The organism is Thermostichus lividus PCC 6715 (assembly GCF_002754935.1).
Classification (GTDB): domain Bacteria; phylum Cyanobacteriota; class Cyanobacteriia; order Thermosynechococcales; family Thermosynechococcaceae; genus Thermosynechococcus; species Thermosynechococcus lividus.
On record NZ_CP018092.1, the window covers coordinates 1601811 to 1832496 of the forward strand.

Annotated in this window: 190 protein-coding genes, 1 tRNA gene and 27 pseudogenes (2 of these 218 only partly in view); 117 read left to right on the forward strand and 101 right to left on the reverse strand. The window is 53.8% G+C overall.

Annotation, left to right across the window (positions count from 1 at the left end; genetic code table 11):
• The 3 genes from BRW62_RS08055 to BRW62_RS08065 all read left to right on the forward strand — a co-directional run.
• On the forward strand, positions 1–1235 hold the 3' portion of the coding sequence (locus tag BRW62_RS08055) for a form I ribulose bisphosphate carboxylase large subunit (RefSeq protein ID WP_099799013.1). It extends 193 nt beyond the left edge of the window; the window shows 1235 of its 1428 coding nt (coding positions 194–1428); its start codon lies beyond the left edge, outside the window; it ends in the stop codon at positions 1233–1235.
• A gap of 65 nt (positions 1236–1300) precedes the next feature.
• Positions 1301–1687 (forward strand): RuBisCO chaperone RbcX, encoded by a 387-nt coding sequence (rcbX, locus tag BRW62_RS08060; RefSeq protein WP_099799014.1) that lies wholly within the window; start codon positions 1301–1303, stop codon positions 1685–1687.
• A 38-nt stretch (positions 1688–1725) separates the two neighbouring features.
• The gene (locus BRW62_RS08065) at positions 1726–2082 is read left to right on the forward strand and encodes a ribulose bisphosphate carboxylase small subunit (protein WP_099799015.1); all 357 of its coding nucleotides are present in this window, start codon (positions 1726–1728) and stop codon (positions 2080–2082) included.
• Between the two features lie 113 nt (positions 2083–2195).
• Here the strand turns inward: BRW62_RS08065 and psbD are convergent, their stop codons facing one another.
• From psbD to BRW62_RS08105, 8 genes and pseudogenes are all read right to left on the reverse strand, one after another.
• Positions 2196–3254, reverse strand: a complete 1059-nt coding sequence (psbD, locus tag BRW62_RS08070) for a photosystem II D2 protein (photosystem q(a) protein) (RefSeq protein ID WP_099799577.1) — start codon at positions 3252–3254, stop codon at positions 2196–2198.
• A 132-nt stretch (positions 3255–3386) separates the two neighbouring features.
• Complete coding sequence (locus BRW62_RS08075) at positions 3387–3893, reverse strand: GNAT family N-acetyltransferase (protein ID WP_099799016.1); 507 nt, start codon at positions 3891–3893, stop codon at positions 3387–3389.
• Between the two features lie 31 nt (positions 3894–3924).
• Positions 3925–4647, reverse strand: a complete 723-nt coding sequence (locus BRW62_RS08080) for an ABC transporter ATP-binding protein (protein ID WP_099799017.1) — start codon at positions 4645–4647, stop codon at positions 3925–3927.
• Positions 4648–4823: 176 nt separating this feature from the next.
• Positions 4824–6034 (reverse strand): annotated as a pseudogene (locus BRW62_RS15515) (ISL3 family transposase).
• A gap of 128 nt (positions 6035–6162) precedes the next feature.
• A complete protein-coding gene (locus BRW62_RS08090) occupies positions 6163–7008 on the reverse strand; it encodes an aminotransferase class IV (RefSeq protein WP_099799018.1) in 846 nt (281 codons plus the stop codon).
• Positions 7009–7020: 12 nt separating this feature from the next.
• Positions 7021–7344, reverse strand: coding sequence for a DUF1825 family protein (locus tag BRW62_RS08095; protein WP_099799019.1), 324 nt, complete (start codon positions 7342–7344; stop codon positions 7021–7023).
• A 100-nt stretch (positions 7345–7444) separates the two neighbouring features.
• Positions 7445–8488 carry a 4-hydroxythreonine-4-phosphate dehydrogenase PdxA gene (pdxA, locus tag BRW62_RS08100; protein ID WP_099799020.1) on the reverse strand — a complete coding sequence of 348 codons (1044 nt, stop codon included), beginning with the start codon at positions 8486–8488 and terminating at the stop codon, positions 7445–7447.
• A 1-nt stretch (position 8489) separates the two neighbouring features.
• A complete protein-coding gene (locus BRW62_RS08105; RefSeq protein ID WP_099799021.1) occupies positions 8490–9473 on the reverse strand; it encodes a 30S ribosomal protein S1 in 984 nt (327 codons plus the stop codon).
• Between the two features lie 437 nt (positions 9474–9910).
• Here BRW62_RS08105 and BRW62_RS13420 point away from each other — a divergent pair, with 437 nt between their 5' ends.
• The 3 genes from BRW62_RS13420 to BRW62_RS08115 are packed head-to-tail and all read left to right on the forward strand — an operon-like array spanning position 9911 to position 12712.
• A complete protein-coding gene (locus BRW62_RS13420; RefSeq protein ID WP_198405951.1) occupies positions 9911–10360 on the forward strand; it encodes an outer membrane protein assembly factor BamD in 450 nt (149 codons plus the stop codon).
• 29 nt (positions 10361–10389) lie between these two features.
• Positions 10390–11985, forward strand: a complete 1596-nt coding sequence (locus BRW62_RS08110) for a M48 family metalloprotease (protein WP_198405952.1) — start codon at positions 10390–10392, stop codon at positions 11983–11985.
• 1 nt (position 11986) lies between these two features.
• Positions 11987–12712: a PD-(D/E)XK nuclease family protein gene (locus BRW62_RS08115; RefSeq protein ID WP_198405953.1), complete on the forward strand. Its 726-nt coding sequence runs from the start codon at positions 11987–11989 to the stop codon at positions 12710–12712.
• On the opposite strand, the gene BRW62_RS08120 is transcribed toward BRW62_RS08115, so the two are convergent.
• The gene (locus BRW62_RS08120) at positions 12709–13344 is read right to left on the reverse strand and encodes a ribonuclease D (RefSeq protein WP_099799022.1); all 636 of its coding nucleotides are present in this window, start codon (positions 13342–13344) and stop codon (positions 12709–12711) included. The genes BRW62_RS08115 and BRW62_RS08120 overlap by 4 nt on opposite strands.
• 52 nt (positions 13345–13396) lie before the next feature.
• Positions 13397–13633: pseudogene (locus tag BRW62_RS08125) on the reverse strand (hypothetical protein); the annotation flags it as partial.
• 284 nt (positions 13634–13917) lie between these two features.
• Here BRW62_RS08125 and fba point away from each other — a divergent pair.
• A pseudogene (gene fba / locus BRW62_RS14645) lies at positions 13918–14996 on the forward strand (class II fructose-bisphosphate aldolase).
• Between the two features lie 110 nt (positions 14997–15106).
• Positions 15107–15967 (forward strand): sulfotransferase domain-containing protein, encoded by an 861-nt coding sequence (locus tag BRW62_RS08135; RefSeq protein WP_099799024.1) that lies wholly within the window; start codon positions 15107–15109, stop codon positions 15965–15967.
• Between the two features lie 6 nt (positions 15968–15973).
• Here the strand turns inward: BRW62_RS08135 and BRW62_RS08140 are convergent, their stop codons facing one another.
• Positions 15974–16276: a hypothetical protein gene (locus tag BRW62_RS08140; protein ID WP_227517317.1), complete on the reverse strand. Its 303-nt coding sequence runs from the start codon at positions 16274–16276 to the stop codon at positions 15974–15976.
• A gap of 519 nt (positions 16277–16795) precedes the next feature.
• On the opposite strand from BRW62_RS08140, the gene BRW62_RS08150 reads away from it, so the two are divergent.
• On the forward strand, positions 16796–16897 hold the full coding sequence (locus BRW62_RS08150) for a DUF4351 domain-containing protein (protein ID WP_099799026.1): 102 nt from the start codon (positions 16796–16798) through the stop codon (positions 16895–16897).
• Position 16898: 1 nt separating this feature from the next.
• Here the strand turns inward: BRW62_RS08150 and BRW62_RS14440 are convergent, their stop codons facing one another.
• Together BRW62_RS14440 and BRW62_RS14445 are read right to left on the reverse strand one after the other, a co-directional pair.
• Positions 16899–17567: an LptF/LptG family permease gene (locus BRW62_RS14440; RefSeq protein WP_237269075.1), complete on the reverse strand. Its 669-nt coding sequence runs from the start codon at positions 17565–17567 to the stop codon at positions 16899–16901.
• Positions 17471–18022: an LptF/LptG family permease gene (locus tag BRW62_RS14445; RefSeq protein WP_237269076.1), complete on the reverse strand. Its 552-nt coding sequence runs from the start codon at positions 18020–18022 to the stop codon at positions 17471–17473. The genes BRW62_RS14440 and BRW62_RS14445 overlap by 97 nt, the downstream gene beginning before the upstream one ends.
• A 116-nt stretch (positions 18023–18138) precedes the next feature.
• Here BRW62_RS14445 and gatB point away from each other — a divergent pair, with 116 nt between their 5' ends.
• Together gatB and BRW62_RS08165 are read left to right on the forward strand one after the other, a co-directional pair.
• Entirely contained in the window at positions 18139–19704 is a 1566-nt protein-coding gene (gatB, locus tag BRW62_RS08160) for an Asp-tRNA(Asn)/Glu-tRNA(Gln) amidotransferase subunit GatB (RefSeq protein WP_099799027.1), read from the forward strand.
• An 11-nt stretch (positions 19705–19715) separates the two neighbouring features.
• Entirely contained in the window at positions 19716–20078 is a 363-nt protein-coding gene (locus tag BRW62_RS08165) for a DUF1823 family protein (protein WP_376787939.1), read from the forward strand.
• Here BRW62_RS08165 and bioA read toward each other — a convergent pair.
• The 6 genes from bioA to BRW62_RS08195 form a co-directional block, all read right to left on the reverse strand.
• Entirely contained in the window at positions 20072–21379 is a 1308-nt protein-coding gene (gene bioA / locus BRW62_RS08170; protein WP_099799029.1) for an adenosylmethionine--8-amino-7-oxononanoate transaminase, read from the reverse strand. The genes BRW62_RS08165 and bioA overlap by 7 nt on opposite strands.
• A gap of 2 nt (positions 21380–21381) precedes the next feature.
• Positions 21382–21669: a YlxR family protein gene (locus tag BRW62_RS08175; protein ID WP_099799890.1), complete on the reverse strand. Its 288-nt coding sequence runs from the start codon at positions 21667–21669 to the stop codon at positions 21382–21384.
• A gap of 13 nt (positions 21670–21682) precedes the next feature.
• Complete coding sequence (gene nusA, locus BRW62_RS08180) at positions 21683–22879, reverse strand: transcription termination factor NusA (RefSeq protein ID WP_099799030.1); 1197 nt, start codon at positions 22877–22879, stop codon at positions 21683–21685.
• A 42-nt stretch (positions 22880–22921) separates the two neighbouring features.
• Positions 22922–23389 (reverse strand): ribosome maturation factor RimP, encoded by a 468-nt coding sequence (rimP, locus tag BRW62_RS08185; protein WP_376787940.1) that lies wholly within the window; start codon positions 23387–23389, stop codon positions 22922–22924.
• A gap of 699 nt (positions 23390–24088) precedes the next feature.
• On the reverse strand, positions 24089–24337 hold the full coding sequence (locus tag BRW62_RS08190) for a chlororespiratory reduction protein 7 (RefSeq protein ID WP_099799031.1): 249 nt from the start codon (positions 24335–24337) through the stop codon (positions 24089–24091).
• A 44-nt stretch (positions 24338–24381) separates the two neighbouring features.
• Positions 24382–24954 (reverse strand): peroxiredoxin family protein, encoded by a 573-nt coding sequence (locus BRW62_RS08195; protein WP_099799032.1) that lies wholly within the window; start codon positions 24952–24954, stop codon positions 24382–24384.
• 251 nt (positions 24955–25205) lie between these two features.
• Here BRW62_RS08195 and ldpA point away from each other — a divergent pair, with 251 nt between their 5' ends.
• Together ldpA and BRW62_RS08205 are read left to right on the forward strand one after the other, a co-directional pair.
• Positions 25206–26246: a circadian clock protein LdpA gene (gene ldpA, locus BRW62_RS08200; protein WP_099799033.1), complete on the forward strand. Its 1041-nt coding sequence runs from the start codon at positions 25206–25208 to the stop codon at positions 26244–26246.
• Entirely contained in the window at positions 26239–27942 is a 1704-nt protein-coding gene (locus BRW62_RS08205; protein ID WP_099799034.1) for a R3H domain-containing nucleic acid-binding protein, read from the forward strand. Before ldpA ends, BRW62_RS08205 begins: the two co-directional genes overlap by 8 nt.
• Positions 27943–28132: 190 nt before the next feature.
• Here the strand turns inward: BRW62_RS08205 and BRW62_RS08210 are convergent, their stop codons facing one another.
• Positions 28133–28549, reverse strand: a complete 417-nt coding sequence (locus BRW62_RS08210; RefSeq protein WP_227517666.1) for a type IV pilin-like G/H family protein — start codon at positions 28547–28549, stop codon at positions 28133–28135.
• 265 nt (positions 28550–28814) lie between these two features.
• On the opposite strand from BRW62_RS08210, the gene ftsH reads away from it, so the two are divergent.
• The 9 genes from ftsH to BRW62_RS08255 all read left to right on the forward strand — a co-directional run bounded on the left by ftsH (position 28815) and on the right by BRW62_RS08255 (position 40522).
• Positions 28815–30743, forward strand: coding sequence for an ATP-dependent zinc metalloprotease FtsH (gene ftsH / locus BRW62_RS08215; protein WP_099799035.1), 1929 nt, complete (start codon positions 28815–28817; stop codon positions 30741–30743).
• Positions 30744–30757: 14 nt separating this feature from the next.
• Entirely contained in the window at positions 30758–33667 is a 2910-nt protein-coding gene (locus BRW62_RS08220; protein ID WP_099799036.1) for a histidine kinase dimerization/phospho-acceptor domain-containing protein, read from the forward strand.
• 47 nt (positions 33668–33714) lie between these two features.
• Positions 33715–34803: an LOG family protein gene (locus BRW62_RS08225; RefSeq protein WP_099799037.1), complete on the forward strand. Its 1089-nt coding sequence runs from the start codon at positions 33715–33717 to the stop codon at positions 34801–34803.
• A gap of 58 nt (positions 34804–34861) precedes the next feature.
• Complete coding sequence (purB, locus tag BRW62_RS08230) at positions 34862–36157, forward strand: adenylosuccinate lyase (protein ID WP_099799038.1); 1296 nt, start codon at positions 34862–34864, stop codon at positions 36155–36157.
• Positions 36158–36484: 327 nt separating this feature from the next.
• Complete coding sequence (gene pstS / locus BRW62_RS08235) at positions 36485–37558, forward strand: phosphate ABC transporter substrate-binding protein PstS (RefSeq protein ID WP_099799039.1); 1074 nt, start codon at positions 36485–36487, stop codon at positions 37556–37558.
• Positions 37559–37663: 105 nt separating this feature from the next.
• Positions 37664–38617: a phosphate ABC transporter permease subunit PstC gene (gene pstC / locus BRW62_RS08240; RefSeq protein WP_099799040.1), complete on the forward strand. Its 954-nt coding sequence runs from the start codon at positions 37664–37666 to the stop codon at positions 38615–38617.
• A 10-nt stretch (positions 38618–38627) separates the two neighbouring features.
• Positions 38628–39521, forward strand: a complete 894-nt coding sequence (pstA, locus tag BRW62_RS08245; protein WP_198405955.1) for a phosphate ABC transporter permease PstA — start codon at positions 38628–38630, stop codon at positions 39519–39521.
• Positions 39522–39580: 59 nt separating this feature from the next.
• Positions 39581–40384: a phosphate ABC transporter ATP-binding protein PstB gene (pstB, locus tag BRW62_RS08250; protein WP_099799042.1), complete on the forward strand. Its 804-nt coding sequence runs from the start codon at positions 39581–39583 to the stop codon at positions 40382–40384.
• A gap of 56 nt (positions 40385–40440) precedes the next feature.
• Positions 40441–40522, forward strand: a tRNA-Leu gene (locus BRW62_RS08255).
• A gap of 6 nt (positions 40523–40528) precedes the next feature.
• On the opposite strand, the gene pgl is transcribed toward BRW62_RS08255, so the two are convergent.
• The 3 genes from pgl to BRW62_RS08270 all read right to left on the reverse strand — a co-directional run bounded on the left by pgl (position 40529) and on the right by BRW62_RS08270 (position 43414).
• Positions 40529–41260, reverse strand: a complete 732-nt coding sequence (gene pgl / locus BRW62_RS08260) for a 6-phosphogluconolactonase (protein ID WP_099799043.1) — start codon at positions 41258–41260, stop codon at positions 40529–40531.
• 14 nt (positions 41261–41274) lie between these two features.
• A complete protein-coding gene (locus BRW62_RS08265) occupies positions 41275–43233 on the reverse strand; it encodes a DUF3769 domain-containing protein (protein ID WP_227517320.1) in 1959 nt (652 codons plus the stop codon).
• A gap of 64 nt (positions 43234–43297) precedes the next feature.
• Positions 43298–43414 carry a photosystem II reaction center protein I gene (locus BRW62_RS08270; protein ID WP_011056917.1) on the reverse strand — a complete coding sequence of 39 codons (117 nt, stop codon included), beginning with the start codon at positions 43412–43414 and terminating at the stop codon, positions 43298–43300.
• A 230-nt stretch (positions 43415–43644) separates the two neighbouring features.
• Between BRW62_RS08270 and BRW62_RS08280 the strand changes: the two genes are divergently transcribed.
• The 3 genes and pseudogenes from BRW62_RS08280 (at position 43645) to BRW62_RS15230 (ending at position 45243) form a co-directional block, all read left to right on the forward strand.
• Complete coding sequence (locus tag BRW62_RS08280; RefSeq protein WP_099799045.1) at positions 43645–44802, forward strand: RNA-guided endonuclease InsQ/TnpB family protein; 1158 nt, start codon at positions 43645–43647, stop codon at positions 44800–44802.
• Between the two features lie 70 nt (positions 44803–44872).
• Positions 44873–45103 (forward strand): annotated as a pseudogene (locus tag BRW62_RS08285) (RNA-guided endonuclease TnpB family protein); the annotation flags it as partial.
• A gap of 20 nt (positions 45104–45123) precedes the next feature.
• Entirely contained in the window at positions 45124–45243 is a 120-nt protein-coding gene (locus tag BRW62_RS15230) for a DUF433 domain-containing protein (RefSeq protein WP_227517668.1), read from the forward strand.
• 8 nt (positions 45244–45251) lie between these two features.
• Here BRW62_RS15230 and BRW62_RS15235 read toward each other — a convergent pair.
• The 4 genes and pseudogenes from BRW62_RS15235 to BRW62_RS08310 all read right to left on the reverse strand — a co-directional run.
• Positions 45252–45626: pseudogene (locus BRW62_RS15235) on the reverse strand (ABC transporter ATP-binding protein); the annotation flags it as partial.
• Entirely contained in the window at positions 45559–47859 is a 2301-nt protein-coding gene (locus BRW62_RS08300; RefSeq protein ID WP_099799047.1) for a UvrD-helicase domain-containing protein, read from the reverse strand. The gene BRW62_RS08300 and the pseudogene BRW62_RS15235, both read right to left, overlap by 68 nt.
• Before the next feature lie 18 nt (positions 47860–47877).
• Positions 47878–48516: a RibD family protein gene (locus BRW62_RS08305; protein WP_198405957.1), complete on the reverse strand. Its 639-nt coding sequence runs from the start codon at positions 48514–48516 to the stop codon at positions 47878–47880.
• A gap of 68 nt (positions 48517–48584) precedes the next feature.
• Positions 48585–48932: a DUF1830 domain-containing protein gene (locus tag BRW62_RS08310; protein ID WP_099799049.1), complete on the reverse strand. Its 348-nt coding sequence runs from the start codon at positions 48930–48932 to the stop codon at positions 48585–48587.
• Between the two features lie 209 nt (positions 48933–49141).
• Here BRW62_RS08310 and BRW62_RS08315 point away from each other — a divergent pair, with 209 nt between their 5' ends.
• The 5 genes and pseudogenes from BRW62_RS08315 (at position 49142) to BRW62_RS08335 (ending at position 54530) form a co-directional block, all read left to right on the forward strand.
• Positions 49142–50716 carry a photosystem II high light acclimation radical SAM protein gene (locus BRW62_RS08315; protein WP_099799050.1) on the forward strand — a complete coding sequence of 525 codons (1575 nt, stop codon included), beginning with the start codon at positions 49142–49144 and terminating at the stop codon, positions 50714–50716.
• Positions 50717–50807: 91 nt separating this feature from the next.
• Positions 50808–51820, forward strand: a pseudogene (locus BRW62_RS08320) (type I glyceraldehyde-3-phosphate dehydrogenase).
• A 34-nt stretch (positions 51821–51854) separates the two neighbouring features.
• Positions 51855–53009 carry a pyridoxal-phosphate-dependent aminotransferase family protein gene (locus BRW62_RS08325; RefSeq protein WP_099799051.1) on the forward strand — a complete coding sequence of 385 codons (1155 nt, stop codon included), beginning with the start codon at positions 51855–51857 and terminating at the stop codon, positions 53007–53009.
• 4 nt (positions 53010–53013) lie between these two features.
• On the forward strand, positions 53014–53478 hold the full coding sequence (locus BRW62_RS08330) for an MEKHLA domain-containing protein (RefSeq protein ID WP_099799052.1): 465 nt from the start codon (positions 53014–53016) through the stop codon (positions 53476–53478).
• Positions 53479–53519: 41 nt separating this feature from the next.
• A complete protein-coding gene (locus BRW62_RS08335) occupies positions 53520–54530 on the forward strand; it encodes a DUF389 domain-containing protein (RefSeq protein ID WP_099799053.1) in 1011 nt (336 codons plus the stop codon).
• 310 nt (positions 54531–54840) lie between these two features.
• Here the strand turns inward: BRW62_RS08335 and BRW62_RS08340 are convergent, their stop codons facing one another.
• The 4 genes and pseudogenes from BRW62_RS08340 to BRW62_RS08355 form a co-directional block, all read right to left on the reverse strand.
• Positions 54841–56703, reverse strand: a complete 1863-nt coding sequence (locus tag BRW62_RS08340; protein WP_099799054.1) for an iron uptake porin — start codon at positions 56701–56703, stop codon at positions 54841–54843.
• Positions 56704–57080: 377 nt separating this feature from the next.
• Positions 57081–58757, reverse strand: a complete 1677-nt coding sequence (locus tag BRW62_RS08345) for a DUF3685 domain-containing protein (protein WP_099799055.1) — start codon at positions 58755–58757, stop codon at positions 57081–57083.
• 19 nt (positions 58758–58776) lie between these two features.
• Positions 58777–58959 (reverse strand): annotated as a pseudogene (locus BRW62_RS08350) (potassium channel family protein); the annotation flags it as partial.
• Positions 58960–59005: 46 nt separating this feature from the next.
• Entirely contained in the window at positions 59006–60295 is a 1290-nt protein-coding gene (locus BRW62_RS08355; RefSeq protein WP_099799057.1) for an RNA-guided endonuclease InsQ/TnpB family protein, read from the reverse strand.
• A 79-nt stretch (positions 60296–60374) separates the two neighbouring features.
• Here BRW62_RS08355 and BRW62_RS08360 point away from each other — a divergent pair.
• Positions 60375–60542: pseudogene (locus BRW62_RS08360) on the forward strand (IS200/IS605 family transposase); the annotation flags it as partial.
• Here BRW62_RS08360 and BRW62_RS13080 read toward each other — a convergent pair.
• A complete protein-coding gene (locus BRW62_RS13080; RefSeq protein ID WP_157768342.1) occupies positions 60490–61017 on the reverse strand; it encodes a hypothetical protein in 528 nt (175 codons plus the stop codon). The pseudogene BRW62_RS08360 and the gene BRW62_RS13080 sit on opposite strands and share 53 nt — an antisense overlap.
• Positions 61018–61120: 103 nt before the next feature.
• On the opposite strand from BRW62_RS13080, the gene BRW62_RS08365 reads away from it, so the two are divergent.
• From BRW62_RS08365 to BRW62_RS08380, 4 genes are read left to right on the forward strand one after another with little or no spacing between them, the layout of a single operon-like run.
• Complete coding sequence (locus BRW62_RS08365) at positions 61121–61546, forward strand: DUF4346 domain-containing protein (RefSeq protein WP_198405959.1); 426 nt, start codon at positions 61121–61123, stop codon at positions 61544–61546.
• A gap of 7 nt (positions 61547–61553) precedes the next feature.
• Positions 61554–62066 (forward strand): cytochrome C, encoded by a 513-nt coding sequence (locus BRW62_RS08370; RefSeq protein ID WP_099799058.1) that lies wholly within the window; start codon positions 61554–61556, stop codon positions 62064–62066.
• 34 nt (positions 62067–62100) lie between these two features.
• Entirely contained in the window at positions 62101–62889 is a 789-nt protein-coding gene (locus BRW62_RS08375; protein WP_099799059.1) for a TIGR03943 family putative permease subunit, read from the forward strand.
• Between the two features lie 5 nt (positions 62890–62894).
• Positions 62895–63587 (forward strand): OB-fold-containig protein, encoded by a 693-nt coding sequence (locus BRW62_RS08380; protein ID WP_099799060.1) that lies wholly within the window; start codon positions 62895–62897, stop codon positions 63585–63587.
• 7 nt (positions 63588–63594) lie between these two features.
• Here BRW62_RS08380 and BRW62_RS14735 read toward each other — a convergent pair.
• A pseudogene (locus tag BRW62_RS14735) lies at positions 63595–63693 on the reverse strand (YccF domain-containing protein); the annotation flags it as partial.
• A gap of 219 nt (positions 63694–63912) precedes the next feature.
• A pseudogene (locus BRW62_RS15240) lies at positions 63913–64185 on the reverse strand (YccF domain-containing protein); the annotation flags it as partial.
• A gap of 147 nt (positions 64186–64332) precedes the next feature.
• Here BRW62_RS15240 and BRW62_RS08395 point away from each other — a divergent pair.
• The 3 genes and pseudogenes from BRW62_RS08395 (at position 64333) to BRW62_RS15245 (ending at position 66412) form a co-directional block, all read left to right on the forward strand.
• On the forward strand, positions 64333–65004 hold the full coding sequence (locus tag BRW62_RS08395) for a PHP domain-containing protein (RefSeq protein WP_227517324.1): 672 nt from the start codon (positions 64333–64335) through the stop codon (positions 65002–65004).
• Entirely contained in the window at positions 65005–65214 is a 210-nt protein-coding gene (locus tag BRW62_RS08400) for a hypothetical protein (protein ID WP_099799061.1), read from the forward strand. It begins immediately after the preceding gene.
• A gap of 120 nt (positions 65215–65334) precedes the next feature.
• A pseudogene (locus BRW62_RS15245) lies at positions 65335–66412 on the forward strand (isocitrate/isopropylmalate dehydrogenase family protein).
• On the opposite strand, the gene BRW62_RS08410 reads toward BRW62_RS15245, so the two are convergent.
• The 6 genes and pseudogenes from BRW62_RS08410 to BRW62_RS08435 form a co-directional block, all read right to left on the reverse strand.
• Positions 66409–67773 carry a TrkH family potassium uptake protein gene (locus BRW62_RS08410; protein ID WP_099799062.1) on the reverse strand — a complete coding sequence of 455 codons (1365 nt, stop codon included), beginning with the start codon at positions 67771–67773 and terminating at the stop codon, positions 66409–66411. The pseudogene BRW62_RS15245 and the gene BRW62_RS08410 sit on opposite strands and share 4 nt — an antisense overlap.
• A gap of 92 nt (positions 67774–67865) precedes the next feature.
• Positions 67866–68150: a hypothetical protein gene (locus BRW62_RS08415; protein WP_198405960.1), complete on the reverse strand. Its 285-nt coding sequence runs from the start codon at positions 68148–68150 to the stop codon at positions 67866–67868.
• Positions 68151–68251: 101 nt separating this feature from the next.
• Positions 68252–71768: pseudogene (gene smc / locus BRW62_RS15250) on the reverse strand (chromosome segregation protein SMC).
• Between the two features lie 87 nt (positions 71769–71855).
• Positions 71856–72293 carry a peroxiredoxin gene (locus BRW62_RS08425; RefSeq protein ID WP_099799063.1) on the reverse strand — a complete coding sequence of 146 codons (438 nt, stop codon included), beginning with the start codon at positions 72291–72293 and terminating at the stop codon, positions 71856–71858.
• A 68-nt stretch (positions 72294–72361) separates the two neighbouring features.
• Positions 72362–73386 (reverse strand): annotated as a pseudogene (locus BRW62_RS08430) (ABC transporter permease).
• Between the two features lie 54 nt (positions 73387–73440).
• Positions 73441–73668 (reverse strand): hypothetical protein, encoded by a 228-nt coding sequence (locus BRW62_RS08435; protein ID WP_099799064.1) that lies wholly within the window; start codon positions 73666–73668, stop codon positions 73441–73443.
• Positions 73669–73810: 142 nt separating this feature from the next.
• Here BRW62_RS08435 and BRW62_RS08440 point away from each other — a divergent pair, with 142 nt between their 5' ends.
• Entirely contained in the window at positions 73811–74656 is an 846-nt protein-coding gene (locus tag BRW62_RS08440) for a tetratricopeptide repeat protein (RefSeq protein WP_099799065.1), read from the forward strand.
• Positions 74657–74881: 225 nt separating this feature from the next.
• Here BRW62_RS08440 and BRW62_RS08445 read toward each other — a convergent pair whose 3' ends face one another.
• From BRW62_RS08445 to BRW62_RS08460, 4 genes are all read right to left on the reverse strand, one after another.
• On the reverse strand, positions 74882–76711 hold the full coding sequence (locus BRW62_RS08445; protein ID WP_099799066.1) for a P-type ATPase: 1830 nt from the start codon (positions 76709–76711) through the stop codon (positions 74882–74884).
• Positions 76712–76837: 126 nt separating this feature from the next.
• Positions 76838–77953 (reverse strand): nicotinate mononucleotide-dependent phosphoribosyltransferase CobT, encoded by a 1116-nt coding sequence (cobT, locus tag BRW62_RS08450; protein ID WP_099799067.1) that lies wholly within the window; start codon positions 77951–77953, stop codon positions 76838–76840.
• 2 nt (positions 77954–77955) lie between these two features.
• Complete coding sequence (gene pgeF / locus BRW62_RS08455; protein WP_099799068.1) at positions 77956–78729, reverse strand: peptidoglycan editing factor PgeF; 774 nt, start codon at positions 78727–78729, stop codon at positions 77956–77958.
• Entirely contained in the window at positions 78729–79412 is a 684-nt protein-coding gene (locus tag BRW62_RS08460; RefSeq protein WP_157768343.1) for a DUF1345 domain-containing protein, read from the reverse strand. Before BRW62_RS08460 ends, pgeF begins: the two co-directional genes overlap by 1 nt.
• 434 nt (positions 79413–79846) lie before the next feature.
• Here BRW62_RS08460 and BRW62_RS08465 point away from each other — a divergent pair, with 434 nt between their 5' ends.
• Positions 79847–80965, forward strand: coding sequence for a hypothetical protein (locus BRW62_RS08465; RefSeq protein ID WP_157768344.1), 1119 nt, complete (start codon positions 79847–79849; stop codon positions 80963–80965).
• Between the two features lie 474 nt (positions 80966–81439).
• Here the strand turns inward: BRW62_RS08465 and BRW62_RS08470 are convergent, their stop codons facing one another.
• Positions 81440–82837, reverse strand: coding sequence for a cobyrinate a,c-diamide synthase (locus tag BRW62_RS08470; protein WP_099799071.1), 1398 nt, complete (start codon positions 82835–82837; stop codon positions 81440–81442).
• Between the two features lie 166 nt (positions 82838–83003).
• Between BRW62_RS08470 and BRW62_RS08475 the strand changes: the two genes are divergently transcribed.
• Complete coding sequence (locus tag BRW62_RS08475) at positions 83004–85205, forward strand: phosphoketolase family protein (RefSeq protein WP_099799072.1); 2202 nt, start codon at positions 83004–83006, stop codon at positions 85203–85205.
• Between the two features lie 15 nt (positions 85206–85220).
• Positions 85221–86417 carry a Coenzyme F420 hydrogenase/dehydrogenase, beta subunit C-terminal domain gene (locus BRW62_RS08480; protein WP_099799895.1) on the forward strand — a complete coding sequence of 399 codons (1197 nt, stop codon included), beginning with the start codon at positions 85221–85223 and terminating at the stop codon, positions 86415–86417.
• 11 nt (positions 86418–86428) lie between these two features.
• Here BRW62_RS08480 and BRW62_RS08485 read toward each other — a convergent pair whose 3' ends face one another.
• From BRW62_RS08485 to BRW62_RS08495, 3 genes are all read right to left on the reverse strand, one after another.
• A complete protein-coding gene (locus tag BRW62_RS08485; protein WP_099799073.1) occupies positions 86429–86827 on the reverse strand; it encodes a hypothetical protein in 399 nt (132 codons plus the stop codon).
• Positions 86828–86873: 46 nt separating this feature from the next.
• Positions 86874–87470, reverse strand: coding sequence for an ATP-dependent Clp protease proteolytic subunit (locus tag BRW62_RS08490; RefSeq protein ID WP_099799074.1), 597 nt, complete (start codon positions 87468–87470; stop codon positions 86874–86876).
• Between the two features lie 108 nt (positions 87471–87578).
• Positions 87579–88109: a hypothetical protein gene (locus tag BRW62_RS08495; RefSeq protein ID WP_099799075.1), complete on the reverse strand. Its 531-nt coding sequence runs from the start codon at positions 88107–88109 to the stop codon at positions 87579–87581.
• Between the two features lie 388 nt (positions 88110–88497).
• Here BRW62_RS08495 and BRW62_RS08500 point away from each other — a divergent pair, with 388 nt between their 5' ends.
• The 3 genes from BRW62_RS08500 to BRW62_RS08510 are packed head-to-tail and all read left to right on the forward strand — an operon-like array spanning position 88498 to position 90111.
• The gene (locus BRW62_RS08500; RefSeq protein ID WP_376787941.1) at positions 88498–89121 is read left to right on the forward strand and encodes a flavin prenyltransferase UbiX; all 624 of its coding nucleotides are present in this window, start codon (positions 88498–88500) and stop codon (positions 89119–89121) included.
• Positions 89121–89663, forward strand: a complete 543-nt coding sequence (locus tag BRW62_RS08505) for a hypothetical protein (protein ID WP_198405962.1) — start codon at positions 89121–89123, stop codon at positions 89661–89663. Before BRW62_RS08500 ends, BRW62_RS08505 begins: the two co-directional genes overlap by 1 nt.
• Positions 89635–90111 carry a GNAT family N-acetyltransferase gene (locus BRW62_RS08510; RefSeq protein ID WP_099799077.1) on the forward strand — a complete coding sequence of 159 codons (477 nt, stop codon included), beginning with the start codon at positions 89635–89637 and terminating at the stop codon, positions 90109–90111. Before BRW62_RS08505 ends, BRW62_RS08510 begins: the two co-directional genes overlap by 29 nt.
• On the opposite strand, the gene BRW62_RS08515 is transcribed toward BRW62_RS08510, so the two are convergent.
• Genes BRW62_RS08515 through cobN form a run of 3 tightly spaced genes read right to left on the reverse strand, consistent with a single transcriptional unit; the run spans position 90108 to position 94711 of the window.
• Positions 90108–90467, reverse strand: a complete 360-nt coding sequence (locus BRW62_RS08515; RefSeq protein ID WP_227517327.1) for a hypothetical protein — start codon at positions 90465–90467, stop codon at positions 90108–90110. The genes BRW62_RS08510 and BRW62_RS08515 overlap by 4 nt on opposite strands.
• Positions 90439–90987 (reverse strand): thioredoxin family protein, encoded by a 549-nt coding sequence (locus BRW62_RS08520; RefSeq protein ID WP_099799079.1) that lies wholly within the window; start codon positions 90985–90987, stop codon positions 90439–90441. Before BRW62_RS08520 ends, BRW62_RS08515 begins: the two co-directional genes overlap by 29 nt.
• 31 nt (positions 90988–91018) lie before the next feature.
• Positions 91019–94711: a cobaltochelatase subunit CobN gene (cobN, locus tag BRW62_RS08525; RefSeq protein WP_099799080.1), complete on the reverse strand. Its 3693-nt coding sequence runs from the start codon at positions 94709–94711 to the stop codon at positions 91019–91021.
• Positions 94712–94928: 217 nt separating this feature from the next.
• On the opposite strand from cobN, the gene BRW62_RS08530 reads away from it, so the two are divergent.
• The 14 genes and pseudogenes from BRW62_RS08530 to BRW62_RS08595 all read left to right on the forward strand — a co-directional run bounded on the left by BRW62_RS08530 (position 94929) and on the right by BRW62_RS08595 (position 116384).
• Positions 94929–97124, forward strand: coding sequence for a hybrid sensor histidine kinase/response regulator (locus tag BRW62_RS08530; RefSeq protein WP_198405963.1), 2196 nt, complete (start codon positions 94929–94931; stop codon positions 97122–97124).
• A gap of 81 nt (positions 97125–97205) precedes the next feature.
• Positions 97206–99773, forward strand: coding sequence for a leucine--tRNA ligase (leuS, locus tag BRW62_RS08535; protein WP_099799082.1), 2568 nt, complete (start codon positions 97206–97208; stop codon positions 99771–99773).
• 680 nt (positions 99774–100453) lie between these two features.
• Positions 100454–101614 carry a response regulator gene (locus BRW62_RS08540; protein WP_099799083.1) on the forward strand — a complete coding sequence of 387 codons (1161 nt, stop codon included), beginning with the start codon at positions 100454–100456 and terminating at the stop codon, positions 101612–101614.
• 289 nt (positions 101615–101903) lie between these two features.
• A complete protein-coding gene (locus BRW62_RS08545) occupies positions 101904–103262 on the forward strand; it encodes a methyl-accepting chemotaxis protein (protein ID WP_099799084.1) in 1359 nt (452 codons plus the stop codon).
• A gap of 539 nt (positions 103263–103801) precedes the next feature.
• Entirely contained in the window at positions 103802–104935 is a 1134-nt protein-coding gene (locus tag BRW62_RS08550; RefSeq protein ID WP_157768345.1) for a response regulator, read from the forward strand.
• Positions 104936–104946: 11 nt separating this feature from the next.
• Positions 104947–105972, forward strand: coding sequence for a chemotaxis protein CheW (locus BRW62_RS08555; RefSeq protein ID WP_099799086.1), 1026 nt, complete (start codon positions 104947–104949; stop codon positions 105970–105972).
• 50 nt (positions 105973–106022) lie between these two features.
• On the forward strand, positions 106023–107369 hold the full coding sequence (locus BRW62_RS08560; RefSeq protein ID WP_099799087.1) for a methyl-accepting chemotaxis protein: 1347 nt from the start codon (positions 106023–106025) through the stop codon (positions 107367–107369).
• A 14-nt stretch (positions 107370–107383) separates the two neighbouring features.
• Positions 107384–109660: a hybrid sensor histidine kinase/response regulator gene (locus tag BRW62_RS08565; protein WP_099799088.1), complete on the forward strand. Its 2277-nt coding sequence runs from the start codon at positions 107384–107386 to the stop codon at positions 109658–109660.
• Positions 109647–110060: a response regulator gene (locus BRW62_RS08570; RefSeq protein ID WP_099799089.1), complete on the forward strand. Its 414-nt coding sequence runs from the start codon at positions 109647–109649 to the stop codon at positions 110058–110060. The genes BRW62_RS08565 and BRW62_RS08570 overlap by 14 nt, the downstream gene beginning before the upstream one ends.
• Before the next feature lie 47 nt (positions 110061–110107).
• Positions 110108–111154, forward strand: a complete 1047-nt coding sequence (gene cheB / locus BRW62_RS08575) for a chemotaxis-specific protein-glutamate methyltransferase CheB (protein WP_099799090.1) — start codon at positions 110108–110110, stop codon at positions 111152–111154.
• Positions 111155–111408: 254 nt separating this feature from the next.
• Positions 111409–113283 (forward strand): TolC family protein, encoded by a 1875-nt coding sequence (locus BRW62_RS08580; protein WP_227517328.1) that lies wholly within the window; start codon positions 111409–111411, stop codon positions 113281–113283.
• Between the two features lie 41 nt (positions 113284–113324).
• Positions 113325–113900 (forward strand): annotated as a pseudogene (locus BRW62_RS15255) (GDP-mannose 4,6-dehydratase); the annotation flags it as partial.
• Positions 113901–114905: 1005 nt separating this feature from the next.
• A pseudogene (locus tag BRW62_RS15260) lies at positions 114906–115430 on the forward strand (GDP-mannose 4,6-dehydratase); the annotation flags it as partial.
• 12 nt (positions 115431–115442) lie between these two features.
• Positions 115443–116384 (forward strand): GDP-L-fucose synthase family protein, encoded by a 942-nt coding sequence (locus BRW62_RS08595; protein ID WP_099799897.1) that lies wholly within the window; start codon positions 115443–115445, stop codon positions 116382–116384.
• A gap of 550 nt (positions 116385–116934) precedes the next feature.
• On the opposite strand, the gene BRW62_RS08600 is transcribed toward BRW62_RS08595, so the two are convergent.
• From BRW62_RS08600 to BRW62_RS08625, 6 genes are all read right to left on the reverse strand, one after another.
• Positions 116935–117180, reverse strand: a complete 246-nt coding sequence (locus tag BRW62_RS08600) for a hypothetical protein (RefSeq protein ID WP_099799091.1) — start codon at positions 117178–117180, stop codon at positions 116935–116937.
• The gene (locus BRW62_RS08605; RefSeq protein WP_099799092.1) at positions 117167–119902 is read right to left on the reverse strand and encodes a valine--tRNA ligase; all 2736 of its coding nucleotides are present in this window, start codon (positions 119900–119902) and stop codon (positions 117167–117169) included. The genes BRW62_RS08600 and BRW62_RS08605 overlap by 14 nt, the downstream gene beginning before the upstream one ends.
• 30 nt (positions 119903–119932) lie before the next feature.
• Positions 119933–120670 carry a 3-oxoacyl-[acyl-carrier-protein] reductase gene (gene fabG, locus BRW62_RS08610; RefSeq protein WP_099799093.1) on the reverse strand — a complete coding sequence of 246 codons (738 nt, stop codon included), beginning with the start codon at positions 120668–120670 and terminating at the stop codon, positions 119933–119935.
• 92 nt (positions 120671–120762) lie between these two features.
• Positions 120763–121803, reverse strand: coding sequence for a glycosyltransferase family 4 protein (locus tag BRW62_RS08615; RefSeq protein WP_227517330.1), 1041 nt, complete (start codon positions 121801–121803; stop codon positions 120763–120765).
• 50 nt (positions 121804–121853) lie between these two features.
• Positions 121854–122801: a F0F1 ATP synthase subunit gamma gene (locus BRW62_RS08620; protein ID WP_099799094.1), complete on the reverse strand. Its 948-nt coding sequence runs from the start codon at positions 122799–122801 to the stop codon at positions 121854–121856.
• Positions 122802–122872: 71 nt separating this feature from the next.
• Positions 122873–123916, reverse strand: a complete 1044-nt coding sequence (locus BRW62_RS08625) for a coiled-coil domain-containing protein (protein ID WP_099799095.1) — start codon at positions 123914–123916, stop codon at positions 122873–122875.
• A 153-nt stretch (positions 123917–124069) separates the two neighbouring features.
• Between BRW62_RS08625 and cpdA the strand changes: the two genes are divergently transcribed.
• From cpdA to BRW62_RS15520, 4 genes and pseudogenes are all read left to right on the forward strand, one after another.
• On the forward strand, positions 124070–124861 hold the full coding sequence (gene cpdA / locus BRW62_RS08630) for a 3',5'-cyclic-AMP phosphodiesterase (protein WP_099799096.1): 792 nt from the start codon (positions 124070–124072) through the stop codon (positions 124859–124861).
• A gap of 109 nt (positions 124862–124970) precedes the next feature.
• A complete protein-coding gene (locus BRW62_RS08635; protein WP_376787942.1) occupies positions 124971–126608 on the forward strand; it encodes a B12-binding domain-containing radical SAM protein in 1638 nt (545 codons plus the stop codon).
• Positions 126609–126830: 222 nt separating this feature from the next.
• Entirely contained in the window at positions 126831–127175 is a 345-nt protein-coding gene (locus BRW62_RS08640) for an ArsR/SmtB family transcription factor (RefSeq protein WP_099799098.1), read from the forward strand.
• 59 nt (positions 127176–127234) lie between these two features.
• Positions 127235–128445: pseudogene (locus BRW62_RS15520) on the forward strand (ISL3 family transposase).
• Positions 128446–128654: 209 nt separating this feature from the next.
• Here the strand turns inward: BRW62_RS15520 and BRW62_RS08650 are convergent.
• Complete coding sequence (locus tag BRW62_RS08650; protein WP_099799099.1) at positions 128655–129449, reverse strand: TrkA C-terminal domain-containing protein; 795 nt, start codon at positions 129447–129449, stop codon at positions 128655–128657.
• A 247-nt stretch (positions 129450–129696) separates the two neighbouring features.
• Here BRW62_RS08650 and BRW62_RS08655 point away from each other — a divergent pair, with 247 nt between their 5' ends.
• The 4 genes from BRW62_RS08655 to mdh all read left to right on the forward strand — a co-directional run bounded on the left by BRW62_RS08655 (position 129697) and on the right by mdh (position 132619).
• Positions 129697–130164: a DUF4079 domain-containing protein gene (locus tag BRW62_RS08655; RefSeq protein ID WP_099799100.1), complete on the forward strand. Its 468-nt coding sequence runs from the start codon at positions 129697–129699 to the stop codon at positions 130162–130164.
• Positions 130165–130331: 167 nt separating this feature from the next.
• Positions 130332–131408, forward strand: a complete 1077-nt coding sequence (locus BRW62_RS08660) for an ABC transporter ATP-binding protein (RefSeq protein WP_099799101.1) — start codon at positions 130332–130334, stop codon at positions 131406–131408.
• A gap of 62 nt (positions 131409–131470) precedes the next feature.
• The gene (ndhO, locus tag BRW62_RS08665) at positions 131471–131683 is read left to right on the forward strand and encodes a photosynthetic/respiratory NAD(P)H-quinone oxidoreductase subunit O (protein WP_099799102.1); all 213 of its coding nucleotides are present in this window, start codon (positions 131471–131473) and stop codon (positions 131681–131683) included.
• Positions 131684–132619, forward strand: a complete 936-nt coding sequence (gene mdh / locus BRW62_RS08670; protein WP_099799103.1) for a malate dehydrogenase — start codon at positions 131684–131686, stop codon at positions 132617–132619.
• Positions 132620–132683: 64 nt separating this feature from the next.
• Here the strand turns inward: mdh and BRW62_RS08675 are convergent, their stop codons facing one another.
• The 5 genes and pseudogenes from BRW62_RS08675 to BRW62_RS08690 all read right to left on the reverse strand — a co-directional run bounded on the left by BRW62_RS08675 (position 132684) and on the right by BRW62_RS08690 (position 139022).
• Positions 132684–133760: a RuBisCO accumulation factor 1 gene (locus tag BRW62_RS08675; RefSeq protein ID WP_099799104.1), complete on the reverse strand. Its 1077-nt coding sequence runs from the start codon at positions 133758–133760 to the stop codon at positions 132684–132686.
• Positions 133757–136324: a DNA gyrase subunit A gene (gene gyrA / locus BRW62_RS08680; protein WP_099799105.1), complete on the reverse strand. Its 2568-nt coding sequence runs from the start codon at positions 136322–136324 to the stop codon at positions 133757–133759. Before gyrA ends, BRW62_RS08675 begins: the two co-directional genes overlap by 4 nt.
• A gap of 76 nt (positions 136325–136400) precedes the next feature.
• Complete coding sequence (locus tag BRW62_RS08685) at positions 136401–137195, reverse strand: extracellular solute-binding protein (protein ID WP_227517331.1); 795 nt, start codon at positions 137193–137195, stop codon at positions 136401–136403.
• A complete protein-coding gene (locus BRW62_RS13990; protein WP_227517332.1) occupies positions 137084–137434 on the reverse strand; it encodes a hypothetical protein in 351 nt (116 codons plus the stop codon). The genes BRW62_RS08685 and BRW62_RS13990 overlap by 112 nt, the downstream gene beginning before the upstream one ends.
• A pseudogene (locus tag BRW62_RS08690) lies at positions 137434–139022 on the reverse strand (glucose-6-phosphate isomerase). Before BRW62_RS08690 ends, BRW62_RS13990 begins: the two are co-directional and overlap by 1 nt.
• A 132-nt stretch (positions 139023–139154) precedes the next feature.
• On the opposite strand from BRW62_RS08690, the pseudogene acs reads away from it, so the two are divergent.
• Positions 139155–141124: pseudogene (acs, locus tag BRW62_RS08695) on the forward strand (acetate--CoA ligase).
• Between the two features lie 15 nt (positions 141125–141139).
• On the forward strand, positions 141140–141727 hold the full coding sequence (locus BRW62_RS08700; protein ID WP_099799106.1) for a DUF4340 domain-containing protein: 588 nt from the start codon (positions 141140–141142) through the stop codon (positions 141725–141727).
• Here the strand turns inward: BRW62_RS08700 and BRW62_RS08705 are convergent.
• Complete coding sequence (locus BRW62_RS08705) at positions 141724–141906, reverse strand: hypothetical protein (RefSeq protein WP_099799899.1); 183 nt, start codon at positions 141904–141906, stop codon at positions 141724–141726. The genes BRW62_RS08700 and BRW62_RS08705 overlap by 4 nt on opposite strands.
• Before the next feature lie 5 nt (positions 141907–141911).
• Complete coding sequence (locus tag BRW62_RS08710) at positions 141912–143372, reverse strand: circularly permuted type 2 ATP-grasp protein (protein WP_376787918.1); 1461 nt, start codon at positions 143370–143372, stop codon at positions 141912–141914.
• Positions 143373–143528: 156 nt separating this feature from the next.
• Between BRW62_RS08710 and BRW62_RS08715 the strand changes: the two genes are divergently transcribed.
• Together BRW62_RS08715 and BRW62_RS08720 are read left to right on the forward strand one after the other, a co-directional pair.
• Positions 143529–145463, forward strand: a complete 1935-nt coding sequence (locus tag BRW62_RS08715) for an ABC1 kinase family protein (RefSeq protein WP_099799107.1) — start codon at positions 143529–143531, stop codon at positions 145461–145463.
• A 409-nt stretch (positions 145464–145872) separates the two neighbouring features.
• Complete coding sequence (locus BRW62_RS08720; protein ID WP_099799108.1) at positions 145873–147507, forward strand: diguanylate cyclase; 1635 nt, start codon at positions 145873–145875, stop codon at positions 147505–147507.
• A gap of 116 nt (positions 147508–147623) precedes the next feature.
• Here the strand turns inward: BRW62_RS08720 and BRW62_RS08725 are convergent.
• A pseudogene (locus tag BRW62_RS08725) lies at positions 147624–148021 on the reverse strand (helix-turn-helix domain-containing protein); the annotation flags it as partial.
• A gap of 164 nt (positions 148022–148185) precedes the next feature.
• Here BRW62_RS08725 and BRW62_RS08730 point away from each other — a divergent pair.
• From BRW62_RS08730 to BRW62_RS08750, 6 genes are all read left to right on the forward strand, one after another.
• Positions 148186–149142 carry a branched-chain amino acid ABC transporter permease gene (locus tag BRW62_RS08730; RefSeq protein ID WP_099799109.1) on the forward strand — a complete coding sequence of 319 codons (957 nt, stop codon included), beginning with the start codon at positions 148186–148188 and terminating at the stop codon, positions 149140–149142.
• A gap of 6 nt (positions 149143–149148) precedes the next feature.
• Positions 149149–149571, forward strand: a complete 423-nt coding sequence (locus tag BRW62_RS08735) for an ATP-binding protein (protein ID WP_099799110.1) — start codon at positions 149149–149151, stop codon at positions 149569–149571.
• Between the two features lie 117 nt (positions 149572–149688).
• Positions 149689–150084 (forward strand): hypothetical protein, encoded by a 396-nt coding sequence (locus BRW62_RS13435; protein ID WP_198405969.1) that lies wholly within the window; start codon positions 149689–149691, stop codon positions 150082–150084.
• Positions 150085–150128: 44 nt separating this feature from the next.
• Positions 150129–151577 (forward strand): PP2C family protein-serine/threonine phosphatase, encoded by a 1449-nt coding sequence (locus BRW62_RS08740; protein ID WP_198405970.1) that lies wholly within the window; start codon positions 150129–150131, stop codon positions 151575–151577.
• A 28-nt stretch (positions 151578–151605) separates the two neighbouring features.
• Positions 151606–152667 carry a tRNA preQ1(34) S-adenosylmethionine ribosyltransferase-isomerase QueA gene (queA, locus tag BRW62_RS08745; protein WP_099799901.1) on the forward strand — a complete coding sequence of 354 codons (1062 nt, stop codon included), beginning with the start codon at positions 151606–151608 and terminating at the stop codon, positions 152665–152667.
• 424 nt (positions 152668–153091) lie between these two features.
• Positions 153092–153310, forward strand: coding sequence for a hypothetical protein (locus BRW62_RS08750; RefSeq protein WP_099799111.1), 219 nt, complete (start codon positions 153092–153094; stop codon positions 153308–153310).
• Here the strand turns inward: BRW62_RS08750 and BRW62_RS08755 are convergent.
• Both BRW62_RS08755 and BRW62_RS08760 read right to left on the reverse strand, forming a co-directional pair.
• The gene (locus BRW62_RS08755; protein ID WP_099799112.1) at positions 153307–153504 is read right to left on the reverse strand and encodes a hypothetical protein; all 198 of its coding nucleotides are present in this window, start codon (positions 153502–153504) and stop codon (positions 153307–153309) included. The genes BRW62_RS08750 and BRW62_RS08755 overlap by 4 nt on opposite strands.
• A gap of 113 nt (positions 153505–153617) precedes the next feature.
• Positions 153618–154064, reverse strand: a complete 447-nt coding sequence (locus BRW62_RS08760) for a hypothetical protein (protein ID WP_099799113.1) — start codon at positions 154062–154064, stop codon at positions 153618–153620.
• A 126-nt stretch (positions 154065–154190) separates the two neighbouring features.
• On the opposite strand from BRW62_RS08760, the gene BRW62_RS08765 reads away from it, so the two are divergent.
• Genes BRW62_RS08765 through BRW62_RS08790 form a run of 6 tightly spaced genes read left to right on the forward strand, consistent with a single transcriptional unit; the run spans position 154191 to position 159745 of the window.
• Entirely contained in the window at positions 154191–155024 is an 834-nt protein-coding gene (locus tag BRW62_RS08765; protein WP_099799114.1) for a beta/alpha barrel domain-containing protein, read from the forward strand.
• Positions 155021–156187 carry a bacteriohopanetetrol glucosamine biosynthesis glycosyltransferase HpnI gene (hpnI, locus tag BRW62_RS08770; RefSeq protein WP_099799115.1) on the forward strand — a complete coding sequence of 389 codons (1167 nt, stop codon included), beginning with the start codon at positions 155021–155023 and terminating at the stop codon, positions 156185–156187. Before BRW62_RS08765 ends, hpnI begins: the two co-directional genes overlap by 4 nt.
• 52 nt (positions 156188–156239) lie before the next feature.
• Entirely contained in the window at positions 156240–156410 is a 171-nt protein-coding gene (psb34, locus tag BRW62_RS08775; protein WP_099799116.1) for a photosystem II assembly protein Psb34, read from the forward strand.
• A gap of 10 nt (positions 156411–156420) precedes the next feature.
• Positions 156421–157029: a tRNA (adenosine(37)-N6)-threonylcarbamoyltransferase complex dimerization subunit type 1 TsaB gene (tsaB, locus tag BRW62_RS08780; RefSeq protein WP_099799117.1), complete on the forward strand. Its 609-nt coding sequence runs from the start codon at positions 156421–156423 to the stop codon at positions 157027–157029.
• Positions 157019–158473 carry a CIA30 family protein gene (locus tag BRW62_RS08785; protein ID WP_099799118.1) on the forward strand — a complete coding sequence of 485 codons (1455 nt, stop codon included), beginning with the start codon at positions 157019–157021 and terminating at the stop codon, positions 158471–158473. Before tsaB ends, BRW62_RS08785 begins: the two co-directional genes overlap by 11 nt.
• Before the next feature lie 12 nt (positions 158474–158485).
• A complete protein-coding gene (locus BRW62_RS08790) occupies positions 158486–159745 on the forward strand; it encodes a metallophosphoesterase family protein (RefSeq protein ID WP_099799119.1) in 1260 nt (419 codons plus the stop codon).
• On the opposite strand, the gene BRW62_RS08795 is transcribed toward BRW62_RS08790, so the two are convergent.
• Both BRW62_RS08795 and BRW62_RS08800 read right to left on the reverse strand, forming a co-directional pair.
• On the reverse strand, positions 159742–160473 hold the full coding sequence (locus BRW62_RS08795; protein WP_099799120.1) for a DUF928 domain-containing protein: 732 nt from the start codon (positions 160471–160473) through the stop codon (positions 159742–159744). The two genes, BRW62_RS08790 and BRW62_RS08795, sit on opposite strands and share 4 nt — an antisense overlap.
• Before the next feature lie 55 nt (positions 160474–160528).
• Positions 160529–161431, reverse strand: a complete 903-nt coding sequence (locus tag BRW62_RS08800) for a S1 family peptidase (protein ID WP_099799121.1) — start codon at positions 161429–161431, stop codon at positions 160529–160531.
• Between the two features lie 280 nt (positions 161432–161711).
• Between BRW62_RS08800 and BRW62_RS08805 the strand changes: the two are divergent.
• Both BRW62_RS08805 and BRW62_RS08810 read left to right on the forward strand, forming a co-directional pair.
• Positions 161712–162002 (forward strand): annotated as a pseudogene (locus tag BRW62_RS08805) (Uma2 family endonuclease); the annotation flags it as partial.
• A 532-nt stretch (positions 162003–162534) separates the two neighbouring features.
• The gene (locus BRW62_RS08810) at positions 162535–163827 is read left to right on the forward strand and encodes a DNA methyltransferase (protein WP_099799122.1); all 1293 of its coding nucleotides are present in this window, start codon (positions 162535–162537) and stop codon (positions 163825–163827) included.
• Here the strand turns inward: BRW62_RS08810 and BRW62_RS08815 are convergent.
• From BRW62_RS08815 to BRW62_RS08835, 5 genes and pseudogenes are all read right to left on the reverse strand, one after another.
• A complete protein-coding gene (locus tag BRW62_RS08815) occupies positions 163822–164673 on the reverse strand; it encodes a Tab2 family RNA-binding protein (protein ID WP_099799123.1) in 852 nt (283 codons plus the stop codon). The two genes, BRW62_RS08810 and BRW62_RS08815, sit on opposite strands and share 6 nt — an antisense overlap.
• A gap of 144 nt (positions 164674–164817) precedes the next feature.
• Positions 164818–166712 (reverse strand): annotated as a pseudogene (gene ftsH2 / locus BRW62_RS08820) (ATP-dependent zinc metalloprotease FtsH2).
• 65 nt (positions 166713–166777) lie between these two features.
• Positions 166778–169192, reverse strand: coding sequence for an ATP-dependent DNA helicase RecG (gene recG, locus BRW62_RS08825; RefSeq protein WP_198405972.1), 2415 nt, complete (start codon positions 169190–169192; stop codon positions 166778–166780).
• A complete protein-coding gene (locus BRW62_RS08830) occupies positions 169179–170018 on the reverse strand; it encodes a hypothetical protein (RefSeq protein WP_099799125.1) in 840 nt (279 codons plus the stop codon). Before BRW62_RS08830 ends, recG begins: the two co-directional genes overlap by 14 nt.
• Positions 170019–170172: 154 nt before the next feature.
• Positions 170173–171345, reverse strand: coding sequence for a transaldolase (locus tag BRW62_RS08835; protein WP_099799126.1), 1173 nt, complete (start codon positions 171343–171345; stop codon positions 170173–170175).
• Positions 171346–171496: 151 nt separating this feature from the next.
• Between BRW62_RS08835 and leuC the strand changes: the two genes are divergently transcribed.
• Genes leuC through radA form a run of 4 tightly spaced genes read left to right on the forward strand, consistent with a single transcriptional unit; the run spans position 171497 to position 175134 of the window.
• Positions 171497–172900 carry a 3-isopropylmalate dehydratase large subunit gene (gene leuC / locus BRW62_RS08840; RefSeq protein ID WP_099799127.1) on the forward strand — a complete coding sequence of 468 codons (1404 nt, stop codon included), beginning with the start codon at positions 171497–171499 and terminating at the stop codon, positions 172898–172900.
• Positions 172901–172942: 42 nt separating this feature from the next.
• Positions 172943–173263, forward strand: coding sequence for a phasin family protein (locus tag BRW62_RS08845; RefSeq protein ID WP_099799128.1), 321 nt, complete (start codon positions 172943–172945; stop codon positions 173261–173263).
• The gene (locus tag BRW62_RS08850) at positions 173257–173739 is read left to right on the forward strand and encodes an FKBP-type peptidyl-prolyl cis-trans isomerase (protein ID WP_099799129.1); all 483 of its coding nucleotides are present in this window, start codon (positions 173257–173259) and stop codon (positions 173737–173739) included. Before BRW62_RS08845 ends, BRW62_RS08850 begins: the two co-directional genes overlap by 7 nt.
• 12 nt (positions 173740–173751) lie before the next feature.
• Complete coding sequence (gene radA / locus BRW62_RS08855) at positions 173752–175134, forward strand: DNA repair protein RadA (protein WP_099799130.1); 1383 nt, start codon at positions 173752–173754, stop codon at positions 175132–175134.
• A 4-nt stretch (positions 175135–175138) separates the two neighbouring features.
• Here the strand turns inward: radA and BRW62_RS08860 are convergent, their stop codons facing one another.
• The gene (locus BRW62_RS08860; protein ID WP_227517333.1) at positions 175139–176611 is read right to left on the reverse strand and encodes a M16 family metallopeptidase; all 1473 of its coding nucleotides are present in this window, start codon (positions 176609–176611) and stop codon (positions 175139–175141) included.
• 207 nt (positions 176612–176818) lie between these two features.
• On the opposite strand from BRW62_RS08860, the gene BRW62_RS08865 reads away from it, so the two are divergent.
• From BRW62_RS08865 to BRW62_RS08890, 7 genes are all read left to right on the forward strand, one after another.
• Entirely contained in the window at positions 176819–179311 is a 2493-nt protein-coding gene (locus tag BRW62_RS08865; RefSeq protein WP_099799131.1) for an EAL domain-containing protein, read from the forward strand.
• A gap of 402 nt (positions 179312–179713) precedes the next feature.
• Entirely contained in the window at positions 179714–180136 is a 423-nt protein-coding gene (locus tag BRW62_RS08870; protein WP_099799132.1) for a heavy metal-responsive transcriptional regulator, read from the forward strand.
• Positions 180137–180173: 37 nt separating this feature from the next.
• The gene (locus BRW62_RS08875; protein WP_099799133.1) at positions 180174–180413 is read left to right on the forward strand and encodes a thioredoxin family protein; all 240 of its coding nucleotides are present in this window, start codon (positions 180174–180176) and stop codon (positions 180411–180413) included.
• 81 nt (positions 180414–180494) lie between these two features.
• The gene (locus BRW62_RS08880; RefSeq protein WP_099799134.1) at positions 180495–181808 is read left to right on the forward strand and encodes a permease; all 1314 of its coding nucleotides are present in this window, start codon (positions 180495–180497) and stop codon (positions 181806–181808) included.
• A gap of 47 nt (positions 181809–181855) precedes the next feature.
• Entirely contained in the window at positions 181856–181909 is a 54-nt protein-coding gene (locus tag BRW62_RS15265) for a hypothetical protein (protein WP_157768384.1), read from the forward strand.
• The gene (locus BRW62_RS08885) at positions 181903–182322 is read left to right on the forward strand and encodes a putative iron-sulfur cluster-binding metallochaperone (protein ID WP_099799903.1); all 420 of its coding nucleotides are present in this window, start codon (positions 181903–181905) and stop codon (positions 182320–182322) included. Before BRW62_RS15265 ends, BRW62_RS08885 begins: the two co-directional genes overlap by 7 nt.
• A gap of 97 nt (positions 182323–182419) precedes the next feature.
• On the forward strand, positions 182420–182986 hold the full coding sequence (locus BRW62_RS08890; RefSeq protein WP_099799904.1) for a Uma2 family endonuclease: 567 nt from the start codon (positions 182420–182422) through the stop codon (positions 182984–182986).
• A gap of 20 nt (positions 182987–183006) precedes the next feature.
• Here the strand turns inward: BRW62_RS08890 and BRW62_RS08895 are convergent, their stop codons facing one another.
• From BRW62_RS08895 to fbp, 5 genes and pseudogenes are all read right to left on the reverse strand, one after another.
• Positions 183007–183186, reverse strand: a complete 180-nt coding sequence (locus BRW62_RS08895) for a hypothetical protein (protein ID WP_099799135.1) — start codon at positions 183184–183186, stop codon at positions 183007–183009.
• Positions 183187–183313: 127 nt separating this feature from the next.
• The gene (locus BRW62_RS08900) at positions 183314–185563 is read right to left on the reverse strand and encodes a cation:proton antiporter domain-containing protein (RefSeq protein WP_099799136.1); all 2250 of its coding nucleotides are present in this window, start codon (positions 185561–185563) and stop codon (positions 183314–183316) included.
• Between the two features lie 10 nt (positions 185564–185573).
• Positions 185574–186919, reverse strand: a pseudogene (gene opcA / locus BRW62_RS15270) (glucose-6-phosphate dehydrogenase assembly protein OpcA).
• A gap of 108 nt (positions 186920–187027) precedes the next feature.
• Positions 187028–188557 carry a glucose-6-phosphate dehydrogenase gene (zwf, locus tag BRW62_RS08910; protein ID WP_099799137.1) on the reverse strand — a complete coding sequence of 510 codons (1530 nt, stop codon included), beginning with the start codon at positions 188555–188557 and terminating at the stop codon, positions 187028–187030.
• Between the two features lie 3 nt (positions 188558–188560).
• Complete coding sequence (fbp, locus tag BRW62_RS08915) at positions 188561–189613, reverse strand: class 1 fructose-bisphosphatase (protein ID WP_099799138.1); 1053 nt, start codon at positions 189611–189613, stop codon at positions 188561–188563.
• Positions 189614–189917: 304 nt separating this feature from the next.
• On the opposite strand from fbp, the gene secG reads away from it, so the two are divergent.
• Entirely contained in the window at positions 189918–190151 is a 234-nt protein-coding gene (gene secG, locus BRW62_RS08920; protein WP_099799139.1) for a preprotein translocase subunit SecG, read from the forward strand.
• Between the two features lie 42 nt (positions 190152–190193).
• Positions 190194–190478 (forward strand): DUF427 domain-containing protein, encoded by a 285-nt coding sequence (locus BRW62_RS08925; RefSeq protein WP_099799140.1) that lies wholly within the window; start codon positions 190194–190196, stop codon positions 190476–190478.
• On the opposite strand, the gene BRW62_RS08930 is transcribed toward BRW62_RS08925, so the two are convergent.
• The 3 genes and pseudogenes from BRW62_RS08930 to petG form a co-directional block, all read right to left on the reverse strand.
• Positions 190475–191383, reverse strand: coding sequence for a methylenetetrahydrofolate reductase (locus BRW62_RS08930; protein ID WP_099799141.1), 909 nt, complete (start codon positions 191381–191383; stop codon positions 190475–190477). The genes BRW62_RS08925 and BRW62_RS08930 overlap by 4 nt on opposite strands.
• Positions 191384–191445: 62 nt before the next feature.
• Positions 191446–192783 (reverse strand): annotated as a pseudogene (gene der, locus BRW62_RS08935) (ribosome biogenesis GTPase Der).
• 243 nt (positions 192784–193026) lie between these two features.
• Positions 193027–193140 (reverse strand): cytochrome b6-f complex subunit V, encoded by a 114-nt coding sequence (petG, locus tag BRW62_RS08940; RefSeq protein WP_099799905.1) that lies wholly within the window; start codon positions 193138–193140, stop codon positions 193027–193029.
• 200 nt (positions 193141–193340) lie between these two features.
• Here petG and BRW62_RS08945 point away from each other — a divergent pair, with 200 nt between their 5' ends.
• Positions 193341–196484: a response regulator gene (locus BRW62_RS08945; RefSeq protein ID WP_099799142.1), complete on the forward strand. Its 3144-nt coding sequence runs from the start codon at positions 193341–193343 to the stop codon at positions 196482–196484.
• A 10-nt stretch (positions 196485–196494) separates the two neighbouring features.
• A complete protein-coding gene (gene recJ, locus BRW62_RS08950; RefSeq protein WP_198405973.1) occupies positions 196495–198720 on the forward strand; it encodes a single-stranded-DNA-specific exonuclease RecJ in 2226 nt (741 codons plus the stop codon).
• Here the strand turns inward: recJ and BRW62_RS08955 are convergent.
• Positions 198705–200078 (reverse strand): ParA family protein, encoded by a 1374-nt coding sequence (locus BRW62_RS08955; protein ID WP_198405974.1) that lies wholly within the window; start codon positions 200076–200078, stop codon positions 198705–198707. The genes recJ and BRW62_RS08955 overlap by 16 nt on opposite strands.
• 155 nt (positions 200079–200233) lie before the next feature.
• Positions 200234–200494, reverse strand: coding sequence for a spore coat protein U domain-containing protein (locus BRW62_RS08960; RefSeq protein WP_157768346.1), 261 nt, complete (start codon positions 200492–200494; stop codon positions 200234–200236).
• A 246-nt stretch (positions 200495–200740) separates the two neighbouring features.
• Between BRW62_RS08960 and BRW62_RS08965 the strand changes: the two genes are divergently transcribed.
• The gene (locus BRW62_RS08965) at positions 200741–201859 is read left to right on the forward strand and encodes a geranylgeranyl reductase family protein (RefSeq protein ID WP_099799145.1); all 1119 of its coding nucleotides are present in this window, start codon (positions 200741–200743) and stop codon (positions 201857–201859) included.
• On the opposite strand, the pseudogene BRW62_RS15275 reads toward BRW62_RS08965, so the two are convergent.
• From BRW62_RS15275 to mnmA, 4 genes and pseudogenes are all read right to left on the reverse strand, one after another.
• Positions 201856–204448, reverse strand: a pseudogene (locus BRW62_RS15275) (TIGR03960 family B12-binding radical SAM protein). The gene BRW62_RS08965 and the pseudogene BRW62_RS15275 overlap by 4 nt on opposite strands.
• Before the next feature lie 24 nt (positions 204449–204472).
• Entirely contained in the window at positions 204473–205138 is a 666-nt protein-coding gene (locus BRW62_RS08975) for a hypothetical protein (RefSeq protein ID WP_198405975.1), read from the reverse strand.
• Between the two features lie 34 nt (positions 205139–205172).
• On the reverse strand, positions 205173–205403 hold the full coding sequence (locus BRW62_RS08980) for a DNA-directed RNA polymerase subunit omega (RefSeq protein WP_099799146.1): 231 nt from the start codon (positions 205401–205403) through the stop codon (positions 205173–205175).
• Positions 205404–205428: 25 nt separating this feature from the next.
• Entirely contained in the window at positions 205429–206532 is a 1104-nt protein-coding gene (mnmA, locus tag BRW62_RS08985; protein WP_099799147.1) for a tRNA 2-thiouridine(34) synthase MnmA, read from the reverse strand.
• A gap of 234 nt (positions 206533–206766) precedes the next feature.
• Here mnmA and BRW62_RS08990 point away from each other — a divergent pair, with 234 nt between their 5' ends.
• From BRW62_RS08990 to BRW62_RS09005, 4 genes are all read left to right on the forward strand, one after another.
• On the forward strand, positions 206767–207054 hold the full coding sequence (locus BRW62_RS08990; RefSeq protein ID WP_099799148.1) for an RNA recognition motif domain-containing protein: 288 nt from the start codon (positions 206767–206769) through the stop codon (positions 207052–207054).
• 77 nt (positions 207055–207131) lie between these two features.
• Positions 207132–208148 (forward strand): ketol-acid reductoisomerase, encoded by a 1017-nt coding sequence (gene ilvC / locus BRW62_RS08995; RefSeq protein WP_376787919.1) that lies wholly within the window; start codon positions 207132–207134, stop codon positions 208146–208148.
• A gap of 26 nt (positions 208149–208174) precedes the next feature.
• A complete protein-coding gene (ruvB, locus tag BRW62_RS09000) occupies positions 208175–209245 on the forward strand; it encodes a Holliday junction branch migration DNA helicase RuvB (protein WP_099799150.1) in 1071 nt (356 codons plus the stop codon).
• Positions 209242–211743 carry a sigma 54-interacting transcriptional regulator gene (locus tag BRW62_RS09005; protein WP_099799151.1) on the forward strand — a complete coding sequence of 834 codons (2502 nt, stop codon included), beginning with the start codon at positions 209242–209244 and terminating at the stop codon, positions 211741–211743. Before ruvB ends, BRW62_RS09005 begins: the two co-directional genes overlap by 4 nt.
• A gap of 78 nt (positions 211744–211821) precedes the next feature.
• On the opposite strand, the gene BRW62_RS09010 is transcribed toward BRW62_RS09005, so the two are convergent.
• A complete protein-coding gene (locus BRW62_RS09010) occupies positions 211822–212142 on the reverse strand; it encodes a hypothetical protein (RefSeq protein ID WP_198405976.1) in 321 nt (106 codons plus the stop codon).
• Between the two features lie 207 nt (positions 212143–212349).
• On the opposite strand from BRW62_RS09010, the gene BRW62_RS09015 reads away from it, so the two are divergent.
• The 6 genes and pseudogenes from BRW62_RS09015 to BRW62_RS09030 all read left to right on the forward strand — a co-directional run bounded on the left by BRW62_RS09015 (position 212350) and on the right by BRW62_RS09030 (position 220512).
• Complete coding sequence (locus BRW62_RS09015; protein WP_099799152.1) at positions 212350–212595, forward strand: DUF3134 family protein; 246 nt, start codon at positions 212350–212352, stop codon at positions 212593–212595.
• Between the two features lie 58 nt (positions 212596–212653).
• Positions 212654–213763: a phospho-N-acetylmuramoyl-pentapeptide-transferase gene (mraY, locus tag BRW62_RS09020; protein ID WP_099799153.1), complete on the forward strand. Its 1110-nt coding sequence runs from the start codon at positions 212654–212656 to the stop codon at positions 213761–213763.
• A gap of 93 nt (positions 213764–213856) precedes the next feature.
• Positions 213857–214483, forward strand: coding sequence for an AsmA family protein (locus tag BRW62_RS13440; protein WP_198405977.1), 627 nt, complete (start codon positions 213857–213859; stop codon positions 214481–214483).
• A gap of 89 nt (positions 214484–214572) precedes the next feature.
• Positions 214573–215724 (forward strand): translocation/assembly module TamB domain-containing protein, encoded by a 1152-nt coding sequence (locus BRW62_RS13445; protein WP_198405978.1) that lies wholly within the window; start codon positions 214573–214575, stop codon positions 215722–215724.
• Positions 215725–215962: 238 nt separating this feature from the next.
• Positions 215963–218560, forward strand: a complete 2598-nt coding sequence (locus BRW62_RS13450) for a translocation/assembly module TamB domain-containing protein (RefSeq protein ID WP_198405979.1) — start codon at positions 215963–215965, stop codon at positions 218558–218560.
• Positions 218561–218803: 243 nt separating this feature from the next.
• Positions 218804–220512, forward strand: a pseudogene (locus tag BRW62_RS09030) (hypothetical protein).
• Positions 220513–220535: 23 nt separating this feature from the next.
• Here BRW62_RS09030 and hisA read toward each other — a convergent pair.
• The 6 genes from hisA to BRW62_RS14020 form a co-directional block, all read right to left on the reverse strand.
• Positions 220536–221309, reverse strand: coding sequence for a 1-(5-phosphoribosyl)-5-[(5-phosphoribosylamino)methylideneamino]imidazole-4-carboxamide isomerase (gene hisA, locus BRW62_RS09035; RefSeq protein ID WP_099799154.1), 774 nt, complete (start codon positions 221307–221309; stop codon positions 220536–220538).
• A 28-nt stretch (positions 221310–221337) separates the two neighbouring features.
• On the reverse strand, positions 221338–221709 hold the full coding sequence (locus tag BRW62_RS09040; RefSeq protein ID WP_099799155.1) for a DUF6464 family protein: 372 nt from the start codon (positions 221707–221709) through the stop codon (positions 221338–221340).
• Positions 221710–221832: 123 nt separating this feature from the next.
• Positions 221833–222219, reverse strand: coding sequence for a fluoride efflux transporter FluC (locus tag BRW62_RS09045; RefSeq protein WP_099799156.1), 387 nt, complete (start codon positions 222217–222219; stop codon positions 221833–221835).
• Positions 222206–222637, reverse strand: coding sequence for a fluoride efflux transporter CrcB (gene crcB / locus BRW62_RS09050; protein ID WP_198405980.1), 432 nt, complete (start codon positions 222635–222637; stop codon positions 222206–222208). The genes BRW62_RS09045 and crcB overlap by 14 nt, the downstream gene beginning before the upstream one ends.
• A complete protein-coding gene (locus tag BRW62_RS14015) occupies positions 222634–223677 on the reverse strand; it encodes a universal stress protein (protein ID WP_227517339.1) in 1044 nt (347 codons plus the stop codon). The genes crcB and BRW62_RS14015 overlap by 4 nt, the downstream gene beginning before the upstream one ends.
• Positions 223674–224246, reverse strand: coding sequence for a cation:proton antiporter domain-containing protein (locus tag BRW62_RS14020; RefSeq protein ID WP_227517340.1), 573 nt, complete (start codon positions 224244–224246; stop codon positions 223674–223676). The genes BRW62_RS14015 and BRW62_RS14020 overlap by 4 nt, the downstream gene beginning before the upstream one ends.
• A 564-nt stretch (positions 224247–224810) precedes the next feature.
• On the opposite strand from BRW62_RS14020, the gene BRW62_RS09060 reads away from it, so the two are divergent.
• Both BRW62_RS09060 and BRW62_RS15280 read left to right on the forward strand, forming a co-directional pair.
• Entirely contained in the window at positions 224811–225602 is a 792-nt protein-coding gene (locus BRW62_RS09060; RefSeq protein ID WP_099799157.1) for a proteasome-type protease, read from the forward strand.
• A gap of 14 nt (positions 225603–225616) precedes the next feature.
• The gene (locus tag BRW62_RS15280; RefSeq protein ID WP_099799158.1) at positions 225617–226021 is read left to right on the forward strand and encodes a (2Fe-2S) ferredoxin domain-containing protein; all 405 of its coding nucleotides are present in this window, start codon (positions 225617–225619) and stop codon (positions 226019–226021) included.
• A 471-nt stretch (positions 226022–226492) separates the two neighbouring features.
• Here the strand turns inward: BRW62_RS15280 and BRW62_RS09070 are convergent, their stop codons facing one another.
• The 4 genes and pseudogenes from BRW62_RS09070 to BRW62_RS15285 form a co-directional block, all read right to left on the reverse strand.
• Positions 226493–227683: an ABC transporter ATP-binding protein gene (locus BRW62_RS09070; protein WP_099799159.1), complete on the reverse strand. Its 1191-nt coding sequence runs from the start codon at positions 227681–227683 to the stop codon at positions 226493–226495.
• Between the two features lie 5 nt (positions 227684–227688).
• Positions 227689–228660, reverse strand: coding sequence for an HD domain-containing protein (locus BRW62_RS09075; protein ID WP_099799160.1), 972 nt, complete (start codon positions 228658–228660; stop codon positions 227689–227691).
• Positions 228661–228963: 303 nt separating this feature from the next.
• Positions 228964–229248: a hemagglutinin gene (locus tag BRW62_RS09080; RefSeq protein ID WP_198405981.1), complete on the reverse strand. Its 285-nt coding sequence runs from the start codon at positions 229246–229248 to the stop codon at positions 228964–228966.
• 77 nt (positions 229249–229325) lie between these two features.
• Positions 229326–229460: pseudogene (locus BRW62_RS15285) on the reverse strand (transposase); the annotation flags it as partial.
• A gap of 5 nt (positions 229461–229465) precedes the next feature.
• On the opposite strand from BRW62_RS15285, the gene BRW62_RS15290 reads away from it, so the two are divergent.
• From BRW62_RS15290 to BRW62_RS09100, 4 genes and pseudogenes are all read left to right on the forward strand, one after another.
• Positions 229466–229738 (forward strand): helix-turn-helix domain-containing protein, encoded by a 273-nt coding sequence (locus BRW62_RS15290; RefSeq protein ID WP_099799162.1) that lies wholly within the window; start codon positions 229466–229468, stop codon positions 229736–229738.
• Positions 229739–230291: 553 nt separating this feature from the next.
• Positions 230292–230405, forward strand: a pseudogene (locus BRW62_RS15295) (pirin family protein); the annotation flags it as partial.
• Positions 230394–230543, forward strand: a complete 150-nt coding sequence (locus BRW62_RS15300) for a pirin family protein (protein ID WP_376787943.1) — start codon at positions 230394–230396, stop codon at positions 230541–230543. The pseudogene BRW62_RS15295 and the gene BRW62_RS15300, both read left to right, overlap by 12 nt.
• Positions 230544–230658: 115 nt before the next feature.
• Positions 230659–230686, forward strand: partial view of a Dps family protein gene (locus tag BRW62_RS09100; protein WP_099799908.1) — the 5' end (the start) only. 449 nt of this gene lie beyond the right edge of the window; only the first 28 of its 477 coding nucleotides appear in the window; it begins with the start codon at positions 230659–230661; the stop codon falls past the right edge of the window.

Sequence of the window (230686 nt, forward strand, 5' to 3'; positions counted from 1 at the left end):
CATGGACAACGGTGTGGACTGACCTCCTCACCGACTTAGATCGCTACAAAGGCCGCTGCTACGACATTGAGCCGCTGCCTGGCGAAGATAACCAGTTCATTGCCTACATTGCCTATCCCCTCGACCTGTTTGAGGAAGGCTCTGTTACCAACATGCTCACCTCCATCGTAGGGAACGTCTTTGGCTTCAAAGCCCTGAAAGCGCTACGCCTCGAAGACCTGCGAATTCCTGTTGCCTACCTGAAAACCTTCCAAGGGCCACCCCACGGTATCCAAGTCGAGCGGGACAAAATCAACAAGTATGGTCGCCCGCTGCTCGGTTGCACCATCAAACCGAAGCTGGGTCTATCGGCAAAAAACTACGGGCGTGCGGTTTATGAGTGTTTGCGCGGTGGTCTCGACTTCACCAAAGATGACGAGAACATCAACTCGCAACCCTTCCAACGCTGGCGCGATCGCTTCTTGTTTGTCGCCGATGCGATTCATAAAGCCCAAGCAGAAACCGGTGAAATCAAAGGTCACTACCTGAACGTTACCGCCGCCACCTGTGAAGAAATGCTGAAGCGGGCAGAGTTTGCCAAAGAACTCGAGATGCCGATCATCATGCATGACTTCCTCACCGCTGGGTTCACTGCCAACACCACCCTTTCCAAGTGGTGCCGCGACAATGGCGTGCTGTTGCACATCCACCGTGCTATGCATGCGGTGATTGACCGTCAGAAAAACCACGGGATGCACTTCCGCGTCTTAGCCAAGTGTCTGCGGATGTCTGGGGGCGACCACATCCACACGGGTACGGTGGTCGGCAAACTTGAAGGGGACAAAGCAGTCACCCTTGGCTTTGTCGATCTGCTGCGGGAAAACTATATCGAGCAAGATCGCTCCAAAGGCATTTACTTTACCCAAGACTGGGCATCGATGCCCGGCGTCATGGCCGTAGCCTCTGGTGGGATTCACGTTTGGCACATGCCTGCCCTCGTGGACATCTTTGGGGATGACGCTGTGCTGCAATTTGGTGGCGGTACCTTGGGTCACCCTTGGGGAAATGCGCCCGGCGCAACCGCCAACCGCGTTGCCCTTGAAGCCTGTGTCCAAGCCCGCAACGAAGGCCGTGACCTGATGCGTGAAGGCGGTGATATTATCCGTGAAGCAGCTCGCTGGAGTCCTGAGTTGGCTGCTGCCTGCGAACTGTGGAAAGAAATTAAATTTGAGTTTGAAGCTCAAGACACGATCTAGAGGGTGGTAATGGGGTTCAATCGGAGCTAAGCATAAAGTTGCTGCTGCGGTTTTCCCCCACGCCTATGGATGTTAAACACATTGCCAAACAAACCAGTAAAACCCTGATTAGTTACCTTACCTATCAGGCGGTGCGGACGGTAATTGCCCAGCTTGCAGAGACTGATCCACCGCGATCTCTGTGGTTGCAGCAATTTACCAGTCGTGAAAATGTTCAAGATGGCGAGCGCTACCTTGAGGCACTCTTTCGCGAGCAGCAGGATTTGGGCTTTCGTATTCTTACGGTGCGAGAGCATTTGGCAGAAATGGTGGCAGACTACTTACCGGAAATGCTGCGTACCGGCATCCAGCAGGCGAACCGACAGCAACGCTGCCAGCAATTAGAGCGGATGACCCAAGTGTCAGATGTCTCGGTTGAGGGCAGCCCACCCCCTGAATCAACAACCGACTGAATGCGATTGATTGTCCTTGTTTTTTGATTGAGGAACCTATGAAAACATTACCCAAAGAGCGTCGCTACGAAACCTTTTCTTACTTGCCGCCGCTGAGTGATGCCCAGATTGCGCGGCAAATTCAGTACACCATTGAGCAAGGCTACCACCCCTGCGTCGAGTTCAACGAAAGCTCTGATGCTGAAATCCGCTACTGGACCATGTGGAAGTTGCCCCTGTTCAACTGCACCAGCCCCCAAGAGGTACTCAACGAGGTGCAGCAGTGCCGCTCGGAATACCCCAACTGCTACATTCGTGTTGTGGCTTTTGACAACATTAAGCAGTGTCAGGTGATGAGCTTTATCGTCCACAAACCCAATCAGGGCAATAGTGGTTATAGCGGCTACCGTTACTAATCCCTAGCCCTATTACTACCTGCTTAAAACGGCAAAGCCCCCAGTCTGAGCATGGGGGCTTATTTTTTGCTCTAGGTTTTTGGCTCTAGGTGCTCATTCTCTCCCTAGAATTACTAGAGGGCGTTACCACGGGGGAGTACCTCTTCGGGGAAGACTAGGTTTTCATGGGGTTGGTCTTGCGGCGCCATCCACGCCCGAATCCCTTCGTTCAACAGAATGTTCTTGGTGTAGAACGTCTCGAACTCAGGATCTTCAGCCGCACGAATCTCTTGCGAAATGAAGTCGTAGGAGCGCAGGTTCACCGCTAGCCCTACGACTCCAATCGCACTCATCCACAGACCTGTCACTGGCACAAACAGCATAAAGAAGTGTAGCCAGCGCTTGTTCGAGAAGGCAATCCCAAAAATTTGGCTCCAGAACCGGTTCGCCGTCACCATCGAATAGGTCTCTTCCGACTGGGTGGGGGTAAAGGCACGGAAGGTACTGGCCCCTTCCCCATCCTGGAACAGGGTATTTTCAACCGTCGCACCGTGAATGGCACACAGTAGGGCACCCCCCAGCACCCCGGCAACCCCCATCATGTGGAAGGGGTTCAAGGTCCAGTTGTGGAACCCTTGGAAGAATAGCAAGAACCGGAAAATCGCCGCTACCCCAAAACTAGGCGCAAAGAACCAGCCCGACTGCCCCAGTGGGTAAATCAAAAAGACACTCACAAATACGGCAATCGGCGCACTAAAGGCAATGGCGTTGTAGGGGCGAATGCCAACCAAGCGGGCAATTTCAAACTGCCGCAGCATAAAGCCAATGAGGCCAAAGGCACCATGGAGGGCAATAAACGTCCACAGGCCTCCCAGTTGACACCAGCGGGTAAAGTCCCCTTGGGCTTCGGGTCCCCACAGCAGCAGCAGGGAGTGTCCCATACTGTTGGCCGGGGTCGAGACTGCCACGGTCAGGAAGTTACAGCCTTCCAAGTAGCTGGAGGCTAAGCCGTGGGTGTACCACGAGGTTACAAAGGTGGTGCCGGTCAGCCAACCACCCAGGGCAAGGTAGGCACAGGGGAACAGCAGGATGCCTGACCAGCCCACAAACACAAATCTGTCGCGCTTGAGCCAGTCGTCGAGAATGTCGAACCATCCTCGCTCCGCTGGCGCACGTCCGATTGCTATTGTCATGGAATTAAACTCCACAAAGATAATACCGGGTTCGCGCTTGGCTGCACCTTTAGGTTGCCCTAAAGATAAAGTGAGCGCCAAGTTTACGAATCTTAACAACGCTTTTAATCTAGCAAAGGTCGTTTTGAGATTTCAACTGCTGGCTTGGGATGACTGGCTCTGCGCCAATTGCCAAAGGGGGGCACCACTCAAGCGGCAAATGCGCCAGTCAGGTAACACCTCAGCACCAATGCCTTCATAAAAGGCAATGGCGGGATGGTTCCACTCAAGGACACTCCACTCTAGGCGGCCATAGTGGCGATCGCGGGCAATACGAGCCAGTGCTCTGATCAAAGCGATGCCAACTCCTTGGCGGCGATAGGTGGGCAGCACAAACAGATCTTCGAGGTAGAGTCCCGGTCGGGTCAAAAATGTGGAGTAGGTGGTAAAGAACAGGGCATAGGCAATCCCTTGGCCGTGGCTTTCAGCGAGGAGGGCTTCCGCGTAGGGGCGATCGCCAAACAGGTGCTCCCTTAGCTGCGCAACGGTGCCACTGACGCTATGGCTTAGATGTTCGTAGGCAGCTAGGTCTTGAATCAGGCGAAATAGAGTCGGTACATCGGCGGGGGCAGCCGCACGAATCTGGAATGCTAAGGACAAGGCAGAGACTCCGTCTATCCGGTGGGGTAGTTCATAATAAAGCAGAAGCGACGGCAGAGTTAGGTATATTTGGCACATCAGAGCGAATCTGGCCATCGCGAAAGTGAATGATGCGTCGCGTAATACTAGCTACGTCTGGCTCATGGGTAACCATGACAACCGTCATCCCAGCAGCATTCAACTGACTAAAAATATCAAGGATTTCAATAGTTGTTTGACTATCAAGGGCACCCGTTGGCTCATCAGCTAACAGCAACAATGGCTGATTGACAATGGCACGGGCGATCGCCACACGTTGCTGTTGTCCCCCAGATAGTTGATTTGGGCGGTTATGTAAGCGGTGCCCCAGTCCTACCTTTTCCAGCGCCACAATCGCTCGCTCCCGTCGTTCTTTGGGGGGAACTTGGGCATAGATCATCGGCAGCATCACATTTTCCAGCGCTGTCAGTTGCCCCAACAAATGGAACTGCTGAAACACAAAGCCAATTTTGGCATTACGGATATGCGCCAATTCATCATCCGTGAGCCGCGAGACATCTTGACCATCCAGAAAATACTTACCAAAGGTGGGTCGATCCAAGCAGCCGATAATGTTCATCATCGTGGATTTGCCAGACCCTGAGGCCCCCATAATGGCAGCGTATTCTCCGTGCTGGATTTGGAGGTCAATGCCATTGAGCGCACGCACTTCTGTTTCACCTTGACCATAGATTTTCTGTAAATGCTCAAGACAAATCAGAGGAGGTGTGCTCATGAGCCGGTTGAATTGAATGCAACTATTACAAATTGTAGCGGGACTCCTTGGCCTAGTTACCGATGCATCAACTCACCCTTTCACGGGGGCAGTTTTGAGCACAGGGCTTATACGCATCACCAGTTGATAAATGCCATAGGCGATCCAAGGCCCCGGCTCTATCGTCCGAGTTATGCTTAATCAATAGCTAAATGCCAGCAAATTAAGCAACGTAACTGAAAATTGTCAAAGTTCCTGAACCCATAACCTGACCGCTTGATCAGCTTCAATTTATTGTTAATACCTTCAACAACACCACTATTTGTGTGATTATCAAAATAGGCGGTGACTTCACCAAACCACCGACAAATTGTTCTTACGCTCTCTTGAAAAGAATCCTGAGCTTGAGCTAACCAATCGAGCAATTGAAAGGTTCCATCTTTCCAATCTTTTGCTTGCTCAAAGATGGCTCTAAACGATTCCTTCTCCTGATGCATTCGAGTCAGACTTGGCGCTACTTCTCGAATTTCTTCCAGTTTTGCTTTTTGCTTCTGAGTTAGATTTTCCTCCGGCTTGAGTAATGCATATTTACTTTGTTTGAGCGCGGCTGCAATCTGGGCTTTCTGGACTTCATTTACCGTCTGCTCATTCGCTTTACAAATACTTTGTCGAGCCTTATCCAATTCCTGATTCACAATGTTTATAACATGAAATCGGTCGGCAACCACCGTAGCATTCGGTAGGAGTTTATGAACCAAACTTTTATAGTTTCCAGACAGGTCAATGCTCACCTCAATAATTTGATTGAGTACTGCTGCTCCCCATGCCTCAAGCACTTGCCTCACATCTTCCTGCTTGCGAGAAGGCGCAAAGGCAAGGGGAATTCGCCGCTCTAAATCGACCAAAACAACTATGTAATCTCCTTATCCTTTACCTAAGGAAATCTCATCTATACCTAATCGTTTTACTGAACTCACATCGACGTGGAGTTTTTTTTACTGACATACTGTACCATTGACCATACTTCTTCATCAGTGAGACCATTTGAAATTGCAACATTATGAATGTTGCTGTGCAAAACCTGTTGCACGATTGACTGAGCAAATCGATCCGTTTGCTTGCGACGATTGCCGATGAAATCGAGCGTTTCACTGAATGGCTTACCACAAGTTCGACACTTAAACTGGCGACGATTGATCTTAAGAAATACGGTTCGTCCACTGATGCTTAAATCTCGCACTAGATACCAATGATTCTGGTGTAAATGACAACTTTTTTGTTTGCAACGTGGGCAAATCGCCTCGGTTGTCTTTGCTTCCACTATAAGAATCAATTCTCCCGCAACATCGGTATAATCTTCAACCTCAATTCCAAGTAGGTTGAGTAGCTCAGTTAGAAGTAGCTGCATATCTTAGATTTCGTATAGCATGTTACATTAGCATACCAAGTCCGATAGACCCTTTGAAGTTTCAAACAGTACCTGTTCCCCTCTAATTCATAGCTCCATTCAGCAATGCCTTCTGTGCAACGCCCGAATTAGTGGTTCTCCATCACCTCCAGTAAAGCGTCCCATAGCCGTTGGCTAACGGATCCCGGGCAGGGGAGCAGAGTTTCATCCACTTGGCGAATGGGCATCAGTAAGCGCACAGAGGAGCTTAAAAACGCTTCGGAAGCGCTGGCCAAGTCCGCTGGGGTGAGAATGACCTCACGATGGGGTACCTCTAGCTGTTGCAAAATTTCTAATAGGGTGGCGCGGGTAATGCCGTGGAGAATGCCGACGCTAGGGGGAGGGGTTTCCACCACCCCAGCCCGCACTATCCAAACATTACTGGTGGTGGCCTCGGTGATCTGGCCTGCCCCGTTCAGCAGCAGGGCATCATCAAATCCATGTTGCTGCGCCTCTAGGAGCGCCAAGATATTGTTCAGGTAATTGCCAGTTTTAGCAGCAGGGTCAAGGGCTTCAATACTGGTGCGTTGGCGCTGGGCAATGGTTAAACGCACTCCCGCCGAGTTGAAATGGGGTTCGGGGGCGATCGCCATCAGGACAATGAGCAATCGCGGCTGGGTCGTCGGTTCAGGGCACAGGCCAATCCGTTGGTCCGCTCCCCGGGTCACCACAATGCGAATATAGTACTCCCCTTTAGGGGCAGCGGCTAAGGTACGCTCAACCTCCCTAATAATATGGGCATCGTCCCAAGGCACCGCCATGTATAGGTAAGCTGCCGACGCTCGCAGGCGAGCCAGATGATCTAGCAAGGCAAAGGGAACACCATGGTAGGTACGAATCACTTCATAGACGCTATCCCCGTAGAGAAACCCGCGATCTAAAACAGAAATGCTAGCTTCGGTACTGATAACACCGTCAAGATTAAATAGCAGCACAGCAGCAATGTCCTAGAGTTGGCGCTCTACCTCGGCCTTCATGCGCTCAAGCGTTTGATGCATCTGATCAAACATTGCTTGAGCTGACAGCCCAAACTGACTCAACTGGGTTTCTAGCTGCTTGACCGTCATCTGCGCCATAAAATCATCGGATAGCTCAAACCGCTTCATAAAGATACGGTAGCGCTCCATCAATTCTTCCATTTTTTCGATGTAGATTTTTTTGCCTTCACGGTCAAATTTGCCGTACTCAGAGCCAAGCTGCATTAACTGCTGGTAATCCAGAAACAGGTTTTGCGCCTCTTGCTGAACAATTTCTGAATCAAAAAATCCCATAGTGGTTTCTGCCCGACACAGCAATCAATGGAGTTTATCCTTAAGTGCTAAAGAGTTGGCAATACGGGTGGTGACCGTTTAGTCCTCTGCTGGCATTCTATCAAACTCCCCTGAGGCAAGTATGGGCGGGAAAACCGATCTTGCCGGTGGTGGTCAGCTCTTGTGCCCAATGGATTGCTGCGAGGAGGCTGCGGGGGTCGGCAATGCCCTGACCGGCAATATCAAAGGCAGTGCCATGATCGGGAGAGGTGCGAATAAAGGGCAGCCCAATGGTGGTGTTCACCGCGTCATGAAAGGCTAGCATCTTGACTGGAATCAGACCTTGATCGTGGTAGAGGGCAAGGTAGGCATCGTAACTGGGGTGCTGAGAGGGGGTGCCCCACCATGCGTGCGCCGCACCAATCCAGAGGGTATCCGGTGGCACAGGTCCAACAATTTCAACGTGGGGGTACTGTTGCTGAGCCCTTGTTAACCACGGGATGAGCCAGTCCACTTCTTCGCGGCCAAGATGCCCCTGCTCGCCACTGTGGGGATTGAGGCCAGCAACGGCAATGCGCGGCTGTGCTAATCCCCGGTGGTGCTGCAAAAAACTGACAAGTAACTCTAGTTTCTGGGTTAACAGGGCTGGGGTTAAGTGATGCGGCACTTGGGACAGGGGAATATGGGTTGTAGCCAGCAGGGTCGTGAGTACCCAGTGGGTTTGGGGCGATCGCCCCAAAAAGAGCATCCCCACCTCAGAACCACCCGTATGGCAAGCCAGAACCTCCGTTTGGCCAGAGTAATCATAGCCGGCTGCGTGCCACAACGCCTTACTAATGGGTGCGGTCACAATACCCGCCACCGTTCCAGTTTTAGCAGCAGCAATGGCGGTTTCTAGGTAAGCAAAACTCATTGCCCCCGTTGCTGAGCTGGGGTAGCCGGGACGTACATTGGAGATCAGGGGATGATCCCATACCTGTAGCAGGGCTGGATGCACAACGGCTTGACCGCGCTGGCTGAGCCAACCGTAGGTGTCCTCAAGGAGGGAGCGACTGCCACTGATAAAAAACTGGCCTAACGCCTCAGGAGGGAAGTGCGCTAGGGCTTTGAGAACAATTTCAGCGCCAATGCCAGCGGGATCCCCAAGGGTAATGGCGAGAGCCAAGCTATGCCTCTTGTAGCATGGGTTCAGCAGCGTCTTCGTCGGTGGCTGCGGGGAGGTCGTCAGTCTCTTGTTCTGCCATAGCCGCTTGCTGTTGTTGCAGGAGTTGCTGACGGTAGCGAGCGGCCATTTCCTCCGCTTTCTCATAGACTAACTGCGGATTTCTGACCATGTCGCCCGGCTCTGGCTCTAACTGTTTGGTGGAGAGGGAGATACGTCCGCGCTCAGCATCGAGATCAATGATCATCACCTTCAACTGATCATTGACATTGAAGACACTGTGGGGCGTATCAATGTGATCATGGGAGATTTCGGAGATGTGGAGCAGGCCACTGACCCCGCCGATGTCAATAAAGGCACCGTAGGGCTTAATACCCCGCACCGTCCCAACCACTACTTCGCAGACTTCCAGCTTGTTCATCTTACGTTCAACAAGGGCACGGCGATGACTGAGGACAAGGCGGTTGCGCTCTTCATCCACTTCTAGGAATTTTAGGGGGAGCTCCTCACCGACCAGTTCTTCTTTGTTGACACGGGTACTAATGTGGGAACCGGGAATAAAGCCTCGCAGCCCTTCAATGCGCACTAAGGCACCGCCACGATTAGTGGCAAAGACCTGAGAGCGCACCGTGGCATCTTCAGCCTGAAGCTGGCGTACCCGCTCCCATGCCCGCATGTACTCAATGCGACGGATGGAAAGGGTAAGTTGCCCTTCTTCGTTTTCATCCGCAAGAATGAAAAACTCCCGGGTTTCATTGGATTGCAGGACTTCTTCGGGGCTATCGATGCGGTTGATTGACATTTCTTGAATGGGGATGTAGGCCGCAGTTTTTGCGCCTATGTCAATCAGGGCGCCTTTTGGCTCGATGCTAAAAACTGTCCCTGCTACAATATCGCCGGGATTGAAATGATAGTCGTATCGGTCGAGTAAGGCTGCAAAATCAGCGTGCGTAAAGCCCACATCTAACGTTTTTTCCTGATTGACCATGCGAGTATGTTCCTAGCTCCTTTAACGAAAATTAAGATGTATAGTGAGTTCTCAAGCGGGCAGAGTGGGTGCCATACGCAATGATACCAGCGATCGCTCGAACACTTTCTGACTGGATCTATAATAGTAGCCTAGAGTTCCCGTATTGGCTAGGCACGTCAGAAAAATCCTGCTGCGTCCAGTAAATCAACTGGAGTGGTAGGAGAGCGTGTCCCTTATCGGAAGAAAAAGGTGCTGAGGATCGCGGCAGCCGTTGAGATAAGTGCAACGGCGGGCTAGCACTTGGGGTGCATGGGGTGGATGCCAGCTGGCTCCTGATCGTTGAACCCGTCGGTCAATCCGTGTCACCCAAGACTCAACACTGGCTTGCAATATCCCCTGTTTCCTATGTCCTGTTTAAGGTCAAATGTCAGGTTTGTTGTTGAAATCACTGTGCTATGGCTCGCCAAGAACCAGACTTTAGGGTTGATCCCCGCTTTATTGCGGGGGTGGCGGCTCTAAACCGCGGGGATTATTTGCTGGCGATCGCTGCATTTGAGGCGGTCATCGCCCAGTATGGTGTGCAGCGAGAGGGGTTAAAGGCACATTTGCACCTCATTAAAGCCTATACCCACACCCAACAGTGGCCAGAGGCGATCGCCCTGTGTCAGTTTCTCACCCATGCTGGGCATCCCCGCATCCGTGCATGGGCACGCAAGTATCTCCCAGAACTCGAGGCGCACCGCGACGAGGAACCCACCTCCCCGAATTTGCAGCTCACCGTTCCACGGCTATCCTCTGGCCACATTCAGCTTCGACCGGTGTCACGGGGGTATCTTTGGGCGAGCCAAGGGATCACGATCGCTGTGCTAGCAGGGCTAGTGTACGTCGTTATTTTGGGGGAGTAACCTATCTGACAGGGCTACCTAACGATACCGTGGCGCTGTTGCGAGGCTGGGAAGGGGCGATCGCCGCGGCATTGGTCATCTTTTTGGGCGTGCTCCTCTTTGGTTTTAGCAGTGCTCTTTGGTCTGTTGTCCTGAGCTATGGGTATGGGCTGCGCCCCGTTAGTTTGAATGAATTAAGGGAGTACAGCCCTGATGCAGTGGCTCTCATGGACACTCTGCCATGGTCGTGGTGGCAACCCCGCCCCCAACTGCGCTGCATCATCACCACTGCCCCCCTGATTTTTAGCTATGGTCGCTGGCAACGACGGGTTGTCGTGAGCGAGGGGTTACTGCGAACTGCCACCTCAGAGGAATTGGCGGCACTCTTGGCGGTGGAACTAGCACAACTGCGACAGGGGTTGAATACACTGATGGCACCTCTTGTCCTAGCGCTGCAATGTCCCTACGCGGTGTACGACCGATTGAGTCGCTGGGGCGATCGCTGGGCACCGCCCTACGGTCAGGGTTGGGGGCGGCGATGGGGGGCAATAACCCTATACGCTTGTTGCGCACTGCTCAGTCAAGGGAGTTACCTTGTCTTTCGGGGGCTGGAAATGCTCTTGTTTTGGACAAATCAACTGCGGCAGTACTACAGCGATCGCCAAGGAGCGGCGATGGCGGGTAACCCCAACACCTTAGTGCTGGCATGGCTACGGTTGATGCACGCCACCGCCCAAACGGTGAGCACCCAAGGCAGTATTGGCGGGGCTCTAGAATCGCTGCGGCTGCTGCTGCCCTTGAACCCAACCCAGGCCGCCCTCTGGGGTGACCAACCCCTCGACTGGGGGGCGATCGCCCGCTGGGATGGGGATCACCCGCTCCGACACTGGTTCCGCTGTACCTCCTCCCATCGCCCGTTGGGGCTGCGGCTGCGAGCTTTGATGTCCTATAGCCGTCGCTGGCAGCTACCCTGCTTACTCTTGGTGTCGCCCCAACCCTTACCTCCCTTACAGCGCGGTTGGCTGCAGTTGACCCCCCTTTGGGGCGCGATCGCCGGTGGTCTGCTAGCCCTACTTTTAAGTGGCATCGGCCATTTTGCCGTCCGGGTTGGGCGAGTGGGGGCAGCCCTTTGGTGGCTCACCGATTGGCAGACCCTAGGCCTAGGGCTTAGCAGTATTGGTGTTGGGCTAGGGTTGTTCCTGCGCATCAATGCCTACTACCCTCCCTTGGGCGATCGCCCAGAACCCGCGACCCTAGGGCAACTGCTGCACCGCTCCCTTGCTCTGCCCCTCGACAGCACGCCTGTTCGGCTAGAGGGTCGGCTGTGTGCTGTCACCGGTCTAAGAAATGGGTTGGGGCAGCACCTGTGGTTACAAACAGCCAATGGCCTTTGGCTACTGCGCTGCTATAAATCATGGGGCGCTGCTTGGCCAATTGTGCAGCCACAACTGTTAAAACAGCTTCAGAACCGCTCTGTTGTGGTTGAAGGTTGGTTTCGGCGGGGCACCATCCCCACCGTAGAAGTTGCCACATGGCAGTGCCCAGACCTCAAACAAACACAGCAGTGGGGGGCACCTTACTGGGCTGTAGGGGTTGCAACCCTATGGGTGCTTTACGGCCTCATCACCATCCTCGGCTGGTTGTGATATGCACATTTCCCAAGCTCAATTACGCCACCTCAAAAATTGTCCGCGCCAGTTTCAGTACCGCTACTTGAACCGCTTAGGGTTACCAGACAGCCTCAGCAGTGCTCAACACCTTGGCCGTGAGTTCCACCGCCTGATGCAGCAGCATTTCCACGGCTTAGATATTCACCCTCTTCTAGAGGCTCAACCGACTTTGCGGGAATGGTTTGAGCAGTTTCAGGCGGATCCGCCCCCTATGATTGCAGGCACCGCCTACACTGAACACCGCCGTAGTACTGCCCTAGAGGGCTTTACCCTTGTTGGTATCTACGATCTGGTGATTTTTGGCACGGATCGTGCTCAAATCCTCGACTGGAAAACCTATCCCCAGCCGCCTCCCCAAAACACATTAGCACGCCATTGGCAAACCCGCCTCTACTGCTACCTGCTAGCAGCCACCACCGACTACTCCCCTGAGCAAATTTCCATGACCTACTGGTTTGCCCAAGGGGAAAGGGGGGCAACGGTCTATACGTTTCACTACACTCAAGCGCAACATCAACAGGTTGAAAACGATCTCACACAGCAGTTGCAGCAGCTTCAATACTGGCTCAACGACTATGCGCGTGGCCAAGACCTACCACAGGTCGGCCTAGAACTTAGTTCTAAGTACTGCTCCCCTTGCCCGTTTCGGGAACGCTGCCAGCGCACCCCGCCCCCCAAGACAGTACCTTGGCACCCTTTTTAGCCGTGCTCGAAGACGCGATCGTACCCCCCTAAATCCAGTTCCACAATGGCCGGTAGGCAGCTTAGGGCAGCCTCGACCAATGGCAGGCGTTCTTCCCGCACCAGTATCGACAGTAACTGTTGCCGCAGAGGAATGAGGTAGCGGACATCATTAGCGGCATAGCGCAGTTGATCGTCACGCAGGGCGAGGGCATTCCCCCAGTCTGAACTTTGGGCAGATTTATCCAGTTCAACCCCCAGCATATCGAGGGCTAAATCCTTAAGGCCGTGCCGTGGTGAATAGGTACGGGCAATTTTACTGGCAATTTTGGTGCAAAACACCGGCTGAACGCGGATCCCCAAATGGTAGCGCAGGGTTGCCAAATCAAACCGTGCGTAGTGAAAGATTTTGGTGATGCCAGAGTGCTCTAGGAGGTGTTGCAGATGGGGAGCAGCCGTTTGCCCCCGGCCAATTTTGACCACTGCCACCTGACCGGCAGGATTACAGATCTGCACCAAACAGAGGCGATCGCGGGCAATATTTAAGCCCATTGTTTCCGTATCCACCCCCAACTGCTCAGCATCGAGAAACTGAGCCAGCGCGGTTTCACTTAAATCATTGTCAAAACACTCTAGGGGAAAATCTAAATCCATGGCTTGCTACTCAAGTTTAAGAGGGCTGTAGGTTGGGCAGAGAGTCTAGCCGTTAGCTGGGATGGGTGTCTGCGGATGGCTCTTTGCTGATGGCTATCCGCTCTAACTGCCAAAGAATTTGATTACTTTCGCGCCGTACTCGCGAAACTTGCCAGTTCCGCCATACCCACTCTTCGCCACGGCTGGTGACCGCACTGGCATGGACATCCATTAGCTCGGCTAACTCGCCGCTGGTAATGAGATAGCTTCCTGCTGCTAATTCATCGGCAATGCGCAGCGTAGCAATGAGTTCTTCAAGGCGGCTCCGCCGCTCTGACCACTGCAGCGATCGCCCCCCTAGCGAATCATTGTCATTATCGGCGGACAGACCTAAAGAGGGTTCTACCATGGACACTTCTCACAAGGCGTTGCTTCCAAATCTTAATGATCTTAATGGTAAATGGCGCACTGCCAAAGACGGTGTCCCAAATGGCCGATCGCCCCTAGGTAACATAAACGGGCAAATTAGCCTAAGATTATCGGTAAGGTTTAACGAAGTGATACACCCGCTCTATTTTAGGAGGACATAACCCTATGGCACTCGTACCCATGCGCTTGCTGCTGGATCACGCAGCCGAAAATGGTTACGGCATCCCCGCCTTCAACGTCAATAACATGGAGCAAATCCAAGCGATCATGCAGGCGGCTCACGAAACCGACAGCCCAGTCATTCTGCAAGCGTCGCGGGGTGCCCGTAAATATGCTGGGGAAAACTTCCTGCGCCATCTGATTCTGGCGGCGGTGGAGACCTATCCCCATATTCCGATTGTGATGCACCAAGACCATGGGAACGAGCCTGCCACCTGCTACTCTGCCATTCGCAATGGCTTCACCAGCGTGATGATGGATGGCTCCCTCGAAGCGGATGCCAAAACCCCCGCTAGCTATGAGTACAACGTGGCAGTGACCAGCGAAGTGGTGAAGGTGGCTCACTCCATTGGTGTGTCGGTGGAAGGGGAACTCGGCTGTCTTGGCTCGCTGGAAACAGGTCAAGGGGAAGCGGAAGATGGCCATGGCTTTGAAGGCACCCTTGATCACTCGATGCTGCTCACCGATCCAGATCAAGCGGTGGACTTTGTAGAGCGCACTCAAGTGGATGCCTTAGCGGTGGCGATCGGCACCAGCCATGGGGCTTACAAATTTACTCGCAAACCCACGGGTGAAATTTTGGCCATCAGCCGCGTTGAAGAAATTCACCGCCGCTTGCCCAACACCCACCTAGTGATGCACGGCTCTAGCTCCGTCCCGAAGACTTGATCGCTCTAATCAATCAATACGGTGGGGCTATTCCGGAAACCTATGGGGTGCCGGTGGAGGAAATCCAAAAAGGGATTAAGAGTGGTGTTCGCAAAGTTAACATCGACACTGATAACCGCCTAGCCATTACTGCGGCTGTGCGCGAAGCCCTTGCGCTTGCTCCCAAGGAATTTGACCCCCGTCACTTCCTCAAACCCTCGATCAAGTACATGCAAAAAGTATGCGCCGATCGCTATCAACAGTTTGGCACCGCTGGTAATGCCAGCAAGATCAAGCAACTCAGCCTTGAAGACTACGCTGCCAAGTATGCCAAAGGCGAACTTGCCCAAGTGGTTCAGAAAGCTGTCGGGGTCTAGGAAGTCCTGAGACCTGATAGCGTGTATAGGGGTGGCTGCGGTCACCCCTTTTGCGTCTCTTCCTCAGCTTTCTAATAGGTTGCAGCGCCCAGTTACACCGAACAGTTGTTATGCATCAAACAATTCAAAGAACCCTTGCTGGCGTGGCCCGGGCAATCGTGCCTGACCTTGTTCACCAGTATCAAAAAAACACGTGGGCACAGCGCAGCTTACCCCACTTTATTATTCTTGGGGCGCAAAAGGCGGGCACAACCAGCTTGCACGATTATTTAAGCCAACATCCCCAGTTAGTTCCTTCTCTAAAAAAAGAAGTTCATTTTTTTGATGGCGGCACTCATCCTAGCATTGATACCTTTGAGAAGGGATTGCCTTGGTACCGTGCCCATTTTCCCCTCGAGAGGGACTTACAGGACGGCAAGCAGACCTTTGAGTCATCGCCGTTGTATCTTTTTCACCCTCGTGTGCCGCAGCGTATTGCCGAGGTTTTGCCCAACGTAAAGATGATTGTACTGTTGCGCAACCCCAGCAAGCGGGCAATTTCCCACTACTTTCATGAAAAGCGCAAAGGGCGGGAGCCGCTAGGAATGTACGAGGCGTTTACTAGTGAAGAACGTCGCTTGGCACCCTTGATAGAAAATGCTAACTATAACAGCCATGGGTTTATTCACCACTCCTACAAGTGTCGCGGCCTCTACCAACAGCAACTCGAGCGGTATTTTCAGCTGTTTACCAAGGAGCAATTGCTGATTTTGAGCAGTGAACACTTCTTCAGTGCCACAGCAGCTTGCCTGAGAACAGTGTTTGAGTTTATTGGGGTTGATCCAGAGTATCAGGTGACTAACTTGCAGCCCAAAAATGTCGCGAACAATCGGACAGTGGTTCCACCGCTGGTTGATGACTACTTAGACGAGTTTTTTAAGCCCCATAATGAGAGACTCTACCAACTGCTAGGGCAGGATTTTGGCTGGTAGATGCAATTAGGGTTGCTGTTGCCGCAGGAGGAGCTGCTGGGCTTGACTCGGAGTCAGCAATTGGCCATCCACCTCAATTTGTAGAACGCTATTGGCGGGATTTTCTAATTGCTCGGGTGTTAGCGCAGAGCTGGCATCCACACGATCGCGCTGGTCGTAGCGCCACTCGTTCTCTAGCATTCGATTCATTTGGGAGGATTCAAATCCCGTTGTCGGGGAGATAGGGTTAAATACTGGTGGTAAGGGGGCAGCAACGCTAGCCACTGGCCATAGCAGTATGCTTAGGCTAGCTATTAAGTAACGATTCATGGGTATCATGAGTTTTGTCTCCGTGATGGCGATCGCTCAAGTGGCAACTTAACTTAAAAAGATTTCCTATGCTCGTGAGATAGGCGCTGGCTATCTATCTCTAATTTTATCTGCATGTGGGGGTTCGGGGGAGCGATAAAACCCCGGCGGGGATACATGGACTCCCCCGCACGAGTCGAGGGGAGTTAATCTCCCTGAGACAAGCAATCAACTTGTGGTACAACTATCCCAGGTTTTGGTAGATAAAATGCTCGTCTGCGACGCCAATCCTCAGCACTCGTTCTCATTTGTGTCAGTGTGTGTCAGTGCAGAACTGTGCTGGACAGAGACCCCAACGCAGCTATCAACATTGTGGAGCTAGGTTGACGGACTGTGGGGCACACAGGCTCTTACGCTGGTGGAGACGAGGCCGCTACTCATCTTCTGGAAACAGAGGTTGAGCACGTCACCTCGTTGACGCAGAAACCTTCATCGGCGACGATGGAATCCTCTTCCTGAGCACAGCGAAGGAAGGGGAGGATGTCAACTCTGGAGCAGTTGGATGCGTTGGGGGAAGCACTCCTCGAGTTTCAAGACTTTAACGATCTCGAAATCTGGCCAGACTCCCAGCCCAACGGTTAGTCTAGTGTTGATTTGCGTGGTGCAGCATGCCAATACCGATCGCCGTCACAACCGTCTTGGGAAGCCAACTGGCAACAATGGGGCTGACAGCTCCCCCTTCGCCAAACGCTGTAAAAATGAAGCTCACTACGTAGTAACCAAAAATAATCGCTACACTAAGGCCAAAGGCACGTCCCTGACCTTGGCGAGGTGAGCTAATGCCTAAAACTGCGCCGATCAGGGCGAAACCAACACAAACAAAGGGCAAAGACAGCTTTTCTTGCAACTGCACCTGCCATTGTCGCAGCCGTTTCATATCCCCACTTTCGGCCAAGATCTGGCTGTGGTGGTACATTTCGCGACTGGTCATGAATTCAGGATCGCGGGTTTCTTGGGCTAAATCAAGGGGGGTGCGTGGATAGGCAAAATATCGCTCCCCAAAGGGTTCAACGGCTTCATAGTCTTGGGCGGGGTTGAGGCGATAAAGTGCGCCACGGCGAAATATCCAAACAGCGCCTTGCCACTCTGCTGCTTCTGCTCTAAGGATTTCTCGCAACTCGCCATCCTGAAAATTTAGTACTGTGACCTCTCCCATCACGCGGCCATCAAACGTATGGGCAAAGAACAACTGCTGAAGCTGACCATGGGCAAAGCGACGGTAGAAAATATTTTTGGGATGGTAGGTTGGCACGGGTTGGCCAATGGCCGTGCGCAGGGTTTCAATGGCGCGGTAGGCAAGGGGGGAGCCACAAGCTCATTGAGGCCAAAGGTTAGGATCAAGGCAAGGAAGCCCGCCATGAGGGCAGGGCAGACCAAGCGCACTGGGCTAACCCCGCAACTTGTGCAGGCAATGACTTCGCTGCGGCGGGAAAGTTGGCTATAGGCTAACAGTGCCCCAAATAGCACGGCCATAGGAATACCTAGGACGGCAAAGGTCGGCAGACGTAGGAAAAAAACTTGCACGGCACTAAAAATGCCGAGATTATTTTCGACCATGTTCCGAATGAGGTAGAACACAGTACCAATCACGGCGGCGATCGCCGTAAAAATGCCAAACCCAACCACAAAGGGTTGGATCATCTGCCGGAGAATGTAGCGATCCAGTAAGGACAGGTAAGGCACCGAAATAGCAGTGGGTAGGCGCATGGGAGAAAAAAACCTGATTTCACCTTATCAAGTTTTGGCTTGCCATCAGCCTCGGAAGGATGTCACCCTAGATAGAGATGTGGACACAAGGTCAGTTTGGGAATTACAGGCTCAGCATGGCAAAAGCAACCAAAAAGAAATCACCGAAATCTACAGCAACAAAAGCCGCCAAGCCAGAGACGGGAGCCACACCAGCAGTGGTGGATCCTGCCACTCTCACCTACGAGGCGGTGATTGGCCTAGAAATTCACTGCCAGCTTAATACCGCCACAAAAATCTTTTCCGGTAGCTCGACTCAATTTGGTGCGCCGCCAAATACGAATATTGATCCGGTGTGTTTGGGGCTGCCGGGCACCTTACCGGTGCTCAACGAGAAAGTGCTGGCCTATGCGGTTAAGGCGGGTTTGGCACTGAATTGCCAGATTGCCCCCTACAGTAAATTCGACCGCAAGCAGTACTTCTACCCTGATCTACCTAAAAATTACCAAATTTCCCAGTACGATCTGCCAATTGCCCAGCACGGCTTTCTGGAAATTGAGTTGATTGATGACGCGGGTACCGTCCGTCGTAAAAATATAGGCATTACCCGGCTACACATGGAAGAGGATGCAGGGAAGTTGGTTCACGCGGGGAGCGATCGCCTTGCCGGTTCGACCTACTCCCTTGTGGATTTGAACCGGGCAGGTGTTCCCTTAGTAGAAATTGTTTCAGAGCCAGATCTGCGCAGTGGCCAAGAAGCAGCGGAATATGCCCAAGAGCTACGACGTATCCTGCGCTATTTAGGCGTTTGTGACGGCAATATGCAGGAAGGGTCTCTGCGCTGTGATGTCAACATTTCTGTGCGGCCAGTGGGGGCAACCACCTTTGGGACGAAGGTGGAAATTAAAAATATGAACTCTTTCAATGCCATCCAGCGCGCTATTGATTACGAAATTGAACGCCAAGTGACAGCAATTAAGGCGGGGGAACCCATCATCCAAGAAACTCGCCTTTGGGATGAGGCCACTCAGCGCACCCTAACGATGCGGGTCAAGGAAGGCTCTAGCGATTACCGTTATTTCCCGGAGCCGGATCTAGGGCCTATTGAAGTGAGCACCGAGCAATTGGCGGCATGGCGCAAGGAACTGCCGGAACTGCCCGCCCAAAAGCGGCGCCGCTACGAGTCGGAGTGGAGTTTGCCCCCTCAAGATGCCCGGGTGCTAACGGATGAGCGGGTGGTGGCTGAGTACTTTGAAGCTACAGTGGCGGCAGGGGCACCCCCCAAACAAGCAGCGAATTGGATTATGGGGGATATAACCGCCTACCTCAAGGAACAGAAGCTCAGTATTGAGGCATTGCCCCTCACCCCCGCAGGGTTAGCGGAACTCATTGACCTCATAGAATCGGGCACCATTAGTAGCAAAATTGCTAAAGACTTACTGCCAGAGTTGTTAGCGAACGGTGGGTCTGCTAAAGCACTGGTGGCGCAAAAAGGTGTGAGCCAAATTTCCGATGTGGCCACTCTTGAGGCCATGATTGACGAAGTACTGGCAGCCCATCCCAATGAACTGGCACAGTATCGCGCGGGTAAAACCAAGCTACAGGGCTTCTTTGTCGGGCAGATGATGAAGAAAACCGGTGGCCGTGCGGATCCAAAGCTCACCAATCAACTTCTCGTGGCTAAGTTGAACGCTGAAGCCTAATCCTAGCCATGATTTCACCGTTGCCTCCGTTGACAACAGAGACCCTCTGGCAAATTCTCAATGATGAAATTGAGGATGCCACAGTGAACCACCTATTGTGGCACTGTCTGGGGTACCGCTACGATCCTGACCAGCAGACGTGGCGCTGCGATCGCGTCCCCGCGGAATGGGCCACAGCCTACCCCGATCCCCCCGACTTTATTGGCACTCGCCCAGCGATTGTCAAGCTAACCCGCTCAATTCCAGCTGCCCATAAGCAACTCTTGAAGGAGCAGTTAGGGTTTGAGGGCTACCAGATTAGCGAATTAACCCCACGCCGCACCCGCCGCGCCACCGCCGTCAACTGGCTGCTAAGTTACCTAGCGAGTCACTGACCGAAGAGGCCCTCAGCGACTTCGATCGCCACTTGGCGAATTGCGCCATAGACGGCGGCCAGTTGCGTTTCAGTAATGCAGTAGGGCGGCAGAATATAGAGCGTTGAACCCAAGGGACGCAATAACACCCCTAGCTCCAAAAAACGGCGGCGCAGTTTTGGTACTAGCGCACTAAAATAAGAGGTCTGCTGGTCAAGGACGAGTTCCATCGCCGCAATAGTGCCACAGGTACGGAACTGGTGCAGATTGGGCACATCCGCAAGGTAAGTCTGCTGACACTGCCAGTGAAGAGCTTCTAAGCGCTCATAGGTGTGCGGCTGTGCCAGCAACAATTGCAAGGAGGCCACACTGACTGCACAGGCGAGGGGATTGCCGGTGTAGGAGTGGCTATGGAAGAAGGCTCGCGCCGGATCATCGTCGTAAAATGCTTGATAAATCGCCTCAGTGGCCAAGGTCACCGCAAGGGGTAAGCAGCCTCCTGATAAGCCTTTAGATAAGCAGAGCACATCCGGCTGGGTTCCGGCTTTTTCGCAGGCAAAGAGGGCACCCGTGCGCCCAAAGCCAGTCATAACCTCGTCGTACACCACCAATACCCCGTAGGCCTTTGCTAGTGCGGAGACCGCCTGTAAAAATTCAGGGCGACACATCCGCATCCCTGCGGCACCCTGCACCAAGGGTTCGATAAATAGGGCTGCATACTCATTCGGTGCAGCATCCAGCGTCTTTTGCAGTTCAGCAAGTGCTGCTGCTTCCTTAGCGCTGACGTCTGGGTCATCCGGATAGGTGGCGGGATAGGGAACAACGGTTAGGGGGGGCAGTAGCGGCTGAAAGGGTTGCCACCACGGGGAACTTTGGCCGACGGTCATCGCCCCTAGGGTATCGCCATGGTAGCCACCGGCAAAGCCAATCAGGCGCGATCGCTGGGGCTGGCCGACCTGCTGCCAATACTGGTAAGCCATTTTGAGGGCAACTTCAACTGCGGTTGAGCCATTATCCGAAAAAAAGACCCGTTGCAGTGGAGCGGGGGTGTGCTCACACAGGAGGTGCGCTAGGGTTTCCGCTGGCTCGTGGCTAAAGCCAGTAAAAATGACGTGCTCAAGGGTTTGCGCCTGGTGATAGAGTGCCTCTGCCAGCACAGGATGGCTGTGACCATGGAGGGTGACCCACCAACTAGAAATGGCATCAATGATCTGGCGCCCCTCCTTCAGCTCAAGGATGGCACCGGCTGCCCGCTCGACATGGAGTGGGGGGTCAGCGGTTTTCATTTGGGTGAAGGGCTGCCAAATAGGTGAGTGTGGCATGGCTAGGTCTCCGGCGGGGGCACAGCGTTACCGTCAGCCTGACTAGACTTAAGGCAAGCCTTTAGGGTACTAAAGACCGTATCGGGAACCGCACAGCGGAGCGATCGCCCGAGGCGTTTTTTTTGCTGCGCCAGTTTTAGGCACTCTGACGTAGGACAGAGGTAGGCCGATCGCCCCATCCCCTCGCCAACCTTGACGGCATGGTCAGGCCAACGGCGGACAATGCGCCAAAATTCAGTGCGATTCGCTACACGACCGCAGGCCACGCAGCGCCGCTGTGGTATCCCCATGGACATATCTCTCTTAACTTGCCGTGTTTTGATCCTGATCCTCTAGGGCGGCGATCGCCAACCGATCTTCCTCCTCGTAGTTGTAGGTTGTACTGTCGCGGACTTCAATTTTCCAACCGGTGAGGCGGGTTGCCAAACGAACATTTTGACCTTCTTTGCCAATGGCTTGGGACACCTTATCGGGAGCCACCAGCACATGGGCAATTCGGGCTTCGGGATTAATCAGGCGCACTTCTTCCACAGGAGCTGGGCTGAGGGAGTTAGCAATGTAGGTGGCTGGATCCGGCGACCACCGAATCACATCAATTTTCTCGCCGCGCAACTCATTGACCACCGCTTGAATACGAGAGCCGCGCGCCCCAATGCAGGCACCCACCGGATCCACATCCCGCTCTAGGGTATCCACCGCAATTTTGGTTCGCGGCCCTACCTTATGGTTCGGGGGATTGGCCTCGCGGGCAATGGCAACGATCCGCACCACTTCATCTTCAATTTCCGGGACTTCGTTGGCAAATAAATACACCACTAGCCCAGCATCTGCCCGAGAGACCTCCAGTTGTGCTCCCCGTTGCGGCCCTTCCTTAACCCGCTTGAGATAGACCTTAAAGGTCGAATTGGCACGGTAATTATCGTTGGGGAGTTGCTCCCGTTTAGGTAGCTCCGCTTCGACCTCCGGCTGGCTGGCATCGCTGCGCACTGCCATAATTACAGAGCGGCGTTCAAACCGCAAAACCCGCCCCAGTAATACGGTGCCTTCTAAGTCTTGGAATTCCTCCTGTATCAGTCGGCGCTGCTGATCCCGTAGCTTTTGAGACAACACTTGTTTGGTTTGCATGGCAGCCATGCGGCCGAATTCTTGGTGGTCGGGGGTCACGTCCAACAGCACCGTATCCCCTAATTGGGCATCCTGTACGACTTCCACCACGTCCGCAAGGGCAATCTCACGATCTGGGTTGGTAACTGTTTCCGTAATAGTTTTTGTGGCCAGCACCCGAAATCCTTCCTGCTCGGTATCTAACTCCACTTCAAAATTGGCAAAGTGATCGTCCTCGAAGTGGGCATGGTCAGGGCGCAAGCTGCGGCGATACCGCTCGTAACCTTTGAGAAGGGCTTCCTGAAGGGCTTGGTGGACGGCATGTTTTGGTAAGTGCCGCTCCTGACTGATTTCGTTAATCATGGCCCGTAGGCCCGGTAAGCGATAGGTACTCATGGTAAGCTCCAAATGGATGTGTCGTTAAGCTGCCCAGACCCTTTAAGCCTCGGCAGGGGGGGTGTAAAGCTGAACCGTGGCAATCAGGGCACGCGGAATGGCCAGCGATCGCCCCTTTTGACTCAGATAGACATTAACCTCATCCCGGCGAACTAGGTTGCCCTCCCATAGGGTTTTGCCGCGATGGGGCGCAGTAGTGGTCACCCGCACGGGAAAGCCACGAAACGTACTGAAGTCGCGGTCGCTCGTTAAGAAATCCGACAGACCCGGACTTGACACCTCCAGCACGTAAGCACAGGTCAGATCCGCCGTTGCATCCAACACGCTTTCAAGGGCGCGACTCATGCGCTCACAGTCGTCTAAACTGGTGTCGGTGCCAGGGTGCCGCACCTCAACCCGCAGAATTGGCGGCGACTGATGGGTGTGCCACTGCACACTCACAAGGTCTAGGTGTTCTTGGTTAGCGACCTGCTGCGCCAGTGCTTGGACAACAGGTAGAAGCGATTGCATTGTCATAGGAAATAAAAAAGGCGGGTCATTGCCCACCGTACACACGTAGAGTGTCTGTAAACTAAGCCCCTACAGTACACGGTACCGCTGGAGACTCTACTAGTGGTTGTACACCGTCTGGGCGTAACCCATAGATGCATGGTGCCTCAACCACTTGGCTGGTTTACACGCAGCCATCACCGTGACTCACCACAGGTGTCCTACACTTTACAAGTGTACACCGTCGCAACACATGTCTGCGCTACTGGATGGATAACAAAGGAGTTGGTCAGTACGGCCTCTCTAAGCTCACGAGTGTTGAATTTAGTAAAGAAAGACAGAAAAAAGCAGCCAAACAGCTATGATTTGGCTACAAATACAACAAATAATTGTTTGTGGGCATCCTAAAATCTCTCGCCGGTATTGTCAAATCTTTACTCGCTGAGTTGCCCAGCCGTGATGACCCTAAACTCAATTCAGAGTGATTTTTCCTCTTGTGGCTCACCCTCATTTTAGATAAAAACGTCAACAGTTGTCATGACCTATTGTTTCAGTTAAAATACCATAGCGTCAAATTCAACCTGTCCACCGTTTCCAAAGCTTGGAAACACAGAGACCCTGCGCCAATTCAGAAGATTTACCAAAAATTAGTTCGAAACCTGTGGTAATCTTTGATTCAGTCACGGTAGTTCACGTGGCTTAGATAACGATGCTTGTGAGCTATGTTTTCTCTAGGCGCACTGCATACCACTGCACATAGCCGCCATTGGGCAGTCGTAGCTCGCAACCAGTGTCTATCAGGTGTTGCGCTTGGCTAACGGCATCAGGTAACGGCTGTAAATCGTAGGGCAACTCTAAGTCCGGTAATTCTAAATAGGTCACAAGCTTCTCTTGCAACTCTGCCGCAGTTAGAAACACCTCTGTGGCGGTGGTTGACTCCAAAACAACATACCAGCCTTCTCTAGGCATTACATCCACCCCGATAAAAATGATCCATTGAGTTCACGTCCAGTCTAGGCACCAGCTTGAAGTGCCTCCACCTCTTTCAGGAGCCGCTCAATGGGTGCATTTGCCTCCAAAAAGGAAAAGAGATGCTTATACCGTAGCGTTCCCTGCCGATCAATCAAGAATTGCGCTGGTAAGGGTGCCCCCAATGCTTGCCCTGTTCCATACTTACGAAACAGGCGACATTGGGGATCCACCAGCAATGGCATCTTCAACCCCAAGTCTGCTGCCACTTGTTCACTTTGCCGTTGATCAGTACTCGTGACCACAAGTACTGCTGCCCCCTTACTCTGAAATGTTTCATAGTGTTCATTTAGCGCTTTGAGATGGGGGTAGCACAAGGGACAGTACTGGTGCTCTGTGAAAATGCGGGTAAACGCGAGTAGTAGGGGCTGCTCTTGCCACACTGCTGAAAGACGCACCTGGTTAGCCAACCCAACTGCAGGCAATTCACCGTCAGGAACCGCTTCTCCCTGTAGCAGTTGATTATGAGCAGGCACAGGCCATGCATTTTGCCAAAAGCGGTCATTAAAAAGGCCACTGAAGTTATTCGAGGTCAGGAAAGGTAACTGAATGGCCATAACTCTCTCTTGCTCTTAACTGCTCAGCCCCTAGGGAGATATTTTAATGGCTGTTGGCTCCAGAAATGTTGAAAGTAGATACATAACTTTATCTGCTACCCAATGGTTTTACGATCAAAACGGTTACCATTACCTGTAAGGCTGATGGATGGTATGTAACATGGGGTCACTGAGAAACCCATACTCTATGCGTCAGCATGAGTGCGGAAGTATGTCACGGTAAATGTACAGTCTTGATGCGCTTGTGCCCTATGCCCAATATTGCCACACCCTTAGCCGCCCTCAGGCAGCACCGCTGGTTTAAGCTCATTAACGGTGCCAGTTTTCAGGATGTGGCACAGGTGTATAATGTGACGCTGGCCTACAGCTTAGCGGGTGCCGACTGCATTGATGTGGCAGCGGATTCAGCGGTGATTCAGGCAGCGGTTGAAGCAGTGGAAACAGCCCAAAGGCTTGGGGGGGGCCGTCCGCTGATCATGGTGAGTATTAACGATGGCGCAGACCCCCACTTTCGCAAAGCCACCTTTGATCCGCGCCAATGCCCCACCGACTGTGAGCGGCCTTGTCAGCGAATTTGTCCTGCTGCTGCGATTTCGTTTACTGCCGATGTGCAAGGAATCCTGCGCGATCGCTGTTATGGCTGTGGGCGCTGTTTACCCCTGTGCCCCGCTGGCCTTATCCAGACCTACGAACAACCCGCTGCCTTTGCCAACATCACCCCCCTGATTCAGGCAGGCACCGTGCAAGCCCTTGAAATTCATACCCAGCCCCATCGCTACGATGCCTTTTACGCCCTGTGGCAGCAGGTACAGCCGTGGACAGGGTACCTGAAAGTACTAGCCATTAGCTGTCCCCAAGGGGAAGAGGTCATCAGCTATCTGCGGTGGCTCAGTGAGTTGATCCAGCCCCTGCAGTGTGAACTCATCTGGCAGGCGGATGGTCGCCCTATGAGTGGCGATATTGGCGATGGGGCAACCCGAGCCACCATTCAATTTGGCCAAGCCATTCTGGAGGCAAATTTACCCGGATTTGTCCAGCTTGCGGGCGGCACAAATGGGCATACGGTTGCTAAACTCAGGGCAATGGGGTTATTGCCGCCACGGGCAACAGCAAAGGCGATCGCCGGTGTCGCCTACGGCAGTTATGCCCGCAAGTGCTTGGCCGTGTTTCACACAATGGCCGATCAACCTTGGCAAACCGTTCCCGACATTCTCAATGCGGCGGTTGCCGCAGCGGCTGCTCTTGTCCACCCTCTCAAATCTGTCCCGTCGCCCCTTGCACCCTATGGTTGAATTGACTGCTGGACAACGTCAGGTTACCGATGATTTGGATCAACTACTGGCCATTTTGCCACCACCCTTGGGGTATTCCCTCACTGATCATCCCCAGCGCGAAGAACTCCTAGAAATTGTTTTAGACTTAGGGCGGCTGCCGGAAGCCCGGTTTATGCAAAGTACCCAGTACCTTGCCGAAACCCCTGTTAGCCGCGAGATGCTACAGTACGCCGTGGCTCGAGTGGGTGAGTTTAGCGGCGATAATCGCGCTGGCATTGAACGCACCCTGCACCGGATTAGCGCCCTGCGGAACCGTCAGGGCACCATCATTGGCCTCACCTGCCGCGTGGGTCGCGCTGTTTTTGGCACGATTGGCATGATTCGCGATCTGGTAGAAAGTGGCCAATCCATTTTGTTGCTGGGTCGCCCCGGTGTGGGTAAAACCACTGCCTTGCGGGAAATGGCGCGGGTCTTAGCGGATGATTTGCGTAAACGAGTGGTGATTATTGACACCTCCAACGAAATTGCTGGTGATGGCGATATTCCCCATCCAGCCATTGGTCGAGCGCGGCGGATGCAGGTGGCCCGCCCCGAACTCCAACACCAAGTGATGATTGAGGCGGTGGAAAACCACATGCCGCAGGTGATTGTCATTGATGAAATTGGCACCGAACTGGAAGCCTTGGCGGCCCGCACCATTGCTGAGCGAGGGGTGCAACTCATTGGCACCGCCCACGGCAACCAAATTGAAAATTTGATTAAAAATCCGACCCTGGCAGACTTGGTGGGGGGGATTCAATCCGTGACCCTTGGGGATGAGGAGGCACGGCGGCGGGGCACCCAAAAAAGTGTTCTTGAACGGAAAGCTCCTCCCACCTTTCAGATTGCAGTCGAAATGCTCGAGCGCGATCGCTGGGTTGTTCACCTCGATGTGGCCGAAAGTGTCGATCTGCTCCTGCGGGGGCGCGTACCCAGTCCTGAGTTACGCACCGTTGCCGAGAATGGCACTGTCGTTGTCACCCATCCGGCGCCGGAACCTAGTCCCCAACGTTCAGAGTGGCCACCTGCCAACGTCCGCAGTTCATGGCGCGACAGTGGCCAGATGCAACCCCTAGGAGAGCCGCTGCGCGATCGCGCCAACTTTGCCCAGCTTCTCGAAGCAACCCTAGATGCACCGACCGTTGGCCCCAACGGCGAGGAACTGCCCCTGCACATTTTTCCCTACGCGGTGAGCCGCCACCACCTCGAGCAAGCCATTCACACCCTGCATCTGCCGGTGGTGATTACGCGAGACATTGATCAAGCAGATGTAATTCTTACCCTGCGATCGCACCTAAAGGGGGAAAGTAAATTACGGCATCTGGCTCATATTCACCATTTGCCAGTCCATAGCATTAAAGCCAATAGCATGGCTCAAATTGTGCGGGGGCTGCGGCACCTATTAGGGATGGAAGACACCAGCCCAACGGACACAGCCGATCTATCCCTGTTTAGTCCTAGCGGCAGTAACGATGAACTCGAAGCCCTTGAGGAAGCGCGCCTTGCGGTCGAAGAAATTGTTCTGCCCAAAGGGCAGGCGGTCGAGCTACTGCCCCGCTCCGCCAATATTCGCCGGATGCAACACGAACTCATTGAGCACTATCAGTTAACCGCCTGTAGCTTCGGCGAAGAACCCAACCGGCGGCTACGCATTTATCCTAGCCGTCCCCATTAGCGGCTGAGTACCGTTATGGATGCCTAGAGGACGCATTCAGTAAGACGATATGTCCCGATGCGCCCTATCTCAGGCCATCCTCAGAGCAGGTGAACAGCAGGAACTACAACAACGACACGCGAATGTGTTACAAAACACAAAAAAAGCCAAGGGAGTCACCTTGGCCGGATGAAAATATCGTGTTTAGCAGTTAACTGCAACCAGGAGCTGCATTACTATTCCCTTCTATAACAGTGGAGGTGGTGATGCCACTGGCGACGGTGACACAGCCGGTCACCCCTGTGCCAGCGGGATCGGTGGCAGCTGTACTAGCGCTTGCAGAGTTTCCAGCATTAGCAGTGATCGTTGGTGTGCTGTAGCCGTCGGGGGTAGAAACGCCTAATTTTAACTGGGTAACATTAGAAGCAAACGTTGTACTCTCAAGACGGTAGGCTTGCTGGGCACGGTTAATGGCACCGATGGTATTTTTGGCACTAGAGAGACGGGCTTTGGCGGCTTGGTTCAGCATGGAGGGCAGCGCAATGGCAGCCAGAATACCAATGATGATAACTACCACGAGTAGCTCGATGAGGGTGAAGCCTTCGTCGGCTTTTTTCTTGGCGAGCAGGTGCTGGAGGAATTTAGCTTAAAGCTCAGTTTTCATAACAATGCAACTCCTTGAATTCGAGTGGGGCACGGCAGACTGCCTCTAGAGATCAACATACCCATGCCAAGGGGGTAAATTAACAGGGCATCTAAAAATTTTCCACGTTGACCCGTCGCAGGCGTGAATAGCGACGACCGACTCATCCCCGCTATGTACATGGATAGGGGGTTTCGCAAGATCAGTTAAACTGGGAATAATTGTTCGAACTCGTCAATGGCAGCCGCACATGAAGCACGGTCAACGCATTTCCCAGCGACTCAGTCAACTGGTTTTGGTGCTGGGCTTATCGTTAACCCCCACAAGCGTTGGGCTGGCGCAGTCGAGTAATAGCCAGACCGTGTCCTACAGCCAGTTTATTGCTGACCTCAAAGCTGGGGAGGTCAGCTCTGTCGAGCTGTACCAAGAGCAACGCCTAGCCAAGTTTCGGCGCAAGGATCAGCCAGAGAAGTCGCCCCCAAACGATGTCTTCCTCTTTGACCGCAATCCAGAATTGGTGGAACTCCTGCGGCAAGTCAGCCTCAAATATGGCACCCATGTGCGAGTTGTGCCCTCCGGTAGTGATAGCGTTGTGGTGGGGGTGATTTCTAATCTGTTGCTGGGGTTCTTCCTGCTCATTTTGTTTTTGATGATTATTCGCCGTGCCAATGGCGCTGGTGGCCCCGGTCAAATTTTGAATTTTGGCAAGTCGCGGGCACGCTTTCAGATGGAAGCTCAGACGGGTGTTACGTTTGATGATGTGGCTGGCATTGAAGAGGCTAAGGAAGAACTGCAAGAGGTCGTTACGTTCCTCAAAAGTGCCGAGAAGTTTACCTCTATTGGTGCGCGTATTCCCAAGGGGGTGCTGTTGATTGGGCCGCCGGGCACGGGTAAGACCCTTCTGGCCAAGGCGATCGCCGGTGAAGCCGCAGTGCCCTTCTTTTCTATTTCCGGTTCGGAATTTGTAGAAATGTTTGTCGGCGTTGGTGCCTCACGGGTGCGGGATCTGTTCAAAAAAGCCAAGGAGAATGCCCCTTGCTTGGTCTTTATTGATGAAATTGATGCCGTGGGTCGCCAGCGGGGAGCTGGCATTGGCGGTGGGAATGATGAGCGCGAGCAAACCCTCAACCAACTCCTGACAGAAATGGATGGGTTTGAAGGGAATACCGGCATTATTGTGATTGCAGCCACAAATCGCCCCGATGTCTTAGATGCAGCACTGCTGCGCCCCGGCCGATTTGACCGCCAAATTACCGTGGATCTGCCGAGCTACAAAGGCCGCCTACAAATTTTGCAAGTCCATGCCCGCGATAAAAAGATAGCAGCAGAGGTCTCCTTAGAGGCGATCGCCCGTCGTACCCCTGGGTTTTCTGGGGCAGAACTGGCGAACCTCCTCAACGAAGCTGCTATTCTCACGGCGCGTCGGCGCAAGAGTGCCATCTCAAACGCCGAAATTGACGATGCCATTGATCGAGTCACCATTGGCATGACCCTCGCCCCCCTACTCAATAGCAAAAAGAAATGGCTCATCGCCTATCACGAAGTGGGGCACGCACTGCTCATGACGCTGCTGAAGCACGCAGACCCCCTCAACAAAGTGACGATTATCCCCCGCTCTGGGGGAGTGGGGGGCTTTGCCCAACAGATCTTTGATGAAGAGCGAGTGGACAGCGGGCTTTATACCCGCGCTTGGCTCCTAGATGAGATCACTATTCTCTTGGGGGGGCGTGCTGCCGAAGTTGAAATTTTTGGCGATGCCGAGGTTACCATCGGTGCGAGTAGTGATCTGCGGGCGGTGGCTAATTTGGCGCGGGAAATGGTCACCCGTTACGGGATGTCTGATTTGGGGCACCTTGCCCTTGAAACCCCGGGCAATGAAGTCTTTTTAGGGCGGGATCTCATGCCGCGATCGGAGTATTCAGAGGCGGTGGCGGTGCAGATTGACCATCAAGTGCGCGAAATTGTAATGCACTGCTACGACATTGCCCGTAAGCTCATCCGCGAACATCGCGCGGCGATTGACAAACTCGTTGAACTGCTACTGGAAAAAGAAACGATTGATGGGGATGAGTTCCGAGCATTGGTGCGCCAATACACCCATTTACCGGTGAAAGAACCAGCGTGGAAAGCAATGGCTACGCCAGTATCTTTTGTCGCCAATGACGCACAACAGTCATAGCTTAGGAGCAACCCATGGCGGCAGGGGAGCGAGAGCAGGTACGGCACCTGTTAGTGCTCGAAGATACTGCGGGTCGTCGTCCTATTCTTCTGGAAGCAGCCACCTATTCCATTGGGCGCGACCCTACGAACTCCATTGTGCTGCACTCAAAGATGGTGTCACGGCAGCATGGCTTACTGTTGCGAGTCACCAGTCCCGAGAGTAATAGCTATCTTTTTCGGCTTATTGATGGCGATCTCCAAGGAAAGCGCAGCACCAACGGTATTTTAGTGAATGGTCAGCGTACGATCGCCCATGATTTGCGCAGCGGCGACATGATCGTCTTTGGTGGCGATGTGCGGGCACGCTACTTGACGCTGACCAACCTGACCAATGAAGAATTTAGCGACTTTTGCCAAAGTACAGATGTATTGGGGTTCCTATCGAAAACCACCAACCCGTTTGCCACCTTGGTCCCCCATGACCAAGCCAATATTGAAGAATTTAGTGAAGCTGCCCTTGTGCGCCTAGCTTCCTACCCGGAATTGACCCCCACCCCCATTTTAGAAGTGGATTTAGAGGGTACGGTGACGTATCTGAACCCAGCAGCAGTGATGCAGTTTGGGGATTTACAGCAGCGCAAACTGAGTCACCCCTTGCTCATTGGCTTGCCAGAGCTAGCGTGCTATATGCAGCAAACCCAAGAAAAAGTCCATGTGCGGGAAGTGGAATACCAGCAGCGTATCTATGAACAGTCCATTCACTATATCTACGAGAGTGAATTAATTCGCAGCTATGTGATGGATGTTACCGATCGCAAGCGAGCGGAGGAGCAGTTGCGCAACCAAGCCCGTCGCGAAGCAATTATTAACCGGATTATTCAAGCCATGCGGACGACCATGGTGGCGGCGGAAGTCTTGCAAATTACGGCTGATCTTTTACTGGAGGTTCTGGGTTCTAGTCTGTGTTTGATTACCCAATCTACAGTTGATAGTTCTACCTATGCTGCGCGTGCCCACCTGAACCCGCCCCCGTCACCGTTGGTTGCCCTGAACAGAGCAGTTATTGCCACCTATGAACCCGCCTTAATCACGGGTGAACAGATCATGTTGATCACGGGAAGTGGGGAGATTCCGGATCGCCTCCAAGAGCAGATCACTCACTGTAATGTCAATGCTCTGGTGGTCACCCCCTTAATTTATCTGGGGCAACTGTTGGGGCATATTACTCTGCTGGAGGTTGACAGCGAGGCGATTGAGCGCACCTCGATCTTTTGGGGCGATGGCCAAATGCTACAGCAAACTTTACCCAATGGCTGGACTCTTGATGATCTAAGTTTAGTGAAAACCATTGCCGATCAGTGTGCCCTAGCGATTCATCAAGCCCAGCTTTACCAGAGGGTGCAGGAACTGAATGCGGATCTCGAGCGGCAAGTGCGGGCGCGAACCGCAGAATTAGAGCAAAAAATGAAAGAGCTAGAGCGGCTCAATGCGCTCAAGGATGATTTTCTCAGTACCGTGTCTCACGAATTGCGCACCCCCATGGCCAATATGAAAATGGCAATTCACATGCTCAAACACACGCCCATGGACGAACGACAGCAGCGTTATCTGAATATCCTCAGCGAAGCAATTATTAACCGGATTATTCAAGCCATGCGGACGACCATGGTGGCGGCGGAAGTCTTGCAAATTACGGCTGATCTTTTACTGGAGGTTCTGGGTTCTAGTCTGTGTTTGATTACCCAATCTACAGTTGATAGTTCTACCTATGCTGCGCGTGCCCACCTGAACCCGCCCCCGTCACCGTTGGTTGCCCTGAACAGAGCAGTTATTGCCACCTATGAACCCGCCTTAATCACGGGTGAACAGATCATGTTGATCACGGGAAGTGGGGAGATTCCGGATCGCCTCCAAGAGCAGATCACTCACTGTAATGTCAATGCTCTGGTGGTCACCCCCTTAATTTATCTGGGGCAACTGTTGGGGCATATTACTCTGCTGGAGGTTGACAGCGAGGCGATTGAGCGCACCTCGATCTTTTGGGGCGATGGCCAAATGCTACAGCAAACTTTACCCAATGGCTGGACTCTTGATGATCTAAGTTTAGTGAAAACCATTGCCGATCAGTGTGCCCTAGCGATTCATCAAGCCCAGCTTTACCAGAGGGTGCAGGAACTGAATGCGGATCTCGAGCGGCAAGTGCGGGCGCGAACCGCAGAATTAGAGCAAAAAATGAAAGAGCTAGAGCGGCTCAATGCGCTCAAGGATGATTTTCTCAGTACCGTGTCTCACGAATTGCGCACCCCCATGGCCAATATGAAAATGGCAATTCACATGCTCAAACACACGCCCATGGACGAACGACAGCAGCGTTATCTGAATATCCTCAGCAATGAGTGTGCTCGTGAAACAGAGCTGATCAACGACCTGCTCGACCTTCAGCGCCTAGAAGCGGGGAACAGCCAAATTCAACAGGAGCTGATTGATCTCAATACATGGCTCCCCCTCATCCTTGAACCGTTTCATAACCGGATGCAGCAGCGGCAGCAGTGTTTGCGAATCGTCCAGCCCGCCTCGTTGCCGCCACTGCTCTCCAATCGCCACGCCTTGGAGCGCATTTTGGCAGAGCTACTGAACAATGCCTACAAGTACAGTCCGGCGGGTGGGCAAATTACGTTATCCTTGCTGCTGCTAGAGGGCGATCGTCTGCAAATTCAAGTCAGCAACCCCTCTGAAATTCCCAGTAGCGAACTGCCGCGCATTTTTGAAAAGTTTTACCGCATCCCCAACGCCGACCCATGGCAGCAGGGGGGAACCGGCCTAGGCTTGGCCTTGACCCAAAAACTGGTGCAGCAATTACGGGGAGAGGTTAGTGTCACCAGTACTGCGGGTTACACCACCTTTACCCTTATTTTCCCCATTGCTAAAACTGCTGAGAGTTGATCCCCACCCCTAATGATAAAATAGGGTGCTAACATTTTCAGGGTGCCATGACCCTTTCGCGAGTCGCTTTAAGTAACCTACAGCGGGAGTTAGAGCAGTTATTAGCGCGCTTGGACAGCCAACCCCACGGCGATCTCATTTACCAAGCCCTGCAAATATTTACGAATATTGCTGACGAGGAACTCGAACGGCTGGATTGGAAAATACTCCGTTCGTGCTTGCGGGATATGCACCAAGCGCTGCGGGTGTTTGCCCCCTATCGCCACACCCGCAAAATTTCAATTTTTGGCTCCGCCCGTACAGTGGATACCGCACCGGTCTATCACATGGCGGTCAAGTTTGCCCAAGCAGCCAGTGCTGCCGGATTTATGATTATCACTGGTGCAGGGGGCGGCATCATGGAGGCGGGCAATAAAGGCGCTGGTCCAGAGAAGTCCTTTGGCCTCAACATTGAATTGCCCTTCGAGCAGGGAGCTAACCCCTACATCGAAGGCGACCCCCGCTTGATTCACTTTAAGTATTTCTTTACCCGCAAGGTATTTCTGATCAAGGAAACGGACGCGATCGCCGTCTTTCCGGGGGGCTTTGGCACCCAAGATGAAGCCTTTGAGTGTCTCACCCTCTGCCAAACGGGCAAAGCCCCGCCAACCCCGCTCGTGTTGATGGATGTGCCGGAAGGCACCTACTGGAAACGTTGGGATCAACTGGTGCAAGAGGAGTTTTGTGGCGCGGGTCTCATTAGTAACGAAGACCGCGAACTATATCGTATCTGCACCAATGTTGAGGAGGGGTTAGAGTATTTAAGCGGGTTTTATCGGGTGTATCACTCCTGCCGCTACGTGGGCGATCGCCTCGTGTTGCGCCTCAACCAAGACATTAGTGATGCGGCCTTGGCAGACCTTAATCGCGATTTTGCCGATATTCTTCTCTCCGGTCGCATTGAGCGCACTGCACCGCTACCGCGCGAAATAGAAGACGAACAGCCCACCAACCGCCCCCAGTTGACCCACACCCTACATCTGCCTCGCCTGATCCTGCACTTTAACCAGCGGGACTACGGTCGGTTGTATCAACTGATTTATCGCCTCAATGGCTTGGCAACCGCCACAGCCACCTACCATCCCGAACGCAAGTAGGGCTGGACTGTATTGAATTGATACTAGAGATTGACCATCACCGATTGACAGCATACCCATGATTGAACGTTACACCCTTGCCCCGATGGGGTACCTTTGGACGGATGCCTATAAATTCAAAACGTGGCTCGATGTGGAACTAGCCGTTTGTGAAGCTCAGGCAGAACTAGGGTATATCCCTGCGGAGGCGTTGGCAGATATTAAAGCAAAGGCCGCCTTTGACCCGCAACGAGTGCTGGAAATCGAGGCCGAAGTCAAGCACGATGTGATTGCCTTTCTCACCAATGTCAACGAGTTTGTCGGTGATGCTGGGCGCTATATTCACCTTGGCTTGACCAGTTCCGATGTGCTAGATACCGGCTTGGCGTTGCAGTTAGTGGCGAGCTTGACCCTGCTTCAGGAACAATTAGAGCATCTTATCCAAGCCGTGCGCCATCGTGCCCAAGAACACCGCTATACCGTTATGGTAGGGCGCAGTCACGGCATTCATGCCGAACCCATTACCTTCGGCTTTAAGCTCGCTGGCTGGTTGGCCGAACTCCTGCGCCATCGCGATCGCCTCTGTCAGCTCCAGCGCACCATTGCAGTCGGTAAAATTTCTGGCGCAGTGGGCACCTACGCCAATATTGACCCACAGGTCGAAGCGATCGCCTGCCAAAAACTAGGATTACACCCCGATACTGCTTCTACTCAAGTGATCTCGCGCGATCGCCACGCTGACTATGCCCAAACGCTTGCCCTTTTGGGTGCTACACTTGAGCGCTTTGCGGTTGAAATTCGCAACCTCCAGCGCACCGATGTCCTCGAAGTCGAGGAATTCTTCTCTAAAGGGCAAAAAGGCTCCTCCGCCATGCCCCACAAACGCAACCCCATTCGTTCCGAGCGGGTCACCGGTCTCGCACGAGTGCTGCGCGGCAACGCCATGGCTGCCCTCGAAAACGTTGCCCTTTGGCATGAGCGGGATATTTCCCACAGTGCCGTAGAGCGGGTCATCCTCCCTGATAGCTCAATTCTATGCCACTTTATGCTGGTCGAGATGACGGACTTAGTGCAACACCTCCAAGTCTATCCCGAGAATATGCGCCGCAATATGAACTGCTACGGCGGCGTAATCTTTAGTCAGCGGGTGTTACTGGCACTGGTGGAAAAAGGCCTGAGCCGCGAAGCCGCCTATGCCCTAGTCCAAAAACACGCCCATGCCGCTTGGAACCGCACCGATGGTGACTTTGCCGCTAATCTCAGAGGCGATCCCGAGGTGATGCAGTACCTGAGCACCACTGAGTTAGAGGCGTGTTTTAACCCCGATCACCACCTCAAGCACCTCGAAGACATTTACCAGCGGCTGAGCATTTGAACCAACACCAGCCAGTGCAGCTCCTCAGCCTCACCCTCAATGTCTTATGCATTTTTATTCCAATTGTTCAGTAGCAATAGGAAAAAATGATCAACTCAGTGACTGCGAGAACCAACGCTGCTGTATTTTTATACCCATACATACTAATAATAATCAAGGAACAATTCTATAAATTTCGCTTAGCTTAACCCAATCTTTACGAAGCTCCTGTAGGATTCCCGTAGCTTCCTTTGCGAGTTGCGATGATATTGCCTCTCCCTCAGAGTAGCCCTATGGAAGCTGACGTACTGACGCATCTGTCTGTTGTTCTTACTTGCGATCGCGCTTATGATTTTCAAAACGTCTAAACCTCGATTTCTAACTCTGCTTTCAACGCTGCTGCTAGCAGGTACCGTTGCCGCTTGTGGTGACGCTGGCACCAATGGCCCCCGGGGAACTGGAGAAGTCATCAACATTAGTGGTGCAGGGGCAACCTTTCCGGCACCACTGTACCAAAACTGGTTTACCACCTATGCTCAACAGGTCAACCCTGATGTGCAAGTCAGCTATCAGTCGGTTGGCAGTGGCGCGGGTCTTGAGCAGTTCATTAATGGCACCGTTGATTTCGGTGCGTCCGACGCCCCGTTCTCGGGTGCCCGCCTCCAAGCATTCCGTGAAAAATACAATACCGATCCCATTCAAGTGCCCATGGCGGGTGGGGCAGTGGTTCTTGCTTACAATTTACCCGGGGTTGACGAATTGCGCGTGTCCCGAGAAGTGCTTTGCGGCATTGTTGAAGGTAAAATTACCCGCTGGAATGATCCTAAAATCGCGGCGGACAACCCCAACGCCACACTCCCTGACAAAGCCATTACCTTTGCTCACCGCTCCGATGGCAGTGGCACCACCTTTATCTTTGTGAACCACGTCAACGCTGTTTGTCCGGCTTGGCCTGCTGGGGTAGGCACCTCCGTTGACTGGCCCACCGGGGTGGGTGGCCAAGGGAACGAAGGCGTTGCTGCTCAGATTCAGCAAAACGAAGGTACGATTGGCTACGTTGAATATGCCTACGCCAAGCTCAATGACCTGCCGCGAGCGCTGCTGCAAAACAAATCTGGTAATTTCATCTACCCCTCACCCGAAGCCGCATCTAAAGCCTTTGAAGGGATAGAGATTCCTGAAGATTTTGGTTTGCTAGTCCCCGATCCTGAAAACCCAGAAGCCTTTCCCATTGCTGGTTTGACTTGGATTATGGTGTACCCTGAATACAGCGATGCTAAGAAATGGGACGCCCTCAAAGGGGTGATGCTGTGGGCGTTGACGGACGGTAAAGCCATCGCTGAGCAGCTGAGCTATGTGCCCATGCCCGAGGACATTGTGGCACGAGCCAAAACGGTTTTAGAGCGTGTAAAAACCAAGTAACCCTGATTCTGTGTGGGGGGATACCGTCTTCCCCCCACAAGCCATTGCCCGGGATGAACATATTCCGATGCTTTTGCTAAAACCGTCTAACTTTAGGACAGCGCCATGACTCTTCTGGATACTGAGCCAATCGCCATCGAAGCTAAAAAAAACGCCCGCTACTACCTCGATCAAGCATTTTACTACACCACCCTAATCTTTGCCCTTACCATTGCGGTGGCCTTGGGGTGGATTATTTTGCAGATTGGGATAACAGCCTTTCCGGCGATTGAAAAGTTCGGGCTAGGTTTTTTGACCAGCACCACCTGGGATCCAGTTCGCAATATCTACGGAGTGCTGCCGCAAATTTACGGCACAATTGTCAGTGCCCTCATTGCCCTACTGGTAGCGGTGCCCCTTGGGTTGGGGATTGCAGTTTTCCTCAGTGAGGACTTTTTACCCACCTTTGTGAGTATTCCTATTGCCTTCGCCATTGAGTTGCTGGCCGCGATTCCCAGTGTGGTTATTGGTCTGTGGGGGATCTTTGTGCTGATTCCTTTTTTAAGACCGTTTTATGGCTTTTTGTACACCTATCTGGGGTGGATTCCTCTATTTGGCAGCAGCCCACGGGGGAATAGTATCCTGACGTTGGGGTTAGTGCTAGCCTTCATGATTTTGCCGCTGATTACCTCTATTTCTAGGGGAACGTTGGTGTCGCTGCCGCCGCACCTACGTCAAGGAGCCATGGCACTGGGGGCAACCCGCTGGGAAACGATTTTGCGGGTACTGATTCCAGCGGGTTTCTCGGGAATTGTTGGCTCAGTGATGCTGGCGCTGGGACGAGCCATGGGAGAAACAATGGCAGCAGCTATGCTTGTGGGGAATGCGAACCGCATTAACATCTCTCTTTTAGAACCCGGTTCGACCATTGCATCCCTGATTGCATCCCAATTTGGTGAAGCAGGGCGAGAGCAAGTGTCTGCCCTTCTCTACGCTGGTTTGGTGCTGATGATTTTGACGCTTATGGTCAATATCTTGGCCGAAATCATTATTCAGAAATTCCAAAATGTTGAGCGATAGGTAGCAAAAAATGACGGGTTTAAGCCAGCCAAATACGCCAGAGTCCGATACTGTTCAGCTTGCAAAAGTCTGGACATCGATGCGTAACCTTTTTGGGTTATTCATGACCAGCTTGACAGGTCTGTTTGCTGTCATTGCGGTGATTCCCCTTGCTGCAATTATTATCAATGTCGCTGCTCAAGGACTACCGCTCATTAATTTTGATCTGTTTACTAAACTACCCCCACCTCCTGGATTAAGTGGCGGCGGCTTAGGTAATGCGATCGTGGGTACCCTGATTGTGCTGGCGATCGCCGTTGTCATCAGTGTCCCCATTGGCGTCTTGGGAGCCGTGTGGCTCTCGGAATTTGGCCGCGGCACCAAAATCGCCTATTGGGTACGGTTTTCCGCCAACGTGCTGAGTGGCGTTCCGGCCATTATTGCGGGGCTATTTTCCTATACGATTATTGTGATGACGATGGGAAGCTTCAGTGCATTTGCAGGCGGCGTTGCCTTGGCAGTGGTGATGTTACCTATTGTGATGCGCACGGCTGAAGAAGGTCTGGTATTGGTTCCTGAGGACGTCCGCTTAGCTGCTTTTGGCCTAGGCGCCACGCGTTTTGAGGTAGTTAGCCGTGTTGTGTTGCCTGCCGCCTTGCCCTCTATTGCAACAGCGGTGACCTTAGCCGTTGCCCGTGCGGGTGGTGAGGCTGCCCCCTTACTCTTTACGGCATTGAACAACAACTTTTGGTCAACGGATTTGTTCCGCCCCATTGCCACTTTGTCGGTGCAAGTCTATTTCTTTGCCATCATCCCCTACAAACCCCAACAGGATTTAGCTTGGGCAGGTGCCCTAGTGCTTTTGGCCATTATCCTTTTTGTCAGCATCACCTCTCGGGTACTTACCCGCAAGCGAGTCTATTAGGAGTTGCTTTTGATGATGTTGTTTGTAGTCAGTTAGTCAGTTACTAAGGTAGTTTTCCCATGGACAGTCATTCTACGATTCCTCAGCCTACAACAATTTTTTCAGTTGCCAATGCTTCGATTTTTTATGGCTCTTTCAAAGCGGTACGAGATGTGACTTTGGATATTTATGCCAACCAAGTCACTGCCCTCATTGGCCCGTCTGGCTGTGGGAAAAGTACGCTACTGCGTTGCTTTAATCGCATGAACGATCTGGTTCCTGGTGCCCGTGTCGAGGGCAAGATTACCTATCACAATAAAGATCTTTACGAAAAAACAGTTGATCCAGTTGAAGTGCGGCGGCGGGTTGGCATGGTGTTTCAAAAGCCGAACCCATTCCCGAAATCTATCTACGATAATGTGGTTTTTGGCGCACGGGTCAATAAGTATAAAGGAGACCTAGACGAGCTTGTAGAAACGTCTCTGCGCCAAGCGGCGTTGTGGGATGAAGTCAAGGACAAACTCAAGGAAAGTGGTCTATCGCTCTCCGGCGGGCAACAACAGCGGCTGTGTATTGCCCGGACGATCGCCACCCGCCCAGAGGTAATTCTCATGGATGAACCTTGCTCTGCGCTTGACCCCATCTCCACCCTCAAAGTGGAGGAGCTGATTCACGAATTAAAACAGAACTATACCATTGTGATTGTTACCCACAATATGCAGCAGGCAACTCGGGTGAGCGATCGCACCGCCTTTTTCAATGCTGAGGCCACTGCTAAGGGGAATCGAGTAGGCTACCTTGTGGAGTGTGATGCCACCAGCGTCATCTTTAACAGTCCGAAAGAGCAAGCAACGATGGACTATGTGAGTGGGCGCTTTGGTTGATGTGCAACCAACTGCGCAAGAATGCTGCGCCAAGCGTGCTATAGTAATAAGTCCGAGGGCGAGTGGCGAAATGGTAGACGCACTACACTCAAAATGTAGCGGGGTTTCCCCATGTCAGTTCGAGTCTGACCTCGCCCATACAGTTTATACGCCTTGCTGCTTAACCACTCCCTCTGCGGCAGCCTGATCTAGGAACCATGTACACTGCCCCTCGATCAGCATGGCTGGATAGGTGTGCGGGTCACCAGTGCGGCTAAGGATGTGACGAAGGGCGGTTTGTTTATTCGCTCCAGTCACCAGAAAGAGGATGTACCGCGCTTGGTTAATAAACGGTACGGTCAAGGTTAGGCGCGGTTGCCCATCCTTATCCCCCACGGTAACAAGGCGATCGCGTACCTGCAACGCGGCAGTGTGTGGAAACAAGGAAGCCGTATGGCCATCCGGCCCCATCCCTAAAAGGATGAGATCTAACGAGGGAATGGTGCCCGTTGCAGGAGCCAACACCTGCTGTAAGGTTGCTTCATAGCGATCAGCCGCCACGGCTGGGTCTGGCTCATCCGTTGGCATCGGGTGAATATTTGCGGTTGGAATGTCAATGTGCTTAAGCCACGTGGCCATGGCCATACCCGCATTACTGTCGGGGTGATCGTGGGGGACGTAGCGTTCATCGCCCCAAAAGATTTGCCATTGCGCCCAAGGGGTGTTCGCCTTGGCCAATCCTTCATACAGGGGTTTGGGGGTGTTACCTCCCGCTAGGGCAATTGTGAAGCACCCCCGCTTGCTAATTGCTGCTGCCGCCTGCTCAAGAACAGTATCAATTGCGGCAGCGGTGAGTGCCTGTAAGGTGGGGAAGATCTGAATGCGTGGTGTGTTCATAAACCATGGGGGGACTAGGGTAAATCGGGGCGGATAACGCCATCCTCAGCAGTACCAAGGACGGGACTAGAGAAGGGATCGGCATTGCCCTGCCAGTTAAACCCATTGATGCGGAAGAGAATGGCGGCAATTTGGCGATCAAGGTTATAGCGTACCACCACCCCATAGGTGCGGCGGCTATACTCCACTAGAATATCCGTATTAAAGACAGCACCGGTATCAACGTTAATTTGCATTTGTGCCCCTGCTCGCACCGGCCCGTACAGTTGTTGCAACAGACCCACATTGACAACGCTAAAGTCAGCAATCCGATCAAACAGGTAGGGGGACGACTGATCATTAAAGGTCTGCGTAAACCCCAGATCGAAGCTAGTGTAGTCAAACCAGTTGCGAGACAAGTGGCCAAACTGTCCCCGAAACCCGGCGCCCGTGATCAGGGCGGGCTGGGTACTGCCGTTGGTATAGTAGTTGGCCACGCCACCAACGTTTGTGTAGAACTGCAAAAAGGGCTGTACAGGGCGAGGGGTGTAGCGCAATCCTTCGGTTTGGGTGGGGGGCAAGGGCGTCCCCTGCCAGAGGGGGGTAACCCAATTCAGGTTAGCTCCTGCTTGCAGCCGACCGAGGGTGGGTTCTGGGGGTAAGGAGGCCAAATCACTGGCGGCAGTGACATACTGGCCACCAAGAAGATAGCTGAGGGTGAGACCATGGCCCAAGGGAATACCGGGGGAGGTAAACGTGCCGCCAAAACTACTTTTGACTTCCTGCTCGCCCAGGGAGCCGTTGAAAATGCGTTGGCGATAAATCGCCGAAACATTAAAAAGATTTTGGCTGTTGATGCTGTGGCGTAGTTGGGCGATCGCCCGCGAGGTGCGAGGCCAGTCAGCAGGGTCTAGGGTCGTTAAAAACCCATAGCCACGGATACGGGTTTGGGGACTAAACCGATGGCTGAGTTCCATGGCCGCTCCATAGCTATTGGCACGGGTAAGGGCAAAATTATTACTGAGAATGCGCTGCAGATAGATAGAGGGCAACAGCGTCAGCGTGGTGTTGCGGGTATTAATGGCGGCGTAACGGTAGATTAAGAACACCCCGCCGCGATCCTGCTCATCATAGCCAAATTCTAGGGGTAAAATTTCGTAGGGACGGCCAACCACAAATTGTCGTAGGACAATGGGTAAGGCCACTCGTTGATCAAACACCACCCGGCCTCGTCGTAGAGTTAAGAGTGTTTCGTCGGGGTTGATGGGTTGTGCGGTGGCCTCCTGTGCCCGCACTTCTAATTCTGGTGGACTAAAGGGATCGTTAGTAACGCGGAGATTCGTGGCGTACCAACGGCGACCATCAAATTCCAGCCGATCGGCTTCAAAGCGCAACCGATCTAGCGCATCGGTGACCTCTGCTTGGAGAGTCCGTCGTTCACTGTCACTAAACCCAGGCAAGTTGGATGGGTCAGCGCTGCGGCTGATGTCTAAATCTTGATTGACGCGGGCGGCATTGACAACGCCACTGGCATTAGTTATCAGCCCTTGATCAAGTTGCAAATTATACTCGAGGCGATCGCCCCGCAGCACCTGATCGCCCCGCGTAATTGTGACATTACCTTCCGCTACTAAAATTTGCGACGTCAGGTCGGTTTGAATGCGATCGGCACTTAGCTCGGCTTGCCGAAAACGCAATAAAACATTGCCAATGGCACTAAAGAGACGACGCAGCAGATCAAATTCTTGGCGATCGGCGGTAACCTCAAGGGGTTGATCTCGGACAACGGCAGTATCTGCATCGGCCTCGGCTAAACGTAATGGCGCAGTGAAATCCGCAGTTGGGTTGACCGTTGGTGGAACGGAGACGCTCAGGTCTGGAACAACCGGCGCCCCGAGCAGATCTGCTTGAGCTACCCCAGTGACCTCCGTAATATCCGCCGGTTGATTGAGTAACGGGGGGGGAAGACTTGCAAATACTGGCAGCCAAAACAAGGGTCAAGATTCCTCATGGTTACTGCCTTGATACGTTACCCGATGTTCCCCCCTTTGGCGAGGGTTACTCTAGATCTTTGCGTTTGGGATTACGGGCAGGATCCCCAGACAGGAAGCCAAAGACAAAGAGCAAGACAAAGAACGTGACCACGATATAAACAGTGATTTTGAGGGTTTCCATGGCGCAGATATTTCTCGAAGCGTCAACTTTTGATCATACGGGATTGCGGAACCGCTTTTGCACAAACCCCCTGAAGCGGCGCCAGTTCGCTTTCACAGAAAACCTCCGAGAAGCCCCGCACCTTCAGGTCGGGGAGGGACAGGAGCGGCAATTGAGAGGGGTTCAATACCCCCGAAATTGCCAGGTTTAGTACGCTTGTTTTTCATAGTCACGGGTGAGAATATAAAAGGATGAAACAAACTCTGACACTAGTTTGCAAACTTGCAACCACACCCGAACAAAATGCCAAGATTGAGGCATTGCTTCAGGCGTTTGCTGCTGCTTGCAACTATGCCAATGAGCGAGTCAAACCCAAAATAACCAGCAAAACAACGATTCAGTCGTTGGTCTATAACGACCTGCGAGAACAGTTTGGGTTGAGTGCTAATCAGGCAGTCAGGGTTTGTGCCAGGGTTGGGGCGAATCGAAAAACAGCCAAAGTGAAGGGCAAACCTGTCAAAGCGTTTCGTCCAACTTCGGCAGACTACGATGCTCGAATCTTCTCTTTTCGGGAGAAGGATTGGACAGTCAGCCTGACCCTGCTGGGATGTAGAGAACACATCAAACTGGAAATAGGACACTACCAGCGCTGCAAGCTGAAGGGGTGTAAACCCACTTCGGCTCAACTGTGCAAGCACAGAGATGGAGGATACTACATCCACATTCAACTGAGCGACGAAGCTCCTGAACCCATTCGGTCGGACAAGGGGATTGGCGTTGATTTCGGTCGGCGTGAAATCGCTAAAACTAGTACCGATCAAGGTTGGGATGCTAAGCAGTTGAATCAAGTCCGAGATCATTTCGCCAAAGTGAGAGCATCGCTCCAGCAAAAAGCCTCGAAGGGCACACGGTCGAGTCGGCGTAGATGCCGACAAGTCCTGCAACGGCTGTCGGGGAGGGAGAGACGCTTTCAGCGATGGCTCAATCATTCCATCAGTGCATCCATCATTCGTGAAGCAAAACAACTCCATGCCATTGTTGCTATCGAGGATTTGACAGGCATTCGAGATAGAATCAACCAGCAACCGAGAAACACGACCGAGCGGAGACGGTCTAACAGTTGGGCGTTCTATCAGTTGCGACAATTCTTGGAATACAAGGGTATCAAGGAAGGAGTTGAGGTGGTTGCTGTACCACCTGCCTATACCAGTCAAACCTGCCATTGTTGCTTGCATATTGGGTTGAGAACTGAAAAAAAGTTCAAGTGTGGGCATTGCGGATGGATTGGTGATGCAGACCTAAATGGAGCAATCAATATTGCGCTTTTGGGGCAGTCCGTAACGCTGCCTGGAGGCTCCTGGCTGGCTTGCGAGATAGCCGGAGGGCTACAGAAAGCCTCGCCCTTCTAGGGCGGGGAAGTTTACAACGTTCCTCTGGGCAATCCTGTGCAACACAATGAGACTTAAAAAGGCGTAGGCAAGCCAAAAATTTCGTAACAAAGCGCTTCGCTACTGGATGGACGGGCAAGGCAAACGCACGGCTGACCTCAACAAATACTGCCGAGTTTTAGCCAAAGAGTATCCTTGGGCGAAAACGCTCAACTCGCTGACACGACAAGCGATGGCAGAACGAGCGTGGTCAGCGATTTCTCGCTTCTATAACAACTGCAAGCAAAAAGTCAAGGGCAAAAAGGGATTCCCGCGCTTTAAGTCGGCATGGTTGCCGATGGCATGACCGCCGCCGAAATTCTAGGTGCCTACCCTGATCTTGAGCCGGAGGATATCCAAGAAGCTTTGAGATACGCAGCCGAATCCGCTCGGGAACGAGAATTACCCCGACGCACCCCATGAAGGTTTTGTCAATCTTGGAATTGCTGCGTATAGAGACGGGCATAATAGCGACCTGCCGCTAACAACTCCGCATGGGTTCACGACTCCACAATTTGGCCATTTTGCAACACCAAAATCCGATCGGCTCGTCGCACCGTCGCTAACCGGTGGGCAATAATAAACACCATGCAATCGCGCATCAACCGTTCCAGCGCCTCCTGCACCAACGCCTCCGACTCCGAATCCAACGCCGACGTGGCCTCATCCAAAATCAAAATGCGCGCATTCAACAACACCGCCCGCGCGATCGCTCTACTTGGTTTCCCGTCTAGCAAATTAACCAGAGCTGAGCCGTTCAAGGGGGGTAATCGTGGGGTCAACCACCTTTTGACCCCGTCCTGGAAAGCGAATTGCAAGAGACACCCTGCGACCCATGTTAAAAATATGACTGACTTCCCCGGTACCGTAAAGCGGATGAATAAGGCGATCGCCCACTCGCCATTGCTGGGAACGCTGGGAGGTGATTTTACCTAGGCGACGACGTAAGGCCGCCCCGGTAAGGAGTTCCGGCGGTAGTTCACTCAGGAACTGAGAGGGAATGGCATCCTCACTTCTGCCGTAGAGGCGACGGCTTTGGGCAAAAGTAAGGAAAAGTTGCTCTTGGGCGCGGGTAATCCCCACATAGCAGAGGCGACGCTCTTCTTCGAGGGTGAGGGGATCGTTGAGGCTACGGTAGTTAGGGAACAGCCCTTGCTCTAGTCCCACTAAAAACACAACCGGAAACTCTAACCCTTTGGCAGCATGCAACGTCATTAAGGAAACCACCCCAGAACCTTCGTCAACAGTATCGAGATCTGAGGCTAAGGCTGCACTGTTGAGAAACTCGCTCAGGGTTGCGCCATCGTTTTCTTCGCTGAACTGCTGTGCCGCGTTCACTAGCTCAGCTAAATTTTGCAAACGCTCAAGGCTTTCATCGGTGCCGTCATTCTCAAGTTCGCGGCGGTAGCCCGTCTCCTCGATGACGGCTTTAACCAAGTCCGGTAGGCTAATGTCATCCACAAGGGATTGTAATTTTTGCACTAAGTTAACGAACTGTTGCAGGGCACGACTGGCTCGCCCCGCCAAGGGCATCATTGACTCTGGATCGCAAATGAGTTGCCACAGGGGTAACCGTAGGGTTTGGGCTGCATTTCCTAGGCGATCAAGGGTTGTTTTGCCAATGCCGCGCTTGGGCACATTAATAATTCGCCGCAGGCTCACGCTATCGTGGGGGTTTTGCAGCAAGCGGAGGTAGGCCAAAAGATCCTTAATTTCTTTGCGATCGTAAAACTTTAAGCCGCCGACTACGGTGTAGGGAATATTAGCGCGGACAAGAACATCCTCAAAGGGGCGGGATTGGGCATTAGTGCGGTACAAAATGGCAAAGCGCCCCCACGCTGGCTCGAGGCGATCGCCACTGAGGGCTTTAATTTTTTCGGCGACAAAATATGCTTCCTCGGTTTCCGTTGCAGTGCACTCACAGTGAATGGGGGGGCCCGCAGGTTTGGTGGGGCGTAGCACTTTATCAATCCGTTCGCTATTGTGCTCAATCAGGTAGTTGGCCGCCTCTAGGATATTGGCCACCGAGCGATAATTTTCCTCCAACTTAATCATGGTGCGGCTGTCATCGTCCGCCAAACCATCACCAAAATCCCGCTGGAAGTTCATCAAAATTGTGAAATCAGCACATCGGAACGAGTAAATGGACTGATCCACATCCCCCACCACAAAGATGGAGCGCTCCTGCCAGCCTTGGAACTGCTGGGGAGGGGTACCATTGGTGGCTAAAAGGCGAATGAGATCATACTGGGTCCGATTGGTATCTTGGTACTCATCCACTAAAATGTGCTGAAATTGCTGATGCCAGTGCTCTAAGACACGGGGTTGCTGCTGAAATAGATGCACCGTCAGCAAAATTAAATCGTCAAAATCTAAGGCATTGTGACGGGCAAGCGCCGCCTCGTAACGGCGATAGACTTCAGCCGCGATGCGAGTTGCTGGCGATCGCGTCTCGTTCTCTAGTTGATCCGGCGTTAAGCCGCGGTTTTTGGCATTGCTAATTTTGTAGCGAATCCCCCGTGGATCGTTTTTTCGCTCGTCTAAATTTAACTCACTGATCACAATTTCCTTGATCAAACTTTGGACATCCGATTCATCGAAAATTGTGAAGTTGCGAGTCCAGCGGTAGCCTTGGGGATGCGTGTAGGTTTCCACGTCATGTCGCAGGAGGCGGGCACAAAGGCTATGGAAGGTGCCAATCCAAAGCGGTTTAGTATAGGTGTGATAGACCTGCGATCGCACCCGTTTTTGCTCTAGGGGCGACAGGTCAAGCCAATCTCGCTGGCACAACTGATAGGCTATCTGTTGGGCAAAAAGCTGCTCAAGCCGTTCCTTCATTTCCCGAGCAGCTTTATTTGTAAAGGTCACCGCAAGAATATTGGCAGGATCAACTTGATGCTGTTGAATTAAATGGGCAATACGGTAGGTCAGCGTCCGGGTTTTGCCAGATCCTGCCCCCGCCACTACCAGCATTGGGCCGCAGTAGTGTTGTACCGCTCGCTTTTGGCAGGGGTTCAGACCGGCTAGGAAATCGCTCATGGGCTGCTGGGTTATTGCTCAAGTCTCTATCATAGTTCCTTTGTCCTCGCCGTAGCCGAGGCGGTAGTGTAAATAGACCTCATCCCCGACGGGCACTGCACTCACCAAGGTCATGGTGGGAGATGTGCACTCCTTTAGCGGCATTAAGCTGGGGGCACTGGATCCAAGCATTAGGGGGCAGACCGTCAGCCACAGTTCATCAATGGCTTGCACTTGCAGCAGAGACGCAAAAAGATGCCCTCCCCCGAGTACGGCTAGGCGCTGGATCCCCACCGTTGCAATTTGCCCTAAAACCCAAGACCAATCCCAGTGGGGGCGATCGGCACACCAACAGTAATCGAAGGCGCTAGACCCCTGCCAGCGCGCTTGACCTGTTTCTGTTGTTACTAATGCCCGTGGAATCGGCTGCTGAAAGAAGGGGAGTGCCAAGTCGAGGTCACCACTGGCAGAGCAAACGATTTGCAGCGGTTGCGGCGGCTTACCCGCCCTGAGGCGTTGCTGAATTAAGCTGGGGGACTGTAAGCGCATGGCAGTTCCCCCCAAGCGCAGGGTGGTTGCCCCAAACAAGACCGCATCTGCTTGGGCAACGTGTTCTTCTAAGTGCTGAAAATCGTATGCTGACGCGATGCGATCGCCTTGGGCACTAGCACTTGCCAACTTGCCATCCAAACTTACAGCAAGGATAGCTGTTGTCTGCGGTCGTTGTGGAGATGTGGTTTCGCGGCTCAATGGCTCATGACTTCTTGCGGTGATCCTTCATTGAGCAATTCTAGCCGTTGTTGCGTGACAGGATCACTCGGAAAAAAATTATCGTCTCCTTCCTGTACCAGCAACTCTGTACAGGGAATGGTATCTGAGAGAATCGCACTCGCCATCATGCCACAATGAACTTCAAGCTGTGCTGGACGCGGGCACTCAAATACAAGTCGTTGTCCTGGAAAAACAACCCGCTCAAAATACCAATTGGCAATATTCGTAATGCGCACCACCTGTATTTTGCTGGTGACGTTGGCATAACAGCAGAGGATGCGATCGCAATTATCGTGAGGGACGGGATCAAAGATTTGCGGCATACGACAATGATATTTTTTATAAAAGACTCTTTACCCTGATTAGCCTAACACTGGATTTTTGATACGGTTGTAAACTCAACTACAAGATTGCTAATTGATCCCCTGCCAATTTTTGGCTGATCCCCACAGCATCCCCCCTAGAATGTGCTACAACGTGAACAGATGTAACAGTCTTTTAAGAATTTATCGCACTCATAGATCTGTGCCCCATGACGCCTCGTGTCCTGTACGTTCGCCTGCCCTGCAACCCCATCTTCCCCATTGGGGTGGTTTATTTGGCCGACTATATCCATAAGCAACTGCCCCACCTTGAGCAGCGCATTTTTGACTTGGGCACAGTCCCCCCCTTAGACTTCCGGGCTGCCCTCAGCCGTTGCATTGATGAGTTTCGCCCCACCCATCTGGTATTTTCATGGCGAGATATTCAAATCTACGCCCCTGTGGGGGGGCGCGGCGGTAATCCGCTGCAACATGCCTTTGAGGTCTATTACGCTCGCAATCCGTTTGTCAAATTGCGGGGGGCGATCGGTGGGCTACGGGTGATGAGTGCCTACTACGGCGAACTGTGGCGGAATCTAAGTTTAATTCGTTTGGGGTTGCACCATGCCAAGCGCTACCATCCTCAGATCACCACCATCGTGGGTGGTGGTGCAGTTAGCGTCTTTTACGAGCAACTGGGTTCCCAACTGCCCCGGGGCACCATTATTTCGGTGGGCGAAGGGGAAAGCCTACTGCATAAGGTGCTCACAGACCAATCGATTCAAGGGGAGCGCTGCTATATTGCTGGGGTGGAGACCCCCCGCGATCGCCTCATTCACGAATGGCCGACCCCCATTGAAAAAACCGCCTGTAACTACAGCTATATTGAGCAGATTTGGCCAGAATTTGAATACTACCTACAGGGGGGCGACTTCTATATCGGTGTGCAGACCAAACGGGGCTGCCCCCACAACTGCTGTTACTGCGTCTATACCGTTGTTGAAGGTAAGCAGGTGCGCATTAACCCGGCGCAAGAGGTGGTTGCGGAGATGCGCCAGCTTTATGAGCGCGGGGTTCGCAACTTTTGGTTTACCGATGCCCAGTTTATTCCGGCGCGTAAGTTTATCCCTGACGCTATTGCCCTGCTGCGGGACATCTTGGCAGCGGGGATGACGGATATTCACTGGGCGGCCTATATCCGGGCGGACAACCTTACCCCCGAACTGTGTGACCTCATGGTCAAAACGGGGATGAACTATTTTGAAATTGGTATTACCAGCGGTTCCCAAGAATTAGTGCGGAAAATGCGCATGGGGTATAACCTGCGCACGGTGTTGCAGAACTGCCGTGATCTAAAAGCCGCAGGCTTTGCGGATCTGGTGTCGGTCAACTATTCCTTTAATGTCATTGATGAGCGCCCCGAGACCATTGCCCAAACCATTGCCTACCATCGTGAGCTGGAGCAGATTTTTGGTGCCGATAAGGTGGAACCCGCCATTTTCTTTATTGGCCTGCAACCCCACACGCACCTTGAAGAGTATGCCCTCAAGGCAGGCATTCTGCGCCCGGGCTATAACCCCATGAGCCTGATGCCGTGGACCGCTAAAAAGTTACTTTGGAACCCTGAACCCATGGGCAGCCTCTTTGGCGAAGTCTGTTTGGCGGCGTGGCGAGAGAACCCGAACGACTTTGGCCGCACAGTCATGGACTTACTGGAGCAACGGTTTGGCCGTGCTCCCCTTGCTGCGGCGCTGTCTGCCCCCCTTGAGGCAGAGGTTCCCCCGTTGGCGATCGCCCATCGGTAAAAAAAAACGAAATAAAACGCCCATTCCCCCTTAGAATGTTTCCTAGATCATTTCTGGCAACAATGAGTTAGTAAATAGAGGAAGGGATCAGGTGGTTAGAGTCGCTATCAATGGTTTTGGGCGCATCGGTCGGAACTTCATGCGTTGCTGGTTACAGCGGAAAGCCAATAGCAAGCTAGATATTGTTGGCATCAACGATACCTCCGATCCCCGCACCAATGCCCACTTACTAAAGTATGACTCGATGCTAGGCATTTTCCACGATGCCGAGATCAGCGCGGACGACGACTGCATCTATGCCGACGGTCAAGCGGTGAAGTGTGTTTCTGATCGCAATCCTGAAAATTTGCCTTGGAGCGCGTGGGATATTGACCTTGTCATTGAAGCAACGGGAGTCTTCACCAGCCGTGACGGTGCCAGCAAGCATATTAGTGCTGGGGCAAAAAAAGTCTTAATCACTGCGCCGGGTAAGGGTAACGTGCCCACCTACGTGGTTGGGGTCAATCATCACACCTACGATCCCAGTGAAACCGTGGTGAGTAATGCCAGTTGTACAACCAACTGTTTAGCTCCCATTGTCAAAGTGCTGCATGAGCATTTTGGTATTCAGCAGGGGATGATGACCACCACCCACAGCTATACCGGTGACCAGCGGCTGCTCGATGCCAGCCACCGGGATCTGCGGCGGGCACGGGCGGCGGCAATGAATATTGTGCCGACCTCCACTGGTGCTGCCAAAGCGGTTGGATTAGTTATTCCAGAACTGCAAGGGAAGCTCAACGGTATTGCCTTGCGGGTGCCAACACCGAACGTGTCTGTGGTGGACTTTGTGGCACAAGTCGAAAAACCGACCATTGCCGAGCAAGTCAACCAAGTCCTCAAAGAAGCCTCGGAAACCACCATGAAGGGGATTATCCACTACAGTGATTTAGAGTTGGTCTCTTCTGACTATCGGGGGCACTCGGCCTCTTCAATTTTGGATGCATCCCTTACCATGGTGCTGGGGGTAACCTCATCAAGGTAGTGGCTTGGTACGACAATGAGTGGGGCTATAGCCAGCGGGTCTTAGACCTTGCGGAGCACATGGCCGCCCACTGGCGCTAACAATGTAATCCTGTTCACTGGTTCGCAACTCAACATGCAAGATAAAGCAATGTTAATGATTCCGGGGCCGACTCCTGTGCCGGAATCGGTTCTTTTGTCCCTTGGTAAGCACCCCATCGGTCATCGCAGCGGTGAGTTTAGCCAAATCATGGCGGCGGTGACGGCTGGGTTAAAGTGGCTGCACCAAACTCAAAATGAGGTGCTTATTCTAGCGGCTAGCGGCACTGGGGCAATGGAGGCGGGAATCATTAATTTCCTCAGTGCTGGCGATCGCGTTGTTGTCGGATGCAACGGTAAGTTTGGCGATCGCTGGGGCGAGGTTTGTGATGCCTATGGCTTAACCACTGAGCGCATTAGTGCTCCGTGGGGGCAGCCCCTGAACCCTGATGACTTTAAGGCAGTGCTTGAGGCGGACACCGCCAAAACCATCAAAGCGGTGATTGTCACCCACAGTGAGACCTCTACTGGGGTCATCAATGATCTTGAGGCTATTAACCGCCATGTAAAAGCCCATGGCCAAGCGCTGATCATTGTCGATGCCGTAACCAGCTTGGGAGCCGTGAGCGTCCCCATTGATGAATGGGGGTTAGATGTCGTTGGCTCAGGGTCTCAAAAGGGGTACATGATTCCGCCGGGGCTGGCGTTTGTGAGTGTCAGCCCAAAGGCGTGGGAGGCATACAAAACAGCCACCTTGCCAAAGTTTTACCTAGATTTGGGCAAGTATCGCAAAGATGCAGCAAAGCACACGACCCCCTTCACGCCTCCTGTCAACCTCTTTTTTGCCCTAAAGACAGCTCTAGAAATGATGCAAGCGGAAGGGTTAGAAGCCATCTTTCAACGTCATCAGCGGTTAATGCAGGCCACTCGAGCGGCAATGAAGGCCTTAAACTTGCCCCTTTACGCTGCCGATAGCTGTGCTAGCCCTGCTATTACGGCGGTTGCCCCCCAAGGCGTTGAGGCCGAAAACATTCGCAGCCTTATGAAAAAACGCTTTGATATTGCCCTCGCAGGCGGACAGGATCACCTCAAGGGGCAAATTTTCCGGATTGGCCACTTGGGGTTTGTGGGCGATCGCGACATTCTGGCAGCGGTGAGTGCCCTCGAAGCAGTGCTCGCAGAGTTAGGCTACACTAACTTTACCCCTGGGGCTGGGGTGGCTGCCGCTAGCCGTGTGTTGAGCACCGCCTAAGTCAATGGAACCGTGGTTCGAGGCGGCGGCTGTACGGCATGCACGGCGCTTGTGCGCTAGCTTTCAGCATTGGACGGGGCGATCGCTCCTGCCTCAGACCCCCCAAAATGATCTTGACCTAGCCTATGAGTTGTTCCACTGGTCATATCCCGTGCTCTCCCACGGGAATCAAGCAGATCCTATCCTCAACTACGGTAACCAAGCGGCCTTAACCCTGTGGGAACTGTCATGGTCAGAGTTAGTGCAAATGCCCTCGCGACTCACGGCAGAACCCATGGCGCAAGCGGCGCGGGCGGCTCTACTGGCTCAAGCTGCAAACCAAGGTTACGCCAACAACTACAGCGGCATTCGTATCTCCCGCTCCGGTCGGCGCTTTCAGATCAAGAATGCGTGGATTTGGAACATTATTGACGAAACAGGTCAGCCGATTGGGCAGGCAGCAACCTTCAACCAGTGGCACATCCTGTAACATTGATCTATTTCACTGCTAAGGTGGGGAGACTGGTGGCCATGAAAGAGCGATTGACCCATTGGTTTCATCAGGTACAAGCCTTCCGCTACACCCGTCGTACCGATGAAAGCCTCAATTTCTTAGTACAGCAGTTGTATGGCGAATCCCATATCAATGTTCCCTATTTGGTGCTAATTGTTAGCTCCTGCGCGATCGCCACCTTTGGTCTGCTCTCTAATAGTGCGGCGGTGATTATTGGAGCCATGGTCATTGCACCACTCATGCTGCCCATTCGCGGCGTAGCCCTAGCGGCTCTCATGGGCGACATTAAAATGTTTCGCGAAGCCACCCTCGCACTGGCCGTTGGCACTTTTATCGCTATTGGTATGTCATGGCTCATCGGTCTGGCTGTAGGGCTAGAAATCTATGGCAGTGAAATTATGGCGCGATCGCAGCCCAATTTGCTGGACTTGGGAATTGCCGTTTCTGCCGGAGCCATCAGTGCCTATGCCATTGCCGAACCGCGAGTCTCAAATACCTTGGCCGGAACCGCGATCGCCGTAGCTCTCATGCCCCCCGTCTGTACCATTGGCCTAGGCTTAGCCCAACTCAACACCAGCCTGAGCGTTGGCGCAACCCTGTTGTACCTCACTAACCTCCTAGGCATTACCCTAGCCTGTATGGTGGTTTTTGTCATTGTTGGCTATATTCCTCTCCATCAAGGTCGGCGTGCACTGGCCATCGCCTTTGCCCTTACAGGATTGTTAGTCATTCCCTTGGCTGTGAGCTTTAGTCGGTTATTGCAACAGGTGCGCCTACAACAGCAGGTACGACAAGTGTTAGTCGGGGGAACCATTACCTTTCGCACCCTCGACCTTCTCAGTATGGACACAAGTTGGGTGAGCGATCCTCCCGTTATTCGCGTAAATGTACGTGCCCGTGAGCCAGTTACCCCCACCCAAGTTGCCTTGATGGAGGACTTTATCGAGCGGCGCATGAATCAACGATTTCGCTTAATTCTTCAAGTCTCCAATGTTGAAGAAATTCAAGCAGAGCCTTCCCAGCCCTAAAGACGTCAAGGAACGTCGCACCGCGAATCAACTTGACCTTTAGGATCATCAAGACGTTCCTCAATTAAGGAGTTCAGTGGCGATCGTTAGTAAGCCAAGTTTGAAAGCATTAGAGAGCGAATACTCCTCCACCTGCTACGCGAGGTGGCGGTGTCTTAATTAGAAGGATTTATTCAATCAGCAATGCTGACAAGTTGACTGGATGAAAGAGGCATCCTCCGCCTTTAGGCAGGGGGAGGATGTCAGAACCACAAAAAAGGGAACCCGATGATGAGTTCCCTGCATGCATTACGATTGAGCGAAGGAGTGTCTAGAAACTAAAGGTGGTTCGCACTGCCCCGACAACAATAGGATCGTTGTTGGAGTTACTATTGGGGTTAATAATGGCAATGATACCGGGAGTAATCGAGATATTCGGCATCACTGCAAACCGGTAGAATCCTTCTAAGTGGAACGAGTTGAACGCCGTACGACTCACTGGCGCTGCCGGTAAAGGCGCAGGCAAATTAGCGACGAAGGTGTTGCTCAGGCTAATCGTTTGCGGTGGCTGACCAAAGATAAAGCCCAACACATCCCCTTTATTCCATAGATCTGGAGAAGCAAGCGTAACCGCCCAGTTCAACACTTCAGCGCTGTTGGCACGAGTCGGATAGTCAAAGTTGTTTTGTACACCATTCACACTCGAATAGCCGACCCAACCAGCAATGTTAAACTTCTGAATCGGGCGATAGGTAAACTGGAACCCTAACGTGTCTGCTGTGCTGTTGGCAAAGCCAATACGGGTTGGGTTAGCTGCTGAGAAGTTCCCTGTGCTGCCGGTACCGCCAAAGGGATCAAGACCAAAAGAGCGCACATAGGTTAAGCCAAGAGCCACATTTTTGACCGGGCGCACATCCACTTGTGCCAGCGCGGCATAGGCACCATTAAAGAAACCGTTGGTATTCCCTACCGCGTTATTGAAACCTCCAGGATTGCGGGCATTGCGGAAAGGATTACCAGAGGTGGGGGCAAGATACCCCACGTTTAGGGTCACCCCAGTTCCCCGCTCTTTGTTTTGCACGACATCGTACTTAAAGGTAACCCCCGCTGCGGCCGCGGCATTTCCTGCGCGATAGATGGGGTTAAAGCGACCAAAGCGAGACAGCGCACCCGTATCGCCGGATTGCAGTAGCGGGTTAAAGGTGAATACGTTGTCGTTAAACTCACCCCCCACAAAGTCCAGCACCATGAAGCCACGAGTCGCTACAGGGAAGCTGTAAAACCCTTTTTGTAGGGTAAAGGCATTAGCTGAGGTGCCGTCATATCCTAACCGCCCCATGTTCGTGCCAGTCAAACCCGCATAGCTCACAATGTTTGCTGACTGCAAACGCAGGCGCAGGCGGTCTTTGCCGTAAAAGCTCGTATCAAAGTTAATACGGGTTCGTTGGTTAACAACAGGGTTGTCGTCAACGGTTAGCCCGGGGTTAATCAGTCCGGGGGCTACGGCACGGTCATTCGTCAGCACATCCGACACGTTGAAGATGACAGTGGCGCTCAGTTTGGTTATGGTGGCAAACTGAGTGGCTTCTAGGTTGGCAACCCGGCCTTCTAGGTTGGTGACCCGACCTTTCACGAGTGCCAGTTCGTTGGCAAATTCCTGCATCAGTTTTTGCAGGGTGGCGAGGTCTTCCTTCGTCGCAAAGCGATCGCTAATCACATCGAGGCAAGCATTCAGAGCAGCAGCCAGCTCATAGCGAGTCGCGGCGCGGTTCCCACGGAAGGTGCCGTCTGGATAGCCTGCAATACAGCCATATTTTTCAACCAAGGAGGCTAAGGCTTGGTAGGCCCAGTCGGTCGGGCGTACATCTGAAAGTTGGTTAACCGAGGTCACTTGGGGTAAGTTGCGCTGGATACCCAAGCTCCGCTCCTGTGGCTGGGATGCGGCGGGGGCAATAACTGGCCCAGATTCTAGTTCTGCTACCGAGGGCATGGGAGCCGCCGTACGCCGATTTTGGGCAATTAGCTCAGAGGTTGTGGGCAACGTTGTTAGGGGTTGCGCCCCAGGGGTGGGGACTTGAAACTCTGTGGCGCTGATAGTCGTCAAAGAACTATCGGCAGCGGTGGCTGCACTGGTGAGCGTTCCCAATACGAAAATCGGCGAGGCCAAGGCCAAGCCTAAAACAATACGAGACATACGTTTTACTCCCTTCACTCCTCAATGAACTTGACTTGGCCAGAGGACAAGCTCCCAACCAAGACAAAGTCTTAACTCCAGTCACCATCTATAGTACTAAGACATCAACGGGACTTATGCACGGTGCAGAGGTGGGTTCAATACGAACTTTTGATCTCTGCCCTAGCAAAACTCATTACCACGAGTGTAGCACTCCACCTTTAGACCATCAAGGTTTAGGTAGCTCTTCGATCGAGGTAATTCAGCGTGGTTCTAGAGTAACACCCAGCATAACTCTTTAGGAGCTATGAGATAGGGTACTTCTAGTCTGGTTTTACTGTACAAACATTGAGGTTATGTCAGGGTTAAGCACGGTTTAAGTTTTGCTGTTACTTTCTTTAAGCTGAGGGGGGTTTCTTTGTTTCGGAGGTGCTCCAGCTATTGCTGACGGACTGGCCAATGCCTTGTAAAATCCCCCGGCCAATCAGTCCTAGCCCGCGGCCAATGACTTGGGTCAGTAGGTAAATGACCCCTTTGCCCACCCAAGCGACCACAGCACGCACTGGTGGCGCAAGGGCATCCCGGGTTTCTAGGGCAAGGGTGAGGGCGTAGGGAATGCCTTCGAGTTGTAGCAGTTCCTGTTGCCGTGGGAGGGTGAGGGTAAATTCCTGAATGCCGCGATCGCTCAGGCGCAGCAGCACCAGCCGGCTTTCAAAGATGTTTTGGGGTTCTTTGACCCACCGCTGCCACCGGTAGTGCCAAGAGAGGGTGTTACGGAAGCGTTCCATTTCGCGGCTAGAAATGTACTGAGCACTAAAAAAGGTTTGCTGGATGGGTGCGCTGTAGCACAAGCGATTCAGCAAGGGGTAAACGATAGCATTAGCAAGGGTAAGCAGCCAATGATCCAGAAGGACATCAAGAATGTCCAAGGCCTCTGGAGTGCCGTAGCGGTAGGTGTGCTGATTGATATTGAGGGGATGCTGCCACAGCAGATGCGCCAGAAACTCCGGTACTAAGGGCAGCGGCGTGAGAAAGACATCTACTACAACATCGGCATCGGCTAATAAGGTGTCAATGAGATCGCGATCGCCCCCAAGATCTAGGTAACGGTAGGGGCTAAAAAATTCCCGTAGGCTCTGCTCCCACAGATCCCGTAGCAGGCGATCGCGCCGGTGCTGCAAAAAGTCTTGATTCGGGGATGTTGCTTGCAGCGTCCGCACGAACGCATCCCATTGCTGCACAACGGTATAGAGTAACTCCCGCCGTTGTGGCACCCTGAGCACATCCAGTTCGAGGGGGCGGCTGGTAAAGTTAAGCAAGTCTGACTTGGTTCGCTCTAGACAGCGGTCAACGAGTGTAGCTCGTAATTCCACCGTTGGCTGCGGCAGATTGAGGTGCACGGGCGGTGGTGGAGCGCTGGGCTGGGGTAAAAAGCGGGCAACTAACCAGCGAGCGGCACGAATTTCACGGTGTCGCCCTTCGCATATGAGGCGCTCAAGGGAACCAAGGCTAGCCTGGCCTAGGTGCTGATCCAGTGCTCTCAGCCATGTGTCCATTTCCATTAACCCCTCCTGTAGCAATTGGTACCGCCAGCGATTGAAGGGGTTAGGAAACAACGCTTTCAGCGGTGGGTCTGGGGGGGTCAGGGTATGGATGATCTCTCCTTGGGTAATGGCTACTATTCCTGCCACCAGTTCACTAAGGGCAATCTGGCGGGGGTAAATGCCTTCCACGCCAGCCTGTTGGGCGGGCTGCACCAATTCCAGAGCCGCTGGACGCACCGTCAGAATGACCCGTAGGTTTGGATAATGGCGTTTGATCCACTGCCATAGCCATGGTGTTACTGCATCATTCACGGTGGTTTGGGCATCGCATAGGAGTAACCACGGCTGGCGATCGCTCTCCAGAGGCGCTGTCCCAAGGTAGGTGATCAGATCATTGCCATTGGTAAACACCAAGGGTTCAACCCCAAGCTGCTGGCGAATTCCCACCGTCAGCCCTAGTCGCACCACCTCCTCCCCTTCCACAAGGAGCAGGCCAACGGAGGGGGGTGATGGTGTAGGAGTACTCGTCATAGTTGTCTTATAGCGGTGGTTAGCCCATGTTCCCAGAGCGACTATTGAGATATTGACTCACCAAGCGCGCCATGACAATAGCCGAGTACATCTGACCAAAAATCGCCTCTAGGTTGGCGATCGCCATCCCAAAGGGAGTCGTTGGTGTAATATCCCCATACCCTACACTCGTGAGGGTTGTAAAGCTAAAGTACAACAAACTAATTGACTTCTCTCCTCCTTGAAAGAGAGGAGATTCCCAAAGGATGCTACGCAACGGGCTGAAGCCGCGTTGCTTCGCTTTTCCCTTGAGCTGTCACCCACAACTTAATGCGGGTGGGGGCAGTCAAAGACCCCCTACCAACTCCGCTCAGACTCAATCCAAGCATCGTCGCTACTTTACGCAGGATGTTGGCAGCGCCATTACAATCCGCGTTGATGTACCAATTCTGAGCAGTCCTGAACAAGCCTCGCTTCGTCCGCTTCCCCGATGACTTCCAGCTATCAGGTTTTTCACCGAATGTCGGCAAAAAGTCACCATCCACAAACGATGCTTGAGAGGTATACGACTCCTCAGTTTCAACAAACTCTATCCCGTACTGCTCCGCTAACTGAGCAATCCGCTCTTTCAGTCTCGCAGTTGGGATCTGCACAAACTTCTGATTGGTCTTCTTGCCCAGGTTGGAACCGTCCTTTTGCCGCGGGTTCCAGCCAAATACAATCCGACCAATCCGGTTACGGGTGCAATGGTCAATTACAATCCTAGCCGCTTTGTTCACTGCATCACGTATCTGCCGATTGCGCTTCTCAGTGAGTTGTGCCAGTCGCTTTGACCAAAAGCCTTGAGGCTTACCTTCTTTCAGCTTGGCAATTTGCTTGTTGTACCAGCGGTTCAACGATTTCAGGTGCAGTCCATCCACAATGAAGCTGGTTCCCACATTGCTGACGCAGGTGAGCCAGTTGTTTAATCCCGAATCGATGCCCAGCACCCGCATCGGGTCTACATCAATCTGAACAGGTTTCAGACGATAGACAAACTCAGTGTAGAAACACCCATTGCGCGGCAGAATCCGCAGTTCCTTGATGTCCTCAAATTTGAGATTGGAGGGCATGGGGACAGTAAACGAATCAATCTGAAACCACACTTTCACTAACTGCCCCAGCGGAACCCGGATCATCCCATCAACCAACTTCAGCGCTTGTTTGGGATAGCTGACTACTGCCAACCCTCCCTTCTTGCGGTAATTTGGCATCTTGGGTTTCTCTGCCAGTTCTCCACCTTGCCACAGTTTCAACAATGCTCGGTAGGACTTAAACGACTCGTAGACCGAAATCAAGGTTTGCTGTGCAGCCTGGGAGTAAAGAGCTTGGAAGTGCTTACTGGTCTTGTATTCGTAACTCAGGCTATGCTTGCCAATCCACTGCCCGGTCTTAAAGTGCAGTTGACGAGCATAGTAGATGCCCTGATTGGTTAGCTTGTTTGCCTCAGAGCAGACAAATTCCATCACCCCCTTAAGTTCGTTATTGGGGTTGAGCAAAACTTGCTGACATCCAAACATGGTGAGTTTATGCAACAATTGTCTATAGCGTAGCACAGATAGACAAACCGGTGAACTATGGACTACCAGAAAAGCCGCAATGCATCGAATTAAGGGGCGAACTGCACGGTTCCTCAGACAGGAATTCCCTAATCCATTAATGAAACTGCCGTCCATGTGGACATCCAGTGACTTTGTCTCAACGGCTGGCAATGTTAGCAGCGAAACAATTCAGCGCTACATTGAAGCTCAGGGCAAGAGTAATTGACCTTACTAGGGGCTAAAGCCCCCTGAGTTGGCTGTATCTCCTCGCTAAAGCGGAGGGGTTTTAGCCCGCCCACATCACTCCTATAAACACAAATCCCCCCCCGAATCGAGTCACCAGTAATCACATTGGCTCTGAAAATTCTTCGTAAAATCAACACAACAGCCATGGCTGTGATTCCCAAATGAAACCCATTGAGCACTAGAGAGATACGCCGATAGTCGGCATCCAGCAGAACCAGAACCACTTCCACCAAGCCGACCGCAATGGTCATCATGAGAAAAAAAACTAACGTCCGTACCTGAACCTCAAATGTGCGTAGGGTAAGAGCCACCGCCAGAGACACAAGGGCAATATAGGTCAACATCGATGCACTTTCACCATCGACCAGCGTCGGCAGAACCAAAAGCAAAATTTGCGTCGCCAATAACTGAGTATATTTATTCTCAAGGATGAAATGATGTGGTTTGTAAGCCATGGGACAACACCAGTGGCAGGATGGGTGGCTCTCCTTACAAAAACAAAAAAGTAAGGGGCAAAGGATTGCTCTTACAATACGGTAAAGCTATTGTCGCGTACAGATGCAGCAACCCCGTAAAATAGAGGTTGAATGGCTAGAGGATGCAGTAGTCTTGAGTAAAGCGGAACGGGATGCCTTGGACAACAAACTGTCGCAGCGGTTTATTCACCTTGATCCAGCGGGTTACTTCATCATCTACATTGATCACGAGCAGCAACGTATCTGGATGAAGCACTACCCCAATGCCATCAATGAAAAAGGCTTAGCCGTTGATCCACAGACGGGGGAACCTATCCCCACTAAGGGGAAGGTACTGCGGGAACCGGATGTGGTTCTCAGCGGTCGTACGGCAAAGGAGTTGTGCATTGAACTCTTTGAAAAAGAGCGAAAGTTCGTCACAATGTTTGACCATGCGGCTTACCTTGGCCGCGAGCTAATGCGGGCACAGTTCTGTTTGGACGCGGGCATTGACTATATTCAAGATTAGACCATTCATGATTAGCCAAACGGGTCGGCGGCAGCAGTGGCGGCTTTGGCTGGGGCTAGCGGTACTAGGGCTGTGCGCTCTTGTAGGGATGGGGCTAGGGGCGATCGCTGCTCCTGATTTTAGTGGCACTGTGGATGTGTTACCCCTCAACGCCCAGTTAGGGGCGCAAATTTATCTGCGGCGCTGCGGTACCTGTCACTTGGCTCTCCCCCCAGAAACCATGCCTGCTGAGGCTTGGCAGGTCTTAATCCAAGATACCAATCACTATGGGGCAACCTTACCTCCTATTCCCCGTCCGGAAATGATCCCGCTGTGGAACTATCTGCGCACCTACTCCCGCGCCTTAGGTGCTGATGCTCAGATCCCTTTCCGGGTGGGGCGATCGCCGTTTTTTAGAATTTTGCATCCCCGGGTGGAGTTACCAGAACCCGTGACCTTTGGCAGTTGCAGCCAGTGTCATCCCAAGGCCACACTGTTTAACTTTCGGGAGTTGACCCCAGAGTGGCAACATTCCCCCTAGAATGTTTAGCGAAAGGTGAATTCCCCACCGCCTCATGTTTTCTGCGTCATCAAGTCGCTATTCCAGTCGCGCCCAACGCCTGATTGCCCGCCGTCGCTGGCTGATGCAGGAGTGGTTGACGGTCTTGGCGACCTTCTTGTGGGCAGTGGTCTTTCTCAGCTATTGGCTACAGGGGCGGCTGGGGCTACTCATTCACCCCAATTACTTTGCCTTGGCGATCGCCGCTGGGTTTCTGTTGCTTGCAGTGAGCGGTTGGCAAAGCTGGCGGCTGTGGCGAGGCGCCACTGCGCCGATGCAGCACGTTACCCTGTTGCCACCGGCTTGGACACTTGCCATCTTAATTGTGGCAGCGGTCATTAGTTTGCTCATTACCCCCCGTCCCTTTAACAGCGATACCGCGATTCACCGTGGCCTTGACGAAGGGTTAACCGTTACCCGCAATAGCCCCGCCACCTTTCGCCTTAACCAACGACCGGAGGATCGCACCCTCATTGATTGGGTTCGCACCCTCGATGTCTATCCTGAACCGGATGCCTACGCAGGCTTACCGGCTAAGATTGATGGCTTTGCGGTTCACAGTCGCCAACTTCCAGACAATTACCTGACACTGACGCGGTTTGTGATCACCTGCTGTGCTGCCGATGCTTACCCGGTGGGCTTACCCGTTAAACTGCCGCAACCCCGCCAAGCCTATCCCCAGGACCAATGGTTCCGCGTTGAAGGGCAAATGGCGACGGAAACCCTAGGAGAGCGACGGCAACTGGTACTGGTGGCAACCACCATTACCCCTATTCCAGAACCCGATAATCCATTTATGTACTAACCCGAATGCTGTTCCATCTGGTTCACTTACCGTACTGGATTGTGTTGGGGATGGGGGTTTTACTCTTTTTGACCGTCATTGTTGGGGATATTGGTGATGAAGATGCAGAGGTGGATACCGATGCTGATGCCCTTGAGGTGGACATCGATGGTGAAGAGGGCATCTCCCTGTTGACCCTACTGCACTGGCTAGGCGTGGGCAGAGCACCTCTGATTTTGCTACTCGCCCTAGACTTTAGCCTTCTTGGGGTTCTGGGGTGGTTATTGAATGTGCTGTTCTATCTGGTCAGTGGCGGCTGGCCGATGGGGGGGTGGGGGGCACTCATTGCCATCGTGGCGATTGGGGGTTCCCTCGGTCTTGGTAGTCTCTGCTCCCGGCCATTGGGACGGATTTTTGCCCAGTTTAGCGAGGATGCCAGTGGCGATCGCCTGTTGGGGTGTCAAGGGCATGTCAGCTCTGCCCAAATTCCGCCCAGCGGAGCTGGCATTGGCCAAGTCAGCGTTTTAGATGCAGCGCGTAACCGTTTGACGGTGCCTGCCGTGCTACCACCGTGGGCAACCGTTATCCCCCAGTACCGGCAAGATGTCCTCATTATCGATCGCCAAGGCAGTGAGTATGTGGTGATTGCTAAAGACAGCTTAGACGAAGGACTATGGCTGCGCCAGCAAAAGCAACCCAGCGACGAACAACATTCCTAGGCACAGCCTACTTGAGTTCCCTGCCAAAGGGAAGTAAGCCCAAAATCATCAGCTTGAAGTGCTGCCGGGCAAAGGGCAGACCAATCACGGTAATTGCTAAGATCACATCGGGTAGGGCTGGAAGCCCCGTACTTCAGTGCGGGGAGGAAAGCTCCTTTAGCAACTTCAGTTGTTTTAGGTTATAATTGTACTGCGGACACCAGAAACGGTTGTTCAAGGCACTGGTAACGGTCGATTGGGGGTGTTGTAAACCACCCCAGAGGCTCGCGGTTGGCTTGCTAACTGCAGGGCTACTAAAAGCTCCCTGCTTTAGCTGGGAGTAGTTTACGCCCCAGATCAAATGATTGAGGGCAATCCCCCAACCAATAATAAGTAACCAGAGAATATTAAAGATCATGGTTAGGGTACTATTGGCACTGGGCAATTGCACAATCTCTTTGCCAAAGGGGAGCAGGGTACTCCAGCCCAGTTGAATGGCTTTCAGGCCAAAGGGAATCCCAATAATGGTTAGACAAAGGCTCAGACCCCCAATCATATAGCCAATGCCAGTAAATAGCCCCCCAAAGATTAGCCAGATCAGATTGCCAAGCAAGCTCATGGATCTGTTCCTCACCAATTGCATGTACTAGCCTTAGCCTAGCAAGTGCCGTTGCCGCCATGATCACCCGTATTAGGAATGCTTATCCCCGATTCCTTAAGGAAAGTTTATATTGGAGAAGTAAAGGCGTAATGTTTGGTAATGCCCATGACCCTTGCTGCACTTATGGTGACGCAGGCTGAAGCCCTCCGCGGTCTGTTTCAGACATTGACGGCAACCAGTTGCCCCTACCACTACAACTTTCATCTCCACACCATTTATTCCGATGGCCAGCTCACCCCACAGCAAGTGGCGCAGCAGGCAATGATTCACGGTCTAAAAGGGTTTGCCATTACGGATCACCACGCCCTCGAGGGCTATTTCCAAGCCCGAACCTACATTGAAGCCTACCCAGGGAGCGATCGCCCCCAAGTGTTCACCGGCATTGAAATCACCGCCCAACTCCTTGACACTGAAGTCCACATCCTTGGCTATGGCTTTGATCCTAACGCACCTGTTCTCCACCTCTACGCCATGGGGTCTGCCCCCCAAGGGGAGTTGGCACGGGCAGAGCGGGTGATTGCTGCCCTGCACGAGGCGGGTGGCTTAGCAATTTTGGCACACCCCGCCCGCTATCGGCTCCCTGCTGAGCAACTCATTCCTGCTGCCATTGCCCGTGGCATTGATGGCATTGAAACCTATTACTGCTACGGCAACCCCGATCCGTGGGAATCAACCCCAGAGACCACAGCCATTTTCCACCAAATTGCCGTAGAGCACCAGTTACTCGAAACCTGCGGCACTGATACCCATGGGCAAGACATCCTCGTACGGCGCTAGATGACAGGCACCGAACTTCTCATCACCGTGGGGGCGATCGCCATTACATGGTTCGTGCTGCGCTGGCTAGTGGGGGTGATGAAACTGACCCTAGGCACAGCCCTGAAAATTGCCGCTGTGGTCTTATTGCTGCAACTCGTGTTTGGGATTGGCCCAGAGCGACTCTGGGAATACTGGCGACAGTTGTGGTCAAGTATCACCAGCCAATGAATTCCAAAGCTACTTCACGGTTTCTGGAAGGGTATGCTACGCTCTAGTGTGATCTGAGCGACCTATCCTCGTGCGATCGCCAGTTTACTTGATCTTACAACCGTTAGGGAGAAACCGTCCGTGTCCCATTCTGTAACCCTCATCCGTGGTGATGGTATTGGTCCTGAAGTTGCCGAGGCCACTCGTACAGCCATTGACGCAACGGGTGTGAAAATTGACTGGTTAGTCGTGGATGCCGGGGTGGAGATGATGGAGCGCTACGGTACTCCCTTGCCCGATGAGGTAATCGACGCCATCAAGACTACCAAAACCGCCATCAAAGGTCCAATTACGACCCCAGTGGGCACCGGCTTTCGCTCTGTGAATGTGGAAATTCGCAAGCGGTTAAACCTCTATGCTAACCTCCGTCCCGCCAAATCCATTAGGGGGGTCAAAAGCTACTTCCAAAACATTGATCTGGTGATTGTCCGCGAAAACACTGAAGATCTCTACGCCGGGATTGAGTTTGACTACACCAGCCCAGAAGCCGCCAAAGCCCGTGCCTTTTTAAGTGAACTGGCGGGCAAGCCCATCCGTGACGATGCAGCCATTGGCGTGAAGCCGATCTCGGTTGGCGGGAGCGATCGCATCATTGAGTTTGCCTTTAAGTACGCCCAAGCCAACCATCGCAAAAAAAGTGACCGCCGTACACAAGGCTAATATCATGAAATTTACTGATGGCCTGTTTCTGGAGCGGGCGCGGCAGATTGCCCCCCACTATCCAGCCATTGAGTTTGAAGACCGCATTGTTGACAACATGTGCATGCAACTCATGCAAAAGCCGGAACTCTACGATGTCATGGTGATGCCCAATCTCTACGGCGATATTCTTTCAGATTTGTGCGCAGGGATGATTGGCGGCCTTGGGGTTGCCCCCGGTGCCAACATTGGCGATGAGTATGCGGTGTTTGAAGCCATCCATGGCTCTGCTCCCAAGTATGCTGGACAAAACAAAGCCAACCCCACCGCCCTGATTTTATCGGGGGTTCTGATGCTCCAACACCTTGGGGAAATGGAGGCCGCCCACCGCCTGCAAGCTGCTGTGGAAAAAGTCATCGGTGAGCAGAAATCGGTGACCTACGATTTAGCCCCTCCCGGCCAAACTCCCGTCGGCACCCAAGAAATGGCAGCGGCTATTGCTGAGTACGCTGCCCCCTAGCCCACCAGCAGGTTCTCCTCAGGGTACTGAATATTAGACGGGCGGGGATCACCCATGATGGCGGCCATCAGTAGCAGAATGCCCACCCGCCCAGCAAACATCGTTACCACTAACACAAATTTAGAAAACACCGTCAACCCACTCGTAATACCGGTAGAAAGGCCAACGGTTGCAAAGGCGGAGACCGTTTCAAAAAGGATGTTAATAAAGTTGATCTCCGGGTCGGCGATCGCAATCAAGGTGGTTGAAATCAGCACCGTAAACATCGAGCCAACGGTCACTGCCACAGCTTTCATAATCAGGGTGGGGGGCACTTGGCGGCGATAGAGCAGCACCACATCCTTACCTTGGAGCGTTGATTTGGTAATCCCAGCAAGAATACGGAACGTCGTTGTTTTAATGCCCCCTGCCGTACCGCCAGGACTACCGCCAATAAACATTAAGGCAATCATGATAAAGAGGCCGCTGTTTCTAAAGCTGCCAATGTCAACGGTGTTAAAGCCTGCGGTGCGAGCAGTTACCGACTGAAACCAAGCAAGGAGTAGCTTTTGATCAAGGGAAAACTGACCAAACGCTTCTGGTGACCGAAACTCCGTTAGCAAGAGCATGACTGTTCCTAAAATCAACAGTACTCCCGTCGTACTGGTTACAATCTTGAAATTGAGACTAAAGGTCATTTGGCGAGCCTTGCGCACTAAGTAGCGAGGTCGCCCCCAGTGCCGTAAACAGTCGGTCAGCCACAGGTAAAATTCAAAAATCACTTCATAGCCAATGCCACCAAAAATAATCAGAGCAGAAATGACAAAATTGAGCGGCACTGAGGTTTGGTAACTCATTAGGCTATCGCTAAAAAGGCTAAACCCGGCATTATTCCAAGCACTGATACTGTGAAAGACTGCTAGCCATAGTCCCCTTAAATCTCCGTAGTCTTGGCGAAATATGAACCAGAGCAACAACGTACCGGTAATTTCAAAGAGGAAGGCCAACCCCAAAATTGAGCGCACCAGTTGCCGCGCCCCCTGAATCCCCCGTCGGTCAAGAGCCTGTTGTACCGCTATTTTCTGCCGCAAATTAAACTTCCGTCCTAGCAAAATAATTAGAAAGGTGGTGGCGGTCATATACCCTAAGCCTCCCACCTGAATGAGCAGCAGAATGATCAAATGACCAAAGGTCGAAAAATGCGTCGGGGTATCAACAATGATGTGGCCGGTCACGCAGACCGCTGACGTGGCTGTAAATAGAGCAATGACAAAGGGGTTCCACTGGCCGTTACTGGTGGACCACGGTAGCCATAGCAACAGCGTACCCACCGTAATGACGGCTAAAAACCCTAAGCAGATCGTGCGCGGAACAGTGAGCATGAGATCAAGGAGATCGATAGAGGGGTCCCACGCTAATCTATCAAGTTCCGTCGCTGTGCTCCAATAGCGTCACGTTGGTCTTAGGGAGCGGCTTAGTTGCGGATGGGGCCATTGTAGTCTACCGTTGTGCGCCCATCGGCTGCCACAGTCACAATGGTTTCCAGTGATGGGGTAGAGGCGGGCACCCCATTAGTTACTCGATAGCCTAGCACCCGGAAGGTATAGGAGCCATCAGCATTGCGCACGTAGGGAGCCTGCAACACTGGACCGTGCATCGATTGATCGGCTCGATAGCGGGTTAAACCACCATTGACCCGCTCAGCCGCTTGCCGGGCATAGTTGCGTGCCCGCACCAATTCGGCAATGTTGGTGGTCATCGGTTCGTTAGGTGTACCCCTCAGCCGCCGCTCCTATCCTTCCGCGGCTTGTCGAAGCGCGGGGATTCTCGGAGGTTGTGTTGAGAGGAATGCTTGCAGCGTCAGCTTTGGCGGTGTGCCGTCAGATCTAAACCAATGACTTGGGTATGTTGCCCCCGGGCTTGAGTGACCCCAATGGTGCGCTGTGCGGCCTCAATCATTGGACGACGGAGACTAACCACGATAAACTGAGCATCTTGACTTTGCTGCTGAATCATTTTTGCCAGTCGCTCTACGTTGGCTCCGTCCAAGAACATATCCACTTCATCAAAGGCATAAAAGGGTGAGGGGCGATAGCGTTGCAGGGCAAAGATAAAACTCAACGCTGTCAGCGACTTTTCTCCCCCGGACATCGAGGCCAACCGCTGCACCGGTTTACCTTTGGGGTGCGCCACAAGGTTTAACCCTCCGGCAAAGGGGTCTTCGGCATTTTCGAGCTGTAAGTACCCATCCCCGTCAGAGAGGGTGGCAAAAATCGTCTGAAAGTTGGCATTGACTGCTTCAAAGGCCTCTCGGAAGGATTGATGGCGCAGGGTGGTAAAGTTTTCAATGCGCAGCAGAATTTCGGTGCGCTCGGCCTCAAGAACGGCCAGCTTCTCCTGAAGTTCGTTCAGGCGGGCTTGGGTTGCCTCAAATTCACTAATGGCTAGCATATTCACTGGCTCTAGGCTGCGCAGGCGTTTTTCAAGGGTTTGGCACTGCTGTTGAATATCTGTGAGGGTCAGTTCAGCGGGAACCTCTGGCAGCGGATCTGGCAAGGGGGGATGTTCAATGGTCTCTAGTTCACGGTACTGGCGTTGAAGAGTGGCGATGGTTTCTGCAGCTTTTTGCTGTTGCCATTCCAGTTGTTGGTAGGCTTGCTGCGCCTGTCGCAGTTGATAGTCTTGGCGATCGCGATCGCCTTTGAGGGTTCCCAATTGATCTTCAAGGCGGCTGAGGGTCTGCTGCTGCGCTTGAATTTGAGCGGTTAAATCCGCAAGGGTCTGATCAAGGATTTGCTGTTGGCAGAGGGTGTCCTGTTGAGTGCGGCGGAGGCGGTCAATGTCGGTGTCGGTTTGCTGCAGGTCGCGCCCTACCTGCTCAAGCTGACGTTGGAGGTACCCTAAGGCTTGATCAAACTGTTGAAGAGCGGCCACAGCAGCGGCATACTGCGTCTCTTGCTCCTGTAGTTTGCTTTGCAGTTGTTGCCAGTGCTGGTGGCTTGGGTTGGCCTCTAGGGCACTCAGTGCCAGTCGCTCTGCCGCGAGTTCTGCGTCTAGTTCAGGGAGCCGCGTTTGCAGTGCCGCCAGCTCGGCTTGGCTGATGTGCAAATCCGTGATGACTTGCTGGTGTTGGCGCTCTAGTTCCTGCTGTTGGCGCGCCTGCTGCTGCTGTTGCTGTTGGAGGTGCTGCCACTGTCGTTGGCGATCGCGGTGGGTTTGCCGTGCCTCCGCAAGGGCTTGGCTCAATTCGTTGACAGCGGCTTGCTGTTGGCTGCGCTCTTGCAGTAAGCGATGGAGTAAACGTTCGATTTCGCTGAGGCGATCGCGCAACTGTGTCATTTCCGCTGACTCTTGGGGGGTGCTACTCTGGCCAAAATGCAGTGTACTAGTGCGGCTGTGGCTACCACCGGTCATAGCTCCTGAGGGTTCTAATAGCTCTCCGTCGAGGGTGACCATGCGATACTGCCCCAAATACTGGCGAGCGGCTTCAAGGGTATTAAAGACCACTGTGGTGCCAAAAACGTAGGCAAAAATCGGCGCATACTCGGGAGCAAAGGTCACTAAGTTCAGGGCGTAGTCAAGGGCACCGTCCACAGACAAGGGCGCAAGCGGTTTGGGACGTGCTATTTTATTCAGAGGTAAAAAGGTTGCCCGACCCGCCCGCTCCCGCTTGAGGATGGCGATCGCCGCTGCCGCCACACTGTCATCCGCCACAACAATATTGCCAAGGCGCGCCCCGGCGGCAATCTCTAAGGCTAATTGGTATGGGGGAGCCACCTGGCCAAGTTGAGCCACGGTGCCCAACACGCCGGGCAAGTCCGCGTTCAAAATCAGGCGTGCGGCATAGCTGCCTTGGGTTTCTTGCACCGCCTGCCGACGCGCATCCAGTTGATCTAGTTCCCGCTGTTTTTGGCGTTGCTCCCGCTCTAGGCGTTGGTAGGTGTCCTCCGTTAGAGCCAGGTGGTGCTGAGCTGCGGCGAGTTGCTGGGCAAGGGTTTGTACCTGCTGTTCACTGGTGGTTAGCTCTGTAGTTGCCCTAGCCAGTGCACTCGTCAATTCTTCGTGCTGGCTTCTGAGGGGCGATCGCCGCCTGCTCTAGGTCTCCTTGGCGGCGGCTCAATTGGTGCGATCGCTCCAGCAGACGCGAAAGTTCACTGCGCCCGGGTTCTAACTCATGAATGATCTGATCAATGCGTTGCCGCCGTTGACGATGCTCAGCAAACCAAGCTTGGGCAGCAGTACTCAGGTCTTGGGCTTCGCGGCGCAGTTGGTTGAGGGTCTCCTCCGCGGTAGCAGCCGCCTGTACCAACGCTTGCCGCTCGTGGGTCTGCTGCTGGGCGAGTTGCGCTCCTAGCTGCTGCTGCTGTGCCAGTTGCTCTTCGCGTCGAGCCTGCTGAGCCTGTAACTGCTCCCCTATAGACTGTTGCTGCTGTTGCAAGTCCTGCTGCTGCCGCTGGCATTGTCGCTGCTGTGCTTGCAGATCCGCCAAGTGAGCCTGCACCCGCAGATACTCCTCTTCGCCGAGCGCCTTGACCTGTTGATTGAGCTGCTCAAGGGTAGTGATGGCGGCAGCAATCTGTGCCTGCTGTTGCTCAAGTTGCTGCTGGCGGGTTATCTGTTCCTGTTTTAGCTGCTGGAGTTGTGCCGCCAGTTGAGCTTTCTGCTGGGCGTGGGCTTGCCACTGCCGTACTAAAAGCCACTGTTCCCGTTCCTGTAGCTCTTGGCGCAGGGCTTGGTACTTTTGGGCTTGGATCCGATCTCGATCGAGGCGATCGCGCCGCTGAATGAGTTCATGTTCAACAATCCGAAAGCGCTCCTCACGCTCCTTCACCGTGTCAAGTTTTTCCCGCGCTTGGGCAATTTTGCGGTCAAAATCTGCCACCCCCGCTAATTCGTCAATGATTTCGCGGCGCATTTTGGCATTCATCGAAATAATGCCAGTCACATCCCCCTGCAACACCACGTTATACCCTTGGGGATAGATGCAAAACGCCTGTAACTGCTCGTGCAGTTCATTGAGCGTGCAGGGTTGGTCATTGATGGCATAGGTCGAGGTATAGGTGCCCTGCTTTGTTACCCGCAACCGCCGCGTTACCCGCCATTCAGCGGTATCATCAAGGGCAAAGGTCACCGTCACTCGGGTTTCCACAACACTGTGACCACGGCGCGTTTGGCTGTGGTTCACTAAATCTGGCAAGCGCTCCGCCCGCATTCCCTTAGAACCGGCCAGCCCCAAGGCAAACAGTAGGGCATCCAAAAGGTTAGACTTCCCCGATCCATTCGGCCCCGAAACAACGGTAAAGCCCGGTAACAGCGGAATCAGCGTTGTGCCGCCAAACGACTTAAAATTCGTGAGTTCAAGCTGCTTAATATACACAGGCGAGGATGCGTTGCCAACCGTTTCATTATGCACAAGAATGCCATGAGCGCACGAGGCCAGTAGCGCGATCGCCTGTGGATGAACTCAAAGACCTAAGTCTGCCAAAATATCGGTGGCATGGGTGTCCGTTTTCACACTGGTATAAACGTGGGTAATAATGCCATTGCCATCAATGACGTAGGTCACCCGCTTGGCATAACCCCCACCATCAACATCGTAGGCTTTGATAATGGACTTGTTGACATCGGCGAGTAGGGGAAAGGGGAGACTAAATTTTTCGGTAAATTTTTGGTGAGAGGCTTCGTCATCACCACTGACCCCCAATACAACAATACCTTTCTCCTGATACGCCGCGTAGTTGTCCCGGAAGCTACAGGCTTCTTTGGTGCAGCCCGGGGTGTCGTCCTTGGGATAAAAGTAGAGAACAACGGTTTTACCGGCAAAGTCGGCCAATGAGACCGGCTTACCCGTTGTATCTGTGGTAGTAAAGGCCGGAGCAGGGGTGCCAACCGCTAACACCATAGTGAAACATCTCCCAGTTTTAAGTTTTGTAACTATATTATCGGCAACGGCGGGGCGATGGTGCAATGCTAATAATGAATGCGCGGATCTACCCACGCATTGATCATATCAATCACAATACTGGCAACAACAACAATCACCGCAAAGAAAACAATAATTCCCTGTACAGTTGGGTAGTCCCGTAGGGCAATGGCTTCGTAGAGGCGATTCCCCAGTCCCGGCCAAGAAAAGGTGACTTCGGTGAGCACTGCCCCCCCAACAGGCTGGCTAGGGTCAACCCCAGAACGGTGATGACGGGAATTAGGGCATTTTTTAGGGCATGGTGAACCAGAATTCGGGATTCGGGGATGCCGCGGGCGCGAGCTGCTTCAACGTAGTCAGCAAGCAGGGTTTCTTTGAGGTTGACGCGGACAATGCGCTCAAAAATACCACTGAGGACAATCCCCAAGGTTAATGCCGGCAGTGTGAGGTAGTAGAGGGCAACGCCAAATTGAGGCAGGTTAAGGCTGAGCAGGGCATCGAGGGTGTAGAGTCCGGTGGGGCCATTGGGGGGGGAGAGGGTAATGGGGTAGCGCGTGCCTAGGGGTAACCAGCCTAGTTCTACCGCAAATAGCAGTTGCAACAGCATCCCCAGCCAAAATAGGGGTAAGGCGTAGGTAATAATGCCAAACAAACGCCCGCCTATATCCCACGCGGATCCCGCTCTAACGGCTGCGACGCTACCGATGATGACCCCCAACCCGAAGGCGATCGCCAAACTAAAGAGCGCCAGTTCTGCGGTTGCTGGAAAGTGCTTGGCAATAATTGTCGTCACTGCCTCCCCTTGGCTAGTGAGGGAGGTGCCCAAATCGAAGTGGAGCAATTGGCCAAGGTAGGTCAAATACTGTTGCCACAGGGGCTGAGCTAAGCCTAACTGTTGCCGCAGCGCCTCCTTGACCGCAGCCGGTGCCCGCGGCCCCAACACCGCATCGACGGGATCCCCCGGCGTGGCTCGCAGCAATAGAAATACGATGGTCACAATCGTCCAGAGCATGAGGGGTGCAAGCAGCAGCCGCACCAGCAGGTAGCCTTGAAGAGCGCGGAGTCGAGACATAGCAGTAAACTAGGGTTGCCCCTCACCCTACCACCCTAGGGCACACTGGCGGTGTTAGTCTTGAGACGTATCTGATAGCCGCAGGCGATCGCGCTCCAAGGCCGCTAAAAAGCGTTTTTCCACACTGTCGGCGGCAATTTGCAGGATTTGGTCAAGGGGGGTATCGTGCATAAACTTACTAGCAGCAGCGCTATACTCGCGGTTGGGGCAGCGATCGCCTAGGACACAGCCATTCACACAGGCTTCGGCACAATTAATGGTTTCGGGGGTTAAATCAGTCATGGTGCTGTGGTGCTCAGAGGAATCCTTCAAATTTTAACAAGGGGTGCACCGCTGCCAAAATTGGCACAGATCGGCATATAGACATGGGCTAGAATCGTACAGACAGTACCCCTCAATGGCACACTGCTCCTAAGGACTCCCTATGCGCAAAAAATGGGTCACGCTTCTGGTTTTAATTTTGGGGATCATTCCCTTTGTGGCCATTTCCTTGGTGCCCTTGCTCACCAGTGCCTTTACTAAACCCGCAGAGACTCCCACCCCTGTCGCCAGTCCTAACACCAGTGACCAAGTGGCCGAACTGCAAGCTCAGGAAAAAGGCTATCAATTGGTCTTAGAGCGCGAACCCAATAACCCCACCGCGCTCGAAGGCTTAGTGATGACCCGGCTCCAACTGATTCAACTGGGGAAAGGCAGCATTAAGAGCGTGATTGATCCCCTGAAAAAATTGGCGGCACAGCGCCCTGAGCAAAGTGAGTATGCCATCCTGCTAGGTCAGGCACAGCAGCAAACGGGAGATCGCGAAGGGGCAGCGCAAACCTACCAAGCAGTTTTAGCGAAAGCACCCGGCAACCTCAACGCCCTGCGTGGCCTTGTTGATCTCTATCTGCAAGAAAATCGCCCCCAAGCCGCCCTAGGTCTGATTGAAGAGACGCTCCAAGGCGCAGAGCAGGCCAACCAAGTCCAACCCGGCAGCGTGGATGTGACCTCGGTACAACTATTGCTGGGGGACATCTACATTGCTCAAAAACAATTTGGCGAGGCGCTGACCCTGTTCCAAAACCTTAGCAAGGAACATCCGGCAGATTTCCGCCCAGTGCTGGCGCAGGCGATGACCCTCACCGAGCAAGGAAAAGCCGCTGAAGCCGCGCCCTTGTATGCCAAAGCAGTAGAGCTGGCACCCGCAAAGTACAAAGACCAAATCCAGCGGGCGGCGCAGCAAGTGCAGCGCCAATCTGAATCTGCAGCCCCCACAGAATCCACAGAGTAAACTACTCCCAGCTAAAGCAGGGAGCTTTCAGTAGCCCTGCAGTTAGCAAGCCAACCGCGAGCCTCTGGGGTGGTTTACAACACCCCCAATCGACCGTTACCAGTGCCTTGAACAACCGTTTCTGGTGTCCGCAGTACAATTATAACCTAAAACAACTGAAGTTGCTAAAGGAGCTTTCCTCCCCGCACTGAAGTACGGGGCTTCCAGCTCTGCCCGATGTGATCCTTAGGGTGCAAAGGCCAACTGAGGTATGCTAGGGCGCGCGTGTTGGGTCGTGGGTAACGAGGGGGCTGGCCTAGAGGGCAATAATTCAGTGCGGAACTGGGGAGCGTCGCCATGGAGAAATTCTGCCATAAAGGCAGTGACATTATTGGTGACTACGTTGACCACAGGATGCAGCCCCAAAAACATACCGCCAAAGGTGACAGCGAGGTTAGGCAAGGTAATTAAGGCAACATTTTGGTAGGTACGCTCTAGGGCATCCCGGGCTAGGGCAATGCCACGACTAAGCGCCGCCCACTCCGGATCGAGCAAGACGACAACTTTGGCATTGGGGGTAAAGGTGGAAGGCGCCCAGCGAATTGGCAGCCACTGATCTAGGGGACAACTACAGGCTTCCCCAAAGCTGAGCCAGCCCACACGGTACTGTTTGCCCTGCAGATAGCACTGTAAATCGCTAAGGCGATCTGAGGTGAGGTCTGTGGCTCCCTCCATGGGGACGGTATGCGCCTCTGGATGCACCACGTAGGTGGCTATGCCGATACGTCGTAGGGTTTGAATCAGGCGTTGACACCCTAAGAGGTCGGGAATGCCTGAGCGACCATCGATAATTAAACAATTCAGTTGGGCAAGATATTCGAGGGTGCCAGCGGTTGGCAGGTAAACCCCTTGCTGCACGGCAAATACTTGGGCAGACAGGAGGACGGTACGCAGTGAGAGTTGGACGCCACTGCCAAAGTCAAATTGCAGGGGGGCGATCGCCGGCCCGTAGGCTCCTGTGGAGAACCACAATGCGGCACTTAGTGCCAAGGTGGGCAAAACAGCATGACGGGCAAATTCTCCTTGCTGGTGCGCTAAGGCACTATCATAGACAGGCTCTGTGTGCAGCAAGTCAGTGATCAAGCCAAGGCGAGTTTGCCAACCCGTGCGGGTGGCTTGCACCTGTAGTTGCCCGGTAATCACTTGGCTACCGGCGTTGAGGGAGTCTCCTGGGCGGACAACCATCACTTGGCGCGAGAGGGCAAAGTGAGCAGGCTCAATTTCGGCGATGCCAACCAAAACCTTACCATCGGCAGGCACTAACTCTCCGGGTTGTAGCCAGAAAATATCCCCAGCTTGGAGTTGTTGGCTTTCAATCGTTAGGGGAACCTGCCCTCGCTCAACCGTAAGGTGCTGATAGTGCTCCATTAAGACACTGGGATAGGCGTGTAATTGCTGTCGTCGGTGGCGATCGCGCACATCTGCCCTCACCCCAACCATCGCAGTTTTTAAGGCGGGTGCTAAAAACTGACCGTTGGCAGTGTGCAGCCCAATCCACAGGCTATCGAGTAAATCGACATTGGGAGGATGCCCTTGGCTGACCTGATGCCCCACGCGCTGAAACCATGGCCATGCACTGGCAAGCACCGCTGCCCCCACGACGACAAAGGGAAGCTCGAACGGCACACTCAACAGTGATACGCCCAAGGCAACAAGGGGTAACCCTAAGCGCTCCCAATCGGTTTCAAGGCGGGCATCGGCCTCCACTTGCGCCTCGTAATCTTCGAGGGCGATCGCATCCGCAGGTGCCGCCGTGGGCGGACATGGCTGGGGAGTGGCAACCGTTGCTTGGCTAAAGCAGCGACTAAGGGCATCGTGGATGGTGTTGGCAGCGAGTAAATGGGGCTGATACTCAACAACCACTGTGGCGGCTTGGCGGTTTAAGCGCACCCGCTCCACAATGGCCAAGGACTCTAGCAACTGCACCACTAGCTCAGCATAGTTGGCATCCCAGCGTAGTCGCGGCACTCGAAACCGTACCCGTCCTACGGTTGCATGGACAATCTGCTGCTCCATTGCACACTGCCTTATACTGGCCACTTCTTCTCAGCTTATAACGTTTGTTTTGGGATCAAAATACAAGCCCTGTTTTACCGCCATCTGAGCGCAAGCTACAGGGTTGCATGTCTGCCTGCAACGTACCTATTCAGCAAGACGCTTATGCCAGCGATCGCCTAGGCTGTCAATGACCGCAACCATCTGCTCGTTGTGCCAATCCGCCAAAAGATGAGCCGCAATACAGCAGCCACCCGCCCCGACTCCTTCCTTGACAAACCCTGCTTCATAGGCTCGAAAGGCGGCATGACGGGAGGTCGTGAAATTCAGTTGGCTATAGAGGAGCGGACACTCAACTCGCGCAGCTAAGGTGCTGATGTGAGCCGTGGTGTCCTCTACAATCCAGCGAGTGGTACCCACAACAATTTGATCAGGCCGCCAAGGTAACTGCTGCCACCGGGCGATCGCCTGCGCCAAGGCATACACCGCAATCATTTGCGACCCCCCGGCCAAAAGAACCTCACAGGTTTGACTAGCGCGTAAAACCATAGCGGCGACCACCACCTGCATCGGATCGCCAATGGCTGCCACACAGGCCAAGGGGTCTGGATGGGGTGGTAACTGGCTCAGCCCCTGCTGGACAATCTGCCACTTTTGCCCATGGTTACTCTGGCGATGGCTACTGCCCACACAGTACTGTGCCGTAACTCCCAAGCTTTCGCACAGTGCCAAAGCAGTGGTTGTGCCCGCAACAACGCATTCGCCAATCACCAGCCAAGGGTGGGCTTGGCTCAACCGTTCACCCCACCGCCATCCTTGATGCCACAAATGCTCAACCGTTGCGCGATCCATGGCTTGCCCTGTACTCACACACCGCGCGGGCACTCCCCCTAGGTCAATCATTGGCACCAACCCCGGTGCTGGCAGGCCAGCATTAAAAACGTAGAGGGGGAGATCGAGGGATTCGATGAGGGCACGGCTAATAAGGGCGGGGGAGGCTCCCTCAATCAGGGGGGGAAGGGGGTACTGGTAGCGGGGTTGAACCCCCCTGAGTAAAAATTCGCCATCGGCTAGGGCAGTATAGCGGCGATCGGTGGCGGTTTTCCCTGCTGCTGAAATTCCGGGAATTAAGGCGGTTTCCGTAAAGCCTAGGACACAAATGATCGCTGGTTGTTGACTTTGGGGGCGATCGCCCTTGTGAGTGCACCGCAGGCGATCGCACCACCGCAGAGCAATGTCTTGTCCCCACGCCACGCCAATCATGGTTACTGACTAACAATTCCTGACCACTGCACCTGTTTGAGGCGTTCTCGGCGGTAGGAGAAAAAGTAGGTCGCATCTTCGTAGGTACAGTAGGGACACAGCGCTATCTGATCCTCCTGTAGCCCTAATTGCAACAGTTGCAACCGATTGACCCGCGCCACATCAATCCGCAGCCGTTGCGGGTCTGCATCCGTAAACACTACTGCCGGATCCAACCTTGCTAAGGATTGGTAAAGGTCTGTAGAGACCATCGCAGCATCGACCTGATCGGTTACGTCTGTCACGGTTGCCGCCAAAGCATAGGCCACCGGCAAACCCACTTGATATCGCTTACCCTGAATGGCAGGCCCTAGTACCACCCGTAAACTAGCCAACTCGCTACCCAACGCCTGCATTTGGGCAATTGTTTTCTTGGTGATTTCAGCAGCCGTCCCCCGCCAGCCCGCATGAATTGCCGCAACCCGTCCCGTCGTTTGATCAGCAATCAGCAGTGGCACACAATCAGCACTGCACACCCACAGAGCTTGATCCGCCGCCGTGGTAACTAGGGCATCGGCCTCTAAACGGGTTTGCGTGGCCAACACTTCTGCGGCCAAGACAACACGATTGCCATGCACCTGTTGAGTGCGCAGCGAAGGTGCAGTTGACCCCAGTGCCGCCGTGAGACATTCGAGGGGCTGACCCTGCCAAGTGCGACTAAAGAACCCATGGCGAAAGTCTGATAGCAGGTCACAGGTTAAAAATACCCCCAGTTCAGTGGTTTGCCAGTGCCACATCACCACAAGTCCGCAATGACATTGATCACCAACCCGACAATAACACTGTAGAAAAAGAAGGAGACAATTTGGTGAAACAGCACAAGACGACGAATGCGTTGCCCCTCGATAGAGACATCAGAGGTCTGGGATGTCAGGCTAATCGTAAAGGAGAAATACATAAAATCGAGGTAATCGGGTTCGCCGTCTCCCGGAAAATCCAGACCCCCTGCATAACCAAACTCATTAACGGTATGGTAGTTGTCATCGTAGTAGTAGCGGGCGTACTGCAGTGCAAAGCAGGTGTGAGTTAAAAACCATGCGGCAATGACCGCCCATGTCGCCAAGCTCACCTGCAAGGCCAACAGGGGATTATTAGGAATTTTGGTATCTGCTAAGAGTAAACCCGTTGCCACAATACTGGCAATGGCCGTAAACACCACCAGCACAAGGATCATGAGCGTGCTAGGTTCCCCCACCTGCGATCGCCGCTGGGTTTGTAAGCTATTGACACTGACGATCATCTTCAGGAGCAACAGCAGGTAGGTAGTGATGCCTACATCCCAAGCAAATAGAAGTCGCTGTCCTAACTCTAGCCAAGTACCCGTAAGGGCAAGGGCAATAACAGCCACCAACAGAGCAAGGATCAGGCGCATTCCCACCTGAAGTTGATCAATCCATCGGCCAATTCGACTGAAGCTCATACAACTCAGCATACCTTGCTATCCGCTGTCTTGAGGATTGGGGAGAGAATTCAGCGTGAACTTAAAGAACTGAGCCAACCAGCACAACGAAAGGTTGGAGATAGCTGCTGCAAGGAAAGAACTTGGCTTCCATAAAACTTGCGAAGTACCTGTCACTATTGTGGAGTGCAGCATTGGGTAGCCCCATACTAGCTTAATAAGATGCAACTAATCTTCAACACTTTTGGGCATCTCTGTGACCTGTGTAATGTGGAATACTAAGCCTATCAAGACACTTCGATAGAATAGAGTGTAACGGCTAAATTGCTTGCTTTATGTTACGAATTCATCGTTTTGCAAGTGGTAACCAATATACCCTAGTGGGAACTGAGGGCTTTGATCTAGTTGGCCGTCTTATTGCAGGAATTTTTACACTTATTTTTGGCTGGGGGCTATTGATCTCCTTTAACCCAGCCTATATTCAGAATAACCACGCTGCTCTGATTTATAGCGAAAATCTTGCCAGTGACCTCACTAGAAACCTAACCATTGGACTCATTGTATTGATAATTTTGATAGGTTTACTGACATGGCTGCTATATCTAATGGTGGCTAATTTTATTACGGCGCTGCTTGACTTAAGGGGAGTAGCACGGGTGGCAATGGAGGTATTTTTACTCCGGTTTGTACCAGGAATGGGTACCGTTGTGCTACTGATTGCAGCGTGGCCTGTTAGCCAGTTTGTCCTAACACCAGCAATCATTACCCTGTTAAAGTCACCATCGGGTTTGTGGGTGTATGGGGTTGGCAATCAACTATTGGTATTTTTGCTTTTCTATATGTTCTTTAGTCTGCTGGCCTGCGAATATTGGGATAAATTGGAGTTCAAGTTTGATGAGAATACCAAGATTCTTACTGTTAGCTCTTGGCTTGGACTGCCTCTATTTGTTGGCTTAAGCAAGCAGCCTCACAACAATAATTGGCTTTTTACCCCCTTCTTCCATCTACCGAAGTGGGATACTGAGTATTATCAGTTTTCTTTGAGGGCGATCCGTTCGGTTCAGAATTACCAACAGTCCCCTACCTTAGCCATGGATGTCATGGGTACCGTCATTTATCTACCAACGGTTAAGCATTCAACTCAAGCATCCTGTGATCAAACGTTGGCAGCGTTGGCAAACTTCTTAGGGGTACCCCAAGAAGACGAATTGGCAGCTCCGGTTGCTCAGGCAACGATCCGCGTGCCTCAAGATGTCCTCAAGGCCATCACTAAACGAGTTTTACCTCTGAAAGGCGAGGAGGCTTCGCTAGTACTGTTGGTTGCAAGTGCGCTGACTCAGGCATCTCGTGATCAATATGAACTGCGACGCCATCGTGCTGATGATCCAGATTTACTCCTGAGGGCTGGCATTGCTACTTTAGGTGCAGGAGATATCCGCACAGGCCTACAGTATTTAACTGAGGCGGAGCGGCTTTGCCGCTTGAAATTTAAGTATTTCAAACAGATAACTATTGAAAAATACCTGAAGAAAGCCCAAGCATCAGTTCACCAGTCTAGCCCTCCTCGGCATTGAGTATGCCCCTGAAGCGTAAACTACTCCCAGCTAAAGCAGGGAGCTTTTAGTAGCCCTGCAGTTAGCAAGCCAACCACGAGCCTCTGGGGTGGTTTACAACACCCCCAATCGACCGTTAACAGTGCCTTAAATAGCCGTTTCTGTTGTCCGCAGTATTATTATAACCTAAAACAACTAAAGTTGCTAAAGGAGCTTTCCTCCCCGTACTGAAGTACGGGGCTTCCAGCCATACCCGAGGTGTCCCCTTTAGCTTGGCTTCTCTAACTAGCATGAGTCTATTGGGGCAGATAAAATAGCTTGCGTCCTATATCCCCATACCTGTTAGCTTGCTTCCGCGTAGCGGTAGGCAAGGGCTTTACGGCGCTTTTTTGGGTAAACCAGCCTAGAGGTTCCTAGTTGTCTTGCGAGATAACTGGAGGGCTACAGAAAGCCCGCGTTCTATGCGTAGCATCAGCGTTGGGTAGTTTGCGCAGGCTAACACAGATGTGTTGACCTAGAAAAATGCGCTGCCCGTTGCAAAAATTTCATGGCAAATTCTGGGTGGCCTCCCCAGTGCAGATGCAGATAACTGGCATGGACATCATCGCTTCCCCATCCTTCTGGCAAGCTGTTGAGGTGCCACAGGGGAGAGAGGGGGGATGGTGTCACCCTAGAGTAGTGAAACTCATGCCCCCACACCTGCTGCCCTTGGTCAACACACGGGGTAGCGTGCAGTGCAGTTGCAGTGCGATAGCCTAGGGTGAGGCGATCGCCCATGTGTGCAACTGTCGGCAGATGCCCCACTAGGGGGTAAACCTGACCCTCTAGGGTGTGAATCCCCTGCGCTAAGTACATTAACCCCCCACACTCGGCATAGACGGGTAACCCACGCTGGAGGCTGTGGCGCAGAGCACTTAAAAAAGACTCATTGGCGCTTAGCTCGGCAGCAAACACCTCAGGAAAGCCACCCCCTAGAATCAGGCCGCTCAGATTGGGGGGGAGGCAAGGATCTCGCAGCGGTGATACCGGAATAAGGGTTGCTCCTAGGGTGCGTAACACATCTAAGGCATCGGTGTAATAGAAGTGAAACGCAGCATCTTGGGCAATACCAATGTTGAGGGGAGAGGGAAGAGGGGGGAGAGAGGAGAGGGGAGGGGAGAGAGAGGAGAGGGGAGAGGGAAGAGGGGGGAGAGAGGAGAGGGGAGGGGAGAGAGAGGAGAGGGGAGCGCAAAGGGGTTCGAGGTGTAACCAATCAAAGCAGGTGCAACCAAGAACAGCTAGGCGATCGCCCACGGCTTGAAACGCTGCTGACTCGTGGGGTGGAACTAACCCAAGGTGGCGGCTGGGTAGGGCAAGCTGCTGATCGCGGTAGAGGACACCAAGGACGGGGATACCAAGGGGCGCAAGGGCATCTTCTAAAATTTGGCGGTGGCGATCGCTGCCGACGCGATTGAGAACGACTCCGGCAATTCTCAGGGCTGGATGGTAGTGACAAAAGCCATAAACCAAGGCTGCGACCGATGCTGCCTGTTTTTGCACATCCAAGACCAAGAGGATCGGGGCATTCAGCAATTGGGCAATGGCCGCCGTACTGCCTTCACTGGTGCCACTACGGCCATCAAACAGCCCCATCACCCCTTCAATTAGAACATCATCCGCATCTTGGCTATAGTACTTCGCACAGGTTTGCACATAATCAGCACTGGTGAGGATGGGATCAAGGTTGTAACAGGGACGGCCACTGATGGCGCTATGAAACAGCGGATCAATGTAATCAGGGCCAACTTTGAAGGTTTGTACCCGCCGCCCTCGCGCTGTTAGAGCCGCATTGAGGGCAAGAGCCACCGTGGTTTTGCCCACACCGCTGCGATCGCCGGCAATCACTAAGGCCATTCCTAATTACATCCCCCTACAAAAATCAATTGATCTGGCCAAGCTACCGCAACCATTGATGAGCAGCCCTATTTACTTTGTTGGGCATACTTTAATTATTGCCGGAGACCGCCGCCACCCCCTTGTAAGATGGAAGATTAAGTGTGCAAGTTAAGGATTGGGTCGTATGACAGCGGTAACTTCGGTGCCCAGCTTCTGTGAAGGAATTCAGTATTTTGGCGACGATTGGCCAGACTGGGAGCACTATGGGCAAACACCGCTGCTGAACCCCCAGCAAACCACGCTCCCAGACCCAGAGTCCCCTGCGGCGGCTTACCAAACCCTCCTCTACGCCGATGCGCTCCGCTACTTAATTTTGCAAATGACCGCCAGTAAAGCCTCGGGGCATCCGGGGGGCTTTGCGAGCCAAGCGGAAGCCTATGCAGCGTTAGTACTGCTGGGGTACAAAAATATCATTACCGAAGTGGGGCACCATGCGCCCGGCTTTTATGCCGCCATGTTCTTGGATCGCTCCCTAGAGCAGATGGGGATTTACACGGTTCAAGACCTGCGCGATCGCTTTCGGGAAAAACACGGGTTATTGGGGCACCTTTCCGGTTATATTCCCGGTATTTTGGCTCCCGCCGGCCCGTTGGGGCAGGGGCAGCACTTCGCAATGGCGGCAGCTTGGCTGCACCGTCACACCCTCTTTCCCTTTACATTGGGCGATGGTGGCCTCGGAGAACCCTACGTGATGAGTGGGATGGCGCATTTCCATACCGCCTTTCCTGAGGTGACCAATTTCTTGCCGGTGCTGGTGTGGAACGGCTTTAGCCAAGAGCACCACAGCATGGTATCCCTGAAAAGTAATCGCGAAATGATGGCCTACTGGCACGGCAATGGCTTTGAGGAAGTGGTGCTGGTGGATGCCAAGGACTTTGATGATGCCAACCAACCGGGAGCCTATGTGGACAGCACCCTCTTTTCCTTTGGGCAACGGCTGGCCTTTACAAAAGCCGTCCTCCTAGGGGTACAGGAGGCGGCGCAATCAGCGCTCTCTGGTAAGCTCACGGTCTTGATTCTCAAGCAGCTTAAAGGGGCAGGGGTGCATGCCAAGGGAGCCAAATCCCACAATCTCTATGCCCAGCACACCCTTGAGAATCCCGACATTGTTAGTGCCCTGAAAGCCCGCGCCCTCTCGCCCTCAGCCTGGGCACTGGTGCGCCACAACTGCGAAGTCGCTGCAGGGGGTTCGGCAGCACGTGTTGCCGTCACAGAACAGGTGCTTGAGCTTCCGCCGTTGGGGGATATTCCCCTCGAAGCCTACGATCTTGGGGAGGCCAAAGTAGCCACTACCGCCATGGGTCGGATGGTGGCAGAGGTGGGAGCGCGCGATCGCCGCTACTTGATCACCAATGCCGATGGTAACGAAGCCTCTGGAATTGGCAACATCAACCAAGCCTTGAAAATCATTCACCCCACAGAGGACCCCCTCTACAACCAAGTTCCCCACGGCCAAGTCTATGAACCCCTCAGCGAAGATGCCTGTGCAGGCTTAGCAGCAGGGTTGTGTTTGATGGGCAGTCGCAGCCTGTGGTGCTCCTACGAGTCCTTTGCCATTAATGGTCTGCCGATTTGGCAAACCGTGACCCAAGCGATGGCCGAACTGCGCCGCCCCACCCCCGCCACTGTAGCCCTCTATACGGCGGGTGCCCTTGAGCAGGGGCGCAATGGCTGGACGCACCAGCGCCCAGAAATTGAAGCCTACTACGCGGCGCTGCTGCGCAATGGCAATGTCTTTGCCCTGTTTCCACCGGATGCGAACAGTATTCAAGTGTGCTATCGCTGGGCACTAACGGCGCAGAATAAGGGGATTGCCATCTTTGCTAGCAAGAGCCCGCTGCCGGTGCGGACGACCTTTGCCCAAACAGAGCAAGGACTGGCGGAGGGCGCGGTGACGCTCTATGAATCCGCCAGTGGGCGCGCTACCTTAGTGCTGGCGGTGCTTGGGGATATGATTTTGAATCCTGTGTATGCGGCTGTGCCCACCTTAGAAGCTGCAGGCTATCGGGTGCGCATTGTCTCGGTCATTAATCCCCGCCGTTTATACCGCCCTAGCGATGTAGCATGGCAAACCTGTGCGGAACCAGACGATGGCTTTGCCGATGAGGCCACCTTTGCCCGTCTCTTTGGGGGTGATGCGCTGTTAGCTATCACTGGTGGTGCTGCTGCTCTTCTGGAGCCGGTGCTGCTGCGAGCCACGGCGCCACGAGATGTACTGGCATGGCAGCGGGGTGAAACCACCGCCAGTGCCTCTGAACTGATGGCCTACAATGGCTTGACCCCAGCGGCCATTTGCGATCGCGCCCATACTCTCCTGAAGCTCTAGATGCAGGACGTTCTGATGACCCTCGCTCGTAACCATAAAAAAGCCCGTGCCCTCAAAGCCGGTAGCCCCCGCCCCGCCAAAGCCCTCTGTAGTGAATGCGGCCTGTGTGACACCTACTATATCCACTACGTGAAGGAGGCCTGTGCCTTTCTAAACCAACAGTTTGAGACCCTTGAGACCCAAACCCACGGGCGATCGCGCCAGCTTGAGAATTGGGATGAATGCTACTTTGGGGTTCACCACCAAATGCTGGCTGCCCGCAAAACAGAGCCGATTGCAGGGGCACAGTGGACCGGCATCGTCAGCAGTATTGCCATTGCCATGCTGGAGTCCGGACGGGTGGAAGGGGTGGTCTGTGTTCACGCTAGCGAGGGCGATCGCTTTACCCCCAAGCCCGTCATTGCCCGCAACCGTGACGAGATTCTCGCCGCCCGGGTCAATAAACCCACCCTGTCCCCCAACCTATCCGTGCTGGAGGAGGTGGAGCGCTCAGGGTTAAAGCGCCTGCTTGTCATTGGTGTGGGCTGCCAAATCCAAGCCCTGCGAGCCGTGCAGGATAAATTAGGCCTAGAGAAGCTCTACGTGTTGGGCACCCCCTGTGTGGATAACGTCACCCGCGCGGGTCTGCAAAAGTTCTTAGAAACCACGAGCCGCTCCCCAGATACCGTGGTTTATTACGAGTTTATGCAGGACTTCCGGGTGCACTTTAAGCACAGTGATGGTTCGACGGAAACGGTTCCCTTTTTTGGCCTTAAAACCAATCAACTCAAGGATGTGTTTGCCCCCTCCTGCATGAGTTGCTTTGATTATGTGAATGGCCTTGCGGATTTAGTTGTCGGCTATATGGGGGCACCCTTTGGTTGGCAGTGGCTGGTGGTGCGCAATCCCCTAGGCCAAGAAATGCTGGACTTAGTGCGGGCACAGCTAGAGACCCAACCGGTAATGAGCAAAGGCGATCGCCATGCCGCCGTGCAGCAAAGCATTCCAGCCTACGATAAGGGAGTGACCTTGCCAATGTGGGCAGCGCAGTTGATGGGTTTAGTCATTGAGCGGATTGGCCCCAAAGGGTTGGAATATGCTCGATTTTCCATTGACTCGCACTTTACTCGCAACTATCTGTTTGTGCGACGCAATTACCCAGCTAAGCTAGCGACTCATGTCCCTAGGTTTGCCCAAAAAATTGTTGATCAGTACCACTTACCAGAGTCTTAGACCCTAAGGTGTTACGGCCCTCTGCGAGTTGTTGCGGCTTGCATCAATAGATCTACCGGAACCATGTTGCATTCCAACATTTTGCTAATGAGGGGAGGGCCAACCCGCGTGGCGATCGTGGACTGCAAATTAGGGCTGTTTTTAACCGTCAGCATCACTGACCCAATGATGGAGTTGGGATCCAGTGCCGGGTTGCTGCCATCGGTGGGAATCATTTTGACAATGCTGGCTAATTGGCTGCAACTAGAACCTGCAATATAGGTCGCCAACGAGTCACTCATCTGTTGAACCGTGCTGGTCATCATCTCTTCGGGAAAGGGACTAGCAGACTGGGCACGCATTGGTTGACTCAACGAGACTCCCACACCAGCAGCCAGAGCCGCAATAAGACAGGAGAGGGGGCGCAGCATGATGGATACAACCTCGATAAAACGGCAATGCAGTTAATTTGGGTCTTTAATGGGCACGTTCTTCAATGACCTGATCGATGAGGCCATAGGCCTTCGCATCTTCGGCAGACATAAAGTAGTCGCGATCCATATCCCGCTCAATTTTTTCGACGGGTTGGCCGGTGTGGTGGGCGTAGAGTTCATTGAGTTGCCGCCGTACCCGTAAAATCTCGCGCGCTTCAATTTCAATATCCGTGGCTTGACCGCGGGTGCCCCCCGAAGGCTGGTGAATCATAATACGTGAGTGGGGCAATGCCAAACGCTTGCCTTTCGTCCCGGCGGCCAGAAGAAATGACCCCATGGAAGCGGCTAAACCAACGCAGATGGTCACCACATCCGACTTAATGTGCTGCATCGTGTCATAAATGGCCATGCCTGCGGTGACCGAGCCACCAGGAGAGTTGATGTACAGCATAATATCCTTGCCCGGGTCTTCCGAGTCAAGGTAGAGCATGACTGCCACGATTTGGTTGGCAATCTCGTCATCAACCTCTTTGCCGAGGAAGATAATTCGCTCACGGTACAGGCGGTTATAAATGTCAATCCACTGGGTGTAGGGTTCCCCGGGCATCCGGTAGGGGACTTTAGGCACTCCGATGGGCATAAAACTCTTCCATGCTGACGCTCATGCTCCTACAGTAACAAAATTTAGCCCCCCTGCGGCGCAACAGGATCAAGCATAGTTAGGTCAAGCTACAAGCCATAACCACGCCTAGGGCAGAGATTGTGACATTGCTGCACTAGAAAAGGATCTCAATGCTGGCTCGTCAGCATTGAGGGTGTCTCCTAGGTTGTGTAGGGGGTCATAGATTGGTTCTAAAGCGGCTTGGGTGTGGGCGATCGCCTGTAGCAACTCTGCGGCCAAATATTCAAGGGGATGGAGGGAAGATGGCTGTCGCTGACCCCGTTTGGGTGTGGTGACAAACTCGCTAGCCACCGCTTGGAGTTGGTAGGCTACGGCTTTGACTTTGGCCAAATAGGTCAGCGTTTCTTCAAGCTGCCGAGCAATGATTTGTTGCTGCGCCTGCATTTGCCGCCACTGGGCGTCAGAGATAGGGGGGGGTGCGGTCTGAAGCCGGAGGGGTTCTAGGTTCACAAACAGTTGATCGAGATCTGGTAACTCACTAGAGACTAGCGCATCTAGGAGTGCAGCATCAAACAACTCGCGGATAAGTTCTGGTGGCATAACCACCGCACTATCTGTCGTAGGTTCAGGGAAGAAGGCCGGATCAGGAATGGTCATGTTGCAGCTACTTAAGAGAGTGTACCAGTCGGCAATTTAGCAAAACCCGCAAGACTCCTCCACTTCAAATCGTTGATGGAAGCGTGAGATAATTGCGGCAGCAGCTTGTAGTACAATCCAAACAGCCTTGCGTGGAAGGCAACTGAGCGAAAACCAAGCCAGATACGTACAAGCATTCTCCTGTTCTCCATGCTGTTTGACCTGCGGGACGCGGGGCAATGCCTATCGCCAGAAGGTAAGACTCATCACTCTCGGAGTGGCAAGTGCTTCTGTGGGTAGGAAGCCGCTATTGTAATCGTTGATTCAATAGCGGTAGTTCACAATGGAACCGTTGCAAAAACCTAAGGGTTTGCCGAGGGTGATGACTGTTTCGTTTAGTATGGCTTAAATTGTGACTTCCTCTCCTCCACCGATTGTTTTGGGTGTTACGGGCGCGTCTGGTCTTTTGTACGCAGTCCGTGCCATTAAATTTCTATTACAAGCAGGGTATCCTATTCAATTAGTGGCATCTAAGGCTGTTCATCAGGTGTGGCAAGCGGAATGCGGCCTAGCCATGCCAGTGCTGCCGGATAAGCAGGCGCTCTTTTGGCGAGAGCAAGCGCAGGTCTGGGACGGGTCGTTGACGTGCCATCGCCCAACCGATGTGGCCGCAGCGATCGCCAGTGGTTCCTTTCGCACCCTTGGGATGGTCATTATTCCCTGTAGTATGAGCACGGTGGCCAAGCTAGCGGCAGGCTTAAGTTCTGATTTACTGGAGCGGGTGGCGGATGTGCACCTTAAAGAGAACCGCCCCTTGGTAGTGGTGCCGCGGGAAACCCCCTTTAGCCTAATTCATTTGCAGAATCTCACTCAGTTGGCTATGGCCGGGGCACGGATCGTCCCAGCGATTCCAGCGTGGTATCACCGCCCCACAACGATTGAGGACTTGGTGGATTTTGTCGTGGCTCGTGCTCTCGATCAGCTAGGGTTGGATTGTGTGCCCTTAAAGCGTTGGCAAGGACCGGTTAACTAATGTCGCACGTCTGGGTATATGTGGCGGCGATCGCCCTGATCACCACATTAGTTGTCCAAAATTGGCAGCCTGTGCTGCCATTGCGTTTTTTAGGGCAGCAAACACCACCGTTGCCCCTTGCTTTCTGGATTGCTGCTGCTGCTATGGTTGGTCTTCTGTGGGGGCAGGGGCTGCTGGTGCTGAGTTCAAGCACTCTACCAGAAAAGCGCAGACCCCAGCGGCAATCGCCAGAACCAATCCCAGTAGAGGATGCATCCATGCGTGCCCCCGCAGAGGATAGCGAGGTCGCGGATGCCGAGGATTGGTTTGAGGAGATTGACTCGACTACCCCGCGCGAACCCACCCTCAACGATTCGCCGCCGCGTCGCAGTGCCCCCTATTCCCACCGCTACCGCCCCTCCCGCAAAAGCCAGCCAGCACCGCCGCCACCACAGTCGGTTGTGGATGCCGAGTACCGCATTCTCACGCCCCCTCCCCCCGCAGTGATGATAACGAGGATTGGGATATTGATTTATGACGGATATGCTGGTCAAACTCTATGAGCTTGAGGTGGACTGGCCAGCTGTCACCGCCCACCAGCAGCAGGGGATTCACTATCGCCACCCCCTTGGCTCAGAAACGGATCTCATTTTGCAGTGGGTGCAGGATCGCTTTAGTGCCGGGTGGCACAGCGAGGTGGCGATCGCCCTCAGTCAACGCCCACCCCGCATTCTGATTGCGGTTCAGGACGGGCACCTCCTTGGCATGGCCTGCTATGATACCGCCGCGTTGGGGATGTTTGGCCCGATGGCTGTGGCGGAGTCGCACCGTGGCCAAGGCATTGGTCGCCTCCTGTTGCAGTTAACCCTCTGGCACATGGGGGCAATGGGCTATGCCTATGCTGTCATTGGCTGGGTGTCCTCAGAAGAGTTTTATGCTAAGGCCGTAGGGGCGATCGCCATTCCTGAGTCGCGGCCCGGGCTTTGGCAAACGGCACTGAAGCGCTCCTAGCCTGTCAGTGCCTTGACAAGAATCCCTAGCGCAAACCCCAAGCCAAAAAAGCGCACAAAGTTCCAGAACCGCTCTTGGCGGAGAATCTCTTGCCAGCACTCGCGGGCAGCATCCCCCAAATTAAACAGTAAGGTCAAGCCAAACTCCACTTCCAGCTGGCGTAGTTCTTCCTGTAGGCGATCGCCTTCGGCTTGGAGGGCGTTTGCGTTCGCCTGCTTCAGCCGTGCTTGGGTGGCCTGAATGCGTTCATAGTCCGCATAGAGCTGGTCAAGGCGATCGCGGGTTTCGCGATAGAGTTGCCGCACCTCGTCTTCGGAGTCCACCCCCTTAGCCTCCGTGACTGCGCGGATCGTCACTGCGCTGAGTTGCGCGGGGGTTGGGCAACTGAGATACGTTGCCGCTGCTGCCACCGTGGGGCAGAGGGAGGCCAAGACTCAGGGCTTCGAGGTTTTGTGCCATAATGCCCTTCGGTTGCAGGCCAATGGCCGTCCCTTGGGGTTCTTGCTGGGCATTCAAAAAAACAAAGTGGGGAATCCCATCTACGCCAAACTGTTCGATTTCCGGCAGCCACTGAAGATTATCCACGTTCAGCATCACAAAATTGACGCGATCGCGGTAGGCCGCCTTTAACTCTCCTAAGTCTTTCGCCATAGCGCGACAACTGCTACACCAGTTGGCGTAAAACTCTAAGAGCGTTGGCTTCCCGTTGGTTTGTGCCTCTGCCCATGGGGTAGCCTGACTCGCCTGCTCCGCTAAGGTGAGCGGCTGGTTGTTGCCCCGCACCGCCACCAACAACGCCAAACTCAGGACAATGGCCACCATGACAATTAGGAAATTGCGTAGGCGCTGGCCATCTGCTGCTGTGGATGCCCCCATGACTCTTATCCAAACGATGCACTGCTATCCCCTAGGGTAGTCCAGATGCGCCTTCAATTAAACCTTCGGCGTACAGAACCAGCGATCGCAACCGCTCTAGTACGTCCGGATCAGGCGCTTGCCACAGGTGCCGCTGTGCCGCTTCTAGGAGCCGCTCTGCCATATCCCGCAGTGCCCAAGGATTATGCTGCGCAACAAAGGCCTGTGCTGTCTCTGCCAGCAGGTAGGTGTTGGCCACCCCTGCAAACACATAATCCGGTACACAGCGAGTTGTGGCGCTGTAGCCAAAGAGGTAGTCCACCGTTGCCGCCATTTCAAAGGCGCCCTTATAGCCGTGCCGCATCACGCCGGTGAGCCACTTTGGGTTAACCACCCGCGAGCGATAGACCCGCAGCAGTTCTTCTTGGAGGGTGCGAATTTTCGGCTGCTCCGGTCGGGAGTGATCGCCAAAATAGACCGTTGGTTGCTCGCCCCGCTGCGATCGCACCGCCACAGTCATCCCCCCCTGAAACTGATAATAATCATCGGAATCTAGCAGATCGTGCTCGCGATTGTCTTGGTTTTGCACCACCACCTGCAACTGGCGTAAGCGATGTTTCAAGGCGTCGGCAGCACTGTGGCTTTGCGCCTCGCCAGTGTACGCATAGCTACTCCAGTGAATGTACGCCTCTGCCAAGTCGGCATCCTCCACCCAGTTTTGCGCCTCAATCAGCCCCTGTAAGCCTGCACCGTACGCGCCGGGCTTGGAGCCAAAGATGCGATAGCGGGCGCGGGTGCGAGCTTGCTCAGCAGTTAGCCCCTGCGTCTGCCAGTAGTGGGTTTCTGTGGCCACCTGTGCCGCTAAGGGGTTTTGCTCCGGGGGTTCAGATAATTCACTAACCCGCTGCACCGCTGCATCAAACAGGGCAATGAGGTTTGGAAAGGCATCGCGGAAGAACCCGGAAATCCGCAGCAGCACATCGACCCGTGGCCGCCCCAACAGGGACAACGGGATGACCTCCAGACCCACCACCCGCCGCGATGGGCCATCCCAAATTGGGCGCACCCCCAGTAGCGCCAGCGCTTGGGCAATGTCATCTCCGCCGGTGCGCATGGTAGAGGTGCCCCACACCGACAGTCCGAGGGTGCGCGGATACTCGCCGTGCTCTTGGCAGTAGCGTTCAATCAGCGCCGCCGCCGATCGCTGTGCCAACCCCCAAGCGGCCTCCGTGGGTACAGCCCGCAGATCCACTGCATAGAAATTGCGGCCGGTGGGCAAGACATCAGGCCGTCCGCGGCTAGGGGCACCGGCAGCCCCACTGGGAACATACCCCCCATTGAGACCGTGGAGCAGGTGGGTGAGTTCGTGTGACGTGTGTTGTAGCGCTGGCCACAGAACGCTGTGAATCCATTGCAAACACTGCTGGGTTGCCGCACCACAGGGGATCTCCCTCACTGGCGTCCCGGCTAAGAGCCGCTCTACCAACGAGGCCGCCGTGGTTTCTAGCGCCTCTTGCCATGCGCCCACCGAGCGATACCCCGCCACAGGACTCGCATCCGTTGGATCAGCCGTGAGGGGATCCACTGTTACCCCCTGATCCTGAGCGAGGGCACGGGTAATACCTTGGGGAGGGGCACTGCGGGCGATCGCCACGATTAAATCCCGCAGTTGCTGGCCTGTGGGACACTGCCCCAGTACATGCAGGCCGTCACGGATTTGGGCATCACGCAAGTCGCACAGATAGCCATCGGTACGCGCTAGCCAAGCGGTCCACGATTCCTCCTCCTGTGGGGCACGAATCTCTTGGGTGAGGTCTAACTCCTGCACCAGTGCCTCAATGCGTTGGCGGAGGATACCCAAGCGGGGGCGATCGAACTGCTCAGCAGCATAGTACTCCTCAATCCAGTGGCTGAGGGTATCCAAGCCGCCATAGAGTTCCGCACGGGTTAAGGGCGGGGTCAAATGATCCACAATTACGGCTTGGGCACGGCGCTTGGCTTGGGCCCCTTCGCCGGGGTCATTGACAATAAACGGGTAGAAGTGCGGCAGAGAACCTAGGGCAATTTCGGGATAGCAGGACGCACTGAGGGCAACCCCTTTGCCAGGGAGCCATTCTAGGTTGCCGTGCTTGCCCACGTGGATGATGGCATCAGCTTGGAACTGGTGCCGCACCCACCAATAAAACCCCAGATACTCAGGGGTGGGTTCTAAATCCGGTGCATGGTAGTTCAGGCTGGGGTCGCGATCGTAGCCACGGCTGGGTTGGATTCCCACAAAAATATTGCCCCACTGGCAGCCTGAAATGGGAATGTCTGCTGTTGGTGATAGCCAGCGCTGCCGCAGGGCTGTTTGCACAGTCTCAGGCAATTCCGCAAAATAGCGATTGTACGCTTCAAGGGGGAGAGACTGGCTGGTGGCTCGCCACTGATTCCCTTCGGCGTCATTGGTGCGGTGGCGCGTCAGGTGGTGAATCAGCGCGTCGCCGTCGGTTGGGAATGGGGTTGTCCCTAAGTCGTATCCAGCGCCCGCCAGTGCTTTGAGGATCTCCGCCGTGCTGTTGGGGGTGTCTAGGCCGACACCATTGGCCAGCCGCCCATCGCGACAGGGGTAATTTGCCAGAATGAGAGCCACTCGCCGCTGCTGGGGAGGGCGATGCCGTAGCTTAAGCCAATTTTGAGCGAGATCCGCCACCCATGCAATGCGATCGCTCTCGGGGACATAGGTGGTCACCGTTGCTTCCACCGCAGGCTGAATTTGCTCTACCGCCTTAAAGGACACCGCCCGGGTGAGCACACGGCCATCCACCTCCGGCAGGACAACGTGCATTGCCAGATCTCGGGGCACCAGCCCTTGGGGATGCTGCTGCCATGCCTCTTGAGTGCTGCTACTGAGCACCACTTGGAGAACGGGCACGTCTAGCTGCTGCCAAAAATGGCAGGGGGTGGCCTCGCTCTTGGCGATCGCAAACCCCGTTGTATTCAGCACCAGTTCCACCCTGCCTTGCCACATGGCGAATAGCTCAGCTTGAATCTCAGGCTCCTGCAACGAAGAGACGACTACCGGCAAGGGGGCAATCTGACGCTGCCGTAGGGCTTGGCAGAGGGCATCGATCACGGCAGTATTCCCCGCTAAATAATGGGCGCGGTAAAAGATCAGCCCCACCGTTGGCCACTCTGGCGGTGCCGCTGTAGGCTGGGGGTAGGTGCCGCAGCGGGGAATGATCTGGGGAGCCGGTGGTTCAGCGCCAATCCCAAACCCGTGGTGGGCTACAAACTGCAAGGCCGAGCGGATATTGGGCAGCCCCCCTTCACGGAAGTATTGCCACAGGCGGTTCACCCGCGCCAGCGGCCAGGTGGACACACTCATTAGTTCGAGGTCGGGGCGATCGTCCCCAGGCAGAACAACCAACTGCGCACCGCGATCGCTGACCAGTTGCTGCGCTACCTCTAGGCCATAGCTCCAGTAGCCCCGCCCCCCCAACAGACGCAGCACCACCACGTCTGCATGAGCCAAGACGCGATCGCCGTAGTCATCAATAACCGCCGCTGCTTGCAACTGCAACAGGTGCGCCAAGCGCAGGGGTGGAAGTTCTGCGGCAAGCTCGGTATAGGCCTGCGCCAACAGCGTAATATCGCTATCGGCTGCCGTTAAAATAACAACAGGTGCAACGGTTTGTTGCACAAAGGCAACATCGCTGCCCGCCGACTCTAACGAAATATCACCAAGTGTAAGGATTCGATGCATCAGCCCGTTCCAATTATTAAACAAACTAGTGCAGTTAACTCAACGACCCATGCTCTCCGATACAACTAGACTCTGAGAGCAATCATTGCAGCCACAGGGGTGAGTTCTGCTGTATGTTTGCTCAGTGACGTGAGGGATGCTTTTGCCCATTCATCTGCCCATGTTCATAGTGATGTGAAACGCTTGTGAAACGCTGTCTCTGCCGATTTAGTTGTGGATGATGTCCCATTCGGAACCTATATTTGATCGGATTTTACCGTCTCTGTTTTACGAACGCATGGCAACGGCTCTGCTGGCGGAAGCGACTGCCCTAGGTGCCACTGTTCTCACCAGTGAAGATGTAGGCAAACCTGCGGCAGTGGAACCCTTTACCCTTGTTGTTGGGGACTCCCTGACCGTCCTGTTGCGAGCCATCACGACCGCGCACCTGAATCACTATCGCACTCAGTTAGTGACCTCCCCCGCCGCGATCGCCCGCTTTTTACGGCAGGTACGTTCCCAAACGGCACCTGCTTACTGCCCCGTCCTCAAACCCTTTTTACATCGCTTGGCTCAGCGTGGCAACGAGAGCAGCAGCACCCTACCCACTGGGGTGGCGATCGCCCTGATGAATCTCTTTAGTGACGCAACTATGGAGCAGTGCCAGAGTTGCCAGCCCTTAGTTACGGCGGCGCTGAAGGAACGCCAAGCCCAGGAACGACTGCTGCATCAGGTAACCACCCAAATTCGCCAGAGTTTGGAACTGCCAGCACTCTTAAAAACGGCGGTGGATCGGATTCGCGAGTTCTTGGCGGTGGATCGTCTCTTGGTGGCGCAGTTTAGGGGCACCACCGCCGTGCTGAGCGGTGAAATTACCTATGAATCCTGTCGGGATAGCACTATTGTGTCGGTGCTGGGGCTGTGGGATGAATGCTGGGAATGGGCCCGTACCCCTGCGCCGACCTACGAGCGATTACATCGGGGTGAGCTGATTGCCGTCGATGATATTGACCGCCACTATGCCAGTGTTCCCTGCTTGCAGGAGTTTGCCGCCCGCTGGCAGATTAAGGCATGGCTCATTGTTCCTGTGATTGTGCAAGATAGTTTGTGGGGGGTACTCATTGCGCACCAGTGCGATCGCCCCCGCCAGTGGCAGCCCCAAGAAATTGAGTTCTTGGGTCACCTCAGCCAGCACCTCAGCATTGCCATTTACCAAGCAGAACTCTATAGCGAGCTACAACACCAAAAGGATACCCTTGAGCAGCGGGTGAATGAGCGTACCCAAGCCCTCCGCGAAGCCCTCAGCGCCATGGAAGCGGCTCATCGCATTAAAAATGACTTCTTGGCAACGATGAGCCACGAGTTGCGCACCCCCCTGACCTGTGTGATTGGGGTGTCGGCCACTCTATTGCGTTGGCCCCTTGGCCCACTCACTGAAAAGCAGCGGGAGTACCTTGAGATTATTCACGAGAGCGGTAGCCACCTCCTAGAGCTGATTAATAGCATTTTGGATCTCTCTCAGGCAGAGCTGGGGCGATCGCATCTGCGCCGCAGTAGCTTTTCTATCCGGCAATTGTGTGCCGAGTGCCTCGAACTCGTCCGGCCTCAAGCCCAGCGCCATCACGTCAACCTCAGGCATCAACTGGTGATTTCCCCCGGTCGCGATCGCTTTTGGGGTGACTATCGCCGTCTGCAACAGGCGCTCATTAACCTACTCAGTAATGCCATTAAGTTTACTCCTGCGATGGGCGAGGTGATTTTGCGGGCATGGTGGACTGAGGATGAACTTCTGTTCCAAGTTGAAGATAACGGCATTGGCATTCCTGCCCATTTGCAACCCCTCCTATTTCAAAAGTTTCAGCAACTGGACAGCTCCTTTGGGCGTGCCTATACCGGGGCTGGCTTGGGTTTAGCCTTAACCAAGCAGTGGGTAGAGCTGCACAATGGGTGGATTGAGGTGGACTCCACCGAAGGGAAGGGCAGTATCTTTACCGTCGGCTTACCCAAACCAATGGCCGAGCCACCCGCCGCCGTCACAAACACACTGCCACCCCTTGCCGCCACGGATCTCCTGACATATCCCGAAGGGCGCATTGTGCTCGTTAGTGATGATGAAGCCACTGCCACCCTCATCTGCTCAATTTTGACAACCGCAGGCTATCAGGTCGTCTGGCTGGTGGATGGGGAAGTGGAGCGCCTCTTGGCCTTGGCTCCCTTGGCGGTGATTTTGACGGAACCCTTTAACTACGGAGATGTGCAAGAACTTGTGGATCACCTCCGCTGCCGCTGCACCACGGCTCAGATCAAAATATTTATCCTAGGGGCACAGGGGAACTATCGGGGGGTGGATCGCTATATTCCGATGCCCATTAACCCGGAAGGGTTTTTACAGCAGATCACGATTGGCTTAACCGCCGTAGCGGTGCCCATCTAGGGTTGCTGGATCCGGTGGTACCGTAAGAAGCGCTAAGCCTTTCCCCTACAATAGATAAGCCGAACTGTTGGGAAAACTCCTGTGGACGATCGCTACGACCCCCACGCTATTGAGGCCAAGTGGCAACAGGAATGGGCAGCACAACACTTGGATCGCACGGATACCGATCCTCGTAAGCCGAAGTTCTATGCCCTCTCGATGTTTCCGTATCCTTCGGGCAATTTACATATGGGGCATGTTCGCAACTATACCATCACTGATGTGATTGCCCGATCGCGCCGTATGCAGGGCTATCGAGTGCTGCACCCCATGGGCTGGGATGCCTTTGGCCTACCCGCGGAAAATGCAGCCATTGAGCGAGGGATTCATCCCCACGTTTGGACGCAGCAAAATATCCAGCAAATGCGCCAAGAGTTGCAGCGGTTGGGGCTGTCTTACGACTGGGAGCGGGAGGTAACGACCTGTCATCCCGATTACTATCGCTGGACGCAATGGCTGTTTTTGGAGTTCTTTGATGCCGGTTTGGCCTATCAAAAGGAAGCAGCAGTCAACTGGGATCCGGTGGATCAGACGGTTTTAGCCAATGAACAGGTAGATAGTGAAGGGCGATCGTGGCGATCGGGTGCCTTAGTGGAGCGCAAGCTGCTCAAGCAGTGGTTCCTCAAAATTACCGCCTACGCTGAGCAACTCCTCAACGACCTTGACCAACTTGAGGGGTGGCCAGAGCGGGTGAAGTTGATGCAGGCCAATTGGATTGGGAAGTCGGTGGGGGCATACCTTGAGTTTCCCATTGTGGGTAGCGACGAGACGATTGCGGTATTCACAACCCGCCCAGATACGGTCTATGGGGTGACCTACGTTGTCTTAGCACCGGAGCATCCCTTAACGCCCAAGGTGACGAGTGCTCGGCGACGTAAAACCGTTGAAGCGTTCATTGCCAGTGTGCAACAGGAAAGTGAGCTAGAGCGCACTGCGGGCGATCGCCCCAAGCGGGGAGTAGCGACGGGCGGCAAAGCCATTAACCCCTTCACAGGACAAGAAATCCCGATCTGGATTGCCGATTACGTGCTGTACGAGTACGGAACAGGGGCGGTGATGGGAGTGCCCGCTCACGACGAGCGTGATTTTGAGTTTGCCACAGCGAATAAACTCCCCATCAAGCAAGTGATTGCTCCCCCCAGTGGCCGAACCAAGCAACGTCTCAAGGCTGCTTATACTGAGCCAGGGGTGCTCATCGAGAGCGATCGCTTTACGGGCATGGACTCGATCGCCGCTAAAACAGCCATTACCGAGTATGCTGCTGCCCAAGGTTGGGGACGCGAACAGGTACAGTATCGCCTCCGGGATTGGTTAATCTCCCGTCAACGCTATTGGGGTGTACCGATTCCCATCATTCACTGTCCCCAGTGCGGTGCCGTACCAGTTCCCCGCGAAGAGTTACCCGTCTTGCTCCCTGAGGATGTGGAATTTAGTGGCCGCGGCCCATCCCCCTTAGCTAAACTCACTGCCTGGCGCGAGGTACCCTGTCCTCGCTGTGGCAGCCCCGCCCAACGGGAAACCGATACCATGGATACCTTTATTGACTCCTCATGGTATTACTTCCGCTACGCCGATGCTCGCAACGCAGCAGCCCCCTTTGATCCCGCTGCCATTCAGGAGTGGTTGCCGGTGGATCAGTACGTCGGCGGCATTGAGCACGCCATTTTACACTTGCTCTACTCGCGCTTTTTTACTAAATTTTTGCGCGATCGCCAGCTTGTCTCGGTCTCGGAACCGTTCCAACGCCTGCTCACCCAAGGCATGGTGCAAGGCCGTACCTACAAAAACCCGCAAACCGGCAAATACGTCATGCCCAATCAGATTGCGGATCTCAGCGCCCCCACCGATCCAGAAACCGGAGACCCCCTAGACATCGTCTATGAAAAAATGTCCAAATCCAAGTACAACGGTGTTGCCCCCAGCGATGTGATTGAGCAGTACGGCGCGGATACGGCTCGCATGTTTATTCTCTTCAAAGCCCCTCCCGAAAAAGACCTTGAGTGGGATGATGCCGATGTTGAAGGCCAGTTCCGCTTTCTCAATCGCGTTTGGCGGCTGGTACACACCTTCAAAACCCAAGGCGGCCAGCTTGGACAACCGTTGCCGTCGACCCTGAGTAAAACTGAAAAAGAACTGCGACGCGCCACTCACACCGCAATCAAAGAGGTAACTGACGATCTTACAGGGGACTACCAACTCAATACCGCCGTTGCCGAACTCATGAAACTTAGCAATGCCCTGAGTAATGCTGACTGCTACACTTCTGGGGTGTACAGCGAAGGCGTTCGCACCCTGCTCACCCTCCTTGCTCCCTTTGCGCCCCACATCAGCGAAGACCTCTGGCAGCAGCTTGGGGGCAACAGTTCCATCCATCGTCAACCATGGCCAACGCTCGATGAAACAGCTCTTGTTGCCGATGAACTCACGATTGTCATTCAAATTATGGGTAAAACCCGTGGCACCATCCAGGTTCCCGCTGGTGCCAGCCAAGCAGAGCTAGAAGCGGCAGCAAAACACTCCGACATTGGCCAACGCTATCTCAGTGGCCAGGTGATTAAGAAAGTGATTGTTGTCCCTGGCAAATTGGTCAACTTTGTGTTGGATGCCTAGAAGAAAAGCGCGGCTATCCCCACCTTCCTTCGCTTGCCGCCCTCACCCTAGCCCTCTCCTTTGGGAGAGGGAACGAGACTCTTAGCTCCCTTCTCCCTAGGGAGAAGGGTTGGGGATGAGGGCAATTCATAGCCACACTCAGCAACACCCTTGAAATACGGTCTAAGCTCAGACTCAAACTCTTTTCTTGGGATTCGGCTAGTTGCTGATTTTGTAGCACCTAGCAAGGCCAGAAGATTGTTATCGGGGTGCAGGTCTATCAGCAAGTAAACTACTCCCAGCTAAAGCAGGGAGCTTTTAGTAGCCCTGCAGTTAGCAAGCCAACCGCGAGCCTCTGGGGTGGTTTACAACACCCCCAATCGACCGTTACCAGTGCCTTGAACAACCGTTTCTGGTGTCCGCAGTACAATTATAACCTAAAACAACTGAAGTTGCTAAAGGATGAATATCCATGGATGCCATCCCTGATTAAAAGTATCTCATTAAAATTTTCACCACCGTTCCGGAAGAACCGTATCTTATAGCAATTTAAGATATTTCCACGGATTTTATAGACAAATTTTAGTGTCTTTACTTAATAATCAGTGTCTTTATTTAAGAGTTTTTAATGATTCGATGTAGTTGTGGATACATAGTGAGTTTGTTCTAGTGGTGTAGCTTTAGTAAAAGGAATAAATGTTGTGTTTGGCACTCATCGGGGGGATGTTATGCAGGCGTTTGGCGATGCCAATTACTTGCCCAGAGATACATTGGAGGCAGTAATGCCCCTGCCACAAATGCTGGAAATGCTTGAAGTACAGCAATTTACAGGTGTTTTACGGATTGCGGCTAAAATTCCTGCCCCTCAGCGTCACCTAGCTTACGATGTCAGCTTTTATCGGGGTCACTTGACGATTGCAGCTCGGCAAATGCCCACCCCTATCGGTCTCTTGCAGCTCATCGGTCAACTACTCAAGATTGGGTTTATAGATACCCTAATGCAGTACGCCAATCACCATAGTGCTGATGCGTCTTACCGCTCTGTTCTTGAGGCTGTTGTCAATACCCGTGCTCTCAATTGGGACGATATAGAAAATGCGGTGACAGAGCGGTTAACGATAATTTTAGAACGCTTGGTGCCTTACACCTGTACCTTTGAGCCCCAGCCTAACCTAGTTTGCGATCTCTGTTATGGGGAGGACGGCCACGGCATTGCTGCCGCCCTCCTCATGCGGCGCATCGAAAGCCGTAAACCACTTTGGCAAAAACTTTATCCAGCAATTCCCTCCGTTGAGGCAGTGCCACGATTACATGAGGGTGCCCTTGCTGGAATTCACCACCAACCCACAGTTCAGCATTTGCGACAATGGGTCAATGGTGAAAATAGCATTGGCGATATTGCCGAGAGCCTTTGCAAAGACTCATTAGCTCTCGGGTCGCTGTACCTAAAGTGGGTGAATGATGGCTTGCTTCACTTTGTAGGTGGGGATAACAGTTCCGTAGCGTTACCGGTGGTCTTAACTGTGGACGATAGTCCTATTGTCCAAGCGATGATTCGTCGTGCCTTGGGCGATCGCTACGAAGTGATTAGCGCCACCAGTGCCATTGATGCTCTGTCGCTGTTAAATAACCGGAACGTCTCTTTAATTCTTTTAGATGTAACAATGCCGGAAATTGATGGCTTTGAGTTTTGCCGCACCATCCGCAAAATTGAAAAATTTAAGGAGATTCCAGTGATCATGCTGACGGCCAAGGATGGCTTAATTGATCGTGCCAAAGGACATATGGCAGGCACAAATTACTACCTTACCAAACCCGTGGATCGCGACGTCCTGTTAAGTACGATTGAGAAATTTATCTAGTACTGGCTGCTATGGACTACCTAAAGTTGCGATCGCAGGGGCTGAGCTGTGTCCTACCTTTACCAGTGGTGGAAGAACTGATCAATTTGCCGGAATTGGCGACGATACCGGAAGCGCCTGTTGACATTATTGATCCACGTTGGCTCAATTATTCAAGGAAGTCATGTAATTAAATTATTAAACCTGAATCAGGTACTCAGTAAAATGATGCCATCCTTAGCAGCCGCTTAGGCAACATTAATTTATCATTTGTCAGAGTTCCATACCATCATAATTGCGAGGAAGATTCATGCGTATTCGCTATCAACTTTACGCCCTGATTGGTTTCATTGCCTCTACAGCGTTGATTGGTTTAGGTTTAGAGTTCTACATTTCGCAGCAAAGCCGTCAAGCTTACCTGATTTCCAATGAAACCCATAGAGTACGAGAGTCAGGTCAGCGCGTTCTCAACCTACGCCTTACCGCAAGCAATATTGACATGATTAACAAGGAAGCCAGTACCAATGATGAGCGGATCAATGCCCTAATCAATGGCGACCCTAGAATGGGTATTCCAGCAGCACGAGATCCTAAGTTACGTGCCCTGATGCTAAAGGTACAGTCTGCATGGCCAGAGCTTAAAGAGCAAATACAGGGACCGTTTATTGATGTGACACAGCTTGCTGAAAACAGTGAAGGATTTTTTAAGCTGGTCGATGAGGCAGTTAAGGAAGCAGAAGCATCTGTCGCAGCAGTTGAGCGCAATGGTCGAATTATTCAAGCCATCATTTTTTGCCTAGAAATGATATTGATAATTTCTGTTGCTATAGTCATTCAGCGTGTTATTAAATCGCTGTTGCAGATTTCCACTCAAGTGGTCACCTCCTCCAATGAAACGGCTGCTGCCCTTGCAGAGCAAGAAAAAGTGATTGCCCAACAAGCGGCTTCCGTGAACCAAACAACCACCACCATCGAAGAATTAGGCGCCTCCTCCCGTCAGTCCGCAGAGCAGGCCGAAGCTTCCGCCGCTGGTGCTAAGCAAGCCATGGAGCTAGCCACCTACGGTAAAGATACGGTGCACCACACCGTTGAAGGCATTGACACCCTCAAAGGCAATGTCATGGCGATCGCCGAAAAAATTATGCAATTAAGTGAGCAAACCACTCAGGTGACTGCCATTTCCGAACTTGTTGCGGATATTGCCAATCAAACCAATATCCTTGCCCTCAATGCTGCCGTGGAGGCAGCCCGGGCGGGGGAGCATGGCAAAGGGTTTTCCGTGGTGGCACAGGAAGTACGTAAACTGGCTGACCAAAGCAAGAAATCGGCAGAGAAAATTACTACCCTCATTCGCGAAGTGCAAGCAGCGATGAATGGTACCGTGATGGTGACCGATGAAGGGATGAAAGCCACCAACGAGTGTGCCAAGCTAGCCCATAGCACGTCCGAGACCTTTGCCACGATCGCCAACGCCATTGATGCTGTCCACCTCAACAGCCAGCAGATTGCCCTCAGTTCCAAGCAGCAGGCAGTGGGGGTACAGCAGGCCATTTCTGCCATGAATGCCATTAATTTAGGCGCTCAGGAAACTTCGACCAGCCTCTCCCAAATTAAGACTGCTACCCAGCAGTTAGTCGAAGCCGCTGAGACATTACAAAACTCGCTATAAACCTATTTCTTTCTATTGACAATTCTTCTGAAAGTAGGGACTGGCATAAAGCACCTGCGACAGCAACTTGACTTCCTCAGGCGACCTCCTCTTGCAAATTCAGCCACAAGGAGCTTTACTTGATCGCCGTCCCTAACAACCGCTCAAATCCTCTTGCAGAACTGCCCGCCAGATGAAAAAATTTCTTCTGATCAAGGTATTACTGTGGCCATGCTCCAACAGTACCTTAAACAAATTACGACTACATTCCTTGCATGACTTGCAGAATAGTAAATGCGTGGTAGAATAGCACCGCTGTGCATTTTAATTTATGTCTTTCATAATTGCTTAATTATTGTTTAGTGATTACACCCCATTGATTGTATTTATTAATACATTGCATTGAATGGCACTGCTATAGGATAAGCGTAAGCAATGGAGCAGCGTTAAGCGCAAGCTAGAACTATAACACTTAAGGTGCGTAGTCAACAAGCTTAATTCCAACACCAAGGTGACTGTTTAGTCCTTTGATTGCTCAGACCTTAGAAGGGGGAATGATCATGCAGGCCTTTGAGAATACTCGCTATCCATCAGCCTCTACCCTCGAGGCAGTTATGCCGCTCCCACAGATGCTACAGATGCTGAGGACTCAACAGTTCACGGGTATTGTGCGGGTGGCTGCTCATATCCCAGACACTGGGCGACACTTAGCCTATGACCTTAGCGTTTACCACGGCAACCTAACCATGGCCGCCAAAAATTTGCCAACACCAGAAGAGTTATTGTGGCTGCTCGGCAGGATGCTTAAGGTGGGGTTTATGGATACCCTGATGCAGTATGCCCAAAGTCGTACTGCTAATTACTCCTATCGCGCCATCCTTGAAGCCGTTGTCAACACGCGAGCCTTGAGTTGGGAGGATATTGAAAAAGCGATGACGGAGCGATTAGTTACTATCTTGGAGCGCCTTGCTCCCCATACCTGTACGATTGAATCTCAGCCTAACCCTGAGTGGGATCTCAGCTACGGCGACCTTCCCCATGGCATTGACCCCAGTACTCTGTTGGAGCGCATTGACAGTCGTAAAAGCCTATGGCAGCAGTTGTATCCAGCAATTCCTTCTTTTGAAGCCATTCCGCGTCTCCATGAGGGGGCATTGGCAACTATTCACCATGAGGCAACGGCTCAACACTTACAAACATGGGTGAATGGTGAAAACACCATTGCCGATATTGCCGAGGCGCTGTATAAAGATTCCCTTGCCTTGGCCTCCCTTTATCTGCGTTGGGTCAATGATGGCTTGATTGGTTTTGTGGCCAATGATGATAGTCCCGTGGGCTTGCCCATTGTTTTAAGCGTGGACGATAGTCCTATTGTCCAAGCCATGATTCGTCGTGCCTTGGGCGATCGCTACGAAGTGATTAGCGCCACCAGTGCCATTGATGCTCTGTCGCTGTTAAATAACCGGAACGTCTCTTTAATTCTTTTAGATGTAACAATGCCGGAAATTGATGGCTTTGAGTTTTGCCGCACCATCCGCAAAATTGAAAAATTTAAGGAGATTCCAGTGATCATGCTGACGGCCAAGGATGGCTTAATTGATCGTGCCAAAGGACATATGGCAGGCACAAATTACTACCTCACCAAACCCGTGGATCGCGACGTCCTGTTAAGTACGATTGAGAAATTTATCTAGTACTGGCTGCTATGGACTACCTAAAGTTGCGATCGCAGGGGCTGAGCTGTGTCCTGCCTTTACCAGTGGTGGAAGAACTGATCAATTTGCCGGAATTGGCGACGATACCGGAAGCGCCTGTTGACATTATTGGTGTTATGAATGTGCGGGGCGAGTTGGTGCCGGTGATGCATCTTGGCTGCCGTTTGGGAATGACTCATCCCCGATGCCAAGAAACCGATGTTGTCATTTTAATGGCTGCCTGCGGGCTACGGTTTGGTGTGCTGGTTAACCATGTAGAAGATGTGGTAGCGATCGCCCCTGAGGATCTATTGCCGGAACCAGATTACGGTCATCTGAGTGCCGTGAATACTGCCTTTGTGGCGGGGGTGGCACGGGTGCACGACGAGTTAGCCATTGTCATCAACGTGGAGAGGCTGATTCGCGAACCCGCCGCCGTGGCAAACTTCGCCTCATCTGTTAGTGAACCAGACCTTGAATCTTCTGCCTACCATGATTTCTATGCCCGCTATTGGCCAACGGCAACACCTGCCCAGCAAGCCCTCTTAAAAGAGCGGCAACAGCATCTCAGCCGGAGCCATGAGCAAACAAACGAAGCGGATGAGAGGCTGAGCGTGGGGGTATTTGAACTGGCAGGAGAGCTATTTGCGGTTCCGGTTACGGAAATTCAGCAGTTTATTGATCTTGACCGTGTTGCGCCCATTCCGGGGGCACCGCCGTTTATCGTGGGTCATCTACATTTGCAGGGGAATGTCATCCCGCTTCTTGATATTCGCGAACCACTGCGCCTTACGCGATCGCCCCTGCCCTTAAAAAAAGCAATGGTTGTCTCTGTCAACGCAATGATGACTGCTATTTTAATTCAGGACATACAAACGATTATGACCTACGACTATCAGCAAGTCCAACTGAGTTCATTTCTATCCGCACATGACAATGGCCACGTTGGCTCAATTATTCAAGGAAGTCATGTGATTAAATTATTAAACCTCAAGCAGTTACTGAGTAAGATGATGCCATCCTTAGCAGCCGCTTAGGCAACATTGATTTATAGTTTGTTAGAGTTCCATAGTTGTAGGAAGTGTTCATGCGTATTCGCTATCAACTGTATTCCTTAGTTGGTGCTATTTCCTTTATGGCTTTGACCGGTTTAGGGGTGATTTTATTATTGAACCGTGCTGGTGAAGAAGCTCTTGTGGTCAATGAAGCCGGTCTGGTGCGAGGAGGAACCCAACGCATTGTCAAGCTACGCCTTGCTGGAAATCCGATTGATGAGTTAGTCGCTCGCAACGATCGCCGGATCAATGCCCTGATCAATGGCGATGCCGAAATGGAGATTCCAGCGGCAAAGGATCCCCAGTTCCGCAACATAATGTTACGGCTACAATCGGACTGGCAGCAGCTTAAACAGGAATTACAACAACCCCAGATCAATGTTGCCCAACTCACCCAAGACAGTGAAGATTTTTTTAAGCTCACGGATGAAGCAGTCAAAGCAGCCGAATTAGCCGCTAAAGCTAGTAGTCAAGGGGTTAAAGTCGCTGAAACTGTGATTATTCTCCTAGAAATTGCTTTACTTGTAGTTGTTATCTTAATCATTAATCGAATTATTACCTTATTGTCACGGCTGTCGAGTCAAATTGCCACCTCTTCCAATGAAACGGCTGCTGCCCTTGCAGAGCAAGAAAAAGTGATTGCCCAACAAGCGGCTTCCGTGAACCAAACAACCACCACCATGGAAGAATTAGGCGCCTCCTCCCGTCAGTCCGCAGAGCAAGCCGAAGCTTCCGCCGCTGGTGCTAAGCAAGCCATGGAGCTAGCCACCTACGGTAAAGATACGGTGCACCACACCGTTGAAGGCATTGACACCCTCAAAGGCAATGTCATGGCGATCGCCGAAAAAATTATGCAATTAAGTGAGCAAACCACTCAGGTGACTGCCATTTCCGAACTTGTTGCCGATATTGCCAACCAAACCAATATCCTTGCCCTGAATGCCGCCGTGGAGGCAGCCCGGGCGGGGGAGCATGGCAAAGGCTTTTCCGTGGTGGCACAGGAAGTGCGTAAACTGGCTGATCAAAGCAAGAAATCGGCAGAGAAAATTACCACCCTCATTCGCGAAGTGCAAGCAGCGATGAATGGTACCGTGATGGTGACCGATGAAGGGATGAAAGCCACCAACGAGTGTGCCAAGCTAGCCCATAGCACGTCCGAGACCTTTGCCACGATCGCCAACGCTATTGATGCTGTCCACCTCAACAGCCAGCAGATTGCCCTCAGTTCCAAGCAGCAGGCAGTGGGGGTACAGCAGGCCATTTCTGCCATGAATGCCATTAATTTAGGTGCCCAGGAAACCTCCACGAGTGTATCGCAAATTAAGACTGCTACCCAGCAGTTAGTCGAAGCCGCTGAGACATTGCAAAACTTGCTATAAGCCTATATAAGCCTATGTATATTGAAGATGATGAATTGCGCTCCCTGTATCAGGTTGCCAGCTCAGAGCACCTGCACGCGCTTGAGGCGGGGCTGTTGGCTCTGGAAACCAACCCCCAAGACCGCTCGCCCCTAGACCAACTTCTGCGGGAAGCCCACTCCCTCAAGGGAGACTCACGGATGCTCGGGGTGACGGAGGCCGAAGCCATCATTCACCATATTGAAGAGATTCTCAGTCACTGGCGGCAGAATCGCCTTGTTCCGTCGCCACACCTGTTTGAGGGGCTATACCGTGCCCTAGATGCCGTCAAGAAAATTGCCCATGAAGCCGTGACCGGTGAGCCAGCCAATGTCAGTTCCTTTCATGTGGCTGCCGAGCTGTTGCAATTTCTAGAGGGCGCATCCCCGGCTCCTGACCCCCCAAGGCCTGCCGAAGCGGAAGTCGATGACTTAGATGCGTTGATGAGTGCCCCCTCCTCAAGCCCCTTCCTTGAGGACTCCTCTGAAATATCGTCCCAAGAAGAGGGAACCACAGCACCGACAGCCACGGTGACTGGGCAGGATCACTATCGCATTGAGAGTGTACGGGTGGCCAGCAGCACGTTGGATAGCCTCATGACCGCCATCGGTGATTTAACAGTGACCCAACAGCGCATTGCTCGGCAGCAGGAACTCATTGTCGAGGGACTGGCGTACTGGGAGCAGGCGCAGGTTCACCTTCTTGCTAGCCAGCGCTTACTTCAGCCCCATCCAGAATTGTTGACCCTGCGGCAGCACTACGATCACCTACGGCAGCAACTCGACTCCCTTGGGCGATCGCTACAGCAATTACAGGCACGCGCAGGTGTTGATGATGCCCACCTTACAGCGGTGGTCAATGGCCTTGAGAATGAGATTCAAAATTTGCAATTTTTGCCCTTAGGTACCATCTTTAACTTGCTGCCGCGGGCGGTGCGAGATATTGCCAAGGAGCAAAAGAAAGAAGTACAACTGGTGATTGAAGGCGCGGAGGTCATGGTTGATCGCCGCATTCTCGAAGGCATGAAAGACCCCTTGACCCACTTGGTGCGCAATGCCTTAGACCATGGGATTGAACTGCCCCAAGAGCGACAGCAACAGGGTAAGCCTCCCCAAGGCACTCTCACGGTGCGGGGACGAACTAACGGGAATGAAGTGGTGATTGAGGTGATGGATGATGGTCGTGGCTTAGATCATGACGCAATTAAACAAACGGCACTCCAGCGGGGGTTGTATAGTGCCGACGCCTTGGCAGCAATGAGTCGGTCTCAGGTCGAAGCCCTGATTTTTGCCCCCGGATTTTCAACCCGTGCCCAGGTCAGTAGCCTCTCAGGGCGAGGGGTGGGGTTAGATGTGGTGCGGGCTAACGTCGAGGAGCTCAATGGCACGATTAATGTGATCTCGACCGCGGGGAAGGGGTGCTGTTTTCAAATTACACTGCGTGCCAATCGAGCCACTGTCTCGATCCTTACAGTGCGCCTGCACGATTACGTCTATGGTTTGCCGGTTGAGGCGATCGCCACCACGCTGCTGTTGCGCCACGAGGAATTAATCTTAGGGGGAGCAGAGCCAACCCTACTGTGGGAGCAGCAGCCGGTCAGCATCAGTTGGTTAGCAGATATTCTCAATCAAGAGGGGGGGATCCGTCACCAACCGCGGTATCCCTGTATAATTCTGCGCCATGGCGATCGCTATCGCGGGCTGATTGTGGATGAGATTGTGAACTTCCAAAAAGTACAGTTAAAACCCCATCATCCCTTCCTCAGCGGCATTCCCCATCTGTTAGGGGTCACTGTTCTGGAAACGGGAGACATTTGCCATCTGCTGAAACCTAGTGCACTAGTGACCGCAACCGGGGGCGATCGCCCCCAACCTAGCACTGTCTTGAAGCCGCCCACAAAGCCACGGATCTTACTGGTGGAAGATTCCCTCCCCATCCGCACCCAACTGCGGCGAATTTTAGAGCGCTCAGGGTACGAGGTCACCACCGCCGTGGACGGAGCCGATGGATTTCAGCAGTTGCGCACTGGCACCTTCGATGCCATTGTGTCTGACGTTGAAATGCCTCAGCAAAGCGGCATTGAAATGACCCAACGCATTCGGCAACTACCGGAATACCAACGGTTACCCATTGTGCTGGTGACCACCTTAGCCGCTGCCAGCGATCGCCAACGTGCCCTTGCTGCTGGTGCCAACGCTTACCTCACCAAAGGAAATTTTGACCAAACCCTGCTACTCGATACCCTAAGGGAGCTAATTCATGAGCAAAATTAAAGTGGTTTTAATTGAAGACTCAGTCGTTGCCCTTGAGATTCTACAGCGATTGATTAACTCCTCCGAGGAAGTGGAGGTGGTCGGAACAGCCTTAGATGGAGCCTCTGGCCTAGAAATTATTGAGCGCACCCAGCCGGATGTCATCTGTACCGATTTACAAATGCCCGGCATGGACGGGCTGGAGTTTACCAAAGAAGTGATGAAACGCTTTCCCCGGCCAGTGCTAGTGATTAGTAATGCCGTACAGCCGACGGATGTGGACAATATCTATAACCTGATGCAAGCGGGCGCCCTAGACTTCTTCCCGAAGCCCACGACAGGCTCTGCGACAGATTACGAGCGCTTGAAACATACCCTAGTCACCAAAATTCGTGTTCTGGCCAGCAAAAAGACTCCCTAGGCAAGAGTTCGCGCTATCCTATCAGCAAGGTTTCTGGATAGCCTTGAATGCCCATCCGTGTTTTTTTGGTGGAAGATTCCCCCATTGCCCTGAGTATTCTCAAGCAACTCTTGCAGACTGCCCCAGATATCGTTGTGGTGGGAACTGCGGTCACCGGCAGAGAGGCACTGCTGCAAATTCCGGAGTGCCAACCTGATGTTGTCTGCACCGATCTCTATATGAAAGAGATGGATGGGCGAGAGTTTACCCGCCAACTGATGGCTCGTGCGCCTCGTCCTGTTTTGGTTATTAGTGTTGCCGTGCGTGAGGCGCAAACGGCGTTTGAACTGCTGCAAGCGGGAGCCACAGATGTCTTCCCAAAACCAAGTAGTGGCTTAATGGCAGACTACGACCGCAATGAACTGATCAATAAAATCCGTGTCCTAGCAGGGGTCAAGGTGTTTACCCGCCCCTTACAGCCGCGCCCTACCGCGAGTGCAAGGGCACCTGCCTACCTTCAGGCCACCGTTACCGCCAAGCAAGCGGCCATTGTTGGAATTGGCGCCTCAACAGGGGGGCCCCAAGCCATTGCTAAAATCTTGCAAGATCTTCCCGCCAGTTTTCCCGTGCCCATTGTATGTACTCAGCACATTAGTGTTGGGTTTTTGAGTGGCTTGGTGGCCTGGTTGGCACGAGAAACGAGGCTGCGGGTCACCATTGCCAATGCTGGCGATACGCCCCAGCCGGGGGTTGTCTATTTTGCTCCCGATAGCTGGAACTTAGAAGTGGATCGCCGCGGTAAGTTGAGCCTCAGTCCCCCTGTCGAGGGTGAACGCCATTGCCCATCCGTCAATGTGATGCTCCGCTCTCTCGCAGCGTTTTATGGTGAAGCAGCGATTGGGGTGCTGTTAACGGGGATGGGGGATGATGGCGCAGCAGGAATGCAGGCCATCTCTAGAGTGGGGGGTATCACAATTGCCCAAGACGAAGCCACGAGCATCATTTTTGGGATGCCAAAAGAGGCGATCGCCCTTGGCGCTGTCAGATATATACTACCCATTGAACGGATAGGGACAGTTTTGGCGGAATTGGTAGCGGTTACCCAAGATCAATGAGTGGGTAGCTATTACACCATATCCGGCGTTGCTGAATAGACGTATGACTTTCGGGTTTGAGTCTTTTACCGGCCTCACCCACCATCGCTTAAAGCAGGTCAAGAGACGGAATTCGCAGGATCATGTTAGAGTTTTGCAGAATAGCTGTGTGATGTGGGAGTGAATCAATGGGTGTCTGCTGGCAACCTCTTCCTGTCCTTAGACTACACCGCGGTTTAACCCCAATGAACTGGCTGTGCGTCTAAGTGCAGATCATGAACTATTTTGCGTTTGCCCTGAAACGACGATTGGCAGCTCGGGTGGTGGCGATCGCCCCAATCGCCTTTGGGAGGATGCTTATTAGCTTAACCCCAGCGCACGCTGAGGTAATGAGTGCTGATCAGGTGGCTGCGATGTCTGTAGCGGCTGAGGTGGCAGTTACCCCAGCAAGCATCGCTGACCCCGCACCTGAGCCAAGCGTTGCCCAAGCACCGGCAGCGGCGGTGAGTCAACCAGCATTAATGCCGCTGAACCCCACTCCAGATGCGCTGGCCTTACCTACCGATGTGACCATTGATCTGACACAACCCCTGACCCTTGATCAAGCTCTTGAGGTGGCTATTCGCAATAACTTGGGGCTGCAAATTAGTGAGCTGCAACTCCAACGGGCGCGGGCACAACTCAATCAAGCCCTTGGCCAGCTTTATCCCACCTTTTCTTTCCAAGCGAGCGTGGGGCAAGCCACTCGCCCTAGCGGCCAGCCCGCCTACTTACCTCTCAATGTTCAGCAGCAGCTATCCCTGCAACAGCAGCAGCAACAACAAGGACTGCAACAGCTTACGGGTCAGCAACTAGAGGCCAGCCGTATCTTAGCCAACCAAGTGCAGCGCCTACAGCAACGCTTTCAAGGTTCGCAACTCACTACTTTTGCCGATCAACAAAACCTTGAGTTGCAGCAACAACTGCAACAACTGCAGAACAGTGCCACTCAAGCGGTGACTCCCTCTTCCTTTACGCCGGTTACGCTTGCCCCCGTTAACCAACTCAACTCCACCAACTTTTTTACCAATTTATTTGGCGCGACCGCAGGTGCAACCTCCAACGCTGCCTTAGTCATGAACTATACACTCTTTACCTCTGGCGGCCGGGCAGCATCGATTCAAGCTGCTCGGGATCAAGTCCGCTTTAGTGAGTTAGAAGTGCAGCGACAACTGGATCAACTGCTCTTGGACGTGAGCACGGACTACTATTTGGCACAGCAAGCGAAGGTACAGGTGCAAATTGCCGAAGCAGCAGTGGCCAACGCCCAAGTGACCCTACGGGATGCGGTTGCCTTTGAGCGAGCAGGTATTGGTACCTTGTTGGATGTGTTAACGGCAGAGGTCAGCCTTGCCAATGCCCAGCAAAACCTCAGCCAAGCCCGTAATTTAGAAGTGACGACCCGGCGACAGTTGGCACAACGGTTGAATGTGAACCAAAGCGTCGATGTGGCGATCGCCGACAGGGTGGAACCCGAAGGCCAGTGGCCTTTGTCTGTTGAGGACAGCATTCTCCTTGCGTTTGCCAATCGCGTTGAACTCGAGCAGCGGCTGCTCCAGCGCCAGATTGCCCTAAAAAATCGCCAAGTTGCCCTTGCGGCCATTCGCCCACAGGTCAGTCTGTTTGCCAGTGGCAATATGTTGGATCATCTCACCGATAGCCTAGATCCGCGCTTTGGCTATGGGGTGGGCATTCAAATGCAACTGGCCTTATTTGATGGCGGTAACGCCCGTGCCAGTGCCGCCCGGCAAGAAGCCCTTGCCGCCACTGCTGAAGCGCAGTACGCCAATCAAAAGGATATTATCCGCCTTGAGGTGGAAACAGCCTACATTAACCTGAAGGCTAACGAAACCAACATCACCACCGCTCGCACAGCCGTTACCCAAGCCACAGAAGGACTGCGGCTAGCGCGGTTGCGTTTTCAGGCGGGAGTGGGCACTCAGCAGGAAGTCACCAGTGCCGAAACAAACTTGACCCAAGCCCAAGGCAACCTATTGGCGGCCATTTTGAACTACAATCGCTCCCTAGCGGTTCTAAAGCGTGCCGTCGGCTATCCAGCGCAAACGCGGCTGAGCAGCGCCACTGTGGCACCCGCCGCCCAAGGGCAATGATAGGGTAAAGATACACGCAGTATTAGGTATTAGAAGGTAGCATGGGCGATCGCAAACGGGCATTAATTACAGGCATTACCGGCCAAGACGGGTCTTACCTGAGTGAACTGTTATTAGAAAAAGGCTACGAAGTCCATGGGGTTATCCGCCGCACCTCCACCTTTAATACCGACCGCATTGATCACATTTACGTTGACCCCCACCAAGAAACAGCCCGGTTGCGACTGCACTACGGTGATCTCACCGATGGCGGCACCCTACGGCGCATTATTGAACTGAGTCAACCCGATGAAATCTATAACCTCGGTGCCCAGTCCCACGTGCGCGTCAGCTTTGATGCACCACAATATACAGTGGAAACCGTGGCGATGGGGACGCTACGGCTTCTGGAGGCGATTCGCGAGTACCAAGACCGCACCGGCAACGCAGTGCGCTTCTACCAAGCCGGTTCCTCGGAAATGTTTGGGTTGGTACAGGAAGTTCCCCAACGGGAAACAACCCCCTTTTATCCCCGCAGTCCCTACGCCTGTGCTAAAGTGTATGCCCACTGGCAAACCGTGAACTACCGCGAAGCCTATAACCTGTTTGCCTGTAACGGTATCTTGTTCAACCATGAATGCATTCCCCTCAACACCCCCCTGATTGTTAGGATAAATGGCACCCTCAATGTAGTCACACCGCGAGAATTAATTCCCTTGCGCCGCAAAGGACCAAACGTTCAGCACTTTGACCTTGTGGGGGTTGAGGTCTGGGATGGCAGGGATTGGACAGCGGTGGTTGCTATCACAGCAACGAAACGACGGCAGGATGATCCTGACCATGAACTGTTAGCGATCCACGGGCGGGGTGGTGTTGTTACCTGTACAGCTCACCACACCCTGATTCGGTCTGATGAAACCGAATGCCGCGCAGACAGTTTGCAGATCGGCGATACCCTCCTGCTAGCGGAGTCAATGCCGCCAACGCCAGCGTGGACTGCGGTTACACCGGAAATGGGCGAGTTTTTAGGGCTGATGGCGGCTGATGGCTACATTCCGAGTGGCGATCGCACAGTTATTCAGTTCACGAATAATGACCCAAAGCTGCAACAGCGCATTGCCGAACTGTGGTCGCGGCTCTTTCTGGGCAATGCCCGGTTTTCAACTGGCACTTCAGAGTTTGACTGCCATCCCGTCGGTCAGACCTATCTCAGCGGCTCAGGGCAAGCAACAGTGAAGTGGCTGCGCAGTCAGTTATATTCGGATGACGGTTTGAAACGCGTCCCCCCCATCATCTTAAATGCCAACCCAGAGATCCAAGCAGCTTTCTTGGGTGGCTACTATGCTGGTGATGGCCTGAAGGCAGGAAATGGCGAAAGTATCCGAACAAATAGCCCCCTGCTGGCGCAAGGCTTATATTGGTTGTACGCGCACCAAGGCAGAACGGCATCGGTTTACCTAGAGCAGCGGCACGGCAGGAGCTACTATCAGCTCAACCTATCAACGGCTCAGCCGTTAGGGGAGAAGGGGCAGCACTTGCGGCAGCCCGCTGCCGAGATTCGTAAGATCGACGCGGCTGCCATCGAAGATGATGAATGGGTGGTGGATCTGGCGACGCAATCCGGACGCTTTGTGGCTGGTGTCGGTTGTGTCGTTGTCCATAACAGCCCCCGTCGTGGTGAAACCTTTGTGACCCGCAAGATTACCCGGGCAGTGGCGCGGATTGTGGCGGGTTTGCAGGACAAACTCTACCTTGGCAACCTCGATGCCCAGCGAGACTGGGGTTACGCCAAGGACTATGTGCGTGCCATGTGGTTAATGCTGCAACATCCCCAACCCGATGATTACGTTGTAGCCACTGGCGAAACCCACTCCGTCCGTGAATTCTTAGAGTTAGCCTTTGGCCATGTGGGGCTAAACTGGCAAGACTACGTCGAGTTTGACCCGCGCTATCTGCGGCCCACCGAAGTTGATTTGCTGCTAGGTGACCCCACAAAAGCAAAGACCCTGCTGGGGTGGCAGCCATCGGTGACCTTTCCAGAACTGGTGGCCTTGATGGTGCAGGCGGATCTCCACGCCGTTGGCCTCAGTTCCGATGCGCCCCAATCCACCTCGGAAACCGTGTTGGATGTGGTGGCTAACCGCCAAGCAATCAGCAAAGCAGATTAACGGTCAATCATGATGAGCCTAGCAGAAAAATATATTTTAGTAACGGGTGGCACTGGTTTTTTAGGCCGTCAAGTTACTGCCGAACTCATCCGCGCGGGTGCCGACTGCGATAAGATTACCTGCGTCGGTCGGCAGAAGTACGATCTGCGCCGCCTTGATGATTGTAAAGAGGCAGTGGACGGCAAACAAATTGTGATTCACCTTGCGGCCCATGTGGGCGGGATTGGCCTGAATCAAGCCAAGCCGGCAGAACTCTTTTACGACAACCTCATGATGGGGGCGCAACTCATTGATTGTGCCTATCGTGCTGGCGTGGAAAAGTTTGTTTGTATCGGCACCATCTGCGCCTACCCTAAATACACGCCGGTGCCCTTCAAAGAAAGCGATCTGTGGAATGGCTACCCTGAAGAAACCAACGCCCCCTACGGCATTGCTAAGAAAGCTCTGTTGGTGCAATTACAAGCCTATCGGCAACAATATGGCTTTAATGGTATTTATCTGCTTCCGGTTAATCTGTATGGCCCACGGGATAACTTTGACCCTGCCAGTTCCCACGTCATTCCCGCATTGATTCACAAGATTCATTCTGCCCAGCAGCGGGGGGAGACCGCAATAGAGGTGTGGGGAGACGGCAGCCCCAGTCGTGAATTTCTCTACGTGGAAGATGCTGCCCGGGGCATTGTCATGGCCACTCAAGCCTATAACGAGCCTGATCCAATTAACCTCGGCACCGGTGAAGAGATTACGATTAAAGACCTAGTAATGATGATTGCCCACCTGATGGATTTCAACGGCGAGATTCACTGGCAAACCGATAAACCCAATGGCCAACCCCGCCGTTGTTTAGATACATCTCAAGCAGCGCAGGCGTTTGGCTTTCGTGCTCAGGTTTCTTTGGCAGAGGGCTTGCGGCAAACCATTGCTTGGTACCGTGCGTTACATCATCAAGGATAGGCGATAGGCTAGCGCAGCAGTACCTGCTTTAGCTAGGTGTTGCTGAATGTGGCTATGAATTCCCTCATCCCCAACCCTTCTCCCCAAGGAGACGGGAGCTAAGAGTCTTGTTCCCTCTCCTCTGGGAGAGGGCGGCAAAAGACTCAAACCCGAAAGTCATACGTCTATTCAGCAACGCCCTCAATTACTCATTGTTTAGTTGACTTCTCCCCTCCTTGAAAGAGAGGGGATTCCCAACGGATGCTGCGCAACGGGCTGAAGCCGCGTTGCTTCGCTTTTCCCTTGAGCTGTCACCCACAACTTAATGCGGGTGGGGGCAGTCAAAGACCCCCTACTCACCTCAAGCATTTCTGCTATTGGGACTACGTTTATGTTTTGGTTCGTGGTTTCGCGCTTTTCAACACTAGCCAATTCGATACGCTCAACATCCTGCCATTGCTTGCAGTGGTTTAGGCTTGCCGCCAAAGCGGTAGTGACTTACTTGCCGGGATTTCTCCGTACTAGGATGTTTCTTCGCGTAGTTGATACGCCTACTTTCCACGTCTCTAGTTTAACACATAGAGAGGGCTAAAGCCCCCTGAGTTGGCTGTATCCCCTCGCTAAAGCGGAGGGGTTTTAGCCCGCCCACATCACTACTATAAGCCTCAACCGCTTGCTGGGCTGTTTTGAGATCAACCCCTAGCTGCTCTCGGGTAAGTTTGATGGCATCGATGAGCCGTCCCTCTTCCGCTGCCTGCATCGCCGCGACTGGAATGGTAATTGTGGGGTCTTGGTTCGGTGAGTTAGATTTTTTCATGGTTGGCTAAGGCGTGCAGACGATGCTCAAGGATAGCTGATTGTTGCTGGGCAGCGGCGAGCTGCTGTTGGGCGGCAGTCACCACCTCGGGTTGCGCTTTATTCAGAAATTTAGGATTGTTAAGCCGAGCACTGAGGGATTCGATCTCTCGCTGGAGGCGATCGCGATCCTTGGTGAGTTTTGTAACGAGTGCCTCCAGATCGACCACGCCAGCTAGGGGAATCAGAATTTCACTGCTGCCCACCACGCCGCTAAAAACTTGAGCCGGGGCTTGGACGCCTGGGGCAATGGTGAGGGTCTCGAGGCGTGCTAGATGGCAAATATCTGCTGCGCTCGTCGTCAGTATGGCAGCATCATCGGCACTGGCATCAATAAGCGCCGTAATCATTAATCCGGGCTTAATCCCCGCTTCAGCCCGCAGATTACGAATGGTACGGATTGTCTCCAGCACCAGCGCAAATTGAGTTTCCAGGTCTCCATTGATGTGGGCGGGGTCGGCAAGGGGATAGGTTTGCTGCGCTAACAACTGAGAGTCATCAACTTGGTGGAGGGTATGCCAAATCTCTTCGGTAATGTGGGGCATAAAGGGGTGCAACAAGCGCAGGATACCATCGAGCACCGTGGCTAAGACCTGCTGAGCAGTGCGCTTGGCCTGGGGATCAGTTCCCTGCAAGCGAGGCTTGACCAGTTCAATATACCAGTCGCAGAAATCCCCCCAAATGAACTCGTAGAGTCCTTTAGCGGCTTCCCCTAGGCCGTAGGTGTCAATTCGGTGCGTGGTCGCCTGAATACAGGTGTGATAACGGCTTAAGATCCAGCGATCGCCTTGGGTTAGGGCAGCAGGTGTTGGGGTTCCTAACTGGGCGGGGGACTGCCCCTCCAAGTTCATCAAGACAAAGCGGGACGCATTCCACAGCTTGTTGGCAAAGTTACGCGCGGCTTCGACGGTGGCCGACTCATCGGTTTTGCGGTTGTACTCTAGGCGAATATCTTGACCTGCTCCCACCACTTCCTTGACAAGGCTATAGCGCAGGGCATCGGTGCCGTACTTCTCAATCAGGATAAGGGGATTAATGCCATTGTTGGCAGATTTAGACATTTTTTTGTTGTTTTCATCCCGCACCAAGCCGTGAATATACACGTCTCTGAAGGGAATGGCACCTGTAAAGTACTGCCCCATCATTGTCATGCGGGCAACCCAGAAGAAGATGATGTCAAACCCTGTCACTAAGGTGGCATTGGGGTAGTAGCAGCGATAGTCAGGCGTATCCTCGGGCCAACCTAGGGTGGAAAATGGCCATAGCCCCGACGAGAACCACGTATCCAAGACATCCTCATCCTGTTGCAGTTGGATAGCCTCACCAAACTGCGCCACTGCTTTTGAGCGCGCCTCAGCCTCGTCCATAGCTACCACAAAGGGGGTGTCGTCGCGCACCTCGCCGTTGGTTTCACTAATGACATACCACGCAGGAATCTGATGCCCCCACCAGAGTTGCCGTGAAATACACCAGTCCCGTAGGTTCACAAGCCAGTCCCGATAGACTTTGGCCCATCGCTCCGGAATAAACCGTGGTGAATTGTCCTGATCGAGGGCGTGGAGGGTTGCGTCGGCTAGGGGACGGATTTTTACAAACCACTGGGTGGAGAGGAGGGGTTCAATGGGCACTTTGCCGCGATCGCTGTAGGGAACAGTATGCTTATAATCCTCAACCTTCACTAAATAGCCCTCAGCTTTCAGTCGCTCGACGACTGTCTTGCGAGCCACAAAGCGATCTAACCCTGCAAACTCACCAGCATTCTCATTGAGGGTGCCATCCTTGTGCATGAGGTTAATCATTGGCAACTGATGGCGTTGTCCCATGATAAAATCGTTGGGGTCATGGGCAGGGGTCACCTTGACGCACCCCGTGCCAAAGGCAGGATCAACCAGCGAATCCGCAATAATTGGAATGTCGCGGTTCATGAGCGGCAGGCGCAGGGTTTTGCCGATTAAATGGCGATAGCGATCGTCGTCCGGATGGACGGCTACGGCGGTATCCCCCAGCATGGTTTCTGGGCGGGTTGTGGCCACTTCTAAATAGCCTGACTCATCAGAGAGGGGGTAGCGTAAATGCCATAGGTGCCCCTGCACCTCGCGGTTTTCCACTTCCAGATCCGAGACAGCGGATTGACTGGCGGGGCACCAGTTCACTAGGTATTTGCCACGGTAGATAAGCCCCGCCTCGTAAAGCCGGTTAAAGGCCGTTAAAACCGCACGGGATAAGCCCTCGTCCATCGTAAACCGTTCCCGCGACCAGTCCACCGACAGCCCTAGGCGCCGTAGTTGAGAAACAATTGTATTGCCGGAGGTGGTCTTCCACTCCCATGCTTTCTTTAGGTATGCATCCCGACCAATGGCAAAGCGGGTTGTTCCCTCTGCCTGTAGCTGCTGATCTAAAATCGCACTGACGGCAATGCTGGCGTGATCGGTACCCGGCAGCCACAGGACATTGTCGCCACGCATCCGGTGGTAGCGAACCAGAACGTCGATGAGCGCGTGTTCAAAGGCGTGCCCCATGTGCAGGCTGCCCGTAACGTTCGGGGGCGGAATTACAATACAGTAGGGGGTACCGCTGTGCTGTGGATCAGCATGGAAAGCGCCGCTGCTTTCCCATTGTTGCTGCCACTTGGCTTCAGTCTGACGTGGATCGTACTGACTCGGGAGCGTAATCGCGTTTGTCATGGCTTAGGGTACAACTCAACGGGCAATGGCTTAAGCCATCACCATACCACCATCAACATTAAAGACTTGGCCGGTAATGTAGGAGGCGGCTGGATCAAGGGCTAAAAACCGCACCATGCCCGCAACCTCTTCGGGGTTACCGTAACGACCAAGGGGAATAAATTTAAGAATTTCATCAGCTTTCAGCCCTGCGGTCATGTCTGTGGCAATAAAGCCGGGGGCAACGGCATTGACGGTAATACCCCGACTGGCCAGTTCTTTAGCAACGGTTTTGGTGAAGCCAATCACCCCTGCTTTGGCGGCACTGTAGTTCGCTTGGCCGGGGTTGCCCATTTGCCCTGCCACTGAAGCAATATTAATGATTCGCCCCCGTTTTTGTTTGAGCATTAGTTTACTCACCGCCCGGGTGCACAAAAATACGCCCGTCAGGTTTAGGTTAATCACGGCTTGCCAGTCCTCAAGGCTCATCCGCAGCAGCAGGGTATCGCGGGTAATGCCTGCATTGTTAACAAGCACATCGATGCGGCCATAGGTGTCTAGGGTTTTGGCGACAAGGGTTTCAACCTCTTCAGCCACAGAGACATCCGCAGCGATCGCCGTTGCCTGTCCCCCTTGGCCTTGAATGGTGTGCACGACCTCCATCGCCGCCTCTGCTGATCGCGCATAATTAACAACGACGGCTGCTCCTTGGCCAGCTAACTCAAGGGCGATCGCCCGACCAATCCCACGGGATGCACCAGTAACAATGGCAACTGCTGTTTCACTCAACCCTATATTCTCCTAATGACCAGATGAGACATCACTCATCATTCGTTCGCTATTAGTTCGCTTCACCGCTCATCATACCATCATGATATGCCCTACACCTTAGGGGCATCGCGGTAGTACACATCCTTTAGCCAGCGTTCGACCACATCCCCATAGGCCTTAAGGCTATACTCTTGCTCCGCTTGTTGGCGGCACGCTGAGCGACGAATCTGCTCAATTTGACCAAGGGCACTAATAAGGTCGGGCACTGAATCGGGGGTCACTAAAAAGCCCGTTTGCCCATGGCGGACAATTTCACTGGGCCCCCCGCGATCGTAGGCAATGACGGGCACGCCGCAGGCTAAACTTTCAATGACCACATTGCCAAAGGCTTCGACCCAGCGGGAGGTGAGCAGCAAGGCTTTACACCGCCGTAGGTGTGCCTGCATCTGTTGGGTGGGCAAAAACCCAAGGTATTCAATGGGGGCATCGGGATATTGAGCCTGAATTCGCTGCCAATAGTCAACATCCTGCATCTGTCCCATAATTTTTAGGGGAGTGCGGGTCACATTTGCCGCTGCCACGGCATCTTCTAACCCCTTTTCGGGGGCAATGCGCCCCAGCCAGCACAGGACATCGTCGGGGTCGGCGCAAAATTCGTAGAGGCTTAAGTCTAGGCCACTGCCTAAGCATACACAGCGATCGCCAAAGGGAAAGGTCGCTGCTTGGGTGCGCGTATAGACCCCAATACTGCCGGGATACTGGTCAATCACAGTGGCGATCGCCTGATCCATCACCTCAGAAATCGAAGCCATACTCACCAAGTGTGCCACCGGTCGAGATAACCATGGAGTCAGATAAAAGGGTAGCCAATCGTAGGCAAAATTAACGATGAGATCGTACCCCTGCTGTAGCTGCCGCACCCGTGCCCACAGATTAGCTAGGACACTATTGCTGGGCATGACAATCGGCTGGTCTCGGCGTTGATGCTGGGCAGGCACCTGTAGGGCACCGGGAATCTCCTCAATGGCAGCGGGTACTGGCAGGCGCGATCCACAGGGAGCAAGAATCTGAATCTCGTAGCCGCGGGGTTGCAAAGCCAAGACCATATTGAGGAGGGTGAGTTCAACCCCACCCCCTTGACCGGTACCCAACGGCCCGACAGAGGTCGATGCAAACAGGAGCTTCAGAAATCCCCCTCGCCTTAACGCAGTGCCTCAGCACCGGCGACCACTTCGAGAATCTCTTGGGTAATGGCCGCTTGGCGAGCTTTGTTGTAGGACAGGGTCAGTGTACCAATGAGGGTTTGGGCGTTGTCGCTGGCGTTATTCATGGCCGTCATCCGCGCGGCTAGCTCTGAGGCAGCGGCTTCTTGCAGTGCCCGCAGCAATTGGTTGCTCAGGTAGAGGGGCAAGAGCGCATCTAGGATCTGTACGGGATCCTGCTCAAAAATCATGTCTGGGGGCAGTGCTGGCAGGTTTGAAGTGACCTTCTCGCGGTTCACCTCCAGATGGGAGGCCCGGGTGGTCAGACGGAAAATTTCATCATCGGCTGCCTCTAGTCCTTGCGGATCAAGGGGGAGCAGCGTTTGCACCACCGGCTTCGAGCTAATCAATGAGACAAACTTGGTGTAGATCAGCTCCACCCGATCCACGGTTTCTGACAAAAAGAGGGAGAGCAACTCATTGGCAATTTGGCCTGCTTCGCTGGCAGAGGGGATTTGCTCGAGGCCAGAATAAACCGCATCGATGGGATAGTCACGGCGCTGGAAGTACTGAGCCGCCTTGCGACCCACGATCACTAGGGTATATTTAATTCCCTCTGCCTCTAGTTCTTCGGTGCGCTCCTTGGCGCGACGAATCACGTTGGTGTTGTAACCGCCACAGAGGCCGCGATCGCCGGTAACAACTAACAAGGCCACAGTCTTTACAGGACGTTTTGCCAGTAGGGGTAAGTTGGCATCTTCAAAGCGTAGCCGCGTTTGTAGCCCGTAGAGCACTTGAGCTAGGCGATCGGCAAAGGGACGACTCGCCATCACCTGCTCTTGGGCACGGCGCACTTTTGCTGCCGCCACGAGGCGCATGGCTTCGGTAATTTTGCGGGTATCTTTGATGGTTTTGATGCGATCGCGAATAGCTTTGAGATTGGGCACGGTAATCTATACTCCTAAGCAAAGCGTCCCTGCCCTAAGATTTTAGCCTAGAGGGGGATCGCCGCGATCGCCTAGGTGGGGGTTTCCGTCGGGGCTATCTCAGGTGAGCGTCCCCGCGCTAACACTGTGAGAATCGGGACAGCCAAGGCAGCTAAGGGAGGAACAACCCGCCCCACCGGCTGCGGTAAGGTTAAGCTCACACTCAGGGCGGAAATAACTGTTGCTGCAATCCCCGTTAGCCAAAGTGCATACCCCTGTCGGCGCAACTGCCGTTTTAGATGGCGGTTTTCCTGAGCGGCAAGGGTTAATTCTGTGGGTACAACTGTTGAGACTTGAGCGCGCAAGGCCTCATTGTCGTGGCGCAGTGCATCGGCCTCTAGCTTTATCTGCTCTAGTTCTGCGTTGAGGGTATTGCGCTCTGTTTCCACTTGGGTCAGTTGCCGCGTCAACTGTGCTAATTGCTGCGCCAGACCAATATCGTGGGGTTCGTTGAGGAGCGCCGTTTCTTCTAGGGAGTCTGGGGGGGCGGCGGCTAAGGCGTCCTGTAGTTGCTGCTCTAGTGCAGCCTTTTCGGTTTGCAGTGAGGTGAGTTGGGCGTTGAGTTCTGCTAGAGTCGTCGCTTGGTCTTGCAGCGTTAGCAGTTGCTGCTGTAGCTCTTCTTGCTGCGTGATGGCTTGGGCAAGCTCCTGTTCCAAGTTTTGGCGCATTCCCTCAAGAGCAGTTTTTTCAGCCGTTAACCGCGCAACTTGTTCTTTTAATAGATCGCTTGCGTGTGTAGCTTGCTGACTGGCCAATTGCTCTTGCAGGCGCTGAACCTCTGCGGTAGCCCTTTGATAATTCGCTCGTAGGTCACTGAGTTCGCGGTTGAGGTGATCTCGCTCGGTTTGGAGAGTCGTTAGTTCAGTGGTCAGTTGGCTAATTTGCTCTTGCAGGTCAGCATTTTGGGCGATCGCCCGCTGCTCTGCTGAACTGGTCAGCGATTCTAATTCGGCAGCGAGGGAGCTTAAATCAACCTCCTCAGGTTGACTCGCAGTGCGTGCCAGTTCCCCCAAATCCGTAATAATGGTTTCTAACAAATCATCGGGTGGGTTGCTAGGATTTTCGGGACTTGGCATAGTCTGTCACCTCAGTTGATAAGGCGCTAAGAATTCTTCCAATTATAGCTATAGCGATCGCCGATACTATTCTCTAGGCTAGAAGCAGCAAACTGTCTGAAAAGAAATTTTTTGGCTCGGGATCCTCACCATTCTTGGAGTTACTTAAATTGTATGAGTCAATCAGCATACCTGATTCAATTATCAGACTTGCACTTATTTTCAAACAGCAGTGGCACACTGCTAGGGTTACGCACCGCGGATTCCTTGGCCGCTATTTTAGACACGCTCCAACACCAGTTCCCCCCACCGGATGCATTGTTATTAACCGGCGACTTGGCGCAAGAGCCGTGCACCCAAACCTACACAAACCTTGCCAACGCCTTGAAGACCTTCCCCTGCCCGGTCTATTGGCTTCCCGGGAACCATGATGATCCCGCCGCCATGATCCCTGCCCTTGCGCAACCGCCCCTCAGGGGCGATCGCCTCATGTCCCTTGGGGCGTGGCAAGGCATTCTGCTGAATTCTCAAGTTGAGGGTCAGGTTCACGGTGCCTTAAGTGAGACGACGCTACACTGGCTGGACGACCAGTTAAGCAACTGCAGCGATCGCCCCACCTTCATTGCCCTGCACCACCCTCCCTTTCGCACGGGTGCACCATGGCTAGACAGTAGCCGCCTGCAAAACCCAGAGGCACTCTTTGGCATCCTAGACCGTCATCCTCAGGTCAAGCTAGTGCTGTTTGGTCATATTCACCAGTCCTTTATGGCCGAGCGCCAAGGAGTGACCTACCTCGGGTGCCCCTCCACCTGTATTCAGTTTTTACCCCGTGCGGCTAAATTTACTCTTGAACCCATCGGGCCTGGGTTTCGTCAACTTTGGCTAGAGGCCGATGGCACCGTTAGAACCCAAATCCAGCGCGTGACCATTCCACTCACCTTGGATTTTACTTCTGAGGGCTACTAAAAACTAGGCGACAATCGCCTTTGTAGGCTATACCTAATTACAAGCAGGTTAGGAGTGTTGGGTCATGAACCTAAGTCGGAGCACCGATGAGATCAAATTGGTACCGGAGATGACCACTGGTCGCATCCCCTATACTCCTCGCAACCATCGCCGTATTCTCTGTGTATTCCCTCGCTACAGCCGTTCCTTTGGCACCTTTCACCACGCCTACCCGCTCATGGGCACCGTCCGTGCCTTTATGCCGCCCCAAGGGATTCTGCTGGTGGCTGCCTACTTGCCAGAGTCGTGGGAAGTGCGCCTCATTGATGAGAATGTGGCTCCGGCCAAAGAGGCTGATTACGCTTGGGCAGACGTTGTCATCACTAGCGGGATGCACATTCAACGCGCCCAAATTAACGAAATTAATGAAATTGCCCACCGCCACGGTAAACTCACGGCACTCGGAGGACCATCGGTGTCTAGCTGTCCTGAGTACTACCCCGATGTTGATATTTTGCATTTGGGGGAGTTAGGCGATGCCACCGACAAAATGATTGCCTACTTTGACGAGTATGGCTCTCAGCGACCACCGCAGCAACTGATCTTTGAAACCACTGCTCGCCTCCCCCTCAGTGAGTTTCCCATACCTGCTTATCAGCATGTGCGGATGGCAAACTATTTTCTTGGCAGTGTGCAGTTTTCCAGTGGCTGCCCCTTTCGTTGTGAGTTCTGCGACATTCCCGAACTCTATGGCCGTAATCCGCGCCTCAAAACGCCCCAGCAAATTCTCAAAGAATTGGATACCATGCTGGCGTCGGGGAATCCGGGAGCCGTTTATTTCGTAGATGATAACTTCATTGGCAATCGCCGCGCGGTAACTGAGTTATTACCCCACCTCATTGACTGGCAAAAAGCCAATGGCTATCCGTTGCAATTTGCCTGTGAAGCCACCCTCAATATTGCCCAAAGTCCCAAACTACTGGAGATGATGCGGGAGGCGTACTTCTGCACAGTGTTCTGTGGCATTGAAACGCCGGAGCCAGAGGCGCTGCACGCCATCCACAAAGACCAAAACCTGAGTATGCCGATTTTACAGGCGGTGCAAACCCTGAATAGCTATGGCATGGAAGTCGTCTCAGGGATCATTATTGGGTTTGATACCGATACCCCTGAAACGGGCGATCGCATCCTTGACTTCATTCGTGCCTCCCACATTCCCACCCTCACCATTAACCTGCTCCACGCCCTACCGCGAACCCCCCTGTGGCGCCGACTGGAAGCTGAAGGCCGCCTCAACCATGACGAAAATCGCGAATCTAATGTCGAATTCCTGATGCCCTACGAAGAAGTAGTAGAGATGTGGCGGCGCACCATTACCACCGCCTACGAACCAAAATTTCTCTACGAACGGTTTGCCTATCAGATGGAGCACACCTATCCCAACCGCATTGCCGTCCCCAATAGCCGAGCACGGCTAAGTCGCGAAAATATTCTCCGGGGTCTGCGGATTATGAAAAATATCCTCTGGCAGGTGGGTCTTCGCAGTAGTTATCGAGACACCTTTTGGCAACTGGCTTGGCCTGCCCTGAAGAAGGCGCAAATTGAACAACTCATCCACGTTGGTGTGGTAGGACATCACTTGATTAATTTCGCCCAAGAATGCGCCCGAGGTGATGAGGCAGCGTCGTTCTATTCCCAGCGGCTACGCAAAACAGCAACAGCAGCCGCCCCCCTACAAACGGCTGGACTATCGGTAAAACTCCGCTAATTACTGCTTAGTTATATAATGAACTATATGGGTTTACGGCATTGCTGAATAGACGTATGACTTTCGGGTTTGAGTCTTTTGCCGCCCTCACCCTAGCCCTCTCCCAACGGAGAGGGAACAAGACTCTTAGCTCCCTTCTCCTTGGGGAGACGGGTTGGGGATGAGGGAATTCATAGCCACATTCAGCAACACCGATTTAGCAATAGTGCTGCACGACATGAAATGATTGAATCTCCCTCTTCTGAGTTATTGATGCACGTGGCAGACTACTTCAAGGTGCTGGCGGAGCCAAGTCGCCTGCAAGTGTTGTGCGCCCTAAAACAGGGACGACGCAATGTCTCAGAAATTATTCAGCATACTGGCTTAGGCCAAGCCAATGTGTCTAAGCATTTGAAAACCTTGGCTCAAGCAGGCTTGGTGCGTCGCCACCCCCAAGGGGTTACTGTCTATTACGAAATTGCAGATCCAACTATTTTTCCCTTGTGTGATCTGGTCTGCCAACGCTTAAGGCAGCGACTTGAGGAGCAATCCCAAGCCGTCAGCCAGTGGGCGAATAACTTTTCCTAAAAAAATCGGGTCTATCGGACTTGGTATGCTAATGTAACATGCTATACGAAATCTGAGATATGCAGCTACTTCTAACTGATCTAGTCAACCTACCTGGAATTGAGGTTGAAGATTATACCGATGTTGCGGGAGAATTGATTCTTATAGTGGAAGCAAAGACAACCGAGGCGATTTGCCCACGTTGCAAACAAAAAAGTTGTCATTTACACCAGAATCATTGGTATCTAGTGCGAGATTTAAGCATCAGTGGACGAACCGTATTTCTTAAGATCAATCGTCGCCAGTTTAAGTGTCGAACTTGTGGTAAGCCATTCAGTGAAACGCTCGATTTCATCGGCAATCGTCGCAAGCAAACGGATCGATTTGCTCAGTCAATCGTGCAACAGGTTTTGCACAGCGACATTCATAATGTTGCAATTTCAAATGGTCTCACTGATGAAGAAGTATGGTCAATGGTACAGTATGTCAGTAAAAAAAACTCCACGTCGATGTGAATTCAGTAAAACGATTAGGTATAGATGAGATTTCCTTAGGTAAAGGACAAGGAGATTACATAGTTGTTTTGGTCGATTTAGAGCGGCGAATTCCCCTTGCCTTTGCCCCTTCTCGCAAGCAGGAAGATGTGAGGCAAGTGCTTGAGGCATGGGGAGCAGCAGTACTCAATCAAATTATTGAGGCGAGCATTGACCTGTCTGGAAACTATAAAAGTTTGGTTCATAAACTCCTACCGAATGCTACAGTGGTTGCCGACCGATTTCATGTTATGAAGATTGTGAATCAGGAATTGGATAAGGCTCGACAAAGTATTTGTAAAGCGAATGAGCAGACGGTAAATGAAGTCCAGAAAGCCCAGATTGCAGCCGCGCTCAAACAAAGTAAATATGCGTTACTCAAGCCGGAGGAAAATCTAACTCAGAAGCAAAAAGCAAAACTGGAAGAAATTCGAGAAGTAGTGCCAAGTCTGGCTCGAATGCATCAGGAGAAGGAATCGTTTAGAGCCATCTTTGAGCAAGCAAAAGATTGGAAAGATGGAACCTTTCAATTGCTCGATTGGTTAGCTCAAGCTCAGGATTCTTTTCAAGAGAGCGTAAGAACAATTTGTCGGTGGTTTGGTGAAGTCACCGCCTATTTTGATAATCACACAAATAGTGGTGTTGTTGAAGGTATTAACAATAAATTGAAGCTGATCAAGCGGTCAGGTTATGGGTTCAGGAACTTTGACAATTTTCAGTTACGTTGCTTAATTTGCTGGCATTTAGCTATTGATTAAGCATAACTCGGACGATAGAGCCGAGAAAGGTAAGCACAAAGCTCAATATCGATTTGAGTGGAGTGTGTAGAGGGGCTGTGGCAGCCCCTTCTAAGGTCAAGTTAGAGCAGATTGGCTTTGCTCTAGCCTAACTCAGAGAAGCCTCGCCGTTCCACGGCGGGGAGTGTCACGACTGCCAGTCGCAGACTGGCGCCGGGGGCTGTATCCCGTCACTGACCACCTCTCGACGGTACAGTGCGGGGCTGATCTACCCCCCTCTCAGCTAAACGGATCTGCTCTTGATAATGGGCGATCGCCTCCTGATGCGCCTGATCTCCCGCACTCCCTGCTTTTCGAGAATCTAACTCACTGAAGGCATCTAGGCGACCATACAAAATCACCACATCTCCAGGATGAATCACCGTCGAACCCTGAGGTGCCCCAATATATGTTCCATCAGACCGTTGGATTCCTAGCACCAGCATCCCCTCCTGATACAGATCCGTTTCCTGCAACGGCTTGTCTGCCAGCCAATCGTCGGGGTCAATTTGTAGTTCGATCACCCCATAATCTTCCGCAAGGCGCAGCAGGCTGGCATAATCTCGCACGTCTAAATGGGTCCAACGCCGGAGCGCCCACTCCACCCAATGCGAGAGCAAACGACTGACCCAGCGATTCGTTGACAGCACCCACAGTACCGCAATTCCCAACAAAAGCAACCCCAGCCGAGGCAGCCACTCTTGCGGCCCTGCCACATTAATAAACGTCAACACCAGTGAAGAAATCACCGTAATCAGCCCAGCATTACCCAGCAACATCAGCCACATCAAAATACGGCGGCGTACAGGGTGAGCAACCACCAGCTCAGATTCACTTGTCGTGAAACCCGAACCTGTGATGGCAGAATGGGCTTGAAATTTAGCCGCCTCACGAGATAGCCCAGTCAAGGTCAATGCTTCAGCGGCAATCCGAGTGATCAATAGCGACAGAGTAATGGTCAGTAAAACAGAGATTAGCGCTGCCAAGCAAAGCACCTCCTAACTGACTAGAGGACTCCATAACCTGAAATTTCACCACAGAGATACAGCGCCACTTCTCCATGCCCTCAGTGTCTCTGTGGTTCTAAGCCACAATCCTTAGCATACGCTGAGATAGCTCGTAATCAGCCCTGCAGTGCTAGAGGTAAGGCAGCCTGCGTGTCCACTGCGTGCTGATTCACCAAGGCACGTATAATAAGTTTTGTAACACCCTGCCGAATTCTGCGTACCAAGAATGATTGAAATTCCTGCCCCGCTTCAGCCTATTGTGACCTTTGCCCACCCAGTTTTAATGTGGGTGTTGTTTGCATTAACTCTCTACGCGATGTATTTAGGGATTCAAACGCGTCGCTTGCGCTCCCTTAGTGGGGAGGAGAAGAAGGCACTGATTCAAGCCAAGGTGAATATTAAGCATCACCAAGTCGGTGCATTTTTACTGGCGTTTATGGTGTTGGGAGCGATTGGAGGCATGGCGGCTACCTACATCAATAACGGTAAGCTCTTTGTGGGGCCTCACTTACTTGTTGGCTTGGCAATGACAGGGTTGGTGGCCATTTCTGCTAGCTTGACTCCCTTCATGCAAAAAGGCAGTGAAGTGGCGCGGGTGCTGCACATGACCCTCAATATGTTGCTAGTGGGGTTCTTTGGTTGGCAGGCTGTGACTGGGCTACAAATTGTCCAGCGAATTCTGAACGCCAATTAGGACAACCAGTCCTCCGCGTTTTGTCAACCATTGGCTAACCAGTTGCAAGAAGTCTGCAGTAAGCAGAGTCTTTTATGCCAGAATAGAACTGTTTGCATTACTGCAAATAATTCTTAAAGGCGATCGCCACGCTTTTGGTTTTGCAGACGGTTTACTTCTTGGCAGCTATGACAACCCTTTCCCTGACAACTCCGACCGCTACAGCTGTACAGCTGACAAATTTGCGTAAACTCTTTGGCCATTTTCCAGCCATTGAAGAGGTTAGCCTGAGGGTGCACGATGGTGAAATTCTGGGGTTATTGGGGCCGTCTGGCTGTGGTAAAACCACGCTGCTGCGACTCATTGCTGGCCTAGATACGCCCGATCAGGGCACAATTACGATTGGCGATCGCTGTGTTACGGCCCCAGGCCTATTTGTGCCACCGGAGCAGCGCTCCTTGGGGATGGTTTTTCAGGACTTTGCTCTGTTTCCCCACCTTACGGTTGCTGAAAATATTGCCTTTGGTTTGCAACAACATCGTTTTAGTAAAAAGCAAATTCAAGAACGGGTGATGGCAATTCTGTCCTTAGTTCATTTGCAGGGGATGGAAAAGCGATACCCTCACGAACTGTCGGGGGGACAGCAACAGCGGGTCGCATTAGCACGGGCGATCGCTCCCCAGCCTGCGGTGATTTTATTGGATGAACCCCTGAGTAACTTAGATGCTCAAGTTCGGCTACAGCTACGGGAGGAATTGCGTACGATTCTCAAGGCCTCCGGTACCACAGCCATTTTTGTTACCCATGATCAAGAGGAAGCCCTGAGCCTCTCGGATCGATTAGCTGTTATGCGCCAAGGTCGCCTAGAACAGGTGGGTACCCCTGAAGAGATTTATTGTCAGCCCGCTTCACGGTTTGTAGCAGGGTTTATTAGCCAAGCCAACTTTCTATCCGCCTGTGCCCAAGGTAGCCATGTCCTCACTGATATTGGCACATTCCCCCTCCTAGAGGCTGCTCCAGCCGTACAGGGTGAACTCATGATTCGCGAAGAAGATGTCATGCTCCAGCCACACCCCCCCTCAGAAACCACCTTAATTGTTCGCGATCGCCAGTTCCTAGGGCGCGAATACCGCTACTGTGTGCAGGCACCGTCGGGCAAAGAACTCCATGCCCGCCTACCCGTGAATGTAGTGATTCCTGTTGGTGCCACGGTGGCCTTAACCGCTCCTGCAGAGGCTGTGCGCTTTTTTCCCAAAGAGACCTGATGTGACCTAGAGTTGCCAGCCCAAGAAGGTTAAAATAGGGGGCAATTCGACAGGAGTGTGCTATGGCCATCAAAAAAGGAGATTTTGTTAAGGTTATTGCTGAAAAACTGACCAACAGTTTGGAGGCGCTTGCTAGCGATCGCCGCTATCCGCCATACCTGTTTGAAGGGCGTGGCGAAGTGGTGGATATTCGCGGTGAGTATGCCCAAATTAAGTTTCCCGTGCCTACCCCGACCGTTTGGCTAAAGCTTGAGCAACTCGAAGTGAGCCAGTAAATGTCTAGCCGCGTGGCCGTCCTCGGTGCCGGAAATGTCGGCAGTGCCCTTGCCCAACGACTTGCAGAGGGAAATATTGCTGATGTTGTCCTGCTAGATGTGATTGCTGGGCGCCCCCAAGGGCTTGCCCTTGATCTCACCCAATCGCGGCTTATTCAAGGACACGATCGCCAGATTCTAGGCACAACAGACTATAACGACATTCATCATGTTGATGTTGTAGTCATTACCGCTGGGTTCCCCCGCAAACAGGGGATGAGCCGCGACGACTTGCTAAAGCTCAACGGCAATCTGATCCAAGACATTACTCGCCAAGCTGTTGCCGTTGCCCCAGATGCAGTCTATGTCGTGGTTACCAATCCCCTTGATGTCATGACCCATGTGGCATGGCAGGTGAGTGGGCTACCCCCTCAGAAAGTCATGGGAATGGCAGGGGTATTAGATGCCGCCCGCTTTGCCGCGTTTATCGCCCTTGAGCTAAACATTTCTGTTAAAGATATTCGCGCCATGGTATTGGGGGGGCATGGCGACTTGATGGTACCCTTGCCGCGCTATTCCAGTGTTAGCGGCATTCCCATTACTGAACTGCTCCCTGCCGCCACCATCGATAGACTCATTCAACGCACGCGTCATGGTGGCGCCGAAATTGTCAACTTGCTGCAAACTGGCAGTGCCTTTTATACCCCCGCCGCTGCCGCTGCCCTAATGGTAGAAGCAATTCTCTCGAACCAAGCGCGATTATTGCCCGTGTGTGCCTACGTTGAACAGGCCTACAATCTCAGGGGGATGTATGTTGGGGTGCCAGCGCGCATTGACCGCCAAGGGGTCGCGCAAATTGTTGAATTGTCTTTGACAGAGAGTGAATTACAGGCATTACACGCCTCAGCCTATGCCGTCCAAGGCGTCATTGCCGCTACCCAAAGCCTGCTGAATTGATGCTCATTTCCCAACCCTGTCGGGTATGGTCGGAGATTGCTGTTTAGAAGGTGTTTAGAGAATCTTACTCTTCGAGCAGCCATAGTTCGCGGTTCACCGTGTTATCTAGGATTTGCGCTGGCCGTAACACTAGGAGAAGTTGGCCAAGAATGGGAGCGCTAGGAGCCTGAGGATACCAGGCTAGGCGCAGTGGCTCTGCGGTAGTCTCTTCGATGAGGAGGTAGCGATCGCCCTGCCACTCCTGTCGTCCCCGATCCACAATCAGTAAAACTTGGGTGATGGGGATCAGATTGTCGCTACTGGGTAGTTCTGCGGGCAACTCCGCCACCGGCCACAGTAGGGCAACCGGATCAACGGCATTTAAGAGCACTTGCCACCCAGGTAAGGCAACCACGGTGAGAGGGCGCTCAACATCGACCAGTGAAAATGCCCCTGTGGGCTTGAGGGCTGGAACCGCGGTCAGGGCTGCCGCGGTCAGAGGGGCACAACCAGCCACAGGAATCAGGTAAGGTAACTCTTCGGCAGTCTCTAGGCGATAGAGCGGCAAGCGGGGCTGGGGGGTGGCAGACACCACTGTCAAGTCGGTGAGGAGGGTTTCAAGGGCGCGGCGACCTTTCTCTGAGTCCACAAACCGGAAGCCTTGGGCAATGAGGCGCGATCGCTGGGCTAAATCTCGCTGTTGCCGTGCCAACTGCCAATAATAGTGACCAATGCGATCGCCTAGGGTATCTGTAAAGTCTTCGCTCTCACCCTTTTGGTAGCTCATGGTTTTGAGGGCGCGGCACACCTCATGGACAGTGGCTCCATCAAGTTGCTTTTCAACAATCAGGGTTGCTGCCGCAACGCGATCGCGTTGGGACAGTACCCGTAACTCGTAAAGCAGATCACTACCGCGCTCTTGGAAGTAGGCCAGCACTGAAGGGGAGGCATTGCCAGCACGTAGGCTTTGCGCCACTTGGACGGCAATGATGAGCTGGTTTTGGTGAATTGGCTCAATACCGGTCGCTTCAAAAATAGCCTGTGGCGAATGGCCAGCTTTCTGGAGGTGTTGGCACCCTTGCCCCCAATCTTGCCACGTTCCTTCTTTGCGGCGCAGCCGTTGCAGCAATTGTGCGGTCTGGGAATCAAGATCGTGACTCATGGGGTATCAACCTCCGCTGCCTCCATGCTCCCTGGGGGTAACACCGCCGCCGTAACGATACTGTCGTCTTCATCGAGCCGTTGTAGCCGCACTCCAGTTGCCGAGCGCGATTGCGACGAAATATCGATCACTTTTTGGCGAATGATAATACCGCGACTGGTCACAATCATTAACTCGTCGTCAGCATTGACAATCCGTAACGCTGCGAGGTGATCTTCATTGCTCTTGGCTTTGAATTTAGTGGCGGTAATCCCCATTCCAGCCCGATTTTGCAACCGAAATTGCTGGACGGGCACCCGCTTACCATAACCGTTGGTGGTAATGACCAACACCCACGGCCCTGCACTTTGGGCAGCCACCTCGTCGCTGTCGTCAGTGTCATCGCCATCATCGCCAGTGGCGCTCAAGCTCTTGGCGATCGCCCCAGGCAGAATATCCATCCCCACTAACTCATCCCCCGGACGCAGGTTCATCGACTTCACCCCACGGGTAGCCCGCCCCAACGGCCGTAGCTGATCGTGACTGGCACGAAAATGAATTGCCATGCCCTGCCGTGAGCCAATGATAATGGTGTCCTCTTCGCGGGTTCGCCGCACCCAGCGCAGTTGGTCTCCCTCCTCAAGGGAAATTGCAATGAGGCCATTAGTACGAATATGACTAAAGGCGGCAAGCGCCGTTTTTTTAATAAAGCCCTTGCTTGTGAGCATCACTAAGTACTCGTCGGCACTAAAATCGTGCACCGCAATGACGGAGGTGATCTTCTCTTCGCGGGGAATGGGCAGGAGTTGAACAATGGGAGTGCCGCGAGCTTGACGCGAGCCAGTGGGAATCTGATAGGCGGGCAGGGCATAGACGATGCCGCGATCGCTAAAGAAGAGGATGCGATCGTGATCGTTGCAGCCAAAGAAGTGCTCAACCGCATCATCCTCTTTAATTTCCGCCCCTTTGCGACCCCGGCCATCCCGACTTTGGGCTTCAAAGGTATCGACGGGCATCCGCTTAATGTAGCCCTGCTGGGTAACGAGAATCACTGATTTATCGTTAGCAATGAGGTCGGTATCGCTAATGTCAGCGTCGGCTTGGACAATCTGCGATCGCCGCGGTGTGGCAAACTTCGCTTTAATTTGCAACACCTCAGCTTCAATAATATCGAGTACCCGTTGTCGGTTGGCAAGGATATTGTGGAAGTCAGCAATTTGCCGCTGGAGCTCTTCGTGTTCGCGCTGAATCTTTTCTGCTTCTAGAGCCGTGAGCCGCCGCAGTTGCATCTGTAAAATGGCATCCGCTTGAGCCTCGCTGAGGGCATAGGTCTGCATGAGGTCTTGGCGTGCTAAGGCGGTATCGCTGGCAGCACGGATGCGTTGAATCACCTCATCAAGGTTGGCTAGGGCAATCAGCAGTCCCTGCAAGAGGTGATCTCGCTCTTCAGCTTTACGCAGAGCATAGCGGGTACGGCGGGCGATCGCCTCTTCCCGGAAGCTCAGGAATACTTCGAGGCTGCGCTTGAGGGTCAGCAGTTGCGGTTCGTTGTTGACGATCGCCAGCATATTGGCGCCAAAATTTACCTGTAGGGGGGTTTGCTTGTACAGATTATTCAGCACCACCCGGGGATAGGCATCCCGCTTGAGTTCGATGACCACGCGAATGCCCTCGCGATCGCTTTCGTCGCGCAGATCCGCAATGCCATCGATTTTTTTGTCGTTCACCAACTCAGCAATTTTTTCCATCAGAGCAGCTTTGTTGGTTTGGTAGGGCAGCTCCGTGACAATAATGGCCTCGCGGGGCTGACGACCGGGCACCTCTAGGGTTTCAATGGTGGCAACGGCTCTCAGGGTAATGGAGCCGCGCCCTGTGGTATAGGCATCTTGAATACCAGCTTGGCCAAGAATATGTCCGCCAGTGGGGAAATCAGGCCCCGGAATATAGCGCATTAACTCGCGATCGCTGATGTCAGGCCTGTGGATCAGTGCCACCAGTCCATCCACCAACTCACCGAGGTTATGGGGGGGAATGTTCGTGGCCATCCCCACCGCAATCCCAGAGGTGCCGTTTAGCAGGAGCTGGGGCACCCGTGCGGGCAAAACAAGGGGTTCCTGTTGTGAGCCATCAAAATTATCAACAAAGTCAACGGTTTCCTGCTCAATGTCTTGGAGCAGCGCTTCCGATGCCAGCGCTTGCAGCCGACATTCGGTATAACGCATCGCAGCCGGCGGATCGTTGTCAATGGAGCCAAAGTTGCCATGCCCATCAATGAGGGGATGGCGCATGGAAAAATCCTGAGCCATGCGCACGAGGGCATCATAGACCGCCGAGTCACCATGGGGGTGGTATTTCCCCAGCACTTCACCGACCACACGGGCACATTTGCGAAAGGGACGGTCTGCGGTTAAACCTAACTCGTGCATCGCGTAGAGAATACGACGGTGCACGGGCTTGAGGCCATCCCGGGCATCCGGTAGCGCCCGCCCAACAATGACGCTCATGGCATACTCGAGGTATGAGCGCGAAATCTCATCCCGCAGTTCAGTAGGGATAATGCGGTTGGAATCAGCAGCAAAGGTCATGGTGTGCCTCGTGAGAGACTCTTATTTTACCACGAAAGGGTTCAACCCTTGACAGCGTGGGCGATCGCGCCCTCTTCTACGTCAGAAAAATATCCTGCCAGAGGCGATCGTAGGTCTGCTGGGCGGCGGCAGGCAGGGGCAGCAGTGCCTCACTACGGGTCAACAGGGTTTGCAGATCAACATAACGATTCGCTTGGGCTAGGCTGAGATCCCCCAAGACGGGGGACACTGCCGTTGTAAACTGGCTTAACTGCTCGGCTACGGTGGGTTGCCACCAGTACTGTAACCAAGCGGTTGCCGCTGCATCGGGCACTTGGGAGCACACCCACAGATCCGCCCACAGTGCAGTTCCTGCCGCCGGAGCCACCACTGCAAACGTATCGGGCTGCCGCTGCACGAGGGGGAAAATATCGCTCGACCAGCCCACGGCCAATTGTGTACTGCCTAAGATCAAGGGCTGAAGATAGGCATCGGAGCTAAAGAAACCGCACCGTTGCCGCAGCGCCAGTAATCGCGCTTCGAGGTCTGGATGGTCGGGGGGGTCATTGTAGGTGCGCCCCAAGGACTTAAGGGTGAGACCAATCACTTCGCGGGGGGTGTTCAGCAGGCTATAGCGCCCGTCAAGGTCAGGGTGCCACAGGGCATCCCAGTTCGTGGGTTCCCAGCCTAAATTGGCAAAGAAATCGCGACGATACACCATGAGGGTCGCACCCCAGCGATAAGGAATACCCCAAACGGCATCGTTGGCGCTGAACCGTGCTAAGAAGGTGCGCCAAGGTGGGGTAAGGAGCGACCAATTTTCAATGCTGCTTTTGGGAATGGGCTGAACCCACCCGTTGGCGACGGCCGCTGCCAGCCAAGCATCCCCCAAGCTAACGATAGCCGCCCCCCTGTTGTCGTTGGCGAGGGTATCGGCAAGGCTCTGGGGGTCTCTTTCAGGCGCAGGTTCACCCCAATGCCATGGGTTTGGCGAAAACGGCGGATGAGTTGGGGCGGCAGGGACTTTTGCAGCAGATGTACGGTAATGCCCCCTTGGCTTGATCCTTGGCACCCAGCTAGTGCCATGGCGGCGATCGCCACTCCCCCCTGACAAAATTCGCGTCGCTGCATTAGCGTTGCCAACAAAACTGTAGTTGGTTGGGACACGCCGGATCCCCCAGTTGCGCCACGCCGCGATCGTTGGCCACCAAATGCCGCAGAATCAGGTAAATGGTTTCTTGCTGCTCGGAGGCGTTGAGCGCTTGGGCGATCGCCTGCACATCTAATGGCGCAGTACTCTGCTGGAGCACCTTCACAATCTGTTTTTGTAACGCCAGAGTGGCGGCGGCTGCTTTTTTGCCCGCCTCCACCCCCGGTTGATGGTAGGCATTGATATTCACCAAAAAGCCGTACAATCCTACTGCCCGCTCGTAGAGGGCAATGAGTGCCCCCACCGTCCGAGGCGTGACCTCTGGAATGGTGACGGTGAGGGAAGGCCGATCCTTTTCGTAGAGAGCTTGGCGCGTCCCCAACAGCAGACCGCTCAAATAGTCACCGGCGGTAATGCCCGGCTCCACCTCAATGCCTGGTTGCTGGCCATCCCGCAGTACCTCGATAAACGTCACAAAAAAATTTGCCAAGCCGTCGCGTAGCTGCTGCACGTAGGCGTGCTGATCTGTGGTGCCCTTGTTGCCATAGACGGCAATCCCTTGGTGGACAATGTTGCCAGCAAGGTCTTTCTCCTTGCCCAAGGATTCCATCACTAACTGTTGCAGATAGCGGCTAAAGAGCAGCAGGCTATCTTTATAGGGCAGAATGACCATATCTTTTTCGCCACGGCCGTTCCCTGCGTGGTACCAGGCCAAGGCCAACAGAGCTGCCGGATTTTGGCGCAGTTGCGGCACCCGGGTAGCCTGGTCCATTTGCCGCGCCCCGTGGAGCATGGCTTCAATGTCAATCCCCTGTAGGGCGGCGGGCAACAGACCCACGGCGGAGAGTTCGGAGGTGCGCCCCCCCACCCAGTCAAACATCGGGAAAATTTCCAGCCAGCCATTGGACTCGGCAATTTGGGCAAGGCCACTGCCGGGCATGGTGATAGCCACTGCGTGGTCAGCAAAGGCTAAGCCTGCCTGCTGATAGCGGGCTTGCGTTTCCAGCATACCATTGCGGGTTTCTGGGGTGCCCCCAGACTTGGAAATAACGATGACCAGTGTGGTGCGCAGGCGATCGCCAATTTGGGCAAAAACCCGCTCAAATCCCGCTGGATCAGTATTATCGAGAAAGTGAATGGCCAAGGGGGGGTAACGGGTGCTAAGGCGGCAGACACAAACTGGGGGCCCAGTGCCGAGCCGCCAATGCCAATGGAGAGAATATCCGTAAAGCGTCCACCTTGGGGTGGGGCAATTTGGCCGGAATGGATGTACTGGCTAAAGCGATGCACCTGGGCGATTCCGTCGCGAATCTCAGCCCGTATCTCTGGGGTGGGGGCAAGGTCGGCATCCCGCAACCAGTAGTGCCCCACCATTCGACCTTCATCCGGGTTGGCGATCGCCCCCGCTTCGAGAGCCTGCATCTGCTCAAAGGCGCGCCTAAAGGCAGGCTCTAGGTCACGAACAACGTCTTGGGTCAGCCCCATCCGACTGACATCAACGTAGAGATCAAGGTCTGGGTGGTAGTACAGCCAGTCTTGGTAGTGGTGCCAAAGAGCCAAAGCATCCATAAAAATTAAAAAAATTGCGCTACGATTCCAGCGTACCCCAACAATTACCCTCCGCAGGGAATCATCACCGTCTTCAAGATAGCGGCGATCCCTCCTCGGTTAAGATAGATCTTGCTGCCACGGAATCTAGGGATGAGCCGCCCCACTATTGAATCCATTCTTCAGGAACACCGTCTTTTTTACCCCCCCGCTGACTTTGTGGCGAAGGCACGGATTAACTCCTTTGAGGCCTACGAGCACCTCTACGCCAAAGCAAAAGCAGATCCGGCGGCCTTCTGGGGGAACTGGCACAGCAGGAACTCGACTGGTTTCAGCCTTGGGATCAGGTACTCGATTGGCAGCCTCCCACCGCCAAGTGGTTTGTCAATGGCAAAATTAATATTACCTACAACTGCCTCGATCGCCACCTGACCACGTGGCGCAAGAACAAAGCAGCCCTGATCTGGGAAGGGGAACCCGGCGATAGCCGCACCCTCACCTATGCCCAACTGCACCGCGAGGTGTGCCAGTTTGCCAATGTTCTCAAACAACTTGGAATTAAAAAGGGCGATCGCGTCGGCATTTATATGCCCATGATTCCGGAAGCGGCGATCGCCATGCTCGCCTGCGCGCGCATTGGTGCACCCCATTCCGTCGTGTTTGGTGGCTTTAGTGCCGAAGCCCTGCGCGATCGCCTCATTGATGCTCAAGCGAAGCTAGTGGTCACTGCCGATGGTGGCTGGCGCAAAGATGCCATTGTTCCCCTCAAAGATCAAGTCGATAGCGCCCTTAGCGATCAAGCGGTTCCCAGCGTCGAGCACGTTTTGGTGGTGCAGCGCACCCAGCAGCCGATCACCATGGTGCCCGGTCGCGATCACTGGTGGCACGATCTCCAAAAAGGGGTGAGTGCCGATTGTCCCGCTGAACCGATGGACAGTGAAGACTTACTCTTTATCCTCTACACCTCTGGCTCCACGGGCAAACCTAAGGGGGTTGTGCATACCACCGCTGGCTACAACCTCTATACCCACATCACCACCCAATGGACCTTTGACCTGCAAGATACCGATGTCTATTGGTGTACTGCCGACGTTGGCTGGATTACGGGGCACAGCTACATCGTCTATGGCCCCTTGTCTAACGGTGCTACCACTGTCATGTATGAGGGCGCACCCCGCGCCTCAAATCCGGGGTGTTTCTGGGACGTGATTGAAAAGTACGGTGTCACTATTTTTTATACCGCCCCCACTGCCATCCGCGCCTTTATTAAAATGGGCGAACACCTGCCCAAGGCGCGTAATCTCTCCTCGTTGCGCCTGCTGGGGACCGTTGGCGAACCCATTAATCCCGAAGCATGGATGTGGTACTACCGCGTCATTGGTCGCGAACGCTGTCCCATTGTCGATACGTGGTGGCAAACCGAGACCGGCGGCCACATGATCACCTCCTTACCCGGTGCCATCCCCATGAAACCCGGCTCAGCCACTAAACCCTTTCCTGGCATCTTGGCAGATGTTGTTGATTTAGAGGGGCACCCGGTCGGGGTCAACGAAGGGGGGTATCTGGTGATTCGCCACCCATGGCCGGGGATGATGCGCACCGTCTATGGCGATCCCGATCGCTTCCGCCGGACGTACTGGGAGCATATTCCTCCCCAGAACGGCCAGTATGTTTACTTTGCGGGGGATGGGGCGCGCAAAGATGCAGACGGCGACTTCTGGATCATGGGACGGGTGGATGATGTGATTAACGTGTCGGGGCATCGCCTAGGCACCATGGAAATTGAGTCAGCCTTGGTCGCCCACCCTGCGGTGGCCGAGGCTGCCGTTGTTGGCAAGCCTGACGAGGTGAAGGGCGAAGATATCGTGGCCTTTGTGATTTTAGAAGGTAGCACTCCCCCCACCGAGACCCTGCAGCAGGAACTCAAGCAGCACGTTGTTAAGGAAATCGGTGCGTTGGCACGCCCAGCGGAGATTCGCTTTACCGATGCGCTGCCCAAAACCCGCTCCGGCAAAATTATGCGGCGGTTACTGCGCTCTTTGGCCGCTGGGGAAGAGGTGGCAGGGGATACCTCAACCCTTGAGGATCGCTCGGTACTCGATAAATTGCGTCAGGGAGCGTAGGCCATAGGGAGTCTGATGGCGACTGGCATTCGCACAAAAACGCTGATTTTGCTGGCAACTGCGGCCATTTTGGGAGGCAGCCTCTTTTTATTTGAGCAACAACTACCGGCACCAAACGCACCAAGTCAACAAACCAAGGCTCGCCTCTTTAGCTTCCAAGAGGCGGATGTTACCGCTCTCAAGATTGTTGCGCCCCAGTACACCCTTAACCTCAAAAAGCAGAAAACGGGGACGTGGGTCATTCAGCGAGAGCAGGAGGTACCGGCGGAAGAGGGAACCGTTGTCTTTTTATTAAATTTGCTGACCACGGGTGAGCGCGATCGCTCCCTTGACGTGCCCACGAATCGTGCCGCTGACTATGGCCTTTTGCCCCCTATGGCTACCCTAGAGATGACCCTTAAGGATGGCACTCAGCATCGGCTATTACTGGGCAACCCAACCTTTGATGGCCGGCAACTCTATGCCGAAATTGACCCCCAACCACAGCCTCGTGACACTATGACAGTCACCTTGGTTCCCTTAGACCTGAAAAATGCTATTGAACGTCCCCTGATCGAGTGGGAGCGCCAGCCAGCCCCACGCTCACCCGAACCCTCAAACTAAGCGTCAGCCACCCGAATCAGGTTTTTCTTCAGTAGGGCTTGCAAATCTGCATTGTGGGTTTTGCAGTTGCGCCAACGGCGTTCATCAACATTTTCATTCCGACCCGGCTGGAGGGTCAGCGGGCCAAAAAAACTATCGAAGGTGATGGGTTGCTCTAACTCACTAATTACTGTCACCATTGTCATTACTCGCTTAATACCCAAGTATCTTTACTGCCACCTCCTTGGGAGGAATTTACCACTAAGGATCCGGGCTTCATAGCAACCCGTGTGAGTCCTCCGGGGTGCACGTAAATCTCTTTGCCATAGAGAATATAGGGGCGCAGATCCACATGGCAGCCAACAATCTCATCGCCGAGGAGGGTTGGTACCCGCGAGAGAGACAGGGTAGGTTGGGCAATATAGTTGCGGGGGTTAGCCTTCACGCGCTCAGCAAACTCAGCCCGCTCACTAGCTGTGGATTGGGCGCCAATGAGCATCCCGTAGCCCCCCGACTCGTTGGCAGATTTGATCACCAATTCATCTAAATGATGGAGCACGTAGTCGAGTTGCTGCGGTTCCCAGCACAGATAGGTGGGGACGTTCGGTAACCGCAGCTCTTCCCCCAGATAGTAGCGGATCATTTGGGGAACGTAGGCATAGATCACTTTATCGTCAGCAACACCAGTGCCCAAGGCGTTGGCGATCGCTACCCGTCCTTGACGATAGACCTCTGTTAAGCCTGCCACCCCTAGCATCGAGTCCGATCGAAAGACGGCCGGATCAATAAAATCATCATCAATGCGGCGATAGACCACATCCACCCGTTTTAAGCCTTTGGTGGTACGCATTTGCAAGTAGCCATCTGCCACCACCAAATCCCGCCCTTCCACAAGGGTGACACCCATCTGCTGCGCCAAAAAAGAATGCTCAAAATAGGCTGAGTTATACATCCCCGGAGTCAGTACCACCACTGTGGCATCCGGCAATCCGGGTGGGGCTAGGTTCAATAGGGTTTCCAGTAAATGGCTGGCGTACTCATCCACCGGTTGGATATCCAACTCCTTAAATACCAGCGGAAAGGTACTTTTCATCACCCGTCGATTCTCAAGCACATAGGAAATGCCAGAGGGACAGCGCAAATTATCCTCAAGGACATACCATGTGCCGTCGCGATCGCGCACCAAGTCAGTTCCCGTAATATGGCACCAAATTCCTGCGGGTGGCTTTAGATCGTGGCAAGCACGCAGATAGCCCTTGGCTGACTCGATGAGTTCCCGGGGAATCACGCCATCATTAATGATTTTTTGCTGGCCATAGACATCCGCAATAAAACAGTTCAGCGCTTGAATGCGTTGCTTGAGCCCCTGTTCAAGCTGCCGCCACTCTTGCGCCGGAATCACTCGCGGCAAAATATCAAAGGGCATAATCCGCTCGGTGCCCTCCTCAGAGCCATAGACCGTAAATGTGGCACCGATGTTAAACATGACCTGCTGAGCCGTGGTTTGGCGCCGTTTTAGCTCTCCTTCTGGCAGCGATCGCACCCGCCGTAAGAGAGGCTCAATAAACGGTCGTGGCTGACCGCGGGCAATAAACCACTCATCATAAAAATCGCCCGGATCGTAATTATCGAGTTCCACTATTCTCTCTCCACTGCTGCTCAGCATCCTTGGACGTTCCCAAGTATCCTAGCTTCCATGTTTGTCTATTTCCCTATAGTACAAAGTTGTACTAGCTTCAATGACGTAAGCACCGGTGCTCCTCACAGAGGCGTTAGCCAAGTCAATTGTTACAATACGTTACAGCGTTATCCCCACATCCCTATGAACACGGCCTTACCCCCTGCGTCTGAGTCTCCCCAAGACATTGCGATCGCTGCTGAAGCGCTACCCAATGGCAACGATGAGTTTCAGCCCTACGATCCGGAGGCGATCGCGGCTTATTATCGGCAACGCCCCTTGCTGGTGATCAGCCGTTGGGTGCAGATTCTGTGGCCGGTGTTTTGGCTGCTATTCAATCGCTGGTGGGATAACCTCACAGGACAAGGGAAGAAAAATCAACATCGCCGGGCGATCGCCCTGCGAGATACCCTAACCCGCCTCGGTCCGGCCTACATTAAAGTGGGGCAGGCACTGTCCACCCGCCCAGACCTGTTGCCTGCCGTTTACCTTGAAGAACTGACGAAACTCCAAGATCAATTACCGGCGTTTCCCAATGAGGTTGCATTTCGCTTTATCGAGGAGGAACTCGGGGCACCCCCCCAGGAACTGTTTGCCGACCTGAGTGATCAGCCCATTGCGGCGGCATCCTTAGGGCAAGTTTATCGTGGTCGCCTCAAAAGTGGTGAAATAGTTGCCGTCAAAGTACAGCGCCCCGGCCTCGCTGAAAGTATTACCCTTGACATTTACATTTTGCGGGGAGTGGCCTACTGGGCTCAACGCCTCATCAAAGAAATTCGCAGCGATTTGGTGGCAATTTTAGATGAGTTTGCTAGTCGGCTGTTTGAGGAAATGGACTATACCCAAGAGGGGCGTAATGCCGAGCGCTTTGCCCGTCTCTACGGTCATCTACCCGATGTCTATATTCCAAAAATCTACTGGGACTATACCCGCCGCCGCGTCCTGACCATGGAATGGGTGACGGGGGTCAAGCTCAACCAGCCACAGCAAATTCAAGCCCAAGGGATCGACCCCCGCTATATGGTGTATGTTGGGGTACAGTGTTCCCTGCGGCAATTGCTGGAGCACGGTTTCTTCCACGCAGACCCACACCCCGGCAACCTGCTGGCGATGCCCAATGGTAAACTCGCCTACCTTGACTTTGGCATGATGAGCGAGATTGAACCTGCCCAGCGCTACGGTTTACTGAATGCCATTGTTCATATTGTCAACCGCGAGTACGAAAGTCTTGCCTATGACTATGTGCGCTTAGGGTTTTTGGCGGAAGATACCAATCTAGAGCCAATTATTCCGGCGCTGGCGCTGGTCTTTGAGGATGCCCTAGGGGCAAGTGTGGCTGAGTTGAATATTCAGCGCATTTTTGATCGCCTTTCGGAAGTAATGTACGAGTATCCGTTTCAGGTGCCCGCTTACTATGCCTTAATTGTGCGATCGCTACTCACGATGGAAGGGATTGCCATGGGCGTGGACCCAAACTTCAAGGTGCTCAGTGCGGCCTATCCGTACATTGCCAAACGGCTCCTTACCGATTCAGCGCCGGAGTTGCGCACTAGCTTGGCAAACTTGCTGCTCAAGGATGGTCAATTCCGCTGGACCCGCCTTGAGAATTTGCTGCGTAATGCTCGCGAAAGCCGTGACTACGATTTTAATGTGGTGTTCGAACAAGCCCTTGACTTTTTATTTTCTGAGCGGGGTGAGTTTTATCGCGATCGCCTTGCCGATGAAATTGTCAAGAGTTTGGATACTTGGGCACGGGTAACGGTGGGTCAGTTCAATGTGGCGCAGATGTTACCGCTGGTTACCCGCCCCATTCCCACCAGTAGCGCCCCAAGCATTATCAGCGAACCCAATGCCCTTGAGCATTTGCGGCGGATTTTTAGTATTTTGCAGGACACCCCCGGGTTTGATGTGATGAAGATTATTCCTGCGATTCTGAAAATTATCCTCCGCCCAGAATTGCAGCAGATGGGACAGCGAATTGTCAATGGTCTCCTCCAACGGGCGATCGCCCGCTTTGTCCGGGAAGTCTTTTTAGCAGATACAAAACCTCAACTGCAATCCACAGGGGCAACCAACTGACCTTCTCCCCGCCCACGGGGGGGCTTGGAGATGTCCCGATGAACCCACCTCACGCCAGAATTCACCAAAGAATCTAAGCGACACGCTGGTGCCGTGCTGAGGCTACGGTGGCTTGGCTATAGTCTGCCATTGGTGTGGAGCCTAGGGGGGAATCGCCCAACCGGCTGCCCCGACCTGCTCTGCATCAGAGCTTCTCAGTGCCCCTCACTATCGTGGAGATACCCTTGAGCTAGAAGAAGAGCGCCTTTACAATCTCATCATGGCCTACCGCCAACAGCACAGTCTTTCTCCATTTCCCTCTCGCCCTCGCTGAACCTAGTCGCTATCCAGCAACACCAAGCCTTTGGGCAGCTTGAGCACAATTGTTGGGAAGCGATAGGGTAATACCAGTTGGGGTTGAAGCAGTGCTATGGGCATTTTGGTGTATCACGATGATGAGACGACAGCAGCCACACTTGTTACCATGCTGAGTGCATCAGAGCAGCGGGTTGATGTAGTTGCCCGAGCCGATGACCTCTGGGGGATATTGGCCAGTAGCCGCTACGAGTTGCTGATTGTAGATGACGCACACCTAGAGACAACGGTGGAGCGTTTTTGTCAGCAGGTGCGCAGCCATGGCTTTCAGGAGCCAATTTTGGTATTGACCCGCAGCGAAGTTCCAAGGCAGCCAGACGATCAAGTCATTTACTACCGTTATCCCTGTAGTCAAAGTTCCCTAGTTCAGGTGGTCAAGCCTCTTCTGAGCGCGATCGCCACCTCTAGGCTAAAAACCAATCATGACTCTGGTCTGCCCTTGGTGCTGCACATTGATAACGATGCCGCCTTAGTACATTCCCTAGAACGCCATGCCGCCGATGCTGGGTTTCGTTATGTAGCCATTGATAGTTGGCCCTTAGTCAAAGCCTACGTTGAAGACTTTGCCCCCAATGTCGTGATTCTCAATCCAGAAGTGGTTCCCGACGAGGCCACAAGCCGCGAGTTTTTACAAGAGTTACGCCAGCATCGTCCGCCAATTCCTGTGTTGGTCTTCACGGCCCACGACACATGGCGCGATCGCCTTGCCGCCATTCGCTTGGGGTCGCGGATTACCCTCAACAAGCCTGTGGATATGGAGCGACTGCTGCAAACCCTCGAACAACTGTTGCAGCCGCAGGAGGTGACATCCGCCAGTATTCTAACGGTGGATGATGATCCGGTCACCTTAGCCATTCTCAAGCGGCTCCTTGAGCCGTGGGGGATGAGTGTCACGTCCCTACAAGATCCAGATCAATTCTGGGATGTTTTGGAAGCCACCCATCCAGAATTAGTGATTCTCGATGTGCAAATGCCCGGCATCAATGGCATTGAACTGTGCCAAGTTGTACGCAATGACCCCCGCTGGAGTCGTCTACCAATTTTGTTTCTCACCGCAACCACCGATCCGGCACTTGTGAACCAACTCTTTGCCGCTGGTGCCGATGATTTTGTGAATAAGCCGATTGTCGGGCCAGAGCTAATGACACGCATTATCAACCGCCTTGAGCGTACACGGCTCCTCAAGCGGTTGGCGGAGGTGGATCCGCTCACTGGGGTGTGCAACCGTCGCAAGGCCACCGAGGATATTGAACGCTTTTTGCAGTTGGCAGATCGGCAGCAGCAACCGCTGTGTCTCGCAGTTTTAGACTTAGACTACTTCAAACGTATTAACGATACCTACGGCCATGATCTGGGGGACCAGGTCTTGGTGACGACAGCGCGCATTCTGCGGCAATCCTTACGCATGGAGGATGTAGTGGCTCGTTGGGGTGGAGAAGAGTTTTTAGTAGCTTTGTACGGAATTTCCCTAGAGGTAGCAGAACAGCGATTGGGGATGTGCTTACAGCGTCTGCGCAGCCATACCTTCCCTGTGTCGGATCAAGAGGGGTTCCAGGTCAGCTTTAGTGCAGGGGTGAGCCAATATCCCAACCATGGTGCCACTCTCCTAGAACTGGTGAAAGCAGCAGATGAGGCACTTTATAAAGCCAAGGCCGCAGGCCGCTGTCAGATTGCCACGGCAATGATCTAAATAGATTAATGACACCTGAATTGCTCCCTTCGGTTGCGCATCGCTATCGGCACGCTATGCGAAGACCACCACGGATTTTTGCTAGTGGTACTATTGCTGATGCTCTGCTAGGACTCTAACCGCCGCTTTTGTGCCTCTTGATCGTTGGCTTTGGCACGGCGGAGCGTCTTTTCTTTAATGTCAACCCATGCTTTTTTAGAAAATTATGTATCGTGACTGTACTGACATTAATCCCTAGCTGCTCGCTGATCATGTCTCGGTACTGCCATAGGCACTTGTCTGGATAGGCTACAATAATCTCCATCACCTTGCTGTAGTTTTGATCTAGAATGCCAATTCGTTTTGTCCCCACTTTCTTAGGGGTTAAGTCCTGTGTCTCTTGATACTGCCGAACCCATCGATGTACGGTTCTCTTGGTCACCATGAACCGCTCTGCTACCTGCCGGATGGAGGTTCCGCCCGCTTGATAGGCCGCCACAACCCTGCGCCGTAAATCTAAGGAGTGGGTTGGCATATGCTACTCTCCTGACCTTTGAGTACTTTATTTCCTATATTAGCTTAATAAGCTTTAACTAATGAGGGGTTCGGAGAGCGATACGTCCCGCGCTGTACCCGTAGGGTCAGTGTCGGGGGGATGTCACAAACTTGGATTAAGGTGTCCGTTCTAGAACTACCCCTATGACACACTGGTTGAGTACCTACGGCTTTTTAATTGTGTCCATGACTCTGGGGGCATTACTAGCGTTGTCGCTCTACTTGCCCTTCATGAGTGGTCAGCTCTCCCTTGCTAGTCCTGGGTTTTATGCCATTGGTGGCTATATTGCGGCAATTCTCTCAACTCGGGTTTTCTCAGCGGTGACACCCTACCCTCTGTGGTGTATGGCGGTGGAACTGGTTTTGGCGGTGGTATGTTGTGGCCTATTGGGCTGGGGAATTGGCGTGCCCGTGCTGCGGCTGCGGGGAATCTACTTTGCCATTGCTACGATCGCCTTGGTGGAAGTGCTGCGGGTCTTGGCCTTGAATCTAGAGATTACAGGGGGGGCGATCGGTATTTTTGGGGTGCCGCAGCCGTTTCGCGAACCCTTGGGATACCTGTGGTTGACGTTGCCCTTGTTAGTGGTGGTGGCGATCGCCATTGGCCGCCTTGAGCACAGCCGGCCGGGGCAAGCGATGCAGGCGATTCGTGCCGATGAGCTAGTGGCCACCACCCTTGGCATTGATGCAACTCGCTACAAAGTGTTGGGGTTTACCCTTGGCGCGATGCTAGCGGGGGTGGCAGGGGTTTTAAGTGCCCATTTACTGAATACGTGGAACCCGCGCCAAGGGACGTTCGACACGGGGATTATTGCCCTGACCGCGGTGTTAATTGGCGGCAATCGTACCTTTGTTGGGGCGGTGGTTGGCGGTATGGTCTTTACTGCCCTCCCTGAATTGCTGCGTGGTTTGGCGGATCAACCCGAACTGCCAACGGCGATTGCAGCCTTTTTACGCGATGGGCGGATGATTCTCTACGGTGGGTTGATTGTGCTGGGCACCTGCTTTTTTCCACAGGGGGTGTGTCAACCGCCCCGTTGGCGGCAACTTCAATCTCGGTTGAGGGTCTGGCGGCACATCCGAAAGGATTTGTTACACTGAATCCCTATGGTTGTTTCCTTAACCCTCAGTAGCGACTTGAACGAGCTTGAGGCACTGCTAGAGTGGTTCAACCGCTATCAACCACCGCTATTTCCCCTTGAAGAATGGCTAAAGCTCGAGCTAGCCTTGGCCGAGGGGTTTACCAATGCTGTGCGCCATGCCCACCGCGATCGCCCCAAGGAAACCCCGATTCGAGTCGAGTTATCCCTAACCCAGACAATGATTGAGCTGCGCATCTGGGATCAGGGGCAGGGCTTTGATTTGATGACACATTTGCAACAGTTGCCCGCCCAAATTGCTGTGGATGCCGAAGGCGGACGTGGTTTGCGCCTATTAGCCACCATCGTGGATGAGCTAAGCTATAGGCCCAGTGAAACGGGCGGGAATTGTTTAACCTTGCGAAAACGGGTTGCTCACCTAGCCCATTAGCCTAGATTTCTATTGGATTGAACGTGGCTAGGACGTAAGGGCTACCATAGAGACTAGAGCAGTTGTGCCGATAATCGCTTCCTTCAGACATCCGCTGTTTTTAGGCCGCAAATTTCCATGAACCAGCCCCTAGTCACTCTTACCTGTCCCGAGTGTGGCACGGCGAACCCCATTACTAATCAAGAGTGTAGTCATTGCCATGTCCCTCTTCTGAAGCGTTATCTGTGGGCGATTGGCTCTAGTTTAGATGGTTATAAGATCGGGGCTATTGTTGGCGATCGCTATCTGGTGCAGGGCAAACACCTACTGCTAGACCTCTTCCCCGGTGAGCCTGCCCCTGGTATCGATAACACCGTGCAACTATATCGCCCCTATCTGAAACTTTTTCCCAAACGTCCCCACGTCCCCGAACTATTTGGGGCACTGTCGCTAGGGGCAGGGGAATTGCTGCTGCTTGAGCACGCTCCCGTCAGTTGCATCGACATTAACGGTGCCCAAAGCACCCCGGCTTAACCCATGCTGCCCCGCTGACGAGCATTTGGCAACAGGCTGGTCTCGTGCGGCGATTGAGTTGGTTATGGCAAATTATTTCCCTGTGGCCTGCCCTCATAGAAGAGAATGTGGCAGTTACACTTCTGAACCCCCAACTGTTGCGGGCAGAAGGCTCTTTAGTGCGGCTGCTGCAACTACAGGTTGGGGCCGATCCAACCTTGGCAATGCTGGGAGCCTTTTGGCAAAAGCACTTTGGCTTTGCAGATCGAGACGACAACTTTGACCAAGCATTTCAGACGCTGTGTGAGCAAATGCAGCACAGTCAGGACGTAACCGCAGAATCGGTACGCTCAACCATTGAAGCACTGTTTCAGCAGGCTCTGAGCCATCTAGACTATCAATACCACTATGATATTGTTACCCGCTCTGATCAAGGCCCAAGCCGGAGCCGAAATGAAGATAGCTGCTACCCGCCTCACGGTACCACCCTCAACCATGCGTCGCGGATGTTAGCCTTGGTCTGTGATGGGGTAGGGGGGCACGAAGGGGGAGACGTGGCCTCTGGTTTGGCCATTTCAATTTTAGTGGAGGCTCTGGAGCCACTCAACCTCCTCGACACGAATCCAGAAGAGGTGCAGCAGGCTATTCAAAACGCCATTCATCGCACGAACGATGCCATCAGTGCGCGTAACGATTCTGAACATCGCCACGAACGGCAACGGATGGGAACGACCCTTGTGGGCACCCTCATTGAGCACGCCAATCTTTACCTTGCCCACATTGGCGATAGTCGTGCCTACTGGATTAATCGTTGGGGCTGCTATCAGCTGACCCTCGATGACGATGTGGCAAGCCGCGATGTCCGCTTGGGGATGAGTACCTACCATCAGGCTCTTGAGCATCCCTACGGCGGCTCCCTTGTGCAAGCTCTTGGGATGGCACCGTCTCACCATCTTTACCCCACGGTGGAGCGCTTTTTGCTGGATGAAGAGGGGATCCTGCTCCTGTGCTCCGATGGCCTAAGTGACTTTAATCGGGTAGAAACCTATTGGCGTCGGTATCTCCTGCCGGTGCTCAAAGGAGACATCAGCCTTGAGGTGGCGGGCGATCGCCTCATTGAACTAGCCAACAGTGCCAATGGCCACGACAATGTCACCGTTGCCCTCATCCACTGCCACGTTAGCACCGCCCACGGTGCCATTGAGCCGGACTACAGCAGGATGGTCTGTAGCGACGAACTGCCAGAGGTAACAGATGTCACCATGACCTATACCCCCCCCGAAAACCACAGCGACGACTTGGCGGTAACGGTCTCCTCGGTCGGTGAAACCTTGCTTCCCCCGCTGACGGCTTCCCCTGTCCGTCGGACAACAGCAACACGGCAACAGTGGCCGTTACTGCTGGTGCTGGTGGGTCTAATTGCCGCAGGGTTATCACTGCTGGCGGTCTTAAGTCTTAAACGCCCCCAGATGATGGATGTGAACCCCTCCCCTACACCAGTATTGGCCGATTGACAGTTCTCCTGTGCTGACTGAGGTTTTGATGAGCCTGACTGACTTTTCCCTAGATGCTTACGATTACTATTTGCCCCCAGAGCGTATTGCGCAGCAGCCTGCCACGCCTCGCGATCACGCTCGTCTGCTGGTGGTGGATCGGGAGACCGCACGCGATCACTGGTTTTACGAACTGCCGCAACTATTGCAACCGCAGGATTTGTTGGTGCTGAATGATACTCAGGTCATTCCGGCGCGGCTGATGGGGCACAAGGTGGGGGAGCCCGGCCGCAGTGTTGAGGTCTTTTTACTCGAAGAACTCAGCGATCGCCAGTGGTTGGCACTGGTCAAACCTGGCCGCAAACTTCGCCCCGGAGCAGTGATTCAACTGGGGTCATTACAGGCCACCGTACAGGCGATCGATCCTGCCACCCGCGGGCGAGTCATTGAATTTGATCTACCGCCGGGCGATCGCCTCTGGCCTTACCTCGATGAAGTGGGAGACATTCCCCTGCCCCCCTATATCCAAACCCCCATCCAAGATGCCCAACAGTACCAAACCGTCTATGCCCAACGTCCGGGGGCAGTAGCAGCCCCCACCGCAGGACTGCACTTCACCCCAGACCTCCTGAGCAAATTAGCCTATTGTGGCATTGACCACTGCTTTATTACCCTCCATGTTGGCATTGGCACCTTCCGCCCCGTAGAGGTCAACGACATTCGCCAGCACCGCCTCCACCACGAGTGGATTGAGGTGTCTGCGGCCACCGTTGCCAAAATTAAGGCGGTGCAGCGGGCGGGCGGACGCATTATTGCGGTGGGTACCACCGTGATTCGCTCCCTAGAGACCGCAGCTCAGTCCGGTGAACTTCAGCCCTTTCGGGGAAAAAGTGACCTCTATATCTACTCGGGCTATCAGCCAAAAATTGTTGAGGGCTTCATTACCAACTTTCATCTGCCGCGCTCTAGCTTAATGATGCTCGTTAGTGCCTTCATTGGGCGCGATCGCCTCTTGCAGCTTTATGACTACGCCATTGCCCAAGCCTATCGCTTTTACTCCTTTGGCGATGCCATGCTGATTTTACCGACTGCTTGGCAGAGTTCCGCGTGAGTGTGCTATCCTAAGGGCAGTTGTTTTGGAACGGTACCGTTCAGGGAGATGGAGGTGATGCCCATGGCAGATAGTAGTAAACGCTTGGGTCGTCGTTTCGGAGTACAGGGGCTGTAGCCTAGGATTGTTCTCCACTAACACTGCGGATCAACATCTGTTAAGGTGTGAGTTATCCTAGCAGTCTTATCCAAACATGACCACCAGACCGCTCCTAAGTCCGTACTTAGGGGCGGATGGTTTTTAGAAGTTATGTATTCTTGTTGCCAACCCAATTAAAAAATGTTTCAGAACCTTGGCGACCTGAGGGGGGCGATCTATAGTAGGGGCAACCGGAATGCTGCCATTATTTTCTGTTCCAAAACTTAATCACTGTTAATAATTAATAATGGCAAGCTCTGGGACTGTTGCATTCGAGAGAGCAGCCATGACGGTTCAATTTTCCAGTCGCGAAAAGCACACCAACACCCCTCAACTTCGCCCCATCAGCGGTATCAAGCTATTGCTGATTGTTGGCTTGAACATCCTGCTAGCGGGCTACGTCTTTTGGGCGTACCGCAGTGCCTACTATAATGAGTTGCCGACCCAGCGAAATCCGATCTTGCAGAACCTACGGCAACGCGGTAACTCAGTAACGCCAGATTAGTAGGCTAAGGTTTCCAGCGCTTGGCGCAGGTAAGCGGTTACACAGGCATCGAGATCAAGGGGCTGTTCTAGCTTCATTGCAGAGTGCTTTTCGCTGAGCCACCGCTGAAAACCAGAACTATGGGCGATCGCCCGCTTCAAAGAGTCCCAAACCTCGCGGGAATCTGGGGCAGTTGCTGCAACGGGGATATCCATAGAGATACTCCTAGTGAGTTTGGACTCAGAAAAAGGATTTGCCTATGGTTCTACCATACCGCAGGCGTCCTAGGCGTGGTGTATGCAATGTTACGATTTGTTGCAAAAGTGGCTCACGGGACTTGTTGTAGCGTGGATTCTTGGCTAGTCCACTGTTGCATAAGGTTGGTTAGCTTTGCGATGAAGGGTTCTCCGGCAATACTGGGGTGAAATTCGCTAATGGCTGTCTCCACCTTTGGATGCGTAGGAGAAGGACATGGCTCCGAGTTTGGGATCAGGGGGGACAGGGGGTGGCAAATAATCGCTTCAAACTCACTATTAAAGTGGTAAATGGGCTGCTCACGCCGTTGCCACAATTCTAAAATTTGCTCGACAGAAATTGCTTTATAACGACCGAGGTACAGCGCTTCAATTAAGGCGAGGCGAATCCAGCGGGGCGAAAAGTGGCGCAGCCAGCGATCAAGGATGGCCTCGACGGAGGCACCATCAAGGTCGAAGCCGTACTGACGCAGCAGGCGATCAGCGACCTGAATAGCGGCATTGTCGCCAAGGTGTGCCATCTGCTAAATCTGCTTTCCTATCGTAATGGTGTCTCTATATTGCCACAACTTTCTCGTGGTAGCAGCGGGAGGTGTCTCAACCCTGATATGGTAGAAAGGCGAATTCTCAGGCGTTTCTTGCCCGATATGGTTACTGTTCACCCTCCCGAATCCCTTTTGCACGATCGCCCTTTAACCATTGCGGGACGGCAGTTTCGCTCCCGCCTCATGACTGGGACTGGTAAATACCGCTCTATCGCCGACCTCCAAGCCAGTGTAGCCGCTAGTGAGTGCGAAATTGTTACTGTGGCGGTGCGACGGGTGCAGACCAATGCCCCTGGCCATGAAGGCTTGGTGGATGCCCTTGACTGGCAGAAGATTTGGTTACTGCCCAACACTGCTGGCTGTCAAACCGCCGAAGACGCGGTTCGGGTGGCACGGCTAGGGCGCGAGATGGCCAAGCTCCTAGGGCAAGAGGAGAATAACTTTGTCAAGCTGGAAGTTATTCCGGATCCTAAATACTTGCTGCCGGATCCCTTTGGTACCCTAGCGGCAGCGGAACAACTGGTCAAGGAAGGGTTTGCGGTCTTACCCTACATCAATGCAGATCCGCTGCTGGCCAAGCGACTCGAAGAGGTGGGGTGTGCCACAGTCATGCCCCTAGCCTCGCCGATTGGATCGGGTCAAGGCTTACGAAATGCCGCCAATATTCAGATTATTATTGACCAAGCAAGGGTGCCCGTGGTCATTGATGCTGGCATTGGTACCCCCAGTGAGGCTGCCGCTGCGATGGAATTGGGAGCCGATGCCCTGCTCATCAATACGGCGATCGCCCAAGCGGGACATGCTGCTGCCATGGCACAGGCAATGGCAATGGCAACCATAGCCGGGCGGTTGGCCTACCTAGCCGGACGGATTCCCGTTAAACCCTACGCGAGTGCTAGCTCCCCCAGTAGCGGCACGATCACAGCAGCTCCATGACCCTTGTTTTACATAGCCTTGGGGTTCTTCTTGGCCTCCTCAGCCTTGCCAGTGGCGGGTTTTACCTTGTAGCTGGGCTGCTGACGCTGCGGTTTTTCAGCAAATCGCGCCCCCAGCCCCTTGATCCTGCCCCCGCTATTTCTGTGCTGGTGCCTGTGTGTGGCCTCGATGCCGGTGCATGGCAAAACTGGTCATCGTTGTGTCAGCAAGACTATCCCAACTACGAAGTGATTTTTGGGGTTCAAGATCTCAGCGATCCGGCCTTACCCGTGCTCAAAGACCTGTGCCAAACCTTTCCAGAGCGTGCCCGCTGGTACTTTTGCGACGAAATCCGGGGGATTAACCGCAAAATGAGTAACTTGTCGCAGATGTTGCCCCATGCCCACCATGAGGTAATTGTGCTGGCGGACAGTGATGTGCGAGTGACCCCCGGCTATCTCCGCCAAATTACCGCCCCCTTGGCAGACCCCCGCATTGGCGTGGTGACCTGTGGCTATGTTGACCATTCCCCAAAGCGCCTAGGTGCCGCATTCTTGGCCATGGGGCGCTGCATTGACTTTATTCCCAGCGTTCTGATTGCCCGCTTTTTAGATGGTGGCCTGCGGTTTGCGATTGGGCCAACGGTGGTGTTGCGGCGGGAAGTGCTCGAAACGATTGGCGGCCTCGAGATTGCCCTCAATCGGATTGGGGATGACTACCGTTTAGGCTACACCGCTTGGGAAGCAGGCTATCGGGTTGAACTCTCGACCTATGTGCTGGACAATGACTGTAGCGATGAATCTCTTCTCAAGGCAGTAGAGCGGGAATTGCGGTGGTGTCGCACCATTCGCTCCAATCGCGGTAAACAGTACTTTGGCATGGTGTTTACCTTTGGGACGGTGTATAGCGCCCTCCTGTGGGGGTTGCTGCCCAGCGTTTGGACGCTAACCCTCTGTTTGGCAGTCCAGGGAATCCGTTGGCTACAGGCAATCGTGAGTATGATACTCATGGGGACACCCCGCTTGCTGCTGTGGCTATGGCTACTGCCGCTGCGAGATGTGATGAGCCTAGTAATCTGGCTGTTGGGCTGTTTTGGCAACCGCATTTACTGGCGGGGGCGCTGGTTACAGGTGCATCGCCATGGTCAATTACAAGAAATTATTAAGAACTCTCAGGGTGAGTAAAGTTTGCTTGCTAGAATAGCTCCACCGTAACAATTGATTGAGGTTTGTTTCGATGCCGTACACAACTGAGGAGGGCGGTCGCCTAAATAATTTTGCGGTTGAGCCAAAGGTGTATCAAGCGCAGCCGTGGACAGCCCAGCAGAAGGTACGCGCCGCGCTATTGGTGACAGGGGTGCTAGTGTTAGTGGCAGGGCTGATGGCGATCGCCGTAGGAGTCAGCTAGTCTGCTGTGTTTGGGATTCGATACCAGTGATGCCACCCTAGTGGCCGGGTTATGGGATCTGGCCACTGAAACGGTGCTGGATGTTAGGACATGGGAACTGGGGCGGCAACTGGCCACAGAACTCCATCCCTGTCTAGGGGCTGTGATGGCAGGGCGAACATGGCAGGAGTTGGGGGCGATCGCCGTGGGCTGTGGCCCGGGTAGCTTTACGGGAACACGCTTAGGGGTCGTGACAGCTCGCATCCTCGCGCAGCAGTTGGCTATTCCCCTCATTGGTCTTTCCAGCCTTGGGGTGATGGCTTGGCACCACCGCCAGCACCTAAGGGTTAGGGATGGTGTTGTCTCACGCGCTGCACAGCAGGGTCACCAGTATGTCGGCATTTATCGCTATGAACACTCCGCCCTCAAGGCAGTGTGGGGCGATCGCCTCGTCACTGAAGCTGAATCTGAGGAGCTGCTGGCCACCTGGCCGATGCCCTACGAGGTGCTGACAGCACCCGCGCCTGCAGACTATGGCCATGCCCTACTCACATGGGCAGCTTGGCACTGGCAGGATACACTGAGGTCAGGGGGCACCCTTCCCCACTGGTCTAGTGTGGTTCCACTCTATGGCAAATAACTGGGAACTCAGTCGCTTTCTCGACACCCTACGCTTTTTTCAAACCCTACCCTTTGTGGGTAGTTTAGAGCCGCTCCGTCCCATGCTTGCCCCACTGCTTCCGGATCTATTTACCTCCCCCGCCTACCGTGGCAGTGGCTTAGTGGTGGTAACAGGGGCAACGGGCAGAACCGGTCAAGCAGTTGTCAAGGCCTTACTGCGTCAAGGCTATGCTGTGCGGGCACTGGTGCGCGATCGCCCCAAGGCAGAGCAAGTATTACCAACGCAATCTGCGGTGGAGATCGTCGTTGCCGATATAACCCAACCCCTGCCGGCGGATTTGATGCAGGGCAGCCGCGCCGTCATTCACTGTATCGGCACAGTGATTCAGCCCCAGCCTGATGCGCCCCCGCCGGGACTAGCAATTGTTGGCGACAGCCCCGAAGCCGTTGAATTTAACGGCATGCGCCACCTGCTAGAGCGCGCCCAGCCCTACTTTCAGCAGCAGCCCACCACCTACCCCCTGTTTGACTATCGCTATCCTACGCCTCCCCTCAAGGAAGTATGGGGGGCACTAGACGATGTTGTGATGGGCGGGGTCAGCGCCAGCCAGTTCTACCTCAGGGAACACAGTGCCCTATTTACCGGAACAGTCTCGACAGCAAATTCCGGAGGGTTTGTCTCCATTCGCACCCGTAACCTGACTCCTCCCCTCAACCTCCAAGGGTACACTGGCCTGCAACTGCGCCTGCGTGGGGATGGCCAGCGCTATAAATGTTTCCTACGCAGTGATCCGGCTTGGGATGGCGTGGGCTATGCCATCTCCTTTGACACGGTGGCGGATCAATGGATAACTGTGACCCTGCCCTTTAGCCATTTCATTCCGGTGGTGCGGGCGCGCACCGCCACGGATGCCTCTCCTCTGAATTTGGGGCAAATCTACTCGCTGCAACTCATGCTCAGTAAGTTTGAGTACGATGGTGCCCTTAACCCTCACTTTCGGGCGGGCGCCTTTAGCCTTGAACTAGAATCTATCCATGCCTACGGTGGCTCACCTCTACCCCAGATCATTCACGTGAGTTCAGCAGGGGTGACGCGCCCCGGGCGATCGGACGTAGGAGACCAGCGCCAGCCCTTAGCGGTACAGTACAACGACCAGTTGGGGGGTATTCTCACATGGAAATTGGCGGCAGAAAATATGCTCCGTCAGAGTGGCTTGCCCTACACCATTGTCCGCCCCTGTGGCCTCACTGATAACCCCGGCGGGCAACACCTGCGTCTTGACCATGGCGATACGCTGACGGGGCAACTCAGCCGGGCTGATCTAGCAGAGTTCCTTGTTGCGCTGTTAAACCTGCCCACTGCCTGCTACCGAACCGTAGAAGTGGCGGCAACAGATCAAGCCGCAGGCACCACACCTTCTTGGTCGGCGCTCCTTGCCCAACTCCCCAGCGATCGCCCCTAGGAGCATTAGACCATGCCCCGCTTTCTCCATGTGGCCGATGTTCATCTGGGGTTTAACAAGTACCGACAGGAGAACCCCGCTCGCACGCTGGATTTTTTCACGGCCTTTGACAGCAGCATTGAGCGCTATGCCCTGCAGGAGTCGGTCGATTTTGTCGTAATTGCCGGGGATTTGTTTGAGGAGCGGTTGATTACGCCAGGGATCCTCAACCAAGCGGAGTGCGTCCTAGAGAAACTCAAAGATGCTGATATTCCTGTGCTGGCCATTGAAGGTAACCACGATAACTGCCCCTACGGTGTAAAAACCAATTGGCTGCGTTACCTGTGTGAACGAGGGTATTTGTATCTGCTCGAACCCGATGACACGGGCAGCCTGCAACCTTGGGATGCCGAATTGGCACGGGGGGGCTACATTGATCTGCCCTGCGGGGTGCGGGTGATTGGCTCGCAGTGGTACGGTGCCAGTGCGCCGCAAGCCATTAAGCACTTAGCCAGCCAAATTCAAGCCCTGCCCCCAGCGCCGGGAACCACTATTATGCTGTTTCACCATGGCCTCGAAGGCCAGATTGCGCGCTACCAAGGGGCATTGCGCTACAACGATCTCCTGCCGCTGCGGCAGGTGGGGGTGGATTATTTGGCGCTAGGACATATCCACCGCTTTTACACCGTTGAAAATTGGATTTTTAACCCCGGCTCTGTCGAAGCCAACTCCATTGCCGAGAATCAAGAACAAACCCCCCGGGGGGTGCTCTTGGTAACGATTGACAATGGGCAGATCACGGCAGACTTAAAACGGGACTATTGGCAACGGTCGATTCACCGCTATCGTTTGAAGCTAACCCCCAATGACACCGCAGCCAACGTTAAGGTGAAACTACAGACTTTGCTAGAGCAACACCAATCTGTACTGCCAGAGGCAATTGTCGAAGTACGCCTCGAGGGGAATGTGGGCTTTGAGCGCAGTGAACTCGGGGTGCGATCGCTCCAGCAACAATTACAGGATCAATCGGGTGCCTTTATTTTCCGGCTCGTGTTTGCTGCTGCCCCTGTGAACTACCAGAGCTATCAAGGGGAGCTAGGAGAGGTGCCCCAACGCGCCACTATTGAGCAACAGGTCTTTGCCGATCTGCTCGCCAGTGTGGCGGAGTACCGCGAGCAGGCCGAACCCCTTGCCCAGGAATTAATGCACCTCAAAGCCCAGCTTCTTGATGGCAGCAGTAGCATTGATGATCTCTACGATCGCCTTGGCAGCGTTATCCCTCCCAAGGCTTAAGGTTGGGGTGGAAATGCCAGCACCGGTTCATTGACAAGCTGGGGTAACTGCACCGCTGGGGACTGCAGCAAGGCTTGCCATTTTTGCTTCAGGGCGGCATCCTGCGGTTGGGCGAGGCGTTCCTGAGCCAGTTGATTGAGGGCATCGTACCAGTAACCAGCGGCAGCAAATGCCCCCGCAGCGTCAGTAGCGGCTTGCAGATTCCGTTGTTGCTGAGGGCTAGGAGCCATAGGACGCAGCCAACTGGCTGTTTTCACGGCAGTGGTGCCGTTACTACAGGTGAGGGTCAGTTGCCATTGGTAGTCCACGCCATCCTTGAGGGACACATTTGCCAGCGGCCAACCAATAATGCCAGCGGTAGTGGGGGCAGGGCGTTGCTGGCTGTATAGCTCTGTTCCTTGGGTATCTAGGAGGGTGAGGGTGAGGGTTGCACCAGTATTGGCGGGGACATAGCTATAGAGGGTTGGCGAGGGGGTACTACTGAGGCCATTATTATCCTTTGGCACCAGCGCCACCACGGTTTGCTGCGGTTCCACAATACAACTGTCGGTACCACCTGTACTTTCGCGCAGTAGGGTCGGACGGGCAATGCGGGTGGCGGCCCCTTCACGATTACCGGGCTTGCCAATGTTTGCAGGAGGACGGTAATTCGCCCACGACGCTTGGGCGATCGCCCCCATTAGCACCATAGCCAAACTGAAGGGAAGGGCAATTAGCTTTATGCTCATAACAACTAATCCTCAACAATAACAGCATCCACTGATTGATTTTTCAACAGGGACACTAGAAGCCAAAAATACTGCGTATCACCCCAACACCCGTATTCACCGTATTCAGAATTGAATTAATGTTCTCAATACGATCGCGACTGTCGGGTTGAGCGGGCTGCGTGACCACCACTGGTGCACTGGTGTCAGCAAGCACCTGATTATCTACCTGAAGGGACAAAAATAACCCTGCCGCTGGGGCGCTGGTCAAAAAGGTATTGATGGGAATGGCGTAGTTAAACCCCGGTTTAATGAGGCTAGCAATGCTGGAGGCTGCTTCGGGACTTAACCCTTGGCGCTCAAGGGTACGGGGGTCTTCAGTGTCCCCTAGTCCATGCACCGCCACAACCCGACCTGCGCCATCCAACACCGGCCCGCCACTCATCCCCCGCCGTGTAACGTTGGTGTAAATCATCTTGTAGCCGTCAATCGGCTCAATTAAAAAGCCAGAAATGCGGCCATCCGTAAACTGGCGCACCAGTTGACCACTGCCACCCGGCTGCGGCCAGCCAGAAATAAATACCTGCGCCCCCTCTTTGGCTAGATCGGAGTTAGTGAGGGTGGCAACGTCATAGGTGCGATCGCTGGTAAACTCGACAACCGCCAGATCGCTGTTGGGTAAGAACTTGATGGTTTTGAAATCAATGGCATAGGCTTGTTGATCCACGGGAATCACCCGATAATTATCCTTACGATTCACCACATGCTTGGCGGTGAGAACATAGTAGGTGGAACCTGAGCGGGAAATAATGGCACCAGAGCCGTGGGAGTCTTTGCCCACAATCAGTACGGTAATGTTGCGAGCAATTTCGTTAATGCGCTCTCCGCTCAAGGGTTGCACCTGCGCCCAAGTGGGGAGGGGTGCCACTAAAATACTGGCAGCGGCGATCGCGCTCATGCCGACCCGTGAATACCACATATGCCCTAACTCACAAAACCACAACGTTAGGACGATTGTAAACGGCAAGCAGTTCCTCTGCGGTGATGGCGATCAACGTTCTGCTCGAAGCGATGCGCTAGCATACTCTAGATTTTTTGCTAGGAATAAAACAGGCTAGAAAATAACTTGCCAACCTTGGCTCTGAATACACGGTGTAGAACGTGTTTACGGTGTGGCACAGCATGACCGTCGAGAGCATTTGCAGGGGCTAAGCCATGAGGTTTAGGCTGATATTAATGCTTTAGGATTAGAGATTCTTATGGTTGCAGCCAAAGAACAGCAGCGGTACTTTACCCCTGAAGAGTATTTTGCTTGGGAAGAACACCAGCTAGAAAAGCACGAACTGATCGATGGCCAAGTGTATGCGATGACTGGCGGCACGCAAAATCATAGCGCGATTAAATTAAATATTGCAGGGTTGATCAAAGCCCACTTGCGCGGCAGTAAATGCCGTGTGTTCAATTCCGATTTGAAGGTTAATATTCTCCATACAACTAACTATACCTATCCAGACTTGAGTGTGACTTGCGATGAGAGGGATCAAGTGCATCCCTTATAGGAGTGATGTGGGCGGGCTAAAACCCCTCCGCTTTAGCGAGGGGATACAGCCAACTCAGGGGGCTTTAGCCCTCTCTATGTGTTAAACTAGAGACGTGGAAAGTAGGCGTATCAACTACGCGAAGAAACATCCTAGTACAGAGAAATCCCGGCAAGTAAGTCACTACCGCTTTGGCGGCAAGCCTAAACCACTGCAAGCAATGGCAGGATGTTGAGCGTATCGAATTGGCTAGTGTTGAAAAGCGCGAAACCACGAACCGAAACATAAACGTAGTCCCAATAGCAGAAATGCTTGAGGTGAGTAGGGGGTCTTTGACTGCCCCCACCCGCATTAAGTTGTGGGTGACAGCTCAAGGGAAAAGCGAAGCAACGCGGCTTCAGCCCGTTGCGCAGCATCCGTTGGGAATCCCCTCTCTTTCAAGGAGGGGAGAAGTCAAGCCGAGCCACCCCTATAGCGTCCTGACCCTCCCATCAGTTATCTTATTAAAACTCTGCCCCCCCCACAGAACAATGCAGCTCAGGGAATGGACTACAGCCGGCCTGAAATCAACCACGTGCGCTTAGACGATCTTGCGGCTCACGATTGGTATCGCTTTGTCCTGTCTTTTCCGCCTCACTTAGTGCAAGATTATTTAGCCAAGTTTCAAATTAACTCGCAACAGCAAGTGCTTGATCCGTTTTGTGGAACAGGCACGACAGTCGTGGAGTGTAAGAAACTAGGTATTCCTAGTGTTGGGATTGAAGCAAACCCGATGGCATGGTTTGCCGGAACAACCAAGCGGGATTGGACGCCGGATCCTCATACCTTACTGGAGATAGCCCTCGAAATTGCTACCCGAGCGCAAGCCGCTATATCAATTCACGGTGAACCTCTGAGAACCCTACCGGAGGAGAGTTATAGGCTGCTTTTGAAAAACTCTATTAGCCCACTCCCGCTCCATAAGACCCTTATTTTGTTGGAGGCTATTGAAGGCTATCCTGAGCAGAGCTATTCCTGCCATCTTAAGTTAGCTTTGGCTAAAGCGCTAGTGACATCAATTAGTAATCTGCGGTTTGGACCAGAGGTTGGTGTAGGTAAACAAAAGGAGGATGCACCAGTGGTCGAAGCTTGGCTTGAGGAGGTCAGCAGGATAGCAAACGATTTGCCTCAACTGGCACCCTTAATGTCTGTTCCCAGTAAAATCTATCGTGCGGATTCTCGGCAAATTTTACCAGCCTTGTCACCCAAGTCTATCGATGCAGTGATTACCTCACCGCCCTATCCTAATGAAAAGGACTATACGAGAACGACTCGATTAGAATCGGTTCTCCTAGGATTTATCAAGAACAAAGCTGATTTACGTGCACTTAAGCAAAATCTCATCCGATCTAATACACGCAATATCTATAAACTTGATGCAGACGATCGCTGGGTGAATAAACATACAGGCATACAGGCGATCGCTAAGGAAATTGAAGATCGGCGAATTGAATTAGGAAAAACCAGCGGTTTTGAACGGTTATATCACCGTGCAGTTAAGTTGTACTTTGGCGGCATGGCTAAGCATCTTGCTGATTTACGCTATGTGTTACGGCCAGGGGCGCATCTTGCCTACGTTGTTGGCGATCAGAGATCCTATTTGCGGGTGATGATTCGCACCGGTCATCTCTTAGCAGAGATTGCCAGTGGATTGGGCTATGAGGTCTGTGGCATTGATCTTTTCCGTACTCGTGCGGCAACCATTACCAAAGAGCACGTTAGAGAAGAGGTGGTTATGCTGCGTTGGCCCGGAGAGCTGCCAAATTATCCCTATCCTTTTAGTGATCAAGCCTTATGAATCACTGCTGCTTTGGTATTCAAGGGGATGTAGCAGCCACAGTGCCGTGTAGGTGGTATCGTTTTCGGCAGGCTGAATCAGGAAAAAGTGTAAGCCTTGAGTGCGGGCGAGGCGATCGCGAAAGAGATCACCCGCAGCAGCAATCTCTGGATTGCTAAAGGTTAAAAAGACCCAGCGATCGCGCAGGCCACTGTGGAGGATCACGCCACAGGGTTCACCCCGAATGAATTCCAGCCGATAGGGCGACTGCTCTTGAAACCAGCGGGCAAGTTTCAACGACTTACGGCCAGCATAAAGAATAATCCCCGGAATGGCACAATCACTCGCAAGGCCGAGGTTTTCAGGCAGCATATCCATCTCAAAGGACAAAATTCGCAGCGGATACTGCATCAGTTGACTCAGTTGGTCGGGGCTAATGGCGGCAAACTGCCAGTAGTCACCCCAAATGTCATCGGGTAGGGGCAGTGGCGGTGGCTGGTCGATCGCCAGTGGATCGTAGGCGGCGCCAGTGTAGGTTTCAAGGCTAGGATATGCCGCTGCCCGTTGCAAGAGAAATTGCTTGAGTGTCAACGTCCGCCGTGTTGCCTCTAGGGGTAGATTTAAGCGTTGACAGGCAACTTCAATTAAACCTAGACTTTGCGGACGAAACACTTGAACGCGATCGGGCAAGGGCTGACCACAATTACGAAAGGCTTGAGTGAGCCATACTGAAGTTGCCAAAGGCTCTGGGCAAAATTCCGTGTAGTAAAACTGCTGCTGTGGGTCACAAATTACAAGCTCCCACAAAGGAATTCCTGTAGGAGTTTGCAGGGGGCGGCGATAAAAATCAACTTGCCAGTAGGACATTTTTCTGGGGATAAGCAGCAATATTTTATTAATAAATATGGAGTTCTTAGGATATGCAAAAGCATAAAAAATGAGGTGTCAGTTTTGATACCTGCACCTCAAATATTTCAACTATAGAGTTAACTACACTGGGGTAAAAAGACCCTACAGTTGCGGCACAAATCGTTCCTTATCAGGTACAACAGTATATTCAGCAACAATTTGCCGGAACTCTTCTCCGTCAATGGTTTCTTTTTCTATCAATAGGTCCACTAAGCGATCAATGACTACACGATGTTCACGGATCAGCTTAATGGCTAACTCATAGCTGTGCTGCACCAGTTCGCGGACTTGGGCATCAATGCGGGCGGCAATTTCTTCGGAGTACTCTGAGCGAGAGACCAGATCGCGCCCTAGAAAGACTTCGCCATTTTGGCTTTCCAACGAGAGCGGCCCAAGGTCAGACATGCCAAAGCGGGTGACCATCTGCCGTGCCATAGCAGTCACCTGTTGCAGATCATTGCTAGCCCCTGTGGTGACTTCTGCATCGCCAAAGACGACGTATTCAGCGGCACGTCCCCCTAGGGCACCGGCCATCCGTGCCATGAGTTGCGATCGCGAGATCAGGCCTGAATCTTCTGAGGGCATGAACCACGTCAGGCCACGAGCCTGGCCCCGAGGTACAAGGGTGACCTTTTGAACAGGGTCGTGATCCTTGAGCAGCGTACCGACAATGGCATGCCCTACTTCGTGGTAGGCAATCAAGCGCTTACTTTTGCCGTCAATGAGGGGGGTGCCTTCCATACCGGCTACAACCCGATCCACGGCATCATCAATTTCCAGCATGGTGATGGCGGGTTTGCGACGACGGGCTGTGAGGATTGCTGCTTCGTTGAGCAGGTTGGCTAAGTCAGCACCCGTGAAGCCAGGGGTGCGGCGAGCAATAGCCTCTAGGGAGACTTCAGGGGCGAGTTTCTTGTTACGGGCATGAACATTTAAAATCGACAGCCGGCCTTTAATGTCGGGGGCATCTACAATCACTTGGCGATCGAACCGCCCGGGGCGCAGTAATGCGGCATCGAGGACATCGGGACGGTTGGTTGCCGCAATGATAATGATGCCGGTGTTGCCCTCAAAGCCATCCATTTCCGTCAGCAACTGGTTGAGGGTTTGCTCGCGCTCATCATTGCCACCGCCAATACCGGCACCGCGCTGGCGACCCACCGCATCAATTTCATCAATAAAAATCAGGCAAGGGGCATTCTCTTTCGCTTTCTTAAAGAGATCCCGTACCCGCGAGGCACCGACCCCCACAAACATTTCCACAAACTCTGAGCCAGAAATGGAGAAGAAGGGCACACCGGCTTCCCCCGCAATGGCCTTGGCCAACATGGTTTTACCCGTTCCTGGGGGCCCACCAACAGGACACCCTTGGGAATGCGGGCACCCACTGCGGTGAATTTTTCTGGCTTCTTCAAAAAGGTAACGACTTCTTGGAGTTCTTCTTTAGCTTCATCGACGCCAGCAACATCGTCAAACATTACGCCTGTTTTGGCTTCCATCTGAAAACGCGCCCGGGACTTGCCAAAGTTCATTGCTTGGCCGGGGCCACCGGGGACGTTGCTCGAGCGCCGAAAGAGGAAAAAGAGACCGCCGATGAGCAAAATTGGAAAGAGAAGATTACCCAGCAGACCCCAAATAGCGCCATCGTTGCGAGTCGGGTGCACGTCTAGTTCAACGTGCTGCTCGCGCAACTTACTAATAATCTCAGGGGAGGTGCCGGGCATATCGACCCGTACGCGCAAGGGTCGTCCATTGACTAGCTCTGGGTCAGACACATCAACAATGGCGGTACGGCCGTTATCAAAAATATCGACTCTACTAATGCGCCCAGCATCCAGATAACTGAGAAACCGACTATAACTCATGCGGGTGCTGGCGGTGTTGAGTGGGGGTTGGCTTTGGCTGAGCATAAAGTTGCTGGCACCCTGCCAAATCAAGACTCCTACAAGAAGTAGGGGGACTGACCAAAGAAGCAGTGTTTTCCAAGAGACTTTCATGGGCGGTATTTATTATTCAGATTCTTAACTAAATTTAACATAAGGATCAGAAGAGTGGGAAACCGCTAATTCATCATCCCCTCGAGGAGGCGATCGCGCCGTTGCTTGAGGGTTGAGCGCAGCAATGGATAAGCCTGTAATTCTGGATCCTTAGCGAGCAGGTCGGCAGCGGCCTGCCGAGCGTCCTCCAAACAGTCTTGGTCGTCAACTAAGCTCGCGAGGGCAAAATCCGGTAACCCCGATTGACGGGTTCCCAGCACCTCACCAGGACCGCGCAACCGCAAATCCATTTCAGCAATAAAAAAACCATCTTGGGACTGGGCTAAGACGTTTAAGCGTTGCTTGGCGGCATCGCTACGGGAGCTATTGAGCAAGATACAGAAGGACGGATAGCGACCGCGCCCGACCCGACCCCGCAGTTGATGAAGTTGGGACAGGCCAAAGCGTTCGGCGTGTTCAATGAGCATCACTGTGGCATTGGGGACATCCACCCCGACTTCCACGACGGTGGTGGCCACCAGAATATCTAGTTCTCCTTTGGCAAACGCCTGAATCGCTGTATCTTTTTCGCTAGGGTTCATGCGGCCATGGAGGAGGCCAACGCGAAAGTTGGGGAAAATATCGCTCTGGAGACGGTCGTGTTCAGCAATGGCAGATTTGAGATCTAGCTTTTCTGACTCTTCCACTAGGGGCAGAATAATATAGGCTTGGCGGCCTTGCGCTACTTCACGGCGGATAAGATCGTAGGCATGGGGGCGATCGCCCCGTCCTAGTACGGTTGTTTGAATAGGTTGGCGACCGGGGGGGAGTTCATCAATTTGGCTCACCTCCAGGTCGCCATGGAGCGTCAAGGCCAAGGTACGCGGTATCGGTGTAGCCGTCATGGTCAATACATGGGGAAGCTCCCCCTTCGCTTGCAACTTGGCGCGCTGAGCGACCCCAAAGCGATGCTGTTCGTCAATGATCACTAAACCCAAGCGAGCGAAGGTTACCCCGTCCTGAATGAGGGCATGGGTTCCCACTAGGAGCGGTAGCTCCCCCGTGGCTAACTGATCTAGGATCTGTCGCCGTTTAGCAGTACGGACTGACCCCGTCAGCACTTCTACAGGCAGATGCAGGGGCGTCAACCACTCCAGAAGTTTACGGTAGTGTTGCTCAGCGAGCACTTCGGTGGGGGCCATGAGCGCTGCCTGATAGCCAGACTGAATGGCTGCCAAGAGTGTAATCACCGCCACCACCGTTTTCCCGGATCCCACATCCCCTTGAACCAGGCGGTTCATGGGAACCGGTTGCTGTAAATCTGCCAAAATCTCGGCCACAACCCGCTGCTGCGCTCTGGTGAGTTCAAAGGGCAGCTGGCCATAAAACTGCTCAATGAGTTTCCCTTGAGGGCTAACGGGTGGGCTGTGCTGCTGCTGGTGTTGGCGACGACGTTGCAGCAGGCTCAACTGCAAATAAAAGAATTCATCAAAAATGAGCCGTCGCCGTGCCTGTGCGAGGCAGTCGTGATCCGTGGGGAAGTGAATCTGCCGCAGGGCGGTTTCAAGGCCGATTAAGCCATGGGCACGGGCGATCGCCGCGGGCAGGGGATCGGGGTACCCGCTCAGCAAGGGCAGCACGCGATCCACAGCACGGCGCAGGATGCCGGGGGAGATCCCCTCGGTTAGGGGATACACCGGCACAATGCGCCCCACCGACAGAGACTCAATCTCAGCGCCAGCGTGCTCCAGCACCTCTAGCTCCGGGTTATCGAGGGTTAGGCCATAGGTGCTGGCTTTCACTAACCCGGAGGCTGCCACAGTGGTTTGCGGGGCATACAACCGCTTTTGTTGCTCCTGCCACCCCCGCTGGGCATAACGCGCCCCAGCATAAAAGCGACTGAGACGAATTTGGCCACTGCGATCCTGGAGCACCAATTCGAGGATGGTTAACTTGGCATTCCGGGGACTGGTAAAGCAGTTGCAACGGCGTACGGTGCCCACAAGGGTCACGGTTTGCCCTGGCTCTAGCTCACGAATCGCCACTTGACGGGCATAATCAATGTAATCGCGCGGAAAGTAGTAGATGAGATCATTCAGCGTGTAAAGACCGAGTTTGGCTAAGCGATCGGCAGTGCGATCGCCAATGCCGGAGATTTTTGCAAGGGATTGTTGCCAAGGATCGGGGCGCGGTGCAGCCGTTAACTGTTTGTGCACCTCGTAGAGGAGTTGGCGGGTTTTCACCACAAGGTGCTGTCGCTCAGGGGTGGAGAGGTTAGGGTAGTCTGCGTAGGCGGCAGCGGTCTGTTGCCAGCGATCGCGCACCTGAGTTGGCAGGTGTTGCAGCGGGGCTTGACTGAGTTCTTGGTGTAAATATTCGCTAAAGCGGGAGGTCTTACCCTGCAAATTACAAAAGCCCCGCTCGGTTTCAATGGCAAGGGCGCGTTGTAAGCGTGGCCAATCCAGTGACACCGAGGGTCTCCTTACGCTAGTCCGCGGCATCCTGAAAATGGTTGGCTTCGTTGGCTTTCCACGTCTGCCACCAGACACGGCTGGCTTTCAGGGTCAGGTACTGGCGCTGTTTTTTATGCAGTTGCTGTTGCAGGCTGGCCAACCGGGATTCCAGTTCGCGAATCTGACTGCGCTGATGAGCAAGGGAGGGGTGCTGAAACTCTAACTCCTCCAACTGGAGATAGATGGCTGCTATTGGATGAGGGGCCGGGTTTGCACTCTTGTCTTCAGTGTTCGCGTTCTCCTGCGTTTGTTGCTCCTCCAGCATCATCGTGAGCAGATGGGGAATGCGACCCAAAGGACGATTTTCGGCCTTACTGGCAATATCTAGGATGACGGCAATGGGGGCAGGGGGCAAAATTGCGGCACGTTGCAATAGGTGATTCATCTTGAGAGAGCCGCGGTACAGGGTTTTGCTGAGTTTCTTCTGTAGGGAGTCGTCCGGGGCGATAGAATCCTCAGCCTCATCCTCGGAGTCATCGGGCACTGCCGCTGCAGATTCCTCGCCTGCGTCCTCTTGGGCTGACGCTTCCTGCTGGTGCGGCTGAAGGCGCAGAATCGCTGCTTCTAGGCTCAGGGCAAGCTGATAAATACGCTGTTGCAACTGTTGGCGATCGCCCTCCTCAAGAGTTAGAAACTGCTCAGGAAACACTTGGGTGCACACTTGGTAGCTAACAGTAATAAGCTGCTGACGGGCGATCGGAGCTAGTACCTGAAGGTATGCATCATAGAGGTGGCGCATTTCTTGGAGGGTACCCATCAGCAGCCCCTGCAGAGCCAGTACTTCCTGTTCAACGGTTTCTAAACTTCCAGACATAGACCTCCACTGTTCGCTAGCGTGCGAGGGGACATCCCCATAGCCATCTCCCAGACGAAAACTATTAAAGACTATTAATATTAATATCTTGGCAAGATACTCCCCTGATAGGCCAACCAGAGGAGTATCGTAGCAGCATTGACAACGTAGTCAGCTAGCGAGCCTTGGCTAAATGCAGCACAGCCCCCAAGCCCGCACCCATATCTTCGGGTGTGACTTTACCGTCATGATTGGCATCAAGGGCATCAAACACCGCATCGGTGCCTAACCACTCTTCGCGGGTAATAATTCCATCACCATCCAGATCGTAAACATGAAACAGCTCCTCTGCCGCATGGGTCAGGGTCGATTCCCCTTCGAGTCGTGCCAGTCGTTGCGACAGTAAGTCTTCTAAGGTTTCTAATGCCTTCGTAAAGCCCTTAATTCCCTCATCCAGCTTTTCACTAGCCATCGCATCAGCGGCATGCATTTGGGCAAACGTCACCTCATCCATCGTCAGTTTCTCAATGGTGAGACTAGCGGCAGTCGCTGGGTCGAGCTTGCGGGGTAACTCGCCGTTGGTGCTCTGCAATTCCTGTAGCAGAGCCGGAGAAATGGTCAGTAAATCGCAGCCTGCTAGCTCAGTAATTTCGCCAATGTTACGGAAACTAGCGCCCATGACTTCAGTGGCATAACCAAACTTCTTGTAGTAGTTATAGATTCGGGTGACAGAAATCACCCCCGGATCCTCGCTGGGCGGATAGTCCTTGCCGGTTTTTTTCTTATACCAATCCAGAATGCGACCCACAAAGGGGGAAATTAAGGTGACACCCGCTTCAGCGCAGGCCACCGCCTGATGTAGCCCAAACAGCAGGGTGAGGTTACAGTGAATCCCTTCTTTTTCTAGCGTTTCTGCGGCGCGAATCCCCTCCCACGTTGAGGCAATTTTAATCAGAACGCGATCGCGCCCTACCCCCGCGGCTTCGTACTGGGCAATGAGATCCCGGGCTTTAGCTACGGTTGCCGCTGTATCGTAGGACAGTCGGGCATCCACTTCTGTCGAGACCCGACCGGGAATAATGTTTAAAATTTTTAGCCCAAAGGCCACGGCTAAGCGGTCAACGGCAAGGGAGACGACCTCCTTTGCGGTGGCTCCAGACCCTAGGTGCTCTTTTGCCTTGAGTAGGGTCTCATCAACAATCGGCTGATATTCGGCCATCTGAGCGGCGGCGGTAATCAACGAGGGATTAGTGGTCGCATCGCGGGGGGTAAATTTTTCAATGGCCAAAATGTCTCCGGTATCTGCAACCACGACCGTCATTTTTCGTAACTGTTCTAGCAGGTTCATGAGACAGGCATCCCAAACGTGTCTCTTTTATCTTAGTGCGCCACCTCAAGACCCCGTTGCTCTCCTGCAGCTCGGCATTCCCATCCGTCGCAGCCGATATAATGCCGATATAATAAAGTGATCCACATTTTTTGTTTCTCTCTTAACCCTTATGAGTCGCGGCACCCTCTTTGATAAAGTTTGGCAGCAGCACACGGTGGGCACCTTACCCTCGGGGCAGACCCAGTTGTTTATCGGCCTGCACCTCATCCACGAGGTCACCAGCCCCCAAGCCTTTGCCATGCTGCGGGAGCGAGGATTAAAGGTGTTGTACCCCCAGCGGACGGTGGCAACGGTGGATCACATTGTGCCGACGGACAGCCTCGCACGACCGTTGCAGGACGCCCTAGCAGAGGAGATGCTCCAAGCCCTTGAGGCCAACTGCCGCGAGCACGGCATTCCCTTTTTTGGCATTGGCTCCGGGCGGCAGGGGATTGTGCATGTGATTGCCCCAGAGCAGGGGTTGACCCAGCCGGGGATGACCATTGCCTGCGGGGATAGCCACACCTCAACCCACGGTGCCTTTGGGGCGATCGCCTTCGGTATTGGCACCAGTCAAGTTCGTGATGTGTTAGCCACCCAAACCTTGGCACTGAATAAGCTCAAGGTGCGCAAGGTGGAGGTCAACGGCACCCTCGCGCCTGGGGTGTATGCTAAAGATGTCATTTTGCACCTGATCCGTCACCTAGGCGTCAATGGTGGGGTAGGCTATGCCTACGAGTTTGCTGGCACCACCGTTGCCCAAATGTCGATGGAAGAGCGGATGACCGTCTGTAATATGGCCATTGAGGGGGGGGCGCGCTGCGGCTATATCAATCCCGATGAAACCACGTTTGCCTATCTCAAGGGTCGTCCCTTTGCCCCCCAAGGGGAGGCTTGGGAGACAGCGGTAGCGTGGTGGCGATCGCTGCGCACTGAGGTGGATGCCGAGTACGATGATGTGGTGGTCTTTGATGCAGCCACCATTGCCCCAACCGTCACTTGGGGGATTACTCCAGGGCAGGGGGTTGCTGTGGACGAAACCTTACCCAGCTTAGAGATGCTGCCGGAGTCAGAGCGAGGCATTGCCCAAGAAGCCTATGATTATATGGGTTTACAGCCCGGTCAGCCTATCCGTGGCACCAAAGTCGATGTCTGTTTTATTGGCAGTTGTACCAATGGTCGGATCAGCGATCTGCGGGAAGCCGCCAAAGTCCTAGAAGGACGCAAAGTCAAGCCCGGGGTCAAGGCCTTTGTGGTGCCCGGTTCTGAGCGCGTCAAAGCCCAAGCGGAAGCTGAGGGGCTAGATACCATCTTTGAAGCAGCAGGGTTTGAATGGCGTAATCCCGGCTGCTCGATGTGTTTGGCCATGAACCCCGATAAACTCCAAGGCCGGCAAGTGAGTGCCTCTTCCTCAAACCGTAACTTCAAGGGGCGGCAAGGCTCAGCCGCAGGGCGAACACTCTTGATGAGTCCCGCGATGGTGGCAGCAGCGGCAATTACTGGGGAAGTCACCGATGTGCGCCAATTTCTCTAGGGGCAATGGCACAATACAGTATAGGCGTTGTCTGCGTGCCCCATGAACCAACAAAATTTGCTTCAGCAATTGCTTCTCATCGGTGTTGGCACCACCTCCTTGGTGGCAGAAAAGTTACGCCAAGTCAGTGATCAGTGGGTAAAGGAAGGACGGCTCAATGCCGATCAAGCCAAGGCAATGGTGGATGACGTCCTCGCTCACCTCAAGGAGGATGCGGCCACCCTAGATGAAGCAGTTCAGCGGCAAACTCGCCAGTTCCTCGAAAGTTTGGGAGTGCCCCAACGGTCTGAACTGGATGAACTGCGCGGACGCATTGATCGCCTCGAACGAGATGTTAGGGAGTTAAAAAATCGCTCATGGTAGTTGTCCATCGTCCCCTGCGCCAACTGCTCTGTGGTATTGTCCTAGTAGTGGTATGGATGGTGATCGCGTTGCCAGCAATCGCCAGTGTGCCGCTGGAGGCATCAACGGAGGCTGCTGGACTAATGAGTGATTCTACGGTTGTCACGACCCCCTCGGGGTTACAGTACGAAGATTTAGTGGTGGGGTCGGGGGCACAACCCCAGCCGGGGAATCGGGTCACGGTTCACTATACCGGAATGCTCACCAATGGGCGTGTGTTTGATAGCTCTCACGATCGCGGTCAGCCCTTTCAGTTTCAGATTGGTGTGGGGCAAGTGATTAAAGGGTGGGATGAAGGCGTTGGCTCCATGCAGGTGGGAGGTCGTCGCCGTCTCATTATTCCGCCAGACCTCGGCTATGGTGCGCGCGGTGCCGGAGGTGTGATTCCCCCCAATGCCACTTTGATTTTTGATGTAGAACTCCTTGGCGTGCAATAGCGCGCAGCTTCCATGCCTAAGGCGAAGGTACTGTACATCTGCCGCGAGTGCGGTGCCGAATCGCTGCAATATTTTGGTCGCTGTCCCAGTTGTGGTCAGTGGAATACGCTGGATGAGCAGGTGACCTCACCCCTGACGACCGAGTCGGGTACTCGGCGATCGCCCCGTCGTAGCCATCTTGCCCAACCCCTTGCGGCCAAACCACTAGCTGCGATTGAGGAGCAGGCGCACCCCCGCTCCCTCTCTGGGTTTAGCGAACTGGATCGTGTCTTGGGGGGGGGCATTGTTGTGGGTTCCTTAGTGCTGGTGGCGGGTGAACCCGGAATTGGCAAATCGACCCTCTTGCTGCAAATGGCGGCTCAGTTAGCCACTCGGCAGCGGGTGCTCTACGTTTGTGCCGAGGAGTCAGGGCAACAGGTAAAGTTGCGATCGCAACGCTTAGCCGTCGCTGTACCGGAGTCCCTCTACTTGTTGGCAGAGACCGACCTAGAAATTATTCTCCAAGAGCTGGCTCACCTGCAACCGCAGTTAGTCATTATTGACAGTATTCAAGCGGTGTATTTACCGCAACTGACCGCTGCCCCTGGCTCTGTCTCCCAAGTGCGTGAGGGCACCGCCGCCTTAATGCGCCTCGCTAAGCGGGATCACATCAGCTTATTTATTGTTGGCCATGTCACCAAGGAAGGGGCGATCGCTGGGCCAAAGGTGTTGGAGCATTTAGTGGATACGGTACTCTACTTTGAGGGCGATCGCTTTGCCAGCCACCGCCTCGTGCGCGCCGTCAAAAATCGCTTTGGTGCTAGTCAGGAAATTGGTGTTTTTGAAATGGGTGCCCAAGGCTTAGTGGAAGTCACCAATCCCTCAGCGTTGTTTTTGGGCGATCGCGACCCCGCACCGGGCACCGCAACCATCGTGGCCTGCGAAGGCACCCGCCCCCTCGTCGTCGAACTGCAAAGCTTGGTCAGCCCCACTAGCTACCCCTCCCCCCGCCGCACTACCACTGGCATTGAATACAATCGCTTCCTGCAAATTTTAGCCGTCCTAGAAAAGCGCCTTGGGGTTCCCCTCTCTAAGCTTGATGCCTACGTGGCCACCTCAGGGGGCTTAACCGTAGCGGAACCCGCAGCGGATCTGGGCGTTGCCGTTGCAGTGGTAGCCAGCTTTCGCGATCGCTGGGTGCAGCCCCACACCGTCATCATTGGCGAAGTGGGGTTAGGCGGGCAAGTACGGGCGGTGTCGCAACTTGAGCTACGGTTGCGGGAAGCCGCGAAGCTAGGGTTTCGCCGTGCCATTATTCCCCACAGCCAACAGTGTGCGATTGCCGGTCTTGAGATGTGTCCCGTGAGCCGCGTGGCCGATGCCATTGTTGCTGCTTTGGCAGCCCCTGCGCCCTAAAGCCCTAAAATAGTCTGAACTCACTGTGGGGCAAGGCTTGAGCCTCCAACTTACGACCATTACCGACAATAAGCGTGCGCCAAGTATCTGGCGCGAGGTGTTGTTGCGCCACCCGTTGCACATCCTTGGCAGTAGCCGCTTTCACCGCTTGCTGGTAACGAAAAATAAAATCCTTAGGGAACCCATAGTACTCGTAGCGGATTAAGCGATTAAGAATTTGCACACTATCGCGAAAATTAAACACAAAGGAGTTCAGGATCGACTCTTTGGCGTAGGCTAGCTCTGCTGCGGCAATGGGTTCGTGCTGCAGGCGTTCAATTTCCTGTCGCAGTGCCGCTAAAAACGTTGCTGTCGCAGCAGTCTGCGTTTGACCCACACCGTAGAAAACCCCTTCATAGTCAAATTCTGGGTTCCATGCTGCATAAACGCTGTAGGCCAAGCCTTGGCGCGATCGCAGTTCGTTAAACAGCCGTCCGCCAAAGCCATTGAGAACCCCATTCAAAACGTAGAGGTGAAAGACATCAGGATCCCTAAGGGTGCCCCCCAACTGACCGGTGTAAATATAACTTTGGGACAAATGAGGCCGATCAATAACAACCGTTGCGGGGGTGCGATCGACGCTAATCGTTGGCAACGGCGGCAGCGGCGGTAACTGGGGTGGGTCTTGCCACTTGCCAAAAATACGCTCTACGGTTTGTTTCATCTGGGCAGCATCAAAATCACCCGCAATCCCAAGAATGCAGCGACTGGGGGCAAGGTACGTTTGATAGAACTGCTGCACATCCTGAGGCTGAATAGCGGCTAAGGTATTGAGCTCCTGAGTGCGGGCATAGGGACTCTCAGCGCCATAGATCAGCTTATAAAATTCCCGCTCCGCTTGGGCATTGGGTTGATCATTGCGCCGCTCAATCACACCTTGGCGACGACGAATGGCTAACTGGAAGCGCGCCGGTTCCACCGCTGGCGCTTGCAGCATTTCCGCCACCAGTGCCAAGAGGCTCTCATGGTGCTCGCGTAAACCATTGAAACTGAGGCGACCCATACTTTTGCCCACCCCTGCTTCAATCGAGGCGGCGTGATCCTCTAGCCACTGATCAATCTCCGCTGCCCGATGTCGGCGAGTCCCACCCGTCCGCAATAGGTCGCCGCTGACCTCTGCTAACCCCACTTGCATCGGTGGATCCCAGCGATTTCCAGCCTGAAACAGTAAACTCCCCTGCACGAGTGGCCATTCATGATCTTCAAGGAGATACACCACGATGCCATTGCCCAGTCGAAACCGCTCAGTGGCGGGTAGCTGAATCTCTGGCAGGGGCGGCAATACTAGGTCAGTGTAATGTTTAGCCGTCATGGCGCTAGCTGAGCGTGGCCATAGGAGCATTAGACCCACCACAAGTACAACAAGACAAGCAAACCCCCACCCCTGTCGCTGCCAACGGCGGCACTGGTAGCAGGTGCGGGACATGAATGGGGTCATAGGGAGCAAGCGTTGCCGTGTGAAGAATCATCCACCTATTCTAGAGGGTGACGTGGTGGCCAAAGCGCTACTGAGAAGCGGCAATATTTTCTTGAACAGCATAAAATGCTGCCACTTAAAATAGCAGTATAGTGAAGCTAGCCTGCGCTCCTACTGCCATAATTTTGCGAGTTCACTTCCCGATTGCTACTATTCGAGGCTACTTGCGTGACATCTGAGACGCAAAAGTTTCGGCACCTGCTTGTCATTGAGGATCAATCGGGTCGCCGGACGGTGAATTTACAAGCCAGCACCTATACCATTGGCCGACATCCCAGTAACAAAATTGTCCTGAAGTCGGCTATGGTGTCGCGCCAGCACGCCGTCTTACTGCGAGTGTGTGATCCGAGTACAGGCCAGTATTTTTTCCGTTTAATTGATGGGGATTTACAGGGTAAACGGAGTGTCAATGGCATCACCGTCAATGGGATGCCTTGTCAGTCTCGCATTCTGCAGCATCGGGATTTGATTATTTTTGGCGGGGAGGTGCGGGCACGTTACCATTGCCTTAGCAATCTCTCGGATTCGGACTTTAATCGCTACACCCATGCCCTTGCGTTTGCCAGTATTCCCGATGGTTATGTTCCCAATGCGGCTAAGACTGCGCTGGTGGAACGCCAAATGTCTCAGTTGAGCGATGTCCAGCTTTTGCGGCTCTCGTCGTTTCCAGAGTTAAGCCCCTATCCAATTATTGAACTCTCCCCCCATGGTCATATTACCTATGTGAACCCGGCAGCCATTAGTGCATTTCCGGATTTAGAGGATACGGGCTTTGGCCATCCATTGTTGGCGTGGATCCAAGAGAACTCACGCTGTGATCAACGCTTTTTTCTGCAAGAGGTTATCGTGGGCGATCGCACCTATGAAGTAACAGTACACAGCCTGCGGGAAAGTGATCTCATTCGCTGTTATATCACCGACATTACCGAACGTAAGCGATCGGAAATGGCGCTGCGCATCAGTGAGGAGCGCTACGCCCTAGCCGCTGAGGGTGCCAATGACGGCCTTTGGGACTGGCACATTGTTGATGCGTCAATGTATTACTCGCGCCGCTGGGAGCAATTAGTGGGCGAACCCCCGGGCACCCTCAAACCTACGATTGAAGAGTGGTGGCAGCGGGTGCATCCCGACGATCGGCAGCGGGTGCAGACGGACATGCAGGAGCATTTGCTGGGGGCGCGCCCCCATTTTGAGTGTGAGTTCCGCATCAAGCATGCAGATGGCAGTTATCGCTGGATGCGATCGCGGGGTAAAGCCCTGCGTAATGAACAGGGGCAGCCCTACCGGATTGCTGGTTCAATGACCGATGTGACTGAATATCATCTCATCCAAGAGCAAATTCTCCACGATGCCCTGCACGATGCAATGACGGGGTTACCCAATCGGGTGTTGATGATGGATCGGTTGGGGCAAGCGCTGATCCAACGCATCCGTCGTCCCTATAAGCTCTTTGCAGTGCTCTTCTTGGATGTAGATCGCTTTAAGCTGATCAACGACAGTTTGGGGCATTTGGCCGGAGACCAGCTTTTGATTGCAATTGCGCAACGCTTGCTAGCCTGTGCTCGCGCTGAAGATACAGTGGCCCGCTTGGGAGGAGATGAATTTGCCATTCTGGTTACAGATTTAACGGCACCGGAGCAGGCCATTGAAATTGCTGAGCGGATTTTATTAGCTCTGGATCGCCCCTTTTTACTCGATGGTCATGAAGTGTTTACAAGCGCCAGTATTGGCATTGCCTTTCCGAGTGCCGAAAGTTCAACGGCTGAAGACCTGCTGCGGGATGCCGATACAGCAATGTACCGTGCGAAGTCCTTAGGTAAGGCTCGCTACGAAGTATTCAGCATGGCGATGCGGGCGCAGAATATTGCCCTGATGCAAACGGAGACAGAGCTGCGCCGGGCTGCGGAACGCAATGAATTTTTGGTGTATTACCAGCCGATTGTGGATTTAACGTGCCGGTGCATCGTTGGTTTTGAAACCCTCCTGCGTTGGCAGCATCCACAGCGGGGCATTGTCAGCCCGGGTGAGTTTATGACCGTTGCAGAGGAAACCGGGTTGATTTTACCCATCAGTTGGTGGGTGATGGCCGAGGCCTGTCAGCAAATGCAGCGATGGGCGGTGCAGTTTCCCCAGAGTAGGGAGTTAACGATTAGTGTGAACTTAACGGGGCGGCATTTTCAGCAGACGAACCTACTCCCCCAGTTAGAAGCGATTCTCAGTGAAACGGGATTTCCGGCTCAGCGGTTGCGGCTTGAAGTAACGGAGGGGGTCTTAATTGACAATAAGGAGATGGCGATCGCCGCGCTTAAAGAAATCCGTGCCATGGGGATTGGCCTGTACATGGATGATTTTGGTACGGGTTATTCGTCGTTGAGTTATCTGCACCGCTTCCCAATTGATACCCTGAAAATTGACCGTGCCTTTATCTCCCCCCTCGACCAAGAGGAGCAATCCCTTCGTATCGTACATACCATTATTGCCTTAGCGCAGTCGCTCCAGTTAACGGTGGTGGCAGAGGGGATTGAAACCCAAGGCCAGTATCGCGCCCTGCAAACGATGGGCTGTACCTACGGTCAAGGGTATTTCTTTGCGCGCCCGTTACCCGCTGCCAAGGTAGAGGAGTTACTGGCGCAGCAGTCGCTACAGGTACTTGCCAGTTAAGTTACACCAGCTTTGACATGCTCCCCATGCCTAAAGTCAGGGGATGCTTCTAGCCTCACAGCTTAGAATGACTGGTTCACCGACAACACTTCAAGCACAGCAGTTTCCTACGTTACCCCAGAGGTTTGTTCCCGTATGCCCTACGGTACAGCAAAAAACTACGATACTCGGTTTTTATGGTACTTGCTATCGGTTAGATAACTCGGTTTTTTGAGTGGTTGCATACCTTGCCACTAATACCAGTACGGCACAAAAGAAAATAATTTGGGCCTTATATCCCCATCGCTAAAGCTATGGGCTTTACGGCGTTCTTCGGTAATTTTGTCCAAAAAACCATTGACCTTATACCTAAGTCTAAGGTGTAGGATTGATGCATGGAATGGCAACGGAGTATCCGAGCCGATGTTGCAGGTAGGTGAAGTTTCTCGTCAGTTAGGGCTCAATCCTCAGACCCTTTACTTTTACGAACGGATTGGCCTGATGCCCAGTCCAAAACGAACAGCGGCAGGCTACCGGCTCTATGAGCAGTCAGATCTGGAACGGCTAGCTTTCATTTCCCATGCCAAAGCCTTGGGACTGAGCCTAGAGGAGATCAGGGAACTGTTGCTGTTACAAGATGGGCGGCAGCTTTCTTGCCAGGAAGTGTATGACCGCCTGCTCAAGAAAGTGCAACACATCGACGAGACCATCAGCCAATTGCAAACCCTGAAAGCGCAACTCAAGCCCCTTCTAGATCAATGCCAGCAGAGTTTGACACACCCCTCAACAGGGCAACAGTGTGTCGTGTTTCAACAACACCCGTTAGTGAGTCCGGCAGAGTCGTGACCCAACCCACCACTTCAGGATCAGGAGCAATTAAACCATGACACTCAAGGTTGAAATTTTAGGAACCGGTTGCAAAAAATGTCAGCAGTTAGAGGCGAATGCGAAGGAAGCGATCGCCCATCGCCAGCTAGACGCTGAGATTGCCCACATCACCGACACGATGGAAATTGTCAAACGGGGGGTGATGAAAACGCCAGCTCTGGTCGTCGATGGCAACGTGCTGAGCCAGGGCAAAGTGCTAGAAGCCAAGGATATTGAGGCGCTTTTGCCTGCGTAACGATTGCAAGTCCACAACGGAGCGACATTTTATCTTCATCGACTCCATGGCTCCCCGATGGTTCGGATAGGAGGGTCGTTTATGCATTTTTGGAAATCGGAATGGAAACCCCTATTGTGGATTGTGGTGGGTTTCCTCCTGTGTTTTTACCTCCCTGTGGAACTGATTCAAAATTCAGAACGGCTGAGAAATGCTGTTTTTGAATCGTTGTACCTGGTGCGTTGGTATGCGCAAGAACATGTTCTACTGTGTCTGATTCCCGCCTTCTTTATTGCCGGCGCGATCGCCGTGTTCATTTCCCAGGATGCGGTGATGAAATACCTGGGGGCTAATGCGAATAAAGTGCTGGCCTACAGTGTGGCCTCGGTGTCCGGCACCATTCTGGCTGTCTGTTCCTGTACGGTTTTACCGCTATTTGCCGGAATTTATCGCATGGGGGCTGGTTTAGGCCCTGCCACAGCCTTTCTCTATTCGGGACCGGCCATTAACGTTTTAGCGATTATCATGACGGCTCGCATTCTGGGTCTCCAGTTGGGCATTGCAAGGACAGTGGGGGCGATCGCCTTCAGCGTCATTATTGGGTTGCTGATGGCGTTCATTTTTCGCAAAGAAGAACTGGAGAAAATCGACGCTCAAGCAGGATTTCCCGAACCGGAAGTGGCCCGTCCACTGTGGCAAAATACCCTGTTTTTTGCCGTGATGGTGGGGATTCTGGTCTTTGCCAACTGGGCAAAACCCACGGAAATGGTAGGCACTTGGGCCGCGATTTATGCCGCGAAGTGGTGGATTACGGGCGGATTGGCGATCGCCCTGGCAGCCATTCTCATTACCTGGTTTGGCCTCAATACGGGCAAAGTGGTTTTAATTGCAGCCGTGACGGCTGTTTTGGCCTTCCGAGTTCCGGAACAGCCAATGGTGGCCTTTGGGGCGGGCGTCATCGGGCTATCCTGGCTGACCAGCACCAACAAGGATGAAGCGGGGGAATGGTTTGCTTCCTCCTGGGACTTTGCCAAACAAATTCTGCCGCTGTTGTTGCTGGGGGTGATCGTGGCGGGTGCGTTGCTCGGTCGTCCGGGACATGAAGGCTTAATCCCGTCAGAGTGGGTAACACGGGCAGTCGGCGGCAATTCCTTGCTATCAAACTTTGTGGCGGCGTTTGCGGGCGCGTTTATGTACTTTGCTACGCTGACCGAGGTTCCGATTCTGCAAGGCTTAATTGGCAGTGGCATGGGTCAAGGCCCTGCCTTAGCCCTGTTGCTAGCAGGCCCTGCGCTGTCATTACCCAATATGCTGGTGATTCGCAGCATTATGGGGACGAAGAAAACGGTGGTGTTTGTGTCGTTGGTGGTGGTCATGGCAACCATTTCGGGAATGGTGTATGGGGCATTTTTCTAAACCCAAAGGGTTTTGGCAAGCGCTGCTTGACGCCATTGCTAGTTTTGATGCTGGGAGCAATCGGTTTAGGGGCTTGGATGGGTTATCAGGAGGCATGTTGATGAATTGTCCCCACGATCGCAGCCAAGGAAAACCTGTCAAAGTGCTGACATTGAAAAGCCTCCTAGTACCCCAGGCGCTCGAACGACTCAATTCTCAGGCAGACTATCAATTTTGTAGCAGCGCCAATTGTCCCATTGTTTACTTTTCAGCAGAGGGAGACACGTTCACCACCAGCGATCTGAAAGTACCTATGTTTCAAAAAGATCCCGCTAAGGAGGTGCCGGTTTGCTACTGTTTTGGCTGGACGCGCCAGCGGCTTCAACAAGATCTGGAACAGCACGGGCAAACTTTAGCGATCGCTGCCATTACCGCTCACATCCAAGCCGGACGCTGTGGGTGCGAGGTCAATAACCCCCAAGGGAGTTGCTGTCTGAAAAACGTTCGCGATTATCTGAGTGGGCGACAGGAGTAGCACTTTGGGGAATCGTTCTGGCGCTGATTGAGAATCGAGGCTTCATCTGGTTGGAAGTCAGATGACCTATGATCAATGTACGCATGGCGAGGGTTTTATGCAGTCCACCAACACCAATCCAGTCCGTTGGACAACGGCTGATCTGGCGATCTTTGACGGCGATCGCGCCAATCGCTATGAAATTATTGAGGGAGAACTGTTTGTGACCAGAGCGCCCGATTGGAAACACCAAGCCGTTTGTATCAATGTTGGAACGGTGCTCAAGCTCTGGTCTGACCAGAGTGGGCTAGGGCAAGCCGCGATCAACCCTGGTATTGTGTTTTCGGAATCAGATGCTGTGATTCCTGATGTGGTGTGGGCTAGCCATGAGCGACTGGAGCAATTACTAGATGAGGCAGGACATCTCACAGCGGCTCCCGAACTGGTGGTTGAGGTGCTGTCACCGGGGAAGACAAATGAACAACGCGACAGGGAAGCGAAGTTGAAGCTGTATTCGGTGCGGGGGGTGCTGGAATACTGGATTGTGAATGCTCAGTCCCAAAGTGTTGAAGTGTATCGCCGGGAGAATGCGGTGCTGAAGCTGGTGGCAACGCTGTATCCGCAGGATGAATTGACCAGCCCGGTTTTGCCTAGTTTTCGCTGCCTGGTGAGCCAGCTTTTCTAGCTGCAAGGCATCAGCGTCACCTATTGCCCTAACCGCAACCATCCAAAGAGGATTTGCAAAAGCCTGGCCAGCAAGACCACGGTACAGGCCATCGCCATGCCAAATACCAACGCCAACAGTAATGCCACAATGGCAGTGGTCAAACTTCCAAACAGGTCGCCGCGCCAATTGCAAAAGTGAATGGGATTGATCAAGCTCATCGAAACACCAGGACAGGAATATTGCTACTGCGCAGACTTTGGGCAGTGGTGCTGCCAATGACCAATTTGTCATGTAAGTCGCGATAACAGCTCGCTACGTCTATCAACTACGGTGGTTGTTGCGTACCTACGGCGGCAGGGGCACCGATCGCGCCGTTAGTTGATCCCCCAAACGGGTTAACTCTGTCCCTGCACCCGCCAACAGGAGACGATCCCCAGCCATTAACTTACAGTCCGGCGCAGGCTGAGAGAGGAGGGTTCCCTCCCGGCGTAACGCACGAATGGTCACAGTGTCTGGTAAGTGCAGATCGGCAATGGTCAGATGCCGCTCATTGATTTGACTGGGCAACATCAACCACAGAAACGATGTTTCGCCCTGAGGCACACTCACAGTGCCGCTAATCAGCGATTCAAAGGCTTTTAGCTCTGAGGGCTGGCCGATGATCAACAGGCGATCGCCCGCTTCTAGGCAGGTTTCACCACTAGGATAATCTACCTCTGTGCCATCTTGACGCACAATGGCCAGCAGCGTTACGCCAGTGAGCTGACGCAGTTGGATTTCCGCCAAGCTCATTCCCCTCACCGGCGAATCATCAGGGAGCAGGTACCAGCGACTGTTCATGTCCTGTGCTGCTTGGCGCAATAACCGTGCTGTTTTATCTGGCGAGGTATCGCCCCGCAAGTTTTCATAGTGGCTTTCACGCACCTGTTGCACCTGTTGCTGGATAGCACGCTCACCCATGCCAAAGGTAAAGAACAGGTGGGCGGCTAGTTCCAAACTGGCTTCAAACTCCGGCTGCACAACTTCCCGTGCCCCCAACTGGTAGAGCAGTTCAATATCGCGATCGCTATTGGCACGGACAATGACATCCAGCTCCGGCGCAAACTCAAGGGCACGCTTCAAACACAGGCGGGTAGTCATACTATCCGGCAGGGCGATCGCCATCCCTAGGGCTGCTTCCACCCCAGCCTTTGCCAGAATCGTGGCACTGGCTGCATTCCCATAGATATAAGGCAACTCCGCAGCTTTCACCTCATTGATGACACTCTCACTTTGCTCAATCACCAGAACCGGGTACTGTTGGTTTTGCAGCAGCGTGACCAAGCTTTTACCCACTCGACCATAGCCACAGACAATCACGTGATTGCGTTGGGGCAACTCCCCTAAATCCATCCCCAAAATCTCGTCCTCCTTGAGGACTTGCCGCAACCATGGTAAGTCTAACAGCAGCGGCACCAATTTCAGCAAAAAGGGTGTAACGACCAAGGTCACCGCCGTTGTGCCCAACGTCAGAAGGTAAACTTGCTGAGACACTAACCCTAGCCCCCGCCCCGCCGTCAGCAGCACAAAAGAAAACTCCCCAATTTGCGCCAAGCCAATCCCCGCCAGCAGTGAGGTTTTCCACGTATAGCCAAAGAGCTTCACAATCGGGGTTGTAATTAAAAACTTACCGACAATCACCAAGCTCACCAATTCAATGATCAGATCCAGATGCTGCCAGAGAAAGATAGGATCAATGAGCATCCCAATTGAGGCAAAAAAGAGGGTTGTAAAAATATCCCGAATCGATTCCACGTAGTCAAGGGTTTGGTCAGCGTACTCCACCTCAGAAATCATCAAACCGGCAATAAACGCGCCAATTTCAATCGATAGACCCAAATACTCCGTAAGCAGCGCAATCCCCAGACACAGCGCCACCACCCCCAACAAAAACAATTCCCGACTTTCGGTTTTCGCCAGCAGGCGCAGCAGGGGAGGCAATAGCCAAATCCCCGCCACCACCGCTCCCACGGCAATCAGGCCAATGGTTAGCACAGCTTCTCCCACCGCCCAGCCCAACTCCTCAAGGGGCTTATCCAAGGCAGGTAACACGGCCACCATTAGCCCTACCGCCAGATCCTGCACCACTAACATCCCCAGCATAATCTGGCCTTGCAGGGATTCTAACTCGTTGCGATCCATCAAGCTGCGCAGTACCACTGCGGTTGAGGACAACGACAGCACTGCCCCCAAAAAGATTCCCTGACTGGCAGAGGTCACCCAACCCACCCCCACCGAAATCAACGTTGTAACGGCGATCGTCAGCAGAATTTGCAACGTGCCACCGCCTAAGCTAATGCCCTGTACCTTTTTAATTTCACCCAGGGAAAAGCTAACCCCCAAGGCAAAGAGCAAGAATGCGACCCCTAACTGCGCCAAGGCTTCAACTTGGGGGACTTCCCGCAGCAGCCCAAGCCCCGTTGGCCCCACCAGCATTCCAGCGAGCAGGTAGCCAAGGAGAATAGGCTGTCGTAGCAAGGCCGCCAGCACCCCACCCACCGCCGCTGCCCCCAGCACAACACCGAGGTCAATGACGAGGCGAAAGTCTTCATTCATCCAAGGGTTCCTAAGGGATCAAGTCTAACAGTTGTAAGACCGCGGCAAAGCTCTCAGTATATAGCACATCCTGCCCCCAGCGTTGCAGTTCTTGGCTCAGGAGCAGCTCAGCAGTCTGATCCGTTAAGGGAGTCACATGGTAGGTACGGCACATCTGAGCACTGCCGCCCGATTCCATGCGCATGCAGCCACGTGTCTCCGAGCAAATAATCGTACAACAATCTGCCTCTGGATTGCTAGAGGTGAGTTTGAGATCAATTAAGTCCCCCAGAACCAAACCGCTGTCGCCGGTGGGAATGCCTGCTAACTCTGCTTTAATCAGCCGCTCATCTGAACCCACCAGTTCAATGTGGTAGAGGTCATAGTCGCCACTTTCGAGGGTGACGCGACGGGGTTGCCACTGTAAGCGGGACGCCAGCCACCCCAGATACATTAATGCTTGGGCAGGATTGCCTTTTTCGTAGTCAATCACGACCTGATCAATCTCCTTGACCGCTAGCCGTCGTTCCGGTGGGTCAAAGGCTTCAGCCGCTAATTCTTGCCATGCCCCAGTCGCCGCCAGTTTAGATCGGTAATTGGCAATCCTTGCTGCAATAGGTCAGCAAGGGTACGAAATGTGCTAGTGGGCACCAGAAACTCACTAGAGTCAACAATAATCCGGCTAAATTTGGGGGCAAGGGTTTGAAACAGATCAAGGTTATGTTGCAAATCCCCTTTCCACCAGAGGAAGCGGGGTAAGTCGCGAATGACCAAGGACTGCAAGAGTGGCTCAACCCGCGCAAAGGCGGCATGGGTTCCCTTAAGGGTAATGTACTCGCAGCAGATCAGGGAACTGCGGACTTTTTTGTTAATGGGACAGTAGGCGGCCACTTGGGCGGTAATACCCGTATCGTCGCCAAGGGTTGGGCACAGGGCAATGACGCGACAGGGATTTTGACTGGCGATCGCGTCGGCAACACTGCCACCGCGCACATCCATGGCATAGCGATCCGGACGAGTCATTCCTTTAGCCGCTTGGGCAGCATATTCCTGCTGTAGGATCTGGCGTAGCTCAGGGGACGGTCGGCCGGTAATGGGCAACCCGTAATCTTTTTGCGCCGATCGCAGGGCTGCTTGCATCCGCGGCCCCAGAATACCATCAATTGGACCGCTGTAGTAGCCCAAAGCGGCAAGAAGTTGTTGCGTATCGTCCGCTTCGTAAACAACGAGGGTAAACGTTGTAGCTCGCACTGCTGCAGGGGCATTGCCATCTCCCCCATGGCTGACCCAGATTTGGCTGAGGCTGTGTTCAATATCATCAAGGGAGACATCAACTGGATCTTGAAGGGCGACAAGGGGCGTAGATTCGCTGGACATAACTGAAGTACCTGTATTACGTCGATTCGATTGATTAAGGAGTGCCTAGGGGGTGAGCCTTTTACATGCCTATGATTTCTATGATGCGTAATTTGGCCGCCATCTATCCTACAGGCGTCGCCAGCGACGACCGTCAGCGTTAATCATCGCTTCGGCGGCATCCGGATCCCATGTCCCCGCTTCGTAGGTGGGAATTAACGCCGGATCGCTAGGCGCCTCCCAAGCGCTCAGGACGGGCATCACCACCTGCCATGCCGCTTCCACTTCATCTGCGCGGGTAAAGAGGGTTTGATCCCCAAGCATACAGTCTAGTAACAGGCGGGCGTAGGCATCAGCAGTGGCCATACCAAAGGACGCCCCATAGCTAAAGTCCATTTCCACCGTGCGCGATCGCAAGTCAGCACCGGGCATTTTGGCCTCAAAGCGTAGGGCAATGCCCTCGTTGGGCTGGATGCGCATGGTCAGGATGTTCGGGTTCGTCTGGCGCGCCGCTGACTGAAAAATCAAGAGGGGGACTTGGCGAAATTGAATCGAAATTTCCGTTACCTTTTTTGCAAGGCGTTTGCCGGTGCGCAAATAAAAGGGCACCCCCTGCCAGCGCCAGTTATCAATGAGCAGCTTCAAGGCGACGTAGGTCGGGGTGGTGGAGGTGGCACTGACTCCCGGCTCTTCGCGGTAGCCCACCACGGGCTTACCCTTCATCCACCCAGCACGGTATTGCCCCCGCACCGCACAGGCATCAAGGTTATCGAGATTTGCCAGCCGAGTGGCCTGTAGCACCTTCACCTTTTCGTTGCGAAGGCTGTCGGCATCAAGGGCATTGGGGGGTTCCATCGCCGTCAGTGCGAGTAGTTGGAGCATGTGGTTTTGCACCATATCCCGCAGGGCACCAGAGGTTTCGTAGTAGCCTGCCCGGTCTTCTACACCAACGGTTTCGGCCACGGTAATCTGGACATGATCGACGTACTGCCGATTCCAAAGTGGCTCAAAAATCGCATTGGCAAAGCGAAACACCATCAGGTTTTGGACGGTTTCTTTCCCTAGGTAGTGGTCAATACGATAGACCTGCTCTTCTTTACAAACGGACTGCACCACTTGGTTGAGGGACTGGGCAGAGGTGAGATCGCGACCAAAGGGCTTTTCAATGACTAGTCGCCGCTTTTGGGGGTTGGCTAACAGCCCTGCCGCCCCAAGTTGCTGAATGCCTTCCACAAAAAAGTTAGGAGACACTGCAAGGTAAAAAACATAGTTTCCGCGGGTCTGCCGCTTTTCGTCGAGATCCGCAAGCAAGCCCTTAAGTTTGCTATAGGTGTTCGGATCGTCCATATTCCCGGCACAGTAGTAAAGCCCTTGGGCAAACTCCTGCCAGAGGGGTTCCGCTTGGATGCCGCCGCCAAATTCCTCCACTCCCTTGCGCAGGTGCTCCCGGAAATAGTCGTCACTCCAGTCCCGACGGGCAACGCCAACAACAGTGATCTCGGCAGGCAGGCGGTGTTCTAACTTGAGTTGATAAATCGAGGGAATCAGTTTGCGTTGGGTGAGGTCGCCAGTCGCGCCAAAAATCACCAAAATAAGTGGCTCTGGGGTGCGTTCTTGACGTAAGCCTACCCGCAGCGGATTTTCAAACAGCGTGACCATGAGTTAAACCTGTAGGACAGTTGTGTTGGCATCGGCTTGCTGAATAAAGGATTCCACGAGTTCTACATTCTGCTGACTGCCGATAATGAGGGGGGTGCGCATGTGCAGATGGTTGGGCACAATATCCAAAAGGGGCTGAGTGCCATTGCTGGCTTTGCCTCCCGCTTGCTCCACTAAAAAGGCAATGGGGGCAGATTCGTAGAGCAGCCGCAGTTTACCCTCGGGATTTTTCTGGGTGCCGGGATAAAGAAAAACCCCTCCCTGCATAAGAATGCGGTGGATGTCTCCCACTAAGGCACCGCTATAGCGGGCACTGTACCCCGGCTGGCGATGGACATGGCGGACATAATTGCGAATGGATTCATCCCATGCCCAGAAGTTGCCTTCGTTAACGCTATAGATGGAACCGCTGGCAGGCATTTGTAGGTTTTCAATGGCGAGGATAAATTCCCCTAGGCTGGGATCTAAGACAAACACATGGGTGCCCTTGCCAATGGAATAGACCAGCATGGTACTTGGGCCATAGAGAATGTAGCCCGCTGCAATTTGCTTGTGGCCGTTTTGGAGTAAATCTGCGGCATTGCCATCCAGATCATTCCCCTCTTGCTGGCGAATCGCAAAGATGGAGCCAACGTTGAGGTTGATATCCACGTTGGAAGAGCCATCTAAGGGATCGTACAGGAGGGTATAGCGACCGATGGGACAGTTTTCAGGAATGTAGTAGGGCGTTGCCATTTCTTCTGAGGCAAGGCGGCAGACTAAGCCACTTTGCTTGAAGACGGAAATAAATACTTCGTTGGCGTAGAGATCCATTTTCTTGACATCTTCGCCCTGAACATTCACTGCCCCTGTAAATCCGAGTACTCCCTCCATTAAGCCAGCACGGCTAAGGCGGCGGGCAATGAGCTTCCCTGCTAGGGCAATCCGATTCATGAGGGCGCTGAGGTCTTGGGCAGCAGCATCAAAACTTTGCAGTTGCTGCAAGACGTGACGAGATAGGGTACGACAATCGCGATCAAGAGTTTGTTCGTGGGTGTCGGTTGGGGATTCGGCCATGAGACCCTCCCTACGTGGAGATGCATCTAGCCCCCATCGTAAAAGTTATTTTTCAGGAGAATGTAACTCTTTAGAACAACTAAAGATTCTGTGGGCTTACGACGGCGATGGCGTGCCCTCATCCCCAACCCTTCTCCCCAAGGAGAAGGGAGCTAAGAGTCTTGTGCCCTCTCCTTTGCGAGAGGGCTAGGGTGAGCTTCCTTAAGGGTGCCTGCACCCACTACACTGTAAGTGATGAGTTCGTCAGGCAATGTGGGCTTGGCCTTCTGTTGTGGGGGCGATCGCCCAAGTAGTGAGGTAAACCATGATTGAAACGATCGCCACGGGAATTTGGGCATTTTCGGCGCTTGGCTTAATTGTACTAGTGCTACTCCATAGTCCTAAGGGGGATGGCTTGGGAGGGATTGGTGGTCAGGCGCAGTTATTTACCAGCACCAAAAGCGCTGAGACAACGCTTAATCGTGCCACTTGGACTTTAACGGTACTGTTTATGGCGCTGACGGTTGCCCTGAGTGCAGGGTGGCTGCGGTCACCATAGCCACTAGAGTCTAGGTATTTGAGAGTTCATCGAGGGATAACCATGGCCACAGCCACGTGGAATAACGTCATTCTTGCCCAGAGCGATCGCTACGAAGTGGTGGAAGGCAACATCTATTTTCCGCCGGACGCTTTGCATCAGGAGTATTTCCAGCCCAGTGATACCCATACGGTGTGCGGCTGGAAAGGAACCGCCAGCTACTACCATGTTGTAGTAAACGGCAAGACCAATCGGGATGCGGCGTGGTATTACCCCGATCCCAAGCCAGCGGCGGCCAATATTAAGGGGTATGTGGCGTTTTGGCGGGGAGTGCAAGTCACCCGCTAGTTTGGCGAAGCTCCGCTGAGGGGAGGAATGCCAGCACGGTCCAAAATTTTAGGAATCAGATCCTCGCGGCGCACGGCCATCAGGTGAATGCCTTGGCACAGCGATCGCGCCTGTTGGATGTGCTCTGCCGCAATGGTGATGCCTTCATCAAGGGGGTCAGTTGCCGCTGCGAGGCGATCGATAAGATGCTGAGGGATAGAGGCACCCGGCACCGCCCGGTTAATAAACGCTGCATTCTTGGCAGACTTCAGCAGAAAAATCCCCGCTAAAATCGGTCGTTCACAGCCGGCAGCCACTTGGGTCATAAACTTTTCGAGGCGATCGAAATCCGTAATTAACTGGGTTTGGAAAAACTGCGCCCCCGCCTTTAGCTTCTTTTCAAAGCGTTGCTGCAACCCTGACCAGCTTGGGGACTGGGGATCCAACGCCGCACCTGTAAAAAACTGGCTGGCACCGTCGGGCAGCGGACGGTGCTCGCTATCCATCCCCTGATTCAGTTGCTGGATGAGGTGGAGTAACCGCACCGACTCCAGATCAAACACAGGGCGGGCGTGGGGATGATCCCCAGCTTTTACGGGATCCCCTGTCAATGCCAGCAGATTGCGAATACCGAGGGTGGCAATGCCCATTAAATCTGCCTGTAGGGCAATGCGGTTGCGATCGCGACAGGCCAGTTGGCAAATAGGTTCTAAGCCGTGCTGTTGCAGTAAATAGGCCGCAGCCCACGAACTCATCCGCAGTACCGCTCGGCTGCCATCGGTCACATTCACGGCGTGGACTCGCCCGCGCAGGTGTGCCGCTTGGCGCAGCATTGCTGCTGGGTTGGTGCCCTTGGGAGGACACACCTCTGCTGTAATTAAAAAATCACCCCGCTGGCAGGCAGCTTGGAAAGACGAAACACTCAAGAGAGGTTAGACACAATGCGACTAGGCCACTATGATACCCGCAATGGGGCGCTAGGATTCCTTTAGGTTTCGACCTGCCGTGGCTTTTTACTGCGCCACAGCAGCCGAATCGGTGTGCCTTGAAAGCCGAGTTGCTTGCGTACTTGGCTTTCAATATAGCGGCGGTAGTTCTCCTTAAACAGTTTGGCATCGTTGACAAAAATGGCGATCGCTGGGGGTTGGGTGGCCACCTGGGTTGCATAATAAATTTTGCCTTGACGACCTTGGCGGGTGGCGGGGGGCTGTGCCAGCGCAGGGCATCTTGAATCACCTCATTCACCACTGCCGTACTGACGCGGCGGCGGTGTTGCTCAACCGCTGCATCCACCGCTGTAAAAATTTTATCGAGACGCTGCCCTGTCTTGGCGCTAATAAAGAGTGCCTCCGCCCAGTCCAAAAAGTTGAGCCGTCGGTAGAGGCGATCGCGATAGGTATTGATGGTGTAGGTATCCTTCTCAGCCACTGCATCCCACTTGTTCATAATTAGAACACAGGCCCGCCCCTGATCCGCAATGTGCCCTGCCAAGCGTTGATCCTGCTCGGTAATCTCCTCTAGGGCATCCAACACCAGCAGCACCACATCCGAGCGATGAATGGCCTTAAAGGCGCGGTGCACACTAAACATTTCCGGCCCATATGCCACACTGCTCCGCTTGCGAATTCCCGCTGTATCAATGAAGCGGTAGTACACACCGTTGCGTTCAATCACCGTATCAATGGTGTCGCGAGTGGTGCCGGAAATAGGACTCACAATGGCGCGATCGCTACCAATGAGAGCATTGAGGAGACTCGACTTACCGACATTCGGGCGACCGGCAATAGCCACTTGAATCTCCGTGGGGGTTTGGGGAGCCGTTTCTACGGGCAGATAGGTAATTAACTGATCGAGGAGATCGCCGGTACCGCTGCCGTGGATACTCGAGACCGGATAGGGTTCCCCCAGCCCTAGCGACCAAAACTCTGCCGCCTGCACCTGTCCCATCTGGCGCGATTCACACTTATTGACCGCCACCAAGATCGGCAGCGATAGTTGCCGCAACCATCTAGCAATATCATGGTCTAAGGCGGTGGGTCCGGTCTGTCCATCCACCACAAAAATTGCTGCGGTGGCTTCCTGTAGTGCCAGTTCCGCTTGCTGACGAATTAGAGGCAGAAACTCACTGTCATCGTCAAATACCAAGCCCCCCGTATCCACCACCAGAAATTCCCGATCTTGCCAAAAAAACAGGGCGATAGGTGCGATCGCGCGTCACCCCCGGCGCATCATGAACAATGGCATCTCGCTCCCCCGCCAAGCGATTGACGAATGTAGATTTGCCGACATTGGGGCGACCAACAACAGCAACAATAGGTAATGACATAGCAATGACTCCACAGCCAAGAATGGGATTTTCAAGACCGTTGCGTTCATGTCTAGCCCGTACTGCTGAGGATGGTTTAGAGAGGGCATTCACGGTCAAGATAGGTGTCTGCCAAGGCAGCAAATTCGCACTAACGAAAAAAGGCGATAGGGGAGCGAGGTATTGCTGTGCTCCCCTGCACCGCCATGCACAGGATAGGATGGTTGATTAAGTCTTGAACGACGCTTGAGAGCCAGTCAGCCCCTAGAGTCCCAGCTGATTACCGCGCTTATACTGCTGGTAGGCAGCAAAAAATAAGCCTGCTAAGGTGACCGGAATTAACCCCAAAACAATCCCACACAGTAACGGCTCAATCATGATGGTTGTTTGACCTTTGCACAATACATGAACTCCATCCCTCACGATACACTAAATTTACGGGGTCTTACGGCCTACGTTAGGGAGTTAACGTATCAACTCTCTCATCTGGGAACTCTCCCCGGTGTTCTCCTACCGTCTCACCCGATGCGCTTGATCGTCGCTCCTACGGTTCTCCCTAGAGGTGTGTATCGTTCCCCATGGCTCAGCGTCCACTGTCCCAATTTCTCAAGTTTTTGTTGCCTGCAACGATCGCTCTGGTAGCCATTCTTGGGCCGATTTATCTGGCACAGCGCAGGGATGCCATTGAAGATCTTCAACTTCGAGAAGAGGCCAAGGTTGAGCGGGGTGCCTTTACTTTAACGAATTATATAAATTTACTGATCACTGAAGTACAAATTTTGGCGGCAACCCATGACGTAAAGTATTTTTTAGCCCTCAAGCAGGGTCACGGAAGCCCCTCGGCAATAGATGCCTTAGATCACGCCCGCTCCCTGCAAGCCATTGAAGATGACCTGTACAATTTTTTGCGGCAAAAGCGAATCTACGATCGCCTGTACCTATTCGATCTAACGGGACATCTTAGACTGAATATTGCCCTGAGTCATGACTTTAATCGCCGCTTAAGCAATGACACTCCCTCGTCGGAGTTACAGAAAATCTACTGGCCAGTCATTCGTCAATTAGAACGGGATGAGGCCTTTATTTCCCCGTTTGACATTGATATTGACAAAAATCAACCCCACATTGCCCCCACGCCCATTTTGTATTTGGCTGCACCGGTCTATACCCGCGATCAACAACGTGTTGGGTTTTTGGTGCTGCGATATGATGCCAACCATTTACTGCATATCCTCATGAACACTTGTCAGGGGGTGTACGGCAGTTGCCTATTAGTAAACGATCAAGGGTATTGGTTACTGGCAGAGCGCACGAGCGATGAATGGGGCTTCCGCTACCCAGAGCGGCAGGGTTCCACCGTGGGGGCTATGTTTCCAGAATTATGGCAGCGGATGCGTACTCAAACGCTTGGCCGGTTCATCAGTGATGATGGCCTCTTTGCCTTTCACCAGGTTTTACCTCTGAAAGTCAACCATTACTCGGTCAACCTGACAAATAACGGTGCGATCGCCGAGCGCGACTATCGTCTATGGGTGATTTCCCGCGTTTCCCCTCACATTCTGGCTCAGCAACTAACACCAATTCATCTACAGTTCCTATTCCTATTTATTGTTCTATGGCTGTCAGCAGGGATCGGCATTTTTATGATTACCAGTAATCGTCATCGCCAATTCTTGCTCAATCAGCGACTTGCAGCTAGTGAGGTTCGGTTTCGTACGGTCAGTGACATGGCACCTGTAGGTATTTTCACCGCCGATGCTGAGGGCAAACTGACCTATGCTAACAAAACATTCCTGAAGATGCTGGCTGTTGAGCCAAATGAGACTGCGGCGATCGCTTGGCAACAGTTTCTTCATCGGGAAGATCGGCTATCTGTTATCGCCGCTTGGCAGTATGCGATCGCCCAACAGCGACCCTTCAAAAAGCAGTTTCGGCTGCTCGATAGGGATAGTCAAGTCTCTTGGGTGAATGCTCAAGCCATTCCCACCTTTGAAGAGGGGGTGTTCACCGGTTTTGTTGGCACTTGGCAAGATATTTCGCAAATGATGCAGCAGCAGCAACTGCTAGAGGCCGCCCGCCATGCTGCTGAAGACGCAAGCCGTGCCAAGAGCGAGTTTTTGGCCACTATGAGCCATGAAATTCGCACGCCTATGAATGCCATCATTGGCCTAACTGGGTTGCTGCTGGATACCCCCCTTACCCCTCAGCAACAGGAATTCTTAAATACCATTCGCCTGAGTGGTGATGCGCTACTCACCATCATTAATGATATTCTCGATTTTTCCAAAATTGAATCCGGCACACTGGAGCTAGAAGCCTATCCCTTTAACCTGCGCACCTGTGTTGAGGATGTGCTGGACTTAATGGCCAACCGTGCCTTAGAGCGGAAAGTGGAACTCATTGCCCACATTGACCCAGAGGTTCCGGTTCATGTCATTGGCGACATGGGGCGACTGCGGCAAATTCTGGTTAATTTACTCAGCAACGGTGTGAAGTTTACCGAGCATGGCAACCTTATTTTGTCTGTAAAGCCTTTCGGGCAAGGCAAGCTGGGCGATCGCTACGAGTTTTTATTTGCTATTCAAGATACGGGGGTGGGCATTACACCTCAAGGGGTACAGCGACTGTTTAAGCCCTTTAGCCAAGTGGATGCCTCGATTACCCGCCACTATGGTGGCACAGGGTTGGGGCTGGTGATCTGTCAGCGGCTGGTGGAGCGCATGCAGGGGCGCATTTGGTTGGAAAGTAAAAGTCAAGGGTCAGCCTTAGCCATAGGTGGGAATCCACCGCCTCACTATGAGTCCATTCCCATACCAGAAACGGGTTCAGTGTTTTACTTTACGGTGCAGCTTCTGCTCAACCCAAATGGGGCCAAAATTACCCCGATGGATGGCTCTCTCCTGCAAAACCGTCGTGTGCTAATTGTGGATGATAATGCCACTAATCGACAGATTTTAGCCTTGCAAACCCGTAACTGGCAAATGCAGCCCCTTGTGGCGGAAAGCGGTGCCGCTGCCCTATCCTTACTGCAAACGAATGCTGCCATGGATGTGGCAATTTTAGATTTACAAATGCCGGAGATGGATGGCGTAACGCTGGCACGACAGATTCGCCAAGTCCATCAGCAATTACCAATTATTCTGCTGACGTCGCTAGGATGTTCCCTCAGTCTTGAAGAGACTCAACTATTTACAAGGCTGATTAGTAAACCAGTGAAACAGTCCACCCTTTACAATGTCCTCAACGACTTGTTTAGTGACTCTCCCATTCTCTCCATAGCAACACCCAAACAGTTTTCAACTCAAGCCCTCAAGGCAGATTTACCCCCCTTGCGTATCTTGGTTGCTGAAGACAATAAGGTCAACCAGATGGTGGCATTGCGTATCCTCGAAAAAATCGGCTACCGTGGCGACATTGCGGCCAACGGCCTAGAGGTGTTGGATGCGGTGAAGCGACAGCCCTATGATGTCATTTTAATGGATATGCAAATGCCGGAAATGGATGGGTTGACCGCCACGCGGGAGGTGATCCGGCTCTACGAAACCCTAGCTCAGCCGCGACCACGGATTATTGCCATGACCGCCAATGCTATGGAGAGCGATCGCCAACTCTGTTTAGAGGCTGGGATGGACGATTATGTCAGTAAACCCATCAGTCTGGAAGAACTCGTCCGCGCCCTGCGGCAGTGTACTCCCCTCGTCAACGCTACCACCGCTGGTTAGGGTGATTCCGATGTGGCAGCAACTCACCACGGAAGTGGCTCCGGCGGACTTTGTGGCTCAGGTTCGAGCGCTCTACCCCCAAGCCGGCGCATCTACCGCCCAACTGTTGTGGCAGCGGGGCATCCGACGGGAGGAGGTCGCTGCCTTTTTAGATTGGCAAGCGTATTGCCCGACCTCCCCTTTTGAGTTTCCAGAGATGTCTGTGGCTATGGCGCGGTTACAGCAGGCACGCCAGCAGCAGGAGAAAATTGCCATCTGGGGGGATTTTGATGCCGACGGCGTGACCGCAACGGCGGTTCTTTGGGAGGGTCTCTATCATTTTTTTGGTCAACAACTAGCGGGCTACTACATCCCTAATCGCCTGCAGGAGTCCCATGGTCTTTCGGCAAAAGGATTGCAACAGCTCAAGCAGCAGGGGGTTTCCCTAGTCATTACCTGCGACACTGGTTGCACCAACCACGCAGAAATTGCCTTTGCTCGCACCCTAGGGATTGAGGTTATTGTCACCGATCACCATACCCTTGCGCTGAAACCTCTGGGTGCGGTTGCCTTAATTAACCCGCGGCAGTTGCCCCCAGAGCATCCCCTGCGCCCGTTATCGGGGGTGGCAGTGGCCTACAAGTTTGTTGAGGCGGTCTATGAGACATGGCCGCAACACCCAGCAGTGCCTCTGGAGTCCTTACTGGATTTAGTGGCGATTGGTCTGATTACCGATTTGGTGGAGTTGCGTGCCGAGGCGCGGTATTTGGCGCAGCGAGGGCTAGAGGTGCTTGCCAAGACACCACGGCCTGGCCTCAACGCACTATTGGCAACGTGTCGGCGGCAGGGAAATCGGGTTACGGATATTAGTTTTGGCATTGGTCCGCGCATTAATGCTGTCAGTCGGGTGGCCGGGAATGTGAAGCCGCTGATTGAACTCCTGACGACCCTCGATCCGCAGCACGCCCAGAATATTGCCAATGCCGTTGAACAGGCCAATAATAGTCGGCGGCAGCTCCAAGGGGCGATCGCCACCGAGGCACATAAGAAGGTGGCTCAACTGGATCTGTCAACAGCGCGGGTGATTGTCTTAACCGATGAAAATTGGTCTGCTGGCATTCTTGGCATTGTGGCCAATGAGTTAGTGACCACCTATGGTCGTCCGGCCATTTTGCTGCGTACGGATCCCCAGACTGGCATGGCCACTGGTTCAGCTCGGTCAGGGGGCACCGTGGATCTCTACGAGGCACTGCGGACTCAGCAACACCTGTTTGTCCATTTTGGCGGCCACCCCTACGCGGTGGGGTTTAGCCTGAAAACGGCTGATATTCCTGCCCTCACAGCGGCGCTGAATGATTACCTCCTCCACCAGCAAGGCACAGCCACGGCGATCGCCCAGCCCCTCACCATTGACCTAGAGGTTCCCCTGTCGGCATTGGGGATGCCTCTGTTCAAGGAGCTGCAGCTACTAGAGCCGTTTGGCTTAGGCAATCCTCAACCCCGTTTGTTCGTCCGTGGGGTAGCGATCCAGAACCCCAAAGAGTATCGGGCTAAACATCAGTCTCTCGTCTATACACGGTTCGATTTAGTCGAGCCACAGACAGCAGTCCGCTTTCCAGCAGTATGGTGGCGCCATCGGGTCAGCGATTGTCCAGCAACGACCTGTGATGTTGTCCTAGAGCTTGAAGAATGGAACGGCAGGATAACAGCTAACCTTGTGGCGCTCCGACCCAGTGCAGCCAATACCATTACTCCTGCACCCGTTGAGTTAATCTATGACTTTCGCGATCGCCCTGAGGCAGCACCGCAGACTGGCCTGCGGGTAGAAACGTGCCCCACCTCTGCGGCGGCATGGAAACACTGGGTTGATTGCGCACAGGCACAGCAACAGCCCTTGATTTTGGCCTACACTGCGCCAGCAGAGCTAGACCCCCTCTCCCTGTGGCAGACTCTCGTGACACGCTTCAAAGTCGCAAGTCAGCAGCAAGGCCCCCTAGAGCGCAGCCACCTCTTAGCCGAGTTGGAGTTAGACGAGGCCTGTTTCAGGAGCGCCCTCGCGGTGTTCAACACCTTAGGGGTTGAGGTGCACGAGCAGGGAGAGGTGTTAGTCTGTCGTTGGCCACAGCACCCCCACCCTTCCCCAGACACTGCCCCAGCCCTAGAGGCATTTTTGGCGGCGATCGCCGAGCAACAGTTTCGTCGCCGCTATTTTGCCCAAGCACCGCTTCAGTGTTTGCAGCGCTATGGAAGGGGTTGAAAATAGGCCTGCACAAGGTTTTGATAAAAGCCCAGCACCCGCTTATCCTTAAAGACCGCTGGCACCCGTGCAAAGGCCGCTCGGGAAATAATTGCATATTCGGGGATGGCCAAAACAGCCGTGTCATTGAGGTGATAGTTCGGCCAAAAGTACGGCGTGAGATGGGCAAATTTTTGTAAAATTTGGGCGATTTCAGCGGTGGCAACCTCCATGGCCTTATCTGTGGTGGGAGCACCATTAAAAAAAATCGGTAGGGGCAAGGGGCCACCGTCGTAGCGGAATGTTTGAATTTCGCCAAAGATAAAGCTGTGAATAACGTGGGCGGCATTGTTTAGGGAGGATAAATCGGTGTGTCGCGTGGGGATCAACACCACATCACTGGCATAGAGGGCACTCTTGCTGAGAAACAACCAAGAACTAGGGCAGTCCAGCAAAATATAGTCGTAGCGATCGCGCAGGGGCTGCAACACCTCTCGCAGGCGGGTAATAGGCGGGGTGCCCGCTTGCATCGCCTGAATGAGAACACTCTGGAGTTGGGGAGCCGCCGGAATCACATCAAAAATATGGGCAGATTTAATACGGCTACCGCTGCGCAGGCGCAGATCAAAGGAACGCACCGCGGCAGTGATGGGTAGGCTGGGGTCTTGAATACAACTGGCCAGTGTGGTCGCTGTTGGACTGAGTTCCAAGGAGCGGCTGAGATCCCCTTGAGGGTCACAATCCACCAGTAACACGGCTTCATCCGCCACCGCTAGGGTTGCGCCTAAATTAATGGTGGTCGTTGTTTTGCCCACTCCCCCCTTATGGTTATAGATACACACAGTGGTTGCTCGCTGGGGATGCTGGAGACAGGCACGGAGGTCTGCGACAATGCCGTCGATGCGATCGCCCCTCAGTTCAAAATTGGGAGTGGCGGGATACACAAGGTGGCCATGACGTTGAAACAATTGCAAATGCCGGGCATTGGTGACCAGCCCCCATGTCGTTTGGCGGCAGTGCTCCCCTGCTAAAAGGTGCCGTAGTTGGCTGAGGGCACGGGTTTGGTGTGCCGACCCCTCCTCTAGGCTCAGGGTTACCGTTTGGCTCGGGGTATTGCGAGAGCGGCGGGCAGGAGCCTTAATTTCCACAATGAGATCAGGGTGTCGCCGTTCTTGGTCAAAGGCTGGGCGATCTTTGCTGGGGAAGCGAGCTGCAATATCGGCAATCCCTGTGCCGGTATCAAAGCAGGTGATGCGATCGCCCGGTCCGAAACCAAGGAGCGTTAGTAATGGATGAATAAAATTGTGGTCAATAACCGCTTCACAGGTTTCATCGCTGCTAATTTGCTGCCACTGCGATCGCAAACGGGAAATATCCAAGGGTCATCTAAACCTCCGAGATACCCCGGTCAACTACGCGCCGGGACGACATAGAGGCAGTGCCGTCGCACCCGCCTTTTACTAATTGTAATAACTGCTAGTTTGAACCCAAAATGGGCATGACCGCAAAACTGTTAGTTAAAACTGAATGGTAATTACAATTGTGTCAGTGTAAAGCTGTTGGCGGCACCGCTGCTGAGGCGAATGGTGACAGGGGCTTGAACATCGGTACACACAAACAAAAACCGTCCGGTGGCATCATTGGGGGCGGCGTCAAAGGAACTGTAGGCACCAAAGTTAAGGCCGGTAACGCTACTGATCGTGCAGTTTGCCAACACCCTGCTGGCGATGAGCGTACTACCTATCGCTGCACCAACAATCACCGTCGATAAACTACACTGCGAGAACAGAAACATGGCTGATAAGGGGGCATGATTCTTGCTGTTTGCGGTGGGGTCGTTCATAATGCTTGCGCAGAGGGTCGAGGGAGAATGGTGGGATTTGTTACAACTGCTGCCCTAAAGCCCACGCGCTTTAGCCGTGGAAGTATGTCAATCCCTAGCTCAGCCTCTAGTGAACTAACCCTCTCCAATCATACCCGTCAGGGTTAGATAGAGAGGATCAAAAAAGGATAGGAGCTTGTGGGAGTAAGCACAACAGCGATGTACGACTGTATTATTGTTGGCGGTGGGCCAGCGGGCGGTGCAGCTGCCTATCACCTTGCGCAGCGGGGGCGATCGGTCTTGGTGTTGGAAAAATGCCCACTGCCGCGCTCTAAGCCCTGCACTGGTGGGGTCTCACCCGCAGTGGCGCAGTGGTTTGACTTTGACTTTAGCCCTGCCATCGTGGAGACCACCCGTACAGTTCGCTACACATGGAAGCTAGAGGATGCCGTAGAGCGGGAACTGAATATTCCAGACCCCATTTGGATTGTGCAGCGGTCTGTGTTTGATCACTTTCTGTTGCAGCAAGGGCAACGGTTAGGGGTAACGGTCTGCGATAACACCACGGTGACGGGGATTGACTTTACAGGCGATCACTGGTCGGTGCATACGCCAACTGCGGCCTATCGGGCGGCCTATGTGATCGCTGCCGATGGTGCGAACAGTCAAATGGCGCAATGGCTAGGTTTTAAGCCAAAGGTGGTTCGTACCGCAGCGGTGATGACCGTGCCCAATGAGGGGGGCGATCGCGCCGTGCATTTTGAATTTGGTCTGGTCAAAAATGGTTTTCTTTGGAGCTTTCCCAGCGGCGAGTTGCGCACCGTAGGGGTAGGGGTGTTACGGGGGGGCGATCGCACTGATTGGGAACCCGTGTTGCAGCAGTACTGCGCCGCCCATAACCTAGCAATGGCAAACAGCCACGTTCAGTACCATCCCCTCTGTGTGTGGGAAGGGGCACAGCCCTTGCACACTCAGCACGCCCTTTTAGTAGGGGAAGCAGCGGGTTTAGTGGATCCCTTTTCCGCAGAGGGCATTCGTCCGGCGCTCTACAGTGGCATGTGTGCAGCAGAAGCCATTGATGCGGCCTTAGCAGGAGACCCGACCGCGCTGCCCAACTATAGCCAACGCCTCCAGAACGAGTGGGGCACCGATCTAGCGTGGGCACAACGCCTCGCCGGACTCTTTCATCGGATGCCCGGTGTGGGATACCGTTTAGCCATGAAACGTCCCTCCGCCACTCGGCGACTGGGGCAGGTGCTCTGCGGTGAGCTGCGCTACCGCGATATTGCGGCTAATGCCATGAAGCGTCTGAGCACTGCCTTTATCCCCGGACGTTAGGGGGAACAGCTCTCAAGGTGCAACTGCCGACGGGTCACCCGCTGTAACACTAGCGATCGCCCACTGGCGACTTCCAGTAAGTGCAGGCAGTGTTCAGGCCGCAAGAAGGTGCCATCATTGCGGCACACGCCTTTATAGATTAAACGTAGGGTTGGCCAATGGGGTTGCTCTGGGGTAAGGGCAATCTCGAGGAGGCGATCGCGCAGGTTAATGATCTTCGATTTGCCGGATTTAGTGGTTAATTCGTAGGGCACCTCAGCGGTCGCTCGCAGGGTCTGTAGAACCTCCTCCCACTCCGGCAGGGAACACTCGTCTGGGGCGCAAATCAGCAGTTCGTAAGTGGCGGCCACAAGGGCTTGGCTGGCAGCAGGCGCGCTCAAAGGCACCACCTCACAGCGATAAAGGGGTAACTCTGGCGGTAGCTGCTGCCGCAACTGGCTGAGGACAACCTCTGGATCAACCGCTTGGTGAAATTCAAGATCCACAAGTTCACCTTCACTGGCCATCCCCAGGGGCAAGGCACTGGCGGTGGCAATGCGCGGTGCAGGATGAAACCCACCACTAAAGGCAATCGGTAGCTGAGCACGGCGCACGGCTCGCTCCAGCAGCCGTAGCAGATCAAGATGGCTGATGAGGGTCATGCTGCCCACTTTGCCAAAGGTGAGGCGGAGGCGTTGAACCCGCTCCTGAGGAGGACGGCACTGCTCTTGAATCGCAGGAATGGGGGGCGGTGGCACCACAACATTATGGCCAAAGTCAAGGCCACACACGCCACAGTGGGAGCAGCCAGCAAAGGAACAATCAGGAACCACAACTGCGGCGAGGGCACGCTGGAGATCCTCTTTGAGCCACGCTTTGCTAATGCCAGTGTCAATGTGATCCCAAGGGAGGGGCGCATCCAAGGCGGCAGCTTCGCCACTAAAGACATTCCACTCCCCGGCTTCGAGTTGGCGGTATTTCCAATCTAGCCCTGCCTCGGCGATCGCTTGCGTCCAGGCGGCATAGGCACGATCTAGGCTTTCCCACCATGAATCTTCGCGCGCCCCTAACTCCCATGCGCGGCGGATCACTGCCCCAAGTTGGCGATCGCCGCGACCGACAAAGTCCTCCATCGCAGAGATGCGCACATCGGTAAAGTTGACCTTGAGGCCGCGAATGGTGCGGAACTCCGCCTTCAGGAGCGCCTGCTTACGCTCAAACTCAGCCGTGGAGACCGCATGCCACTGAAAAGGTGTGTGGGGCTTGGGGGTAAAGTTAGAGATCGTCAGATGAAAATTCAGGGGTTTGCGGCCTTTCATCCAGCATTCTCGTTTGAGCCAGCGGATGGTTTCAGCAATGCCAAGCACATCGGCATCGGTTTCCCCGGGCAGGCCAATCATAAAATAGAGCTTGACTTTGTCCCACCCCTGCTCGTAAGCGGTTTTGACCCCCCGCAGCAACTCTTCATTAGTTAGCCCCTTATTGATGATGTCCCGCAGTCGTTGCGTTCCTGCCTCCGGGGCAAAGGTTAAGCTACTCTGGCGGGTGCCGCCGACAATGTGGGCAATGTTTTCGTCAAAGCGATCCACCCGCTGGCTGGGTAATGACAAGGAGATCTGCTCATGCCGGAGGCGATTTTTAATTTCGACCCCCACTGCGGGCAGGGCTAAATAATCGGAACAACTTAACGAAAGCAGCGAAAAACTCGTTATAACCGGTTGCTCGCATCCCGGTTTCAATGGCGGCAATCACCTCATCTGGAGCCACATCCCGGGCAGGACGGGTGAGCATCCCCGGTTGGCAAAACCGACAGCCCCGGGTACAGCCGCGGCGAATTTCCACCGTCAGGCGATCGTGCACCGTCTCGACGTAGGGCACCAAGCCAACGGCATAGGCGGGTAGAGGGGTAGCCACGCGGCGCAAAATCCGTTCTGGAACATCGGCACGATTGGGGACAACGGCACCATCCGGTTGGCGATCGTAGAACTGGGGGACATAAACCCCCGGCACTTGCGCTAGGTCTAATAGAGTCTCTTGGCGGCTGAGACCGGCGCGCTTCGCGTCTGCCACCACTAGGCCAATTTCCGGTAGCAGTTCCTCGCCGTCCCCAAGGGCAAAGAAATCAAAAAAATCAGCGTAGGGTTCTGGGTTGGAGGTGGCGGTTTGCCCGCCGGCAAAGATCAGGGGTATCTCGGTGGTGTGTTGCCGCTCAGCCCACGTCAGGGGTAGCCCAGCTAAATCCAACATTTCTAGGATATTGGTTGCCCCCAATTCGTAGCTAAGGCTAAAGCCAATCAGGTCAAAGTCCGCCAGCGGGCGGCGGGACTCAACAGCAAACAGCGGTGTTTGGGTGGTACGCAGTTTTTGCGCCAGATCCGCAGCGGGTAAGTAGGCGCGATCGCAAAGCTGATCGGGCACCGTATTGAGAATGTTGTAAAGAATAATGTGCCCAAGGTTGGAGGCACCGACTTCATAGATTTCTGGGTAGCTGAGTACCCAGCGAACCGTGGCCGCGTCCCAAGGTTTACGCACTGCCCCCAATTCATTGCCCAGATAGCGGGCGGGCTTGAGAATATCAGTACTCAGCAGTTCAGCAACGGGAATAGCCATAGTTTAAGACCAACTCAGAAGGGGCTAGGGCAGTAAAAAACGAGCATCGCCAGTGGGCTGGGGGCGCGGTGGCTCCGCTGGAGTGAGCAGGGTGGCTCCGCCCGGCTGGGGGATAGGGGGCAACACAGAACCAGAGGGATTCCTAGGCACCGGCTGTGGTAGCACCTCCGTTTGGGGGAGTTGGGGTGTGGTCGTGGGTAACCCCGCCTGTCGGGCATAGAAGGCCGTTAGGGTGTTAACCAAGGCTTGGCGCTGCTGGCGGTTCAATTGGCGAATGGCCGCCACATCCTGCTCCATCGGGTTTGTGGTTAAGTAGGTTCGCCCCGGGTAGGTTTCCGGGCGTAGGACATCATTGACCCCGAGGTAGTCCGCTAGGGAAATCAACCAATCAAAGCGAGATAGGGGCGATCGCCCTTTTACGGTAGTGTGATAGACAATAAACCGCTCTAAAAGGGTACTTTCCGGCGCCGGGCGGCGGTTATCTTGGCGGATATAGTGATTTGCTTTCGGAAAATCGGGCAGTTCTGGGTAGAGGGCTTCAGCCACTTGGCGCGGATTGATCAGAAGTTGTGCACCTGTAGCCGGTGGAGCAGGCTGCGATCGCACCGAGATAGCGCCAAACCACAGACCCACCAAGAGCCAGCCCAGCCCTAGACCCGCAAAAAAATGACCCCACCGCCGCCTGCTCATGCCATACCTCCAAGATTCCTGCGCAAGGGTGGTCTTAATCTGCCAGTAACTCGGGCTGGGCAATTTCATCCGACATTTCAATGATGGCACGGATCACTGGCTTCAGCGGCAGATCATCAAAGTCCTCGGAGGCGTCTAACCCTCGCCGCTGTTTGGCACGGTTGGCAATCTGCACCGTAATGCGGTAGCGATTGGACGAGTGCTGGATCAATTGCTCGGCACGGCGCATAATATCCGAGGCAGAATAGTTCAAGCGTTTTTGCATGGGGTAACTCCTTAATGGTTTTGGTTCACCGGGATCCTAGGCCATTGCTCGTGGTTTCATCCTCGGCAACGGGTTGGATAATCCCACCCCCCAAAAGGCGATCGCCCTCATACCAGACCGCCGCTTGGCCGGGGGTCACCCCAAACTGGGGATCTGCAAACACTAATTTTACTTGTTCAGGGTCAGCGGTGGGCAGAACCGTCACCGGCACCGCTGGGGTGCGATAGCGAATTTGCACCTCTACCTTGAGGGGATATTGCGGGGGGGCAATGGATACCCAGTTCACTCGCGCCACGGTACATTCCCCGCGCACAGCACTGGCGCGATCGCCAACAATCACCCGGTTATGCACCCGATCCAGCGCCACAACGTACAGGGGTTCCGCCGCCGCAATCCCCAACCCCTTCCGCTGACCAATGGTGTAATGATGGATACCCTGATGATGCCCGAGGACACGTCCGCTCAGGTCCACAACCTCCCCAGGGGTGGGTGGCAGATACTGCTCTAAAAATTGGCGCATCGAACCGTGTGCCTCAATCAGACATAGATCTTGGCTGTCCGGTTTGGTGGCGGTGTGCAGGCCGTACTGCGCCGCAAGGGCACGGGTTTGATCTTTGGTTTGGCTCCCCAAGGGAAACAGGACATGGGCAAGAATCTCTTGGGGCAGATCGTAGAGAAAGTAGCTCTGATCCTTGTGGCGATCCACCGCCCGCCAGAGTTCGTAGCGATCGCTATTGGGGTTATAGCGCACCTGGGCGTAGTGACCGGTGGCGATAGTGTCAATCCCTAATTCAGCACGGCTGTAAGCTAGCATCGGCCCAAACTTGACCATGCGGTTGCACTGGGAGCAGGGCAAAGGGGTAATGCCACTGGCATAGCCGCTAACCAAATAGTCCACAATGTATTTTTCAAAGATTTCGCGGCTGTCAACAATGTGGTGCGCTACCCCCAACTCCTCGCACAGCCGTGCCGCATCCACCAGCCCCTCAGAGCAGCACTGTCCTTTACCCTTCATCAGCCATAGGGTTAACCCCACCACCGGATAGCCCTGTTGCTTCAAGGAGGCGATCGCCACAGAGCTATCGACCCCTCCCGACAAACCAACCACAACCGCTGCTAATCCTGACATTGTTAAGATTCACAAAAAATACCCCTCTTTTAGCCTAGCATTCTCTTTTCAGCGGCGGCAGAGGCGCACCATCAGCTATAATCAATAGGCAAGGTTGGCGAGTAATCGCCGCTTGAGTATTTAGGTAGAGCGATTCATGAGTTCGGTCTTAGGGAAGGTTGGTTACGTGACAGTCATCTCTCCGAAGTCAGCGTCAACGTATGGTTCAACTTTTGCTTTGGAGCAGATCAGATTATGTCTATTTATGTCGGCAACCTTTCCTACACGGCCACTCAGGAAGATTTAGAGGCCGTATTTGCCGAATACGGAGCCGTCAAACAAGTCTATTTACCAGTGGATCGGGAAACCGGTCGCAAGCGTGGCTTTGGCTTTGTGGAAATGTCCACAGATGCTGAAGAAGATGCAGCGATCGCCGATCTCGATGGTGCTGAGTGGATGGGGCGGCAACTGAAGGTCAATAAGGCACGCCCGCGCGAGGCCATGGCAGGCAGTGGGGGCAATCGCTTTTCGCGGAACCGCTAAGCTCGCTAACGTTGCACCTTACCGACTCTACTCAGAACTAAGGTAGTAGAGACACAGTAACGACCTGCTGCAAGCAATTGGAAAGGAAAACAGTCACTATGGCACGCATGTATTACGACGCAGATGCCCAGCTTGAGCTTCTCAAGGACAAAACAATCGCAGTCATTGGCTATGGCTCTCAAGGTCATGCCCATGCCCTCAACTTACGGGATAGCGGTCTGAAGGTTGTCGTTGGGCTCTATGCTGGCAGTCGTTCTGCAGAGCGTGCCCGCGCCGATGGTCTGACAGTTCACCCTGTAGCCGAGGCTGCCAAAATAGCCGACTGGATTATGATCCTCCTTCCTGACGAGGTGCAGCGGGTCGTCTATGAACAGGAGATTGCCCCCAATCTGCAAACCGGCAATGTCCTCTCCTTTGCCCATGGCTTCAACGTTCACTTTGGCCAAATTGTCCCCCCCGACAATGTCGATGTGGTCATGATTGCCCCCAAAGGCCCCGGCCATTTGGTACGGCGCACCTACGATCAAGGGGAAGGGGTGCCCTGTCTATTTGCGGTCTATCAAAATGCCAGTGGTCAAGCACGGGATTTGGCTATGGCCTACGCCAAAGGTATTGGTGGCACCCGCGCCGGTATTTTGGAAACCACCTTCCGCGAAGAAACAGAAACCGATCTCTTTGGGGAACAAGTGGTTCTGTGCGGCGGCCTGAGCGCCCTAATCAAGGCAGGGTTTGAAACCCTTGTCAGTGCTGGCTACCAACCGGAACTGGCCTATTTTGAGTGCCTCCACGAAGTGAAGCTGATTGTGGATCTTATTGTGGAAGGGGGCTTGGCCAAGATGCGCGATAGCATCTCCAACACTGCTGAGTATGGCGACCTCACCCGTGGGCCGCGCATTATTACCGATGACACCCGCGCCGAAATGCGCAAAATTCTTCATGAAATTCAAACCGGGCAATTTGCCCGCGAATTTGTCCTAGAAAATATGGCAGGTAAGCCGGGCTTTACGGCCATGCGCCGCCGGGAAGCAGAGCACCCCATTGAGCAGGTGGGTCAGGAACTGCGGTCAATGTTTAGCTGGCTAAAACGCACCTAGGGAGGGTAGCTACCTAGGAGGTCGGGATGGCGATTATTTCTTCCCAAAATCCCTCGCCGGAGCGATCGCCCTCCCCATCCTTGCTGTCTGCGGCTCTGAATTCTGAGGAACAGCAGTCCACCAGCGAAGACTCGCTGCGCCCCCAGTCGTTGGCTGAGTACATCGGCCAGCAAGAACTTAAAGATGTTCTAGAAATTGCCATTCAAGCGGCTAAGTCTCGCCAAGAAAGCCTAGATCACCTGCTGCTCTATGGCCCGCCGGGGCTAGGGAAAACCACGATCGCCTTGATTTTGGCTGCGGAAATGGGAGTGAATTGCAAGATTACCAGTGCCCCTGCGCTGGAGCGCCCCCGCGACATTGTTGGCCTGTTAATTAACCTCAAGCCCGGCGATATTTTATTTATTGATGAAATCCATCGCCTCTCGCGGATGACTGAAGAGCTGCTCTATCCGGCGATGGAAGACTTTTACCTTGATCTGACCGTGGGCAAGCACCAAAGTGCGCGCTCGCGGCGGCTTTCCCTTAACCGCTTTACCCTAGTGGGGGCCACCACCCGTGCCGGTGCCCTGACCTCGCCGTTGCGGGATCGGTTTGGGTTAGTCCAGCGACTCCGCTTTTACCAACCTGCGGAGCTGCAGCAGATTGTTGAGCGCACAGCAGTGATCTTGCAAACCCCCATTACCCCTGAGGCAGCGCTGGAAATTGGCCGCCGCAGTCGGGGAACCCCCCGCATTGCCATTCGGCTTCTGAAGCGGGTGCGCGATTATGCGGCCGTCAAACATAGTGGTGAAATTACCTTGGCCGTGGCGATCGCGGCGTTGGAATTGTTTAACGTTGATCCAGCAGGGCTGGACTGGACCGATCGCCGCCTGCTGAGTGTGATAATTGAATCTTATCAAGGGGGACCGGTGGGGATTGATGCCTTAGCTGCTGCAACGGGAGAGGATGTACAAACGATTGAGGAAGTGTACGAACCCTACCTGATGCAGATGGGCTACCTGCAACGCACCCCCCGCGGGCGGATGGCCACCCCTCAAGCATGGCAGCACTTGGGGTATCGCCCTCGCCAATTCCCATTATTGGAGCCTGAACCGTGAACCTCTCAGATCGGTTAGAGTGGCTGCAGCGCCATACCCCCTTTGGGTCTCTATCGTTGGCCGCTCTAGAGGCGATCGCCGCTGCCTGTCGCCAAGAGCAGATTGCTGCGAATCGGCGGCTGGTGCTCGAAGATCAAGCCGTTACCACTCTTTACATCTTGAAATCAGGGCAGCTCGAAGCCTACCACACCACTACGGATAGTCCTGCCCAAGTGATGACGCTGCCACCCGGCACCGTGTTGCACTGGCCAGAGTTAGTGCTTGATCAGCCAACACCCCACACGGTGATTACCCTCAGCGACTGTGAAGTGTGGACCCTCTCGCGGGACGTGTTTAACCGCCTTGCTGATCAATTTCCCGAACTGCGGCAAAGCATTTCCCAGCACCTCAGCGGTGCCCTAGCGGATGTAACGGCTCAACTGGCCTACGAACAGCAGCGTCAAATGGCTCTGCGCCCCTATCTGGTACCGCGGGTCAAACAGGGCATCGTCGGCAGCAGTCGCTATGCTATCCGGCTGCGCCACGCGATTAAAGAGGCCGCAGGCGATCGCCACTCCGTACTCATTTTTGGGGAGCCAGGGCTTGAGAAAGACAACATTGCTGCGCTGATTCACTATGGCTCACGCGATCGCCGCCAACCCCTCATTCAATTGAACTGCGGCACCCTCTCAGCCAATGGTGCCGAACTCTTTGGCAAAGCAGGCGGCAAGCAAGGACTATTAGATTGGTTGAACGAAGGGACGCTCATTCTCAATAACGTTCACGAGTGGCCAAACGCCCTCTACCCCCAACTGCGGCGGTTGCTACAGAGCCGTGAGTACCTGCCCGTTAGCGACACAACCACTACAGCGCGACTGTTTCAGGGACGTATTATCCTCATTGCCGAGAAAAAAGACTGCAACTGCCAAGATCTCGTTCACCACATCATCCGAGTACCGCCCCTCCGGGTCACCAAAGCGGATATTGAAGCCCTCGTCAACTACTACATCACCCTCTGCTGCCGCAGTAAACGCATTCCCAAACCCCGCATCACCCCTGAAGCACTGCGGCGACTACAAAGCTATGACTTTCCGGGCAACCTACGGGAATTAGCCAGCCTCGTGGAGCGCGCCATTCTCCAAGCCAATGGTGCCAGCCTCCTGACAGAGGAAGTTTTTTGGCCAGAACAGGTCAAGCAGCGCCGTTTCCGCTGGAATCTCCTCAATGCCTACCCGCAGTTGCGTTACCTCCTCCGCAGTCCGTGGTGGCCCGATCGCCTCAACTATGGCCTGATGCTGTGGGCGTTTCCCCTCATTGTGGCCATTGGCCTGTGGGGGCCACAAGACCGTGAGCACAATCTTGCCTTGAACCTATTTTGGGCATGGTGGTGGCCGCTCTCCCTGTTGATCTTTCCCTTTTTAGGTCGTATCTGGTGTGCCGTTTGCCCCTTCATGATCTATGGTGAACTGCTGCAAACACTCTCCCTGAAACTTTGGCCGCGCCGCTTAGGGTCTTGGCCGCGCCCTCTGGCGGAAAAATGGGGTGGCTGGATGTTGTTTGCCCTATTTACGGCCATTCTGCTGTGGGAGGAACTATGGGATCTTCCCAATACTGCCTATCTGTCTAGTTGGCTTCTGATCCTGATCACTGCTGGGGCAGTCATTTTCTCGCAGCTTTACGAACGCCGCTTTTGGTGCCGCTACCTTTGCCCCATTGGTGGGATGAATGGTTTGTTTGCCAAGCTCTCTATCATTGAACTGCGTGCCCAGCGGGGAATCTGCGCCGCCAGTTGCACCACCTACCAGTGCTATAAAGGCGGGCCAGCCCTTGGAGAAGGTCAAGAGACTGGCGGCTGCCCCATCTATTCTCATCCGGCACAACTGACGGACAACCGCAACTGTGTCCTGTGTATGACCTGCCTGAAGGCGTGCCCCCACCGCTCGGTGGAGCTAAATTTGCGTCCGCCAGCCATTGAACTTTGGACGAGTCATACCCCTACCGCCTACGAAGTCTGCCTGCTGTTTCTCCTGTTAGGAGCGGTGGTGCTGCACCACCTGCCACAGGTATTGGTGTGGTGCCATCAGCCTCAGGCACCATTTCTGGTAAAGGCGGCGATCGCCACCCTGACGTTGGCGGTGCCCGGTGCTATTGCGTGGGTGTTGCACCAAGGGCAGCGACTCTGGGGCTCCCCTCAACCCTTTATCCGGTTAGCCTACGGTTACTTGCCGCTGGTGCTGGGGGCTAACCTTGCCTACTACTTGCCCCTTGGTTTGGGCGAAGCCGGTCACCTTTGGCCGGTTACCTTGGCTACCTTTGGCCTGAGTGCAGGGACACCTTTTCAGTGGAGTGCTCACCCAGCAGTAGTTGCTTTTTTGCAAACTACGGCATTGATCGTGAGCACCCTTGCTAGCCTACTGTTGACCCAAAAAATTAGTCGGCTCCCCCTAAGCGCCCTTTGGCCACAGTGCCTAGGAATTGTGGGCACTGCCGTCATGATCAGCACCCTTTTGAGCCTCTAAGTAGTTGCAAGATCAGGCTTGACCTGATCTCGAGGGGGAACTTGCTAGTTTCTCGGTAAGCCGCATAGCCAGTACCTCTTACTGTGTGACCCGCTGTAAGCAGGTTTGCGCTGTATTGGTGAGCATTTGCCGTACTTCAGGGCTGGCATTGGCTTGGACGTTCTGGCCAATCGCATTAAATTCGTCTAACGACAGCGAGGTTTGTAACTCGTTAATCACACAGCTGCAATAGGCATTGCCATAGTTTGCCATTTGTGGCACCTGTTCCTTTAAGGCGGTTGCGCACTCCGTTGTAAACCGTGAAACCACTTCCGGCGGGTAGGGTGCGGCGATCGCCGTACTTGCTACACCAAGGGACAAATAACTCAAACTTAGAAAACTAATGGCTTGCATCCGCATAAAAACGTCCCTCATGTAACAAAATATTGAATTGATTTCTTTAGTGACGCTTACACTCTAGATCGGTTCCTTGGAATGTGCCACTGCCAACGTTGCCACCCACAGAACTGCACGTCCTGTGGGCGGTGCTCCAAAATCAGCCCCGAACAGGCTAGGATGAACAATGGTGCATAATCCTAAAAACACAGTAGTCTTCGATAGCCTTCTATGACCCTACACAATCCTTCCTTGTACGAAGAGCCTATCTCGCAAAAGAATCTCACCTCAGCGGGACGTTCTGATCGCTCGATTCTTGAATGGCTTCAGCAAACAGGACGGTTCATTGCCCGCGATGGTAACGAAGCCGATCCCATCCTAGAGAGCAGCCTAGACGATATGGGAGAAATTGAAGAGTTTGTCAGCGATAGTGCCGCTGACTATGAAGAAGAGGATGATCTGGGGTTGGATGAATAACGGGTAAACACGCCTAAATTATTCCTAACTATTAGAGTGATGCGCTGGTGAAGCAACAATGCCCCCAACAAAAACGGCTGTGGCACCGCAGTTCTTGACTGGGCGGTGGCTGTTTGGCCTCCTGAGTGCGGGTTTACTCATGGCTGCCGTTGCCTATGATGTCGGTGGCGATCGCTGGGACGCACCCCTGCAAACCTTGACCTTGCCACTGCTGGTGAGCTTTACTTTGACAGTGCTGATCGGTGTTGGGGTTGTGCCGTTACTGCGGCAGCTAAAAACGGGACAGGTGATTCGTGAAGATGGCCCCCAATCTCACCTGAAAAAGTCGGGTACGCCGACAATGGGGGGGATTTTTTTTGTACCCACAGGGTTACTCTTAGCTGTCCTCTGGGCATCTCTGGCTGTGGGGCAACTCTCAGGGTCGGTGGTGGCGATCGCCCTGCTGGCGGTTTGGTACGCTGCCATTGGCTGGTGGGATGACTGGCAAGTGTTACGACGCAAATCCAATAGGGGGATGTCTGCGCGGCTGCGGTTGCTTCTGGAAGCGGTGGGGGCTGCGCTTTTTTGTGCATGGCTAGTGGGCACTCAACCGGCGGCAACAACCATTACTGCACCTTGGGGCTGGGTGTGGCCGCTGGGGGTTGGGTTTATTCCCCTAGCAGTTTTTGTGCCAATGGCGCAGGGGAATGCCCTCAACCTTACCGATGGTCTTGATGGTTTAGCGGGCGGCACCGCAGCGATCGCCCTGCTTGCCCTTGGAACAATCATGGGCACTCACCCCGATCTGCAAATTCTCGCAGCCACCATGAGTGGGGCTTGTCTTGGCTTTGTTTGGCACAACCACCATCCAGCGCGGGTTTTTATGGGGGATACCGGCTCGTTAGCGCTAGGGGCAGTGCTAGCGGGGTTGGGGTTAGCCAGTCAGCAGTTGTGGCAACTCTTCATTGTCAGTGGCCTATTTTTTGTGGAATCCCTTTCGGTGATCGCTCAAGTCCTCTACTACAAAGCCACCAAAGGACCTGATGGGGTTGGTAAACGTCTGTTGCGGATGGCACCCTTGCACCACCATTTTGAGTTGGGGGGATGGTCGGAATTGCAGGTGGTGAGCACTTTCTATGCCGTGGTCGCTGTTTTAGGGTTGCTGGGCTGGTTGGTTCAGCGCACCTGATCTGCGCACTCACATCCGAAAGACAACCGCCAATCTTCCGTATTAGGATGAAGCCGGTAGGTGGATTGGCATGGTGTGAGGGATTCATCAATCATGACACAGCAATCGCAAGCATCTCGCTGGGGTCGTCGGCAGCGCCTGTGGGGCACGGCTGTTGTCCTCGTGGGTGCAGCGGCGATCGCTGGCGGCGTGCGAGCGTGGTGGTTTGTGAACTACGAGCTGGCTCCCCAAATGAGTCAACAACTGCAAAAACGCCTGAATCGCCCGGTACAAATTGGCGAGGTTGAGCAGGTTGGGCTAAATTTTATCCGCTTTGGAGCCTCAGAGATTCCCAGCTACACGGCGGCAGGACAAATTGAACCCGACAGCGCCACCCTTGAGGGGATTGAGGTCTCCTTTAACCTGTGGCAAATTCTCACGGGTCAAAAGTTAACCATTGGCATTACCTTACAACAGCCGCAAATTACCGTCGTTCAAGATCGTAGTGGGCAGTGGTGGCGTACCGAATTGATGCTGCCGCAGGATCAGGAGACCCCCTTTGACCTTGGTGAGCTATCCCTGCGATTACGCAACGGCTCTGTGGTGGTTCAGCCCTTTGGCAAGCCAGCCTACCGTCTTGAGAACATCCACGGCGCTGTCACCCTCAACCCTGACACTAAAAACTTGGCTCTACGCGGTCAACTGGAGGGAAATTTGGCCACGGGGGGCAGTGGCGGCTAGAGGGCGACTGGGATCAACCAACTGCAACAGGCACCTTACACATCCAAGGTAAAGCCATTGCCGTTGCCCTCATTAATGACTTTGACATTTTGCCGGAAACCCTTGTGGTCGAGCGGGGACAACTTGACGGCCAGATCAGCGTGGCATTCCCCCTCACGGATACCCCAGACATTACTGGCCAAGTGTGGTTGCGGGGGGCAGATCTGCGCAGCACAGACGTGCCCCAAAGCCTCAAGAACGTGAATGCCCATCTGCAATTACAGGGCGATCGCGTCCGGCTGCACTACCTCCGGGGAGAAGTAGCCAATGTGAAATGGCACGCCAAAGGGACAGTGGGACTACAGACCGGCTGGCAGATTGATGCGGAAGTCGGCACGCTGGATTTAGCACCGACCTTGAGCGCCTTCAACCTAGAGCCTCCTGTGCCCTTAGGCGGTCGAGTTCACATTCCCCGCTTGGAAATTCGCGGTGCTCTCGATAATCCCAACGTGCAAGGGGAAATCCGCAGCCAAACCCCCCTAAGAGTAGATCAACTCCGTCTGCAATCGGTCACTCTTCCCTTTGTTGCCTCCCTAGAGGGCCTACAGCTTACGAATGCTGTAGCTGAGCTGCAAAGCGGTGGCACGCTGAATGCTGACCTGAGGTTGCAGCCGAATGGGGCGTTCCAAGGGCGTGCCCAGGTTCGTCACGTTGCCCTAGATGCGATCGCCGCTGCCTATGACGTAGCATCCCCGATGCCCTTGGGGCGTGGCTTTGCCCAAATAGATTTTGGCGGTGATGTGGCTGCCCCTGAAACCTGGTTGGCCAAGGCAGCGTTTGAATTGCCGACGGCTCAGTATCCCCTCAGGGGCGTGGCTCAGATCAACCAAACTCAACTCTTGGTGCCGAATTTTCAGGTGCAATTGCGCCCCGGCGTTCTGCAAGGTCGCGCCCAAGCGGTAGCCGGGCGATGGCAACTGGAGGCAACGGCGCACAACGTGGCTCTGCGCCAGTTTAGCGACCAAGTCCATGGGCAATTAAACGGAGAGGCGATCGCCCAAGGGCGCATTGATGAGCTAAACCTTGGTGCCATAACAGCTCAAGCTAACCTGAGGGTCAGCCCAACCCCCACCGGTGATCCCCTGCTGGCGCGCTTAGGGTGGGATGGCCAACAGCTACGCCTCCAAGAGGCTACCTTGGGGGAGTGCGTGCCCAAGGGACGATTGCGGTGGATGTGGATGCCCTTGCCCTCGGGCAGGTGAACCTAGGGGTACAGGCAGACAACCTTTCCCTAGGGGCTTTAAGTGGGCTGTTTACGCCGGCTGTGCCTATCCCCGTCGCGATCGCCGGCACCAGTAGCCTGCAAGGACACCTCAGCGGCACGTTAGGCTCTCTTCAGTTTCAGGGAACGCTGCAAACTCGGCAGTTGGCCGTAAACGACCTGCGCTTTGCACCACTTCTGCGCGGTACCGTGGCCTTGAGTCAACAGCAGGGGGATCGTTGCGCTTGCAGGGAGGGGGCGATCGCCTTGAGCTACACCTTGACAGTGCGTGGCAACCCCAGTCCTTCGAGATTCAGCAGCAGCAAGCGCGGCTTGTTGGCCAGCGTCAAGAGGAGGCGTTGGCCATTCGCCTGCAGCAGTTTCCCCTTGAGCGTCTGCGCATCGTGCCACCGCAACTGCCGGAAACCGCCATCATTGCTGGTACTGCATCAGGGCAACTGCGCCTACAAGGGTGGAGCAGTGGCCAAGGCAGCCTCAGCATTGAGCGCCCGGGGCTAGGGGCATGGCGGGGCGATCGCCTCGATCTTCAGTTTGCCCTTGCCCCCAATCGCCTCAGCCTCGGGCAAGGAGAGTTCCAAAAAGGCGAGAGTCAATACCAGTTTAGTGCCGATCTGCAACCCCAACGCTTAGCCGCTCAGCTTAGGATTGCTCAGGGGAATTTGGAAGACCTCACAGGCTTGGCCACCGTTTTGGGGCTAGGTAACACCAAGACCTATGGCAGCGCCGCCGACTTGGGAACCCCCTCTGCTGGGGCAGGGCCAGATGCACTGCTGCTCACCCAAATTCGTCGCTTAGCAGAAATTGAAATGCTGCAAGCCCAAGCTGCCCTTGTGCGTCGCCCGCACCTCATCCCCCCCCTGTCTAAGCTGCAGGGGGACTTCAGCGGCCAGATCAGCCTCAGCCAAACTCCCCAGTCAGGTCTAGTGGCGAACTTTGATCTCAGCGGTCAAGACTGGCAGTGGGGGAACTATGCCATTGATCGCATCCTTAGTCGCGGGCGTTTTGCCCAACAGCAGTTAGTCCTCTCCACCATGGAGGTGGTGGCCAATGGCGGCCAACTGCAATTGAACGGCACCATCGGTGGCAGCACTCAAAAGGCTCAACTCACTCTGCAACAGTTTCCCATCAGTACCTTTGCCAGCCTCCTCCCTCCAGGCATTGACCTTGAGGGAACCGTCAATGGCCATGCGGTGATCACAGGCACGTGGCAGCGACCCATTTTTGTGGGGGAAGCCTCCCTTGGCGATGCCCGCCTCAATCAGCGTCCCCTTGAAGCGGCCAATGCCACCTTCCGCTATGGCCAGAATCGTTTGGCACTGCAAGCAGTCGCCCGTTTTGATACCCCTGAACCCCTCACCATTACTGGCTCTGTGCCCCTGCCGTACCCCCTCGACCCCGATCCCCTCCCAGACCAGCGACTTGCCCTTGATGTGGCCATCAAAGATGAAGGACTCTCATTAATTAACGCCTTTACGGATCAGGTGCAGTGGCAGCAGGGGAAAGGCACCTTGCAAGCTCAGTTGCGGGGCACCTGGCAGCAGCCTCTGATCAATGGCGTGCTGAGTGTCGATGACGCAGTGCTGAAAACGCCCACCTTTACGGCTCCCTTGACCAACGTCAGTGCGCGGGTACGCTTTGATCGCGATCGCCTACGGGTTGATGGTATCCAAGGAGTCTTTAGCCAAGGTCAAATTACGATGGCCGGGGTATTACCGATTCAGCAGCCCCTTGCTGCCGATGATGTCGATGCTGAAACCCCCTTAACCATTAGTCTCAACCAACTCCAAGTGAATGCTAGGGAGATTTATCAGGGCACCGTCAACGGCACCTTAGTGATTACCGATACCCTGTTGAGTCCGGATATTGGCGGTAGCGTCCAGCTCAGCCGTGGTCGCCTCGACCTAGGAGCGATCGCTGGCTTCGGCAATGGCAATGGTGCTCCTACTGTTCGCACGCCCCTCTTTGAGCAACCCGTCTTTGAGAACTTACAAATTCAACTGGTCGATACCCTACAGGTCACCCGTGCGCCCTTTCTCAATCTCAACGCCACGGGGAGCCTGACCCTCAATGGTGCCCTTGACACGCTTCAGCCCGCTGGGGAAATCCGCCTCACCAGCGGTCAGCTTAACCTATTTACTACCCTCTTTTTATTGCAACGACGCCGGGATAATTATGTTCGCTTTACCCCTGCTAACGGTCTTGACCCTGACCTAAACCTTACCCTTGCCGCAACCGCCACCGAAGTTTTTACCCCCGGCACCACCCGGCTAGGCGACTTTGGCACCGCAACCGCCACGAGTATTGGCACCCTCAACACCGTGCGCATTACCGCTCGTATCAATGGTCGTGCCAGCCAATTCCAAACCAACCTACCGGCAGTGCTCGAACTGTCTAGTAGCCCTCCCCGCAGTAATGCGGAGTTGCTGACCTTGATGGGGGGAGGGGCAAGTAGCGATCAAAATCAAGTCAGTGGCGAAGCTCTTGTGGCCAATATTGCTGGCTCCGCCCTGTTTAATAACCTCCAAGCTGCCATCGACCGCGCCACCGGCAACCGTACCTCCTTTCGGATTTTTCCGGCGGTGGTGCCACCGGATCGCAAGGCGCAATCCTCTACCCCTGCCTTGGCCGTTGGTGCAGAAGTGGGCTTTCAGATCAATAACTTTACCTCTGTGTCGCTGCTGCAATTGTTAACAGCCCCATCAGACCCCACACGATTTAACCTAGGCTTTCAGGTGAACGAGCACATCCGCTTAGGATCGCAAATTAGCACCAATGGCGAGGGGACAGGTTTTCTTGAGTTTCGCCGCCGCTTTTAGACGGCAGGCAAACCTTAAGATTTTTTCCCTAGGTTGGCTCTAGAAACCTTTGTTAGCCTTGCAGTATCGTCATGTTGCTGTTTGCAGGCAAAACGGCAAGAGTGTCAAGAATGTCTTAAATTTCTTCATTTCAAGACGCAAAGAGAGCCGATAATGGTAACACCTATTTCTTTTTTAGCAGAGTTAGAGCGGCTCCAGCAGGGGCGAGGGCAGGCCAACCCATGGAAGTTTTGGGGTCCCTATCTGAGTGAGCGGCAGTGGGGAACGGTACGAGAAGATTACTCGTGGGATGGCAATGCTTGGGAGTATTTTTCCCACGATCAGGCGCGATCGCGGGCATACCGCTGGGGCGAAGATGGCCTTGGGGGGATTTGTGATGAGCAACAGCGATTGTGCTTTGCCTTAGCGCTCTGGAATGGCCAAGACCCCATCCTCAAAGAGCGGCTATTTGGCCTCACGAATAACGAGGGGAACCGGGGTGAAGATGTCAAGGAGTACTACTTCTACCTCGACAGCACCCCTACCCATTCCTATATGAAGTACCTCTACAAATACCCCCAGCAGGCTTATCCCTACGAAGACCTCGTTATCACTAATCGCCACCGCACCCGCATAGACCTAGAGTATGAGCTTCTGGATACGGGGATTTTTGAGGGCGATCGCTACTTTGATGTGTTTATTGAATATGCCAAGGCTGCACCTAACGATCTTTTAATTCAAGTGAGTATTCACAACCGCGGCGATCACGCGGCTGAGCTCAACGTCTTACCCACCCTCTGGTTCCGTAACACGTGGAGTTGGCACCCCGATTACACCCCCCGCAAACCGGAACTAAAACAGATGGATGCCACTAAGGTGCGAGCACGCCATGAGGCGCTTGGCGAGTATGCATTCGTGAGCGATCGCCCCGTCCCCTTCCTATTTACTGAGAACGAAACCAACGTCGAGCGCCTCTTTAACCAGCCAAACCCCTCCCCCTACGTCAAAGATGGTATTCACCGCTACGTTATCCACGGAGAAAAGAGCGCTGTGAACCCGGGTAAGGTAGGCACCAAAGTTGCCGCCCACTACACACTCACCATTCCTGCCCAAGGGGTCGAGACCATTCAACTACGGCTATTTCAAGACGGTAGCTCCACCAGTGGTGCTTTTGGCCAAGCCTTTAACGACCAACTGCAAACTGCCATTGCCGAGGCAGACGCCTTTTACCATCACCTCATTCCTGACGAGTGCACGGCGGATCAGCGCAACATTATTCGCCAAGCCTGCGCTGGCATGCTGTGGACTAAGCAGTACTACTACTATCCCGTGAAACAGTGGCTAGAGGATAAGGTGCTGCCCCCCGATGTTGAGGAGCGAGTCATCTCCCGGAATGTCTGAGCGACTATGGCATTCGGGCGCTGTCGCGCTATCATTACGACCATCCCTACACCTTTCAACTCGGACGGGAAGCCTACCGCGTGACCTACGAGCCGGGGGAATCCTCCACTGGCTTATTTGGCGGGAATTCCAACTGGCGCGGCCCCATTTGGATGCCGGTGAATGCCCTACTGGTGCAGTCATTGCGGAAAATGTACGGCTATTATGGCAATGATTTTACGATTGAGTGCCCAACAGGGTCGGGGCGGTGGTTGAATTTGTGGGATGTTGCGACAGAAATTTCGCAGCGGCTGGCCAATATTTTCCTGCGGGATGAGTCTGGCCGCCGTCCACTTTACGGGGCAACTGAAACCTTCCAACAGAATCCCCACTGGCGGGATTTAATTCTTTTTTATGAGTACTTCCACGGCGATAATGGTGCGGGGTTGGGGGCAAGTCACCAAACCGGTTGGACGGGGCTGATTGCACGGATCCTGATGGCACCCAATGTTATGGAGGCCAATGCCGTACTGGAGCAAGGATACCTGTCTGTTGCCTCTAAGGGGCTGGCAGCCTTAACTCGCACCCCATAAGAAATGCTCAGGCGACTGCACCATTAAGCCCATGTGGAGGTTCCTAAATGGGGTGGTACGTCTTGCCAGCGACCTTGACCCACGGCACGGAGAGCCTCTTTGAGGTCAACGGCTCCTGTATAGAGGGCTTTGCCGACGATCGCTCCCGTCAAGCCTTGCGGTTCTAGCGCCAGCAAACTCAAAATATCGGTGAGGGAGCTAACGCCACCGGAGGCAATCACCGGGCGATCGCTGGCGGCCAATAACTGGCGCAGGGCATCGATGTTTGGGCCTTGGAGGGTGCCATCTCGCTGAATATCGGTGTAGATAAAGCCGGCCACCCCCACAGCAGCCATCTGTTGCGCTAAATCTGTTGCCAGAATGGTGGAGGTGTCTAGCCAGCCGCGAGTGGCTACGTAGCCTTGACGAGCATCTAGGCCTACCCAAATGCGCTCTGGAAATTCAGCGGCAACCTCAGCCACCAGATGGGGGTCTTCAAGGGCAATGGTGCCCAAAATGACGCGATCCACACCAAGGGAGAGCAAGTCTGTAACAGCTTGCCGCGATCGCACCCCACCCCCCACTTGCACCGGAATCTCTAGAGCTGCCACGATGGCGGTAATGATTGGGTAGTTGGTGGGTTCACCGGTTTTTGCACCATCGAGATCCACGACGTGCAGGCGAGGGGCACCCAAGGCTTGCCAGTGCTGTGCCATGCGCACTGGATCGGTCTCAAAGACCTCTACTTGGTTGTAGTCTCCCTGAAAGAGGCGAACGCACTGCCCTCCCAGCAGATCAATGGCGGGAATGACATCCATAGGTCACTATTGCTGAAATCAATGCCTATCAATCGTAGCAGTCGCGGGGGTGATACTCTTGGCAGGTCTCACAAGGCCCCTTGGGGTTGACTGCACATCGCAGCAGGGGAGACTGGGCATTCCAACGGCAGGAGACATCCCCAATCACCCACTGCCCCGCCACAAGGTGGCGATCGCCTGCGTCATTGTTACAGAGCTGTACGTAGAGGGCAACTTTGTGCAGGTGGTACCGCCCGCCGCGAAACTGGTAGCGGTGACGGCGTTCGAGAACGGTGTAGGTTTCGCCGTCGTGATCCACACGACAGCCGGGCTGTGGCACCCAGTCTAGCTGCACCTGCCCCAGCGATCGCTCGGGGTCAATTAAATGCAATTCTGCGGGTAAATCGGTCGGCGAGGCCATGACACAACGGCGTGGATCCCCTCGGTGGGGTGTTCTAGACTACACTCCCCCTATGCTAACCTTGCTCTTTTCTTTATATCAATGCTGCATCGATCTGTTGTACCAGTGTTGCGCGGCTGTTTCCTAGGAGGGCACTAACCACTGGGCAAGGGCAAGCCCCAATTCCACGCAGCCCAACCCCAGCAGCGGACTGCCCAACCAATAGAGCCATGCCTGTAGTGTTCTGCGCTCTCGCCAGAGGATAGCCGACTCAAGGGTAAAGGTAGAAAACGTTGTCAGGGCACCGAGAAAACCAACGGTCACCCCTTGGCTAAACCATCGCGCCATGCCAAGGTGTGTCAAACTATAGCTCAAGACTCCCATCAAAAATGCACCGCCGAGATTCACGGTGAGGGTGCCAAAAATTGGGGTACTAAAGCGGCGATCGCTCCACAGAGCAATGTAGTAACGGCCTAAGGCACCCGGCACAGCACCGATGCTAATGGCAATGACACTCTCAAGGGGTGGCATTGGGATTCTCCCAGCGATCTAAGCACCACAGGGTTAGCCCAGTGCCCAACTGCAGTGCCCCTAACCCCAACCCCGTACTGCCCAGCCAGTAGAGCATCTCACCGCTGAAGTTCCGTGCCGCCACTAGCTGGGTCTGGTCTAGCTCGTAGGAGGAGAAGGTGGTGTAAGACCCTAAAAAACCGGTGGTCAACAGCAGCCGCAGATCTGGGTGCAGGGTAAAGGTACGGGCAAACCCCAGCGGGGCGATCGCCCCCATGAGAAAACAGCCAGTCACATTGACGATGAGGGTGGGCACCGGTAACCCAGACGGGAAAAGAGGCTCTAGATACGCTTCCACAAGAAACCGGCTTAACGCCCCTGGAATTGCGCCCAAGGCCACCGCCAAGGCTGGGCGCAGCACGGGATGAATCGTGATCACGATCTCGCCTCCTCCACAATCAGTACCGGACGGGTGGATGCCTCAAGAATACTCTGGCACACCGACCCCATCAATACCCGCTTGAACGCGCCTTGGCCATGCTTACCGAGAATAATCTCTGCCACATTGTACAGTTGGGCTGTAGCTAGGATGGCTTCGGTCACCGGCCCTGCAGTGACAATCAGCCGGTGGCGAATATCCGCAAGGAACTGGTTGGCGTAGGCTTCAATGGTGGCAACCGCCTTGGGGTCAGGGACATCCTGCACATGGAGGACAATCACTTCCGCATCGGCGCGCCGCGCTAATTCCGCCGTCTTTTGCAGCACTGTCGCTGTAACGCTGGAAGTATCCACCGGTGCCAGCAGGACAATACGCGGCTGCAGCAGCACTTTCGTCGGATCCACCTCCCCCTTTTGCAGTAGTTTGGGGGCAAAGGTGGGAATCGCCCACGCCCCCAAAGGCGCAGTCACAAGGATCGAGAGAACGGCGATCGCCAGCATTGTCTCGCCCCCGGCGATACCGGCACTCAAGGGAAGCGCACCAATCGCCGCTTGCACCGTTGCCTTGGCGGAATTACCAGGAAGTAAAAATAATCGTTCGGCAGGAGTCCAATTACTGCCCAAGGTGGAGAGATACCAGCCCAGACCCCGGCCAATCAACGTTCCCACCAGCAAAATCAGTAGCCCTATCCCTAGGGACTGCTCCAAAACCCCCAACTGAACACTAGCGCCCAGGAGCACAAACAGAAAAATTTCTGCCACCTGCCACAGTACATCAAAGCCCCCCCGCAACTGCCGTGCTAAGGGAGCATCCATGTCGATAAGGAAAAAGCCTGCACTCATCACCGCCAAATAGCCCGAAAATAGGGGAAGTCGAGGAGCCAAGCCCACCGCTGCCAAGGCCACCCCTGCGGTCACTAGAGTCGTTTGCACGCGGTTCTGCGCCCAATGTTGCCGCACCAGCAAGAGCACCAGTGCCCGTGCCAACCCATAGCCCACAATCAACCCGCCGCCAATTTCCAGCAGTGCTTGCACCGTCACCGCGACTGCGGGGGCAACCCATCGAACGGAAGCCCCCCCTGTTCCGTTCCCATAAGTAAGCTAAACAGCAGCAACACCAGCACATCCGACAGGGCACTGCCAGAGAGGATGGCATCACTAATTCCCTTATCTACCCCCCAACCCAAACTCTTGAGCCGCAGCATCCCCGGCACAATGACTGCGGGAGACTCCGGTGCCACGATCGCCCCCAACAATAGCCCCTGCCGCAGATCGAAACCCAGTAGCACCATCGCCACAAGAGCCACCACCGCCATTTCACACAATGCCGGTAAAATTCCTAGGCGCAGTGCCACCGTTCCCTGCTGTGCCAACTTCTGACGGTCGAGACCTAACCCCGCCTTCATCAAAATCACCATCACCGCAACAGCGCGGAACACCGGTGCTGCTGTCAACACATCCGGGTGCAATAGGTTCATCACCGCGGGGCCTAGGAGAATGCCAACCAAAATCATGCCAATCAGAGCCGGTGCGCCTAGCCGCCGTACCAATTGACCACTAAAAAAGCCCAACACCAAGATCAGGGCAAGGGTTTCGAGGGGAGTTGACATGGTAGTAAGCTTAGTCTTAGCAGCAATTCCTACCATACTGGATAGCAGAACGGTGACGAATCCAAGAGCCGCTAGCATTCACCGTCAATCCCTTATAGACGGTGTGGGCGGGCTAAAACCCCTCCGCTTTAGCGAGGGGATACAGCCAACTCAGGGGGCTTTAGCCCTCTCTGTGTGTTAAACTAAAGACGTGGAAAGTAGGCGTATCAACTACGCGAAGAGACATCCTAGTACGGAGAAATCCCGGCAAGTAAGTCACTACCGCTTTAGCGGCAAGCCTAAACCACTGCAAGCAATGGCAGGATGTTGAGCGTATCGAATTGGCTAGTGTTGAAAAGCGCGAAACCACGAACCGAAACATAAACGTAGTCCCAATAGCGGAAATGCTTGAGGTGAGTAGGGGGTCTTTGACTGCCCCCACCCGCATTAAGTTGTGGGTGACAGCTCAAGGGAAAAGCGAAGCAACGCGGCTTCAGCCCGTTGCGTAGCATCCTTTGGGAATCCCCTCTCTTTCAAGGAGGGGAGAAGTCAAAAGTGCTGGCTCATTTGCGGAGCGCCCTTTAGATGACGTACTGCTTGGGAATTCTCACCACATCGGGGTTAGTGATGGCGGCAGACTCTCGCACCAATGCGGGAGTGGATTATATTTCCACCTATCAAAAACTCTTTGACTTTTCGGTGCCCGGTGAGCGGGTGATTGTCATTTGTACAGCGGGCAATCTCTCGATTACTCAAGAAGTATTGACGCTGATCCGCCGCGATCTGAAGGGGCAGTTAGAGCATAGCCTGAATACCCTACCCAATATGTACGAGGTGGTGCGCTATGTGGGCAGCAAGCTGCGGGAGGTAAGCGATACCCATCGGCCATGGTTAAGCAAGGACAACATTGACCACCAGTGTACATTTTTGGTAGGGGGGCAAATTCGCGGTGAAGAGCCGTTTTTATACCTCATTTACAGCCAAGGCAATTTCCTGCAAGCCACTCCAGAAACCCCATTCCTCCAAATTGGCGAAACCAAGTATGGCAAACCAATTCTAGACCGGACACTGCGGTTTGACACACCAGTGGATGCTGCGGCAAAGTATGCCTTGCTGTCCTTAGACTCAACCATGAAATCGAATATTTCCGTGGGGCCGCCCCTCGATTTGATTATGTACCGTACCAATAGCTTTGAAATTGGCCACCGCGCGGAATTTGTGTTGGGGGATCCCTTTTTGGTGAAGGTGCGCAAGTTTTGGGAGGCGTCTTTGCGGCGTGCCTTTGAAGAGATGCCAGACATCGAGTGGAATCGCTCTCATTCGTCTCCCTCGTCGTCGCTGGTGTTACCTGTCCCGGATGCGATCGCGACGGATTAGGAGAGCGCGTACCCATGGATACAGGGTTGGCACAACAAATTGCGGCATTGGGGCTGGGGCATATTCGGCGGCATCTTTTCCTGTGTGCGGATCAAACAAAGCCGCTTTGCTGCTCTAAGGAGGTGGGGCTAGCGGCGTGGGACTATCTAAAGCAACGCCTAAAAGACTTGGAACTAGATCACCCCCAGCCGCAGGGGTGTATTTTCCGCACTAAGGCGAATTGTTTACGGGTGTGTCGGCAGGGGCCGATTCTGGTGGTCTATCCCGATGGGGTGTGGTACCACTCCGCAACCCCTGAGGTGATTGAGCGGGTGATTCAGGAGCATGTGCTGGGGGGGCAAATCGTCCAAGAGTATCTGCTGGCATCACCTGAGCGCGAAACAGGAGGCGATCGCCCCACCAATAGCCCTGATGGGTGATGCGAACGGGGGTGCCTTCTTGCAGCTGACCTGAATCACTCTGGTGCTGCTGGGGGTCAAAGGGGACAATGGCTCCCACCTCGCCAATAGGCGTCACACCCCACTGGTCTAGTAGCTGAAAGATGGGTTTGACAAGGGGCAAGATGCGCTGGGCAGGGGCAGCCGGGTTTTGGGTGGCCGCATGGGCTGCCGTGGGCCAAAAGCGCAAAAACGGCTCTAGGGTGTGCAGGGCACGGTACTGGAGGTCAGCCTCGATCGCCGGGGCATCGTAGAGCCACTGCCAAAAGGCTAAAGGAGACAGTGACAAGATTCGGGCAAGGTGCTCAAGGGTCTCAAGGCGCAGCCGTTGCAGATCCCCAACCCAGATGGCATGGCTTTGGGCACGGGTAAAGCCATAGCGGCGCAGATGACTTTTGCAGGTAATGCCAAGGCTGGCAAGACGGGACTGGAGTTTGCTCGCAGGGTGCATAGTTACATGAGTCGCTGACCGCTGTGATCATCAAAGAAATGCAGGTGCGCTGGGTCGGGGTGCAGGTACAGGCGATCGCCCCGGCCAATGGCATGGTGGCCACTGAGCCGCACCCGCCATGGGGTTGCACTGTGCTCGAGGTGAACCGTCAGCCCTGTTTCGTGGCCGAGGGATTCGACGAAAGCAACCTCAACTGCAATGGCTGATTCAGTAGCGGTTCCTAAGCGTAAATGTTCAGGGCGGATGCCGAGCCACACTTGCCTTTCGCGGCAGGCACCGAAGAGAGCCTGCTGTTGTTGTGTGAGGGGATACTGCCATCCGTTGGCTTGGATGCCAGTCGCCGTTACGGTCACCGGTAAAAAGTTCATGGGAGGAGAGCCAATAAACTCAGCAACAAAGCGGTTGGCGGGGTGTTGATACAGTTCAAGGGGAGCAGCAATTTGCTGAATTTTGCCTTGATTGAGCACGACGATGCGATCGCCCATGGTCATGGCCTCGGTTTGATCATGGGTGACATAGAGAGTGGTGACCCCTAGCTGCTGCTGGAGTTGAACAATTTGGCCACGGGTTTCGGTGCGCAGCTTCGCATCCAAATTGGAGAGGGGCTCATCCATTAAAAAAACCTGCGGATTGCGGGCCATGGCTCGCCCCAGCGCCACCCGCTGTTTCTGCCCGCCGGAAAGTTGTTTGGGGTAGCGCCACAACAAATGGTCAATTTGCAACATCTGGGCAATGGTGACGACCCGCTGATGGATCGCACGCTCCCGGGCAAAGGAACATTGCAATCCCTTGGGCAGTGGGCGGGTCCAGCGGGTGAGGGTGGCCTCAAGCGGGGCAGGCAGGAGACTGCCGACATTGATTTGGGGGCTGCGACGCAGGCCAAACGCTAAATTGTCATAGACCGTCAGGTGGGGGTAGAGGGCATAACTTTGAAAGACCATGGCAATGTCGCGGGCTTTGGGAGGTAGGCCATTGACGATGCGATCGCCCACCCAAATGGTTCCCTGCGTCGGCTGATCTAAGCCAGCAATTAAGCGCAGTAACGTACTTTTGCCGCAGCCAGACGGCCCCACCAATACTAAGAACTCCCCCGCGGCGATCGTGAGATCAATGCTGTCAAGAACGGTGACCTCACCGCCCCGCTGCGGATCGCGATACATTTTTGTTAGTTGTTCAAGCCGTACACCACTCACGATCGCTATCCTTCTTTGACCATGCGGGCAATCGTTTCCGCCCGTAGGTAGGGGTCAGGACCAAAGGGTAGAATCTCATAGACGTCATTTTCTGGCAAGCGCATGAGTTGCACAGAGTCCTCCTCCCGGTAAATGACATAGACCCCCGGCGACCACGTCTTGGCACTGCGAACCGGCACTGGCACATCGCGGCGCTCCTCCCCCGCGCAGGCCAGCCGCACCACAGTGGTCTTTGGCCGGTAAACAACCTGCTCCTCACCGGTTTGGCGATCGCGAGTGCGCTTAAACAAGAAGCGATCGAGCGCCCGCGGCAGAATTTCTGTTTCTGTGCCCCCAAGCTCTAAATTGAGATCAAGGAGCTGATCCTCTAGGGTGTATTCAATGATCTGCGGTTCTGGCCTTAATGGTTGTGAATGCACTTCCGTTGTTTCAGCAGTGGCGGTGGTGGCCGCTGGTTTCACCTTTTGGACAATCTGGCTGATGTATTCCAAGTCCACCGTTGTTACTTTTTTGAAGGTGACAAACCACGAGAGCAAACTCAGGGCGATCGCCGGCTCAAGGGCAGTGATAAAGCCGTCCAAATCCAGATCATCCAGCCGAATCGCCCTCAGGGCAGCCTCGGTCTGACCCAGTACGACTGCTTCATCAAGCACAGTTAATTGCTTCAGGCTACTATAGAGCAAACGCAGATCAATCGTTTCTTGACTGCCCTGGGTAGAAATGCGGTAGGTAATGTCGTAGAGCCAATCTATCGTGACAATATCATGGCTGAGCATCCATAGGGCAACGTTAAACGCCGTTTGGGGAAAGGCCGCTTGGGCAATACTCTTGACAATCACTTGGGCGCGATCGCGGCTTAGCAGGGCAAGCAGCGCATCCTGCTTCTCAGCCTTGGTTGTGAGAGCACCATAACCAAGGAGGGCATTAAATAGCTCTTGGTCGCTGGGGAGCAACCGTACGGCAGCCGGGGGAGTCATATGCAATAGGTTACCCAAACGCTCCGAAGAATATAGCTGGTTAATTACACTCTTCCTCGCTTCGCCCAGAAGAGGATGCCTCAGGGGTTTACTCCAATATGGAACTAGGTTGTTACGCCTATCACGCAATCAATCGCTGATCTTTTTTGCTCAAGTAACTCGCTGTTGTAAAAAGGGAGTAAGTTTATTTTACCGTCAAACCGCCAGCCTAAGACAGCTAAGCGACAAGCTCCAAATCCCCTAAAAAGCTTGATGAATTCCCTATGGCCGATGCTTCCATTCACACCCAGTTCGGATATTTTTTTAAGCACGGTCAAACCACAAGACCTTAATCACGCTACCACCCACTAGCGTCACCAACCCCACAATGAAGGCCCATAACCTTGCATCAGTAGTTTTCTGCTGACTGCGTAGCTCAGTAATATCCTCCCGCAGTTCCGAGCGTAACGCCTCCACCTTGTCATCTAACACCTTGATGTCGGCCTTCAGTTCAGTCCTGACCCCGTTGATTTCAGCCCTAACCGTCTTGAATTGCTCATCGGTTCTGGCAATATGCACATCTAGCTTCTTATAGAAAATGGAGGGCACGGGAACCAGATAAACCCCCTTGCTTCAGGTCGGGGATATAGAATGGTTCCCGCGCCGCTGCAAAGCGGCAGAGTTGATCAACCCTGGCACTCCTCGATATAGCGCTTAACGGTTTGAGCCGACACATTGCCACAGGTTCCCCAATAAAACGACCTAGCCCAAAGCGGATCTTTTTGGTAGAGCTGCTTCAGCCAGGGAAACTCCATCCTAAGATGCCGTGAACTGTTCTAACAAAGCCTACAAATTTCGCATCTACCCGAATCAGGAACAGGAGCAATGCTTTGCTCACCACTTTGGCTGTGTGCGGTTTGTCTACAACCGGATGTTGGCGCTGTTCAAGGAAACGCGCCAGTTCAAGAAGAATCAGTACAAGGTGATGCTGCCCGACTTGAAGCGACAATTTGCGTGGCTGAAATACCCCAATTCACAGTCACTCCAAAGCGCCGTAGATAATCTGTATCCGAGCGCTGCACGTCTACACCACCTATAAGGGCAAGTGTCTTAAGCTTAGCTTCAGTAGCCTCCCCAGCAATGAACTACCCCGCCCCAAGCAGCGGGGTATCAGAATTGAAAACTAGAGCCTCTCATCCCGACGTCCTGCGGACAGAGGGCGGGGCTTCTCCGTAGATTAGCTAACCCTCCTAGGGCTGTTCTGAGTCCCTGAACAGGGTGTAAACTACTCCCAGCTAAAGCAGGGAGCTTTTAGTAGCCCTGCAGTTAGCAAGCCAACCGCGAGCCTCTGGGGTGGTTTACAACACCCCCAATCGACCGTTACCAGTGCCTTGAACAACCGTTTCTGGTGTCCGCAGTATAATTATAACCTAAAACAACTGAAGTTGCTAAAGGAGCTTTCCTCCCCGCACTGAAGTACGGGGCTTCCAGCCCTACCCGATGTTACCAGTGACTATGCTTGAAAAGTGTAGTCGTTATGAGTATGATTTATATAGAAAGTCTAGAAAGTCATGCTGACTCCGATCCACCAAACCGGAGTTCATTGGTTGAGGGGTCAATCTAGACCGTCAGTAATCCTTTAGGAGATGACCATGCTCAACGTTCGACCTGCAGCAACCCGGGGCACGACTCAGTTTGATTGGCTAGAAAGTTACCACAGCTTTTCCTTTGGGCACTACTATGACCCCGACCACATGGGCTTTAGTGTGCAGGTCCATGGCCTGACCCTCAATACCGGTGATGGCCTCGCCATTGACCAAGAACCCCAACTCTTGGCTGAAGGGATCAGCAGCGCGGAGCTTCTCCTGTTTGACGTGCCTGCAAGCCCTGAGGGGTCACTGTAGAATGGGGCAAGATAGAGCAACGCCACCCCTGAGTTCAAGACTACTCACACTGCCAACCTGTACTCATACTGAGTATGTTTCAAGAATATTACAACCCACCATAATGGAGGCTGAAATGACCACTACAACGACGTTGAAAGAGC

What these genes read in the sequence shown, in the direction of transcription:
- rcbX (WP_099799014.1), top strand. Translation starts at nt 1,301, where the DNA reads ATGGATGTTAAACACATTGCCAAACAAACCAGTAAAACCCTGATTAGT.
- BRW62_RS08065 (WP_099799015.1), top strand. Translation starts at nt 1,726, where the DNA reads ATGAAAACATTACCCAAAGAGCGTCGCTACGAAACCTTTTCTTACTTG.
- psbD (WP_099799577.1), bottom strand. Translation starts at nt 3,254, where the DNA reads ATGACAATAGCAATCGGACGTGCGCCAGCGGAGCGAGGATGGTTCGAC.
- BRW62_RS08080 (WP_099799017.1), bottom strand. Translation starts at nt 4,647, where the DNA reads ATGAGCACACCTCCTCTGATTTGTCTTGAGCATTTACAGAAAATCTAT.
- BRW62_RS08095 (WP_099799019.1), bottom strand. Translation starts at nt 7,344, where the DNA reads ATGGGATTTTTTGATTCAGAAATTGTTCAGCAAGAGGCGCAAAACCTG.
- BRW62_RS08105 (WP_099799021.1), bottom strand. Translation starts at nt 9,473, where the DNA reads ATGGTCAATCAGGAAAAAACGTTAGATGTGGGCTTTACGCACGCTGAT.
- BRW62_RS13420 (WP_198405951.1), top strand. Translation starts at nt 9,911, where the DNA reads ATGGCTCGCCAAGAACCAGACTTTAGGGTTGATCCCCGCTTTATTGCG.
- BRW62_RS08115 (WP_198405953.1), top strand. Translation starts at nt 11,987, where the DNA reads ATGCACATTTCCCAAGCTCAATTACGCCACCTCAAAAATTGTCCGCGC.
- BRW62_RS08120 (WP_099799022.1), bottom strand. Translation starts at nt 13,344, where the DNA reads ATGGATTTAGATTTTCCCCTAGAGTGTTTTGACAATGATTTAAGTGAA.
- BRW62_RS08135 (WP_099799024.1), top strand. Translation starts at nt 15,107, where the DNA reads ATGCATCAAACAATTCAAAGAACCCTTGCTGGCGTGGCCCGGGCAATC.
- BRW62_RS08140 (WP_227517317.1), bottom strand. Translation starts at nt 16,276, where the DNA reads ATGAATCGTTACTTAATAGCTAGCCTAAGCATACTGCTATGGCCAGTG.
- BRW62_RS08150 (WP_099799026.1), top strand. Translation starts at nt 16,796, where the DNA reads ATGTCAACTCTGGAGCAGTTGGATGCGTTGGGGGAAGCACTCCTCGAG.
- BRW62_RS14445 (WP_237269076.1), bottom strand. Translation starts at nt 18,022, where the DNA reads ATGCGCCTACCCACTGCTATTTCGGTGCCTTACCTGTCCTTACTGGAT.
- gatB (WP_099799027.1), top strand. Translation starts at nt 18,139, where the DNA reads ATGGCAAAAGCAACCAAAAAGAAATCACCGAAATCTACAGCAACAAAA.
- bioA (WP_099799029.1), bottom strand. Translation starts at nt 21,379, where the DNA reads ATGCCACACTCACCTATTTGGCAGCCCTTCACCCAAATGAAAACCGCT.
- BRW62_RS08175 (WP_099799890.1), bottom strand. Translation starts at nt 21,669, where the DNA reads ATGGGGATACCACAGCGGCGCTGCGTGGCCTGCGGTCGTGTAGCGAAT.
- nusA (WP_099799030.1), bottom strand. Translation starts at nt 22,879, where the DNA reads ATGAGTACCTATCGCTTACCGGGCCTACGGGCCATGATTAACGAAATC.
- rimP (WP_376787940.1), bottom strand. Translation starts at nt 23,389, where the DNA reads ATGCAATCGCTTCTACCTGTTGTCCAAGCACTGGCGCAGCAGGTCGCT.
- BRW62_RS08190 (WP_099799031.1), bottom strand. Translation starts at nt 24,337, where the DNA reads ATGCCTAGAGAAGGCTGGTATGTTGTTTTGGAGTCAACCACCGCCACA.
- BRW62_RS08195 (WP_099799032.1), bottom strand. Translation starts at nt 24,954, where the DNA reads ATGGCCATTCAGTTACCTTTCCTGACCTCGAATAACTTCAGTGGCCTT.
- ldpA (WP_099799033.1), top strand. Translation starts at nt 25,206, where the DNA reads ATGCCCAATATTGCCACACCCTTAGCCGCCCTCAGGCAGCACCGCTGG.
- BRW62_RS08205 (WP_099799034.1), top strand. Translation starts at nt 26,239, where the DNA reads ATGGTTGAATTGACTGCTGGACAACGTCAGGTTACCGATGATTTGGAT.
- ftsH (WP_099799035.1), top strand. Translation starts at nt 28,815, where the DNA reads ATGAAGCACGGTCAACGCATTTCCCAGCGACTCAGTCAACTGGTTTTG.
- BRW62_RS08220 (WP_099799036.1), top strand. Translation starts at nt 30,758, where the DNA reads ATGGCGGCAGGGGAGCGAGAGCAGGTACGGCACCTGTTAGTGCTCGAA.
- BRW62_RS08225 (WP_099799037.1), top strand. Translation starts at nt 33,715, where the DNA reads ATGACCCTTTCGCGAGTCGCTTTAAGTAACCTACAGCGGGAGTTAGAG.
- purB (WP_099799038.1), top strand. Translation starts at nt 34,862, where the DNA reads ATGATTGAACGTTACACCCTTGCCCCGATGGGGTACCTTTGGACGGAT.
- pstS (WP_099799039.1), top strand. Translation starts at nt 36,485, where the DNA reads ATGATTTTCAAAACGTCTAAACCTCGATTTCTAACTCTGCTTTCAACG.
- pstC (WP_099799040.1), top strand. Translation starts at nt 37,664, where the DNA reads ATGACTCTTCTGGATACTGAGCCAATCGCCATCGAAGCTAAAAAAAAC.
- pstA (WP_198405955.1), top strand. Translation starts at nt 38,628, where the DNA reads ATGACGGGTTTAAGCCAGCCAAATACGCCAGAGTCCGATACTGTTCAG.
- pstB (WP_099799042.1), top strand. Translation starts at nt 39,581, where the DNA reads ATGGACAGTCATTCTACGATTCCTCAGCCTACAACAATTTTTTCAGTT.
- pgl (WP_099799043.1), bottom strand. Translation starts at nt 41,260, where the DNA reads ATGAACACACCACGCATTCAGATCTTCCCCACCTTACAGGCACTCACC.
- BRW62_RS08270 (WP_011056917.1), bottom strand. Translation starts at nt 43,414, where the DNA reads ATGGAAACCCTCAAAATCACTGTTTATATCGTGGTCACGTTCTTTGTC.
- BRW62_RS08280 (WP_099799045.1), top strand. Translation starts at nt 43,645, where the DNA reads ATGAAACAAACTCTGACACTAGTTTGCAAACTTGCAACCACACCCGAA.
- BRW62_RS15230 (WP_227517668.1), top strand. Translation starts at nt 45,124, where the DNA reads ATGACCGCCGCCGAAATTCTAGGTGCCTACCCTGATCTTGAGCCGGAG.
- BRW62_RS08300 (WP_099799047.1), bottom strand. Translation starts at nt 47,859, where the DNA reads ATGAGCGATTTCCTAGCCGGTCTGAACCCCTGCCAAAAGCGAGCGGTA.
- BRW62_RS08310 (WP_099799049.1), bottom strand. Translation starts at nt 48,932, where the DNA reads ATGCCGCAAATCTTTGATCCCGTCCCTCACGATAATTGCGATCGCATC.
- BRW62_RS08315 (WP_099799050.1), top strand. Translation starts at nt 49,142, where the DNA reads ATGACGCCTCGTGTCCTGTACGTTCGCCTGCCCTGCAACCCCATCTTC.
- BRW62_RS08325 (WP_099799051.1), top strand. Translation starts at nt 51,855, where the DNA reads ATGCAAGATAAAGCAATGTTAATGATTCCGGGGCCGACTCCTGTGCCG.
- BRW62_RS08330 (WP_099799052.1), top strand. Translation starts at nt 53,014, where the DNA reads ATGGAACCGTGGTTCGAGGCGGCGGCTGTACGGCATGCACGGCGCTTG.
- BRW62_RS08335 (WP_099799053.1), top strand. Translation starts at nt 53,520, where the DNA reads ATGAAAGAGCGATTGACCCATTGGTTTCATCAGGTACAAGCCTTCCGC.
- BRW62_RS08340 (WP_099799054.1), bottom strand. Translation starts at nt 56,703, where the DNA reads ATGTCTCGTATTGTTTTAGGCTTGGCCTTGGCCTCGCCGATTTTCGTA.
- BRW62_RS08345 (WP_099799055.1), bottom strand. Translation starts at nt 58,757, where the DNA reads ATGACGAGTACTCCTACACCATCACCCCCCTCCGTTGGCCTGCTCCTT.
- BRW62_RS08355 (WP_099799057.1), bottom strand. Translation starts at nt 60,295, where the DNA reads ATGTTTGGATGTCAGCAAGTTTTGCTCAACCCCAATAACGAACTTAAG.
- BRW62_RS13080 (WP_157768342.1), bottom strand. Translation starts at nt 61,017, where the DNA reads ATGGCTTACAAACCACATCATTTCATCCTTGAGAATAAATATACTCAG.
- BRW62_RS08365 (WP_198405959.1), top strand. Translation starts at nt 61,121, where the DNA reads ATGCAGCAACCCCGTAAAATAGAGGTTGAATGGCTAGAGGATGCAGTA.
- BRW62_RS08370 (WP_099799058.1), top strand. Translation starts at nt 61,554, where the DNA reads ATGATTAGCCAAACGGGTCGGCGGCAGCAGTGGCGGCTTTGGCTGGGG.
- BRW62_RS08375 (WP_099799059.1), top strand. Translation starts at nt 62,101, where the DNA reads ATGTTTTCTGCGTCATCAAGTCGCTATTCCAGTCGCGCCCAACGCCTG.
- BRW62_RS08380 (WP_099799060.1), top strand. Translation starts at nt 62,895, where the DNA reads ATGCTGTTCCATCTGGTTCACTTACCGTACTGGATTGTGTTGGGGATG.
- BRW62_RS08395 (WP_227517324.1), top strand. Translation starts at nt 64,333, where the DNA reads ATGACCCTTGCTGCACTTATGGTGACGCAGGCTGAAGCCCTCCGCGGT.
- BRW62_RS08400 (WP_099799061.1), top strand. Translation starts at nt 65,005, where the DNA reads ATGACAGGCACCGAACTTCTCATCACCGTGGGGGCGATCGCCATTACA.
- BRW62_RS08410 (WP_099799062.1), bottom strand. Translation starts at nt 67,773, where the DNA reads ATGCTCACTGTTCCGCGCACGATCTGCTTAGGGTTTTTAGCCGTCATT.
- BRW62_RS08415 (WP_198405960.1), bottom strand. Translation starts at nt 68,150, where the DNA reads ATGACCACCAACATTGCCGAATTGGTGCGGGCACGCAACTATGCCCGG.
- BRW62_RS08425 (WP_099799063.1), bottom strand. Translation starts at nt 72,293, where the DNA reads ATGGTGTTAGCGGTTGGCACCCCTGCTCCGGCCTTTACTACCACAGAT.
- BRW62_RS08435 (WP_099799064.1), bottom strand. Translation starts at nt 73,668, where the DNA reads ATGACTGATTTAACCCCCGAAACCATTAATTGTGCCGAAGCCTGTGTG.
- BRW62_RS08440 (WP_099799065.1), top strand. Translation starts at nt 73,811, where the DNA reads ATGCGCAAAAAATGGGTCACGCTTCTGGTTTTAATTTTGGGGATCATT.
- BRW62_RS08445 (WP_099799066.1), bottom strand. Translation starts at nt 76,711, where the DNA reads ATGGAGCAGCAGATTGTCCATGCAACCGTAGGACGGGTACGGTTTCGA.
- cobT (WP_099799067.1), bottom strand. Translation starts at nt 77,953, where the DNA reads ATGATTGGCGTGGCGTGGGGACAAGACATTGCTCTGCGGTGGTGCGAT.
- pgeF (WP_099799068.1), bottom strand. Translation starts at nt 78,729, where the DNA reads ATGTGGCACTGGCAAACCACTGAACTGGGGGTATTTTTAACCTGTGAC.
- BRW62_RS08460 (WP_157768343.1), bottom strand. Translation starts at nt 79,412, where the DNA reads ATGAGCTTCAGTCGAATTGGCCGATGGATTGATCAACTTCAGGTGGGA.
- BRW62_RS08470 (WP_099799071.1), bottom strand. Translation starts at nt 82,837, where the DNA reads ATGGCCTTAGTGATTGCCGGCGATCGCAGCGGTGTGGGCAAAACCACG.
- BRW62_RS08475 (WP_099799072.1), top strand. Translation starts at nt 83,004, where the DNA reads ATGACAGCGGTAACTTCGGTGCCCAGCTTCTGTGAAGGAATTCAGTAT.
- BRW62_RS08480 (WP_099799895.1), top strand. Translation starts at nt 85,221, where the DNA reads ATGACCCTCGCTCGTAACCATAAAAAAGCCCGTGCCCTCAAAGCCGGT.
- BRW62_RS08485 (WP_099799073.1), bottom strand. Translation starts at nt 86,827, where the DNA reads ATGCTGCGCCCCCTCTCCTGTCTTATTGCGGCTCTGGCTGCTGGTGTG.
- BRW62_RS08490 (WP_099799074.1), bottom strand. Translation starts at nt 87,470, where the DNA reads ATGCCCATCGGAGTGCCTAAAGTCCCCTACCGGATGCCCGGGGAACCC.
- BRW62_RS08495 (WP_099799075.1), bottom strand. Translation starts at nt 88,109, where the DNA reads ATGACCATTCCTGATCCGGCCTTCTTCCCTGAACCTACGACAGATAGT.
- BRW62_RS08505 (WP_198405962.1), top strand. Translation starts at nt 89,121, where the DNA reads ATGTCGCACGTCTGGGTATATGTGGCGGCGATCGCCCTGATCACCACA.
- BRW62_RS08510 (WP_099799077.1), top strand. Translation starts at nt 89,635, where the DNA reads ATGACGGATATGCTGGTCAAACTCTATGAGCTTGAGGTGGACTGGCCA.
- BRW62_RS08520 (WP_099799079.1), bottom strand. Translation starts at nt 90,987, where the DNA reads ATGGGGGCATCCACAGCAGCAGATGGCCAGCGCCTACGCAATTTCCTA.
- cobN (WP_099799080.1), bottom strand. Translation starts at nt 94,711, where the DNA reads ATGCATCGAATCCTTACACTTGGTGATATTTCGTTAGAGTCGGCGGGC.
- BRW62_RS08530 (WP_198405963.1), top strand. Translation starts at nt 94,929, where the DNA reads ATGATGTCCCATTCGGAACCTATATTTGATCGGATTTTACCGTCTCTG.
- BRW62_RS08545 (WP_099799084.1), top strand. Translation starts at nt 101,904, where the DNA reads ATGCGTATTCGCTATCAACTTTACGCCCTGATTGGTTTCATTGCCTCT.
- BRW62_RS08550 (WP_157768345.1), top strand. Translation starts at nt 103,802, where the DNA reads ATGCAGGCCTTTGAGAATACTCGCTATCCATCAGCCTCTACCCTCGAG.
- BRW62_RS08555 (WP_099799086.1), top strand. Translation starts at nt 104,947, where the DNA reads ATGGACTACCTAAAGTTGCGATCGCAGGGGCTGAGCTGTGTCCTGCCT.
- BRW62_RS08560 (WP_099799087.1), top strand. Translation starts at nt 106,023, where the DNA reads ATGCGTATTCGCTATCAACTGTATTCCTTAGTTGGTGCTATTTCCTTT.
- BRW62_RS08565 (WP_099799088.1), top strand. Translation starts at nt 107,384, where the DNA reads ATGTATATTGAAGATGATGAATTGCGCTCCCTGTATCAGGTTGCCAGC.
- BRW62_RS08570 (WP_099799089.1), top strand. Translation starts at nt 109,647, where the DNA reads ATGAGCAAAATTAAAGTGGTTTTAATTGAAGACTCAGTCGTTGCCCTT.
- cheB (WP_099799090.1), top strand. Translation starts at nt 110,108, where the DNA reads ATGCCCATCCGTGTTTTTTTGGTGGAAGATTCCCCCATTGCCCTGAGT.
- BRW62_RS08580 (WP_227517328.1), top strand. Translation starts at nt 111,409, where the DNA reads ATGAACTATTTTGCGTTTGCCCTGAAACGACGATTGGCAGCTCGGGTG.
- BRW62_RS08595 (WP_099799897.1), top strand. Translation starts at nt 115,443, where the DNA reads ATGAGCCTAGCAGAAAAATATATTTTAGTAACGGGTGGCACTGGTTTT.
- BRW62_RS08600 (WP_099799091.1), bottom strand. Translation starts at nt 117,180, where the DNA reads ATGAAAAAATCTAACTCACCGAACCAAGACCCCACAATTACCATTCCA.
- BRW62_RS08605 (WP_099799092.1), bottom strand. Translation starts at nt 119,902, where the DNA reads ATGACAAACGCGATTACGCTCCCGAGTCAGTACGATCCACGTCAGACT.
- BRW62_RS08625 (WP_099799095.1), bottom strand. Translation starts at nt 123,916, where the DNA reads ATGCCAAGTCCCGAAAATCCTAGCAACCCACCCGATGATTTGTTAGAA.
- cpdA (WP_099799096.1), top strand. Translation starts at nt 124,070, where the DNA reads ATGAGTCAATCAGCATACCTGATTCAATTATCAGACTTGCACTTATTT.
- BRW62_RS08635 (WP_376787942.1), top strand. Translation starts at nt 124,971, where the DNA reads ATGACCACTGGTCGCATCCCCTATACTCCTCGCAACCATCGCCGTATT.
- BRW62_RS08640 (WP_099799098.1), top strand. Translation starts at nt 126,831, where the DNA reads ATGATTGAATCTCCCTCTTCTGAGTTATTGATGCACGTGGCAGACTAC.
- BRW62_RS08655 (WP_099799100.1), top strand. Translation starts at nt 129,697, where the DNA reads ATGATTGAAATTCCTGCCCCGCTTCAGCCTATTGTGACCTTTGCCCAC.
- BRW62_RS08660 (WP_099799101.1), top strand. Translation starts at nt 130,332, where the DNA reads ATGACAACCCTTTCCCTGACAACTCCGACCGCTACAGCTGTACAGCTG.
- ndhO (WP_099799102.1), top strand. Translation starts at nt 131,471, where the DNA reads ATGGCCATCAAAAAAGGAGATTTTGTTAAGGTTATTGCTGAAAAACTG.
- mdh (WP_099799103.1), top strand. Translation starts at nt 131,684, where the DNA reads ATGTCTAGCCGCGTGGCCGTCCTCGGTGCCGGAAATGTCGGCAGTGCC.
- BRW62_RS08675 (WP_099799104.1), bottom strand. Translation starts at nt 133,760, where the DNA reads ATGAGTCACGATCTTGATTCCCAGACCGCACAATTGCTGCAACGGCTG.
- gyrA (WP_099799105.1), bottom strand. Translation starts at nt 136,324, where the DNA reads ATGACCTTTGCTGCTGATTCCAACCGCATTATCCCTACTGAACTGCGG.
- BRW62_RS13990 (WP_227517332.1), bottom strand. Translation starts at nt 137,434, where the DNA reads ATGCAGCGACGCGAATTTTGTCAGGGGGGAGTGGCGATCGCCGCCATG.
- BRW62_RS08700 (WP_099799106.1), top strand. Translation starts at nt 141,140, where the DNA reads ATGGCGACTGGCATTCGCACAAAAACGCTGATTTTGCTGGCAACTGCG.
- BRW62_RS08705 (WP_099799899.1), bottom strand. Translation starts at nt 141,906, where the DNA reads ATGGTGACAGTAATTAGTGAGTTAGAGCAACCCATCACCTTCGATAGT.
- BRW62_RS08710 (WP_376787918.1), bottom strand. Translation starts at nt 143,372, where the DNA reads ATGCTGAGCAGCAGTGGAGAGAGAATAGTGGAACTCGATAATTACGAT.
- BRW62_RS08715 (WP_099799107.1), top strand. Translation starts at nt 143,529, where the DNA reads ATGAACACGGCCTTACCCCCTGCGTCTGAGTCTCCCCAAGACATTGCG.
- BRW62_RS08720 (WP_099799108.1), top strand. Translation starts at nt 145,873, where the DNA reads ATGGGCATTTTGGTGTATCACGATGATGAGACGACAGCAGCCACACTT.
- BRW62_RS08730 (WP_099799109.1), top strand. Translation starts at nt 148,186, where the DNA reads ATGACACACTGGTTGAGTACCTACGGCTTTTTAATTGTGTCCATGACT.
- BRW62_RS08735 (WP_099799110.1), top strand. Translation starts at nt 149,149, where the DNA reads ATGGTTGTTTCCTTAACCCTCAGTAGCGACTTGAACGAGCTTGAGGCA.
- BRW62_RS13435 (WP_198405969.1), top strand. Translation starts at nt 149,689, where the DNA reads ATGAACCAGCCCCTAGTCACTCTTACCTGTCCCGAGTGTGGCACGGCG.
- queA (WP_099799901.1), top strand. Translation starts at nt 151,606, where the DNA reads ATGAGCCTGACTGACTTTTCCCTAGATGCTTACGATTACTATTTGCCC.
- BRW62_RS08750 (WP_099799111.1), top strand. Translation starts at nt 153,092, where the DNA reads ATGACGGTTCAATTTTCCAGTCGCGAAAAGCACACCAACACCCCTCAA.
- BRW62_RS08755 (WP_099799112.1), bottom strand. Translation starts at nt 153,504, where the DNA reads ATGGATATCCCCGTTGCAGCAACTGCCCCAGATTCCCGCGAGGTTTGG.
- BRW62_RS08760 (WP_099799113.1), bottom strand. Translation starts at nt 154,064, where the DNA reads ATGGCACACCTTGGCGACAATGCCGCTATTCAGGTCGCTGATCGCCTG.
- BRW62_RS08765 (WP_099799114.1), top strand. Translation starts at nt 154,191, where the DNA reads ATGGTTACTGTTCACCCTCCCGAATCCCTTTTGCACGATCGCCCTTTA.
- hpnI (WP_099799115.1), top strand. Translation starts at nt 155,021, where the DNA reads ATGACCCTTGTTTTACATAGCCTTGGGGTTCTTCTTGGCCTCCTCAGC.
- psb34 (WP_099799116.1), top strand. Translation starts at nt 156,240, where the DNA reads ATGCCGTACACAACTGAGGAGGGCGGTCGCCTAAATAATTTTGCGGTT.
- BRW62_RS08785 (WP_099799118.1), top strand. Translation starts at nt 157,019, where the DNA reads ATGGCAAATAACTGGGAACTCAGTCGCTTTCTCGACACCCTACGCTTT.
- BRW62_RS08790 (WP_099799119.1), top strand. Translation starts at nt 158,486, where the DNA reads ATGCCCCGCTTTCTCCATGTGGCCGATGTTCATCTGGGGTTTAACAAG.
- BRW62_RS08795 (WP_099799120.1), bottom strand. Translation starts at nt 160,473, where the DNA reads ATGAGCATAAAGCTAATTGCCCTTCCCTTCAGTTTGGCTATGGTGCTA.
- BRW62_RS08800 (WP_099799121.1), bottom strand. Translation starts at nt 161,431, where the DNA reads ATGTGGTATTCACGGGTCGGCATGAGCGCGATCGCCGCTGCCAGTATT.
- BRW62_RS08810 (WP_099799122.1), top strand. Translation starts at nt 162,535, where the DNA reads ATGGACTACAGCCGGCCTGAAATCAACCACGTGCGCTTAGACGATCTT.
- BRW62_RS08815 (WP_099799123.1), bottom strand. Translation starts at nt 164,673, where the DNA reads ATGTCCTACTGGCAAGTTGATTTTTATCGCCGCCCCCTGCAAACTCCT.
- recG (WP_198405972.1), bottom strand. Translation starts at nt 169,192, where the DNA reads ATGCCGCGGACTAGCGTAAGGAGACCCTCGGTGTCACTGGATTGGCCA.
- BRW62_RS08830 (WP_099799125.1), bottom strand. Translation starts at nt 170,018, where the DNA reads ATGTCTGGAAGTTTAGAAACCGTTGAACAGGAAGTACTGGCTCTGCAG.
- BRW62_RS08835 (WP_099799126.1), bottom strand. Translation starts at nt 171,345, where the DNA reads ATGAACCTGCTAGAACAGTTACGAAAAATGACGGTCGTGGTTGCAGAT.
- leuC (WP_099799127.1), top strand. Translation starts at nt 171,497, where the DNA reads ATGAGTCGCGGCACCCTCTTTGATAAAGTTTGGCAGCAGCACACGGTG.
- BRW62_RS08845 (WP_099799128.1), top strand. Translation starts at nt 172,943, where the DNA reads ATGAACCAACAAAATTTGCTTCAGCAATTGCTTCTCATCGGTGTTGGC.
- BRW62_RS08850 (WP_099799129.1), top strand. Translation starts at nt 173,257, where the DNA reads ATGGTAGTTGTCCATCGTCCCCTGCGCCAACTGCTCTGTGGTATTGTC.
- radA (WP_099799130.1), top strand. Translation starts at nt 173,752, where the DNA reads ATGCCTAAGGCGAAGGTACTGTACATCTGCCGCGAGTGCGGTGCCGAA.
- BRW62_RS08860 (WP_227517333.1), bottom strand. Translation starts at nt 176,611, where the DNA reads ATGACCCCATTCATGTCCCGCACCTGCTACCAGTGCCGCCGTTGGCAG.
- BRW62_RS08870 (WP_099799132.1), top strand. Translation starts at nt 179,714, where the DNA reads ATGTTGCAGGTAGGTGAAGTTTCTCGTCAGTTAGGGCTCAATCCTCAG.
- BRW62_RS08875 (WP_099799133.1), top strand. Translation starts at nt 180,174, where the DNA reads ATGACACTCAAGGTTGAAATTTTAGGAACCGGTTGCAAAAAATGTCAG.
- BRW62_RS08880 (WP_099799134.1), top strand. Translation starts at nt 180,495, where the DNA reads ATGCATTTTTGGAAATCGGAATGGAAACCCCTATTGTGGATTGTGGTG.
- BRW62_RS08885 (WP_099799903.1), top strand. Translation starts at nt 181,903, where the DNA reads ATGTTGATGAATTGTCCCCACGATCGCAGCCAAGGAAAACCTGTCAAA.
- BRW62_RS08890 (WP_099799904.1), top strand. Translation starts at nt 182,420, where the DNA reads ATGCAGTCCACCAACACCAATCCAGTCCGTTGGACAACGGCTGATCTG.
- BRW62_RS08895 (WP_099799135.1), bottom strand. Translation starts at nt 183,186, where the DNA reads ATGAGCTTGATCAATCCCATTCACTTTTGCAATTGGCGCGGCGACCTG.
- BRW62_RS08900 (WP_099799136.1), bottom strand. Translation starts at nt 185,563, where the DNA reads ATGAATGAAGACTTTCGCCTCGTCATTGACCTCGGTGTTGTGCTGGGG.
- zwf (WP_099799137.1), bottom strand. Translation starts at nt 188,557, where the DNA reads ATGGTCACGCTGTTTGAAAATCCGCTGCGGGTAGGCTTACGTCAAGAA.
- fbp (WP_099799138.1), bottom strand. Translation starts at nt 189,613, where the DNA reads ATGGCCGAATCCCCAACCGACACCCACGAACAAACTCTTGATCGCGAT.
- secG (WP_099799139.1), top strand. Translation starts at nt 189,918, where the DNA reads ATGATTGAAACGATCGCCACGGGAATTTGGGCATTTTCGGCGCTTGGC.
- BRW62_RS08925 (WP_099799140.1), top strand. Translation starts at nt 190,194, where the DNA reads ATGGCCACAGCCACGTGGAATAACGTCATTCTTGCCCAGAGCGATCGC.
- petG (WP_099799905.1), bottom strand. Translation starts at nt 193,140, where the DNA reads ATGATTGAGCCGTTACTGTGTGGGATTGTTTTGGGGTTAATTCCGGTC.
- BRW62_RS08945 (WP_099799142.1), top strand. Translation starts at nt 193,341, where the DNA reads ATGGCTCAGCGTCCACTGTCCCAATTTCTCAAGTTTTTGTTGCCTGCA.
- recJ (WP_198405973.1), top strand. Translation starts at nt 196,495, where the DNA reads ATGTGGCAGCAACTCACCACGGAAGTGGCTCCGGCGGACTTTGTGGCT.
- BRW62_RS08960 (WP_157768346.1), bottom strand. Translation starts at nt 200,494, where the DNA reads ATGTTTCTGTTCTCGCAGTGTAGTTTATCGACGGTGATTGTTGGTGCA.
- BRW62_RS08965 (WP_099799145.1), top strand. Translation starts at nt 200,741, where the DNA reads ATGTACGACTGTATTATTGTTGGCGGTGGGCCAGCGGGCGGTGCAGCT.
- BRW62_RS08975 (WP_198405975.1), bottom strand. Translation starts at nt 205,138, where the DNA reads ATGAGCAGGCGGCGGTGGGGTCATTTTTTTGCGGGTCTAGGGCTGGGC.
- BRW62_RS08980 (WP_099799146.1), bottom strand. Translation starts at nt 205,403, where the DNA reads ATGCAAAAACGCTTGAACTATTCTGCCTCGGATATTATGCGCCGTGCC.
- mnmA (WP_099799147.1), bottom strand. Translation starts at nt 206,532, where the DNA reads ATGTCAGGATTAGCAGCGGTTGTGGTTGGTTTGTCGGGAGGGGTCGAT.
- BRW62_RS08990 (WP_099799148.1), top strand. Translation starts at nt 206,767, where the DNA reads ATGTCTATTTATGTCGGCAACCTTTCCTACACGGCCACTCAGGAAGAT.
- ruvB (WP_099799150.1), top strand. Translation starts at nt 208,175, where the DNA reads ATGGCGATTATTTCTTCCCAAAATCCCTCGCCGGAGCGATCGCCCTCC.
- BRW62_RS09010 (WP_198405976.1), bottom strand. Translation starts at nt 212,142, where the DNA reads ATGCGGATGCAAGCCATTAGTTTTCTAAGTTTGAGTTATTTGTCCCTT.
- BRW62_RS09015 (WP_099799152.1), top strand. Translation starts at nt 212,350, where the DNA reads ATGACCCTACACAATCCTTCCTTGTACGAAGAGCCTATCTCGCAAAAG.
- mraY (WP_099799153.1), top strand. Translation starts at nt 212,654, where the DNA reads ATGCCCCCAACAAAAACGGCTGTGGCACCGCAGTTCTTGACTGGGCGG.
- BRW62_RS13440 (WP_198405977.1), top strand. Translation starts at nt 213,857, where the DNA reads ATGACACAGCAATCGCAAGCATCTCGCTGGGGTCGTCGGCAGCGCCTG.
- hisA (WP_099799154.1), bottom strand. Translation starts at nt 221,309, where the DNA reads ATGGATGTCATTCCCGCCATTGATCTGCTGGGAGGGCAGTGCGTTCGC.
- BRW62_RS09040 (WP_099799155.1), bottom strand. Translation starts at nt 221,709, where the DNA reads ATGGCCTCGCCGACCGATTTACCCGCAGAATTGCATTTAATTGACCCC.
- BRW62_RS09045 (WP_099799156.1), bottom strand. Translation starts at nt 222,219, where the DNA reads ATGCCACCCCTTGAGAGTGTCATTGCCATTAGCATCGGTGCTGTGCCG.
- BRW62_RS14020 (WP_227517340.1), bottom strand. Translation starts at nt 224,246, where the DNA reads ATGTCAACTCCCCTCGAAACCCTTGCCCTGATCTTGGTGTTGGGCTTT.
- BRW62_RS09060 (WP_099799157.1), top strand. Translation starts at nt 224,811, where the DNA reads ATGACGTACTGCTTGGGAATTCTCACCACATCGGGGTTAGTGATGGCG.
- BRW62_RS15280 (WP_099799158.1), top strand. Translation starts at nt 225,617, where the DNA reads ATGGATACAGGGTTGGCACAACAAATTGCGGCATTGGGGCTGGGGCAT.
- BRW62_RS09075 (WP_099799160.1), bottom strand. Translation starts at nt 228,660, where the DNA reads ATGACTCCCCCGGCTGCCGTACGGTTGCTCCCCAGCGACCAAGAGCTA.
- BRW62_RS15300 (WP_376787943.1), top strand. Translation starts at nt 230,394, where the DNA reads ATGGGCTTTAGTGTGCAGGTCCATGGCCTGACCCTCAATACCGGTGAT.